Origin of the sequence: Pseudoclavibacter terrae, assembly GCF_008831075.1 — a bacterium.
Taxonomy (GTDB): Bacteria; Actinomycetota; Actinomycetes; order Actinomycetales; family Microbacteriaceae; genus Pseudoclavibacter; species Pseudoclavibacter terrae.
In genome coordinates, this window is the sequence record NZ_WBJX01000003.1 from 111,425 (window position 1) to 337,839 (window position 226,415).

The following is a 226,415-nucleotide window of genomic DNA, read 5'->3' on the forward strand; positions in this document are numbered from 1 at the left end:
TGCTGCTCGCAGTCGGCACGATCTTCGCCGAGCTGAGCGGCGTCAACTACAACGCGATGCTGTCGCAGGTGTCGACGCCCAAGAACGTGGGCCGCATCTCGGGCATCGGCTGGGGCCTCGGCTACCTGGGCAGCATCGTGCTGCTGGTGCTGCTGCTGGTGCTGTTCATCCAGTCGTTCGGCGCGGAGGGCCGGAACGGCATCCTCGGGGTGCCGAGCGGGGCGGATGGGGGCGCGCTGGACATCCGCTTCGCGATCGTGCTCGCCGCGGTCTGGTACGTGGTCTTCGCGCTGCCCGTCATGTTCAAGGTGCCCGAGATTCCGAAGGACGAGAACCGCCCCAAGGTGAGCTTCCTCGCGTCGTACGGCGTGCTGTTCCGGGTCATCGGGAAGCTCGCGAAGAGCGACCCGAAGCTCCTCCTCTTCCTCGCCGCGAGCGCCGTGTTCCGCGACGGACTGCAGGCGATCTTCGCGTTCGGCGCGATCCTCGCGGCGCAGGTGTACGGCTTCGCGCCCAGCGAGGTCATCTACTTCGCGGTCGCTGCGAACCTCGTCGCCGGCCTGGGCACGCTCGCGGCCGGGTGGTTCGACGACCGCTTCGGCCCGAAGCTCGTGATCATGGCCTCGCTCGTCTCGCTCACGGCGTTCTCCGTGGTGCTCATCTTCCTCCCCTCCGAGAAGACCGTGTTCTGGATCTTCGGCCTCGCGCTCTGCCTCTTCGTGGGGCCGGCGCAGGCCGCGAGCCGCTCCTACCTCTCGCGCGCGACACCTCCCGGCCGCGAGGGCGAGCTGTTCGGCCTCTACGCCACCACGAACCGGGTCGCGAGCTTCATCACCCCCGCCCTGTTCAGCCTCTTCGTGTTCCTCTCCGGCAACCCGAAGATGGGCATCATCGGCATCGGCATCGTGCTCGCCGTCGGGTTCCTCATGATGCTTCCCGTGCCGAGCAAGGTGAAGCAGGCGAGCGCGTAGCGGCACGCCAGCGGACCCGGCGGAGCCCGCGAGGGAACACCGAATCGGACACTCGATGAACGGCACGTGAACGTGCAGCACTTGCACCCATTGCAAGTTCTTTTGCACTTAGCGTTCCTGGCGTGCTCATCATCAGCCTCGCCAAGCAGCAGGGTCACCTGCTCACGCCGACCGACCGTCGGCTGGTCGGGGCGCTGCAGTCGCAGCCCCTCGAGGCCACCTTCTGGAGCGCCGCCGAGCTGACCGGCCCCCTCGAGCTGCACCAGTCGGCCGCCACGCGCCTCGCGCAGCGCCTCGGCTTCGAGGGCTACCCGCAGCTCCGGGATGCGCTCCGCTCCGACTACCACGGGGGCGACGGCCCGTCGCAGCGCATCAGGGGGCGCCTCGAGCGGCACCAGGAGAGCGACGTGCTCGGCGGCTTCGTCGCCGACGAGCTCTCCGCTCTGTCGGAGCTGCCACGCCACGTGCACCAGAGCGAGCTCGACGCGCTCGCCGAGCGGGTGCTGCGCGCCGGCGAGGTGCACCTGTTCGCGCAGGGCAACGCGACCGTGCTCGTCGACCTCGTGAGCCGCCGTCTCCAGCGGTTCGGGATGCGCACCGTGCACCTCACCGGTTCGCGTCGCGACATCGGGGAGCGCATCGCTCGCCTCTCAGAGGGCGATCTCCTCCTCGCCTTCGCATTCCGGCGGGCTCCCGCCCTGCTCGGCCCGCTGCTCGACGTCGCCGCTGAGGTCGGTGCACACAGCGCGCTCATCACGGACACCGTCGTCTGGCCGGCCCCGCACCCGTCAACCATCATCGCCGCGCCCCGCGGCGGCAGTGACGACTACCTCTCCCTGACCGTGCCGATGGCGATCAGCAACGCGCTCATCCTCACCATCGCGCGCCGCGCCGAGCCATCCCTCCGTTCCCTCGACCGGCTCGGCACCCTCCTCGACCGCTTCGACTCCTGACCGCTCACCCAAGTCCGCCTGCGTCCGCAGCCCACCCGCCCCAGACCTGCTCCACCGCCGCCCTGCCGGCTTCTCCGATCTGCACCCCAACAGACCTGGAAGGATCCCCCATGCGCATCCCCACCCGCCCACTCGTGACGTCCGCCGCGGCGCTCGCCGCCCTCGCGCTCCTCGCCGGGTGCTCCACCTCCCCCGCCACCGGCGACGACACGGCAGCCGCCGTCGACTGGGAGTCACTGAGCCACGACGAGCTCGTCGCCATGGCCGAGGAAGAGGGCACCGTCTCCGTGTACGCCTTCACGAGCCGCATCGCGAGCATCGAGGAGAGCTTCGAGGCCGCCTACCCCGGCATCGACGTCGTCGCAAGCGACCTCTCGTCGACCGAGCTCATCCAGCGCCTCGCGAGCGAGCACTCGGCTGGCAGCACGACCGCCGATGTCGCCTACGTGAGCGACGCCCCGGTCGTCGTCACCCAGCTGCTCGCCGACGGCGTGCTCACGCCATACGTGCCGCCGCGCGTCGCCGAATCGCTCCCCGAGGAATTCCAGACGCCCCTCGTCGCGAACCGCCTCTCGACGAAGGTGCTCATGTACAACGAGGAGGCGCATCCGGACGGCGCCCCGGTCGACAACCTGTGGGAGCTGACCGAGCCAGCCTGGGCCAGCAAGGTCGTCATGGTCGACCCCAACGTGCGCGGCGACTACCTCGACCTCGTCACCGAGATGTCGCTGCGGTCCGACGAGATGTCAGGCGCCTACGAGGAGCACTTCGGCACCCCCATCGCGCTCGATGAAGGCGTCGAGGATGCAGGTCTCCAGTTCATCTCCGACCTCTACGCGAACGACGTCGTGCTCGTCGACGACACCGACACGGTCAACGCGGCAGTCGGCGCTACCGGCCAGGCGAGCCCGCCCGTCGGCTTCACGTCGTACTCCGACCGCCGCGACAACGAGGACGAGGGATGGGCGCTGCAGGTCGCGGCCGACGTCGCCCCGTCGCCCGGCATCGCCTTCCCCGCGATGCTCGGTGTCACCGCGGGCGCCGAGAACCCGGCGGCCGCGCGACTCCTCATCGACTACATGATGGGCGACGACAGCGAGACGGGCGGAGCAGGCTTCGAACCGTTCTACGTCGCCGGTGACTACCCGACGCGCGGCGACGTCGTCGCTCCCGCCGACGCCGTCTCGCTCGACGAGCTCGGCGCCTGGCGCATCGACCCGGAGTCCTCCGCAGAGCGTCGCGACGAGATCGCCGACTTCCTCCTCAGCATCCAGTGACGCTCCTCACCCGGTCCGTCAGCCGCGACTCCGCCCCGGTGCGGGGTCGCGGCTCGCGGACGGTCGCATCGCGAGGCCGCATCGGCGTGCTCGCGGCGGTCGTCATCACCATCCTCGTCATCCTCGTCGCGCTGCCCCTCGGCGGCCTCGTCGCCGCCACCGTCGGCGAACGCGGTGCGGGCGCCTGGGGCGACGTGTTCGTCGGTCGCATCGCCTCGAACCTCTTCTGGCAGCCCCTCGGGAACTCACTGCTCGTCGGGCTCGGCACCGGAGTCCTCTCGACCATCATCGGCGCCTTCCTCGCCTGGGTCGTGGTCATGAGCGACGTGCCGGGCCGCAAGGTCATCGGCGCGCTCGCCGCCGTGCCGTTCGCACTGCCGAGCTTCGCCATCGCACTCGCCTGGGAGACCGTCTTCCGCAACGACCGCATCGGCGGCTCCCCCGGGCTGCTCCAGTCGTTCGGCATCGCGGTTCCGGATGTGCTGGCCTGGGGCGCCGTGCCCATCACGCTCACCCTCGTCGCGCACTACTTCTCCCTCTCCTTCCTCGTCGTCGCCGCGGCCCTCGCGAACGTCGGTGGGGACCTGCTCGCGGCCGCCGAGCTGACGGGGGCCTCTCGGCTGCGCATCGCGCTTCGCGTGACGCTGCCGGCCGTCGCCCCCGCCCTGCTCTCCGGGTTCCTCCTCGCCTTCGCAGAGGGCGTCAGCAACTTCGCCGTCCCGGCCCTGCTCGGTCTGCCCGTCCGCTTCCAGACCCTGAGCACCCGGCTCTACGGCTCCATCTCCACGGGCGACGTCGAGCGCGGCTACGTGCTCTCGATCCTGCTCGTCGTGGTCGCGGCCGCCGTGCTCTACCTCGGCACCAGGGCCACGGGGCGCGGCTCATTCGCGACGCTCACCGGCAAAGCCACACGCGCGCGCTCGGTGCGCACCGGGGTCTGGCGCATCCCACTGCTCGTCGTCGCCTCCGCACTCGTGCTCGTCACGGCGATCATCCCCGGCATCGTGCTCGCCGTCAGCACCGTCCTGCGGCGAACCGGACGCGTCGACGGGGGGTTCACGCTGCACTTCTGGACGGGTGAGTCCGACCCCGGCATCGCCCAGGGCGTGCGGGGCATCCTCACCGACCCGACGGTCATCAACGCGCTCGGCGGCACCCTCGCGCTCGGGGCTTCCGTCGCCGCCGGGGCCATCGTGCTCGGCGTGCTCGGCGCCTACGTGCTGCGTCGCCTCCCGCGAGCGCGCGCCACCTCCGGCACCATCTCGTTCCTCTCCTACGTGCCGTTCCTCATCCCGGGCGTCGCCTTCGGGGCCGCGTTCATCGCGCAGTTCGGCACGCCGATCGGCCCGCTCCCCTCGCTCTACGGCACCTTCTGGATCCTGATCCTCGCCGGCATCGCGGCGAGCGTCCCGTTCGCGTTCCAGACCTCGCGAGCGGCGCTCGGCCAGGTCTCGAGCGAGCTCGAGGAGGCCGCGACGGTCGCCGGGGCCCGCGGGCCGCGCCGCCTGGCGCGCATCCTGCTGCCCCTGTCTGCCAGAGGAGTCGTGGGCGGCGGCGTGCTCGTCTTCGTGACCATGGTGCGCGACCTGTCGCTCGTCGTGCTGCTCGTCACGCCGGCCACTCCGCTGCTGTCGACCATGACCTTCCGATACGCGTCCGAGGGGTTCACCCAGCACGCCAACGCCATCACCCTCATCATCGCCGCCATCTCGGTGGCCGCCACCCTCCTCGCCCGCAGACTGCAGGGCGCTCGAAGCTCCGGGAGCACCACGTGACCGCCATCACCCTCGACCGCCTCTCAAAGTCGTTCGGCCGCCAGAGCGCCGTCCACGACGTCGACCTCCAGATCCCCGACGGCGCCTTCGTCGTGCTCCTCGGCCCCTCCGGGTGCGGGAAGACCACGACCTTGCGCATGCTGGCGGGGCTCGAGGAGCCGACGGCCGGGCGCATCCGCTTCGGCGATCGGATCGTCGCCGACGGCGACACGGGCGCCTCGGTTCCGGCGAGCAAGCGCGGCCTCGGCATGGTGTTCCAGAGCTACGCCCTCTGGCCGCACATGCGGGTGCGCGACAACATCGGCTGGCCACTCAAGGTCGCCGGCTGGGGTGCGGCAGACCGGGATGCGCGGGTCGCCGAGGTGCTCGCCATGCTCGAGCTCGACGGGCTCGCGGATCGCTTCCCGGCCGAGCTCTCGGGCGGCCAGCAGCAGCGGGTCGCCATCGCCCGCACCGTCGCCCCGAAGCCGGGCGTGCTGCTCTTCGACGAGCCCCTCTCGAACCTGGATGCCCGCCTGCGGCTCGACACGCGCGCCGAGCTCGTGAAGGTGCACCGCCTCAGCGGCGCGACGAGCGTCTACGTCACGCACGACCAGGTGGAGGCGCTCGCCATGGCGACCCACATCGCCGTCATGCGCGACGGCGCCGTGGAGCAGTTCGGGACGCCAGCCGAACTGCTCGACCGGCCGGCGACCGCGTTCGTCGCCTCATTCCTGGGCAGCCCGGCGAAGGTGCTGCTGCGGGGCGAGGTCGGCCGCGGGCGCCTCTTCTGCGGCGTGGTTCCCCTCGCCAACGTGCCAGGCGTCCCGGACGGGACGCAGCTCGATGCGATGTACGCGCCGGACTCGCTCTCGGTCGGGCCGGAGGGGCTCCTCGAATTCGAGGTGCTCGAGTCGACCCCGGTCGCGGGCCGCTGGATCACGACGGGCCTCGCCGGGACGCACCGTCTGTCGATCGTCACCGACCGCGCGCACCTGCCGGGCGAGGCCACGCGGCTGCAGCCGCCGGAGCGCCCCGACGCCATCTTCGCGGCCGACGGGGCGCGCCTCGACTCGGGCGGGGCCGCGGTCGGGCAAGCGTCGGCAACCACGGTCGGACCCGCATCCGCCGCACCCCTCGTGGAGGCGACCCGATGACCGCGCTGCTGCTCGTGCGCCACGGCTCGACGCCGTGGACTGCGGAGCGCCGCCTGCAGGGCCGCACCGACATCGACCTCAACGAGAAGGGGCGAGCCGACGCGCTCGCGCTGCGCGCCGCCATCGACGCGTGGGCGCCTGCCACCGTCGTCACCTCCCCGCTGCTGCGGGCGCGTTCGACGGCCGCGGCGCTCAGCGACCTCGAGCAGGTCGTCGACGAGCGCTGGGCGGAGGCGACGCTCGGCGAGTGGGAGGGCCGCCTTCCTGCGGAGATCGGCCCCGACTACGCCAAGTGGCGTGCTGGGCGGCTCGTGCCGCCAGGCGGGGAGCCGTCGCCCGTCCTGCGTGCTCGCGTCGAGGGTGCCGTCAACGATGCGGCCCGACGCCCCGGCCCCGTGCTCGTCGTCACCCATGGGGGCACGATCCGGGCCGTGCTGGCGCGCTACGTGGGGCTCACGGCCGATGTCATCGAGCCGGTCGCCGCGCCGAGTCTCACGGCGATCGATGTCCAACCGGAGGGCGCGGCGCGGCTCGTCACGTTCAACGTGGCCCGCTAGCCACGTTGCCCGGCAACTGTTACTCCCAAGGCCAGGCCCGCTGGCGGAATGTCGGTGGTGCGGACGACACTTGATGCCATGACGCACGAGACGAACGGCACCCCAGCGCAGCTCCCCACGACCCTCCTCGGCGACGGCCTCGTGACGACCGTGCAGGGGTACGGGGCCATGAGCCTCAGCGACGCGTACGGCCCCATCGACGACGAGCAGGCGCTGCGCACGCTGCAGCACGCGGTGGATGCGGGCATCACGTTCATCGACACGGCAAACATCTACGGTGACGGCCGCAGCGAGCGCACCATCGCTAAGATCTTCCCGGCGCAGCGCGAGCGCATCCAGCTCGCCACGAAGTTCGGCATCACCAAGGGCGACGGCGTCGGCAAGCGGGGTGTGCGCGGCGACCGCGCGCACGTGCGCGAGCAGGTCGAGGCCTCGCTCACGCGCCTCGGCACCGACTACATCGACCTCTACTACCAGCACCGCGTCGACCCGAACGTGCCCATCGAGGACACGGTCGGCTTCGTCGCCGAGCTCGTCGCCGAGGGCAAGGTGCGGCACATCGGCCTGAGCGAGCCGACGGGCGCCGAGATCATCCGCGCCGCCGCCGTGCACCCCATCGCGGCCGTCCAGAGCGAGTACAGCATCTTCAGCCGCGACCTCGAGGCCCACGTCATCCCCGCCATCCGCGAGGTCGGAGCAGGCTTCGTGCCCTACTCCCCCGTCAGCCGCGGCCTGCTCACCGACTCGTGGGCCGAGCTCGCCGCCGAGAAGCCCAACGTGCGCGCCAACTTCCCCCGTTTCTTCCCCGAGAACCTGCCGGCGAACCGTGCCCTCGCCGGCGAGGTCGCGGCCGTCGCGCAGCAACTCGGCGAACAGCTCGGCCGCCACGTCTCCGTCGCCGAAGTCGCCCTCGCGTGGGTCTCCGCGAAATCGGCCGAGCTCGGAGTGCGGGTCTCCCCCATCCCCGGCACCCGCAGCCCCGAGCGCATCGACGAGAACCTGCGAGCACTCGGCCTCGAGCTGAGCCGCGAGCAGCTGCTTCGACTCGAATCGATCGCCGAACGCGTCGTCGGGAACCGCTCGGCAGACCCAGCCTGGACGTCCCAAGGACGCGAAGAGGCGGCGCTCGCGGCATCCTGATCCGGGCGGATCCCCAGCATTCCAAGTTGCGGGCAAACGAAGTGCCACTAGAATCTCCCCTCATGGAAGACCCTCCCAGTCATAGTCCCAAGCCTCTTGACGTTCCGGCCGCATCTTCGGCCGCCACAGTCTGGAGGCACCACGCATGAACGAATGGGTGATGCTCGGCATCGGCCTCGTTCTCACAGTAGGAACCGGGTTGTTCGTCGCGAGTGAATTCGCGCTCGTCAACCTCGACCGAAACGATCTCGAAAACCGGCAGAGCCGCGGAGAGAGACGACTCGGGCCCACCATCAAGGCCCTGAAGATCACGTCGACGCACCTCTCCAGCGCGCAGCTCGGAATCACGCTCACGACCCTGCTCACGGGATACACGTTCGAGCCGGCCGTCAGCTCCCTCCTCGCAGAGCCCCTCAAGGGCCTCGGGGTAGCCGAGGGCCTCGTGCCCGTCGTCGGAGCCATCGTCGGCATCGTCCTCGCGACGCTGTTCTCGATGATCATCGGCGAGCTCGTCCCCAAGAACTTCGCGCTCGCCCTCCCACGGGCGACAGCGAAGGTCGTCATCCCGTTCCAGGCGCTCTTCACGACGGTGTTCAAGCCCGTGATCCTGCTCCTGAACAACACGGCGAACGCCATCATCCGCTCCATGGGCATCGAGCCCAAAGAGGAGCTCTCGGGCGCCAGAAGCGCCGACGAGCTCTCCTACCTCATCCGCCACTCCGCGCTCTCCGGCCTCCTCGAAGAAGACGACGCGGCCCTGCTGCGCCGCACCCTCAAGTTCTCCGAGCACGACGCATCCGACGTCATGACACCCCGCGTGCGCATGGCGAGCGTCGAGGTCGACGACACGGCGCAGGCCATCATCGCCCTCGCCATCGAGACCGGGTACTCCCGGTTCCCCGTCGTCGACGGAACGCCAGACAACATCACGGGCTTCGTGCACGCCAAGCAGGCGTTCGCGGTCGCCGTCGACAAGCAGGAGCAGGTCCTCGCCAGCGAACTGCAGACGGAGGCGCTGCGCGTGCCCGAGTCGATGGGCGCCTCCGCCCTGCTCACCCTGCTGCGCGCCGAACGCCACCAGGTGGCCGTCGTCGTGGATGAACACGGCGGCACGGCGGGCATCGTCACACTCGAAGACCTCGTCGAGGAGATCGTCGGAGAACTCGAAGACGAACACGATCGGCACCAGACCGGCTTCATCCGGCGCGGCCGCTCGGTCACGTTCGACGCCTCCTGGCGTCCCGACGAAGTACTCGACCGCCTCGCCATCGAGGTCCCGGAAAACGGCGACTACGACACCGTCGGCGGCTTCATCACCGACACCCTCGAGCGCCTCCCCGAACTGGGCGACGAGGTCGAGATCGAGGCCGGCACCCTGCGCGTCGAGCGCATCGACGGCACCCGCATCGTGCGGGTCCGCTACCTGCCGAACGAGCCAGACGGAGACCAGAGCCTCATGAGCAATCAGGAGCTCGCGCACGACAGAGCCCACGAACGAGTGAAGGAGGCGATGATCCATGAGTGAGTACCTGCCAGGCATCCTGTGGCTGTTCGTCCTCCTCATCGGCAACGCCTTCTTCGTCGGCGCAGAATTCGCCGTCATCTCGGCGAAGCGGTCGCAGATCGAGCCGCTCGCCGAGCGAGGCAGCCGCGCCGCGAAGACGACGCTCTGGGCGATGGAGCACGCGACGCTCATGCTGGCGACAAGCCAGCTCGGCATCACCGTGTGCTCACTGCTCATCCTGAACGTCTCCGAGCCAGCCATCCACCACCTCCTCGAGATCCCGCTCGGGCTCACCGCGCTGTCAGCCGAGCTCATCAGCGTGATCGCGTTCGCGGTGGCGCTCGTGCTCGTCACGTTCCTGCACGTCGTCTTCGGCGAGATGATCCCCAAGAACCTCGCGTTCTCGGTGCCAGACCGTGCGTCCCTCCTCCTCGCCCCGCCCCTCGTCGTGGTCTCCAAGATCTTCAACCCGATCATCTGGAGCCTCAACACGATCGCGAACGGCGTGCTGCGCCTCTTCAAGGTCGAGCCGAAGGACGAGGCGACAAGCACCTACACGCTCGAGGAGGTGGCCGGGATCGTCGAGCAGTCGACCCGTGAGGGAACGCTGAACGACACCTCAGGCACGCTCGCGGGCGCGTTCGAGTTCACCGAGAAGCGGGTCAGCGACGTGGATGTGCCGATCGCCGAGATGGTGCTCCTGCCTGCGGGCGCGCGCCCCATCGACGTGCAGAAAGCGGTCGCCGAGCACGGCTTCTCGCGCTACGTCGTCACCGACGACCATGGCGAGCCGACGAGCTACATCCACATGAAGGACGTCATGGACCTCATGGCCCCAGACGCGTTCACAGCCCCGATCCCGCAGAAGCGACTGCGGAGCCTCGTCTCCGTGTCGCGGGATGCGGAGCTCGAGGACGCCATGGCGGTGCTCCGCGACCGTGGTGCGCACGTCGCGAAGGCGCTCGACTCCGAGGGCAACGTCACCGGGCTCCTGTTCCTCGAGGATGTCCTCGAGGTGCTGGTCGGCGAGGTCAACGCGACCGCCGCTGCCGCGTAGACGACGCGTTCGAACGAAGCAGGGGGATGCCCCCGCCCGGAAACGGGCGGGGGCATCCTGCGTTTCGCGCGCATCCACCCCCGCTCGTTGACAGCCCACATGGCGAAACGAGAGGCTGGTGCCGTGCAGCCCATCCCGCAGACCGCCCAGACCACCACCACTGCGAGCGGACGGGAGCGGCTCTCGATCGGCGTCTTCCTCGCCCTGGCCTTCGGCTTGCCCTGGCTTGTGACGCTGCCCCTGTGGTTGGGCGACGGTCTCGCGCACCCCTGGTTCCCGGTCATCTCGATCGCCATGATGATGACGCCGGCCATCGCCGCGCTGGTCGCCGTCTTCGGCATCGAGCGTCCGGTGAGGCCATGGCGGGCGCTCGGGATCGTCCCGCTGAAGCCCGTCGGGCGGCTCATCGCCTACCTTGCCCTCGCCGTCGTCGTCCCGGTGGCGCTCGTGTTCCTCGCGTTGCCCATCGGTGCCCTCTTCGGCGTCTACTCGATGGACCTCGTGAACTTCTCCGGCTTCCAGGCGATGCTCGACGAGCAGCTCGCAGCCGAGGGGGTCGGCAACCTGGAGCTCCCCATCCCGGTCGCCGTGCTCGTGCTGCTGCAGCTCGCGAGCATCCCGCTCGGCGCGTTCCTCAACCTGATCCCCGCCCTCGGCGAGGAGCTGGGCTGGCGCGGGTGGCTGCTCCCGAAGCTCCTCCGGCTCGGCACCGTTCCCGCGCTCCTCATCTCCGGGGCCATCTGGGGACTCTGGCATGCACCGTTGATCCTCCTCGGCTACAACTACGTGGATGCGCCTGGCTGGCTCGCGCTGACCATGATGACGGGCATGTGCGTCCTCGTCGGTGCCGTGTTCGCCTGGCTGCGCATCCGCTCCGAGTCGGTGTGGCCCGCGGCCCTCGCTCACGGAGCGTTCAACGCCGCCGCCGGTTCGTACCTGCTCTTCGCCGCGGCTGGCGAGCGGGTCGACACGACGCAGGCCACGATCCTCGGCTGGACGGGCTGGATCGTGCCGCTCATCTTCGTCGGCGTGCTGCTCGTGACGAAGCAGTTCTCACCCCCGAAACCCGTCGAGCTGCCGGCTGACCTGCCGGGCCAGCTACCGGGCCAGCCCGCACAGCCGCACTCAGCATCCCCCTCGTCAACCCCCTGACGAATCTCAGGCCCTCTCTGCTTTGATGCAGCCACGAAGAGCCACCCGCTGCGGGCTGACCTGCACAGCGCCAGCGCGGGCGCCAGGGGAAGGGGACCTCAATGGAGACGTTCGGTATCGAAGAGGAAGCGATGCTCGTCGACTCGGACACGCTCGAGCCGCGACCCGTCGCGGAGACCGTGCTGCGCATCCTGCGCCGCGACGCGGAGCTGCGCCCGTTCGTGACCCGCGAGTACCTGCGTTCGCAGGTCGAGTACTGCTCGCCCGTGCTGCGTTCCGCTCAGGAGGCGCACGCACAGCTCACCAGGCACCGCCGCGCGCTCGATGACGCGGCCAGCGAGGTCGGGGTGACCCGGTGGCATGGTGCGGTTCCCTTCGTCCACGGTGAGCCGCAGGCGTCACCCACCCCCAGGTACACGCAGATCGCGAGCGAGTACCGGGGACTCGTTCGCGAACATCAGATCAACGCCATTCACGTGCACGTGGGCATCCCGTCGCGAGAGGTCGGCGTGCAGGTGATGAACGCCGTCAGGGGGTGGACGCCGGTGCTGCTCGCACTGAGCGCGAACTCGCCGCACTGGCGCAGCCAGGACTCCGGGTTCGACAGCTGGCGGACCATCCAGATGCGTCGGTGGACGACCCACGACTGCCCGCCGGTGTTCGCGGACGCGGACGACTACCAGCGGCGCATCGAACGTCTCGTGGGTGTGGGCGGCACGATCGACGCCGGCACCGTGGCCTGGAACCTGCGCCTGTCCGCGAACCATCCGACGATCGAGTTCCGAGTCTTCGACGCGCAGCTCGAGGCGCGGGAGACGGTGCTGCTCGCACTCATCTGCCGGGCGCTCGTGACGGCGACGGTGGCGGGGGATGCGGGCGGGGCGCTCGCCGACCTGCCTCCCGAGCTGCTCGAGGCCTCGCTCTGGCAGGCGGCCCGCGATGGAATCGATGCTCGCCTCCTCGATCCGGTCACGGGTGAGCTGTCGGGAGCGCGTGCGGTTGCCGACGCCCTCCTCGCGCATCTCGGGCCGGCGGCGGATGCGCTCGGGGACGGTGATGAGATCCGTTCGGGCATCGATCGGCTCTTCCGCCACGGCACCGGGGCCGCGAGGCAACGGCAGCGCCACCTCGAGGGTGGCCCGCACGCGCTGCGCGACCTGCACGAGGCCTGCTGAGCGGACGGTCCACCGGGAGGGCGCAGACTGGTCCGGTGGCCCAGACAACTCCCCCAGCCAAGCCCCGACGCACGTCCCCGCCTCGGACCATCGCCCGCGTCGTCCTGGGCGCGTTCCTGCTGTTCGCCGGCGTCGCGCACCTGAGCTTCGCCCGCGAGGACTTCCAGGCGCAGGTGCCCACGTGGGTGCCGCTGGATGCTGACCTCGTGGTGCTCGCATCCGGTGTCGTCGAGGTGCTGCTCGGGGTGGCGCTCATCGCGGCCTGGCGCTGGCGCGTGGCGGTCGGCTTCACGGTCGCTGCGTTCTTCGTGGCCGTCTTCCCCGGCAACGTCTCGCAGTACGTGACGGGCACGGACGCGTTCGGCCTGGACACGGACCTGAAGCGGCTCATCCGGCTGCCCTTCCAGGTGCTCCTCGTCGCGCTCGCGCTCTGGTCGACGGGCGCGTGGCGCGACCGTCGCGAGCTGCTGCAACCGTTCCGCAGGGGACGGATGCTCTAGATTTCTCCTATGACAGATCCCGGCAGCGCAGCCTCGCCCGCCACCGGAAACTCCGGGGTCGCCCCGCTGCTCGTGCTCGGCAAGATCACCGACATCCTCGACAGCTTCACGCTCGAGTCGCCGTCGCTGTCGCTCGCGGAGATCAGGACGAGGACGGGGCTCCCAACCTCCACCACGCAGCGCCTCGTCACGAATCTCGTCGCGCAGGGCTTCCTCGACCGGGATGAGGATCGCTTCCGGATCGGGTTGAAGATGGCGTACTGGTCGGCGCCAGCCGTGCGAGGCATCAAGGCCATCGACCTGCTTGCACCGCTGCTCCGCGAGCTGCGGCAGGCGACCGGTGAGAGCGCGACCCTGTTCAGGGCGGACGACGACTACCGCGTCTGCATCGCCGTCGACGAGACCCGCCACGAGCTGAAGCAGGATGTGCACGTCGGCAAGGTCGCGCCGCTCACGGTCGGTTCCGCGGGGCGGGTCCTTCTCGCCTGGAACGATGACCTGCGCGAGCGCATCCTCGCCCAGCCGATCCCCGACCTCGCGGCCAGCACCATCACCGACCCCGCCGAACTCCGCGCCGTGCTCGATCAGACGCGGCGGGACGGATTCGCGATCACGCGCAATGAGCGCATCGACGGCCTCGTGGGGGTCGCAGCCCCGGTGTTCGAGCCGAGCGGGCGCGTGCGCATGGCCATGGGCGTGAGCGGGCCCGCCGCCCGCATCCAGCCACACATGCTGGAGGAGTGGGCCCCGATGCTCGTCGAGATGGCTGAACGCGCGACTCGCCTGATCGGCGGGCGCGCCCCCGCCGCGGACTGACAGGGGGCACCCGCTGGCAGCCGTCAGCGCGAGGCCGGCAGGACCCACTCGAACGCCGGAGCCTTCGAACGGGCGCCCTGCCTCGCCTTCGATCGGTTGGGTTCGCCGAGGTCGTCGAGCAGCGCCTCCGACTCGCGGACGATCTGAGCGAACGCCGCCGGAGTGAGCCAGTCGGGGCGCATGGCGAAGAGCAGGTCCTCCGTGGCCGTGTTGCCGCTGGCGCCGGGGGCGAAGGGGCAGCCACCCAGGCCGCCGAGAGCGCCGTCGACGACGCCCGCGCCCGCGAGCACCGCTGCGATCGAGTTCGTGACGCCGGCACCCCACGTGTCGTGGCCGTGGAAGACGATCTCGCGCCGCGGGGTCTCGGCCGCGACCCGCGAGATGAGCGACGACACCTGCCCGGGATGCGCCTGCCCGAGGGTGTCGCAGATCACGATGTCCGCAGCGCCCTCCGCTCGGGGGTCGTTGGCGATCTGGACGACCCGGTCAGGGTCGACCTGCCCATCGAACGGGCACGTGAAGGACGTGGCGAGGCACAGCTGGATGCGCCCGCCTGCCTCACGGGTCAGAGCGACGGCATCCGGCATCGCTGCGAGGCTCGTGTCGGTGGTGCGGCCGATGTTCGCCTGGTTGTGGGCGTCGGAGACGGAGAGACAGTACTGGAAGTTCTTCGCCCCGGCGGCCGCGGCCTTCTCGATATGCCGCGGGGTCGCGACCCACACCCAGCTGCGCTCGAGCTCCTGGGGCGTGAGCGCCTCGATCACCCCGAGCGTGTTGGCCATGGGCGGGACGAGGTCGCCGCGCGCCATCGAGCCGATCTCGAGCTCTGGCACCCCGGCGGCGAAGAGCTGGCGAGCGAGGGCGACCTTGCGGTCCGTCGACAGCAGCTTGCCGGTGAGCTGCAGGCCGTCGCGCAGCGTGACGTCGCGGAGGCGCGCGGCGGTGATCGGGGTCTGGGTCATCGTGTCTCCACCTTGCTGTCGTCGTCGAGCTGGGTCCTGTTGTCGTCGCGCTGCTCCCGCTGCGCGTGGCCGGCGTAGGCGGCGAGCACCGCCTCGGTGTCCTGCCCCAGCTGGGGCGCGAGTGTGCGAATGGGGAGGGACGCGCCGCCGAGCACCGGGACGATGCCGGGGAACCCGACCCCCTCGACCGTCTGATCGCCGTCGGCCACGTCGAACTTCTGGATCATGTCGCGGGCCGCGTACTGCGGGCTCTCGCTGATGTCCTCGGCCGTGTAGATGGGGCCGGATGGGACGCCCGCGTCGTCGAGGATGTCGAGTACCTCCTCGGCTGGCAGGGTCGCCGTCCACGCGCCGATCGCCGCGTCGAGCTCGTCGCGGCGCTCCCAGCGGAGGTTGTTCGTCGCGAGCCCAGGGTCGCCCGCGAGATCGTCGCGGCCGATGATGCCCATGAAGCGCACGAAGATCGCATCCGCGTTGCCGGCGATGACGACGCTCTTGCCGTCCGCGCACACGTAGGCGTTGGTCGGGGCGATGCCCTCCATGCGTCCGCCGACCCGCTCGCGGACCACGCCGTGGGCCTGGTAGTCGGGGATGAGCGACTCCATCATGGAGAACATTGCCTCGTTGAGGGCGACGTCGATGACCCGCTCCTCGAGCGGCGCGGGTTCGAGGGCGGCACCGCGGCGCTGCTCGCGCTGGAACAGCGCCATCATCACGCCGTAGGCGGCGTACACGCCCGCGATGGAGTCGCCGATGGAGACGCCGACGCGCACGGGGGCTCGGTCGGGGTCGCCGACGAGGTTCCTGAACCCGCCCATGGCCTCGGCGACTGCCGCGAACCCGGGCCTGCTGGAGAGCGGTCCCGTCTGCCCGAACGCGGAGATGCGGCCAATGACGATGCTGGGGTTGATCTCAGTGAGCACGTCTGGCCCGATGCCCCACCGCTCGATCGTGCCTGGCCGGAAGTTCTCGAGGATGACGTCGCAGTCGGCGGCGAGCGCGCGCACCGCATCCCGGCCCTCCTCGGTGCGGAGGTCGAGCGTGATCGACTTCTTGTTCCGGTTGATGGTGTGGAACAGCATCGACGTCGTCGAGCCGGGATGCAGGCGCCACGAGCGCAGCTCGTCTCCCGTCCCGGGCCGCTCGACCTTGATGACCTCGGCGCCGAAGTCGGCGAGCATCCGCCCTGCCGTGGGGGCCGCTATGAAGTTCCCGAGCTCGAGCACGCGGACTCCCTTGAGCGGGGCGATCTTGTCGTTGGTGTGCATGTCGGTCCTTTCCGGACGGGTGATCGGTCGGGGCGTGCGGGTCAGAGGAAGATGCTGAGGACGAGCGTGACGAGCAGCGCGACGATCGAGGCGACGGAGACACCGACGGTGCAGGTCTTCAGTGTGCCTCGTGTCGTCTGCCCGAGCAGCGATTGCAGCAGCCAGAAGGTGTTGCTCGTGACGTGGACGGCGAACAGCGAACCGGCACCGGCCGCGAGGGCGATGAGGATCGGGTCGAGGCCGATGACCGAGGCGATGGGCGCGAGGATGCCCGCGGCGGTGATGGCGGAGATCGTGACCGAGCCGACGGCGATATGCAGGACGGCGGCGATGGCCCACACGATGAGCAGTGGCGCGAAGCTGTTGGCGTTGAACGCCTGCCCGAGGATGTCGCCGAGACCGGTCGCCGCGACCGTCGCGGCGAGCGACCCGCCCACGCCCGTGAGGATGAGGATCTGGCCGCTCTCGCGGAAGCCGGCGACGACCGACTTCTCGACGGCCTTGCCGCCGACCGTGAGCCGACCGATCACACTCGTGCCGAGCACGGCGAGGAGAAGGGCGAAGACTGGGTCGGTGATGAGGACCAGGGCGTCGATCTCGACGCCGGCGATCTGCAGGATCGCGCCGGTCGCGATGAGGCCGAGGCAGACGAGGAGGGGCGCGAAGAGCAGGATCAGCTTCGGCTCGGAGGTGGTGGTCCGCTCGGCGACCGCGACGCCGCGGGGCACTCCGCCGACCTTGCTGAGGCGGTCGCCGACCGGGATGCTCTCGGTCTTGAGCGGCCCGACGGGCTCGCGGGAACCGTCGATGCTGTCGTCAGCCGCGTCTTCACCTTCGACGGGCTGCGTCTCGTCGAGCTGCTCGTTCCAGAATCCGATACGGAACAGCAGCGTCATGATGAAGATCGAGATGACGATGGTCGGGACGATGACGATGAGGCCGAAGAGCAGCATCTGGCCGAGCGGGACGCCGAGGACGCCCGCAAGCGCGAGGGCCGCGACGCCCGGCACCATGAAGACGATGCCGCACTCGAGACTGATGGCGAGGGCGGTCGCGATGCGCGGAGTGCCGTGCTTGCCGATGAGGGGCGCCATCTTGCGGGCGAGCGGCGCGGAGATGACGAGGAGCACGTCGAGGAAGATCGACTGGAGCACGGTGCCGATCGTGAGCCCCATCGCGTACGGCAGCCCCTTGGGGCCGAAGATGCGCAGCAGGTGCGAGACGAGGCGCTGGATGGCGTTCATCTCGCTGAGCATCGACCCGAGCAGCACGCCGAAGGTGATGAGGAGGCCGACCTCGGCCATGATCTCGCCGAAGCCGCCGGTGATGGTGCCGATGGTGTCGGTCGGGGAGTTCCCCGTCGCGAGCCCGAGGTAGAGGGAGCCGATGACCAGCGCGACCGCGGGGTTCAGGCGGAAGCGGGTGATGAGCACGACGACGCCGAGGATGGCGATCGCCGTGTGGATGATGGTGATGATCTCTGACGTCATTGTCGTCCAATCGTGGTGGGTCTCGCGCGGTGCCCCGGCCGGTTCGAGGGGAAGCGGATGAGGTCTTGGCCTGAGGCCGCGGCTGGTTTACATTATGTGCATGAACTCAGAATGTAAGCAAGGGCTCACATCGTGATGCGCGATTCGCGGATCAGCGTCTCCCTGCCGACACCGGCACTCGCGGCGGCCGTCGCGGACCTCGACCTCGCCGACCGCGTGGAGTCCATCGCCTGGGATCTGACGACGCCGTCACCCTCCGCCCACATCGACCTCGTCGTCCTCCCCTACCAGCAGGACCCGCGCCGTGCCGCCAACCTCGGGGCGACGGCAACCCAGCTCGTCCAGGCGCAGACCATCGGGTACGAGGATGTGCTCGCCAATCTGCCGCCCGGCCACACGGTCGCCAACGCCCGCTCGGTGCACGAGGCCTCGACGGCGGAGCTCGCCCTCGGACTCGCGCTCGCCTCACTGCGACGCTTCCCGGAGTACACGCTCGCCGCGCAGGGAGGACGGTGGCAGCAGCTCCCCGGCCAGAGCCTCGCCGACCGCACCATCGCCCTCGTCGGCTACGGCGGTGTCGGACAGGCCATCGAGCAGCGCTTGAACGGATTCGAGGCGCGAGTGCTCCGCTTCGCGCGCACCGCCCGCCCCGGCGGGCCCGACGGCGCGGGCCGCGTACGCGAGATCTCAGACCTGGCAGGCCTGCTCCCGGAGATCGACGTGGTGATCCTCACGGTTCCCCTCACCGGGGAGACCAGGCACCTCGTCGACGACGCCTTCCTGGCGGCCATGCGCCCCGGCGCCCTGCTCGTGAACGTCGCGCGCGGCCCCGTCGTCGATACGGACGCGCTCGTCCGTGCCCTCGAGGCCGGCCACGTCCGCGCCGCCCTCGACGTCACCGACCCGGAACCGCTGCCGTCAGGACACCCGCTCTGGAGCCTCGAGGGCGCGCTCATCACGCCGCATGTCGGGGGCGCTTCCTCGGCCATGCACCCTCGCATGGTCGCCCTCATCGAACGGCAGGTTCGTGCGCTCCTGAACGGGGAGACTCCCGAGAACATCGTGGCGTCGTCGTGACGCGAAGCCGACCGCCAGACACCGCTGACCGCCCGGCACCGTGGCGGCTCCGCCCCTACCGCCAGCGCGGCGCGAGGAAGCCGAGCGCGACGAGCTCGCGCACGTCCGGGACGAGGCTCTCGCGCAGCGCCTCCTCCTCGACATCGACGAGCGAGGCGATGGCGGTGACGATCTGCGAGCCGACCAGCTCGCCGTCGCACACCGACACGAAGCCCGTGAGCTCGGTCGACATCGACATCGTGCGGCGGAACCCGGCGCCCTGGCGCAGCATGATGATGCTCGGGTCCTCGTCTCCTGGACGCGAGTGGCGCTCCTCGGTGACGTCGCCAGCGACGATGAGCGGCTCGTCGAACAGCTCGGCGTCGTCGAGCCCGCGAAGCCAGGTGAGGGCCTCGAAACCGTCGTGGATGTGCTCGGCGAGCGGGTGGCCCAGGGCGTGCGTGAGGTGCTCGAAGCGGCGCAGCGGGCCGCCGACGGCGCCCTCGTGCGTGCGGCGGAGGAAGAACATGCCCATGCCGATGCGCTCGACGTCGCGGCTCGCGAAGTCCTGCAGGTAGCGACGGAAGGCGTGCTGCCAGCTCGACAGCTCGGCGTTCTCGGCCGCATCCTTCAGCCACATGTCCGCGTACTCGACGGGCGTCGCGTCCTCGCGCTGCACGACCCACAGGTCGACGTCGCTCGCCGGCCACGTCTCGAGCCGCGCGTGCCAGTTGGCGTCGCCGGCGCGCACCTCCCAGTTGCCGAGCATGCAGGCGACGCCACCGGGTGCGAGCACCGCGCCGAGCTCGCGGACGAGCCCCTCGACGATGCTGTCGCCTGGCTTGCCGCCGTCACGGTACGTGTACTGGTCGCTGCCCTCCTCGCCCTCGCGGCGGGGCGTGATGACGAACGGGGGGTTCGACACGAACAGGTCGAACTGCTCGCCGGCCACGGGCTCGAGCATGTTGCCGAGGCGCAGGCTGACCCGGTCGTCCAGACCGCCTGGCGCGATGCCCAGCGCGGCGGCGTTGAGCAGCAGGTTGAACTTCGCGAAGGCGAGGGCGCGCTCGGAGATGTCGGTGGCGACGACGTGCCGGGTGTGCGCGAGCAGGTGCATCGTCTGCACGCCCATGCCGACGCCCAGATCCAGCGCGCGGGCGACGGGTTCGCGAGGGGTGAGCTGCGCGAGCAGGGTCGTCGCCGGTCCGATGCCGACGACGTGGTCGCGGCGCAGCGGCTGGTCTCTTCCCAGCTGCACGCCGCCGAGGTCGGACGCGACCCACATCTCGACGTCGCCGTTGACGCCCTCGCTCGCGTACGGACGCACATCGACCAGCGCTGCCACGAGCCCGTCGGCGAGCTGCTCGCCGGAACCATCGACGCCCGCATCCGCCGGTGCCACACGCGGCAGGCGTTCGACGAGGCGGGCCGCCAGCAGCTCCTCGAGGGCGGGCACGTCGCCTGCCTCGACTGGCTCGGCGAGCACGAACAGGCGGATGAGCGCGGAGAGCGCGTCGTCTGGCTCGCGTGACAGCGCGAACGATGCGGGCTCGAGCAGGTCCCGGTGCAGCGCATCCGCCGCTTCCGCGCCGAGGCGCGACTCGACGCCGTCGACCGTGAAGCCGACCTCGGCGAACGTCACCGCGAGCGCGCGGAGGAGGGCCTCGTCGGTGCTGTCGGGAGCGTCGCTCGGGTCGTCGAAGGTGAAGGCGTCTCGAGAGAAGGCTGAGCTGGCATGGCGCGCGTGGGAAGTCACCCGTCAATTATGCGGATGCGCACCGACACTCGTGCGCGACTCCCAGGCAGCGGGGTCCCGAAGCTCGGCGAGCGCCTCGATGGTGCGGATGCGCACGTCGACGTCGTGGGTCGTCGCGGCGAGGATGACCTCGTCGGCCCCCGTTCGCTCGACGAGCCGGTCGATACCCTCCGCCACCGTCTCGGGCGTCCCGACCAGCTGTGTGCCGGTCGTCGCGTCGAAGAGCGAGCGGTCCTGCATGCGCGCGGCGTACGCTGCGGCGCCGTCCGGCGTGAGGACCCGGGTGGGTCGACCGAAGCGGATCTGATGCATCGCGGCGCGGCTCGGGAGCGCGAGACGCGTGGCCTCCTCGACGGTGTCGGCGGAGATCGCGGACACCGACACCATGAGGTGCGGCTCTGCCAGCACCGGAGACGGCACGAAGTGCTCGCGGTAGTGATCGGCCGCAGCCTTCGGGTCGGCGTGCATCGCGAAGTGATGGGCGAACGTGTACGGCAGGCCGAAGGCGGCGGCGAGCTCGGCCCCGTAGAGGCTCGAGCCGAGCAGCCAGATCTGCGGGTGGGTGTCGGCGCCTGGCGTCACGCGGAGGCGGGCGAGCACCTCGCGGTCGTGCTCGTCGCGCACGTCGCCGAGAAACCCCATCAGCTCGAGCACGTCGTTCGGGAACTCGTCGACGCGGTCGCGCGAGAGGTCGCGGCGCAGGGCGGCGGCTGTGAACGGGTCGGTGCCTGGGGCACGCCCCAAGCCGAGGTCGATGCGACCGGGATAGACGCATTCGAGGGCCGCGAACTGCTCGGCCACCACGAAGGGTGCGTGGTTGGGCAGCATCACGCCACCCGAACCGAGCCGGATCCGGTTGGTCCCCGCTCCGAGCGCCGCGAGCAGCACCGGCGGGGTGGTCGAGGCGACGAGCTCCGTGTTGTGGTGCTCGGCGACCCAGTACCGGTGGTAGCCGAGCTCGTCGGCACGCTGCACGAGACGACGTGATGCGGCGATCGCGTCGGCGCTCGTCTGTCCTTCGGAGACCGGGATGAGGTCGAGCACGGAGAGCTTGGTCGTTCCTGGCATGGCAGGGGCAACGTGTGCCACCCCGCCGCTATTCCTGGGCGGCCTCGGCGGACTCCAGGGGAGAACTCCCCGTCACCTGGGTTTTCGGCCAGTTCGCGGCCTGACTGTCGGTGGCCCTGCGTAGCATGACCAGGAACGGCATACCCAGCGTGCCGAAGGAGACCCCCATGACTCGACACCGTCGCCGACCGCGGGCGCTGCTCGCGAGCATCGGCGCGCTTGCCGCGGTCGTGCTGCTCGCAGGATGCTCGGTGAGTGCGACCGCGGTGCCCTCGGCCAACGGCTACGACGCGGTGGACGCCCCCATCGAGGGCGGAACGGTCAGCCTCCGCGACTCGTTCGAGTCGTCCCCCCAGGAGTCCCACGACTTCTGGTCAGACCCCGACATGTTCAAGAACGCCGAGGGCTTCGACTACACCTCTCCAGACAACGGCATCACGGTCGGTGTCGGCGACCCCGCGACGGGCGCATTCGTCGCCCCGACGACGGCGGTGCCTGCCGCCGAGTCACCGAATGGCTACGGCGACGTCACGGAGGCCGTGCCGTTCGACCGGGCTGGGCTCGGCGCATCCACCTTCGGCCGCCTCTACATGTCGTTCGCCAGCGGGCTCGCCGTCTGCTCGGCGACGGTCGTGAACTCGGGCGAACGCAACATCGTGGTCACGGCGGCGCACTGCCTCGTCGACTTCGAGAGCAACAAGGCCGTCGCGAGCAACGTCGTCTTCATCCCGGGCGATCGCGGCGACGGCGCCGAGCAGCCATACGGGCGCTGGGCGGCGACCGACTACAGCATCCCGCAGCACTTCCTCGACAACGCCAACTACGGCGACCAGGGCGTGTATGGCGACGGGTGGAACAACGACTTCGCGTTCCTCGTGATGGAGGAGAAGGACGGGCAGCGCATCCAGGACGTGACGGGCGGCCAGGGCATCGCGTTCGGCGTGCCAGCGAAGGCGATCACGCAGGTCGGCTATCCGAGCGCGAGCCCATACGACGGGTCGGAGGAGTACATGTGCGCCTCAAGCCAGTGGAAGGAAGGCTCGGCCGGCGGGTACACGCACATGTGCAGCATGACACCGGGAGGGTCCGGCGGAGCGTGGCTCGTCTACTACGACAAGAGCGTCGGGGCAGGCTACGTCGCCGCGACCTCCTCGACCGTCCTCTCGTCGGCGAATCCCCCGTTCCGCTGGGAGGGTTCGGTGCTCGGCCAGACCGCGCTCTCCCTGTACGACGAGCTCGGCGGAGGAGCCTGATGCGCACGCGGCGGCTGGTGGCAGGCATGACGGCGCTCCTCGTCGGGCTCGTGCTGACGGGATGCGCGACGACGACGCCCACCGCGGTCGCGAACCACGAGGCCAAGCTCGAGTACCACGCGGACACCGGCGCGGAGCTGCTCGGCGACTCCCTCGTCGAAGGGCTCGCGGGTGTCGAGAACTTCTCCGCGACCGCCTACACGCACGGCAAGGCCTCGACCGGGGCGACGCTCAGCACGCAGCACGAGACGACCGTCGTCGGCGCCTCCTACGTCACGAAGGAGTCGACGGCCGAGCCGGGAACGTCGATCGACGAGGTCCACATGGCGGGCAGCGGCTTCACCTACTACCTGTTCGGCAGCGCGTACACGACGGTCGTGGCGACGCCGTGGGCCCGGCTGCCGATGGGCGACCTCGACCGGGCGAACGACCCGCAGCGCACGTGCATCCTCGGCACCGTCATCTTCATGTGCAACCTCGTCGAAGCCTGGCAGCTCTCGAAAGAGAGCAACGGCGAGGAGCTGCCCGAGAAGCTCGAGGTGTCCGCAGACGGCAACAAGCACTTCACGTCCGCCGTGACCTTCGACTCGCTCGAGGAGGCCGGCCTGTACACGCTGGGGGACGACCTGCGATCGAAGCTCAGCGAGGACGAGCTCGGCACGCTCCTCCCCCTGCACGTGTGGGTGGGCACCGACGGCGTCGTGCAGAAGATCGAGGTCAACGGCACGATGGACGCGGCGTCCCTCGACGTGGAGGTGCAGTTCGGCTTCGAGATCACCGGGACGCCGACCGCGGACGACCTGCCGGACGACCCCGCGTCGCTCGCGCCGCAGTACGTGACGAACGTCACCGCAGACCAGGCGAGTGCCTTCTGGGATGCCATCGGAAATGCAAGGACCGGCTAGGGGTCGGCCGAGCTCATGAACGCAGCAGCAAGCAAGCTGGAGGCAGCACGATGACCTTCCCACCGCAGGGCGGCCCGCAGCGGCCACACGATCCGCGCAACCAGCACGATCCGCGCAGCCAGCATCCTGGACAGGCGCAGCCGAACGGGCAGCCGGGTGGGTCAGGGCAAGGGCACGGGGCGCCCAATGCTCACCCACCGCAGCACGGGCAGAACCCGCAGCAGGGACAGCACGGCACTCCCCCCGGTGCCGCCGGCGCGCAGCAAAGCCGCCCAGGGCAGCCGGGCCAAGCAGGCCAGCCGGGCCAAACGGGCCAGGTGAGCCAGCCAGGCCAGCCCGGCCAGGCGTCTGGTCGCCCCACGTATCCCGGCGCTTCGGCCACGCCGCCAGGTGGCGCGGGCCAGGGCGCGGCTTGGGGCGGCGGCTCGAACTTCTCTCCGAGTTCAACGTCGGGCTCTTCATTCGGCCACAGCACACCTTCTGCGTACGGTTTCGGGTCGCCCTCGACCGGCGCACCCGCGGCGGGCGCTTCCACGGCGGGTGCTGGCTACGGGTCCGGTTACGGCGGGAGCACGAACTCCAGCTACGGTGCGCCTGCGGCGACGGGTTCCGGCTACGCGACGCCGAGCACCGGTTACGGACCGCAGGGGTCGGGGTACGGGTCTCCGGTTGGGGCCCCGCCTGCCGGGGTCCCGCCGACTCAGGGGTACGGGTACCAGCAGTCGACGGGGTACGCGACGCCAGGGGCGCCGGGCTCCGGTTTCGACGCGGCAGGCTCCGCTCAGAACGGCAAGCCGCGTCGCAGCTCTCGTCTCCTGCTGATCCTCGCCATTCCGGCGGCGGCGCTCATCGCTGGTCTCGGCGGCTACTTCCTCGGTGAGAGCAACGGCAGCGTCCTCGCGGCGGAGCCCCTGCAAGCGGAGGTGACGCGCGTGCTGCAGGAGGACTTCGGCCTCGTCGAGGTGAGCGACGTGGCCTGCCCGGAGCAGGTGAAGGCCGACCAGGGGGCCGAGTTCCAGTGCACGTTCACCTACGCGGAGCAGGACCAGTCGGTGACGGTCACGGTCTCTTCCGCCGACGGCCAGGTCGTCGTCGGCGCGCCGGAGTAGACGCGGCGGAGTCAGGCGTCCCAGTAAGCGCGAAGCGCGCTGGCGACGTCGTCACGTGCAACCCCGTGCCGCTTTGCACTCGCCACAGTCGCCCGCACCTGCGCAGCGACGTCGCCGGGGAGCAAAGCGCCTGACTCAGCGACTCGCGTCCCGGCTCGCCCGCGCGAGACGACCAGTCCCTCCTGTTCGAGCATTTTGTACGCTTTTGCGGCGGTCCCAAGGGCGACTTCGAGGTCGATCGTGCTCTGACGTACCGTTGGCAGCTTGTCCCCGGCCCCCAAGCGCCCCGAGACGATGAGCCCCTTGAAGTAGTCGTAAATCTGTTCGGCCGAGCGAATCACACCGCCCGACGGAGACGTCAGTGAGTCATTCGCCGCCGTGCGCCCAGTCACTGACCGACCTCGGTGACTGACCGAGCCGCACCATGGGCGGTATACAACCCTCGACGGGCGATCAGCGACGGAAGCCACCAGACCGTGCCTCCAAGCAGGACTAGCGTCAGCCCAACTGGGCGGACCAGCGCCGCCAGAGCAAGAAGAACCCGGCTCAGCGCTTCGAATTCCCCGCCAATCGGAATCGACTCAATGCTCTCTGTGCTCATGAACCCCCACGGCAGGCCAGCATTGCCGATATCGCGAAGCGCGATCGCAGTCGTGAGGAGAACAGCTCCGGTGAGCAGCAACGTCGCTGAAGATGCAAGAGCAGAACGCACCTGAGCCTCACCCGCAGCGGTCTCAGGGCGGCGATACGGACGCAGTGCGTTCTCGCGCAGCACGAACCAGACCGCCACGACAGCCAACCCCGTGATGACAAGCACGGGCGCGCTGTACGACCAGCCGAAGTAATCCATCCCCTCTTCCTGCAGCGCTCGGCTGTCGCCGTAGATCTCGTACCCTCTGGTCCGCAGGAGACGGAATGCCCCGTCAACGGCCTGCGAAGATTGCATCCCCGCAAGGATGGAGACGCTCGCGAGCGTGCCAAGTGCCACCGACGCGCACCACAGCGAGCTCCGACTGCTGAAGGTCGACCAGTCTCGGGCCGCGGTCGGAGGAACTCGCACCTCGACGTCGCGCCGGGCTCGCCTCAGTACCACTGCAGCAAGGATGAGAGGCACGATCAGAGCAGCGGGAGGTCCCACGTATCGCCACCAAATGAAGTTCGTCGTCCAATCAGGATTCACGAACATCGTCGCTGCCAGATCACGAACCAGTTCCTGAGCCAGGAACACCAAGACCGCACCGATCGCCAGCAGGAAAAACACGAACCGGTCCCTCGTCGACACAGCATCGACGTTGCCGTCGCGCCCTACCGCTCGCACTCGCATCGCCAAGATGACCAGTACGGCGACGACGGATGCAACCCAACCGTGTGCGTAGAGGACGGACCAAGGATCCGAAATCGCGATCTGCAGCCATGCAGGCATGTTGCCCCCTCGTTTGTTCCACTGAAACGTAACGAATTACGTATCGTTAACGTAGAACAAAACCCGACTGTGTGCAACGCCTGTCCAACATCAGTGCGAAATTGGCCCTGATAGTCCCGCTGGAGCCACCAAGGCGGAATATCGCACTGAAGTTGGACAGGACTTGCGCAGCTCACCACCGGAGCAACCCTTGAATCAGCCGGGTCGGCTACGAGGTTCCGTTCGGCGCGACGATCGGCAGCGCGACGCCATCGACGAGCAGCTCGCACTCGGGGCGGTCGGCAACCGCGACAGCGACGCGCGACGCGAGGTGCTCGGGCATATCGGGGAGCGCATCCACTGGGAACCAGGCGACGTCCACCGACTCGTCGTCGCCCACGGCGGCCTCTCCGGAGACCCACGTGCATCGGAAGACGAGGTCGCAGTACTGAGCCCGGTCGCCGGTCGCGTGCACGATCTTCGGCGAGACGCTCAACCGCACGAGCCGGTGGACGCGCACCTCGACCATCGCCTCCTCAAGGCTCTCCCGCACGGCCGCCGTCGCGGGATGCTCACCGGGGTCGACGATGCCCGTCACGGGACTCCACACCCCGTTGTCTGAACGACGAACCAGCAGCACCTCTTCACCGGCGGGCACAGTCTCACCGGCCGGCAAAGTCTCACCGGCCCGCACAGACTCGGCAGGCGTCCGAGACCCTTCGAACGGCGGCGCGTCGGAGCCTGCACGGGGACGAATGATGACAGCGGTCGCACCGGCAAGCCAGAGCGGATGCTCCGGCCCGATCTTGGCGCGCAGGTCGGCGACGAATTCAGGAATCGGCATGGGGCCTATCCAACCGCAACGCCGAAGATGAGGCCCAGCACGTAGGTGACGGCGGCCGCCCCGTATCCGATGAGCAGCTGGCGTCCAGCGCGGCGCCACGGCGGGCCGCCGGAGAGCACGCCGACGATGGCGCCGGTCGTGAGCAGCGCGATGCCCACGATGATCGCGGAGACGATGACGGCCGTCAGCCCGCTCAGGCCGAAGATGTAGGGCAGCACTGGCAGGAGTGCGCCGGCGGCGAAGAAGCCGAAGCTCGAGAGCGCCGCCGTCCACGCCGTGCCGAGCTCTTCGTGTTCCTCATCCGCGGCCTGCAGGGCGATGGGGCCAGAGGCGGGGTCAGCTCCCTGCAGCGCGAACACACGATGCGCGTACTTGCGCGCCTCGGCCTCGTCCATGCCGCGCGCCCGGTACACGAGCTCCAGCTCGTTCGCGTTGACGTCGAGCCGCTGAATGGTCTGCGGCGTGTCCGGACTGGGCGTGGATGCCTGCAGCAGCTCGCGCTGCGACCGCACCGACACGTACTCTCCGGCCGCCATCGAGAGGGCACCGGCGAGCAGACCGGAGAGCCCGGTCGCGAGGATGATGACGGTCGACGCTCCGGTCGCGCCGATGCCGAGCACCAGGGCGAGGTTCGAGACGAGCCCGTCGTTCGCTCCGAACACGGCAGCCCTGAACATGCCCGACATGCGGGACCGGCTTCGCATCGCGAGCCCGCGCACAACCTCTTCGTGGATGCGCTCGTCAGCGGCCATCTCCGGCGTCGCATCCGCTTCCCGCTCGTACGGGGACCTGGATTCGGCGCGCTGGATGAGGGCAAGCACGAACAGGGAGCCGAAGCGGCGAGCGAACCAGCCGAAGAGGCGCGTGCCGAGGTGAGCGCGGACGCCGCCGTCACCGGCGGGGCCGAGGAGCCGCAGCCAGTGCTCTTCGTGGCGCACTTCGGCGTTCGCGAGGCCGAGGAGAATCTCCCTCTCCTCACCGTCCCGCTTCGCGGCGAGGTCCCGGTACACGGACCCCTCGGCGCGTTCATCGGCGAGGTAGCGACGCCAGCGGCGGATGTCCGCGGAGGTGGGTTCCCGTGTGAGATCCCCGGTCCCCGGAACTGGCGGTGGTGTCTGTGGCATGGCCGTGCATCCTTCGTGCGGATGCCTCGAGCCCAGTGGAGCACGGGCATCGTTGGCAACGTTCAGCCAACGCTACGCGCGCGCCTCCTGGTTTCCGCAACCTCGCGCAGATGTTCGGCGCACCTGAGCGGGGTCGAGCTCACTGTCCGGGAGCGCCGGCCTCGGTCACGGAGACGTCCGCGCGCGTGAAGTTCATGAAGGAGCGGGATGCGGTCGGTCCGCGCTGCCCGAGGTACCTGGAGCTGTAGATCGCTGACCCGTAGGGGTGCTCTGCGGCGCTGGAGAGCTGGAAGAAGCAGAGCTGCCCGATCTTCATCCCGGGCCAGAGCTTGATCGGCAGGGTCGCCACGTTGGAGAGCTCCAGGGTCACGTGGCCGGTGAAGCCGGGGTCGATGAAGCCGGCCGTCGAGTGGGTGAGGAGTCCGAGGCGGCCGAGCGAGCTCTTGCCTTCGAGGCGGGCGGCGACGTCGTCGCCGAGGGTGACGCGTTCGAACGTGGAGGCGAGGACGAACTCCCCCGGATGCAGGACGAACGGCTCGTCGGGCTTCGACTCCACGAGTCGCGTCAGCTCTGGCTGCTCCTCCGACGGGTCGATGAACGGGTACCGGTGGTTGTCGAACAGCCGGAAGTACCTGTCGAGGCGCACGTCGATGCTCGACGGCTGGATGAGCGCCGGCTCGTACGGCTCGAGGCCGATGCGGCCAGTCTCGACGCCCTGTTTGATGTCCCGATCGCTGAGAAGCACGTCGCCAGCCTAGTTGCTCGCCGGAACCCGACGGCTAGGCTCAGCCCGTGAGCAGAAACGTGTGGACCGTCATCGGGGTTGTCGTGGCCGTCGTCATCGCGTGGTGGCTTGTCGATGTGCTCTTCCACCTGGCGTGGATGGTTGCCCGCCTGAGCATCGTCGCGGTGGTCGCTGTCATCGTGTTCTTCGTCATCCGGGCCCTGGTCACGAAGCGCGACTGACGCCGACGCCTGCGCTCTTGCACCCTCCGAGCGGCGTGCATGTACGATGGTCGAGTTCACGGGCCAGCGGCCAGTGGATGCGCGGATGTAGTTCAATGGTAGAACTTCAGCTTCCCAAGCTGATAGCGCGGGTTCGATTCCCGTCATCCGCTCCACGAAGAAGGCCAGGCCGAATGCAGTTCGCATTCTGACCTGGCCGTTCTGGCTTCCGGGAGGCAGTCGCCTCCGCGGTCAGCTCTCGCCGCGACCGGTCTCGTGCTGCAGACGGTCGATGTGCTCCGACGCCTCCGCCTTCGTGATGTCCGCCGGGATCTCCTCGCCCGCCTCGCGGGCGAGCGTGTCGAGGTAGCTGCGCTGCGCGCCGGTCATCGGCTCGTCGCCGGTGACCCACGTCGACGGGTCCTTCTCTGTACCGTTCTCGCCGGGCTCGGTCGCGCCGAGCATTTCACCTTCGTGTGTCTCTGCCATGTCCGCGACAGTAAGCGGCGCTCCTGGCCGATGGCCCGACGAATGCTGGGAATATGTGTTCGAATCCCGGCGGCGAGCACACCTCGGAATGCTAGGAATCAGAAGTCGGCGATGACCAGCTTCTTCATCTGCATCATGTGCTCGTACCCCCCGGGCCTTGCCATCAGCTCGCCCATGTTCTGTGGCACGATCTGCCAGCTGACACCGAACTTGTCGGCCAGCCATCCGCACTGCTCCGCCTCGGGGACGGCGCTCAGCGCGTCCCAGTAGCGGTCGATCTCTGCCTGGTCGGAGCAGCCGACCTCGAGCGAGACACCGCAGTCGAAGCCGAACTCCTGCCCGGCACCGTTGTCCATGGCGGCGAACCACTGACCCGCGAGCTGGAAGTCGGCGTACATGATCGCCCCGGCCACGGCCGGGCCAGATGGTGCCGGATACTCGGCGATGGTGCCGACACGGGACTCTGGGAACAGGGACACGTAGAGGTCGATGGCCTCCCGCGCCCTGTTCTGCGCTTCGCGACCGAACATGAGGCTCGGCACGATGAAGGGACGGGGGTCATCAGCCGTGCTCAGCCCCTCAGGGTCGACGAGCATGAGCTGCCAGCTCACGCCGTACCGGTCTTCGATCCAGCCGTAGTGCGGACTGAACGGGTACTCCTGCAGCGGCATGAGGGCCTTGCCGCCCTCGCTGAGCCCCGCCCAGACCCGGTCGATCTCCTCGCGTGCCGACGCCGCGTCTCCACCGAGCACGCGGGGGTCGAAGTTGAGCATGAACGAGATCGACGGGTTGGGCCTGAACTGGTCGCCCGCGTTGATGAGCGTGAACCGGTACTCGTCGATGTCCACGCCCACGACGAGCGGAAGACCGGCGAACTCCTTCTGGAAGTCGAGGAGGTCGGTCTCGGGATATCTGGCTTCCACGGACGTCGTCGTCTTCGGGAAGATGGAAGCGTAGAACTCGCCAGCTTCTTCGGCGTTCTTGTTGAACCACAGGTTCGGGATGATCTTCTGCATGACTCGTTACTCCTGCACGCGTCGGTAGTTCTGGGCTCAGTCGAACCCACTGGCAAAGTTACTCCCGACTACCGACATCGGCCGCGCGCCCGGACCCCGGTCGGAGCGAACACCCAGGCTGCGCCTACTGCAGTCCCGCCGTGAGCCGCGCCAGGTTGTCGAGCACGGTCGAGCGCATCGGCTGCTTGCGCCACTCGAACATCGTGAGCTCGCGCGAGTGCTCGCGGTAGTCCTGCTGCACCTCGCGGAGGTCCTCGACGAAGTCGGCGCTGCGCACCATGAGCGACACCTCGAAGTTGAGGGAGAACGAGCGCATGTCCATGTTCGACGACCCGATGACGGCGACCTCGTCGTCGATCGTGAAGTGCTTGGCGTGCAGAATCGTCGGCGACTTGTACATCCAGATACGCACCCCGGCGAGCAGGAGCGCCTCGTAGTAGGAGCGCTGCGCGTGGTAGACCATCGCCTGGTCGCCGATCTCGGAGACGAACAGCTCGACGACCACGCCGCGGGCCGTTGCGGTGGTGATCGCGTAGAGCATCGACTCGTCTGGCACGAAGTAGGGGCTCGTGATGATGATCGACTTCTGGGCGACGTAGAGCAGGTTGAGGAAGAGGCGGAGGTTGTTCTCGCTGGGGTAACCGGGGCCGCTCGGCACGATCTGGCAGTCCATCCGCGCTTCCTGCGGCATGGTCTCGACGTCGGTGAGGTCCTCGGGGATGATCGTGCCCGATTCCGAGTACCAGTCGGTGATGAAGACGGCGCTGACGGCGTGCACGGCTGGGCCCTCGAGGCGCACCATGAGGTCGTGCCAGTGGAGCCCGCGGCGGATGTTGCCGCGCTTGTTGTACGTGGAGTCGACGACGTTCTGCGAGCCGAGGTAGGCGGAGTTGCCGTCGACGATGAGCAGCTTCCTGTGGTTGCGCAGGTCGGGCCGCTGGTACTCGCCGCGCCACGGACGCACGGGCAGCATGTAGTGCCACTCGGCGCCTGCCCGCTCGAGAGCCTTGAGGCGGGACAGCGTGTGCTTGCGGTATCCGGGCACTCGGATGGACGCGATGTGGTCGAGCAGGATGCGCACGCTCACGCCGCGAGCGGCTGCCCGGTCGAGGGCGTCGAAGATGGGGAGCGTGGTGTGGTCGCAGGCGAGGATGTAGAACTCGATGTGCACCCACTTCTCGGCCGTGTCGATCTCGGCGGCCATCGCCTGGATCGTCTCCTCGTAGCCGCCCTGCAGCACCACCTCGTTGTCGCTGATGAGCGGCATCGCCGTGTACGTGCGGTTGAGGGCGACGACGGAGTCGAACCACGGCGGGTCGGTGTGCTCGGTGGGTTCGACCTCCACGCTCGAGACGGCCATGTTGATGAAGGTCGTGACCTCCTGCTGGCGCTCCATGCGCTTGGCGGGGAGGCGGAAGCTGCCGAGCAGGAGGAACGCGACGACGCCGACGTACGGGATGAGGAAGATGGCCATGAGCCAGGCGATGCCGACGCTCGGCTTGCGGTTGCGGGGCACGACGATGATCGCGATGACGCGAATGATCAGGTCGATGATCGCGAAGATGAAGCCGGCGCTGATCGTGATGTGCGGAATCTCGGCCATCTGGTCTCCTTGGGTACTCGGGGACAGCGTAGGGCAACGGATGCGCACGGGGAGGCCCCACATCTCCCCGCAGAATCCGTTGCACTTTCCAAAGAAAGTGCAATACTGCACTAGTGACAGATAGTGCAATGAACCTGCGTGCCCGCAAGATGGCGCGAACGAGCCGCGACCTCGCGGCGGCCGCCCGCAGGCGAGCCCTTGATGCGGGACTCGCCGGCTTCACGATCGAGGAGCTGTGCGAGCAGGTCGGGATCTCCCGGCGGACGTTCTTCAACTATTTCGCGTCGAAGGAAGACGCAGTTCTCGGCATCTCCGCTCGGCGCGACACGGCGCACCTCGACGAGGACTTCGCAGCTGGCGGCGACCCGCACAGCAAGCACCTGAGCCCCGACCTCCTGGAGGCGCTCACGCGTCTCGCCCTCGAGCGGTGGCGGATGGACGATCCTGAGCCCGACCCGGAGCGCGTGCGCGAGGTCATGGCCGTCATCGACCAGGAGCCGCGCCTCTTCAAGCGCGTGCTCGAGCACATGTCGAGCGACGAGAAGCGCGACGTGGCCCTCGTCGAGCGCCGCGAGGGGCTTCCTGCAGGTGACCTCCGCGCCTCCGCGGCGGTGCAGATCCTCATGTCGGTCATGCGGGCGAGTGCGTTCGAGTTCTTCACGACCGACAACGCCGACGACATCGAGACGGTTGTCGGCAGGCGCGTCGACGCCATGCGCGCCGTGCTGCACGGCTGACCTTCTGCCATCCCCGCGGTTCGCCGCATTCCCCATCACTCTTCGAACGGACCAACGCATGACCTCCACCGCACACGCGCCTGCCGAGCCGCAGTTCCTGCTGACGAAGCGCAGGATCTGGACGATCTTCGGCGCCCTGATCGCCGGGATGCTCCTCTCGAGCCTCGACCAGACGATCGTCTCGACCGCGATGCCCACGATCGTCGGTGAGCTCGGCGGTGTCGACCACCAGGTGTGGATCACCACCGCATACCTGCTCGCGACGACCATCGTCATGCCGATCTACGGCAAGTTCGGCGATGTGCTCGGGCGACGGAACCTGTTCCTCATCGCCATCGCGATCTTCACGCTGGCCTCGGTCGGGTGCGCCTTCGCGGACAGCTTCTGGGCGTTCGTCGTGTTCCGCGCCCTCCAGGGGCTCGGCGGCGGTGGCCTCATCATCTTGTCGCAGGCGATCATCGCCGACATCGTGCCGGCCAGCGAACGCGGCAAGTACCTCGGCCCGCTCGGCGCGGTCTTCGGCCTGTCCGCCGTCGGCGGCCCCCTGCTCGGCGGCTACTTCGTCGACCACCTGACGTGGCAGTGGGCGTTCTACATCAACATCCCCGTCGGCATCGCCGCGTTCGTCATCGCGGTCGTCGCGCTGAAGCTGCCGAGCAAGAAGGCGACGAAGCGCATCGACTACCTCGGCGTCATCTTCCTGTCGGCCGCGACGACGTGCCTCATCTTCTTCACCGACTTCGGTGCGGATGCTGAGCATGGCTGGGGCTCGATGGTCACGTGGGCGTGGGGCCTGGGCCTGCTCGTCGCGGCGGCGCTGTTCGTCTTCGTCGAGTCGCGCGCCGAGGATCCGATCATCCCCCTCGGCCTCTTCAAGAACCCGATCTTCGTGAACGCGACGGCTATCGGGCTGACGCTGGGTATCGGCATGTTCGCGGCGATCGGATTCGTGCCGACGTTCCTGCAGATGTCGTCCGGCACCTCGGCGGCGGCGTCTGGTCTGCTCATGCTGCCCATGATGGCGGGACTCATGGGCACGTCGATCGCGTCGGGGATCCTGATCTCGAAGACGGGCCGCTACCGCATCTACCCGATCGTCGGCACGGTCCTGACCGGGCTCGCGATGGTCGCCATGACGACGCTGACCGCGGATACGCCGGTCTGGTTGATCTGCGTGTTCCTGTTCTTCTTCGGCGCGGGGCTCGGTCTCATCATGCAGGTGGTGGTGCTGGTGGTGCAGAACGCGGTTCCGGCTGCGGAGATCGGCACGGCGACGAGCACCAACAACTACTTCCGCGAGGTGGGTGCGGCGCTCGGCACGGCGGTGTTCGGCGCGATCTTCACGACGCGCCTCACCGAGAACCTGACGTCGGTGTTCACGGCGAGCGGGGCGAGCCCGGCGGATGCGGCGGCGGCGACGTCGTCGATCGACCCGCAGACGCTGTCGCAGCTGCCGGACGGGGTTCGAGATGGCATCGTCACGGCGTATGCGGATGCGCTGGCTCCCGTGTTCTGGTACCTGGTGCCGTTCATCGTGCTCGCGTTCCTGCTGTCGCTGTTCCTGAAGCAGATCCCGCTGTCGGATGTCGCTGGGCTGGTCGCCCGCGGTGAGGCGGTTGGCGGCGACGAGGCTGAGGAGTTGGACGCGGCGGCCCGGGGCGCTCGTGCAGGGCGTGCCGGTGTCGCAGAGACGTCAGGGGTCGGTGTGACGTCGACGACGGGTGCGTCGACGATGGTTGCATCGCCCTCGGAGGGGTCCGATCAGGTTCCGGGCACCCCGCCGCAACGCGACTAGCGTCCCGCCGTCGCGGGCCGGCTCGCCGAGGGCTTCTGCCCTGCTCAGGCGGCTGGCCCGTTGGCGAACGTCCTGGCGGCTCGGAGCGCGGCCTCCACGTGCATCCCCTCGAAGGGGAGGACGGCGGCGAGCGCGTCGCTCGTGAGGTCTGGGCCCAGCTGTGCGGCGCGGAGAACGGCTTCGGCGTCCACGCGTTCTGGTGCTGATTCCGGGTCGTCGAGTTCCATGGCGGCGCCTTGGAACCAGTCGTCTGCGGCGTCGAGCATCCGCTGTTCGGTGAGCACGGGCAGCAGGTGCCGGTCGAGGCCGTCGGCGACGCCGTGGTCGACGGTGTGCCAGTTGGCTTCGCCGCGGTCGAGCCAGGAGACGAACCCGAGCCAGGGCTGCTCGTCACCGCTGGTCCACTCGCGACCCGATTCATCGCGAACCGCGGCCTCGACGTGCTCGATCACCCAGTCGGGGAGGCCGGCGGTGGGGTCGATGCCCGTCTGATGCGTCTCGGAGTGGTCGCGGTCGATGCCGCTGAGGACGGCGCGGCCGTCGGCGAGTGGAGTGAGGCGAGCCCAGCTGCCGCCGCCGTCGGAGGAGAACCAGCCGTGGCGGTCGGCGCGCGCGTTCTGGCTGTTCTCACCGAGGATCGCCGTCTCTATGGCGGCCGCCAGCGCCCAACGACCTCTCATCACTTCGAGGGGTGGGAAGTGCTGTTCGCGGATTCGTGGCATGCGCCTAGTCTCGCAAGCCGCCGGTCGGCAGCTCCTGGGCGGCGGCGCCGGCGACGAGGCCGGTGACGAGGCCGGGTACCGGAGTACCGAACTCCACGGCGCGCGCCGCGCTGTCACGCGCGCGAATCTGGCTGCGACTGCTCCGTGGCCCTGTTGCGGGTTCGACGTCCCATGCGCGGTCGGTCGAGGGCACGATGACGAGCCGTTCCAGGTGGACTTCGTGGTGGTGGAAGCTGCACAACGCGATGCCGTTGCGGGCGTCGGTGAGACCGCCCTGCCACCAGGGTCTGACGTGGTGGAATTCGACCATGTCGTAGGGGAACTCGCAGCCGGGTGCCCGGCACCCGCCGTCTCTGGCGAAGATCGCTCTTCGCTGAGCGGGGCTGAAGAGTCGTCGCTTGCGACCCAGCTTGAGCACTTCTCCGTCGTCGTCGACGAGGGCGGCCCGGATGATGCCGTCGCACAGGATGCGCCTGGCGACGTCGATCGGGGCCGGTTCACCGGAGTGCTCGAAGCGCGGCACATCGGCCAGGCTGTCGATGGCTCCGAGGAGCCCTGTACGAGTGACCGAGACGACCAGGGTCGGCGCCTCGCCACCCGTGCGCGGCGCGGCCGGGGACTCAGCATGCTGCGCGAACACCGACACGAGGGCGTCGATGCGCCGTTGGGATGGGCTGCGCTCGTCTCGGATCGGCACCTCAGGCTCGTGCACACCGGACGTGCCGGGCACACCGGACGCATCGCACACACCGAGTACACCTGACGCATCGGGCGCACCGACTGCACCGGACGCACGGAGCGTGGCGTCATGGCCGGCTTCCTCCTCGTCGCAGGCGTGATCGCGCCTCGGCGAGAGGTACGCGTCGAGGACTCGCTGCAGGATCTCGCCCTGCTCGGGCGTCGCGAGGAGTCGCCCCTGCACCATTCCGTCGGAGCGGCGCGTGAAGGAGAGACCGCGCTTCTCGGCTTGGCGCTCCGCGTTCGGCTCCGCGCCGTCGGGGTCGAGGAAGGCAACCCACACGGCCGCCTGCTTGGCGAGGCGCTCCGGCGAGGCGGGCTCGTCGTCTTCTGGCGTGAGTCCGCAGGCTGCCTGCACGAGCTCGTACTCCGCACGATCGAGGGCGGAGACATCAGCGCGACCATCGGCCTCACGCAGCCCTCTGGCGATCGCCGATGCCTGCGAGAGGGTCACTCGCCCCTCTGCGACGGCGACCGCCACGTGGCCCCGCGTCGGCTGCAGCGGCTCGCCCGTCATGCTGATCGTCTCGCGAGTCGCCTCCGCGAGCTCTCGCAGGGCGCCCGCCTCACCACGCCGCAGCCCGAGGGTCTGCCGCACGGCCTCGTGCACCGACCGGAACCCGCCGCGCCGCACCAGCGACCCCGAGAACGCCACGGGGGTCACCTCGTCGCGCCCGAGCAGCTCGGCGGTCATCTCGAGGAGGGTCGCGTCGAGCATCCGCTTGCGTGCGGCCAGCTCTTCGAACGCGGCGAAGAACTCCGTATCGAGCAGGGATGCGATGGGTCGGCGCCCGTCGATGAACGCCTCGACCGCCGGAGTCGCGTCGACCGCGGCCTCGCGAACGGACGCCGCAACACCTGCCGGAAACGACACATCCCCAGCCCTGTGCTCGGTTCCGGGCTCCCGCAGCGTGCCCGGGCACGAAGCCTCGTCGTCGCGCAGATTCTGCGTTCCATCCCACATCTCGACCTCCCCCAAGATCCAGCTCCACCCTACCATGTTCTCGAACATATCTACGAGTATCCACAATAGACCTCTCCGCCGCGGCCTCACGCGCAGCAGCGCCGAGGCACTCACCGCCGCATTCCTCACGCTACGACCGACCGCCGACATCCCGACCCCGCGGCGAGGCACGACGCCGCGGCACCGCTCGCGGCCCGCCCAACTGCATCGCGGATGTCGTGGCCAGCCTGAGCCACGGCCCCGGCGGCGCGTCCTCGACGTCGACACACGCCCAGTCGACGAGGTCGGCGACGGGGAGACACCCGCGCACGTTGGTGAGCGTTTCCCCTGCCTGGACGTCCAGACCGCGAGCTGCAACACGATCGACGCCCGCGGTTGACGGAATCGCCCCCTCTTCGCCCATCCGCAGGGGATACCCTTCGTTCACCTCAAGAATTCTGCGACTGGATGCATCTTCCGTGGTTCCCACACTCTTCCCCTGGCTCGACCCCGAAACGATCATTCACGGCGCGGGTCCCTGGGCGCTGCTCGTCGTCTGCCTCATCGTGTTCTCGGAGACCGGACTCCTCGTCGGCTTCCTGCTGCCCGGCGACACGCTGCTGCTCATCACCGGCCTCCTCGCCTTCTACCCCGGCATCGGCTTCGACATCTGGTGGGTGTGCCTCGCCATCGGCTTCGCCGCGTTCCTCGGAGGCGAGGTCGGCTACCTGATAGGCCGCAAGGCCGGCCCGAGGATCTTCGAACGCAAGGAGAGCGGCCTCTTCAGCATGAAGAACGTCGAACGCACCAACGCGTTCTTCGAGCGCTTCGGAGGCCTCGCCGTCATCGTCGCCCGCTTCGTGCCCATCGTGCGCACGTTCGCTCCCGTCGCGGCCGGCGTCGGCAAGATGGACTACCGCAAGTACACGATCTACAACCTCATCGGCGCCCTCATCTGGGGGTCCGGCCTCACCTTCGCCGGTTACCTCCTCGGCTACGTGCCCGTGCTCGGCGACTTCATCCGCGAGTACATCGACCTGATCCTGATCCTCGCCGTCCTCGCGACCGTCGTGCCCACGAGCATCCACTACCTCCTCAACGCACGGAAGTCGCGGCGCGAAGCTCAGCAGCTGAGCCGTGAGGAAGCCGAAGCGCTCGCCCTCGCGCCCAAGGACTTCGACCAGAAGCTCGGCGACTGAGCGCCGCACGAGACGAAAACCGACCGCGCGAACCGCCCCTCACAACCCCCGCCTCGACGCGTTGCGGCACGTTTCGCAGCGCCGCCCCACGCCTCCCGCGAGACGTAGGCTGGGGTTCCGCGGCATCGTCTGCCGCGTCTCTGACGGCGTTGCAGTGAGGAGTTCAGTTCTCGGATGAGCGGCATCTGGCGGTACCAGTCGACTTCGATCCCCCTCAGACTGGCGAACGCCGGAGCGGTCGTCGCTCTTCCCCTCCTCGCCGTCGAACAGCTCGGCGATGTCGCGGTCGGCGGGTTCCTCGTCGCCGTCGCCCTCTTCCCGAGCGTCATCGCGGCGCCGCTCGTCGGCGCGCTCCTCGACCGCATGCGCCGACCCCGCCTGCTCCTCATCATCGGCGGTGCCATCACAGCCGCCGCGTACCTGTTCGCGTCGCAGCTCGGCACCCTGCCGATCGGCGTGATCGCGCTCATCCTCGCGGTCGCCGGCTTCGTGACCCCCGCATACATGGGCGGCCTCTCGAGCTTCGCGCCAGACAACATCGAACCCGTTCGGAAGGCGTATGCGCAGGACGCCCTGTCGTACACGATCGCGTCGGTCGGCGGGCCCGCGCTGGCCGCGCTCGCGATCCCGCTCGCCGGGTCCGCTCGGCTCGCGATGGTGCTCCTCGCAGCCCTCGCGTTCATCGGGGCGATGGCCGGGTTCGGCATCCGGATGCACCCAAAGGCGGGCACCGTCGAAGGGCTCGGCCGCACCATCGCCCGCGGCATGACCTACCTCGTGCGGCACAAGCCGATCGCGATCGTCACCACGGCAGGCACCGTCAGCCAGATCGCCGGCGGGGCGCTCGGCATCGCAGCGATCGCCATCTCCCTGGAGCGCACCGGCTCCGAAGCGTCCGCCGCCTGGATCGTCACGGCCTACGCCATCGGCGGCCTCGCCGGCGCGCTGTTCATGGCCATCAGGACCTGGACGACGCGCGGCCCCGTGTGGGTCATGGGCATGGGCTTCGTCGCGACGGGCGCGTTCCTCCTCATCGCCGTCCCAGCGCTCCCGGTCGGCTTCACGTTCGCCGCCGTCTTCATCGCCGGCCTCTTCGCGGCGCCCGCGAACGCCGCCATGATGCTGCTGCGCGACAAGGAGAGCAAGCCGAACGTGCGCTCCCAGGTCTTCACCATCGGCGCAGGACTGCGCGTCACCGCCGCCGCGGTCGGCGCAGCCGTCGCAGGCCTCATCGCCGGGTTCGACGCTGGTTGGCTCGTCGCCGGCATGGCCATCATCTGGATCCTCTCCGGCGCCATCCTCTGGTTCTTCCCGAACCCGCCGGCCCGCACCGGCGTCATCCCTGTGCAGAAGGGGCCGCAGGCTCCGTAGGTTTGCCCCGGGGCGGCGGGCGCATGCTCGCGGCCCCGGTTCCGAGTGGATGCGCCCATACGCTGGACACGGCCCACTCGCGAATCGCTGCCAGCCAAATGGCCCCTACCGCGACCCCGCCCTCGATCGCAGCCAGCCAATTCTCCCTTCAGGCCCCCTCCAGAGGGCCACTTGACTGGCAGTGATCACTGTCGGGATGGCGCGGATGCAGGTGCCCCCGTCGGGCTGGCGTGCGAGCGGTGCTCCCCACGCGACTGCACCAGGACGTAGACCAGCCCGGGGAGGCAGAACACGATGAACTCGACCACGGCCCGAGCCTAGCTGCGACGTGGTGACGCGGGTCGCGGTATCCGTCCCCACGCCCGCGCCCGCAGCATCCGTTCGGCAATCCCTGCCAGCCAAGTGGCCCGATTGCCGCCGCACGACTCCATCGCTGCCAGCCAAGTGGCCCTTCAGCCTCTGCCATAGGGGCTACTTGACTGGCAGCGATCGAGTGCGGCGGCGGATGCGTGCGCGGGTGGGGTGGGGCTACGCGATGCCCACGATCAGCCAGACGAGGGAGCAGAGCAGGAAGCCGACGAGGCCGAGCACCGTTGTGAGGACCGTCCAGGTGCGGAGGCCATCCGCGACGCTCAGGCCGAGGTAGCGCGTCACGACCCAGAAGCCGGAGTCGTTGACGTGCGACAGGCCGAGGGCGCCGAAGGACATCGCGAGTGCGAGGAGCGCGACCTGGATCGTGGAGTAGTCGCCGCCGAGGACCGACGCGCTGAGCAGCCCGGCCGTCGTGAGGATCGCCACGGTCGCCGACCCCTGGGCGGCTCGCAGCGCGAGCGAGATCAGGAAGGCCATGAGCATGAGCGGCATTCCCGTCTCGAGGAGCGTCTCGCTGAGCGCCGTTCCGATGCCGCTCTCCGTGAGCACGCGGGCGAACGACCCACCGGCCCCGGATACGAGGATGACGATCGCGACGGGCGGCAGGGCCGATTCGATGACCTCGCCGAGCTGGGTTGCGTTCCATCCTCGGCGGAATCCGAGGAAGAAGCTCGCGAGCAGCACTGTCACGAGCAGAGCGAACAGGGGCGCGCCGATGAAGCCGAGCACGTTGCGGACCGGGTCGCCCGATGGGAGCAGCGTGGCGCCGACCGTGCCGAGGGCGATCATGACCAGCGGGGTCAGGATGAGCGCCATGATCATTCCCGAGCTCGGGGGTGCGACGGTGCCGGTCTTCGTCGAGGTTGCGGCAGGGGACGTCCCCGCGCCCGATCCGTCGACGACCGACTCAGCGCCCTTCTCGGTTCCGAACGCTGCGAAGGAGGCGGCGGTGCTCGGCAGCATCGTGATGTCGCGACGGTTGAGCCACTTCGAGAGGAAGTGCGCCACCACGGCAAGGGGCAGGCACACGGCGAGGCCCAGGATGGTCACCCAGCCGAGGTCGGCACCGAGGATGCCGGAGCCGCCGACGATGCCCGGGTGCGGTGGGACGGACACGTGCACGGCGAGCATGATGCCGCCGATGGGGAGGCCGAACTTCACGGGGTTGACGCCGGCGGCCTTGCAGAAGCCGTAGATGATCGGCACGAGGATGATGAAGCCGACGTCGAAGAACACGGGGATCGCGAGGACGAGCGCCGCCGCGGTGAGCGCGCCGGCGACGCGCTTCGGGCCGAGGATCTTCGTGAACCGGCCGGCGAGGCTCGATGCGCCGCCGGAGATCTCGATGATCTTGCCGAGCATCGCACCGAGTGCGACGAGGATGGCGACCGAGCCGAGCACTCCGCCCATCCCGGCGATGATCGACTCGATGATGCCGAGCTTCGCCGGTTCCAGGTCGGTTTCTGGGATCGTGACGAGCGGCAGCCCCGTCGCGAGACCGACGAGGATGCTGACGATGAGCAGCGCCAGGAAGGCATGGACCTTGAGTTTGATGATCAGCAGCAGGAGGAATGCGATTCCTCCGACACCGATGGTGAGCAGCAGCAGGGTGGACAAGTCCGTCTCCTTTGACGAGAGCGTGGGTGTGACGAGAGCGGGGTCAGCGGGAGCAGGACTCTCGCCGACGGGGTGTCTGGGCCGTCTGAGTCCTAGTCGGTGGCCTTGGGGGCGAGGGCGAGGATGACGGCTGAGTCGTCGGATGCGCCGAGACCCTGCGCCTGGCCGAGGAGGTACAGCTGCTCGGCAGCCGCGGCGACCGGCGTGGGGAGTCCGACGGAGCGGCTCGCCTTGCCGACGATGCCCATGTCCTTGACGAAGATATCGAGTCGGCTGAGCACTTCGGCGCCGTCCTCGTCGTAGGCCTCCAGGATGCGCGGCCCGCGGTTCGCGAGCATGAACGAGCCGGCGGCTCCCGCCCCGAGCGTCTCGAGGGTCTTCTCGGGGTCGAGCCCGAGGCGCTCGGCGAGGGCGAGCGCCTCCGCCGCGGCCGCGATGTGCACGCCGCACAGCAGCTGGTTGACGGTCTTGAGCGCCTGCCCGTCACCGGGCCGGTCGCCCACGACGGTGAGCGTGGATGCGAGCAGCTCGAGCACGGGCTGCGCCTTCTCGCGGGCGGCGGGCGTCGCGCCGACGACGATGAGGAGGTCACCCTGGCCCGCGCGGACGGGACCGCCCGACAGGGGCGCATCCACGAGCTCGACGGAGTGCTGCTCGAGGCGGGCGACGACTTCGGCGATGCCGTCGGTGCCGACGGTGCTCGTGAGGATGACGACGGCGCCCTCGTCGAGCTTGTCGGCGATGCCGTTCGCGCCGAAGAGCACGTCGTGCAGCTGCTCGCCGTTGCGGACAGCGAGGAGGACCGCGTCGACGCCCGCGACGGCGCTGGCCGCGGAGTCGTGCGGCGCGATGCCCGCGGCGGCCGCGAGGTCCAGGCGCGGCTGCGCGATGTCGAAGCCGTTGACGGTCAGCTGGCTGCTGAGGCGCGTCGCCATCGGCAGGCCCATGGCGCCGAGTCCGAGGACGGCGACGGAGTAAGAGGTGGAGGTCATGGTTGCTCGTTTCTCGGTGCGTGTTGAGGTCTCAGCGCTGTTGCTGATCAGCTGGATGCGGGTGCGGATGCGGGTGCTGCCGCGGGTGGGGTCTGGTCGACGCCGGTCTCGGCGCTCGCGTGGAACTTCTCGACGACTCGCGCGAGCGAGTCCTCGTCGCCGACGTTCCCGGCGAACACGACGTAGGGGATGCCGTCGGCCGGTCCCCCGACCGCCTGCCAGAGGGAGACGATGCCGGGCAGCATGGGGCCGCGCACGACCGCGTGGCGGATCTCGAGGCCGTTGGTGGCGACGTCGCTCGAGGTGATGCCGCCCTTCGCGATGACGAAGCTCGGCGGCGTCTCACGCAGCGCGTGGGCGACGACCTCGCAGACGGCGGCCGAGACGTTCCTCGAGATCGCGAGCGACGCATCCGCGTCGTCGGTCTTCACGAGCTCGCGGCTCGTGTGGAGGATGACGTCGCCTGTCGCGAGCGCCTCGATGACGCGCGCCTTGGCGTCGTCGAGGTGCGCGTCGCGACGGTCGGCGTCGATGATCGCCGAGACGGAGAGCTCGACGGCCGGGAGGTCGGGGTGCTCCCGGTGCAGGGCCGCGAGCTGCCGGGTCGTGAGGTCGACGTGCGAGCCGACGACGATGAGGCCGCCGGCGGCTGACGCGTCCGCGCCGACGCGAGCGAGCTGGGCCGGCTCGAGGGGCGAGGCGATCTCCTGCCCGATGCGGGCGCGCACGAACGGCGGCCCGACGCGGTACAGGAACTGCTTGCCGTCGGCCTCTGCGAGCTCGAGCCCGAGGGCGACGATGCGGATGTCGTCCTCGATGACCACGTCGACGACGATCGGCTGGCCGCCGCGCGCATCCTGCAGCACTGCAGCGACCGCTTCCGGCCCGCTGCGGATGATGTCGAGCGAGAGCACGGTGACGTCGGCTGCCGCCCAGCGGCCCTTCGTCTTCTCCTCGACCCATTCGGGGAGTGCCGAGCTGCGGAACCCGAACGTCGCATCCTTCGCGAACTCCGTCTCGGCGACGGGGACGAGCTCGCCGTTCTGGCGGTAGTAGTGGATGCCCCCGATGGTGACCCTGCCGGCGTCGGGGAAGGCGGGGACGATGAGGATGCCGTCGGGAACCGGGCCGCCGAGCTCTTCGAGCGTCGCCGCGATGACGTCGGTCTCGAGCGGGTAGTGGCCGCGCAGCGTGCTGTCGCCGCGGCTCACGAAGGCGACGCGGCGCTCGAGGCGCTCGGCGGCGGCGAGGGCCGCGGTGACGATCTCGCGGTTGCGTGCTGCGGCCGAGTCGGCGTCGAGGCTGCGGGTGTTGGTCAGCACGTAGACGGCGTCGCGGCCCTGTTCGAGCGCCCACACGAGGTCGTCCTGGTCCCAGCGGGTGAGGACGGGGAGGTCGGCGACCGACTGCGTTCCGGTCGGGTCGTCGTCGAGCACGATGAGGGTCACTCCGGACTCGCGGACCCGGTCGGCGACCTCCGCGGCATCGACGTGCACTGGTGCGGGGTACTGCTCGAGCAGTCGGGTTTCATCCATCAGAGAACTCCCTTGTAATCGGATATCAGATATCTTGCGCCCGTCGGAAGGGGTTGTCAAGGAGATATCTGATATCTCGGATCATGGGGGTTCGGATGCGCGGAAAACCAGCGCGCCCGTCGTGACAGCTGACCCCCGCCAGGAGACTGGACCGTGCTGGAAGACGGCGAGCGGCCAGGCGCGCGGCCAGGCGTGCGCTCAGGCGCGAGGCCTCAACACGTACTGCTGGAGATCATCCGCCGTCTGCTGCATGTGCGACTCCATCGCCGCGCGCGACGCTGCCGCCTCGCCCGAGCGGAGCGCCTCGAGGATCGCCGCGTGCTCGCGGATCGCGTTCACCTGCACCTGCGGCACGGCCGAGGTCTCGTACCGCCGCTCGTACAGGAAGCGACCGAGCGGTTCGAGCAGCACGCGCAGGAACGGGTTGCCGCTGGCCCGCAGCACCACGTCATGGAACGCGATGTCGGCCGTCACGAACGTGTGCACGTCGTCATCGGCGGATGCGGCGCGCATCTCCTCAAGGCACGCCTCGAGCCGCTCGAGGTCGTCATCCGTGCGCAGGGGCGCTGCGAGCTCGCACGCACCGGTCTCGATCATCCGCCGGAGCTGCACGAGCTGCACCGACGCCTGCGCCTTGCCTTCGGTCGACGTCGCGGCACGCAGCAGCGGCTCGATGCCCGTCCAGTCCTCCATCGGGAGCACGCGGCCGCGAGTGCCGGGAACCGGCTGCACGACGCCCTGCGCCTGCAGCGTCTTGAGCGCCTCGCGAAGCGTCAGACGGTTGACGCCGAGCCGCTCGGCGAGGTCGATCTCGCGCGGCAGCGGCGCGCCCTGAGGCAGCTCCCCCGAGATGATGTCATCGAGGAGCCGATCGCTGACCGACTGAACAAGCGACGCTCTCGCCATGGTGACCTCCGAACTCGCAATGGTAGTAGGCGGGGCCGCGCCCGCACCCACGCGCACGCCCGCCCGCCCGTTCACCCCGCGCCCATTCACCCTGCACCCGCGCCCCGCGCCCGCGCATCCGCCACCCGATCGCTGCCACCGTTTCCGCAGTTCCGAGCTGCAACATGCTTCGAGGGCGATCGCCGCCAGCCAAGTGGCCCCCAGCCACCGCACGCCTCGGTCGCTGCCAGTCAAGTGGCCCTTAAGCCTCGGCCATACGGGCCACTTGACTGGCAGCGATCGGGCAGGTGCGCGGCGAGGCCGGCCATTGGGGCGAAGCTGGGCAGCGTCACGGCAGCGTGACGGAGACTTCCACGACGAAGTCGCTTGCATCCTCGCCGACAACACGCTGGCGCACCTCCGGCGACGTGAGTGCCATCCCGCGCTCCGCGAGCGCATCGAAGAGAGCGACAACGGCAGGATGCACGGAACCCTCGGGCAGATCAGCACCGTCCGACCGCCACACGGCAACAAGCTCGGTCCGTGGCGGCAGCTCGCCGACGAGCGTGCGCTCGTCGCCCCACGACGCGCCGCCGGGTTCCGGGATGCGCGCGACCGGCCAGCAGAGCAGCATCTGCAGCACAGACGCTCTCGCCGTGCTGCCCGGGGCCTCCCGGAAGGTCGTCCAGAACCCGGGCCCCGGCTCGAGCCCAGCCTCGACGATGCGTCGATGCAGTTCGACGAATCCCCGGTTGGCGTCCTCGTCAGTCGGCACCGCGCCGCCGCCCCCGAGGTCAGCGCCAGCGGCACCCAGGTCGGCGGGCAGCGGAATGACGAGCGCCACGAAAGGCGTGGCGCCAAGATGCCGCTCCTCGACGACAACCGGGCGCGCAAATGCGGTGAGCACTGCATCCGCTGCCGTCATGGCCGCATCCTCGGCGTCACGTTGTTGCAGCACTTCCGCCCGATGGCGAACCAGCACCTCGGCCGTGTCGCCGTCTCGAACGGCCTTCGCGGCGGTAGGCAACGGCACGCCGGCGGCCCTCAGCGTCTGCAGGAGGGCACCGTCGCGTACCTGCGATTCGGCGTATCTGCGGTATCCGGTCGCCGCATCCACCTCGAACGGGACGAGCGCCTTCGTCTCGTCGTAATGCCGCAGCGCCTTGACGCTGGTGCCGGTTGTCTTCGCGAATTCCCCGATGGTGAGCATGCCTCAAGCCTGCCGCCTCCCCGAACGGGAGAGTCAAGCTCGGGAATGCATCGGCGCCGTGCCCGGTTGACCCATGTACCCCCAAGGGGTATCAAGGATGGATGCACCACGTCGCGCATGCCGAGGAGAACCACATGAGCACCCAGCACGAACCGCACGCCCACGAGCACGGCCAGGGAGGACACGCGACTACCGCGAATCACGCAGGCCACGCGGGTCACGCCGGCCACGCGGGTCACGCCGGCCACGCGGGCCACGGCGCGGATCACGTCGCCCAGTTCCGGCGCCTCTTCTGGATCAACCTCGTCATCGCCGTGCCCGTCGTCGGCTTCTCGAGCATGTTCGCGATGCTGCTCGGCTACGAGATCCCCGGCTTCGCGGGCGCGGGCCTCATCGCGCCCATCCTCGGCACCGTCATGTACGTCTGGGGCGGCCGCCCCTTCCTGACGGGCGCGGTCAGTGAGCTCAGGGCCCGCAAGCCCGGCATGATGCTGCTGATCGCACTCGCGATCACCGTCGCGTTCGCCGCGTCGTGGGGTGCGAGCCTCGGCCTTCTGCACCACGACCTCGAGTTCTGGTGGGAGCTCGCGCTGCTGATCGTCATCATGCTGCTCGGCCACTGGATAGAGATGCGCTCGCTCGCGCAGACGACGTCGGCGCTCGACTCCCTCGCTGCGCTGCTGCCGGACAGCGCCGAGCGGGTCGAGGGTGATCGCATCGTGCAGGTCTCCCCCGCCGAGCTGGCGGTGGGCGACATCGTCGTGGTTCGCCCAGGTGCGAGCATGCCGGCGGACGGCAGGATCACCGAGGGGCGGGCCGACGTCGACGAGTCGATGGTGACCGGCGAGTCCAGGCCCGTGTCCCGCGGCGTCGGCGACACGGTTACGGCGGGGACGGTCGCGACCGACTCCGGCCTGCGCATCCGCGTGACTGCGACTGGCGACAACACGGCCCTCGCCGGCATCCAGCGACTTGTCGCCGACGCGCAGAACTCGACGTCGCGAGCGCAGCGGATCGCCGATCGGGCTGCCGCATGGCTGTTCTGGTTCGCCCTCGGTGCCGCCGCGGTCACGGCCGTCGTCTGGACGCTCGTCGGCAACCCAGACGCCGCCGTCATGCGCACCGTCACGGTCCTCGTCATCGCCTGCCCCCACGCTCTCGGCCTCGCGATCCCACTCGTCGTGTCGATCGCGACGGAGAAGGCGGCGCGCAGCGGCGTCCTCATCAAGGACCGACTCGCGCTCGAGAGCACACGCACCGTCGACGCCGTCCTCTTCGACAAGACCGGCACCCTCACGAAGGGCGAGCCGACGCTCACCGAGGTCTCGGTCGCACGCGGCTCCGCAAGTGCACCCACGGCCGACGAGGTGCTCGCGATCGCGGCCGCCGCGGAGACCGACAGCGAGCATCCGCTTGCCAAGGCCATCGTCCGAGCGGCTTCGACGCGCGGCCTCACCGTGCCCACGGCATCGAACTTCAGCTCATCACCAGCAGTCGGCGTCACGGCGACCGTCGACGGCCGCGAGGTTCGTGTCGGCGGGCCACGCCTCCTCGAGGCGCTTGACGCTTCCGAGATCAGCGAAGCGGATGCGTGGCGCGCAGATGGGGCGATCATCCTGCACGTCGTGCGAGACGGCGCGGTTGTGGGCGGCCTCAAGCTGGCCGACGAGATCCGCCCCGAGTCGCGCGAGGCAGTGGATGCTCTCCACCGCCTGGGTATCGAGGTCGTCCTGATCACGGGTGACGCCGAAGCCGTTGCCCGCGCGGTCGGCGAGGAGCTCGGCGTCGACCGCGTCTACGCGGGCGTGCGCCCCGAGGACAAGTCGGCGAAGGTCGCCGAGCTGCAGGCCGAGGGCAAGAAGGTCGCGATGGTCGGCGACGGCGTCAACGACGCCCCGGCCCTCGCGCGTGCCGACGTCGGCATCGCCATCGGCGCGGGCACGGACGTGGCCATCGCATCCGCCGGGGTGATCCTCGCGAGCGACGACCCCCGCTCCGTGCTCTCCGTCATCACGCTGTCGCGAGCGAGCTACCGCAAGATGAAGCAGAACCTGTGGTGGGCGGCCGGCTACAACCTGGTGTCCGTGCCACTCGCGGCGGGCATCCTCGCACCCGTCGGATTCATCCTGCCCATGTCGGTGGGTGCGGTGCTCATGTCGCTCTCGACGATCGTCGTCGCCGCCAATGCGCAACTGCTGCGCCGCGTCGACCTCGCACCGGATGCCAGTGCGCGCGTGAGGTAGGCACGGACGCCCCGCCGTGCTTCCGTTCGGCGGGGCGTTCGTGGGTCCAGGTCGCCGCGTGCGGCATCCGCTCAGGCCGCCGCCAGCTCGAGTGCCTCTTCTGCCCGCTCGGCGCTGCCCTCCGCGAGACCGCGCTTGAGCGCGGGAGCCAGCGCGATGCACAGGATCACTCCGACGGCGAGCACCGCGACCTCGGTGACGGTGAGCGCCCAGACGATGCCCGTGAGCCCGAACCAGATGTTCCCGGCGATCACCACGGGGATGAACAGCACCCCCTGGGCGGCCGACATGACCGTCGCGGGGAGGGCGCGACCGGTCGCCTGGAACAGCGAGGTGATGAGCCCGGTGAAGCCGTTCGCGACCATGGCGATGAGCTGCGCCGCGAGGACCACGACGCCGATCGCGAGCACCGACTCGTCGGCCACGAAGCTCGTGAACACCTGTTCACGGAAGCACAGCACGAGGGTGGCCGCGAGCGCGGCGAGCGTTCCGACCGTGATCGCGGATGCTCGCAGCGCGGATCCGAAGCGCGCACCGTCACCCTTGCCGTACGAGTAGGCGAGGAGCGGCAGCACGCCCAGCGTGACGCCCATGATGAGGAACTCGGGCACCTGCGCGATGCGGACGGCAACCCCCATGGCGGCGAGCGGGCCCTCGCCGTATGCGGCAGCGAGGTTGTTGAGCACCAGCGCCGTCACGATGAGGAAGGCCGACTGCACGAGGGTGCCGACACCGACACCGAGCACCGGCTTCTGCACGGAGGCGGCGAGCGTGAACCACCGCGGGGAGAGGCGGACGTGCTCGCTGTTGCGCGTCAGCCAGATCACGAAGTACGCGACGACTGCAAGATTCGCGAGACCGGTGGCGACCGCAGCACCCGCCACTCCCCAGTCGAGCACCAGGATGAAGAGGGCGTCGAGGGCGAGGTTCACGACGGCGGAGACGATGAGCGCGGTCATGACCTGCTTCGCCGCGCCTTCCGCTCGGACGAGCTGCTCAAGGCAGACGGCGGCTGCGAGGACGGGCACGAAGCCGAGCAGCACCCCGACGAAGGCGCTCGTGGGCGCGGCGACCGACGCATCCGCACCGAGCAGGGCGACGAGCGGCGACAGGAACACGAGACCGATGCCGCCGACGACAGCTCCGACGACGACCGAACCCCAGAGCGAGTAGGAGGCGACCCGTTTGATGCTCGCCGCCTTCGAGGGGTCCCGTTCGGCGCCGCCGAGGAGGCGCGAGATGAGCGCCCCTCCCCCGACCCCGAAGACGTTCCCCACCCCCATGACGAGGCCGAGGATCGGTGAGCCGAGGGTGATGGCGGCCAGGAGCGCCGTGTTGTCGAGCGAGCCGATGAATCCCGCATTGATGAGGTTGTAGATCGCTCCGACGATCATGGCGGCCGCCATCGGCACGCAGAGGTGCAGCAGCGCGCTGACGATGGGTGCCGACGAGAGGTACCAACGATTCGTGCGTGCAGCATCTGGCGCGGTTCCGGCTTCGGCTGGAGGTGGAGTGGTCATGGTTGCTTCTTTCTGGGCAGGACCCAGCGCGCGTCGACCCTTGTCGGCACGTGAAGGGAGGTGGATGCGCGGACCGGCCGCGCGTCTCGGCGCTAGTCGCGCACGGGCTGCGGGAGCTGCGCCGTGATCTTGGCGAGCAGCTTCTGGAACGCGGCTCGCTCGTCGGCGTCGAGGGGCGCGAGGATCGTCTCGTCCGCCGCGACCATCGCCTCCTCGAAGCCTGCGATGAGGGCGGCTCCGGCCGCCGTGGCGTAGACGCGCTTGGTGCGCTCGTCGCCGCCCTCTGTGCGGCGCTCGATGAGCCCGCGCCCTTCGAGACCGCGGAGCAGGCTCGAGACGCTGGCGGGCGTCGTGCGACTCCTGCGAGCGAGCTCCGACTGGCTCGCACCCGGGCTCTGCACGAGGGAGTCGAGCACGAAGCTCTGCGGCCTGGTGAGCTCGCGCTCACGAGTCCAGTCCTCGCCTGCCTTCATCTGCGCCCAGCTGATCCACCGGACGAACTCGAGGGGTGAGCGGGGTGCAGGTGCTGTATCTGGCATAGTTAGAACTATGACAGTTAGATATCTAACTGTCAAGCGGGTCAGCGCCGCACCAGCGCCCCGCGCGTAGACTGACCGCATTCCCCGGGAGGAGCAACGATGCCCGAACCGAAGCATCCAGAGAAGCACGTGAAGCCGGTCGACGGTGCCGCGCGCATCGCCATGAACATCGACGAGACCGCCGCCATGTTCTCGGAGCCCAAGATCACGGCCGTCGGCATCCCCGCCGTACTGAACTCGCTCAAGGTCACGACGGCGCAGATGGGCCCGACCCGCACGGCCCGAACCCTGCTGCGCATCAACCAGAAGGACGGCTTCGACTGCCCCGGATGCGCGTGGCCGGAAGGCAAGCACCGCAGCCCCGCCGAGTTCTGCGAGAACGGCGCGAAGGCCGTCGCCGAGGAGGCCACGAAGCGGCGCATCCCGCCGAGCTTCTTCGCCGAGCACTCCATCGAGGAGCTGCGCACCTGGGACGACTACTCGCTCGGCCAACAGGGGCGCCTCACGCATCCCATGCTGCTCGACGAGGGCGGCACCCATTACCGCGCCGTCAGCTGGGACGAGGCGTTCGACATCATCGCCGACGAGTTCGCGCAGATGTCGACCCCGGACGAGGCGATCTTCTACACGTCGGGCCGCACCTCCAACGAGGCCGCGTTCGTCTACCAGCTGTTCGTGCGCGGCCTCGGCACCAACAACCTGCCAGACTGCTCGAACATGTGCCACGAGTCGAGCGGCTCGGCCCTCGGCGAGACGCTCGGCATCGGCAAGGGCTCCGTGAGCCTCGAGGACATCCACGAGGCCGACCTCATCATCATCGCCGGCCAGAACCCCGGCACCAACCACCCGCGCATGCTCACGGCGCTCGAGAAGGCGAAGCTCAACGGCGGCAAGATCATCGCCGTGAACCCGTTGCCGGAGGCGGCGCTCATGCGGTACGAGAACCCGCAGACCGTGCGCGGCATGGTGCTCGGCGGCACTGCCCTGAACGACCTGTTCCTGCAGATCAAGCTCGGCGGCGACCAGGCCCTCTTCCAGGCGCTGGGGCGCATCCTGCTCGACGCCGAGGAAGCGAACCCGGGCACCGTGTTCGACGCCGAGTTCATCGCCGCCAAGACGGTGGGCGTTGATGCGTACCTCGAATCGCTCCGACAGCTCGACTGGTCGGAGGTCGAGACGGCCACGGGACTCAGCGAGGCTGAGATCCGCGAGGCCGGGGAGATGCTGCTCGCATCGACGTCGACGATCGTCTGCTGGGCCATGGGCCTCACCCAGCACAAGCACTCGGTGCCGACCCTCCGCGACTGCGTCAACCTGCTCCTCCTGCAAGGCAACATCGGCAAGCCGGGCGCCGGCGTCTGCCCCGTGCGCGGGCACTCCAACGTGCAGGGCGACCGCACGATGGGCATCTTCGAGAAGATGCCAGCGTCGTTCCACGACAAGCTCGACGCGGAGTTCTCCTTCGCCTCCCCCCGCAAGCACGGCTACGACACGGTCGAGGCGATCCGCGCCATGCGCGACGGCAAGGCCAGAGTCTTCATGGCGATGGGCGGCAACTTCTCCCGGGCGACGCCGGACACGGCCGTGACCGAGGCCGCCATGGAGTCGCTCGCCCTCACCGTGCAGGTATCGACGAAGCTCAACCGGTCCCACGTCGCGACGGGGCGCCGGGCCCTCATCCTCCCCACCCTCGGCCGCACCGAACGCGACCGCCAGGCCGGGGGCACGCAGCGCGTGACCGTCGAGGACTCCATGAGCGCGGTCCACGCGTCGCGCGGGCGGCTCGAGCCGGCGAGCGACGAGCTGCTGAGCGAGGTCGCGATCGTGACGATGCTCGCCGAGCGGGTCCTCACCCGATCGCGACCGAACGTGCCGCAGGTGAACTGGGCCGAGCTGCGCGCGGACTACGGGAACGTGCGCGCGTCCATCTCCCGGGTCATCCCTGGCTTCGAGGACTTCGAGGCGAGGATCGACGAGCCGGGCGGGTTCATCCTGCCGAACGGCCCGCGCGACGGCCGCGACTTCTCGAGCATCGGCGGCACCGCGAAGTTCACCGTCAACAATCTCGAGTACCCGAAGGTGCCGGCGGGTCGCCTCCTGCTGCAGACGCTGCGCTCGCACGACCAGTTCAACACCACCATCTACGGCAAGGACGACCGGTACCGGGGTGTGAAGAGTGCGAGGCGAGTCGTGTTCGTCAACGAGGCGGATGCGCGCGACCTTGGCCTCGCGGATGGGGACCACGTCGACATCGTCTCGGAGTGGCCCGGCCGCGACGGCACGCTCGAGGAGCGCCGCAGCGAGCGACACCGCATCGTGTTCTACTCGACGCCCCGCGGCTGCGTCGCCGCGTACTACCCCGAGACGAACGTGCTCGTGCCGCTCGACTCGACGGCCGACGTCAGCAACACCCCGACGTCGAAGTCGGTCATCGTTCGCTTGGAGAAGCTGGGGTCATAGGACGATCCCCCGCCGCACGATCACACGCCGGAGCTGAACTTCGGTCGCCACCTTGAGCCCTCAGCGGCGGCGGATGCGGATCGGCCCCTTGGCCGTCGAACCGTCGACCACCTCGCCGCCCTGCGTGATGTCGACCTCGCCCGACTCGACGAGTCGCCGCGCCGCGGCCCTCGCCGCGTCCATGTCGTCTCGCCACGCATCGCCGCCGACGGCACGCGCCGCCTCCGATGGGCAGATCGTCGCCCCCTCCGCACGTTTGTCCAGGAGGTCGAGGATCACCCGCTCGAGCTCGTCGCCAGCGCGGCCCCGGGGGCGCACGCTCTCGGGGTCGCCCGAGGAGCTCACAGCAGCCGCTCCGCCAGCACCTTCGCCGTGGCCTCCGGATGCACGCGGTGGCCAACCGACTCGGCGACCTCGACGAGCTCCGCGCCAGGCAGGGTCTCGGCAAGCAGCTTCGCGGCGCTCGCGAGGAACGGGAACGTGTCGCCGCCCACGACGATCGTCACGGGTACTTGGACGGCGACCATCGCCTCCGTAGGCGTCGACACCTGCCGCACAAGCTGCGCGTCGTAGACGGTGGACTGCGCGAGCGGCACGAGGCCAGGGAAGATGGGGCTCTGCTTGATCTGCTCCACGAGAGCAGGGTCGAGGCCCACGCCTTCGAGCTGGAAGGTGGAGACCGCCGTCGCCTCGTCACCGTCGTCGACGAGGCGCTGCAGGCGCTCGGCGAGGTCGGCGGCAGGCTCGTGCTGCCCGAAGCGGAACGGCGGTTCGGAGAGGAACAGATGCTGCACGGGCACGCCCAGCGACGCGGCGAAGAGCGCGAGCACTGCACCCGAGGAGTGCCCGATGACGCTCGCTCGACCGCCGACCGCGTCGATGACGGCCGCCAGGTCTTCAGCCTCGCGCTCTGGCGCCGAGGGTTTCGTGTCGCCGCTGTCGCCGCGAGCGCGACGGTCGTAGGAGACAGCCGCGAAGCCCGCCCCGACAAGCGCTCTCGCGAACTCCGTCACATCGCGCGCCGTCGAGAAGGCGCCGTTGACGATGACCACCACGGGCCCTTCCCCGCGGATCTCGTACGCGATGCGCGTTCCGTCGGCGGAGGTGGCGACCTCGCGGTCGACGCGGACCCCACCGACGTCGTTCTGTTCTGCTGCAACCATGTTCCTGCTCCCCTGCCCCTGCGAGTGCCGGCCTCGGTGCCCGCACTCGACTACGACCACAGTCTGCACCCGGCCACCGACAAGACGAGGCGAAAGCCCCGACGAATGCATCGAGCCCCGGGCTGCAGTCCATCCCTGCAGCACGAGGCTCGACGCCATCCACGCTCTGTCGCGGTCTGATTGTCCCCCGCGCAGAGCTACTTCACGTAGCCATTCGGGTTGAGCACGTACTTCTTGGGCGCGCCTGCATCGAAGTCCGCGTAGCCCTTCGGCGCCTCGTCGAGCGTGATGGGGGTCGCCTGCACGGCATCCGCGATCTTCACCTTGTCGAAGAGGATCGCCTGCATGAGCTGCCGGTTGTACTTCATGACCGGGCACTGACCGGTCGTGAAGGACAGCGACTTCGCCCAGCCGAGGCCGAGACGGATCGACAGCGAGCCGACCTTCGCGGCTTCGTCGACCCCACCCGGGTCGCCTGTCACGTACAGGCCGGGGATCCCGAGCGCCCCGCCGGCCTCCGTCACCGTCATGAGGGAGTTGAGCACCGTCGCTGGAGCCTCGTGCCCGGCGTCCGAGCCGTGGCCGCGCGCCTCGAACCCGACCGCATCCACGCCGCACTCGACCTCCGGCACCCCCAGGATCTGCTCGATCTGCTCGCCCGGGTCGCCCTTCGAGACATCAACCGTCTCGCAGCCGAAGGATCTCGCCTGCGCGAGACGATCCTCGTTGAGGTCGCCGACGATGACACACGCAGCGCCGAGCAGCTGGGCGCTCACCGCCGCCGCGAGGCCGACGGGTCCAGCACCCGCGATGTAGACGGTCGACCCTGGGCCGACACCCGCCGTGTACGCGCCGTGGAACCCGGTCGGGAAGATGTCGGAGAGCATCGTCAGGTCGAGGATCTTCTCGAGCGCCTGGTCGCGGTCGGGGAACTTGAGGAGGTTCCAGTCGGCGTACGGCACGAGCACGTACTCAGCCTGCCCGCCGACCCAGCCGCCCATGTCGACGTAGCCGTACGCGCTGCCGGGACGGTCGGGATTGACGTTGAGACAGATGCCCGTCTTGCCCGCCTTGCAGTTGCGACAGCGACCGCAGGCGATGTTGAACGGCACCGACACGATGTCGCCGACCTTGATGAACTCGACGTCGGGTCCTACCTCGATGACCTCGCCCGTGATCTCGTGGCCGAGCACGAGGTCGACCGGGGCGGTTGTGCGGCCGCGCACCATGTGCTGGTCGGACCCGCAGATGTTCGTGGTCACGGTGCGCAGGATGGCGCCGTGCCGCACCTGCCGTCCCACGTTCGCCGGATTCACGCCCGGCCCGTCCTTCAACTCGAACTCGGGGTACGGGATGTCGATGACCTCGACCTCGTTGGGCCCCTTGTACGCGACAGCTCTGTTGCTCGCCATGATCTCTCCTTTGAGTTAGCGGTGCTGCGTGCGGTGCGCGCGAACGCGCAGCCCTGCGAACGTCTCTGTTACGCAGTATTTCGAGGCTAGGCCGCCCCGTCTCGCGTCACCAGGACTCGAAGCGGATGAGCAGTGGATGCACAGGCGCCGACCGAAGGCTGCTCTCCGTGGTGCACAAGATGCCGGCATCACAAGTCTCAACCTGGAGCCGAATAGTCGATTACAATCCTGTGTGCTGGCAGCACTGTACTGACCAGTCATGCAGGCATCAAAGAGAGACACAACGTGAGCAATTCCCCGGACAATTCCGTGAATCCATCAACCCCAAGCAGGCGAACCCTCATTCAGGCTGGAGCCTGGTCGGCCCCCGTCATGGCAGCCGCGTTCGCCGCTCCCGCCGCCTCGGCGAGCCCCTGCGTCTCGAACACGTTGATCCACACCGCCCTCCTGCCGACGGGGACCGGAGTCGCGGATGCAGCGGGACGGACGACGACCTGGACGGTCCCCGCCGGCGTCACCCGCATCCGCTACGTCGTCACCGGTGGATCCGGTGGAGGACGCGGCATCACGGGCGTCGGCGGTGCCGGTGCGAGCGTTGACGGCCGCCTCACCGTGGTGCCGGGAACCGTGCTCACGCTTGTGGTCGGGCAGGGCGGCGTCGGCGTGCCCACCAACTCGACGGGCGCCGCCCAGGGCGGGCAGGGCCACGGCAGCGGCGGAAGCAACGCCCTGCCGAACACGTCGGGGACGAAGTTCGTCGGCGGCTCCGGCGGCGCTGGCTCCGCGATCCGCATCGGGACGACCCCGATCGCCATTGCCGGGGGCGGTGGTGGAGCCGGAGCCGGTTACATCGGCAGCTTTACCCTCAACGACTTCTCGGTCACGTACGACCCCGCACCGGACGGCGGAGCCGGAGGACTGTCTGCGACGAACGGGTCGCGCATCTGGACCGCCCCGGTGAAGGACGCGGGACGCCGAGTCTCCTCCAACGGCGGCCGCGGCGCGGTCGGCTCCACCCCCGGAGCCGGAGGGGCGCCCTTCCCGAACGCGGCGACTGGCCTGACGGTCCGCAGCGCCTACACGCAGACTGGAGCCGGGACGCAAGGCGGCGCGGCCAGCACCGCCGGCGCGACCGGCGGCACGGGCGTGGCGCTCGTGTGGCCCTCGACGACCGTCCAGAACCTGAGCGGCGCGTCCGGGACTGTCAACGAGGCGGGCAACCGCGGAGGTGCCGGCGGCGGCGGATACGCGGGCGGCGGTGGCGGCGGCTCCAGCGTCGGCCTCTGGGACCGAAACGGCGCGAACAGCACCGGCGGCATCCTCGGCATGGCGTCCGGCGGCGGTGGCGGCTCGAGCTGGGTCTCCCCGACAGCTGTCGGCGGTGCGACCCCGACGGGCACGCCCATCATCGGAGTCGGCGCCAACAGCAACCCCGCGCCCGAGGTCCGCGTGCCTGGGTCCATCCAGATCTTCCGCTGCGCCTGACGTCAGGACCCTCGGCATCATCGGCACCCGCTTCTCAGGAGGCGGGTGCCGATGTGCTTCTCCACGCAGCGCAGGCATCGGGAACAAGAGCGGCGGTCGTCCTGTTGTCCCGGGTGCACGTATCCCCCTCGGAAGGAACAGCACAGCATGGCAATCGTCATCACCGGCGCAACCGGACAGCTCGGCACCCTCGTCATCGACAGCCTGCTCGAACGCGGTGCGGCCCCCGCCGACATCCTCGCGGGCGGACGCAACGTCGAGCGCCTCGAGCAGCTCGCCGCGAAGGGCGTCCGCACCGCCGTCATCGACTACGCGCGCCCCGAGACAGCCGCAGCGGCGATCAGCGCCGGCGACACCGTGGTGCTCATCTCCGGCAACGAGGTCGGGACCCGGGTCGCCCAGCACGAGACCATCATCGACGCGGCGAAGACCGCGGGTGCGGCCCGCATCATCTACACGAGCGTCCTCGGCGGCGACCCAGACGCCCTCATCCTCGCCCCGGAGCACGTCGCCACCGAGTCCCTCATCCGCGAGTCCGGCCTGCCCGCGACCGTCGTCCGCAACGGCTGGTACACCGAGAACTACGTCGCCGACATCGCCCAGGGAGAGACCACGGGCGTCATCGCGAACAGCGCAGGCACGGGCCGCGTCGCGAGCGCATCCCGCGCCGACTACGCGTCTGGCATCGCCGCGGTCGCCCTCGAAGACGGTCACGAGGGCAAGGTCTACGAGTTCTCCGGCGACAAGGCCTGGGACTTCGACGAATTCGCGAAGACGCTCGCCGACGCCATCGGCCGCGACGTCGAGTACCGCGCCCTGACAACCCAGGAGCACCGGGCCGCGCTCACCTCCAACGGCGTCGACGAGCGCGCGATCGACTTCATCACCGGACTCGACACGAACATCCGCGACGGCGCACTCGGCCTCACGACCGGCGACCTCTCCCGCGTCTCCGGACGACCGACGACCCCCCTCGCCGAGACGCTCCGAACGCTCACCGCGTAGGACCACGAACTCGGCGGGAGCGTGCCGCCGTTTGCCGCCACGAGCTGAGACTCTCGACTCTCGGCTCTCGACTTGCCCGCTTTCGGGATGGGTTCCACGCACGCGGATGGGTTGCAAAGCATCCCCGTGCGCGAAAGCCATCCCGAAACCGAAGTGGCAGCAGAACCGGCACGGGCGGCAGCACGCCGAGGCGACACGGTGCAGCCCGCCACAGGCCCCCAAGGCCAGGTGAGCCAGGCGGGCACGCACGCCACGCCCGACTCGGGCTAGCAAACTCACCTCGTTGCGGAAACTTCCCCAGTACGAAGCGACGTTCCCATCCCGAGACGCCCCGGGGCCGGGGCGGGCGAGCGGGGCGGGGCGAGCGAGCGCCAGCGGATGCGCGGGGCGCCTACCGCAAGGGCTGCGCGGCGAGCGACCGCGGCCGGCTCAACGAGAACAGCTCAGGCGCCACACCAGGGCCGTTCTCGGCCAGGTCAGCCCCGAGTCGCCCGATCGACGGCACGAACTTGAAGCCCTCCCCCGCGAATCCGGCGAGCACGACGACGCGGCCGACCCTGTCGACCACGAACCGGGCGTCGTCGGTGGTCGTGTAGGTGCAGCTGATCGGTTCGGCGCTGTCGGCGTCGACGCCGGGCAGCCAGTCGCGGGCGTACTGCCTGATCGCGTCGAGCTGCGCAGGCACCGGCAGGAAGTCGCGGGCGTCGGGGTCGACGACGGGACCCACGCCGTGCCAGCCCGCCTTGATTCCCTCGCCCGGCGTGAGCATCCCGTAGACGGGGGAAAGCCAGCCCTCGTACCCGGGGCGGCCGAAGGCAGGGAGGTGGTTGAAGCTCGGCCAGTCGACGTAGCCGTTGAACTCGCGGAAGTGCACGGGCGCTTCCTGCGTGACCCGCATCCGCGGCAGCTCGACGGTTCCGGCGAGCAGCGTGCGAGTCCACGCGTTGACCGCCGAGACGACGACCTTCGCCGTGATCGTCTCGCGCGCGTGGCCGCGGTGCTCCGGCGCCTCACCCCACGAGTGGGCCTCGACGACGACCCGACCGGTCTCCTCCACGACGCTCACGGCGCGCCTGCCCCAGCTCAGCTCCGCCCCACTCGCCGCCGCCAGCTCAGCCATGCTCGTGAGCGCATCAGCGGCTCGGACCCGGCCCGCCCTCGGCAGGTGCAGCACCTCGGTATCGAAGCGGATGCCAGGCCACCGCTCACCCGCATCCTTCGTCGAGAGCAGCTCGGCCGCCTCCCCTCCCGCAGAGATGGCGGCGTGGACGTCCGGGCTGGCAGCTCCAGGCCCGTGATTGACGAGGCCGACGAGGTCGAGGATCTGCCGGCCGGAGTCGAGCTGCAGCTCGGTCCACAGCGCACGCGACTCGTGCAGCATCGCGACGAGGTCAGGCTGCGTGTACGAGGTGTTGAAGTTCCGGGTCGCACCGTGGGACGCGCCTTGGTGGTGGCCGGGCTGGAACTGCTCGAGCAGCCGGACACTCCTGCCGCGCCTCGCCAGCTGCCAAGCGGTCGACAGCCCCATCGCTCCGCCGCCGATGATGAGCACGTCAACGTCAGTCATGACGCAACGCTACTCGCACTCACCCGGGTCACTTCCTGGGTACCATTGCCGAATGCTCACCGTCTCCGGTCAGCGGGAGAAGATCCTCACCGCGTACATGAACCTGCTCGTCGACTCCGGCGTGCGCGGGACGACGCTCGAAGCCGTGGGCACCACCTGCAAGCTGTCGAAGGCCGGCGTCCTGCACCACTTCGCGTCGAAACAGGCCCTCGGCGCGGCGCTCCTCGCCGAACTGCAGGCGCAGGCCCGGGTCGACGCCGACAACATGCTCGGCGACCTCGACAACGCCGTGTCGTACTACATCGTGTCCTCGCAGGATCGCGACAGCCTCCTCGAGCGCCTCGTCGAAGCTGTCTACCGCCTTGCGCAGACCGGTGACACGGACGCGCTGGACGTGCTGCGCGAGTGCCGTGAGGGCTGGTTCGACGCGCTCGTCCGCGCCATCGGCGACCCCGCGGTCGCGCGCCTCGTGCTGTTCGTCGGAGACGGCATGAACCACAACGCGCTGCTCAGCGTCGGAGCGGTCGACGAGAAGTTCATCAACGCGGAGTCCACCGCGGAGATCCTCGGCGCGATCCAGGACCTCCGCGGCTAACGCGCCGTCAGGCATCCTCCCCAGGCACCCGCTCACGTCTGGAAACACAACCGTTACGACGGGATGCGTGAAATCCCTCGGCGCGTCACCAACCGAATGGTAAGTTCGTGCTCACTCCGCGACCGCGGCAGGCCCTTTGATGCGGGAGACAATGATGACCAACGCACAACCCGGCCCGATCACCGAAGCACTGGCGACGCAGACGCCAATCGGTAAGGGCCTCGCCCCGGCACGACTCGGCATCTGGGGGTCGACCGTCATCGGCCTCGCCTCGACCGCCCCGCTCTTCTCCCTCGCCGCGACCCTCGGCTTCGTCGTCATCGCCGTCGGCGAGCAGGCGCCGATCGCGTTCATCCTCGCGTTCATCCCGATGATGTTCACCGCCTTCGCGTACCGCGAGCTCAACAACGAGCTCAACGACTGCGGCACCGTCTTCACCTGGGCGGCCAAGGCCTTCGGCCCCCGCACCGGATGGATGTCCGGCTGGGCCCTCGCGGTCGCCGGCATCCTCGTCATGGCGAACCTCGCCGAGATCGCCTCCGTCTACATCCTGCTGCTCATCGGCGATGGCTCCCTCGCCGAGAATCGCGTGGTCGTCACCCTCTTCGGGGCGCTCATCATCGCGGTCATGACCTGGATCTCGATGCGCGGCATCGAGCTCGGCGAGAAGATGCAGGTCGTGCTGCTGATCATCCAGTACGCCGCCATGGCCGCGTTCGTCGTCGGCTGCCTCATCGGCTACGCCAACGGCACCGCCCCCGACCCGACCCCCATCAGCATCGACTGGTTCAACCCGCTCCTCGCCGACGGACACGGCATGGTGCAGGCCATCATCCTCGCCCTCTTCATCTACTGGGGATGGGACACCTGCCTCGCCCTGACCGAGGAGACCAAGGACCCCAAGAAGACGCCAGGCCGGGCAGCCGTGCTCTCGACCGTGCTGCTCCTCATCACATACGTCGGCATCACGATCGTCGTCATGATGTACGCCGGCCTCGGCGAGACCGGCACCGGCCTCGCGAACGAGGAGAACGCCGACGACGTCTTCTCCGTGCTCACCGACCTGGCGATGGGGCCGTGGGGCTGGTTCCTCGTGCTCGCCGTCGCCGTCTCGTCACTGTCGTCCTCCCAGACGACGATCCTCCCCACCGCACGCGGCACCTTCGCGATGGGCGTCTACAAGGCCCTGCCCGCACGCTTCGCCGTCGTCAGCGAGAAGTCGAAGACCCCGACCTTCTCGACCCTCCTGATGGGCATCGTCGCGATTCTCTACTACGTCGGCATGAGCTTCGTCTCGAACAGCGTCCTCCAGGACTCCATCCTCTCCATCGGCCTCGCCATCGCGTTCTTCTACGGCATCGCGAGCTTCGCCTGCATCTGGTACTTCCGCACGAGCCTCTTCTCGTCGGCGCGCAACTTCGTGTACCGCTTCCTGTTCCCGCTGCTCGGCGGCGTGTTCATGGTGTGGGCGTTCATCCAGTCGGCAATCGACATGGCGAACCCCGAGTACGGCTACACGACCTTCTTCGGCCTCGGCAGCGCGTTCGTCATCGGCATCGGCTCGTTCGTCATCGGGTTCATCCTCATGTTCGTCTGGGCCGCGATGCCCGGATCGAAGGACTACTTCGAGAAGCGCACCATCAACCGCCACTCGGCGATCCTCGCCCCCGAGGACTGATTCCCTGCGTGAGGCGCCCTGCGATTCCGCGGGCGCCTCGCTTGCTCACCAGCACCGACCAACCGCACGGTTCACCCCCGCGAACCGGACGCCATCCATCGCACGTGATCAACGAAAGGCCAATCGTGCACATCCTCATCATCGGTGCAGGAGGCGTCGGCGCAGCCGCCGCCCGCATCGCGAAGCGCCGCAGCTTCTTCAACTCCTGCCTCATCGCCGACTACGACCCCACCCGGCCAGAAGACCTCGTCGCCGAACTCGACGACACCCGCTTCCAGGCCGCGCAGGTCGACGCATCCGACCCCGCAGCCGTCGAGACCCTCGTCCGCGACAACGGCATCACGCACGTCCTCAACGCCGTCGACCCACGCTTCGTGATGCCCATCTTCACAGGCGTCACCGCAGCCGGTGCGACCTACCTCGACATGGCGATGAGCCTCTCGAAGCCGCACCCCGAGCATCCGCACGAGCAGACGGGTGTGAAGCTCGGCGACGAGCAGTTCGAGCACGACGCGGCACTCAAGGAGCGTGGCGTGCTCGCCCTCTGCGGCATCGGCGTCGAGCCCGGCCTCTCCGACGTGTTCGCCCGCTACGCCGAAGACGAGCTGTTCTCCGAGATCGACGAGCTCGGCGTGCGCGACGGCGCCAACCTGACCGTCGAGGGCTACGACTTCGCCCCGTCCTTCTCGATCTGGACGACGATCGAGGAGTGCCTCAACCCGCCCGTCATCTACGAGCGCGAGCGAGGCTGGTATACGACACCGCCCTTCAGCGAGGCAGAGGTCTTCGACTTCCCCGAAGGCATCGGCCCCGTCGAGTGCGTCAACGTCGAGCACGAAGAGGTGCTGCTCATGCCGCGCTGGACCAACGCGAAGCGCGTCACCTTCAAGTACGGGCTCGGCCAGGAGTTCATCGACGTCCTCAAGACGCTGCACATGCTCGGCCTCGACAGCACTGACCCCGTGAGCGTCAAGGGCCAGCAGGTGTCGCCGCGCGACGTCGTCGCCGCGGTCCTCCCCGACCCGGCCAAGCTCGGAGACCGGATGCGCGGAAAGACGTGCGCCGGACTCCTCGTGACCGGCAAGGGCAAGGACGGCGAGCCCAAGCAGGTGTACCTGTACCACGTCGCCGACAACGAGGAGACGATGGCGAAGGACAACTCGCAGGCCGTCGTCTGGCAGACCGCCATCAACCCCGTCATCGCGCTCGAGCTCCTCGCGACGGGTGTCTGGTCGGGCGCCGGCGTGCTCGCACCGGAGGCGTTCGATGCGAAGCCGTTCCTCGAGCTGCTCGGCGGCGCAGAGCCGGCCGGCTACGGTTCGCCGTGGCACGTGCAGGACCGCAGCGCCGAACTGACCGCGTAGACCACCAGATCGACAGCTCGCCTGACCAACTTCAGTGCAATATCGGCCCGAACGTGCCGCTTCGGCTCCGATCGGCCCGATATTGCACTGATGTTGGTCAGCGAGTCCGCAGCACGTCCTCGATCCGGCGCGGCGAGGATGCTCGGCGGCCAGCACGCCCCGCTCCGAACCTGGCCGCGTGTGCCGCCCGGTGGCCAACTTCCGTGCTGAACGAGGCCCTGGCGCGACTGCCGACGCGGCGAGCGCCGATTCGTCCAGCGAGTTGGCCGCGTTAGCGGGCGAGCAGCGCCTCAATCGCGGCTGCGGTGGGGATGCTCGGCGAGGCGCCGCGCCTCGAGACGGCGAGGGCGCCGGCCGCCGCTCCGTAGCGGATCGCGGCCTCGAGGGGCTGCCCGCCTGCGAGTGCTGCCCCGAGCGCGCCCGCGAAGGCATCACCTGCAGCCGTCGTGTCGACAACCTCAACCTGGATCGCGCGGAACGTCTCCACGTGGTCCGTGGTCACAAGCGTCGTCCCGGCTCCTCCCCGCGTGATGAGCGCTGCGCCGACGCCGCGGTCGAGGAACCAGCGCCCCGCTTGCGCGGCGCTCGCCTCGCTCTCGACGACGACGCCCGTGAGCATGCGCGCCTCGGTCTCGTTCGGTGTGACGATGTCGACCGACGCCCACACCTTCCCGTCGAGGGCGACGGCGGGCGCCGGGTCCAGGATGGTCGTGAGCCCTGCATCCTGCGCCGTGCGCAGGATGCAGTCAGTCAGCCGCTCTGGCGTCTCCAGCTGGGTGAGCAGCACCGAGCTCGTCGCCGCGGCGTCACCGATGCCCTGCAGCACCATGGACTCCTCGAGGGCATCGTTGGCGCCCGGCACGATGACGATCGAGTTCTCGCCGGTCGCGTCCACACGGATGTGCGCGACCCCGGTCTCCCGAGCCACGGCGCGCACGCCGCCGACGGCAACCCCGGCGGACCGCAGTTCTCGCACGACCATCTCACCGAAGACGTCCTCACCAACGCACCCGATGAATGCAGTCGGTGCCCCAGCCCGAGCCTCCGCGACGGCCTGGTTCGCGCCCTTGCCGCCGAGCGCGAGGCTGAAGCTCTCACCGCGGAGGGTCTCCCCGGGCCCGGGCGCGCGCGTCGAGAAGGCGGTGAGGTCGGCGGACGCACTGCCGACGACAAGCACCCCGGCTCGTTCCAAGCCGCTCATGCGCGCTTCGAGCGCATCGCCTTGAGCTGCTTGAGCGACTCGTCGCCCGCCTTTTCCTCATACTCGTCGGTGCCCAGCGGAACAAGCGCGATGCGCGCCTCCCCGTCGGAGTGGATGCCCCAGCCCCAGCGCTTGCCGAGCGGCGAAGCGCGCAGGCACGCCTGGTCCTTCGCGAAAAACGCTGCCCGCGCCGCCTCGCGCTCCTCAGCCGGGATCGCGTTGCGGACGGCGTAGGTCTCGAAGAGCACGTCGTCTGACGTGTACTCGTACGGATGCTCGCTGACGAGCTTGTGCTGCAGGCTCGCGACGGTCGGCCCCTTCGCCGACTCCGGCGGTGCCTCAGCCTCATCGACGGGGCAGTCGTCGGCGATCTGGATGAACGTGCTGGTGTAGTTCGTCGTCCCCATGGGCAGAGCCTACGGGTCCGCGGTGCCAGGGACCAGACGAGCGGACTGCGGACGGCGCGCAACATCGCAGGCGTGACGCAAGCGTGACCGGATGTACCGCGCGTCGGTTGAACCGTTATCTGGCTGGGAGTCTCAAAGCACCACGTCTCGCCTAGGCTTCGAATTCGACGCACGGAAGGAACCTGTATTGCGCGATCTCTCGAGCCTGAAACTCGCCCTCAGCTTCGCGACGGCGACCCTCGTGCTCCTGCTCACGGGTTGCGCTTCATCGCCACCTCCCGAGATATCACAAGCGGGCCCCACGGCCGCGACGTCGACGCCCCAGACAGTCTCACCTTCAGCCGCGGCGACGGCGACCGCGACGCCGGAGGCGAGCTTCGAGACCGACACCTATGGCGTGCGGTTCTGGAATTCCGAGTCAGACCGGAGCGCCATCAGCTACGAGGAAGGCGCGTTGGGGATGACCGTTGCCGACCAGCAGCTGTGGGTCGAGGAGAAGTTCCTGATCTCGCAGTGCATGCGCGAGAAGGGCGTCGAGTACCGCTTCCGGCTCCCCTGGCAGCTGCACCCCGACGACCAGAGCGAGGCGAACGAGCAGTTCAGCGAGGATGAGCTGCTCGCCCTCTACGGCGAGCCCGCACCAACGGGTCCCTACGACTGGACGCAGCACGGATGCGCGGGCTTCGCGGAGCATGAGATGAGCCTGATCGGCACGACCTAGCCGCCGCGGTGGTGCGGACGCGGAGAAGGCCGGATGCGTGGCATCCGGCCTTCTCGTGCGCGTTCGGGGGAAACGCGCGACACGATCGGGGGAGATCGTGCCTCGGTCGCCGAAGCGACCAGGGTTGGGACTACTGGGCGAGCGTCGCCTGCACGTCGAGGTTGATCGTGACGGTGTCGCCGAGCGTGAGGCCACCAGCCTCGGTCGGTGCGTTCCAGTTGACGCCGAAGTCCTTGCGGTTGATCTTCGTGACCGCTTCGAAGCCGAGCTTCTTCTGGCCGTAGCCGTCGGTCGTGATGCCGCCGAACTCGACATCGAACGTGACGGGCTTGGTGACGCCGCGCAGCGTGAGCTCGCCGTCGACCTTGACCGAGTCGCCCTCGACACGCGTCGCGGAGGAGGCGAAGGTGAAGGTCGGGAACTCCTCAGCGAGGAAGAAGTCGGAGGTCGCGAGGTGCTGGTCGCGGGCCGGCTGCTTCGTGTTGACGGATGCGACCTCGACCTCGGCGTTGACCGTGGACTCCTCGATGGTCTCACCGGTCGTGATGACGCCGGAGAAGGTCTCGAAGCCGCCACGGACCTTGCTGATGGCGAGGTGGCGGACGACGAAGCCGACCTCCGTGTGCGTGGGGTCGATGTTCCAGGTGCCGGCGGTCCAGCCGTTGATGTCTGCTGCGCTGATGCTCATGTCTTCTCCTGAAGGCTCGTGGGTGTTGTCTCGGTCAAGTCCTGGACAACGTAACACATTGTTGCGGATACAAGTTATTCAAACGCATAGAGATGTGACGGTATTCCGACCGGCAGGAAAATCTTCGGGAAACTGGCGGACAACCGACGAGCCCGGGAGCGGTCAGCCCTGTTGCTGCTGCTTCGCAGCCGCACTCACCGACTTCATGAAGCGCAGCACGTTGTCGTCGACGAAGATGTCGTTCGGCTGCAGCGGGCGCGACAGGTGCAACCCGTCGAGGGCGCGGATGCGTGACAGCGCCACGTAGGTCTGACCGGGCGAGAAGGCCCGCGCGCCGAGATCGACCACCGCGCGGTCGTAGGTCTTGCCCTGCGACTTATGGATCGTGACCGCCCACGCGAGGCGCAGCGGGAACTGCGTGAACTCCCCCACGACGTCGCGCGACAGCTCCCGCGTGTCCGGCGAGTACGAGTACTTCAGCTTCTCCCACACGAGCGGCTCGACCTCGTGCTCGTCGCCGTCGATCTCGACGTAGACGGTCTTGTCGATGCGCGTGACCTCGCCGATGGAGCCGTTCACCCAGCGCCCGTCAGAGTCGTTGCGAAGGAACATGACCTGCGCGCCGACCTTCAGGTCGAGGCGCTCGTCTGCGGGGAAATTGCGTCCGCCGAACTCGCCGGAGATGTCGGCGTTGGCGGTCATCGATGCGCCGGGCAGGCGCTCGAGGTTCTGCGCGTTGATGCGCGAAACCTGCGCGTTGCGGGACGCGAGCGTGATGGTGCCGTCGGCCGGGGCGGGCCTGGCTCCGACGGTGTTGAGGCGGTTCGCCATGTCGGCCGTAACCTGCCCGTACCTGACGGCCGTGAGGATGTTCTTGAACTCGTCCTCGTGCTGCCGGTGGATCTCACGCAGCGCGTGGATGCGCAGCTCCGCCTCCTGCCACACCTTCGCGTCGAAGAACCACAGCGAACGGTAGTGGTCGCGGAAGTACGCACGCTCGTCAGGGTCGGACGGCGGCACGGGTGCCAGCTGGAACGGGTCGCCGAACATGACGAGCTGCACGCCGCCGAACGCCTCGTTCTTGCGCTGCCTCGCCTGCCGCAGCGAGCGGTCGATGGCGTCCATGAGGTCGGCGCTCACCATCGACACCTCGTCGATGACCAGGGTGTCGATCTTGTTGAGCAGCTTGCGGACGTCGCCGTTCTGCTCGATCGGCGCATCCCCGATGACACCGATCGGCAGCTTGAAGAGCGAGTGGATGGTCTGCCCGCCCACGTTGAGGGCCGCGACTCCCGTAGGCGCCGCGATGACGAGCTGCTTCGAGGTGTGCCACGCGAGGTGGTTGAGCAGCGTCGACTTGCCGGTACCGGCGCGACCCGTCACGAAGAGGTGGTCGCGCGTGTGCTCGATCGCGTCGAACACACCCTGCTGCTCCGGGGTGAGGACGATCGTCACTGCTTCGCCCCCTGCTCTGCGTCACGCTCGAGCTGCGCCTCCTGCTCGCGCCGGTCCTGCTTGCGCTTCTCGAGCGCCGCAGTGCGGTCGGCCATCACCTTCAGCTGCGCGTTGTACGCCTCGAGCTCCGCGTCGCCGTCCCGGTCCGCCTTCCGGTCGCGCCGCTTGGCTTCCCGATCGTCGGAGCGAGACCACGAGAACGCGACGAGCATGGCGAGGATGACCGTCGGCACCTCGCCGACACCCCAGGCGATGGCGCCGCCGATCTGCTGGTCGGTGATCGCATCCGCACCCCACGGCCGGCCCATCGCCCCGTACCAGTCGGCGAGCAGCAGCCCCGTTCCGCTCATGATGCTGAGGCCGAAGAACGCGTGGAACGTCATGACGAGCACCAGCGCGATGAGGCGCATCGGGTAGGGAGCTCGGGTGCCGATCGGGTCGATGCCGATGAGCGCGTTCGCGAACAGGTAGCCGACGATGAGGAAGTCGGCGATCATCCACATGTGCCCGACGTGGTCGGTCACCGCCCAGCGGAACAGCGGCGTGTAGTAGAAGACGAGCAGCGAGCCAGCGAAGACGACGGCGGAGACGATGGGGTGCGAGAAGAACTTCGCCCACTTCGAGTGCACGAACTTCAGCGCCCACTCGCGGGTCCCCATGCTGCCGTCGTGTCGCGCGTGCACGGCGCGAAGCAGCAGCGTCATGGGCGCTGACAGCACGAACATGATCGGCACCAGCATGGTGAGGAACATGTGCTGCGTCATATGGAAGCTGAAGACGAACTTGCCGTAGACGATGAGCGAGCCGTTGACGAGGTAGAGCAGGATGAGGATGCCGAGGACAAACGAGATCGTGCGTCCCAGCGGCCACTCGTCGCCGCGGCGGCGGAGGCGCAGCACACCGGCGATGTAGAAGAACAGCGCGAAGAGGCACAGGGTTGTCCACATGGGGTCGAGGCGCCACTCGGTGAGCAGGCGGAAAGGCTCGAACTCGGGCGGAAGCGGGTCGCCCGTCAGCAGCTGGGCCGGTGACGGCGACGCGAGCTGGTCTGCCGTGACCTCGGTGACGGGCGACGGCGTCCGGCCCAGGGCCGCCGCCGCACCGGAGGCGATACCCATGAAGGCGAGCTCAAGCGACACGAGCCACACGAGCGGCTTGCGAGTGGATGCGCCCTGCTCGACCGCGGCGCGCATCCGGTTGATGAGTCCGCGCCGCTGCGCCCAGCCGATGAAGCCGAGCACGATCAGCACAACCGCCTTCACGATGACGATGACCCCGTATGGCGTGACGAGCTCGGCGAACGAGCCGATGTTCGCGACACTCGCGACGACCCCGGACGCGGCGACCACGATGAAGGCGATGAGTGCGAGCGTCGAATAGCGTTCGAGCACCGCCAGACGACGGACGTCGGGCAGGCGCGGGGCGAGGATCGCCACGACGAGCAGCCCTCCGAGCCAGAGCGCCGCACCCATGTAGTGCAGGGTGATGCCGCCGACGACGGTCTCGTGGTTCGCGGCACCCGCGGCGTGCCCCTGCGCTCCGAGCGGCCAGAGGCAGAAGAACGAGAACGCCGCGGAGAGGCCGACCATCCAGGCGCTGCGACTCGCGAACACGACGATCGACAGCACGAGGACCATGCCGACCGCGAGCACCCAGGCCTGGCCGAGCTCCAGCGACGTGAAGAAGAACAGGAGGCCCTGGCCGAACGCCGCGTCGAACGAGAACGCCGCGTTGGAGATCTGCAGGTACGTGAGGAACGCCGCGGCGAACGTGGAGACAACCCAGGCGGCGGCACCGGACGACGCGATCGTCATCGCGCGCTCGAACTCCGGCTGCTTTCGGCTGGCCGCCCACGCGGCAAGCACCAACGCGCCGATCGTGACCGACGCCGACAGGTTCAGGGCCAGGCGCGCGATCGGCACACCCCACATGACGACGGGGCCCGGGTCGGAGACGATCAGTGCCTTCGCACCGCCGCCGTAGGCGAGGCCCCAGACGACCGCGGCGAGGGCGGCGAGGAGGAAGAGCGCGGGGCCGAGGACAACCATCCGCTTCGTGTGGAGCGACCAGGAGTCCGCGTTCGCGCGATTGCGCTCAGCCTTGCTGGCGGTCTTGTCTGCGGCTGCCGCCGTCTTCTCGTCTCTGGAACCGGGGACGAGGGGCGTAGGCATGATCATCAAGTGTAGATCGTCGCCGCCGGACGGGCTCTTCATCCACAGGCGGATGCACACGGCGGGCGCCGCGGGGGCGGGGCCCCGCGGCAATCTCCGGGTGGCCTTCACGCGCGCGGATGGCTTCCAACCCATCCGCGCGCGTGGAAGCCATCCCGAAACCTGGCAGTCGCGGCAACTCGGCGGAATCGAGCACATCGGAATCGAACACACCGGAATCGAGCACACCGGATGGGCCTGCGATGGCGGCACGGATGCGGTGCGAGCCGCGAACGCGAACGCGGGGCCGCTCCCGAGTGGAAGCGACCCCGCGTGCGTTCAGGCGCGAAGACTACTTAGCTGCGGCCTTGAGCTTCGAGCCAGCCGAGATCTTGACGCCCTTCGAGGCGGCGATCTGGATGGCTTCACCCGTCTGCGGGTTGCGGCCGGTGCGTGCGGCACGAGCGGTCTGCTCAACGGAGAGCCAGCCCGGGATCGTGACCTTGGTGCCCTTGGCAACATTCGAGGCGAGCTCGCTGAAGAGTGCGTCGAGGACGCTTCCAACAACAGCCTGGCTCTGGCCGGTCTCAGTCGCGATCGCGGCAACGAGTTCGGTCTTGTTCACAGTCTTGTCTGCCATATGTCCTCCTTAGGACGCAGCCCCGCCCTTGCGAGTGCAGCATGTTGGGTTCAGAAGTCCTGCAGTTCCGCGGGATTCCGCGGCAGGACCTTCGTCAACCTACCAAAACCCGGGGCCCTGGCATGCAGATTCGCCTGACACGCCGCGTCTTGCCACCCAATTCACCGGTTTGGGGCCCTTCTGGACCGGATCGATGCCCGGATCGGCGCTGAAACGCCGGAGCCGCGAGGTGTGCGCTCGGCGGCGTCGACCCTCACTCAGCGCCGCTTGATCTCCGGGAAGTCATCGTCGCGCCATTCGCCGTCGAGCCGCGCGCCCTCAGCCTCGATCTCCCGGTTTCGGAGTTCGACGCGGCGGATCTTGCCTGACGCGGTCTTCGGCAGCTCGAAGAACTCGAGACGCCGGACTCGCATGTACGGCGGCATGACGGCACGAGCATGCCGGAGCACCTCGAGGGCAGTCTGCCGGTTGGCCTCCCAGCCCGCTGCGAGCGTCACGTAGGCCTTCGTGATGTTGAGCTTCGTCGCGTCCGGCGCTCCGACGACACCCGCCTCGGCGACGGCGTCGTGCTCGAGCAGGAGACTCTCGACCTCGAACGGCGACACCTTGAAGTCGGAGGACTTGAAGACGTCGTCGGTGCGTCCGACGAAGGTGATGCATCCATTCTCGTCCCGAGTCGCGACGTCGCCCGTGTGGAAGAAGCCGTCGCGCACCGCGTTGTCGGTCGCCGCGGGCGAGCCCAGGTACTCGGTCATGAGGTTCACGGGGCGCTGGCCGCGCATGTCGAGGCAGATCTCGCCCTCGTCGCCCGCCGTTCCCGTGACGGGGTCGAGCAGCACGACGTCCATGCCCGGCAGCGGATGCCCCATCGCGCCTGGCTTGATGACGGACCCTGGCGCGTTCGCGATGAGCGCCGTGGTCTCGGTCTGTCCGTAGCCGTCGCGGATCTCGAGTCCCCACCAGTCGTTGATGCGCGCGATGACCTCGGGATTGAGGGGTTCGCCGGCGGAGAGCAGTTCACGCATGGCCCGCGGCTTCTCGCTCCTGCCGTGCTGCACGAGGATGCGCCAGACCGTCGGCGGCGCGCAGAACGAGGTCGCACCGGCCTTGTCGAGCTGCTCGAGCAGCAGCTGCGCATCGAACCGCTCGTAGTTGACGACGAACACGGTGGCCTCCGCGTTCCAGGGCGCGAAGAAGCTGCTCCAGGCGTGCTTGCCCCAGCCGGCGGCGCTGATGGCGAGATGCACCCCGCCAGGCTCCACGCCGATCCAGTACATCGTCGAGAGGTGCCCGACGGGGTACGAGCGGTGCGAGTGGACCACGATCTTCGGGTGACTCGTCGTGCCTGACGTGAAGTAGATGAGCGCGGCGTCGTCGCTTGCCGTCTGCTTCACGACCGGCGCATCCGGTGCGTCGTAGATGTCGTTGAAGTCGAGCCACGAGTCGCGGGCTGCGCCGTCGAGCCCGGCACCCACCTGCACGATGCGGTAGCTGCCGATGACGTTGTCGAACTTCGCCGCGTCGGCCTCCTCTGCGATGACGAGCCGGACCCTGGCTCGCTCGACGCGGTCGTCGAGGTCGTGCGGGCCGAGCACAACGGAGGTGGGCAGGATCACGGCGCCGAGCTTCAGCGCGCCGAGCATCGCCTCCCACAGCTCCCGACGGTTGCCGAGCATGAGCATGACGACGTCGCCGCGGCGGATGCCCTGGGCTTCGAGCCAGTTCGCGACCCGGTTGGAGCGGCGGCGGAGGTCGTCGAAGCTGTACTTCGCCTCGCTGCCGTCGGCTTCCACGATCCACAGCGCTGTACGGTCGTTGCCCTCGGCGATCTCGTCGAACCAGTCGAGGGCCCAGTTGAAGCGGTCGCCGACGTCTGGCCACTCGAACTCCCGGCGCGCCCGCTCCGCATCCGTGCGGAGGGCGAGCAGCTGGTCACGTGCGCTGCGGAAGGCGGAAACACCTCGAACATCTGACATGCGTGCCATTCTCACGCACGCCACCGACATTGCGCCGCCGATCCGGAGGCTCGCGGGCAGGTCGGCGCAACGATCAGCGAGGCGGCAGGTAGTCGAGGAGCTCGCCCGGCTTGCATTCGAGCACGGCGCAGAGCCTCGCGAGCGTCTCGAAGCGCACGGCCTTGGCGCGGTTGTTCTTGAGCACCGACAGGTTGACGACGCTGATGCCGACACGTTCGGACAGGTCGACGAGGGTGATGCCGCGCCTCGCCATGATCTCGCCGAGGTGGCACACGATGTAGTGCGGCTCCTCGAGGGGCTCCGGCACCATCAGACGAGGCCTTCCTGGTCCTGCTCCAGGCGCGCGCCACGGCGCATGATGAGGTTCACGACGAGCAGGATCACGAGGATGAGGAGGAACGTCCACGTCTGGTCGAGGATGGTCGGCTCAGGCGCGTCGGACCCGCTCCACCCGAGCTTCGCGATCGTCCAGTTCGTGCCGAGGAGCTCGAAGAAGCCCGGGGCCGCGAGGGAAGCGACGACCAGCCCAGACGACCAGTCGAGGAGGCGGATGCTCTTGCGTCCGAAGAAGTCGCCCTTCGCGAGGTTCCTGGCGAAGAGGAGGAGCATCCAGACTGCGGCGAGGCTCAGGACGGCGCCGATGATCTGTCCGATGAGGAGCAGCACGAGCGCGCCGGTTGGCAGGAGATCCCCGGCGACGAGGATCGTCGAGGCACCATCGAGCGGGACGTCGGCCCCCACGGGGGTCGGGAGGGAGACGGATGTTCCTTCGAACGACGCGTTGACGCGCACGCTGCCGTCGACGAAGTAGCCGATGACGTTCTCGAGGGGCTTCAGGACGACGAGGCCTGCTGCGACGATGCCGAGCGGCCAGAGGTAGCCGAGCTCCTTCGCTTCGCGGTCGGTGCCTGCCGAATTCTGTCGTGCGTTCATGGTCTTCCTCCATATCGTTTCTCGTTATGCATAACGATAAACGATATGGCCGGATGTGCAACCCCTGGCTCGCATCCCGCTTCGGGATGGCTTCCACGCTTCGGGATGCTTTGCAACCCATCCGGAAGCGCGCAACCCATCCCGAAAGTGGCGCGACGGAACGCACGAAACCCCCGAGCGAAGACGCTCGGGGGTTTCGGGGAAGCACTACGCCATCGCTGGCGGGCTGGTGGTTACCAGCTCGACTTCGTGATTCCTGGAAGCTCACCGCGGTGAGCCATGTCGCGGAAGCGGACACGCGAGATGCCGAACTTCGAGACGTGGCCGCGGGGGCGTCCGTCGATGCTGTCGCGGTTGCGGACGCGGACCGGCGAAGCGTTGCGGGGAAGCTTCTGCAGGCCGACGCGAGCTGCCTCGCGCGACTCGTCGGTGCCGTTCGGGTCGACAAGAGCCTTCTTCAGCTCTGCGCGGCGTTCCGCGTAGCGCTCGACGATGACCTTGCGCTGCTCGTTCTTGGCGATCTTGCTCTTCTTGGCCATGTTTAGCGCTCCTCTCGGAATTCGACGTGCTTGCGGATGACCGGGTCGTACTTCTTGAGCACGAGGCGGTCAGGCGTGTTGCGACGGTTCTTCTTCGTCACGTAGGTGTAGCCCGTTCCAGCGGTGGAGCGGAGCTTGATGATCGGACGTACGTCCTGGCTCTTCTTCGCCATTAGAACTTGACTCCCTTCGCACGAAGCTCAGCGACGACGGACTCGATGCCGCGTGCGTCGATGACCTTGATGCCCTTAGCCGAAAGCGTCAGCGTGATCGTGCGCTTCATGGAAGGCACGAAGTACTTCTTCTTCTGGATGTTCGGGTCGAACCGACGGTTGGTCCGTCGGTGCGAGTGCGAGATGTTGTGACCGAATCCGGGAACCGCCCCGGTCACCTGGCACACTGCTGCCATTGTTTCCTCCGTAGATACCGCGGGAACCAGAAGGCCCCGCCCAAGATCTCTTGTCTGCGTCGGTGGCGGTTGCACACCAACACGGTCGCGCCAGAGGGGAACCCCGGCGCACCAAGGGTCGAGCTTAGGCGACACGCCCGGGAGAGCGCAAGCCTGGGCCGTACGAAGGCGCGCGAGCGGGGTGAAAGACTCGAGCATGGCCTCCTCCCCCACCTTCTCTCCTCCCTGCGGTCCCGTCACGGGATGGGCCGAGGAGTGGCCAGGCGAGGTGCCGTTGGTGCGAGCCACGGGCATCCGGTACGCCGCGGCCCGCAGGTTCGAGGCCCCGCTGCCAGCCCCCGACCTTACCGAGGTGTTCGAGTCGACGAGCTGGTCGCCGGCCTGCCCGCAGGCCCCCATGCCCGTGCTCGAGGAGGTGCTCGGCGGCGGCATCGGCGAGCTCGGCGTGGACGAGGACTGCCAGCGACTCTCGATCACGCTGCCCGGCGACCTCGCTCCGGGCGAGCAGCTGCCGGTGATGGTGTGGATCCACGGCGGCTCGTACGTCTCGGCAGCCGGTGACGCCGCGGTCATGGATCCTGCTCCCCTGGTCGCGGAGCAGCGCGTGGTCGCGGTGAACGTGACGTTCCGGCTCGGCCTGTTCGGGTTCCTGGGTGGCTCGGATGCGCGCCCCGCCAACCTGGGGCTGCTCGACATCGTCGAGGCGTTCCGCTGGGTGCAGCGCAATATCTCGGCGTTCGGCGGCGACCCCGCCCAGGTCACGGCGTACGGGCAGTCTGCCGGTGCGCACGCGATCGCGCAGCTGATGGCGCTGCCGGAGGCCCCGAGCTTGTTCCGGCGCGCGATCATCCAGAGCGCTCCACTCAACGTGGAGGGTGGCCGCGAGGAGATGCAGGGCAGGATGCTCGAGGCGACCGCCGAGCTCACTGCCGAGAGTCCCGTGGCAGCAGTGGTCGGCGCGCAGGCCGCGGCGCTGCGCGCATCCGCCGAGTACGGCCTGCAGGGCGCGATGTCGTTCAGCCCACAGCACGGCTCGGACCCGCTGCCGACCACTGCAGGCGTGCTCGCGGGTCGCGATGCGAACGCGCCCGCGATCGACCTGCTCATCGGGTACACGTCGGAGGAAGCGCTGCTGTTCGTGCCGCGCATCCCCGCCACCAAGCGGCTCAGCGAGCTGCCGGTCGTCGGGAGGCCGCTGACGAAGGCGGTCGTGAGCGCGCTCACCTGGCTCGTCTACCGGCGCGACGCGGCACGGTTCGCGAGGCGGCACCTGCGGGCCGGCGGGCGCGCATCCACCTACGTCGTCAGCTGGAGGGCGCCGCACAACGTGTGGGGTGCCTGCCACATGATCGACCTGCCCCTGCTCTTCGGGAGCGAGCAGACGTGGAGCCGTGCCCCGCTCGTGCGAGGCGCCAGCTGGGCTGAGATCGACCGCGTTGGCAAGCGGATGCGCGCCGTCTGGGCCGACTTCGCGCGCGGCACCCTGCCCGCCGAGGCCGACAGCATCCCGGGCGCCGCGAGCTTCCGTCGCCGTGGCTGAGCGCCGCCGCTCCGCTGCCCCACGCCTGCCTTCTCGCCTCGCCCCGCGCGCCTCCCATCCGCGAGTCGCCGGAAACGGTCGCGAAGAGCCGGCCAGAACGACCGTTTGAGGCAGCTCGCGGACCGCGTTCGACCGTGTGAGGCGACTCGCGAACCCCGACGTGCCGCTAGGACAGGAACGCGAGCGCCACCGGCGCGATGATCAGCGCGGGCAGCAGGTCGCCGACCGGGATCGCCCTGAGCGGGACGAGCCGCACGCCGAGGGCGATCAGGATGAGCCCGCCCACGGCCGAGAGCCCGTCGATCTGCGCGTCGCTGAAGACATCGCCCGCCAGGAAGCCGACGAGTGTGAAGGCGCCCTGGATGATCCCGACCGGGACCGCGGCGAACAGCACCCCCTTGCCGAAGGTCGAGGCGAAGGCCATCGCCGCGAAGCCGTCGAGCACCGCCTTGACGTAGAGCTGGTTGGCGCCGAGCCCCAGGCCGTCGGAGATGGGGCCGAGGATGGCAAGCGGGCCGACGCAGAAGAGGAGCGTGGCTGTGACCATGCCATCGACGAAGCGGCCGTCGCCATCGGATTCGGACTTCAGTCGACCACGCACCCAGACCGCCAGCCCCTCGAGACGATCCTCGATGCGCAACCACGACCCGAGCAGCGCGCCGAACACGAGCGACAGCAGGATGACGATCATCGCGAACGGGCCGGCCGCATCCGCGAGCGCCGCAGACCCCATGTCGGCGACGCTCATGCCGCCGAGCACGATGACGAACAGGCCGAGCACCGCGGTCACCGTCGTCTTCGTGCGCTCCTTCAGGCGGTCGCCGAGGAGGATGCCGAGCACGCCGCCGATGAGGATGAGCGCGACGTTCACTAGCGTCCCTGACCCGATGATCACCGTCCGATTATCGTGCCGACTCGCAGGCGTCGTGGACACGAGGGGATCCGAGACCCGAACGGACAGGGCCCGCCGCCTGCGTCGCAGAACAGACGGACGCGCCTGCTCGGTCGGGAGACTCTTCGCTCGACCGACCGCGGCCCGCACGGCGGATCAGGACATCGGGTGCGACTCCCGAGCGCCCCCTCGCGCGGCGGTGAGCGTCGCCTGGAACCGGTATGCGCTGGCCCGGTAGTTCGACGTGCTCAAGTGGAGGGGTGCTCCATGCTGGTTGTAGCTCAGCTCCTCGCCGACGAGAACCGGGTCGCTGGCATCGATGTCGAGGGCCGGAGCGATGCTGCCAGCGAGCGCGGCCGAGACGATGAAGTCGCTGCGTGATGGCGTCGCCCCGTGGCTGCTCATCAGCTCGTAGAGGGAACGATCGACGAACGACTCATCATCGAGCCCAGGGGTCAGCCACAGCGCGATGATCGATCGCTCCACGCAGATCGGCTCGCCCTCCAGGAGGCGGACTCGCTCGAGCTCCAGGACCCGGTCCGAATCGCGTGGCTGGAGCCGCTGGCGCTCTTCGTGGCTCGCGAAGCGCGTCAGCTGATGCGTGACCCGGGTCTGGACGATGAGCCCGCGGCGCCTGGCCATCTCCGTGAAGCTGAGCAGCTGACGCGGGGGCGGACCGTACGGAACGTTCGTGATGAACCATCCCGACTGCGCTGCGGGCGTGACCTCGCCCTGCGTGGCGAGCAGGGTGAGCGCCTTGCGCAGCGTCGAGCGGCTCACCTCGAACTGCTCGCTCAGGACCCGCTCCGGGGGCAGACGCCCGGAGGGACCCACGTCCTGGGAGCGGATGTACTCCCGGAGTCGGCCTGCGACGGTCTGCGTCAGGAGCGATGGCGACGCCCCTGGCGCGCGCCCGATCTGTGCGGTCTGCTCACGGTCTCCCATGCGGCAACCATACAGACCAAAGCAATCCAATTGGCCCGAAGTGTGCGCAAGCATTCCGCACAGTCTTCGCGCCTGCCTAGACTCCGAGGCAGTTCAAGCGACCAAGAAAGACCAATCACGCATACGGAAAGGACCAGTGCATGACCAGACAGCTCGTAGCCCTCGCCGGCCATGGCGACATCGCAGCCGGCATGCGAAGCGCCGCATCGCTCATCCTCGGGGAGCGAGACGACCTCCGCGCGTTCCCGCCATACAGCGGTGATGTGGACGCCGTCCGACGCCACGTCGAGGCCCTCCTCAGCGAGGTAGGCAGCACCGGCACGCTCATCCTCGTCAGCGACCTCGTCGGCGGCAGCGTCAGCAACACGCTCCTCGAGTACCAGCAGGACCCCCGGGTGCACCAGATCACCGGCATGACGCTCGCACTCGTGCTCGAGTTGCTCACGACGCAGCCCATCACCGCAAGCGCCTCCATAGACCCGGCGCTGATCGACCGCATCCGCGCCACCGTGAGCGTCCTGCCCCTCCCCCACACCGACCAGGAAGACGACTTCTGATGATCCAACTGCTCCGAGTCGACCACCGGCTCATCCACGGCCAAGTGGTCATGTCGTGGGTGCGCACCCTGGACCCGACCGCCATCCTCATCGCCAACGACGACGTCCCCTCCGACGAGTTGCGCAAGAGCACGCTGAAGCTCGCGAAGCCCGCCGACGTGAAGCTCGTCATCAAGACGGTCGCCGACTCGATCGAGGCGATCAACTCAGGCAGGACGGACAGCTACCGCCTGCTGATCCTGACCGACAACGTCGCAGACGCCATCCGCCTCGCCGACGGCTGCCCGACCGTGCAGCACATCAACCTCGGCGGCACGAAGCGACTCGAGGGGACCACTCCCCTCACCAACACCGTCAACCTGACCGAAGACGAAACCGCCGGCCTGACCAGGCTGGCCTCCCGCGGCGTCGAGGTCGAAGCGCGCGCCGTCGCCACAGACCGGAAGGTGCCGCTCAGCGGCAGTGGGAGCGCACCCGCATGATGACCGCGCTCACGCTCTTCATCGCCGCGCTGGGGCTCGGGCTCATCGACCTCTTCCTCGGCCGCAACCTCGCCATCCGCCCTATCGTCACCGGAACCGTCGTGGGGTTCATCCTCGGCGACCCCGTCACCGGCATGGCCATCGGAGCGACCCTCGAGCTCGCGTTCATCGGCCTCTTCACCGTCGGCGGCGCGATGCCGCCCGAGATCCTCACCGGCGGCATGCTGGCCACAGCTCTCGCCATCAACGCCGGAGCCGGACCGGAGACGGCGCTCGTGCTCGCCTTCCCGATCGCCGCCCTCGGCCTCATCGTGAAGAACCTCCACTTCGTCTTCGTGGCCCCCGCGCTGCTCCACCGAGCCGACACCTACGTCGAGCGAGGCTCGATCCGCGGCGTCAGCGCCATGCACATCCTCTCCGGGTTCCTCTGGATCTTCTGGCTCGCATGCGTGGTCGGCGTCTCCTACGCAGTCGGCAGCGACGCCATCGGGGCGCTCGTCGCCGCCATCCCAGAACCAGTGACGGTCGGACTGCAGGTGGCGACGGGCATCCTCCCCGCCCTCGGCTTCGCGCTCCTCGGCCGGATGCTCATCAACAAGAGGGTCATGCCCTTCTTCTTCATCGGCTTCCTGCTCGTCACGTACGGAGGCATCCCGATCGTCGGCCTCGCCGCCGGCGCGGCCATGATCGCCTGGGTCCTCGTGGACGCAGAACGCCGCCGCACCAGCGCGCAGCAGCCAGCACTCGCCATGAACGGAGCAGCAGACGATGACTTCTGACACGACAGCACCAGGCACGCACCTCGACGAGGTCAGCCCTGAAGCACCGACGACGCAGACCGGCAGGATCACCACCGCGGTCCTGAACCGCATGTACGTGAGGGCGCTGAGCATCGAAGCGTCGTTCAACTACGAACGACAGCAGGGCCTCGGGTTCGCCTACTCCATGATCCCCGCCGTCCGGGCGCTCTACGAGAAGGAGTCAGACCAGGCCGCTGCGCTCAAGAAGCACCTTGAGTTCTTCAACACCACCCCATACGTCGCCGGTGCGATCGTCGGCGTCTCCACCGCCGTCGAGGAGCAGCTCAGTCAGGACCCGAGCCTCGCGCCGTCCACCGCGAACAGCGTCAAGGCCGCCCTCATGGGTCCTCTCGCGGGCATCGGCGACTCGCTCTACTGGGGCACCATCCGGCTCCTCGTCACCGGCATAGGGGTGTCGCTGGCGATGGCGGGGAACATCCTCGGGCCGATCATCTTCCTCCTCGGCTTCAACCTGCCCGTGCAGCTCCTGTCGTACCTCTACCTGCGATCCGGATATCGATTCGGGACGAAGCTCCTGCAGCGCATCTCCGGCAGCGACGCCATGTCGAGCCTCACCTACGGTGCCGGGATCGTCGGGCTCATGGTCATCGGTGGGTTGACCGCCTCGATGGTGTCGGTCTACGTGCCGCTGCAGTTCGAGGTCGGCGAGGGAGTCAGCTCCATTCAGACGGACGTGCTCGACGGCATCATGCCGGGCATCCTCGGTCTCGGCGCCTTCTGGCTCGTGTACTGGCTTCTCGGCAAGGGATGGAAGACGACCTGGGTTCTGCTCGCCATCTTCGCCGTCGGGCTCCTCGGCGCGCTGACCGGCGTGCTCGGCACCGCGCCGTGACCACCCACTGACTGACTGACTGACCCACGAACTCGAAGGAATCACATCATGACGACGATGCTGGACTGCATCAACGAACAACCCCGCGTCTGCGAGCAGATCCTCGCCGACGAGGCGACCAGCTTCTCGGAGTTCGACCGCCTCATCGAAGACCGCCAGGTGAACCGCGTCCTCGTCCTCGCGACGGGGTCATCCCTCAACGCCGTGCACGCCGCCGAGCGCCACCTCGAGGTGGTCGGCGGCATCGTGACCAAGGTCGTCGAACCGTTCACGTACTCGGAGTACGAGAGCCTGGACAACGACTTCGACCTGGTCATCGCGGTCTCCCAGCGCGGGACCAGCTCATCGACGATCGACGCGGTGAAGGCCGCCCGGGACCGGGTCGCGGCTCCCATCCTCATCGTGACCGCCGACACACGGAGTCCACTCGCTGCCCTCGGCGACTGCCGTCTGGACATCGGCTGCGGCGACGAGGCCGTCCGCTACTCGACGAAGGGAGTCACGGCCACCGTCCTGAGCCTGCTGCTCCTGTCGGTTCGACTCGCGGAGCACGGACGCCGTGAGATCCCCGCCGAGCTCGCGCGGCCCGGAATCGCCGCGGCGGTGGCCTCCATGGGTGGCGTCATCCAGCACGCGGAGCAGTACTACGACGCGCACCGGGAGGAGCTCGAGGCCGCAACCCGCATCTCGATCCTCGGATTCGGACCGAACGTGGGCACCGCCGTGGAAGCCGAGACGAAGATCATCGAGACGGTTCGCGTCCCCGTCCAGGGCATGGAGCTCGAGGCGTACATGCACGGGCCGCTCTTCGAGCTGCGCCCCGAGTACACCCTCTTCCTCACCGAAGTGCCCGGGACCACGTCGGCTGAGCGCCTCCGTCAGTTCGCGGACTTCGCGTCAGGACACTGCGACCACGTGCACATCGTGACGTCGGGTGCGAGCACGGGCGCCACGCGAGAGCTGGCACTCGACGAGCAGGTCGCGGAGGAGCTCTCCCCGCTCCTGCTCATCGTTCCGTACCAGGTGCTCGCCTATCGGATGTCCGCGTCCCGGGGCATCGACCTCGTCGAGCCGGCGTTTCCCGACTTCCGCTCCGCCATGCGGACCAAGGTCGCCGGGTAGCCACGGCGCTCCGCGGGGGTGGCCAGCGGCACTGGTCATCCCCGCCCCCTGGCGCCGCTAGCCTTCGATCTCCTCCACGGAGAACACGTAGTAGGTGTGGCCGGGGGCCGTGACCTCGACGACCCTGCCGCCCGGGATGTCGCGGGGCTCGCCCGTCGTGACGTTCGGATGCTCCGCCCGCCACGCATCCACGTCGTCGACGAAGTACATGGGGCCGGCGGGACCCCAGCCAGGCTCGTCGTCGAGCATCAGCTCGATCTCGAGTTCCGGCATCTGCATCGAGACGGTGTGCTCGCCTTCGCGCCACGCCTCCTCCCAACCCAGGTCGAGGTAGTGCTGGACGGCCGCCCCCAGGTCTTCGACGGGCTGGAACTGGAACGTCAGGATCACGGTGGTCTCCCCAGTCGGCGGGCGGGCGCGGTACTCAGAATCTAGCCGCCCGCGCGCGTTCGACACCACGCGGCGACTCCGAATCGTGATGCGCGCGACGAGCGTCGATATCGTTCCGTGACCGGATGCGGGACGTCCGGTCCATAGGGTCGGTGCATGTCCCTCCGTCGCCTCGCCCCAGCGTCGACGCTCTGCGGCGCCCTCCTGCTGCTCGCCGGATGCGCCTCGCCCGAATCGGCGGCTGTCGCGCAGCCCGCCGCCAGCGTGGCACCCGCCGCCAGCGTGGCACCCTCCGCGAGCGCGGCACCCTCCGCGAGCGCGGGCGGGTCGGTGGCCGACGAACGTCCCTCGCAGGACGCGCTCGATGGCATCCCGATCGAGGAGATGACACACCAGCCCGTGCCGGTGCAGATGACGCAGTGCCTCACGCAGCAGGCGAAGTGGATCGATCTGCCCGCGGGGAAGACGTCGTCGGACCTGTACACCCGCATCGCCGCGCACGAGCAGGAGCTGCTGTTCCTGCTCCCAGACGAGGTCGGCGGCTTCGACAACGTCGAGGTCGCGGCTGGCCCTGGCCCGAGGGGCGCGGTCAGCGTGTCCATCGTCGGATCCGCTGACCTGGGGGACGACGCCGCGGCCTCGTGGCAGGCGCTGCGCGACGCGACGCCGGAGGTCGACGCCGCGGCGGCCGGCATCGAAGCGGAAGGGGCGTCGTTCGATCCCAAGCTGGTGGACTTCTCGTACGCCACGCTCTGCAAGGCCGCTCTGGCGGTGACGTCGATCTGGAAGGGCAACGACGACGGCCTGCTGTCCGTGCGCATGGATGTGGAGCTGAACCGCCTCATCCTGGGCATCGATGCTGCGGCCCTCTCCGACTCCTACCGACAGGAGCTCCTCGCGACGGCGCCTGCCGGAATCTTCGAGTTCGAGGAAGTTCAGTAGTCGGTTACGGTTCGAGCTCCCGCTCCGGGTGCTCGCGCGCGAGGTACGCGCGGCAGTCCCGCTTCGAGGCTGGGCCGAAGACCGACTCCCAGCCCTTCGGGATGTCGGCGAAGTCCGGCCAGAGCGAGTACTCGCGATGCACGTTCCTGAGCACCTGAAACTGTGCACCCGCGTCGTCCCAGGCTGCCATCAGCGGCCTCTGACGCATTCGGCACGTCGACCTTGTCCCCGCATCTTCGACCTCGCTTCAGCAGTGGCTTGTGCTCCTGGTGGAGCTTGGCGCTGTACCGCGGCGGGGGTCTGGGCAGGCGAGATGGAGCGTACATCCGCCTCCGAGGAGGGACATGTGAGCGGCTGCGGGGCGCACTCTCACCCCGCTTTGCGGCAGTCGCCCTACCGTGGCTCGCATGAATGCGACCACGCAGGCGGAAGTGACCTTCGGGAATCGCTTCGCACGAGAACTCCCGGAGCTGGCGAGGCCGTGGGAGGCGGAGCCCGCCCCAGCCCCGCGCCTCGTGCTGTTGAACGACGATCTCGCCGTGGAACTCGGGTTCGACCCGAACGTGCTGCGCGGCGACGAAGGGGTCGCGATGCTCCTCGGAACCAGGCTTCCTGAGGGGGCGACGCCCGTCGCGCAGGCGTACGCGGGGCATCAGTTCGGGCAGTACTCGCCGCGTCTGGGCGACGGGCGTGCGCTCCTGCTGGGAGAGGTGACGGATACGCGCGGACGAGTGCGGGACATCCACCTCAAGGGATCGGGCCGCACGGCATTCGCCCGTGGCGGCGACGGGCGCGCGGTCCTCGGCCCCATGCTGCGGGAGTTCATCGTCAGCGAGGCCATGCACGCCCTCGACATTCCGACGACCCGGTCGCTGAGCGTGGTCGCGACCGGGCGAATGGTGCAGCGTGACGACGTGCTCCCGGGCGCGGTCCTCACCAGGGTCGCGAGCAGCCATCTGCGCGTCGGCTCGTTCCAGTTCGCCCGAGCCACCGGCGACCTCGATCTGCTGCGGCGTCTCGCGGATCACGCCATCGCCCGCCACTACCCGGCTGCCGCGGAGGCAGCGAATCCGTACCTCGCCTTCTTCGAGCGCGTCGTGTCCGCCCAGGCGAAGCTCTCTGCGCAGTGGATGCTCGTGGGCTTCGTGCACGGGGTCATGAACACGGACAACATGACGATCTCGGGCGAGACCATCGACTACGGACCGTGCGCGTTCCTGGACGCGTTCGACCCGGACGCCGTCTTCAGCTCCATCGACATCCAGGGCCGCTACTCGTTCCGGAACCAGCCGCATGCCGCGGGGTGGAATCTCGCGAGGTTCGCTGAGACGCTCCTCCCGCTCTTCGCGGACGACGAAGACGAGGCCGTCGCCCTGGCCGAGCAGGCAGTCTCCGGGTTCGGGCCGGTCTACCAGGGTGCGTGGGTCGCTGGCATGCGCAGCAAGCTCGGGCTTCCCGGCGACGTCGCCCCGGACACGTTCGAGCGCCTGCTCGGCGAGCTCCTGGCCCTCATGCAGCGCAGCGGCGCCGACTACACCTCCACCTTCCGGGCGCTCGGTTCCTACGCCCGCGGCGACCGTGGCCCCGCGCTCGAGATCTTCGGGGAGGCTGGTCCCGCGTTCCGCACCTGGGTTCAGGCCTGGCTCGGGCTCAGCCCGAACGCGAGCGCCATGGATGCCGCCAATCCCGTATACATTCCGCGCAACCACCTCGTCGAGGAAGCGCTCGAGGCGGCGCTTGACGATGATCTCGAGCCCACGAGGCGCCTGCTCGCAGCCGTGACCGCCCCGTTCGACGAGCGGCCCGGCCTCGAACGCTACGCGACCGGAGCCCCGCCCGACTTCGGCGCGTACGTCACCTTCTGCGGAACCTGAGCACTCGCGGCGGGCAGCCCCCACGCGGTGTCTCGAGCACGGAGGATGCGCGCTGCACCGCCTCCCGGATAGCCTGGAGACGAGAGCCGCGCTCCTTCTCCCGATCAGCGCGGGCAGTGAGGTCAGAATGTCCAGCGATTTCCGCAGCCCATCCCGACGCAATGTGCTCACGACCGCCGCGTGGGCGGCCCCCGTCCTGGCGGTGGCGACGGCGACACCCCTCGTCGCCGCATCCCCGAACCGCTGCGGCACGATGGCCTGGACCGGCACGACCCGAGCCGGTGATGTGAGAACCGGCACCGCGTCCACGTCGAGCACGAGCTCCTCGACGATCACGGTGACGAGGGCGACGCTCGCCGGCTCGCCGCAGAACCCGACCGCAGTCGATGGGAACTTCAGCCCGCTCACCACGGCAGGCACCGGCGCCGGACCGGTCGGCGCTCTGCGGATGTGGCAGCAGTCGTCCGCCGCGAACGTGCAGGCGAGGCAGAGGCTGACCATCACGTCGAGTCGGCCCCTGCGGCAGGTGAAGTTCCTGGTCTACGACTTCGGACGCGCCAGCGCGACGACCAGCTACTCGGATGCTCTCGGCACTTCCGGCTTCGCGGCGGCCAGCATTGTCCGGCAGAACACGACCTCGGCGACAATCGTCGGCGCAGGCACGGTGGCGTCGCCCTGGAGTCGCAGCGCGAACTGGTCGGCGGAGCCGACGAGCACGGTGGAGGTCACGCTGAGCAGCACGACCGCCAGCGTGCAGTCGTTCACGCTCGAGTACTCGAACGCGGCGACGACTCCCGTCTCGGGGTCCGGCAGCCAGCAGTGGATCTCCCTGTCGAACATGGAGTTCTGCTTCTAGCCGAGTTCAACCGAACGGCCGATCCGAATGTCGGTGCGTGTTCCTAGACTCAGCGCATGACCGCTCCTCTTCCGAAGGCCCCGCACCTCGTGGACGAGCTGGCACTCGACGCAGCGCCGCACGGCGTCGGACTGACCGAGCGCGACCTCCGCTCCGCGGAGTCCTGGGGAGGCAGTCGCCGCTGGCGTCCGTGGATGCGGGCCGTCGCCGTCTCCCTCGGGTCATTCCTCGCGGGCGCGGTGGTCTTCACCCTGGTACTCGCCGTGGAGATCGAGGATCCCGCGTCCGATACGGAGTCGGGGGCGTTCTACGGGTTCCTCATCGTCAACGTGGTCGGCGGGCTTCTCGCGTGCATCGCCATCGGCCCGATCCGCGGTTCTCGCGCGGGGAACCTGTGGGTCGTCGTCATCGGCATGACCAGCTCCCTGGCCGTCGGGGCATGGCTGATCGCTGTGATGCGGCTCGGCGCGCGCCGTTCGCTGCCGTTGGATGCGCTGGTCGTGGCCCTCGTCGTTGGCGGCGGGGTCCTGTGGGACGGGTTCCAGTCCAGCGTGGCCGGCCGTGCGCCCATCGACGCCCCGCTCTTCTACATCATCCTCGTCGCCCTGTCGACGATCATCGCGCTGCTCTTCGGACGCTCCCGTGGCACGCGCGCCGCGCTCATCACCTCGTTGCGCGCGCAGGCCGCCTCGGCAGAACGCGAGCGGGCCGCGCTCGCGCAGAGCCGCGTCTCCGACCTCGAGCGCGCCCGGGCCGAGGAACGGGCCGCGATAGCCCGTGACATGCACGATTCGATCTCGCACGACCTCGCCGTCGTCGCCACGCAGGCAGGAGCTCTCGCGTACCGCAGCGACCTGTCGCCGGAGATCGTGCGGGAGACGGCCGCCACGGTGCGGGAGTCGGCGGCACGCGCCAACACTCGTCTCCGCGAAGTGCTCACGGGCATGCGCGAGCCAGACGGCACCGGTCGAGGCGACGCCCCCCTCCCCGACCTGCGAGCCCTCGAGTCGCTCCTCACCGAGGGCGCGCCCCACCAGAATCCCCCGTTGGTGACCTGGCGCGACATCGAGCCAGGTGACCTCTCGCGGCTTTCCGCGGAGCGCATCCGTGCCCTCCACCGCACCCTCTCGGAGCTCCTCGTCAACGCTGGCAAGCATGCCCCGGAGGCGGGGGTGCACGTCGTCCTCGCCGGTGGCGACGCTCATCTCAGCGTCACCGTCTCGAACACCTTCCAGCCACCGGCGGCCCCTGCCCTCGGCACCGGCTACGGCCTCCTCGGTGCCCGCGAGCGCATGCATCTCGTCGGTGGCACCTTCGAGGCGGGTCCCGCCGAAAGCGGCGACTTCGTGGTGGAGGTGACGCTTCCGTGGTGACTCCACACCCTGGCACCATCAGCGTGCTCATCATCGACGACGAGGTGGGGATCCGGATGGGACTCAGGCTCCTCATCGACGGTGCGGAACGCATCCGCGTCGTCGGAGAAGGCGTCAACGGCGACGAGGCGCTCACCCTCGCCGCGCACCACGACCCCGACGTCATCCTCATGGACGTTCGCATGCCCGGCCTCACCGGCATCGACGCGGTGCAGCGACTCACCGACGCCGGGTCCCGCGCGAAGGTCGTGATGCTCACCGCGTTCGACACGGAGGAGTTCCTGCTGGATGCGCTCCGGGCGGGTGCCGTCTCGTTCCTGCTGAAGGATGCCCCGCCGGAGGACATCGTCGGGGCCGTGCTCGACGCGGCACAGGGCAAGTCCGTCTTCTCGCCGAGCGCACTCGACCGCCTCGTTCGCGCCGCCGCAGGCGGAAGCACCGACGAAGCTCGCCCCCTCGACGGCAGCGGCAGACGGCAGCGCGAGCCGGGCGCGACCCGCGACGACGGGTTGCTCGCCACCGTCACGAGTCGCGAGCGGGAGATCGCGCGGTACGTCGCGCAGGGCATGACGAACGCCGAGATCGCCTCGGCCCTGTTCGTCAGTCAGGCGACGGTCAAGACGCACCTGGCGAGCCTCTTCTCGAAGCTGCACGTCACCAACCGCGTGCAGCTCGCGTTGCTCGCCCTCGAATGGGAGGCAGCTGAACACGCCTGAGGCGTCGAAGCCCGGCGTGTACTCTGGGCGGCACAACCGAGATCGAGGTGAGCGCCGCAGTGACGAATGTCCCCTCCGCTGACGGCCCGCCCCGGGCATCCGCGCTGAACCCCGCTCTCATCGCGCTCGCGGAAGCAAGGCAGGCGTCGCAGCATGAAGCGAGGCGGTCGCTCGGCATCGGCGAGATGGATGCGCGAGCCCTCGCGTTCCTGGCGCAGAACCCCGGCTCCAGGCCCAGCGCCCTCCGCGCACACCTGGGTCTCACCTCCGCAGGTGTCTCGACACTCTGCGACCGGCTCATCGAACGCGGCACGATCCATCGCGACACCGACCCGAGCGACCGGCGCGCGAGCCTCCTCACGGTCACCGTCGACCTCTCGTCGAGTCCGTGGAACCGCCTCAACGCTTTCGACCGGAGCCTCGAGGCGGCGCTCGCCGCGGAGGCGGACCCTGCGACGCTGCAGCGAATCGCCGAGCTGTTGACGCACGCGTTGAGCGTCACGACACAGTCGCCCGAAGGGGCCGAGTCAGCCCAGACCGGTTAGGGGCGGGGGTTGCCGACCGCCGGCTGCTCCTCTGGAGGCGAGTGGAGCTCGGCGAGCAGCACGATCGACTTCGCCTGCAGGAAGGTGCACAGCGCCGAGATGACGGCCAGCTCCTGTGCGAGGGAATGCACGCTCGCGGCTGAGAGGTTCAGCGTGTGCTCGCGGGGCTCCATCGTCACCGACCACTTCGGGCTCTCGCGGGTGCCAGGTTGCAAGTAGAGCTCGGTGGGAACGTCCGTCAGCTGCACTCGCACGAGCCCCGTGTCATGCCCCTCGTCGCCGTCCTGCACGATGACCTTGACGACCCCGGGCTCGGCGTAGCCGAGGCTCTCGAACTCACGCGCCCACGACTCGAGGACTTCTTTGCTTCGATACGGCATTCTGGCCTCCGACCGGGGGTGACGGTATACGACGTCCAGCATCCCTCATCCGGGGCAGTTTCTCGAACACTCTTGCCTGCCAGCTGCTGGTTTGCCCTCCCGCGCCGAGCATCGCCTAGGTTTGTCGGGTGTCAGACGCAGAAACCGCCCAGCCGGAGCAGCACCCCTCGCATCGTCCGATCTTCTCGTTCTCGCGCCGCAGCGGCCGCCTCACGGAGGGTCAGCTGAACTCGTGGAACACGCTCGGCCCGAAGTACCTCGTCGACGTCGAACGCGCCGAGCTCGACTTCTCCGTGAGCCCTTCGTTCCGGGTCGACCCTGCCGAGCTGTTCGGCAGGGACGCGCCGCTCATCGTCGAGGTCGGATCCGGCACGGGTGAGGCCGTGGTCGCGGCGGCCGCCGAGCATCCGGAATGGAACTTCCTCGCCGTCGAGGTCTTCGTCGCTGGCCTCGCCCGCACGCTGCGCCGCATCGAGGACGCCGGCCTGCCGAACGTGCGCCTCGTCGAGGCGAACGCCGTCGAGGTGCTCGAGCACATGCTCCCGGCCGGCAGCATCGAGGAGCTGTGGATCTTCTTCCCCGACCCCTGGCACAAGGCGAAGCACACGAAGCGGCGGCTCGTGCGCGAGGGCTTCGGTGCTGTCGCCGCGAACGCCCTGCGCCCCGGCGGCCGCATGCGGCTTGCCACCGACTGGGAGGACTACGCCTTCCAGATGCGCGAGGTGCTGGATGCGGCACCCGAGTTCACGAGCGAGCATCCGAGCGAGTGGGCCCCGAGATTCGACGGTCGTACGCTCACCGTCTTCGAACGGAAGGCCGCGAAGGCCGGGAGGCGCATCCACGACCTCAGCTACGTGACGGCGGAGTAGCCTCCGCGGCCGACTCCTCCTCGCGTTTCCCAGAGCCGAGGCGAAGCGTCGCGGCGAGGCCGAGCGCGAGGAACGCGGCGGCCGTGAACGCCGACGCGCGGGTGCCATCGGAGAGCGCCGCCTTCGCGTCGTCCACGAAATCAGCCGTCGCGGGGTTCTCGCCGAGGCCAGCGATGGCGCCGCCTGCCGAGTCGACCACCGCCGAGACCACCTGATCTCGCTGCTCGGCGGGCACCTGGGCGTCGTCAAGCGAGGCGCCGAGGGATGCGCCGGTGGTCGTGAAGAGGATCGTTCCGAGGATGGCGACGCCAAGCGCCGACCCCACCTGCCTGGACGTGGACTGCGTCCCGGAACCCTGACCGGAGAGCTCGACCGGGACATCCTGCAGCACGACTCCCGTGAGCTGCGCGGTAGCCAGGCCGACCCCGAAGCCGTACACGAACAAGGCGGGGATGAGCCAGCCCCACTGCGCATCCGGGGCGATGATGAACCCCGCCCACGCGATGCCGACGATCTCCGCGAGGATGCCGACGCGCACGATCGTGACCGCGTTGACCTTCCCGCTGCTCGCACCCGCGAATCCGCTCGCGACGAACGAACCCGCGGCGAGGGCCAGCAGCACGAACCCGGTCTGCAGGGCGTCGAAGCCGAGCACGAACTGCAGCCACAGCGGCAGCGACAGGATGATGCCGAACTCGCCGAGCGCGACCACCATCGCCGCGATGTTGCCGTTGCGGAACGACGAGATGCGGAAGAGGGAGAACTCAAGCAGGGACGACTCGCCCCGGCGAGACCGCCGCACGCCGCGGACGATGAACGTGACGAGGGCGAGCGCCGCGACCCCGAACGCGACGGGCACGGGCGAGATGGGGAGGGGCCACTCGAACGAGCCGATCGTGAAGGTCTCGTTGACGCCCCACCAGCCGTAGGTGCGGCCTTCGATGAGGCCGAAGACGAGGGCCCCGAAGGTGACGACCGAGAGCGCGGCGCCGACGAGGTCGAGCCGCTGCCGCTGGGGCTCCTTGGACTCGTTGACGAAGAGGAGCACGCCGATGACGATGATGATGCCGAGCGGCACGTTGATGCCGAACGCCCAGCGCCACGAGAACTCCGTCGTGAGCCACCCGCCGAGCAGCGGACCGACCGCGGCCATGCCGCCGATCGTCGAGCCCCAGACGGCGAACGCGATGCCCCGCTCTCGACCCCGGAAGGTCGCGTTGATGAGCGAGAGCGTCGTCGGGAGGATCATCGCCCCACCGACGCCCTGCACGAGGCGGGCGAGGATGAGCAGCCCACCCGTCGGAGCGAGTGCCGCTGCCACGGAGGCGACGGCGAAGATCACGACGCCGATGAGCATCAGGCGGCGGCGGCCGACGCGGTCGGCGAGGCTTCCGAAGAGGAGCAGCAGCGACGCGAAGACGAGGGTGTAGGCCTCCTGGACCCACTGCACCTCGGTCGACGTGATGCCGAGCTCGGTGACGATCGACGGGACGGCGACGTTCACGATCGTCGAGTCGACGATGATGAGCGCCACCGCGACGCTGATGAAGACCAGCCCAACCCACCGACGACGTGCTGACTCAGCCATGATGCTCCAACTTCTCGGCAGGGGACGGGACGACGTGGTGAGGGTACGCCTCATTGCTTGCGATTTCGCTCAATCGTTTAATTACTTTGGGTGGGGCGCGCCTGAGTTGTGGTCTCGCCGTTCCATTCCCGCCCTGACGGTTCGTGACGTCCCCGAGCACACCATTTGTTGCGTGTCATGAACCGTCACACCCGTGACACTCCCCCGGGTCAGGCGTAGCCTCGCTCAGTTCGCGGAATATCCCGCGAAATGAGAAATCGCATCGGGAGATCTTCCATGTCGGCCAACACCCCCACAACAGCCGGAGCATCCGAAGCTGAGGTGACGCCGCGCCCCAAAAGCCGCGCGCGCAAGCTCCTCACGTCGTTCGGATTCCAGATCCTTGCGGCCCTCGTCCTGGGCGTCGTGCTCGGACTGGTCGCCCGCAACCTGGGCGACGACGCGGAAGGCAACCCCAACGGGCTCGCCGCGACGCTCGCCACCATCGGCAGCTCGTACGTCACCATCCTGACCGCCGCTGTCGTTCCGCTCATCCTCACCGCCGTCATCTCGAGCATCGCGCAGCTGCGCCTCGTGACGAACGCGGCCAGGCTCGCCGGCCAGACCCTCCTGTGGTTCGGGATCACGGCGCTCATCGCCGTGACCATCGGCATCGTGCTCGGCGTCACCATCCAGCCGGGCAACCGCGTCGACCAGTCGCAGCTCGAGACCGGTGAGCCCTCCTCGGTCGGCACCTGGTGGAACTTCCTCACCGGACTCGTGCCGCAGAACTTCCTCGGCATGGGCGTGCGCTCGCGCGTCGACGCAGACACCGGCGACGTGAACTCGACGATCGCGTTCAACGTGCTGCAGGTCATCGTCATCGCCGTCGTCATCGGCATCGCGGCACTCCGCCTCGGCAAGCGCGCCGAGCCGTTCCTCGAGTTCACGGCGTCCGCCCTCGCGGTCATCCAGAAGGTGCTGTGGTGGATCATCCGCATCGCCCCGCTCGGCACGCTGGGCCTCATCGCGAGCGCCGTCGTCAACTACGGCTGGGAGAAGCTCACGAGCCTCGCCTGGTTCGCGATCGCCATCTACATCGGCCTCGCGCTGGTGCTGTTCGTCGTCTACCCGATCCTCGTGAAGGCGCACGGCCTGTCCATCGGCCGTTTCTTCTCCGGCGTGTGGCCGGCAGTGCAGCTCGCGTTCGTGAGCCGCTCCTCCATCGGCACGCTCCCCCTCACGCAGCGCGTGACCGAGCGCAACCTCGGCGTGCCCCGCGAGTACGCGTCGTTCGCCGTGCCGTTCGGCGCGACCACGAAGATGGATGGATGCGCCGCGATCTACCCGGCGATCTCCGCGATCTTCGTCGCCCAGTTCTTCGGCATCGAGCTGTCGATCATGCAGTACATCCTCATCGTCATCGTGTCCGTCGTCGGCTCCGCCGCGACGGCCGGTACGACGGGTGCCACGGTCATGCTCACGCTGACCCTGTCGACGCTCGGCCTCCCACTCGAGGGTGTCGGCCTGCTGCTCGCCATCGACCCGATCCTCGACATGGGCCGCACCGCGACCAACGTGGCCGGCCAGGCGCTCGTGCCGATGATCGTCGCGAAGCGCGAGGGCATCCTCAACGAGAAGCTCTACAACGCGCCCCGCGGCGACGTCGCCTTCTCCGACGAGACCGACGAGGAAGTGGAGGAGACCATCCAGCGCTCCACCGGCTCGCAGAACGACCGCGAGCAGGACGCCTTCGAAGGCGCAACCCTGCAGGACGCGGAACGCCGAAGCTAGCCTCGGCTCAAGCCGTCAACGGGCGCTTGCCCTCGGAACCCCACGCGGGGAGTCCGGGAGCAGGCGCCCGTCTCACGTCTGCACTCTCCAACTCCTGATCTGCTCAGGTGACGACACTAAGAACGAAAACACCCGCAACGATCTGCTCGCTCGACCCTGAACTTCGGATTGCCTCCGTCGGCACCCGGACAATCAGCAACGCTCCATCGCCTGTAGCTTCGTCACAAAGAAAATCTAATCGCGGCGATTCGGACGCCTTTTCGAACACGCGAGAAAGCGCGCTGGCAGTAGGGACGGACGGGGAGCCCGAATTTCTGGCGCCTGATAACCACCACCGACAGAGGGGTTCATATGACACTCGCACCTGGCTGGCACCCGCACCCGTCTCGTCCTGACCTTCAGCAATGGTGGGATGGGAAACGTTGGCGCGAGGCCACCTGGCCGAAGAAGGTCGGTTTGCAGCCACTCGCGCGCTATCAGCCCGCGTGGCCTCGACTCGATGTCTCCAACACACCGCAGCCACGGTACGACGTCGTGGGTGAAGCCTATCGAGCCGAAGAAATTCTGGCAGCACTGGGCATGAACCGCCCGCCCGTTGGGCGGGAGGTCGAGCGCTTCATGAACGCCGAACTCATCCCTGAACCGGACAATCCCCACAGCCAATCCGGACTTGCAATCAGCGTCCGCATCAACGACCACGTCGTTGGCTACATAAGCGAGGAAGACGCTCCCCTCCTGGCACCCCACATCCACCGCGTCATCGCCAGCGGCTACGTACCCGTGACGAGAGCCCGTGTTTGGGGTGCCACTCGACAGAGTCGTAACGGGGTTCGGTTCAACAGCGCGATTCGCCTCGCCTATAGCCCGACCAGCGCAGGTGAGCCCATCAACTCTCCTCCAGGTCACCCATGTGTCGTACTTCCGAGGGGTCGCACACTTCAAGTCACGGGCGAAGAGCAGTATCTGCACGTCCTAGGGGAGTACCTCACCCTTGCACCTCGTACCGCAGTGCTTGTCACACTTCACCGGCAAGATTTCCTCACGAAAACTGGCCTTGAGCGGAGTGTCGTGGAGGTTCGACTCGACGGGGAGACCGTCGGCAATCTCTCGCCGGCCATGTCCAAGCAGTTGCTTCCGGTTATCGATCACCTATTCGAAGCAGGCAACTACTGGACTGCGGCTCTGGGAAGCCTGCAGGGCAATTCGCTTTCCATCGAGCTGAAGCTCGACGTAGCGAAGACAGAAACCCTTACCGACGAGTGGATTGAGTCCCCCCACCGCCAACCCCCGCAGCTCGTGCCGGTGAGTACCAACTATCGCGTACCACCGGCATTCCGAAGGGCGCGAACTATCGAACCAGCCCCACAGCCGAAAGGCATCGGATGCCTGGCCTGGGTTGGAATTCTGATCGGTGCTCTGCTGTTAGCCGTGTTCTTGGCACCGTTTGGATCCTTGCTCTCGATGGCCATCATCGTTCTAGGATTTGCCTGGTCGAATTACCAAAAGAAACAGCCACCAACCCTCGTTGGCCAGCACACTCCAGGCACGGCAGACTAACTCGGAGCTTGGTATCCGTAGGGCCGGGCGTGCAACCCTTGCCGCATGCGCGCATCCACCTGGACTCCCCTCGCGATCTTCTACCTCGTGCTCGCCATCGTCGGCGGGGCCGTTACCTGGACGTTCAACGTCATGGCCGGCGCGGAAGGCAGCGCCTTCGTCGGTGACTACTTCGGCAGCGGACCCGCCGTCACGTCGATCGTGATCGACGTGCTGGTCGCCGCAACCGTGGGCGCGGTGTTCATCATCGTCGAAGGGCGGCGGCAGGGGATGCGGCGGCTGTGGGTCTACATCCTGTGCTTCGGCGTCGCGTTCGCGTTCGCCCTACCGCTGTTCCTCGCGATGCGGGAGCGACACATCGCGGCGGGGCGCGGCCGCGGCGCAGGCAACCGAGTCACCGCTCCTGAGCGACCCCACTCATAGCCGCTGAGGTTCCCGTGCGCTGAGCCCGCACGGAGGTCCGCCTGCTTGGGTCACTGCATAGCCAACTCAGAGGAGACCACCGTGCGCAAGACGATCTGGTTCGCAGGCGGCATCGCGATGAGCATCCTGTACGTCCTCCTCGTCGGCTACCTGACACTGCAGGTGATCGGTCTCGCCGCAGGAGCGGTGCTCGGGCTCGACAACCAGCTGACGGCCGTGACGACCCCAGGCCCGGGCCTCCTCCAACTCGGTGGAATCGCCGCGGCGAGCGCCGGCGTGCTCCTCGGACTCACCTGGGCGACACGACGCGCGGACCCCGCGAACCGGTTCTCGCTGCGGCTTGGCTTCGCGGTCGCCACCACGGCGCAGGTCGTCGCCGCGTTCGCGGTCCTCTCGCAGCGCTTCGAGGTCTTGAACCTCGACACCGGACCGGCACCGTGGGTCGAGGGCTGGCTGACCAGGGGCGGCACCGCCTCGGTTGTTCACCTCATGCTGATTGTGGCCGTCGGCCTGCTGTTCACGCGCCGCGAGCCAACCGGCGTCAAGCCAACCAGCGTCAAGCCGCCGAGCATTGCTCGGCCAGCCAAGCATGAGCCAGCTGAGGAGCGTCGCCCGTGAGTGCAGAGATGTCGGGTTGGATGGGCTCCGGCATGACCGCGCCCGTCCGGTCCGTGTAGCGCGAGGTTGTGAGCAGGATCTCCGATCCGTCGGAGAGCAGGAAGCCCTCGACTCCGGTCGCGAGCCCGTTGCTCTTCTCCCCGAACGTGCGGACGTTGCCCTGCCCTGAGAAGCCCGCGAGCACCATCTCGGCGGCGGAGGCCGTGTAGAAGTCCTGCAGGACCGCGATCGGCTTGCCCCCGAAGGCGTCGGCGTCGATGTCGGCATCGGAGTCGAAGCGCAGCTCGTAGCCGTCGGTCGAGGTCGCACTCTCCGTCGATACCGTGATCGCGTCGCGTTGGCCGTCGCGGTCCACGAATCCCGCAACCTCGCTCGTGTCGAAGAGCGGCGAGACGGCCCCGAGCATCGGGAACGCATTGCCGCCCCAGTTGCCGCGCAGGTCGACGACGAAGCCGCACGTGTTCGCATCCGCGAGCGCTGACAACCCCTCGACTCCGGTCCGTGCATACTCCTCGGCGAGGGGGCCTTCGTGTCCGATCGCCGACACCGTGATCGTGACGGTGCGGCCCTGCGTCGCTTCGACCGTGGGCGGGGCGCTCGGTGCCTCCGTGTACGCTGCTTCCCGCTCATCGGCGGGAAGGAACCTCGCATGCCGGCCACCGGCATCGAAGGCCGCCGCCGCAATCAGGTCGTGCGCCTCCTCGAGGGTTGTGGCCGACGCGCCCGCGGCGAGGAGCGCATCCCGTTCGGCCGACCAATCTCCACCCGAGTACAGGCCGTGCTCCTCCAGAACCTGGGCAGCCTCTTCGACAAGTGCCGCCGGGCTGACGATCGGCGTGGGGACGGGCTCCGGCTCGGGCGACGCGGTGCACCCGGAGAGCCCCACGGCGAGTGCGGCAGCCACCGTCAGCGAGAGGCTCGCGCGCACGCTCCGCCCGCCCCGCGGCTGCATGGCGACGTTGCTCATGCACCAACCCTACGGTTCGTGGCTTCGCCAGCGGGGCCCGCAGGCCGGACGCCCGGCTCCCCGCGGCCCCGCGTCTGACCGCGAGCTCCTCACCGATCGATGGAGGCCATGTTGGCGTGGTCGTGCCTGGCACCCGCCGCGGGCTCGAGCGACTCGAGGCGCTGCACCTGCGACGCCGAGAGTTCGACCGCGTCGGCTGCGGTGTTCTCTTCAACCCTGCCCACCCGACGTGTCCCTGGAATGGGGGCGATGTCGTCGCCGTGCGTGAGGATCCAGGCGAGCGCCGTCTGGGCTGGCGTCGCGCCGATCTCCTCGCCGATGGCGCGCACCTCGTCGACGAGACGCAGGTTGCGCTCAAAGTTCTGGCTCGTGAACCTCGGGTTCGTCTTGCGCCAGTCGTCGTCCGGGAAGTCAGCGACCGAGCGGATCTGACCGGTGAGGAGCCCGTGGCCCAGCGGGGAATATGGCACGAACCCGATGCCGAGCTCCCGGAGCAGCGGCAGAATCTCCGCCTCGACGTCACGCGTCCAGAGCGAGTACTCGGTCTGCAGCGCAGAGACCGGATGCACGGCGTGCGCCCGACGGATCGTCTCGGGGGACGCCTCCGACAGCCCGAAGTGCAGCACCTTGCCCTCGGCGACCAGCTCGGAGATGGCCCCCGCCGTGTCCTCGATGGGCGTGTTCCGGTCGACGCGGTGCTGGTAGTAGAGATCGATGTGGTCAGTGCCGAGGCGGCGCAGCGACCCCTCGACGGCCGCGCGAACATTCACTGGGCTGCTGTCGACGCCCGACTGCTGCTCGGCGTGCGAGTAGAGGCCGAACTTCGTGGCGATCTTGACCTCGTCGCGGCGCCCCTTGATCGCCTCGCCGACGATCTCCTCGCTGAGGAAGGGGCCGTAGATCTCGGCCGTGTCGATGTGCGTCACGCCAAGGTCGAGGGCCCGGTTGATGGTGGTGATCGACTCGGAGTGATCGAGCGCGCCCTCGCTCGTATAGGTGCCCGCCATGGTCATGGCGCCGAGTCCGATGCGGGAGACCTCGAGGCCTCCGAGAGTGATGTGCTTCATGAAAACGAGTCAATCCGCTTCCGCTCGAGGCAACGCGGCCCTGTTGTGAGGTGCACTGGCAAGACCCCTCTGACCGGCGAGCTACGGCGTAGGGTCGCTGGCATGGACATCCATGAGGACTTGAGCGCGTTCCTCACCTCTCGGCGGGCGAAACTCACACCCGCCCAGGCGGGGTTGCCAGACTTCGGCGGTCGACGCCGAGTTCCTGGATTGCGCCGCGAGGAAGTCGCACTGCTCGCAGGGATGAGCGCCGAGTACTACAAGCGGCTCGAGCGAGGCCACGCCGGCGGCGTCTCCGAGGCCGTGCTCGACGGAGTGAGCCGCGCGCTCCATCTCGATGAGGCCGAGCATGCGCACTTGCACGAACTCGTGAGGACAGCCAATGAGGGCACCCACCCGCAACGGCAGCGCCGCTCCAGGAAACTACAGCTCAGTCCAGCAATGCAGCAGACCATCGACGCGATGTCGACGGTGCCGGTGTTCATCCAGAACGGCCGTCTTGACGCGATCGCGACCAACGCGCTCGGTCGGGCGCTGTTCGCCCCGATGTTCGAGGATGCCCGCCCGCCCATCAACGCGGCCCGCTTCGTGTTCCTCGACAAGCGGTCGCAGACCTTCTACCAAGACTGGGAGAGCAATACGAGGCAGATCGTTGCGATCCTCCGCGCCGAGGCAGGACGCTCGCCCTACGACCGGGCGCTCAGCGACCTCGTCGGCGAGCTGTCTACCCGCAGTGACGCCTTCCGGAAACTGTGGGGCGCGCACGACGTGCGCGAGCACCGCGATGGGCTGAAGAGCGTGCACCACCCCGTCGTCGGAGACCTCGACCTCAGCTATCAGAGCATGGACCTCGGCCCAGACCGAGGGCTGCTCATGCTCGTGTTCTCGGCGGAACCGGGGAGCGCATCCCACGAGCGGCTGCAGCTGCTGTCGAACTGGGCGACCGGGCATCCGGAGCTCGCGCAGGCGAATCCCTCTGCGCGCACGAGCTGAGCTCGTCGCCCCGGACCACGACCCGGCGCTTGTCGACCGCTTACTCGCCGCACTCAGGACTCACTAGGCCCGACGGTGCATTCGGCCGGTATCGACGAGTTGTCCTCGTTTCGCTTGGCCAGTGGTGACTCGAACCGGGCCTGTGCCAGGATCTGAGCATGAAGCCAGTGACGAAGCTGTCGACCCTCACCGCGGCGATCCTGCTGCCCCTGGCGCTCGCAAGCTGCGCGACGAGCCCCGCTGAGACGCAGGAGTCAGCCTCCGAGTCCGGCACCGTCGCGGCCTCCGCGCCGACGTTCGCGGATCTCGAGGCGGGCGGGGCCAACGAGAAGGACCTTCCGAGCGAGCTCCCCGACAACGCGTTGGACGGGGCCGACCTCGACTCGGCCCGGTGGGTCGGCGAGCATGAGGGAACCGACGTGTGGCTGGCCGCACCCGTCGAGGGGAGCCTCTACGACGCCTGCATCCTGGCCTTCCCGGATGCGCAGAACTGGACCAGCGGGTGCGGCGGCGGTGTCTCCGGCCCCGATCAGCGCTGGTACGCCATCGTTCCCGACGGCGAGGCGCCGCCCGAGAACAGCGTCGCCCTCTCGGAGAACGTCTACGTCTCAGCGAGCTGATCTGCGAGACCGCCACCGACTAGCGGTGGAATGTCGGTGGCCGTGGGTAGCGTCAGCGCCATGCACATCATCCTCATCCCCGGCTTCTGGCTCACCGGCGACTCGTGGGCCCCGGTCACGCGAGCGCTCGAAGACGCGGGGCACACCGCGCATCCGCTCACCCTGCCGGGCAAGGCCCCGGGTGACGATGCGGCGGGTGTCGGCCTGCGCACCCACATCGACGCGGTCGCCGCGCTCATCGACACCCTCAAAGGCGACGTAGTGCTCGTCGGCCACAGCGGCGGTGGCGCGGTCGCCTACGGGGCGGTGGATGCACGCCCCGACCGCGTCTCGCGGGTGGTCTACGTCGACTCCGGGCCGCTTGCCGACGGCGGCGTGATCAACGACGGCTTCGAGTCTTCCGCCGGCGCGGTGCCGCTGCCAGACCGCAGTGTCTTTGGGGAGCCGGAGCTCGTCGACATGACCGAGGAAGTCTGGCAGCGGCTCGCCGACATCGCCGTGCCGGAGCCCGTCGGTGTGGCCACGGAGAAGCAGCAGCTCGGCGACGAGCGCCGCTACGACGTGCCGGCGGTCGTCATCACGAGCACCATGCCAGAACCGATGCTCCGACAGTTCATGGCCGACGGCCACCCCTACGTCGCCGAACTCGCCCGTGCGCGATCCGTGCGCATCGTCGAGCTCCCGACCGGGCATTGGCCGCAGCTCACGAAGCCGGGCGAACTCGCGGCCGCCGTCGTCGACGCCGTGACCGGCTGACTCGGCTGCACTGATCCGGGCCAACAACCGCCTGCCCGGCGACCGCCCCGGCATCGGGCATGGTCCCGAGGCTGCAGAGCGCACCGCACCCGCCGGTGAACGCGGCCGCGAACCACGCTCCCAGACTGCGATCTGCGAGAATCCGCGCATGCGCAAATGGCTGCTGTTGGCCGCGGCGATCTCCTGCGAAGTCACCGCGTCCCTCTCCCTCAAAGGGGCTCTCGATGCTCCCGCCCTGTACGCGATCGTCGTCATCGGGTACGCGGCGTCGTTCGTGCTCCTCGCCCTCGTTCTGCGCGCGGGCCTCCCACTCGGTGTCGCCTACGGCATCTGGGGCGCCCTCGGAGTCGCCCTGACCGCCCTCCTGTCCGCGCTGCTGTTCGCAGAACCGCTCACCGCGCTCATGGGCCTCGGCATGGTGCTCATCATCGGCGGCGTGCTGCTGGTCGAGCTCGGATCGCAGCGTGCCCACGACCGCGCGCCTCGCGGACAAGAACGCGCCCAGCCCTCTGGCACCGGGCAGGTGTCCGCCTGATGCTCGGCTGGATCCTCCTCGCGGGCGCGATCCTCAGCGAGGTCGGCGGCACGCTCTCCCTGCGGAAGGCCGTCGACGGCAGCCGACTCTGGTACGTCCCCGTGGTGATCGGCTACGTCACCGCATTCACGCTGCTCTCTTCGACGCTCGCGCAGGGAGTTCCACTCGGTGTCGCCTACGGCATCTGGGCGGCGGTCGGCGTCGCCCTCACCGCCGTGCTCAGCCACTACCTCTTCAAGGAGCCGTTCACCTGGATGATGGCCGCCGGCATCGCCCTCATCGGCGCGGGCGTGCTGCTCGTCGAAGTGGGCGGCCAGCACTGAGCGCCGACCGCCCCGACCTCAGCTTCGCGCCGAAGCGACGACAACGGCCTCAACGGTGAGCGGCGGCCCGTCCTGCGTGCGGCGCTCGACGATCGGGAACGCAGCGCCATTCAGCACGACCACAGGTGTGGCGAGCGAGCGAACCCTGCCGCGCACGGCCTCGAGATCCACATCGACCACCACGTCGCCGGCCTCGACGACGTCACCCTCGGCCCGCTTGAGATCGAAGCCCTCCCCATGCAGGTCGACCGTCCCGAGCCCGATGTGCACCAGCACCTCAAGCCCCTCAGGCGTCGTGACCCCGAAGGCATGACCGGTCGGGAACAACGCAGTGATGGTGCCGGATACCGGACTCCGGAAGTCGCCGGACGTCGGCTCGACGGCGAAACCGTCACCCATGGTTCCCGCGGAGAACGCCTCGTCCTGCACGTCCGAGAGCCGGATGATCGACCCCTCGACCGGAGCGAGAATATCGATGCGCTGCCCCGCGACCACCCGCGTCCCGGAGACGTCCGACGCCGGCGCCGCCGACGCCGCGCTCCCCGCGCCCACAGCATCGCTCTTCGGCGCTCCGTATTCGCCCTGATCCGCGTTGTGCTCCGCGAGCAGCGCCGGGGTGAAGCCCCAGAAGTAGGTGATCAGGAACCCGGAGACGTACCCGGCGAGCAACCCGACGACGTAGGCGAGGATCGCGTACCCCTGGCCGTTGTCGCTCTGCAGCAGCGGCAGCAGCGCCCACCCGGACGGACCGATCGCCGTCGCCCCGAACGCACCGGCGAACTGGTTGAACGCTCCCGCGACCGCCCCACCGACCGCACCGCCGAGGCAAGCCGTCAGGAACGGACGACCAAGCGGCAGCGTGACCGCGTAGATCAGCGGCTCCCCGACCCCCAGGATGCCAACCGGCAGCGCACCCTTGATCGTTGTCCGCAGGGACCTGTTCCGGTTCAGCTTGAAGTAGATCGCCAGGGCGGCGCCGACCTGGCCAGCCCCCGCCATCGCGAGGATCGTGAGCAACGGCGTGAAGCCCACCTGCTCGATGAGCGTCGCGTGGATGGGGATGAGCGCCTGGTGGAGGCCGAGCATGACAAGCGGCAGGAAGAGCCCGCCGAGCACGAACCCCGCGAGGAGACCGGAGTTGCTGAGCAGCCAGATCGCGCCGGCCCCGATCGCGCTCGCGATGTTGCCCGCGACGAACATGAACACGAAGATCGTGGCGAGGCCGGAGATGAGCAGCGCAAGCGTCGGTGTCACGAGGATGTCGATCGCATCCGGGATCTTCCCGCGCAGGCTGCGCTCGATCCAAGCGCAGAGGCCTGCGGCGAAGATGGCCCCGATCACGCCTCCCTGCCCAGGTGCGAGCACGATGTCCCCCAGGACGGGGAGGCTGTACTGCACGTCACTGATGCCGGCGAAGACGATGATCGCGGCAACGGCGCCGCCGAGTGCGGGTGTGCCGCCGAACTCCTTCGCGGCGTTGATGCCCGCGAAGATGGGCAGGAACGCGAAGAACGCCGACCCGATGACGGTCAGGGCCGGCACGATCGCCTCGACGAACTCCGGAGCCGTCCCGACGGTGACCCAGTTCACCAGGAGGCCGCGAACGGCCGCGACGATGCCGGCGCCGATGAGGGCCGGGATGAGCGGCACGAAGATGTTGGCGATCTTGCGGATGAAGTTCTTGAACGGGGTGTTGTTGCGCTGCTTCTGTCCCGCCTTGATGGCCGCTCCGCGAGCCGCGAGCGCATCGGCGTCGGCACCCGCCGCACCGAGCTGCTGGCGGAAGGCATCGGTCACCTTGGTGACCTTCCCCGGGCCGAGCACGACCTGGTACGTGTCGTCATCGACGACGCCGAGCACGCCCGGAAGGGACTTGATCGCGGTCTCGTCGATCAGGTCGCGGTCGACGGGGCTGACGCGCATCCGCGTCATGCAGTTCTCGACACCGGCAACATTGCCGGGGCCACCGAGCAACCGCAGCAGCTCGCTGGCGAGTTCGTCGTTTGCGCTCATGGGCATCCTCTTCTCGCGACATTGCTCGAATTTTGAAGAACAGTACCAGGATGCGAGACAAAAAGGTAAAAAAGTTCCCCACCGCGAGATGCCACACCGAAGGCTCTCCGTGCGCGACGGAAGCGCGCGACAAGCGCGGGACCGGCAAGACCGCCCCCGAGCCGACCCAGCGTGCCCGGAGGCCTCAGCCCCCAGAAACCGCCTGGTGCGTCTTCTCGATGGCAGCGACAGACGCCTCGTAGTCAGCCTGCGCGACTCCCGTGAAGACGCAGTCCACGACCATGAGCTGCGCGATGCGGCTTCCAAGAGCAGCGGAACGCAACGGTGTCTCCCGCGCCGCAGTGCGGAGGACGATATCTGCGAGCTCGGCAAGCGGCGACCGCTCGTGGTTCGTGATCGCGACCGTCGTGGCCCCGGTCGCCTTTGCGATGCGGAGGAACTCGACCACCCCGGCGGTCGCGCCGGAGTGCGAGATGGCGATCGCGACGGCCCGATCGTCGAGCACTGCGGCGGCGGTCCACGCCGCATGGGCTTCCGGCCATTCGAGGGCTATGCGTCCGATCCGCGACAGCTTGCGCTGCAGGTCGACACCGACGACGGAACTCGCACCGATCCCGTGGATGTCGACGCGAGCAGCGCCGGCAATGGCCTCGACGGCGGCCGCCAGGGCATCGATGTCCAGAACCTCGGCGGTGTCCGCGATCGAGAGCGTCTCGTTCATCGCGATCTTGGCCACCACGTCGGACAGCGAGTCGCCCGGAGAGATGTCTGCCGCCGGGGCAACCCCTGCGCCCGACGCGAGGCGCTCCCGCAGGTTCTGCTCGGTGAGGTCATGTCGCAGGTCACGGAACCTGCTGTATCCGGCGCGCCTCGTGAAGCGAACGACCGTGGTCGTCGACGTGCCGGCGAGGTCTGCGATCTCCGCCATCGACCTCGTCGCGAAGCCCTCTGGGTCGGCGAGGAGCGCCTCCGCGATGCGGCGCTCAGACGGTCGCAACGAGGGCATCAGCGCCCGAAGCTCGACCAGTACAGTGCGAGAACTCGCCTCTGCGTCACGTGTGCCCACAGTCCACCTGCTTTCCGGAACTAGCGTAGCGAGCAGGCGCACAGGCACGCCTCGGAAGTTTACTTACTTCCCTAGTGCAATTCGTGTACTTTCATAACTCAGGTTCGCACGGTGGCGACCCGAGGATCGGAGATGCGCATGCCCAACGAAGAGATCGCGACACTCGCAGCCCTCTCGACCGAGGGGCGAAACCCCCGAAGTCAGGACCTCGACACGCTCGACACCTTGCAGATCCTGGCACTCATGAACGACGAGGATGCGACGGTCGCCGGCGCCGTTCGCGCGGCACTCCCTGCCATCGCGCGGGCGGCAGACCACATCGCGGAGGCCAGGCGCGCTGGTGGCCGCCTGATCTACCTCGGTGCCGGGACGAGCGGCCGCATCGGCCTCTTGGACGCCGTCGAGTGCCCGCCGACGTTCGGGACCTCGCCAGAGGATGTGCTGGGCGTCATGGCCGGCGGGTCCCAGGCGTTCGTCCGTGCGGTGGAAGGCGCCGAGGACGACCCTGAGCTGGCGGGGCGCGAGCTGGACGCGATCGGCCTGCAGGCAAGCGACGTCGTCGTCGGCCTGGCGGCGAGCGGTCGCACCCCGTACGTCATCGGCGGCCTCCGAGCCGCCCGTGCCCGCGGCGCATCCACCGTTTCCATCGCATGCAACGCGAACGCCCCGATCAGCGCGGAGGCCGACATCGCCATCGAGGTCGTGACCGGGCCGGAGGTGCTCACCGGGTCGACGCGCCTCAAGGCCGGCACCGCCCAGAAGCTCGTGTGCAACATGCTGTCGACCGCGAGCATGGTGCGCGGCGGCAAGGCCTACGGCAACCTCATGGTCGACGTGCGCCCATCGAACGCGAAGCTCGTCGACCGCGCGCAGCGCATCGTCGCCGAGGCCACCGGGGCCGCGCGCCCTGACGCCGACGCGGCGCTCGCCTCAGCGGGGGACCATGCGAAGACCGCCGTGGTCATGCTGCTCGCCGACTGCGATGCAGAAGCGGCCGCCGCCCTCCTGCGCGAGGCCGACGGCAACGTGCGGCGCGCCGTCGAGCTCGCCGCTGGCTGAGCCCGCCGCGGAGCAGTCCGCGCCTCAGGATGCGTCGAGCCCGACGAGCTCCGCGCTGCGCTTCCACAGCCCCTCGATGAGGTCCTCGTCGAAGATCTGCGGGTTCACGTTCGTCGCGTGGTGGCGTTCGTCGTAGTACTCGCCCGCCTGCCAGGTGACACCCGGCGTGCCTGCGATGAACCACTCCAGCGTCTCACCGCCCTTCGCGGCGCTGATAGTGAAGAGCTTCGCGAGCGGGGTGCGGTAGAGCAGCCGCATGAGGCTCGTCGAATCGGAGGAGAAGTTCGTGCCGACGACCCCGGGGTGGAACGCGACGCTCGCGACTGGCCGCCCCGCGGGTCCACGGTGCAGCCCTTTCGTGAAGAGGATGTTGGCGAGCTTCGCGTCGCCGTAGGCCTTGTTCGCGCTGAAGCGGGCGTCGTTGTTCAGGTCGTCGAGATCGATACGACCCATGAGGCGTGCCGCGATGCTCGCCGTGTTGATGACCGCTCCGACCTGGACCTCCTCCAGCAGGAGGTTTGTGAGCAGGAACGGCGCGAGGTGGTTGACCTGCAGCGTCAGCTCGTTGCCGTCGACGGTTCGCGTCGTGTCGCCGAAGATCCCGCCCGCGTTGTTCGCGAGCACGTCGATCGGGCCGACCTCGGTGACAAGCGACGCGGCGAGTTCGCGCACCTCGTCGAGGCGTGAGAAGTCGGCGACAAACGACTCGGCGCCGATCTCGCCCGCGACCGCAGCCGTCTTGGCGGCGTTGCGCCCGACGACGACGACCCGCCACCCCTTGACTGCAAGCGACCGCGCAGCCGCGGCTCCGATTCCGTCCGAGCCGCCCGTGATGACGACCGTCTTCGCCTCAGCCACGAGCGTTCGCCGCCAGCACGCCCTCGAGGCGAGCGATGATCGCCTCGAGTCCGAAGTCGAACGACAGCTCGAGGCGGCGCGACGGCTCGAGCGACCGCGTTACGCCGTGGAGCACCGGATGCGCGTCGGGGTCCGCGGCCCACGGGATGGGCGGGGAAGCCGCATCCACGACCCGACCGAAGGTGAGCCCCTCGAGCACGGCGATCGCGACGAGCGCCTGCTCGTCGGTGAATCCCACCGAGCGGAACGTGATCGCGATGGCTTCGTACACCTCGAGCGTCTGCTCGTCGCTGACCGGCTCCTGCACCATGATCGGGAGGGCGAGCGGATGCTTCGCGAGGGCTCGCGTGTAGTCCTTCGACCACCGGCGCACCTGGTCCTGCCAGCTCATGGCGGCGAGGGCCGCGAGGTCCTCGTCAGTGGCGTCCTCGAGACCGATCGCCAAGGACAGCTCCGTGCTGATGAGCGCCCGGATCCCGTTCACGATGCCGGCTCGCCCATGCACGTGGTGGTACATCGACGACGCACTCACCCCGAGCTCTTTGGCAAGCACCGGAATGGAGAAGTCACCCTTGCGATCGATCTGCTCCAGCGCGGCCAGGCAGATTTTCTCGGGAGACAGGATCGGAATTCTCGGACGTGCCATGATCAGACTCCCTCGTTCTCAGCGCACGACATCTGCGCGAGCGTTCATCTCAGAAGACTATGACGCTTCGCGCTCGCTCGCCTCTTCGCATGGCGTCGAACGCCTCGTTGACCTCGCTCAGCTGGATGCGTTCGCTGATGAGCTTGTCGACGGGGAGTCGCCCTGCGAGGTAGAGCGCGGCGAGCTTCGGGAAGTCGCGTCCCGGCACGGTCGAGCCGTAGTTGGTGCCGAGGAGGCGCTTGCCGGTCTCTGCGAGGGCGAGCGCGTCGAACGACACGGGGGCGTCCGCAGGCGGGAGTCCGACGATGACGGCGGTACCGCCCGGCGCGATGAGTCCTGGCAGCGATTCGATGGTCTGCACGCGGCCGATGGCCTCGAACGCGTACTCGGCACCGCCGCGGGTGATCTCCGCCACCTGGGCCGCGAGGTCGGGGCCGGGAACGATCGTGTGGGTGGCGCCGAGCTCGCGCGCGGCGGCGAGCTTGTCCTCGTTGAGGTCGACCGCGATGATCGGGTTCGCGCCCACGAGCTGCAGCCCCATGATGATGCTGAGTCCGACGCCGCCGGCACCGACGACCACCGCCGACTCTCCCGCGTCGACTTCGGCGTCGTTGACGACCGTGCCGACGCCTGTCGCGATCGAGCAGCCGATGAGGCTGGCCACGTCGTACGGCACCTCCTTCGGCACCTTGATGGCGGCCGACTCCGGGACCACCGCGTATTCGCTCATGGTGCCTGCCGTGAGGTACGGGTACACCGGCTCCCCGTCGAGGGCGAGCGGCGTCGTGCCATCGGGCAGCAGGCACTCCTCGCTGCGGCTGCCCGTGCACACGAACGCGCGGCCGCTGAGGCAGGCCGTGCAGCGGCGGCACGGGTAGAACCAGCTGAGGATGACGTGGTCTCCTGGTTCGACGTCGATGACGCCCTCGCCGATGGCGACGACCTCGCCGGCACCCTCGTGGCCCATGACGGTGGGCGAGGGCAGCTGCCAGTCGCCGTCGAGCACGTGCCGGTCGGAGCCGCAGACGCCGGATGCGCCGAGCTTCACGAGCACGGTCCCCGGTCCTGGCTCAGCGACCTCGATCTCGCGGATCTGGAGTTCGCTGCTTCCCTCGAAGTGAACTGCCGCTTGTGCGCGCATGGTCAGACCCCTTTCCGGGTGGTCGTGTGCTGAGTGGTTGAAGAGGTTGCACCGTCGCCCGGCTTGTCCGCGAAGGCCCCGACGCCGCGGCGCCGGTGGAGGAGCTGGGCGAGCAGCAGGTAGACGCCGCCCGAGAGCACGGTGGCGGGCGCGGATGCGGTGAGCAGCAGGAAGAGCGGGTGCGTCTCGAGGGTCACCGGGTTGTAGATCCACAGGTAGAAGGCGGCGCCGACGACCACGGAGGCGATTCCGGCCCAGTTCACGCCTCCAGTGAAGTGGTAGGCGCTGTCACTGCGGAGCTTGTAGAGGTCTGGCAGGCGAACCCACTGGCGTCGGAGCACGAAGTAGTCGGCGAGGATCGCGCCGCACATGGCGGCGAGGAAGGCGCCGGAGATCGTGACGAAGACCATGAACTGCTGGTACATGAAGTCGGGGAAGAACGTGAGGATCGCGGGGAGCACGAAGAACGCGCCGCAGAGGAGCGGCCAGGGCACGCGCCCGAGGAGGTTGCCGCTCGCCTGCCTGATCGCGAGCACCGTCGAGTAGACGATCGACGACATGCTCGTGATGTTGGCGAACGAGATGAACAGCAGCATGAACGCGCCGAGGATCGGACCGCCGAGGGGCAGCATCCACACCGTCGGGTCGGAGTCGCCGAGTGTGAGCGCCGCCGCCATGCCGACGATCTGCGCGACGAGCGTGCCCACGATGAGGCCGGTGAACGCGGGCCAGAGGGCGGCCTTCGGGGAGCGGGTCATGCGCGCCATCGATCCCATGACGGGGTACCAGGAGAAGCCGACGGCGACGTTGAACTCTACGGCGAGCATGAAGTTGAGCTGCGATTCGTCGAACGGTGCGAGCGGTTCCGCGGCGAACAGCGCCTCCCATGAGGTGTTCGCGACGAGGAAGAACAGCATGAAGACCGTCACGAGCACGAGGCCAGGCGCGACGAAGCGGTTGAGCTTGCCGATGGTGACGGGGCCGCGCGAGAGGATGAGCCACGCGATGACGATCGCGACGAGTCCGACCGCGGTCACGAGGAAGCTGCCAGAGCCGAAGTCGGTGCCGGCGGCGCCGTTGGCGACCTGCGTGACGGCCCGACCGACCATGATGGCGAGCAGCGACGACCAGCCCATCTCCGTGACGAGGATCACGGTGAAGACCAGCACGCCGACTCCGATGAGCCCGAAGACGGGGCGGAGGATCGTGTACTGCTCGACCCCGAAGCGCGCGCTCGCGGCCGTCGCGGCCGGCACCATGATCCCGAGCCCGATGGCGTTGCCGATGACCATCGCGGCGATACCGTCCTGGAATCCGACGAGCAGCGCCGTCGAGCCGCCGACGAGGAACGCCCACGTCGCGATCGCGAGGCTCAGGTTGACCCAGCTGTAGTCCCAGCCCGACCAGATGCGCTCCTTCTTGAGGAGCGGCAGCGAGCCGAAGGTCGCGGCCTGGTCGAGTTCGGCGGATGCGCCCTCGATCTTGCGCGCGACCCCGCCGCGCTCGGATGCGCCGCTCACAGGATCACCACGAGTGCGCCGACGGCGACGAGGGCGACGCACGTGAGGGCGAAGAGTCCGATGTCACGACCGCTCAGCGGGTCGTGTGCGACGTCACCGGCTTCGGTGGTCGCGATAGTGTCGAGTCGTCTCGCGAGATCGGCCGTGATCTCCGGGTCGCGCATATCCATGGGGTCCTGCCCTCGTCGTCGAAACCAGATCAACCGAATTACTTTCGGTTTCGGCTATCTTGGGCGGTGTCACCCACCGTGTCAAGAGATATTCTCGGGACATGATGCCGACACCCGGCCAGGGTGGGACTCGACAGGCACCGAAACGATGTGAGGCTGGCAATGGCGCTGATTTCCGTACTGCAGGCACAGGGCACCGTCGGCGCGATCGACGACAACCTCAAGGCGCTGCGCTCCTTCGCCGAGCGGGCCGCCGGTGACGGCACCGACATCCTCGTCACCCCGGAGCTTTTCGCGACCGGCTACGCCCCGGCGAAGGTCGCCGCCGAAGACGGCTCCGCCATCCGCGAGCGGATCGCGCAGATCGCGGCCGACCTGCGGATCGCGATCGTCGCATCCACTGTCGAGCACACGGTCGAGCGCTCGGCCGGGTTCGCCGCGAACGCGACCACCGAACGCCGCTTCATCTCGGCGTCGCTCTTCGGCAGCGACGGGAACGAGCTCACCCGCTACCGGAAGTCGAATCTCTTCGGCGGCGAGGAGCAGGAGGTCTTCGACCTCGGGGATGCGCCAGCCGAGGTCATCGAGCTCGCCGGCCTGAGGGTGGCACTCGCCATCTGCTACGACATCGAGTTCCCCGAGATCGCGCGCCGCGCGGCCGTCGCGGGCGCCGAGGCGCTGCTCATCCCGACAGCCGTCCCCTCGACGGGCGACGTCGAGGGCGGGCAGCCGGGCCACTCGTACAACGCCGAGGTCATCTCGACTCATATGGTGCCCGTCCGCGCCCTCGAGAACGGGCTCTACATCGCCTACGCGAACCACTCCGGCCCCGGATTCACGGGGCTCAGCACCATCGCGAGCCCCTACGGCAACACGCTCGCCATGGCCGGCCGCGACGATGCTGAGCTGCTGAGCGCCGAGTTCCTGTCCTCCGAGGTTGCGAAGGCCCGCGAGGTCAACACCTACCTGCAGGACCTGCGCCCGTAGTCCCGCGCGCCACTCCCCGCACCTCGCCGGAGCGCAACCGCTGCCAGTCGAGTCGCCGTTCTGGAGCACCCACAACGGCACTCTGACTGGCAGCGATGAGCAGTCGCTGCCCACCGCCTCGGAGCCGCGCGGGCACCGTGCACTCGGCACCGGGTCAGGTGCGGCGCGTTAGCATCTGGCATGCTTCAGCGAACCCTCGGTCGTACTGGCCGCCCCGTGTCCATCGTCGGTCTCGGCACCTGGCAGCTCGGCGCCGACTGGGGTGACGTGGATGAGCGTGCTGCGCTCGACGTGCTCGGCGCGGCCGTCGGCGACGGCGTCACGTTCTTCGACACCGCCGACGTCTACGGCGACGGCCGCAGCGAGTCGCTGATCGGCACGTTCCGCCGCGAGAACCCCGACGTTGACGTCTTCGTCGCCACGAAGATGGGCCGCCGAGGCCCGCAGGACCCGGCCGAGTTCACGCTCGACAACTTCCGGGACTGGACGGACCGCTCGCGCAGGAACCTCGGCGTGGACACCCTCGACCTGGTGCAGCTCCACTGCCCGCCGACGCCGGTGTTCTCCAACGACGCCGTCTACGACGCGCTCGACACCCTCGTCGACGAGGGCGCCATCGCCGCGTACGGCGTCAGCGTGGAGACGGCCGACGAAGCACTCGCGGCGATCGCCCGGCCGGGAACAGCCTCGGTGCAGATCATCCTCAACGCATTCCGCCTGAAGCCGCTCGATCGGGTGCTGCCAGCGGCGCGGGAAGCCGGCGTCGGCATCATCGCGCGCGTTCCCCTCGCCTCGGGGCTGCTGAGCGGCAAGTACACGAAGGACACGACCTTCGCGGCCGACGATCACCGCACCTACAACGGCGACGGCAGCGCGTTCGACGTCGGCGAGACCTTCTCGGGCGTCGACTTCGCCACGGGTGTCGAGGCCGCCCGCGCGTTCGCGGCCGCGCTTCCCGAGGGCGTCTCTCCGGCTCCTGCCGCCATCGCCTGGGTCGCGGCCCAGGACGGTGTCACCAGCGTCATCCCCGGTGCACGCAACCCGGCGCAGGTGCACTCGAACACCTCCGCCGCGTCGCTGCAGCTCCCGGACGGTCTCGACGCCAAGGTGCACGAGATCTACGACCGCTTCTTCCGCGCGACCGTGCACACCCGCTGGTGAATCTGCGTCCGCGGAGCGCACGCCCCGCGGACGCCTCACCATGCTGTCGCGAGGGTTAGGCGGACGCTTCCGCGAGCGCCGTGCACTTCGGGCAGAGGCCGAAGATGTCGACGACGTGCCTCGCCTGCGTGTAGCCGTGCTTCGCGGCGACGCTCGCCGCCCACTGCTCGACCGGATCGGCCGTGATCTCGACGGCGGCTCCGCAGTTGCGGCAGATGAGGTGGTGGTGGTGCTCGCCCATCTCGCAGGCGCGGTAGACAACCTCGCCCTCTGCGTTCTGCAGCGAGTCGGCCTCTTCGCTCTCGCTGAGCGCCCCGAGCGTGCGATAGACGGTCGCGAGCCCGATGCGCTCCCCCGCGGCTGACAGCCGCTGATGCAGCACCTGCGCGCTCACGAACTCCGGCGACTCGGCCAGGGCCCGACGCACGGCCTCGCGCTGGCGAGTGTTCCGCTTGACGGGGGCCGCGGGTGCTGCAGTGGCGCCGCCGTTCTCGCCGTTCGTCTCGTCGCTCATATCAGCCGACGATACCCGGGGCGGATGCGCGGTGCGAGACGCCCTGCGCGAACCGCTGCGTGATCGCCTTCGCGCACAACGCGACCACGAAGATCGCGACCGCGGCAAGCGCCATCGAGCCGCCGGCCGCGAACGACAGCGACCGCGAGACCTGGAGCCCGACGACCGCCGCCGTGACACCGAACGCGCAGGCGAGCGCGAGCATCCAGCCGATGCGCTTCGTGAGCAGGCGGGCGGCGGCGGCCGGGGCGGCGATCATGGCGATCGCGAGGATGGACCCGATGGCCGGCATCGCGACCACGACGGTGAGCGTGATGAGAGCCAGCGCGACGAGGTCCCACGTGCCCTCTCGGAAGCCTGCCGCGCGGAAGCCGCGGGTGTCGAAGCTGGAGAACAGCAGCTCCTTGCCGAAGAGCGCGTAGACGAGCGCGACCACCACGAGCGCGCCGCCGAGCAGCCACACGTTGGTGGGGTTCATGGCGAGGATCGACCCCGTCAGGTACGAGTCGACGCGCACCGACTGGCCGCGGTTCAGGGACGCGAACAGCATGCCGAGCGCGTAGCCGAAGCTCAGGACGATGCCGGCGGCGACCTGCTTGCCCTGCCTCGGCACGCGCGAGAGCGCCGCCATGAGGGCCACGAGCAGCAGGCTGAAGATGGACGCGCCCACCACGATGTTGATGCCGGCGACGGCCGCGAAGACGCCGCCTGGGAACGTCGCGTGCGTGAGGGCGACCGTGTAGAACGCGCGCTGGCGCAGCAGCACGAGCACGCCGACGAGGCCGCTGAGGAGGCCGACGAGCGCACCGGTGAGGAGTGCGAGGGAGAAGTAGTCCACGGCTACGAGACCACCTCGGCGCGTGCTGGCGTCGCGACGCGGGTTGCCGTTGCGCGCCCACGACCGCGGCGCGACGACCCGAGCGCGGCCAGCCTCGTCGCGGCCACGACCACGAGGTACAGCGCGACGAGCACCAGCACGAGCACGGCGCTCGGGGAGGCCTGGATGCCCGCATCCAGCGACAGCCAGAGCCCCGCCCAGAGACCCACGAGTCCGCAGGCGACCGAGACGAGCAGCGAGACTGCGACGATCGCCCACACTCGGCGCACGAGGAGGCGCGCGACGGCGACGGGCACGATCAGCAGGGCGAGGACGAGGAGGTTGCCGACCGCGCGAGCGGCCGCGACGACCACCAGCGCGATGGCGATGTTGAGGACCAGTTCGTAGGCGAGCACCCGCAGGCCAGACGCTTGCGCCTGCTTGCGGTCGAAGGAGATGAGCAGCTGCTCCTTCCAGGTGGCGAGCACCAGCAGAATCGCGGCACCGCCGAGCACGCAGATCGCGACGATGTCGCCACTGGAGACGGTGAGCAGCTGCCCGAACAGCAGGTGCTCGAGGCCAGACGCGTAGTCGACGCTGCGCGAGACGATGACGATGCCGAGCGAGAACGCGCCGGCGAGCACCACCGCGATGGTCGCATCCGAGCCGATGCCCTTGGACGTGGCGATCGTCAGGGCCACCGTCGCGAGGAGCGCCGCGATGCCCGCTCCGACGTAGACGCCGTCGGTGCCAGCGGCGATGAAGCCGATCACCACGCCGGGGAACACCGAGTGCACGAGCCCATCGCTGAGGAACTCGAGGCCGCGCAGCGCGAGGGCCGTGCCCACGATCGCGCTCGCGACGGCGAGCACGATGATGGCGATGGCCGCGCTCTGCACGAACGGCAGCTGCAGCAGGATCGAGAGGTCGGTCACACCCGGGCCCGCTCGTGCTCGTCCGCGTCGTCGCCGCCCGGCGCGCACAGCGTGCCGTGGGCGCCGCCGTGCGCTTCCGTGTCGGCGGACGTGCCGGAGAAGGCGGCCGCGAGCGCCGTATCCGTCAGCGCCTCAGAGATCGGGCCACCCGCGATCTGCCGCCCGTTCAGCAGCAGCACATGCGAGCACACCTCGTGGGCGAGCTCGAGGTCGTGCGTGGAGACGACGATGCCGACGCCCGTCTCCCGGAGGCGAAGCAGGGTCGCGATGAGCGCGTCCCGGTTCGTGCGGTCGAGGCCGTTGAAAGGCTCGTCGAGCAGGATGAGCTTGGGCTCGGTCGCAAGCGCGCGTGCGAGGAGGGCGCGCTGGCGCTGCCCTCCGGAGAGCTCGCCGAACGTGGTCTTCGCGAGGTCCGTCAGCCCAACCGTCTCGATCGCGCGCCGAACCACCTCGCGGTCAGCGGCCCCTGGCCAGCGGAACAGACCGAGGCGACGGTAGCGGCCCATCATGACCACCTGGCCGAGCGAGACGGGGAAGTCGGGGTCGATGTGCGTCGACTGCGGCAGGTAGCCCACCTCGGAAGCGCGGGCCCCTGGAGTAGTGCCGAGCACCTCGGCGGTGCCGGTCGTCGGCAGCAACCCGAGGAGCGACTGCAGCAGCGTGGACTTGCCGGCGCCGTTGGGGCCGAGCAGCGCGACCGCGTCGCCCTGCCCCACCTCGAACGACACGCCGGTCAACGCGGGCGCCTCCCTGCCATAGGCAATGGAGGCGTCGCGGTACGAGACGAGGGGGCTGCGCTGCGTCACTGCTGGGCAAGCACCTCAGGCACGTCGGTCGCTGTCGCGCCCCAGGATTCGATGATCATCTGAGTATTGTGCACCGTCGCACCGACATACGTGCCAGTCGGGGTGCCCGGCTCGCCGAGCGCATCCGTCGCGAGCGCCTTGTCGCCCGAGAAGACCTTCGCGCCGGTCTGCGCTGCGATGGTTTCCGCGTTCTGCGGTGAAAGCTGCGTCTCGGTGAAGATCGCCTTCACGTCGTGCTCCTTGATCTCGGCGATGAGGGCGTCGATCTCGGCCGCGCTCGGCTCGGCGCTGTCGTCGAAGCTCGGCATGATCGAGCCGACGAACGTGATGCCGTACTGCTCGAGGTAGTAGTGGAGCGCGTCGTGGTTCGTGACGACGACCCGATCGGCCTCGGGCACCGCGTCGACGTTCGCAGCGATCCACGTGTCGAGCTCGGTGAGCTCGGCGTCATACGCGTCGGCGTTCGCCTGCACCGCGGCGGCGTCGATGCCGGGCAGCTCCTCGAGGTGCGTCGCGATCTCGGTCGCCATGAGCTTCGCGTTGGCGGGCGAGGTCCACGTGTGCGGGTTGCCCTCGGCGTGCTCGTCGGCTCCGGCTGTCGTCTCCTCTGCGTGAGCGTGCTCGTCACCCTCAGCGTGATCGTGCTCTTCACCCTCGGCGTGGTCGTGGCCTTCCTCGGCGTGCGCTTCCTCACCGTGGTCGTGCTCGTGGCTGCCCGAGAGGGTGACGTCGGCGGACGCATCCACCACTTCGCCCGCGTATCCGCTCGACGAGACGGCCGCGTCGAGCCATTCCTCGAGGCCGGCGCCGCTCGAGACGACGAGGTCCGCTGAGCCGAGCGCGACGAGGTCGGCGGGGGTGGGCTCGAAGCTGTGCGCGCTCATGCCGGGCTGCAGCAGCTGCGTGACCTCGACGTTGAGGCCGTCGGTGAGCTCACGCGTGAAGTCGGCCACCTGCGTGGTCGTCGCGACGACGGTGAATGCCTCGCCCTCCGCAGTGGGGGCAGCGGATGCGTCGCTGCCGGCCGCCGGGCCGGAGCACGCCGCGAGGGCGAGCGTCGAGAGTCCGGCGAGGGCGATGAGGGAGGGTGCGCGAAGGTTCACCAGTGGAGTCTAAAGCGTACTGAGAATCAATGTCAATTGAGCCGGTGCCGCACGTCCTGCGCGTGCGCCTGCGACAGAGTTGTGGGCATCTGCGCTCCAAGCTCGCGCCGACAACATCCCCCCACAACTCTTTCCCGACGCCGCAGCCGGCCGCCTGCCGCCCCGGCCGCCCCGCCCAAAGCACCGCCGGCCAGAGTTGTGGCGAAGCGCTCTTCAACGAAACCTGAACCGCATCACGCCACAACCCTGGCCAGCGATTTCGCGCTCACGCTCACGGCGAGGCCCGCGTTGCAGCCTCGGTGATCGCTTCGCGGAACGCGCGGATGGCGGGATGCTGGGCCCGCCCGTCGCGCACGGCCGTGAACAGCACACGGTGCGGGTCGCCTGGCAAGGCGACCAGGCGCATTCCGGCGAGGTGCTGGGCGGCGATGATCTCCGACATGAACGACACTGCGTGGCCCGTCCGCACGAGGTGCGCATGCAGCAGCGGGTCGGTGGTCTCGAAGCGGACGATTGCCTCGAACCCCGCCGCCCTGCAGGTGGCTCGCTCCCAGCGCCCTGTCGTGCTGCCCTCCGGATCAACGGCCCAGGATGCGTCCGACAGGGCGGCGATGTCGCTGTCGAGGTCAGCGAAGGGCCCCGTGGTCGGCATGGCGAGGCGCAGCGCATCCGTCGTGAAGTCCTCTCGGTGGACGCCAGCACGGTGCGGCTCGGGCACCCCCGGGTACTCCTCGCCGAGAATCAGGTCGAAGTCGTGCGCGAGCAGCCCCTCGTAGGCGCTTGTCACCTCGCGCTGCGTGATCTCGACCTGCAGACCGGGGTGACGCTCGGCGAGCAGCGTCAGCGCAATGGGGCCGATCGACAGCAGCACGCTCTGGAACGAGGCGACCCGCAGCGTGCCGCGCACCTCGGTCTGCGCCGCGGCGAGCTCGGCCTCCGCCCGCTCGAGGCGCGCGAGCACCACCTCGGTGTGCTCGACGAGCGCGATCGCGTCCGCCGTGAGCAGCACCCGTCGCCCCGAGCGCTCGAGCAGCCGCACGCCGACCTCGCGCTCGAGCACCGCGAGCTGCTGTGAGATCGCCGACGGCGTGTACGAGAGCGAGCGTGCGACTTCGCTGAGGGTGCCGAGCCGGCGCAGCTCGCGGAGCATGCGCAGGCGGGAGAGGTTGAGCATGCTCTTCACCCCTTCTCTGTTAGCTGCGCTACATGTTATGCGTGAGAGACGTTCACTAGACTAAACACGCGTCCCTGATCGACAGTTGGCTCATGACCACCCCAGCGACCCGACCAACCACACCGTCCGCTGCCGCCACCGGCGTCGGCGTCGGCGTCGGTTTCGGCGTCGGAACACGCGCCGGCATCCGACCAAGCGGCACCATGCCAGCCGTCGCGATGATCCTCGCGTCCTGCATCTCCCTGCAGTTCGGGGCCGCGCTCGCGATGCAGCTCTTCCCGGAACTCGGCAGCTGGGGCGTCACCACCTTGCGACTGCTGCTCGCCGCCGGGGTGCTGCTGCTCGTGGCCCGCCCACGCATCCTGAGCTGGTCGCGACGCCAGTGGATGCACGTGCTGCTGTTCGGAGTCGCGATCGCGGGCATGAACGGGTTCTTCTTCGCGTCGCTCGCGCTCATCCCACTGGGTCCCGCCGTGGCCATCGAGTTCATCGGGCCGCTGACGCTCGCGGCCGTGCTCTCTCGCAAACCCCAGCACTTGGCCTGGGTCGGCCTGGCCCTTGTGGGCATGGCGCTGCTCGGGGTGGAGAGCTTCGACTCCGGGGAGCCGCTCGACCCGCTCGGGGTGCTGTTCACGCTCATCGCTGGCGGGTTCTGGGCCGGGTACATCCTCATCGGCGCCCGAGTCGGTGCCTGGGTCCCCGGGACGGGAGGCCTGGCGGTCGCGTTCGCGGTGGCGGGCGTGCTCACGATGCCGCTCGGATTCGGGGGCGTCGCCGCAGCGGTGGCGGCCCCCTGGCTCCTCCTCTTGGCCCTCGGCACGGCGATGCTGTCGTCGGTTGTCCCGTATTCACTCGAGTTCGCAGCCCTGCGGCGCGTACCGAAGCACGTGTTCGGCGTGCTGCTGAGCCTGGAGCCCGTCATGGCCGCGCTCTCCGGCTGGCTACTGCTCGGTCAGGACGTCGGCCTGCTCGCGATCATCGCGATCTTCCTGGTCGTCGCCGCGAGCGCAGGGTCCACGCTGAGCTCCGTGCAGGAGCGGCGTCCGGCCTCAGCCGCCAGAGCGACGGCATGAGACCAGCGTCGGCTTGACGTACCAGTCGTCGTTGTTGCCCGAGTTCGTGCCTGCAGCCATGGTGAAGCGCATGCGCAGTTCGACCGTGCCCGTCGATGCCGCCGTGTACGTGACCGTCGTGGTGTAGACAGCACCGGCGACGCCGCCGTACCCGGGCGCATTCACGCGGGGACCGCCGACCGTGCAGCTCGCCGGCGGATTCATGAAGACGCTCGGGTTCGCGCCTGCCGCGGTCTGCGTGTGGCCACGGAACAGCACCTGGCGCGTGGTCCCCGTGCCGATATCGAAGATCGCGGTCGAGTTGATGGTCGCGCAGGTTGCCCCGCCCCCGGCAGCGATGTACCCCTTGCCGGCCTGGACGTTGAACCGGATCGTGTAGACCGTGTTGGAGACGACACTCATCTGCACCGTGCTGGTGACGAGCGTCGCCCCGGAGACCGTTGCGGCCGAGTCCGTGAACGCTCGGAAGAACGGCGTCCCCACGTTCGGGCTCGGAGTGGCCGTGGTTGTCCAGGCCGCTGGCGCGTCGTTCGGGTTCGACCCCAGCGTCGTCGTCCAGCCGGAGGTGCCGGTTCCGTTGGCCTGCGGGATCTGCGTGGGAGCGCAGGACACCACTTGGGAGGCGGCAGCGGCCGGTGCCATGGAGGCGACGGCGACGACGGGCGCGGCCCAGGCACCGGCGGTGAGGAGCGTCCTACGGGAAGTGACGTGGGTTTCTTGCACGGAGCGGTTCCATTCAGAGGAGCAGCCCGAAGTACAACCAAGCTGGGACGAAAGCCCCTAAGTTACCACACATTCACTCGAACCCCGCTTCTGCCTGCCGTCAGTCGAGCAGCAGCGCGGGCTCCTCCACGATGGTCGCCACGTCGGCGAGGAAGCGGCTCGCGACGTCGCCGTCGACGAGGCGGTGGTCGAACGACGCCCCGAGGGTCGTCACCATGCGCGGGCGGACCTCATCCTCGAACACCCACGGCTTCAGCTTGATCGTGCCGAGCGCGAGGATGCCGACCTCGCCCGGGTTGATGACGGGCGTGCCCGTGTCCATGCCGAAGACACCGATGTTGGTGATTGTGAACGTTCCGTCGCGCATCTCCGTCGGCGGCGTCTTGCCGTCACGCGCGCGGTACGTGAGCTGCTCGATCGCCTGCGCCAGCTGGTGCAGGGTCATGGCGTGCGCGTCCTTGATGTTCGGCACGATGAGCCCGCGCGGGGTCGCGGCGGCGAGGCCAAGGTTCACGTAGTGCTTGACCGTGTACTCCTCGTCGGTCCACGCCGCGTTCACCATGGGGTTGCGACGGATCGCCCACATCACGGCGCGCGCCACGATCAGCAGCGGCGAGACCTTCACGCCAGCGAAGTCGGGCGACGCCTTGAGTCGCTTCACGAACTCCATCGTGCGGGTCGCGTCCACATCGGTGAACAGCGTGACGTGCGGGGCCGTGAACATCGACGACACCATGGCGTTCGCCGTCGCCTTCCGCACGCCCTTGACGGGGTGCTTCTCCTCGCGCACCTCGCCCCAGATGGGGGTCTCGAGGTTCTTGAAGACGCTCGCCTGCTGCGCGTGGCGGATGACGTCGTCGCGCGTCGTCTCACCGGCGAGGCCGGTTGGCTCCACCTGCGACAGGTCGACACCCAGGTCCTTCGCGAGCTTGCGGATGGGAGGCTTCGCGATGATCGGCGATGCGGATGCGGCGGGCACCGACCCGGGTCGCGCCTGCGTCTGCGCTCCTGCCGCAGCCGGCGCCTGGGCCTGTGCGGGCGGGCGGTGCGAGGGCTGAGCCGGAGCCGGGATCTGCGCGGGGCGCGTCGGCTGGGCTGGCGCCGCCGACTTCTTGCGGCGGCGGGTCGTGGGCGCGTCGCCGAGGCCGTAGCCGACGAGGACCGAGTTGGCGCCGGACTCGGCGCCCTCCGTGGAGACGGTCGAAGCCGCATCCGCCTGTGCCGCGTCGAACTCGAGGTCGGCTGCCGGCGCTTGGGGAGCCGCGGCGGGCGCCTCGCTGCCGCTGCTGGCGCCGGCGGTCTCGATGGAGAGGATGTGCTTGCCCACGTCGACCGTCTGGCCTTCGCTCGCGAAGAGCTCGACGACGCGACCCTCGAAGGGGCTCGGCAGCTCGACGATCGACTTGGCGGTCTCGATCTCGCACAGCGTCTGGTTCAGTTCGACGGTGTCGCCGGCCTTGACGTGCCAGGAGACGATCTCGGCCTCGGTGAGTCCCTCGCCGACGTCGGGGAGTTCGAAGTTCTCGGTGCTCATATGCGTGCTGGTCTCTATCTGTGCGTCAGGGTGCGTGCGGGCGTCGGGTGCCGAGGTCAGTACTCGAGCGAGCGGTCGACGGCTTCGAGGATGCGGTCCGCGTCCGGCAGGTAGCTCGCCTCGAGCTTGGCTGGCGGGAAGGGCACGTTGAAGCCCGACACGCGAAGCACGGGGGCCTCGAGCGAGAAGAACACCCGCTCCTGCACGGTCGCGGCGATCTCGGAGCCGATGCTCGCGTTCGAGGGCGCTTCCTGTGCGACGACGAGGTGACCCGTCTTGCGAACGGACTCGACGATGGGCGCGTAGTCGATGGGGCTCAGCGAGCGGAGGTCGATGACCTCGATGCTGATGCCCTCGTTCTCGGCCACGGCGGCGGCCTGCAGAGCGACTGCGGTCATGGCGCCGTGCGCGACGACCGTCGCGTCGGTGCCGGTGCGGGCCACGCGGCTCGCGTGCATCCCCGCGGCAGGAGCGCCGAGGCTGACCTCGCCCTTCTGCCAGTACTTGCTCTTCGGCTCGAAGAACATGACGGGGTCGTTGCTCTTGATGGCCTGCTGGATCATCCAGTAGGCGTCGTTGGGCGTCGACGGGGAGATGAGGCGCAGGCCGGCTGTGTGGGCGAAGTACGCCTCGGGGCTCTCCTGGTGGTGCTCGACGGCGCCGATGTGCCCGCCGTATGGCACCCGGATGACGACCGGCATCTGCAGGCGGCCCTCGTTGCGGTTCGTGAGCTTCGCGAGCTGCGTCGTGATCTGGTCGAACCCGGGGAAGATGAACCCGTCGAACTGGATCTCGCACACGGGCCGGTAGCCGCGCATGGCGAGGCCGATGGCGGTGCCGATGATGCCGGACTCCGCGAGCGGGGTGTCGAGCACGCGGTTCGCCCCGAAGTCGCGCTTCAGGTGCTCGGTGACGCGGAAGACGCCGCCGAGCGTGCCGATGTCCTCACCCAGTTGGACGACCTTGTCGTCGTCCTCCATGGCGCGGCGCAGGCCGGCGTTGATGGCCTTCGCGAGCGGCATCGTGACCGTCTCCGGCGCATCCGCCTCAGGCCCGCTCTGGGTGGTGCTCGTGGCGACGTCGGTCATCGGCTTGCCTCCTGGTTCGCGGCCTCGTCGAAGGACGCCTCGTATCGGCGCAGCCACTGCTTCTCTTCCTCGAGCTGCGGGTGCGCGTCGCTGTACACGTTGTCGAACATCGAGTCGTTGTCCGGCTCTTCGATCTCGAAGACGCCGCGACGCACGTCGGCCGCGTAGTCCTTCGCCGCCTCATCGACACCGGCGAAGAAGTCCTCGCCGACGCCCTGGCCGCGCAGGTAGGCGCCGAGCCGGGCGATGGGGTCGCGGCGACGCCACGACTCCTCTTCGTCCTTCGTGCGGTACTTGGTGGGGTCGTCGGTCGTGGTGTGCGCGCCGATGCGGTACGTCTCAGCTTCGATGAAGCCGGGGCCGCCGCCCGCGCGCGCCCGTTCGAGGTGCGCACGCGTCACGGCGAAGCTCGCCATGACATCGTTGCCGTCGATGTGCGTCGAGGGCATGCCGAAGCCGCCCGCGCGCTTGTAGAGCGGGTTGTTCGCCTGCACGGAGACGGGCACGGAGATCGCCCACTGGTTGTTCTGCAGGAAGAAGACGAGCGGCACCTGGTAGCTCGTCGCGAAGACGTAGGCCTCGTTGGTGTCGCCCTGGCTCGTCGCGCCGTCGCCGAAGTAGACGACGGTCGCCTCGTCCTTGTCGAGGTCGCCGGTGCCCGTGGCCCCGTCGAACTTCTGGCCGAGCGCGTAGCCGGTGGCGTGGAGGGTCTGAGAGCCGATGACGAGCGTGTAGGGACGCACGCCGTGGCCTTCCGGCGACCATCCGCTGTGGGTCACGCCGCGCAGCAGGCGCAGCACGTCGACGAGGTCCACGCCGCGCACGAACGCGACGCCGTGCTCGCGGTAGGAGGGGAACACCGCGTCCTGCGGACGCATGGCGTAGGCGGAGCCGATCTGCGCGGCCTCCTGGCCTTCGGCCGGGACGTAGAGCGACAGCTGGCCCTGGCGCTGCAGCATGGTCGACTCGCGGTCGAATGCTCGCACGTAGCTCATGTCGCGGTACGCGCGGAGGTAGTCCTCGGTGCCCAGCAGCTCGAGCTGCTCCAGGAAGGGCTCGGCGGCCTTCGTCGGCTTCACCTCTCCCTCTGGGGTGAGGATCTGCACGGTCTCGTCGCCTGGAGTCACGTCGTGTGGCGCCTTCCTGCTGTTCCGATCCCGAATGCGGTTGCCCGAGATTTCGCCAGTCTAGTTCTCCGCCCCACCTCGGTTCAGGAGAAATCCTCCAACAGTTCGGGCAGACCCTGCACGAGATGGACGAGGGGATGGTGTCGGCCGACCCAGGCCGTTCCCCGCGGCATCGGGGAGAATACGCGTATGCGAGCCCTCTTGAGCATCATCATCAACGCCGTCGCCCTCTGGGTTGTGACCCTCATCCTGCAGTCGCACGTGCAGGTGGTCCCGTTCGAGGACTCGACGTGGGGCGTCATCGGAACGCTCACGCTGTTCGGTCTCATCTGGGGTGTCGTGAATGCCGTGGTCGGCGGCTTCGTGCGGGTCGTCGCGTTCCCCCTGTACATCCTCACGCTCGGGCTCATCTCGTTCATCGTGAACGGGTTCCTCTTCTGGCTGGTCGGTGTCATCAGCGAGAGCATCGGCTTCGGCATCGAGGTCTCCGGCTTCTGGTGGGCGGTGCTCGCGGCGCTCATCATGTCGGTCATCACGTCGATCCTCGGCGCCTGGGTCCGTGGTGCCGATTCGAAGCTCAAGAGCGACAGGCGCCGCCGCGAGGACTAGCTAGTACACGATCGTGAACACCCACACCGCGAGGGTCATCGTGGTGGCGCTGATGAGCACGATGCTGACGAGGTTGAGCCACAGTCCGCCCTTCACCATCTGACTGATCGTGACGTAGCCGGTTCCGAAGACCACGGCGTTGGGTGGGGTCGCGACGGGCAGCATGAAGGCGCACGTCGCCGCGAGGGCGACGGGGATGGTGAGCAGGAGCGGATCGACGCCGATGCCGCCGGCGATGCCACCCACGAGCGGGAGGAACGTGGCGGCTGTCGCCGTGTTCGAGGTGATCTCCGTGAGGAAGAGGATCGCCGCCGCAAGGATCACGACCATGAGCACGACCGGGAGGCCGCCGATCGCCTGGGAGGCATCACCGATCCATTCGGTGAGGCCGGAGGACGAGAACTGTGCCGAGAGTGCCAGGCCCCCGCCGAAGAGGAGCAGCACGCCCCACGGAAGCTTGACCGCTGATTCCCAGTCGAGCAGGCGCACACCGCGCTCTGCACCTGCGGGGATGAGGAACAGGAGGAGGCCGGCCGCGAGCGCGATGCCGGCATCGGTGATGGGAGGGCTCTCGAAGAGGAGCGGAATCGCGATCCAGCTGACCGCGGCCAGGACGAAGATAGCCAGGACGAGTTTCTCCCCGGTCGCCACCGGCCCCAGCTTGCTGATCTCGTGGCCGATGACTTCGCGGCCGCCTGGGATTCGCTCGACTTCGGGCTTGAACAGCACCTTGACCAAGAGCCACCAGGCGATGCTGAGGAGCACGATGGAGAGCGGCAGGCCGACGAGCATCCACTGGCCGAAGCCGATCTGAACGTCGTGCTCCTGCGCCATGTAGGCGACGAGCAGCGCATTCGGCGGGGTGCCGATGATGGTGCCGAGCGAACCTATGGACGCCGCGTAGGCGATGCTGAGCATGAGCCCGACGCCGAACTTCGTCTTGAGTGCGCCCTTGGCGCCTGCGCCCTTCTCGATGACGCCCTTGCGTTCCATGGTGTCGCTCACGAGCTCGAGAACCGAGAGACCGATGGGCAGCATCATGACCGCGGTGGCGGTGTTCGACACCCACATGGAGAGGAAGCCGGTGGCGATCATGAACCCGGCGATGATCGCGCCGGTGCGCTCCCCCATGAGTTTCAGCACCATGAGTGCGATCCGTCGGTGAAGGTTCCAACGCTGCATCGAGAGCGCGATGAGAAACCCGCCCATGAACAGGAAGATGATGTCGTTGCCGTAGCTCGCGCCGACGGAGGAGACGTCGATGGGGGCTTCCTCGGTGCCCTCGCCCAGCAGAGGGAAGGCGACGAGCGGGACCAGTGCGGTGGCGGGGATGGGGAGGGCTTCAGTCATCCACCAGACGGCCATGAGCCCGGCAACGGCCGCCGTGAGTCTCGCATCGTGGCTGGCCTCGGCCGGTATGGCCCAATAGAGGAGGCCGGCGAGGGCGATGCCGCCGACGAACCCCAGCCAGCGATTGCGGGTCGTCTTGCCGGAGAAGGCTTCGGCTCGTTCACCCGGGGAGCGCATCTGGGTCTCTGTGCTGGCGGTGGGCAGGGGTGAGAAGTGCTCGGCGTGCTCGCCGGCTCGGCGTTGTGGCATTGCATACTCCCTTGTATGTGTCAGCGCGCGTTGTCGTGTTCTCAACGGTAGGAAACCGGGCTTGGGACGGCCTCAGGAGTCTCGGTGACGTGACTGGTATCGACCACGGTCACGAGCGACGACCCTGAGCTCCGAGTTCGAGCGGACCGTTCTCGATCTCCTCGGTGACCGCCGCGAACTGCTGCTCGATGCGTTCGACGAGGTCCTCAGGTCGCTCATCCATGCCTGGAAGCGGGTCGAGCCGATCGATCGTGTAGAGGTTCGTCTCGGCGATCTGAAGCCCGTCGTACGCCTCGAGCAGGTCGGCCCGGGCTGAAGCAAGGGCGCGGTCGCCGCTCGCGTCGGCGAGGCCGGCGGTGTCGAGGTACCTGGCCTGGGAGTGCGCGGCGAGCGGGTCCTCGTCGAGTGGGGTCACGGCGTCGGCGTCGGCGACCACGATGGTCGAGTCCGAGCCGTCGGGCGCAAGTCCCTGCAGTCCGACGATCGGGTCCTCCCTGTGCTGGATCTCGATGATGGGAGCCTCCCGCCCGCTGCTCCGCTCTTGCTTCTGCAGCTCCAGGCGGAGCCTCTCCGCGTCGATCGGGCCGCCGATGGAGACGAGGCCCTTGATGTCGAACTTGCCCGTGCCGGCGATGGCCGCCGCGACGAGCGCGCCCTGGGAGTAGCCGGCGAACACGACGGCGTCGCCAGGGTCGATGCCGGCAACGTCCATGGCAGCGAGCACGGCGGAGACCGACTGCGCGTCGATACCCGCGTAGGCGGCGAGATTGCCGGCGAGGTCGAAGGGGTTCTCGGTCGTCCCGTACGCCTGGTTCGATGTCCCCGTGATCGCGACCTCGTGGAGCTGCTCGCCGCTCGCGTCGACGTAGCTCGTGATGCGCACCTGAGGTCCGCCGTCGACGGAGGGCGGGATGGCTGCGACGAGGTCGCGAAGGCCGACGGGCGGCGCGCCCCGCCCCTCGAGCGGGACGGCGGCGCTCGTCACCCGGAAACGATCGCTCGGGACGAGGCCGAGGGCACCCGCGCCCGCGAGGGCCCACGAGACGAGGCTGCTGCCATCCGCGCCCGGCATCGGCGGCAGACCGAGGAGGCCGAGCGCGAAGTCGTCGGCGTTCTCGACGGTCACGCGAATGAGGTCCTGGATGCGCGGGTCGCTCAGCGTGGGCGCGTCGCCGGACAGGGCTACGACCGCAGCGATGCCGGCCGCTGGTCCCAGGAGCGCGACCGTGAGCGGCACCGAGCGGCCGAGCGCGTTGGCGATGCTGGCACCGACCGCCTCGACCACGGCCCGAGAGAGGACCTCGGCACGTTCGTAGAGCTCAGCGGCGGTGAGGATGCGGGCGCTCAGCGAGGAGAGCTGCAGCTCGAGCGGTGCACCTCCGTAGAACGCCACTTCGGCTTGTGCGGACGAGGCCGCGAACGGCAGGCCGGATGAGCTCAACCAGGCGTTCGGGGGCATCCACTCCTGCGCGGCGAGGATGGAGCGCAGCACCGTGAAGTCCGCCGCGAGGAGGCCAGCGCGCGCGGCGACGGCCCGGACATCGCTCGCGCCGACGACGACAAGCTCGCCGCTCACCGTGCGCTCAACGCCGCGGATTCGAGGGCGAGGGCATCGTGCACCGACCGGTAGTCCTCTTCCGCGAGTGCGGCCGCGGTGGCGACGAGCGAGATCGCGTCGGCGAGCAGTTCCGCCTCCAGCGCGAGGCACCGTTGCGCGGGCGAACTCCACGTGTCCGCGTTCGCGAGCAGTCTGAGCCCAGAACAGATGTCGCGGGCTCCGGAGTCGAACGCCTGCAGCGCTCGAGCATTGTCGAGCGCCACGAGCTGCAGTTCTCGGAGGATCTGCGCTCGGACGGCGTCGACGGCCGGCAGGGTGGGGCCGATCACCGGCACCGCAATGGGAACGGTTGGCATGGTCTCTGGCATCGGCTGCCGTCCTCTCATTCTTCGAAGGCTTCGATCGTCGAACGCGAACGCGCACCGGAACGGATGCACCAGCCGCGGTGTGCACAGCGTCGCGTCCACAGGCGAATGGTCTGCGAAGTGGGGCCGGGTTCAGCGGCGTTGGAGAAGAGCGGATGAACGGGCACGCGGATGGGCGCGGAATGCGTGACAATGGGCGTCATGGCGAAAAACAGCAAGGACGCGGTCTTTCGCATCATCTTCGTCTGCACGGGCAACATCTGCCGTTCCCCGATGGCCGAGGTCATCTTCCGCGACATGGTCGAGAAGCTCGGGCTCGGCAGCGCCGTCAGCATCGCGTCCGCCGGGACCGGAGAGTGGCACGTCGGCGAGAAAGCAGACCCGCGCACGCAGTCGGCGCTCGAGCGGGCCGGGTTCACGGCCGAGAACCACCGCGCGAAGCAGTTCGAGGTCGACTGGTTCGACACGTTCGACCTCATCGTGACCTTCGATCGCGGCCAGCGGCGCATCCTCAAGGCGTGGGCCTCCGACGACGAGCAGCGCTCGCTCGTGCAGCCACTGCTCACGTTCCATCCCGCGCCTCCCGGCGGGATCACGGAAGTCCCGGACCCGTACTATGGCAACGACCAGCTCTTCGACCACGTGCGCGACATGATCACGAGCGCATGCGAGGAGCTTCTTCGCCAGATCGAGCCCGTCGTCCGGTCGGCCCTCACGTCGCGCGCCGGATCGTCCTCATCCCAAGGAGCACAATGAGCCCCCTCCCTCCCCAGATGCTGAGCCCCCTCGACTCGCGCTACCGCAAGAGCGTCGAAGGCCTCGGCGAGCACCTCTCCGAGGCAGCCCTCAACCGTGCCCGCGTGCACGTCGAGGTCGAGTGGCTGCTGTTCCTCACCGACCGCGAGATGTTCGGGTCGCACAAGATCGACGCCGACAAGGCCGCCGCGTTGCGCGCCGTCGTCACCGACTTCGGCCAGAAGGACATCGACGAGCTCGCCGAGGTCGAGGCTCGCACGCGCCACGACGTGAAGGCCGTCGAGTACTACGTGCGCGCCCGCCTCGAGGAGCTCGGGCTCAGCGAGCTCGCAGAGCTCACCCACTTCGCCTGCACGAGCGAGGACATCAACAACCTCTCGTACGCGGTCACGATCCGCGACGCGGTGAACGACGTCTGGCTTCCGGCCGCCTCAGGTCTCGCCGACCGCATCGCCCAGCTCGCGGTCGAGCTCCGGGATGTGCCCCTGCTGTCGTTGACGCACGGCCAGCCCGCGACGCCGACGACGCTCGGCAAGGAGCTGGCCGTGTTCGCGCACCGCCTGCGCCGCCAGCTGAAGCGCGTCGACGCCACCGAGTACCTCGGCAAGTTCGCCGGCGCGACCGGCAACTTCGCGGCGCACCAGGCGGCGAGCGCCGACACGAACTGGGAGCAGCTCGCCGACGAGTTCGTCACGGGCCTCGGCCTCAGCTGGAACCCGCTGACGACGCAGATCGAGTCGCACGACTGGCAGGCCGAGCTGTACGCCGACGTGTCGCGGTTCAACCGCATCCTGCACAACTTCTGCACCGACGTGTGGACCTACATCTCGCGCGGCGTCTTCCGCCAGATCCCGCAGGCAGGGTCGACGGGTTCGTCGACGATGCCGCACAAGATCAACCCGATCCGCTTCGAGAACGCGGAGGCGAACCTCGAGATCTCGAGCGCCCTCCTCGACTCGCTCGGTTCGACGCTCGTCACCTCTCGCCTGCAGCGCGACCTCACCGACTCGAGCGCGCAGCGCAACATCGGCGTCGCGTTCGGCCACTCGCTGCTCGCGCTCGACAACGCGACACGCGGCCTGCGCGAGATCGCGGTCGACGAGGAGCTGCTCGCGAACGAGCTCGACGGCAACTGGGAGGTGCTCGGCGAGGCGATCCAGACCGTCATCCGCGCCGAGATCGTCGCGGGTCGCTCATCCATCGCGGACCCGTACGCCGTGCTGAAGGACCTCACGCGTGGTCGCCGCATCGGCAAGGCAGAGCTCGTCGAGTTCGTGACGGGCCTCGACATCGGACAGGACGCGAAGGACTCGCTCCTCGCGCTCACGCCCGGCAGCTACACGGGCGCCTCGTCGCGCCTCGTCGACCACCTGGGCTAGACGCTCAGCCCGGTCCGGCGACTACTTGCTGGTGGGGGCCTCGCCCGACGTCGTCTCGTCGAGCGGGGCCTCTTCTGCATCTGCGGTCGGGGTGGATGCGGGGGTGCCGGGGGTCGATGCCGGCTTCTGCTCCGCGACGGGCTCGGCGGATCCTGCGGGCTCGGTGGCCTCGGGGTCCGCGACGACCGGCTCGCTGTTCACGGCTTCCTCGGCGGCCGCACGCTTCGCCGCGCGACTCTCCTCGCCCTCGTCGCTGCGCGAGACGCCCTGCTCGGCGTTCTCGAAGCGGTCGAGGTAGCGCTCGGCGTCGGGGTTCGGCGAGTAGGAGAGCACGAGCATCGCGATCACGAGGATCGCGGCGATGAAGGCGACGCCGGCGAAGATGAGGGCGAGCACGAAGTCCTGCGTGGTGAGCAGCAGGATGAGGAGCACGAATCCGGCCATGACGGCGGAGATGCCGAGCAGTTCGAATGGCTTCAAGACCGCGCGGCGCTTGGGTTGTGTCACTGGGGAATCAGGCTTTCTTGGTGAGTTCTGGCTCGGCGGCCGGCGCATCCGCGAGGATGCCGCGAAGGGTGATGCCTTCGATGACCAGCAGCACGCCGAGCACTGCGAGGTACGCGCCGACGTAGCCGACGGTCTGCACGGATGCGGTGAGGCTGCCCTCGACCTGCTCGAGTCCGCCGTAGTCGACGCGCAGGTCTGGTGGGATGATCGCGACGAGGAGTCCGAGCAGCACCGTGATGGCGCCGGTGATGAGGACCTCTCGGGAGAAGAACTTGGTGGCGCGACCGACTCGGGCGCTGATGAGCTCGAGCACACCCGTGACGAGCGCCCAGGTCGCGACGGTCGCGATGAACGCGGCCGGGGTTGCGTGCTCGATCTCGGCCGTGCCCATGAAGAGGGCGAAGCCGCCCGCGAGGGCTGAGACGACGGCGCGCACGAAGGTGAGGGCGCGGGCCGGGTGGTCCTTGAAGCCGACGGCCTCGAAGCCGATGAGCACGCCGGACGCGAGCGCGAACGCCCCGAAGGTGATGAACCCGAACGAGGCCGAGTGGTCCTGCGAGAAGGTGATGACGGCGGCGATGATCAGCGCGGGCACGGCGCGGGCGATCATCGACATCCACAGGCGTTCCGGTACCGCGGTGGGCCCCACTTGCATCGTCATCGTTCGCTCCTCACGATCTGCGGCCAGTCTACCCAGTGGGTCGTGTGTGGCTCCCCGGCGGGTCAGGCCGTCACCGTGTTGCAACCTGGGCGCCGCCATCCCGGGCCGAACGCGCCCGCTGCGGTCTCGCTCAGCGGACGTCGACGAGCCCGGCGCGGATGCCCCAGAGCACGACCTGCAGGCGGTCCCTCGACGCGGTCTTCTGGAGCAGCCCCGCGAGGTGGTACTTCACCGTGGTGGGTTCGACGTACAGCTCGCCGGCGATCTCCGCGTTGGACAGGCCGCGCGCGAGCAGCCCGAGCACGTCGAGCTCCCGTTCGGTCAGCACGATCCCCGTGGGCGGGGCGGGGTCGGAGACGGGTCGCCGCCGGTCAGCGAATTCATGGAGGATGCGGCGCGTGAGCCGCTGGTCGAGCGTCCCGTACCCAGCGGCCACCGAGCGGACAGCAGCGAGCAGCGTCGCCTCATCCGCCCCCTTGAGCAGGAACCCGGCAGCCCCGGCCTCGAGCGCCGCGAATACATCGGCGTCGACGTCGAAGGTCGTGAGGATGAGCACCGCGGCGTGGAGGGATGGATCCGCGGCGATCGTCCGCGTCGCCTCGATGCCGTCGGTGCCCGGCATGCGTATGTCCATGCAGACCACGTCAGGGTTCAGCTCGCGAGCGAGGCGGGCCGCTTCTGCACCGTCGGCGGCTTCGGCGACGACCTCGAAGTCGGCCTCAGCGCCGAGGATGACGGACAGCCCGGCGCGCACGACCGCCTGGTCGTCGGCGATGAGGATCCGGATCATGATGCCTCCCCGTCTCGGTCCACGCCTCTGACTGCGCCGCCGATCGTGAGCTCGTTGCGCCAGCCGCCGTCGCTCGTTCGTCCAGTCTTCAGAGTCGCCCCCACGAGCTCGGCCCGTTCGGCCATGCCGGAGAGCCCGTACCCCGGCTGCGCGGGCGCGCGCGGCGCGACCGCATCCGGTGCAGGCCCTGTCGGCGCGTTCACGACGACGATGGCCACCTCGCCCTCATCGAAGCGGACGCTGACGTCGCTGCGCGCACCCCGAGCATGCCGGGCCGCGTTCGCCAGGGACTCCTGCACCATGCGGTACGCGGCGGCCTCCGTCAGCGGGCCGAGCGACCGAGGCGCACCGATGACGCGGAATCCGACGACCTGGCCCCGCTCCCGTGCGGCATCGACGAGCGTCTCGATGCCAGCAAGATCGGGGGTGGGGCTCGGGCGATCTGGCCGGCTGTTCGAATCGTCGTCGTCGCTTCGCAGCAACCCGACGGTGCGCCGGAGGTCGACGAGCGTCGTGCGTGCATCGTCTTGGATGCCCTGCATCATGGCCCGCGCGCGCTCGGGATCGGAGCGGGTCAGGGTCGTCGCCGCCTGCGCGCTCACGATGATGCCAGACAGGTGGTGGCCGGCGATGTCGTGCAGCTCGCGTGCGAGCGCGGTGCGCTCCGCCCGGAGCTCGCCGCGCGCCCGCTCCACCTGTCGCTGCTCGGCCATGCGCGCCTGCTCGCGGAGCGCATCCGTCAGCCGCTCCCTCCCGAGCACGTAGTCGGCGATGCCCGCGGGGAGGACGTAGAGGAGCAGGATGCGCAGGAGCAGCGTTGCGGTGAGGACGAGCGGCGCCTCGCGTGACCCGAGGAGCATCGCGACGCCACCGACGGTGGTCGTCGCCGCAGCCCCCACGACGAGCGCGATGAGCGCGGATCGTCGGGGCAGGTGTCGCACGACACGGTACGAGGCGATGCCCACGGCGAGCGCGCCGATGCCGAGCTCACCGGCCGTCGTGCCGAGGATGGCGAGGTCGATGCCGACGACCGCCCCGAACACGGGCAGCGGTCGGAGGCGGCGAGGCCAGAGCAGCAGCCCCTGCACTGCGATGAGACCCGCCAGCAGCAGCGGTGAACCGGTTCCGGGAACCGACGCGAAGAGTGCGCGATCCCAGGTGCCGATCGCGAGGAATCCGACGGCTCCCGCCAGCACGAGGAGACTGGGCGTCGCGGACCAGAGGGCGCCGATCACGGCCGAGTTCCGCGGCGATGAGCGCATGACCCGATTCAACCACGTCGGGTGGTGGCCGTTGATGAGGCCACCACCCGACGCGAACGCGTCGTCTGCTACTGCCCGCACAGCGTCTCGTCGAGGGCGTCGATCACCATGCGGTACTGCGCGAGGAGCCGCTCGTTGTCGTCGGCCGGCACGACCGCCCAGGGCAGCGCGGTGACGGCGATCGTCACGGCGGTGCCGTCGGGGCCGATGGCGTTGCGGGTCTGCGTTCCGGGGATGTCTCCCCCATGTCCCCACGCGACTCCGCCGCAGGACAGCGGGTAGCTCTGCACGCCGAGGCCGTACGCGGCCCCGGGGGTCAGCTCGTCTCCCGCGGGCACGGTCGTCTGCATCTCGGCGATCGACTCCGCGCTCAGGAGACTGCCGTCGAGGAGCGCCCGCGTGAAGGTGTTGAGCTCCGACGGCGTCGAGACCAGAGCTCCGGCGGCCCAGCCGAACGCGGGGTCCAGGTCGGTGATGTCCCGGAAGTCGCCAGGCGTCTCCGCGTGGTAGCCGCGGGGATGCTCGCCGCGCAGTTGCCGCTCGCCGGGTGCGGGCAGGTAGGTGTGCTCGAGGCCGAGAGGTGAGGTGATGCGCTCCTCGATCTGCGTGGCGAGGGCCCGGTCGGTGACGGCCTCGATCATGAGCCCGAGCACAAGGTAGTTGGTGTTGCTGTAGCCCCACTTCTCGCCCGGGGCGAAGGCCGCGGGGCGCTCGAACGCGACGTCGAGCATGTCCCTTGGCGAGATATAGGTGTGCTGCGCGCCGAACGCGTCCGCGGCGATCTTGTCCGCGTACTCGGGCAGGCCGGCGGTGTGCTGGAGGAGCTGGCGCACGGAGATCTTCGTGCCGTCGACCCCGTCGCCGGTGACGAGGCCGGGCAGGTACGTGTTGATCGGCTCATCGAGGGCGACCTGCCTCTCTTCGGCGAGCTGGAGGACGATCGTCGAGACGAACATCTTCGTGTTGCTGCCGATGCGCACCTCCCCGTCAACGGGTGGAGCCTCCCCCGTGGCGAGGTCGCCCTGTCCGAGGGCGAGGTTCGCGGTCCTGCCCTCGGGGTCGGTGACGGATGCGAGCACACCGGGGTAGCCAGCGTCCACGAGCGCCTGCATGGTCGCCTCGTGCGGGTCCGGGCCGACATCCGCGTTGGCGTTCGCGCTGTTCGACCATGCCCCGACGCCGATCGCGCCGGCCGCGAGGACGCCGGCGGTGGCGATCACCGCGGTCAGCTTCCTCGGGCGGCCACTCAGAACGGGGGCTGTCGGATCGGTTGGCTGTGCGTCTGCGGTTCGTTGCGTTTCCATGCATCCAGCGTGACGAAACGGGCCACTCGGCACCCCATCCCTGCGAACAGTCGCGCCTGCCTGCGTGGCCAGTTCGCTCGCGGCTCCCGGCTTCAACGTCAGCGATGCAGGCCCGAACCGCCGTCGACGTCGTGACCGGAGAAGTACTTGACTCCGGCCCGCCACGGAAGGAGCCTGTGCTCACAGTCAAGCGAAGAGATGTCGCCGCTGTAGTCGCCGAGTTGCGCGAGGGCGAAGCCTGCTTCGAGTTTCGCTGAGGGAGGCGTCGCGTCCGCCCACGCGCGCTGCGCAGCCTCGAGCCGATCAGCATGCGGGTCCGAACATGCGATCAGGCTCTCGTGCAGGCCTCTGGACGCTGTTCGGGGGGGGGTAACCACACACCGCCCTGGGGTGCTGGCGTCAGCACCCCAGGGCGGTCGGTCACGGTGCGGCTGTCACCTTCAACCCGTCGCTCACAGGGAGAAGGGCACGACGAGCGTCGCCCAGGCGAGCGGGGGTCCGATGAGCACGATGACCGCGGAGTAGCGAAGGATGCGCTGGTAGAACGCGGACGGATCGACGTTCTGCGCGTTCGCGAGCACCAGTGCGCCGTTGGTCGAGAAGGGCGACACATCGACGACCTTCGCTGCGATGGCGACCGCGGAGATCGCCATCCCGGCAGCAACCGGGCTTCCCTCGATGAGCGGCATGAGCATGGGAATGGCGATGGCGATCACTGCGGTCGACGAAGCAAACGCGGAGACGACACCCGCCATGAAGCAGAGAACGAGCACGCCGATGAGGGGCGAGCCGAGGCTGCCGATACCGGCGGCGACCCATTCGATTGCGCCAGCTTCCTCGACGATGCTGATGTAGGTGATCATGCCGGCAACCAGCAGGATGGTCGACCAGCTGATTCCCTCGACTGCCGCGCTCAGGTGCTTCTTCTCGATGAAGGCGATCAGCGTACCCGCCGCGAGCGCGAGGATTCCGATGTCGAGGTGGAAGATCATCGCACCGAGGGCGAGCGAGACGATTGCGAGCAGGGTCAGGATCTGCGCGGGCGTCGCACGGAGTCGCGGAACCTGCAGCGTCTGCGTCAAGGTGAGCGTGGAACCCTGCGTGGCGGTGTCGACGGAGATGTTGCCCGTCGCGGGGACACGCGGTCCGTGAACAGCACTGCCGCCCGCGGTCGGGCTGCCCGCAGACGAACTGCCCGACGGCGACGCATCGCGGGAGTCCGAGAGACGCTTCTTGTAGGAGAAGAACAGCTGGGTCAGGATGGCGATCAGCGTCGAGTAGACGAAGGCGGTGCCGAAGAGCACTGTCGGCGAGAAGCCGGGTGTGTCGCCGACCATGCCGCTCACGAGGAGCCCAAGCACTGAGATGGGCGAGAGCGAACCAGCGAGGGCGCCGTAGACGACGGTCATGCCCACGGGCAGCGGGTCCATGTTGTGCTTCGCGGCGAAGCTGAGCGCCACGGGAGCGACGAGCGCGACTGCCGCGGGCGGGAACGTGCCCATGGCCGTCAACAGCGTCGCTACGCCGAAGAGCACCCACGGCACCAGTGCGGTTCGGCCGCGGACCATTCGCACGCCGTTGTCGACGATGAGGTCGACGGTCCCGTTCAGCTTGGCGACCGCGAACAGGTAGGTCACGCCGACGATCGTGAGGAACAGGTCGGCGGGGAAGCCGGCGAGCAGGTCCTTTTCGCTGAGACCGAGGACGAACGTGCCGACGAGGAACGTTCCGATGAAGCCGAGTATGCCGATGTTGACGGGGCGAAGCGTCGCGATGACGACCATCGCGAACAGCGCCAGGATAGAGATGAGTTCTGGTGACATCGTTGTCTCCCAACGGGGGTGGAAGCCGCACACATCCGCTCAGGAGTGCAGTGCGGCTCTACTGATTATGAAACGAGGAGGGTTTCTTCGAACAGCTCGGACGTGTGATGCGAGAGCTGCTCGGTAGGGAGGGCCAGGGAGGCATCGGCAAGCCGGCGAGCCGAGCGACCGATGCCGACGGCGGGCGACCCGCCGTGCTGGCCGAGACGGGTGCTGATGACACCGGACGGGGTGCGCATCGCGACCGTCTCGGCGACGCGCGGGCTCGCCACTCGATGCACGACAGTGCCCGGCGCTGCGGCTGCGAGTGAGAGCGCGACGCTCCCGGTGATCGCAAGCGCGGGATGCGCCTTCCCCATGGACATCATGGTCACGCCGAAGTTGTGGTCGTCGGCGCTCGGCGGTGAGACGATCGCGAACTTCGGCACGGCCTTGCGTGCCTCGGCTGGCGTAGCGGCCATGCCCATACGAACGGCACCCTCTCGACGGATGGCATCGATGCGCGCGAGCAGCTCGGGCCGCGCATCGATCTCTGCCGGGCTCTCGTGGCCGGTCAGGGAGAGCCCCGATGCCTCGACGACGACCACGGGCGCGCCAGCATCGATGAGCGTGACGGGGACCCCGGCGATCTCCTCGGCGGCGTTCCCGGACGGGAGCAGACTCCCGGTCGTGCGCCCGGCAGGGTCGACGAACCACAGGACCACCTCGAGGCCCGCGTACGGTACGCCGGCGATGCGCGCATCCCCGACTTCGCTGAACACTCCCCCGGGGGTCGGGACCTCGGCGACGATGGTCTGGCCAGTGTTCGTATTGAAGATCCGGACAGCCGTGCGCTCGCCCCGAGGAACAACCCACCCCGCGTGCAGGGCATACGGCGCGATCGCGGCCGAGCAGTTGCCGCAGTTGCTCGACCAGTCCACGCGACCGTCGGCCAGGCCGACCTGCGCGAACGAGTAGTCGACGTCCGCGTCGTCGCGGCCACTCGGCGACAGGATGACGGCCTTGCTCGTCGTCGAGGTCCCGCCGCCGATGCCATCGATCTGGCGTTCGTCCGGGCTTCCGTACAGCCGCAGGAGAATGTCGTCGATGGGGGCGCCGATCTGTTCCAGAGCTGCGCGCGAGAACACCCAGCACTTGCTGGTCCCACCTCGCATGAGCGTCGCTGGTATCTCCATCATTGGAGCCTCCTTCTGTGTCAGCTCCAATGCTCGGCCGAAAGCTCCTACAGCAAAATAATGAGATTGCGGAGTGGGCTATAGGAGTGCTTAACTCCCGAAGAGTTGGTTTCACCTGGCACTTTTCGCAAATCTGGTCGCCGACAGGTCACTGAAGAGGCGATAAGACTGAAGGCTTGCTTCAGCCAGTCCAGCAAAATGCACCGCAGGCGTACACTCTTTCCAGGGAAGAGGTGCCCATGTACGACATCCGACGGCTCTCCATGCTGGTGATGATCATCGACTGCGGCTCGGTGACCGCAGCCGCGAAGACCCTCGGCTACACCGTTTCCGCCCTCTCGCAGCAACTGCAGCGACTCGAGCTGGAGGTGGGGCAGCCGCTCGTCCGGCGACAGCCTCGCGGTGTTGTCGCAACGGAAGCGGGAGCGCTGCTCGCCGGCCACGCCAGGTACGTGTTGCGACGGATGCGCGCCGCAGAGTCGGAACTGGACGAGCTCTCGGGCCTCCGACGCGGACGCGTCTCGGTTGGGACCTTTCCGACCGTCGGCACCACCCTCATGCCGATGGCCATCAGCCGGTTCCGCCGCGAGTACCCCGACGTTCGGCTCGAGGTGCACAGCGCCAGGTTCGACGAGCTCGTCTCGTCGCTCCAGGAGAACAGCATCGGCATCTCCCTGCTCTGGGACTACGAGTGGAACCGGATCGACGAACCAGATCTGTCGCTCACTCCGCTCCTCGAGGACCCAACCGTGCTTGTGGTCTCAGAGGATCACCGGCTCGGGCGAACCCGCCACGTGAACATGTCGATGCTCCGGCACGAGGACTGGATCGTCCGCAAGAGCGGTCATCCAGTGGCTGAAGTGCTTGAGCGAAGCTGCCGCGGTGCGGGATTCACTCCGAAGATCGCGTTCGAGGCCAACGACTACCAGGAGGCACTCGCGATGGTCAGCGTGGGTCTCGGGGTGGCGCTCGCCCCTCAGACTGCGGTCGTCTCAGCCCGGCCGGGCGTCCGGATCGTCAGCCTCGGGCAGGAGGCGCCGTCACGGCGCATCGTCATCGCCCACCGCAGCGACCGCGTGCGACCGCCGGGCGAGCACGCGATGCACCAGATCCTCGTGGATGTCGCGCGCGAGCACTTGCTCGCCGACCGCCCCTCCTGAATGCCAGGGGCGACCCGGGTTCTGGCATCCGTGCAGAGGCTCTTACGTCACTTGAGCGTTGCCGGACGCAGCCGAGTCGATACCGCGATCCCCGACGCGCAGCGTCAGCTCAAACGCCTGCCGCGCCACGAGGCCCGGTTCGGAGGCGCTGACGACGTGCCCAGACTCCTCCGCGCGAATGTGCACGGCCCCCGGATGCGCGGCCACGGTCTCGAGGTGCGCCGCGATCAGCGGTGCGCGTGTTCGGTCGCCTGGCGTCGCCTTCATGCCTGAAATCACCCGCATGGGCAGGTCACCGAGCCTCGGTGGACGCGACCGCAACCCGGCGAGCTCGCTTCCAACCACGCGCTGCTCCGCGGATGCCGCGCGCGCCGCCACCGGGTTCGCGGATGCATCCAGGGCCTGCGCCGCCGCGACCGGGTCCATCCCCTCGACGAGACTGCGCAGCTGCACGCGCAGCAGACCGAGACGGGCGGCCGGTTCCAGCACCGACGCCGAGAATGCGAAGAGGCGCCGAGTCGACGGCCGGAAGTACAGCGACGCGTGCTCATCGCTCTGGTCGACGAGCACGAGCCCGTCCATCGGTGCACCCGCCGACAGGCGGCGAGCTGCCAGGCGCCGAACGATCGGCCCGCCCCAACTGTGGCCGACGAGCACCAGCCTCGACGGCTCCTGCGCGGTCACGACCACGTCGAGGTCGTCGGCGAGGCGGTCCAGCGTGCGAGGTGCAGGATCCGGCGTGCTCTCCCCGTACCCCGCCCGCTCGTAGGCGACGACCCTCACGCGCTCCGCGAGCATCCCGTGCACGAGCCCCCAGTACAGGCCGCTCGCACCCAGGCCAGCCTCGAGCACGACCACGGCGCCCGAGTCGCGCGGCCCGCTCGCGAACGTGCGCAGGCGACGACCGTCCGGGGTCGTCACGAAGGCGGCGGAGTCGATCATCCCGGCATGCTCTCACGCCCCGACGACCACCCGCCAGGCGCCGGTGGCACCCTCCGGTGCGAGGATGGGCCCAATGGATATCGAATTCTCGGCCATCGACGGCGGCACCGTCGAACTGCACGACGCGCGACGCAAGATCCGCCGCCGCGTGGAGCTCGAGCCGTTCGAGATCGGCGTCTACGCGGTCACGCAGTCGCAGCTCGGCGAGCTCCTCGGGGAGGCGACCGACGACGGGCTGAGCCACCCCGACCGGCCCGCGACCGATGTCAGCTGGCTGCGCGCCATCCGCTTCTGCAACGCCGCCTCCGAATGGGAAGGCCTCGACGCCGCCTACTCGTACGACGGCGAGCAGGTCACCTGGCACGTCGACTCCGACGGCATCCGCCTCCCCACCGAATCCGAGTGGGAGTTCGCGTGCCGGGCCGGATCGACGGCTGCCCAGTACGGGCCGCTCGCCGACGTCGCCTGGACCAGCCTCGACGGCGTCACCAGCCCGCAGCCCGTCGGCGGCAAGCACCCCAACCTCAACGGCCTCTTCGACACCCTCGGCAACACGTGGGAATGGTGCTGGGACTTCCTCGACCCGGCCCGCTACGACGACTACCGCGTGTTCCGCGGTGGCGGCTACGCCGACGACACGTGGAGCGTGCGCGCCTCCGTCCGCCGCGGCGGGGCGCCACGCATGCACCACGAGGACGTCGGGTTCCGCGTCGCGCGGGGAGGCTTCGACGCCGAGGATGCGGCCCAGGGGTGGTCTGCCCGCGCCGACCGCGAGCGCGCAACGAACGAGGGGCCCACCCCGTTCGGGTGGACCCCACTGCGCTGACGCATCCGCCCGCCTGATTCGCGGTCGGCTTAGCCGCCGGGCCACCCGGCTCAGACCGCGAAGGCGATGACCCCGGTGATGAAGAGGGTCAGCAGCGTCGTCCACAGCACGATCGCGACCGCCTGCCAGACGAGCACCCGTCCCTTCGAGATGCCGCTTCCCGCAAGCGCCGCCGCCGTGAAGTGGGTCGGGAGCAGCAGCGGGCCGAGGAGGCTCACGCCGGCGACCCCATACCGGTTGAAGGCGCGCTGAAACTTCTCGCGGCGAGCCGTCTTCGGCGTCGCGTCTTCGGGCGACTTCGCGAAGCGCGCCCGGATCGCGGCCCCCAGGTAGACGACAAGCGCCACGGCGATGAAGTTGCCGAAGGCGCCCGCGATGGCGGCGATGACCGGGTTGATGCCGCCGATGATGCCGATCGATGCGGCACCCTCTCCCTCGATGAAGGGAACGGCCCCGGCAAGCGCGACGATGAGCGGCTGCAGCCAATCAGGCAGCTGTGCCATCAGGTTCTGGAAGCCGAGAATGAGCTCTGCGATGGGGTTCATGGTGTGGCCTTTCGGAGCTGAAGCGAGATGCCGCGTCGGGTGCCGCGGTGATGTCTCAATTCCACTTGGGATGCGCTCCGCACGGCAGTGCCGCCGCGTCACCACTCCTCGTGAGGATGCGCGTGCGGGTTCGTGACATATGTCACGGGTCGCGCGCCCACGCCTGGCCTACCGTTGAGGAATGAGCACTCCACGCATCGGCGAGATCGCCCTCGCCCGCGGCGTCACCGCCACCTGGTGGTACACGGCAGTGGGCGTCTTGGTGTTCGTCGGCTTCACCATCTCGTTCTGGGTGCTGTGGACCTGGGCGGCCCCGAACCTCGACGCGACCTGGCGTCTCCCCGTCACCGTGGCCGGTGGCCTCGCCTGGCTTGCCTCCGCCATGCTGCTGCTCCTCGATTACCGCCCGAGTGTGCTGGCCGTTCGCGACGGCGAGGCGCACCGCCCGTCGAGCCTCCACGTGCTCGGTCTCGGCCTCGCCGCAGTCAGCGCCGCACTCCTCGGTATCGGCGCGGCCTCGTTCGTCGCCGTGGCCGCGGTCATCGCGTTCGTGCTCTCCGTGCGCCCCTGGACTCCAGGCGTCAGGTGGCGCGTGGTCGTCGGCGCCACGATCGCGGTGGCCCTCGTGATCTTCTTCGAAGCCAGGACATTCGGCGAGCAGGGCATCCCCGGCAATGCGTTCGCCGCGCCCGGCCTTTTCATCCTGATGACGCCGTCCATGACCGCCTTCTCTCTCTGGTGGTGGGAGATCGTGCTCGAACTCGACCGCGCGCGTGCCGCCGAGAGCCAGCTCGCCGCGACCCGCGAGCGCCTCCGCCTCGCCAACGACGTGCACGACCTGCAAGGGCACCACCTGCAGGTCATCGCCCTGCAGCTCGAGCTCGCGGAGCGCCTCATCGCGAAGTACCCGGCCGCGGCGGCCGAGCAGATCCGGGCCGCGCAGGGAGCCGTCAACGAGGCACGCGCCGGCACGCGCGCCCTCGCGACGAGCTTCCGCGGCGTGCCCCTGCCTGATGAGCTCGAGAACGCGGCCGACCTGCTGCGCGCCGCCGGGCACGACGTGCGGATGCACGTGGGAGCCGGCACCGCATCCGCCCCCGCCGACGTGCTCGGGCCGATCGTGCGCGAGAGCGTCACCAACGTGCTCAAGCACGGTGACGGCAACCGCGCTCGGATCGAACTCACCCGCGACGGCGACGTATGGGTCTACCGCATGGTGAACGACGCCGTGGGCCACGGCGGCAGCGCTGCGGCTGGCGACGGGGTCCGGACCGACGTCGCGTGGGGCAGCGGCCTGACCGGCATGGGCGAGCGACTCGAGGCCAGCGGCGGCGACGTCGAGGCGTGGAACGACGGCACGAGCTTCACCGTGCAGGTGCGCCTGCCCGTCGGACATGCCCCGGTCGCCGGCACCTCTGGCCTCCCCGCGACGACAGGAGAACAGGCATGATCCGGGTGCTGCTCGCTGACGACGAGGACATGATCCGCACGGCCCTCGCCTCACTGCTGCGCCTCGAAGACGACCTCGAGGTGATCGCCGAGTGCAGCACCGGCACCTCCGCCGTCGAAGAGGCGCTGCGCCTCAAGCCCGACATCTGCCTCCTCGACCTCGAGATGCCGGGCCTCGACGGCGTCGAAGTCGCCGAACGCCTGCAAGGCCTCCCGGAGGTTCGATGCATCGTCGTCACCCGGCATGCGAGGCCGGGGGTACTGCGCCGCGCGCTCGCCGCCGGAGTCCAGGGGTTCATCCCGAAGTCCCGCCGCGCCGAAGAGGTCGCCGACATCATCCGCCGCGTCGCCGCCGGCCGCCGATACGTCGACCCCGAGATCGCCGCGGACGCACTGGCCGACGAACGCAGCCCCCTCACCGACCGCGAGCTCGACGTGCTGCGCGCCGGACAGCGCGGCGAGACGATCGCCGAGATCGCCCGCACCCTGCACCTCTCCCCCGGCACCGTCCGCAACTACGTGTCCTCAGTGCTGGGGAAGCTCGCCGTCTCGACCAGGCAGCAGGCGACCGTCGTCGCCCGCGAACGCGGCTGGATCTAGCGCGCGGCGCATCCGGCCACGCCACCGCCTGGCGAACGTCTCGGGCTGGCGCTCTTCTCGGGATGGGATTCGTCTCGGGATGGCGCTCGTCTCGGGCTGGCATTGTCACTTCGTTGAGGGAAACTTCCCCGAACGAAGCGAGGTTTCCATCCCGCGACAGCCGTCGGCAACCATCCCGCGACCCCGGGCGGTGACCGTCATTCGGCCCACACTTCGAGATGGCTTCCACGCACGCGGATGGTTTGCAACCCATCCCGAAGCGTGGAGCCCATCTCGAAGTTCGCCTGGAGTCGGCCGGCGGTGAACGGCGCGAGTCAGGCGTGCCGGCCCGCGGGTCGCCGGCCCGCGGGTCGCTGGCTCTCAGGCGCCGACCCTCGAGCGGCGTCAGCCACCGGTGAGTCGGTCGAGCACGTGGCGCAGCAGCGGCCACTCGGCGGTGCCGCGGAGGTAGGCGGCGGATGCGCGCAGCATGGGCGGGTCCTGCATCCGCACGATGTGCACGTTGTCGCGCGGCTCTCGGGTGAGGGGAAGCATCCCGACCCCGAACTCGGCGGCGATGAGGTCTTCCACGAGGGCGAGGTCGTCGGACTGGTGGGTGACGTTCGGCTCGTAGTCGGCGAGCGACGCGAGCACGCCGATGGCGATCTCGTCGGCGTTGTTCCTGGAGTTGCCGATCCACTCGCGCTCGCGCAGCGCGAGCATGAGGTCTCGGTTCGGCAGGGCCTCGTGGCCGCCGCCGGGGAGGGCCGCCGCGACCCTGTCCGGAACGCCGATTCCCCACTCCCCCTCCCACAGGCGCACGCTCTCGTAGCCGGGCGGGATGCGCAGGGGCGCGAGCGTGTAGTCGTAGACGAGCGCGAGGTCGATGCGGCCGGCGTCGACGAGCGCGAACGCCTCGTCGGGTTCCTGCTCCTCCAGCACGAGCCGCACGCCGGGATGTGATGCGGCGAGCTCGCGCATGATGGGAAACAGTGCTCGTGCGGCCGTCGCGAATCCCGCCACGCGCAGCGTCCCTTGCGGTTCCGCATCCGGGTCGAAGTCGCGCCTCGCCTCGTCGAGGCTCGCGAGGATCCCGGATGCGCGCGCGGCGAGCCGCGAGCCAGCGGCGGTCAGCCGCACCCCGCGTCCTACGCGCTGCAGGAGGTGAGCGCCGAGTTCCTGCTGCAGGAGGGCGAGCTGCTGCGAGACCACGGATGTCGTCGTCAGGTGCTGGTCGGCGACGGCACGCATGGAGCCCAGCCGCTCCAGGTCAACCAGGTATTCGAGCCGTCGTGTCTCCATGCGCGCTCCCATCGGTTCCGGTCGTGGCCATCTCGGCCCGGTCGCCACTATTGTGCTGGAATCGCGAACGATACGTTCGCATTTCTCGCGTGGACACGGATGCACGGGCGCGTCATCCTGGGTCCATGACCGCGTCCACGCTTCCGCCAGCCCCACGGGGCAGCGCCCGCTCGGGCACCCTCATGACGATCAGCGCCATGCTGTTCGTGCAGCTCGGCCTGGCGCTCAGCACCGGCCTGTTCGAGCAGCTCGGGCCGCTCGGCACCGGCTGGATCCGCCTCGTGTTCGCGGCGGCCCTCGTGCTGGTGATCGTGCGTCCGCGACGCGCGTGGTTCACGCGCAGCAGCTTCCTCGCGTGCGTCGTGCTCGGCGCGGCGACCTCGGGCATGACGCTGCTGTTCACGCTCGCGATCGACCGCATCCCGCTCGGCACGGCCGCTGCTCTCGAGTTCCTGGGCCCCCTCGCGGTCGCTGTGCTGCGCAGTCGAGGCCGGGCGCTCCTCTGGCCGCTGATCGCCGCTGTCGGTGTTGTGCTGCTGACGGAGCCGTGGACCGGGAACATCGACCCGATCGGCGTGCTGTATGCGCTTGCGGCGGCCGCCTGCTGGGCCGTCTACATCCTGTGCACGCAGCGCGTGGGCGACGAGCTGAGCGGGGTGCGCGGTCTGGCCGTCTCCATTCCTGTGGCGGCCGTCATCGCGAGCGTCATCGCGGCGCCGAGCACCATCCCGCTGCTCACCTGGGAGGCTGCGCTCGCCGGTCTCGGCCTGGCCGTGCTCCTGCCGACGGTGCCGTTCATGCTCGAGATCCAGGCGCTGCGCCGCATCACGGCGGCGGCCTACGGAACCCTCACGAGCCTCGAGCCCGCGGTCGCGCTCGTCATCGGGTTGCTGCTGCTGCACCAGGTGCCCGGACTGCTGCCGGTCGTCGGGCTCGCGCTGGTCATCGTCGCGGGCATCGGCGTCGAGCGCTCGGCCGGACGCACTCCCACCGCTCCTGCGTCTGCCACTCCAGCCTCGGCTCTCATTCCCGCCCCGACGCCGCCTACCGAGGCTGCGGCGGCAGCCTCAGGCGCCGGTGAGGCGCCCCTGGAGCGCGGCGAGCTCCGCACCGGTGAGCCCGCCTGACTGCAGGTACGCGGCTGAGCCGCCCTGCGCATCCACCCACTCGAGCGCCTGCTCGATCGCGGCTGGGGGTGTCGCGGCGACGAGGTCTTTGATCTGGTCGGTGAGCGGCAGGCCGTACTGCGCGACCATGCCGTACATGCGCTCGGCCCACTCACCTGAAAGGTTGGCTTCGGAGGACGCGTAGTCGGCGATGAGCGCCGACCGCTCGACCCCGACCGCGTCGAGCACGAGCGCCGAGCCGACGCCAGTGCGGTCCTTGCCGGCCGTGCAGTGGACGACCACGGCGGTCGGCGGGGTGACGGTCGCGGATGCGACGAGTCGCGCGAGCTCGGCGAACGTGGTGGCGCTGTGCTCGAGCATCTCCACGTAGAGGGCGCCCAGGGTCGGGATCTGCGCGAGCACCGCATCCATCGCCTTCGCCTGCTCGGCGGGGTCGCCGCCACGCGCAGCCGACTGCAACCCCTGCTGGACGAGGCCGGTGACGGCACCCTCGAGCAGCGGGAGCTCCACGACGTGGAACGGCCGACTCACGGGCAGGCGGTCTGGTGCCATCTGCCGCTCGGCGGGTGTGCGGAAGTCGACGATGGTGCCGATGTCGCTCGCCGCGAGCTCCTCAAGCCCCTTCGGGGTGAGCGAGCTCAGCGCGTCCGATCTGTAGAAGATGCCAGGCGCGGTCACACTGCCGGATGTGAGCGGCAGGCCGCCGGTGTCACGGAAGTTGAAGGTGCCCTCGAGGGATGTCGCCGTCGTCATGCGATCACCCTAGACGCGGGCACCGACATTCGCGCGGGCGCGGCCCCACCAACCCCTTGCTGCGCAGCCCTCCCAGACGCTCCAACCCGGTGCATCCACACGAGAGACGCACCTTCATCACGCCGGGAGGCTGCATCGCCCGCATGGATGCACTCAGGCGCGAGCGCGAGGACGTCAGCGACGGCGGCGGCGCGTGCCGAGCAGGGCCGCGATGACGGAGACCAGCAGCCCCGCCGCTCCGGTGACGAGGCCGACGATGATGAGGAAGCCCGCGCCGATGTTGGCGTCGAGGGCGGTCGGGTCGGTCATGAAGTGCGCTCCCGCGAGCGCGAGGAATCCGATGGCGAGCAGGACGGTGCCGAGGATCTGCATGTGGGTTCTCGCTCTCGTCGCGGCGATCCGGGGTCATTCCACCCAACAGCATCGGGATGCACCGAAACCGGGAGCGGGTGCGGCTCGCGCTTTGAGAGCACGCCTCGTCTCTTCGGGCCGGTTGCGAATCGTGGATGTAGCCATGTGACCCCCTCGAGTGCGAGCACTGCGAGCACTGCGAGCACTCGAGAAGCTCGACAGATTCAGTCAGCTGATCCTGCGCTGGTAGACCACGTTCGCAACCATGAAGGCGGCGAGGAGGATCCCGACGCACCAGCTCAGCGCGACCCAGATATCCCCGCTCGCCGGCTGCCCTTCGAGGAGCTGGCGGATGCTGTTGACGATCGACGTCACGGGCTGGTTCTCCGCGAACCAGCGCACCGGCCCCGGCATGGTGTCGGTCGGCACGAATGCAGAGCTGACGAACGGCAGGAAGATGAGCGGGTAGGAGAAGGCGCTCGCGCCCTCGACGGTCTTCGCGGAGAGGCCTGCGAGCACGGCGATCCAAGTGAGGGCGAGCGTGAAGAGCACGAGGATGCCCGCGACCGCGAGCCACTCGAACACACCGGCCTCGGACCGGAACCCCATGATCAGGGCAACGCCGACGACGACGGCCACCGAGACCAGGTTCGCGACCAGGGAGGTGAGCACGTGCGCCCACAGAGCCGACGATCTGGCGATGGGCATCGACTGGAAGCGTTCGAAGATGCCGCCCTTCAGGTCGAGGAACAGCCGGTAGGCCGTATAGGCGACGCCGGATGCGACCGTGATGAGCAGGATCCCTGGCAGCAGGTAGTCGACATAGGCGCCGGCGCCGGTGTCGATCGCCCCGCCGAACACGTAGACGAACATGAGCATGAACGCGATCGGCATGACGGCTGTCGTCACGATCGTGTCGGGACTTCGCAGCACGTGGCGCAGGGAGCGGCCCGTCAGGACGGCGGTGTCACCGACGAAGTGCGTGGTCATGATGCCAGATTCCTCTCCGTGCCCGGCTGGCCGATGACGGCCAGGAATATCTCCTCGAGCGTCGGCTGCTTCTCCACGTACTCGACCTTCGCGGGCGGCAGCAGCCGCTTGAGCTCGGCGAGCGTTCCGTTCGCGATGATGCGCCCCTCGTTCAGGATCGCGATCCGATCGGCGAGCTGCTCCGCCTCGTCGAGGTACTGGGTGGTGAGCAGCACGGTCGTGCCCGTGGCGGCGAGCTCGCGCACGGCAGCCCACACCTCGAGCCGAGCCTGCGGGTCGAGGCCCGTCGTCGGTTCGTCGAGGAACACGACGGGTGGGTCACCGATGAGGCTCATCGCGATGTCGAGCCGACGCCGCATGCCGCCGGAATACGTCGCGGCACGACGCCGGCCCGCGTCGGTCAGCGAGAAGCGCTCGAGCAAGGCGTCGGCGACCTCGTTCGGCCGCGGAACGTGTCGCAACCGCGCGACGAGGGCGAGGTTCTCGCGACCCGTGAGCACCTCATCCACCGCCGCGAACTGACCCGTCAGGCTGATCGCGGCGCGCACCTCGGCCGCGTGCGAAGCCACGTCGAGACCGTTGACCGATGCTGCACCACCATCGGCGCGAAGGAGCGTCGAGAGGATGCGCACCAGGGTGGTCTTGCCGGCCCCGTTCGAGCCGAGGAGCGCGAAGATGCTGCCGCTCTGGACGGCGAAGTGGACGCCGGTCAGCACGGCGAGGTCGCCGTACGACTTCGTGATGCCATCGACGACGATGGCCGGACGCACGCCCATGGCTACTGCCCTCGCTCCGCTTCCTCGACGGCCTTCACCAGTCGCGCGCGTTCCTTGTCGATCCACTGCTTGCCGGAGTACGACTGGCCGAACGTCTCGGCGAAGTCGACCGGGTCGGAGCCGACGATGTCGTGGACGGGCGTGCCGTCAGCGGCCGCGCGCTCCCACAGGTCAGCGAGATCGAGGTTCATGCGAACCATCGACTCCCCGTCGGTGATGCCGCTGTAGTACATGAGGTAGCGCTGGATGGCCTGCGCCACCTTCGCGTAGGGAGCCGGCAGCGCGTCCAGCCGAGCCTGCGCGTCCTTGAACTGCTTCTTCTCCTCGAACGAGCCGGTGAGCGCTTCGATCCATTTGGCGGCCATGTCAGTTGCCTCTTTCTTCGTGTGTGCTGGTCTCGTCTGTGCCGGTTCCAGCGGATGGTGTGGTGCCGCGGAGCTGCTCGAGGCGGTCCGCGAGGAACCCCCAGGTGCGCCAGAACTCCGCGAGGTATTCGGTGCCTTCTGCGTTGATCGTGTAGACCTTCCGCGGCGGGCCCTTCTCCGAGGGGACCTTCTCGACGTCGACGAACCCCTTCTGCTCGATGCGCACAAGGAGCGCGTAGACCGTGCCCTCGGCGATCTCTGCGAAGCCCTGCTCGCGAAGCCAGGCCGTGATCTCGTACCCGTAGGCCGAGCGCGTGGCGAGAATCGCGAGCACGATGCCCTCGAGCGTGCCCTTGAGCATCTCGGTTGCCTGCTTGCCCATGATCACCCTCTCTACTCAGTACTGATGACTACCGGTACAAAGTAGCACTGGGTACCAGTACCTAGCAACACTGGGTTCTGCGTGTTCAGCACCCTTTCAGGCAACCGAGATGCACAGCTACACAGAACTTCACCGATGTATCGTCGGGTGTCGTCAGGTATCGGCACTCACCCTCGAAAGGAATGCTCATGGTCGCTCAGCACACCCCAGGCGGACTCGGCTTCGGCCTCCGCGAAGCCGTCGACGAGATTCGCGAGAGTTTCGCATCCCGCCCCACCACCTCCCGCGCCAGCCGCGGAGACGTCCGAACCGCACTGCTGGTCGCCCTGCTCGAAGGCCCCCAGCACGGCTACCAGCTCATCCAGGCCATCGAGGAGCGCACCAGCGGCGTATGGAAGCCGAGCCCCGGTTCCGTCTATCCGACCCTGCAGCTCCTCTCCGACGAGGGACTCGTCGTCCCCGAGGTCACGGGAGAGCGCAAGGTCTACGCGCTCACCGAAGAAGGACGCGCCGTCGCTGTCGACGCTTCGACTGGCGACCTCCCCTGGGAATCGCCCGCCGCGCGCCGCGCCGAGCGTGCCGCGACCCTCCCGAAGGCTGGCGCTCGACTTGCACAGGCCGTCGTGCAGGTGCAGAGCAGCGCAACCCCAGACCAGGCCGAGCGCGCTGCGGCCCTCCTCGACGAGACGCGGCGCAAGCTGTACTCGATCCTCGCCGAGGACTGAACGTGACAGATGGCCCCAGCCTGACAGAGGAGCGAACGGCGGCGGCGAGCAGGCTGACTGCCGCCGCCGCGCAGGCGCAAGCCGTCACTCGAGGCCGGGCCGCCCACGACGGCGACACGAAGCTCTCGGCTGAGGGCCGCGCGAGGTACCGCAGAATCGTCCGCTTCGCGCAGCGCGCGATGCTGCAGATCTGGTGGTTCGAGATCTTCCTGCCGCGCATCCGCCTCGGGAAGCTGTCGGAGCGGGGACGGACCGCACGTATGCAGCGCCTCGCCCGCCGCTTCCATGCACTCGCGGTCGACCTCGGCGGGCTCATGATCAAGGTGGGGCAGTTCATGTCGTCGCGCCTCGACGTGCTGCCACCCGAGATCACGGCCGAGCTCGAGGGCCTGCAGGATGAGGTTCCGGCCGTGGCGTTCCCCGCCATCCGGGCACAGGCTGAGGCCGAGCTGGGCATGCCGTTGAGCCAAGCGTACGCGAGCTTCGACGAGGCCCCCATCGCGGCGGCCTCGTTCGGGCAGGCCCATCGCGCGACGCTCACCCCCGCCCTCGCGGAGGAGACCGGGTACACCAGCGTGGTCGTGAAGGTGCAGCGACCGGGCATCGAGGACCTCGTCGAGACAGATCTGCGTGCGCTGCGCCGCGTCGGACAGCTCCTCAAGCGAGTCGAGCTGGTCTCCAAGCGGGCCGACGCCCCCGCCCTCGTCGAGGAGTTCGCTGCGACGAGCCTCGAGGAGATCGACTACATCCACGAGGGCTCCAGCGCTGAGCGCTTCGCCGCCGACTTCGAGACCGACACCCGCGTGGGTGCCGCGCAGGTCGTGTGGGAGCGCACGGCGTCGCGCATCCTCACGCTCTCGGACGTGACCGCGATCAAGATCACCGACGTGGATGCGCTCCGCGCCGCGGGCATCGACCCCGAAGAGGTGGCCAACGAACTCGCGAGGGCAACCTTCCAGCAGCTCTTCGTCGCCGGCTTCTTCCACGCAGACCCGCACCCGGGCAACATCTTCGTGACACCGCTGGCGACGCCGCGGATCCCCGCCCCCTCAGACGTCGACGGTGAGGCGACCGAGGAGCGGCCCGCACCCGTCACGTGGGAGCTGACCTACATCGACTTCGGCATGATGGGCGTCATCTCCGACACCCTGCGCGCGAGCCTGCGACAGCTCATCTTCGCGATCGTGTCGCGCGACGGGCCCGGCCTCGTCAGGTCGATGCGCAGCGTCGGCGTGCTCCTCCCCGCAGGTGACACGGCCGAACTCGAGCGAGCCATGACGGAGCTGTTCGGTCGCTTCGGCGGCATGGGCGTCGCCGAGCTGCAGCGCGTCGACCCCGCAGAGCTCGGCGACTTCGCCGACCGCTTCAGGGACACGATCCGGGAGATGCCGTTCCAGCTGCCCGAGAACTTCCTGCTCATCATCCGCGCGATCTCCCTGGTGTCGGGCGTGACCTCCGCGCTCGACAAGGACTTCAACATGTGGGAGGCGGTCGACCCGTTCGCCCGCACCCTCACGCGCGACGAGGGCGGAAACACCATCCAGGCCGTGGCGAAGCAGGCCGTTTCGGCGCTCGCGACCGCCGTGACGCTGCCAGGGCGACTGGATGCGCTGACCACTCGGCTCGAAGCCGGCCAGCTGAAGGTGCAGACGCCGAGCGTCGACCGGCACATGCGCTCACTCGAGCGGATGCTGCGTGGCGTCGTCTCCGCGGTCGTGTTCGCCGCGCTGCTCATCGGGGGCGTCCTGCTGCTGCCGCAGCTCGCTCCCCTCGGCATCGTGCTCATGAGCGTCTCGGTCATCCCTCTGCTCCACGCCGCGGCCGTCGCCTTGGGCCGGCGGCGACGCTGACGCCCTGACCGCTCGCCGCCGGCTCGCCAGCTCGTCCCGCTCGCCGCGGCCACCACCCCCACCCCTGGTTTCGGGATGGGTTGCACGCCTCGGGATGGCTTGCAACCCATCCGGCAGCGTGAAAGCCATCTCGAGACGACCACCCCGAGCGGGAACTCAGACGGCGAGCTTGCCGCTCTTCGACAGCTCGGGGTCGGTGCACGACGAGAGGTCGAAGCAGCATGGGCGCCGCTTCCCGGCCTCCAGCTTCGAGAGGCCGACCTCGATGCGGCGCTCGCGAGTCTTCACGACTCGCGTGGAGTTGATCCAGCGCACCCACTCCCACCTCGCCATCGGCGTGATGTCACGCCAGGTCTCCGCAGAATCGGGGGCATCCGCGAGCGCCTCGGAGAAATCCGCGGGGATCTCCGGCTCGGGCCACTCGCCGCCCGGCCGCAGCTCCACGCTGACGGTGTCGCCGTCGGCGGCGCCGTCTCCGAGTGCGGCGGCGACGTCGAGCCAGTGCCCGCGGAGGCCGTCGGGCTCGATGACCGCCTCGAAAGCTCGCGCAGCATCACCGGAATCCGCGCTGGAGCCTGAGCCAGCCTGTGCGTGGATCACGCCCTCGACGGCGACCTGCCCACGCGACGGCAGCATCCGGCTCGCGTCCTCCGGAAACCGCACGATCAGTCGCACGCCGTCGTCACCCACAACGGGGACGGCAATGACACGCGCTGTGAACCTGACGGCACTGGTGTCCGGCGCCGCGATCTCCGCGGCGAGTGAGCCCTGTCTGTCAGCCATGGCAGAAAGCGTACGCCCGACCGAAGCGTGAACGCAGATTCCCTCACTGGTTCCCGAACCCTTCGTCGCTCAGTACCCTGATCCCATGACTGACCAGCCCATCATCCTCATCGCCGCCGATGAGCGACTCGCGAAGATCGAAGCCGAATTCAGGGCCAGATACGACCGCGACTACAGGATCGTCACGGCAGGAGACGCCGGGGGCGCCCTGCAGCTCCTGAGGGAACTCGTCGATTCCGGTGCCGCTGTCGCCATGGTCGTCGCCGACGTGTCCATCGGGGAGATCCCTGGACCGACGTTCCTGCGCCGCACGCAATCGATCTCCCCGACAGCGCGCCGACTCGTCCTCTCGACACCCGGCGCCGGCTACGCCGCGAACCTCGACGCCCTGCGGGAGGCGACGGTCCGTCGAGACATCGACACCTTCACCGGCATCCCGATGGGACCGCGCGACGAGGAGTTCCACACGGTCGTCACGGAACTGCTCTCCGAGTGGGGCTGGTCTGTCGCCCGACCGGCAGTCAGCATCATCGACGTCGTCGCCGAACCGCACGACCGCGAGGCGGGAGCCATTCGGGATCTCCTCGAGCGCCTCGGCTTCCCGAACCGCATCCTGACCCCAGACAGTGCCGAGGGAGCCGCACTGATCTCCGCAGCTACGGCCGAGTCCTCAGCGCCAGTCGTGCTCCCGCTGGCTCGGGCCTACGACGGCAGGCTCTTCCCCGCAGCAACGGCGAGGGGCCTCAACGAGCTGCTCTCGACTCGCTTCGACACGGTCCCCGAGGGGGAGGTCACCGATGTCCTGGTCATCGGCGCCGGCCCCGCTGGCCTCGCCGCGGCCGTCTACGCAGCCTCCGAGGGGCTCACCACGGCGGTGCTCGAGCGGGATGCGATCGGCGGGCAGGCGGGGTCGAGCTCGATGATCCGCAACTACCTCGGCTTCCCCCGAGGTATCTCCGGCATGCGCCTCGCGCAGCGTTCCCGCATCCAGGCCGGGCGCTTCGGCGCGAAGTTCTACACGGGACGTTCGGTCACCGGCCTGGAGCCCTGCACGCTCGACGGCGTCCCCACCTACCGAGTGCACCTCGGCGACACCGAGCTGCGTGCACGGACCGTCCTCATCGCGACCGGGGTCGCGTATCGGCGCCTCGGCATCGAATCGGTCGATGTGCACACGGGCGCCGGCGTCTACTACGGGGCAGCCACCTCGATGGCGAGGGAGATGCAGGGAAGAGACGTCATCGTCGTCGGCGGTGGCAACTCTGCCGGTCAGTCGGCCGTGCACCTCGCGAAGTTCGCGAGACACGTGACCATCCTCATCCGGCGCGCGTCGCTGAGCGAGTCGATGTCCGAGTACCTGATCCGCGAGCTCGACTCGACCCCGAACGTCTCCGTCGCCAGCAACAGCGAGATCGCGGACGGCGGAGGTGAGGCCGCCCTCGAGTGGGTGACCGTGCGCGACCGGACCTCGGGCGAGGAGCACCGCTTCGACGTCGGCGGGCTCTTCTGCATGCTCGGCGCCCAGCCGGACTGCACGTGGCTGCCAGAGGGAATCGCCCTCGACAAGGCGGGCTTCGTCCTCACGGGACGAGACGTCCCCAAGGATGCTTGGACCGACGGCATGCCTCCAGCTGACCTCGAGACCACGCTGCCTGGCGTCTTCGTCGCCGGCGACGTGCGCTCCGGGTCGATGAAGCGCGTCGCGTCCGCCAGCGGGGAGGGCGCATCCTCGCTGCCCCTCATCCACGCCCACCTCGCCGCCCTCCGCGCCCGCGAGTTCGGCGCCGAGTAGGCTCGCCGGCCCTCCCGCGCCGCCGGCAGCGCATCCACACGAGAGATGCCGCTTCGTTTCGAAACGAAGCGGCATCTCTCGTGTGCTTGCAGATGGATGCGGCGCGCGCGAGTCAGGAGCACGCGGGGTCAGGACCGGCGACGGATCGCGAGCTCCTTGCGCTGCGCCTCGATCGTCGCGATGAGGGTGCGCGCGTCATGTGCGCCGCTGTGCCGCGTCTCGCCGAGGAAGAACGTCGGGGTTCCGCGTGCTCCGCTGTCGATGGCGCTCTGCATGTCGGCGCGGATGCGCTGCGGCAGCGTCTCGTCGAGCATGTCGGCATCGAAGCGCTCGAGGTCGAGGCCGATCTCCTCCGCATAGCCGCGCAGGTACTGCGCGTCGAGTCGCTCCTGGTTCGCGAAGAGCAGGTTGTGCATCTCCCAGAACTTGCCCTGGTTGGCGGCCGCCTCCGAGGCGATCGCGGCCTGGAACGCATGCGGATGGTAGTCCTCGAGCGGTAGGTGGCGCACGACGTAGCGCGCCCCGCCGTCGCTGAAGTGCTCGCCCAGGTCCTGCCACATGCCGGTCGCCCGAGCGCAGAACGGGCACTCGAAGTCGAGGTACTCGACGATCGTGACCTGCGCGTCCGGGTCGCCCAGCATGTGGTCTCGCTCCGGGTCGACCGGACGGGAGAGGGTCGTCGGCAGGTCAGCCGTGGTCTCGTTCATCTTGACGCGCGCGAACGTGAACGTGAGCCAGCCGATGACCCACGACAGCACCATCGCGATGAAGACGCCGACGATCGCCTGCCCGGCGACCTCGCCCTCCAGCGCCAGCGAGATGATGAGCAGCGACATGGTGAAGCCGATGCCGCTGAGCGCGGCACCCCCGAAGACGCTGCCCATGCCGACGCCCTGCGGGAGCGAGCCGAGACCGGCTCGGACCGCGATCCAGCTGCCGAGCGCGATGCCCCCGAACTTGCCGAGCACCAGTCCGGCCACGACACCCCAGGTGACGGGCGAGGTGAGCGCGTTGCCGAGCATCCCGCCCCGCAGGTCGACGCCCGCATTTGCGAGCGCGAAGACCGGCACGATGAACAGCGCCACCGGGCTCAGCAGCACCTCGTGGAGGCGCTCGTTGACGGAGATCGATTTGGCCAGACCGAGCCGCACGTTGCGTGCGGCATCGGCGCGGGGCGACTGCCAGAAGTCACGGAACAGGCGCTTCGCGCGGACGACGTCCTCGCGGTCCGGGTCGGAGGCGGGGATGAGCAGACCGGCCGCCATTCCCGCGAGCGATGGATGAACGCCGGACAGCAGCGTCGCCGCCCACAGCACGACGATGATGACGATGTACGGCGTGCTGCGCCACTCGTTCGCTCGAGCGAGGAGGAAGAGGAGGACGAGGCAGACGACGGCGACCGCGAGCGGCATCCACTGCACCGACTCGGTGTAGACGATGCCGATGATGGAGACTGCGAGGAAGTCGTCGACGACGGTGAGCGTCAGCAGGAAGACGCGCAGCTGGCTCGACATCTTCGGCCCGACCAGTGCGAGCGCGCCGAGGAGGAACGCGGTGTCGGTGCCGATGACCGCACCCCACGCCTCCGGCGCCTCGCGTCCGGCGATGGCCAGGTAGATCAGGGCTGGGAGGACGACGCCCGCCACTCCGGCGACGATCGGCACGAGGGCCTGGCGTCGGTCTCGCAGGGATCCGACGGCGAACTCCTGTCGCACCTCGAGTCCGATGAGGAAGAAGAAGATGACCATGAAGCCGTCGTTCACCCAGTGGTGGAGGCTCATGTCGATGCGGAAGTCGCCGATGCCGACGGCCGCGTGCGTCTCCCAGAGGTGCACGTACGACTCCGACCATGGCGAGTTCGCCCAGAGGAGCGCGAAGACCGCGACGCCCACGAGCAGCAGCGCACTCCCCGACTCGGTCCGGAGCCGGTCCGCGACCAGACGCACCCAGTCCTGTTTCTGCTTCCCCACGCGATCCCCCGTCTGCTTCGGCGCGGGTCTGTGCTCAGACCTCACGCGCCGAGTGGAAAGCATACGTCTCGCCGGAGACGTCTGGGGCTCTCAGACAGGCCCTGTCAGAGCCTGGATCCGGGCAACCGCCTCGATGCCGCGAGCACGCTTCTTCGTTCGCGAGGATGAGCATGGCCAGAATCGGCTGCAGGCCCCGAGCTCGGCCCGCGCGACTCGTCCGCGCCGGCCTCACGCCGATCAGGCCTGGGACGCGAGATCGCGACGAGCTTCCTCCTCGACGGTCGGGAGCATCCACCTCACCAGCAGCACACCCGCGAGCAACGCGACGACCGAGGCGATGAGGCCAACCCATGGGAGTCCCGTGAGCGCAAGGATCACGTAGCCGAGCAGCGACGATCCCGCGGCAAGGCCGACGTACGGCAGCTGCGTGACGACGTGCGTGATCACGTTCGCACCGGAACCCGTGGCGGAGAGGATCGTCGTGTCCGAGATCGGCGAGCTGTGGTCGCCGGCGACCGCTCCCGCGAGCACGGCTCCGAACACGGGCAGCAGCAGCTCGGGCGCATCCACACCCGTGACGATGCCAGCCCCGATCGGCAGCAGCAGCCCGAAGGACCCCCATGAGGACCCGGTTGCGAACGCCATCGCACCGGCCGCCAGGAAGACGATCGGGACCAGCCACGCGGCCGGCAGGGATGAGCCTTCGACGAGGACGCCGATGAATTCGCCCGTGCCCAGGGCATCGATGAGCGAGCCGAGCATCCACGCCAGCAGGAGGATCCCGACGGCGGGCATCATCGACTTCACCCCGTCGACCCAGCCGAGCGAGAAGGCTCGCCACCCGAACGCAGGGTTCCCCCGCGTGTACCGAAGGAAGTAGGAGATCGCGCACGCGAGCCCGAGCAGACCACCGACCATGAGTGCCGCGGTCGTGTCGGTGGCTGCGAGGATCTCGACCGGAGCCCAGCTGCCCGCAGCACTCGCGCCCGTCCAGACGATGCCTCCCAGGACGCCGACGACGAGCACCGCGAAGGGCACGAGGATGGCGCGTTTCGCGCCTGGCTCGTGCACGGGGAGGTCGTCGGTGAGCTGCCCTGGCACCCTCGAGTCCGCAGCGTAGGTTCGGCCCTCGACGATGGCCCGCAGCTCCTCACGGCGCATCGCCCCCAGGTCGGTTCGGAAGACGATCGCGAGCCACACGAGCAGCACCGCCGAGATGGCGTAGTAGTTCGACACGGCAGCGCCGATGAACGCCTCGACGCTGCTGATGGTGAGGGTCGATGCCGCGACGAGAGGCGCGAGGATCCCGATGATGTAGGCGCCCCAGCTCGAGAACGGCGCGAGCACGGACACCGGAGCTGACGTGGAGTCGACGATGTACGCGAGCTTGGCACGCGAGATGCGGTGGGCGTCGGTCACGGGTCTGCTGATCTGTCCGACCGCGAGTGCATTGAAGTAGTCGTCGATGAAGATGACCACGCCGAGGGCCGCTGGGAGGATCAGACCGCCCCGTCGTGTGCGAATGCGGCTCATCGCCCACTCCGCGAAGGCTCGCGTGCCGCCGGACATGAGGATGAACGCGGCGATGACGCCGAGCAGGAGGATGAAGAGCAGGATGTAGACGTAGTACGTGTTGACGGCACCGTCCTCCCAGAAGATCGCGGCGAACGACTCCCACACCAGGCGCAGGGCTTCGAGCGGCTGCAGTTCGGCGATGAGGAGGGCCGCGGCCAGCACGCCGGCGCCCAGGCTCAGCAGCACGCGCCGGGTGAGCACGGCGAGCGCGATGGCCACGACCGGTGGGACCAGCGTCAGCCAAGGCGTGTTCTCGAGCATGTGATCGACCCTTCTCGTCTGCCGCCCGACCCTATCGGTCGAGCGCCGGCCGCGTCGATGCTACTGACCCGTCGCGTACCCCGGTGCCATGTCCATGAAGCGGGAGAAGTGGCCCTGGAAGGTGACGGTGATGGTGTCCGTGGGTCCGTTGCGGTGCTTCGCGAGGATGAAGTCAGCCTCGCCGCCTCGCGGGCTCTCGCGGTCGTACGCGCCTTCACGGTGCAGCAGGATGATCATGTCGGCGTCCTGCTCGAGCGAACCGGACTCGCGGAGGTCGCTCGCTGCTGGCCGCTTGTCGGCGCGCTGCTCGGGACCACGGTTCAGCTGGGACAGCGCGATGACGGGAACGTCGAGCTCCTTCGCGAGGAGCTTGAGCGCACGCGAGAACTCGGAGACCTCCTGCTGGCGGCTCTCGACGCGCTTGCCGCTCGTCATGAGCTGCAGGTAGTCGATGACGACGAGGTTCAACCCGACCTTCTGCTTGAGCCTGCGGCACTTGGCGCGGATCTCGACGAGCGTCATGTTGGGGCTGTCGTCGATGTAGAGCGGGGCGTCGGAGATGTCGCCCTGCGTGCGAGCGATCTGCGTGAGGTCTTCTTGCGTGAGGCCTCCGGCACGCATGTGCTGCAGGCGCACACTGGCCTCGGCGGAGATGAGGCGCATGGCGATCTCGCTCTTGCCCATCTCGAGGCTGAAGAAGATCGACGGCTTGCCGTGGGTGATGGATGCGGAGCGCGCGAAGTCGAGGGCGACCGTCGACTTTCCGAGGCCGGGGCGAGCCGCGACGATGATGAGCTGGCCACCGTGGAAGCCGTTCGTGATGCGGTCGAGGTCACTGAACCCGGTCGGCACACCGGTCATTCCGCCCGATTTGTTCTGGGCGGCGTCGATGTCGTTCTGCGCCTCGAGGATGGCCTCGGCGAGGACGACGTAGTCCTCTTTCTCCACGGCGCCCGTGACACCGTAGATCTCGGCCTGCGCCTGGTTGACGAGGTCGACGACCTCGCCTTCCGCGAGGTAGCCCATCTGCACGATGCGCGTGCCAGCTTCGACGAGGCGTCGGAGCACTGCTCGCTCGGAGACGATCGCCGCGTAGTAGCCGGCGTTGGCGGCGGTCGGGACGATGCCGGCGAGCGTGTGCAGGTACTCGGCACCGCCGGCACGCGAGAGCTCACCGGACTTCGTCAGGTGGTCGGTGACCGTGATGACGTCGGTCGGCTCACCAGCCGCGTAGAGCGCGTGGACGGCGTCGAAGATGATCTCGTGCTTGGGCACGTAGAAGTCGATGCCGCGGACGGCTTCGACGACGTCGGCGACGGCGTCTTTCGAGAGCAGCATGCCGCCGAGGGCCGACTGCTCCGCAAGCAGGTCGTGGGGAGGGGTGCGAACACCGTCGTGCGTTTCGCGCTCACCCTGTGGAGGGGAACCGAGGTGCGCGATCGACACGGATGCTCCTGACTGCGCTCGTATGCCTGAGAGAGATTTCCCCACAGTAGTCCTCACCTCCCCCAACGAGCGAACCCAGAAGATGACGCCTGTGGATAACTCTGTGTGTAACTGTGGAGACGCGCCGTGTGGCTTGTGGAAACTGTGTGGAGAACGTAGCTACCATTTGGACGGTTCTGTCCAGGAAATACCTCGTGACCAGCTATTTATTCGAACGCCTCAGTTGTGCACAAGAGGCGTGAAGCATCCCTTGAAGGTTGAGCCTCGCGCGTCTCGCTGTGCATAACACCCGGCGGCGCACCCACGCAAACCGACGATATCCGGGCGTTTTCCACCGGCCGACGCGTCGACGGTGCCGTCAGAGGGCGCTCTCTGTGCGCTGCTGGAGCCTGCGTTCCCGGCGCGCGACGATCCGGTCGACGAGCACCTGGCCGTACGGCACGGCGATGACCACGGCCCGGCCGGAGACGTTGTTCGCACGCCACCACCAGACCAGCACGGAGAGCGCGAACAGCACCGTGATGGACGCGACGACGATGCGCGTGTACGGCCCCTCGAAGAACGAGTCGGTCGGTTCGGCGAGCGTCACGGTCGTGAAGAAGATCGTTGCGAGCACGGCGAGGTGTTCCTGGCCTCTGCGCCACGGACCGGCGACTGCGGCGAACGGCAGAATCCACATGACGTACCAGGGGTGGATGGCAGTGGATGCGGCCACGATGACCGCCGTGCACAGGACGAGGCGGAGAACGGGATCAATGGGCCGCTTCGTGATCACCAGCCAGGAGGCGACGAGACCCGCGATCGAGAACGCGATGACCTTCAGGATCACTTCGAACACGAACGGATCCAATCCGACGAGTTCGGCGAGGCCGCGCACCGTGCCGACCATGAGGGTCAGCGGCGAGTACCAGTGCTGGATCGCGCCTGGCACGGTGAGTGCGGTCACCCAGCCGAAGCCGAGGCCAAGGACGAGCCCGAGCGCGCCGACGAGCCCGATCGCGAGAGCGCCGTGCAGCGCCCAGCTCTTCACCCGATCCGAGAGCGGGAGCGTGCTGGGTCGTCCGACGAGCGCCACGATCGGCAGGGCGATGAGGGCGATGGGCTTGATCGCGACCGCCAGCGCGATCCACACGACCGCGAGGATGCGGCGGCCCTTCAGCGCGGACAGGAGACCGAAGCCCATACCGGCGAGCATGAGGCCGTCGTTGTGCCCGGAGGCGATGAACAGGAGCAGCGTGAGGGGGTTCGCAGCGATCATCCACGCGACGAACGCGCGACTGCGACCCCGGAGGGCGGCGATCTTGAGGAACGCGACCACCATGAGCACGGCGCCAGCGGTCGCGGCCAGACGGTTCAGGAACAGCGCGTACTCGGGCGTCTGAGCCCCGAGCCAGGAGAACACCGCAGCGACGGCGATGAAGAGCGGACCGTATGGCGACTCGGTGCTCGACCAGAAGGGGTCGACACCCAGCGAATACCAGCCGGCGATCTCGTTGACGCCGTGCTGGTACGGGTCGATGCCGGCTGCCATGAGGCGGCCAACGGCGACGTACGAGAACATGTCGCGGCTGAAGACGGGGACGCAGATGAGCAGTGGCAGGGCCCAGATGATGGAGGTCCTGATCACCCGCCGCAGGGACGCGTCGTTGTCGGAGACGCTCGAGCGGAAGCGCAGCCAGGCGATGAGCAGCAGGAAGCCGCCGACGATCAGGAGCATCGTGCAGAGCCGCGTCAGGTCGGGCGAGCTGCGGAGGAACGCGATGGGGAACCACTCGCGCAGGCCCAGCCCGTCCCCGATCCAGCCAGCGCCGAACGAGCCGACGAGGATGCACAGCGACCCGATGAGGCCGAGGAGCGTCGGGCTCACCGTCAGCGGGAACCGGCGGGGCTCGCGCTCGGTCGCCGATCGGTGGACTTGCTGCGGCATGTTCGTGAATCAATCAGGAGAGGTTCTGGCAGGATGCTGGACTCCGCTGACCTTATAGCGTTCCTCCTTGCGTCTGCCCCACGGTGGCGCCGACGCGCCAGACGGTGTAGCCGCTTGGGGTGCAACGAGAACGGCCCCGGACATCGAGATGTCCGGGGCCGTTCTTCTGCTGCCGTGCTATCGCTGGGCGATGACCTGGAGCTTGACGGTCGCAACGAGGTCGTCACGGAGACGAACAGTCGCCTCGTGGTTGCCCGTGTACTTGATCGGGTTGGGGAACTCGACCTTGCGCTTGTCGATCTTGCCGAGACCGGCTGCTTCGACAGCGGTCGCGACGTCGGCGCCGCGAACGGAACCGAAGAGGCGGCCTTCGGCACCCGACTTCACGTGGAGCTTGACGAGGGCGGACTCGAGCTTGTCCTTGAGTGCCTTCGCCTCTTCGAGGGTCGCGAGTTCGCGTGCGGCGCGAGCGGAACGGATCTGCTCGACCTGCTTCTCGCTGCCACGGGACCAGCTGACTGCGTAGCCCTTGGGGACGAGGTAGTTGCGGGCGTAGCCGCTCTTGACCTCGATGACGTCACCGGCTGCACCGAGGCCGGAGACCTCGTGCGTAAGAATTACCTTTGCCATGTCGACTACTCCTTAGCGGCCAGAGCCGGCGTAGGGCAGGAGCGCCATTTCACGTGCGTTCTTGACTGCACGTGCGATGAGGCGCTGCTCCTGGACGGAGACGCCGGTGATGCGACGTGCGCGAATCTTTCCGCGCTCCGAGATGAACTTGCGGAGGGTGTTGACATCCTTGTAGTCGATGACTCCGACCCGGATCTGCTTCGCGGGAGCAGCGGGCTTGCCGCCCTTCCCGCGTACACCCTTGCGGCGGTCGCCGCTTGACTTTCCAGCCATTGGGATCTTCTTTCGTTGAGTGTGTTTGCGAGCGCCCTTTAGAAGGGGGGCTCGTCAAAATCGTTCGATGCGCCGGGCGTCGCCCAGCCGGATGCGCCGTTGTCGCGAGGTTGGCCCGCGGGCTGTCCCCACGGCTCGTCCGCAGGGGCGGACTGACGTCCACCGCCACCGGCGTTGCCGCCGCCGCTGTTGCCGCCGAAGGAGCGCTGCTGGCCTCCGCCGAAGCCGCCCTGGCCACCGCCACCCTGCTGTCCGCCGGCACCGCCGGAGGACGTGCGGGTGAGCTGAGCCGTGGCGTAGCGAAGGCTCGGCCCGATCTCTTCGATCTCGAGCTCGATGGAAGTGCGCTTCTCGCCTTCCTTCGTCTCGTAGGAGCGCTGCTTCAGGCGACCCTGCGCGATGACTCGCGAGCCCTTGGAGAGGCTCGAGGCGACATGCTCAGCGAATTCACGCCAGACGCTCGCCCGAAGGAAGAGAGCCTCGCCGTCCTTCCACTCGTTCGCCTGACGGTCGAACACGCGGGGGGTGGATGCGATGGTGAAGTTCGCGACTGCGAGCCCGTTCTGCGTGTAGCGCAGTTCGGGGTCAGCCGTGAGGTTGCCCACCACGGTGATGATCGTGTCGCCGGCCATGACTACGCCTCGGTGGTCGCCGCGGGCTTCGCTGCGATAGCAGCGGCCTTGGCAGCCTTGCGAGCCTCGTCGCGCTTCGCCTCGGAGGCGACGCGTGCGATGGCCTCTTCTGCGCGGAGCACCTTGGTGCGCATGACGGCTTCGGAGAGGTTCAGCTGGCGGTCGAGCTCGTTCGCCGTTGCCGAGGTCGACGTGAAGTCAACGACGGCGTAGATGCCTTCGCTCTTCTTGTTGATCTCGTAGGCGAGGCGACGACGGCCCCAGATGTCGGTCTTCTCGATGGTTCCACCGTCGTTGCGAATGACGTTGAGGAACTTATCGAGGCTCGGAGCTACGGTGCGCTCGTCGATCTCTGGATCGAGGATCACCATCAACTCATACTGATGCACGATAAACCCACCTCCTTCGGTCTAGAACGGCTGCAGACGATCTGCAGCAGGAGGGTTATTGCGCGTGTCTGGGCAGTTGATCGCACAGACAACCTCGCCAGCATAGTCGTTTCTTCCTCCTAAATGCCAGCCAATTGGAAGAACTCCCCTTCTCGCGAGCGAATATGCTCGTTCCAGCACAACCGGCGGCCCCCGTGGTCCGCTGAAACGCACCACTACCTAGGGGAATCATGAGCGATCCAACAGGCGGCGCGGGCGAACGCGACCCGAACGCCCCAGTGCCACAGAACCCAGCGCCGCAGAATGGCGACCCGGCCGCACCGCAGGCGCCGCAGGCGTCCTTCGGCGACCAGCCCGCCAACGGCGAGCAGGGCGGCTACGGCGTCGGCAGCAGCTACGGCTCCAGCGGCGACAACTACCAGGCCCCGAGCAACTACTCAGCTCCTGGTGGTTCCTACGAGGCCCCAGGTTCAACCCCCGACTACCAGGGCGGGCAGTCCTCGTACTCGGGATCCACCGGATCGAGCGTGCCGAGCGCGTCGTCGAACTCCGGATACTCGACCCCGAGCTACGGCTCGTCGGGCGACTCCTCCTACTCGTCGCCGAGCGCCGGCTCGTACACGGGTGACACCTCGTACACGGCACCGTCGGCTTCGGGCAGCGACTACTCCGCCCCCGGCTACGGCAGCACCCCTGACTACTCCTCCGGCAACAGCTACGGCAGCGAGCCGAGCTCCTACGGATCCGCCCCGGCTCCGGATGCTTACGGCGCCCCCGCGCAGAACGCGTACGGCTCGGCACCTCAGGACCAGAACGCCTACGGCGCATCCGCGCCCAACGCGTACGGCTCCACTCCCCAGGACCAGAACGCAGCTGGCGCCTACGGTGGCGCACCCGCGTACGGTGCTGCCGGTGGCGCTGGCGGACAGCAGCAGTACGGCAACTACGCCCCGCAGGGCCAGGGCGGAGGCATGAACACGCTCGGCCTGATCGCGCTCATCGCTGGTGTCCTCAGCATCGCGATCGCGTTCATCCCGTTCTTCGGATACTTCGGGATCGCGCTGGCCCTCGCGGCCATCGGCCTGGGCATCGCGGGACTGGTCGTCAAGCGCTTCAACGCGAAGAAGCTCCTCGCGATCATCGGCCTCGTGCTCGGTGGACTCGGCCTCATCGTCGGCCCGATCATCACGACCTGGACGAGCGTGGCAACCGTCACCAACACGGTCGGCGACAGCGTGGACGACTACGAGACGCTCATGGACGACGAGTACTCGACGCTCGAGAACGGCGTTCCGTCTGAAGGCGAGATCACCGTGGAGATGACGGTGACGAGCACGTCGACCTCGCCCATCGATGTCAGCTACAGCTACGACAACGACCTGTCGGGTGCCGACCGAGTCCAGGTTGACACCGAGGCTCTCGCCACCGCGGTGCCGTGGTCGGAGACCGTCACCATGAAGTACAAGGCCGACTACGGGTACGACAGCTCGTCCGCCTACCTGTCGGCGTCAACCGTCGACTACACCGACGACCAGCTGACCTGCACGATCACGGTCAACGGCAACGTGGTCCAGGAGGCGACGAGCTCGAGCTACGTCTCCTGCTCCGGGTACAGCCTCGCGGAGTACCTGACCGCGGAGTAGGTTCCAGTCACCTCCACGCGAACGGCCCCCTCTTCGGAGGGGGCCGTTCTGCATGCGTCGGTCAGGCCGGACGCGCCGTCTTCTCAGACCGACGCGGTGCGACTACGGGCGGTTCGCTTCCCACCATTCGAGGAGGCGCTGCTTCGCATCGTCGTGCTCAAGCGGGCCCTCGTCGAGTCGCACTTCGAGCAGGTGCTTGTAGGCCTTCCCGACGAGCGGGCCCGGGGCGATCTCGAGGATCGCCATGATCTGCTCGCCGTCGAGGCTCGGTCGCACTGAATCGAGCTCTTCCTTCTCCTGAAGCTCCAGGATGCGCCGCTCCAGGTCGTCGATCGCGAAGAGCAGGCGGTCCGACTTGCGCTGGTTGCGGGTCGTGATGTCGGCGCGGATGAGGATGAGGAGGCGCTGCAGTTCCGGGCCGGCGTCCCGCGCGAAGCGGCGCACGGCCGAGTCCGTCCATCCGGCGCCCTCGTAGTTGAAGACCCGCATGTGGAGTTCCACGAGGCGCGAGACCGACTTCATCGTGTCGTTGTCGAAGCGCAGCGAGGTGAGTCGCTTGCGCGCGAGCTTCGCACCCACGACGTCGTGGTTGTAGAAGGTGACCTTGCGGTTCTCCCCGAAGCGGCGCGTCTTGGGCTTCCCGATGTCGTGCAGCAATGCAGCGAGGCGGAGGACGATGTCCGCGTCGGCACCGGGGTTGCGCTCGCGCTCGAGTGCGATGGCCTGCTCGAGCACCGTGATCGAGTGCTCGTAGACATCCTTGTGGCGGTGCGCGTCGTCGCGCTCGAGCTGCAGGGCCGGGAGCTCTGGCAGCACGAGCTCGGCGAGGCCGGTCTCGACGAAGAGCTCGAGACCCGCGCGCGGCGTGTCGGTCTTGAGCAGCTTCACGAGTTCGTCCCTGACCCGCTCGGCGGAGATGTCGAGGATGCGTCGACGCAGTTCCACGATGGCGTCGAAGGAGTCGATGTCGAGCTGGAAGCCGAGCTGGGACGTGAAACGCACCGCCCGCAGCATGCGCAGCGGGTCGTCGCCGAAGGAGACGGCGGCCTCGATGGGCGTGCGCAGCGTCGCCTCCATGAGGTCCTTCGTGCCGTCGGAGGGGTCCACGAGCGTGAGGGCAGGCAGCTGCAGCGCGAGCGCGTTGACGGTGAAGTCGCGGCGGTGCAGGTCGCCCTCGATCGTGTCGCCGAACGCGACCACCGGCTTTCGGGACGTGCCGTCGTAGCTGTCGGCCCGGTAGGTCGTGATCTCGACGGTCTCGCCTGAGAACCGGGCGCCGATCGTGCCGAACTCGCGGCCGATATCCCAGTGCGCATCCGCGATGGGCGCGACGATGCGCAGGATGTCGTCCGGGCGCGCGTCCGTCGTGAAATCGAGGTCGGTGACCTCTCGCCCCAGGAAGGCATCGCGGACGGGGCCGCCCACGAGGGCGAGCTCGAATCCGGCCGCTTCGAAGGCGGCGGCGAGCTCGGCGACGGGCGACGCGGTCGCGAGTCCGCGAAGGCGTTCCATGGCGGACTGCACGTTTTGCATCCGCTCATTCTACGAGCCGCGGCGGATGCTCGCCGTGCGCTCGAGGGCGCGTTCAGCTCGCCACTTCCCCGTCCGTCCTTACTATGGAGGTCATGGACCACGCACCGCGCGCCGCTGTGCCACGGTTCCTGCGTGCCTGTGCACGCCGGGTTGTCCCTGCGACGCTCCTGGCGTCGTTGCTGGCGCTCGGGGTCACCGGGGGCGCGTCAGCAGCACCCACGAGCCAGCCCGCAGGGGCCACGACGAGCGTCGGAAGCGCGATGGTCGGGACGGCTGCGGTCGAGCCGCGGGCGATCGCCGACGCCCCGGACGGACAGGTCTCCATCTACGCCGCGCCCGCTGACGGTGGGCTCGTGCAGCCCGGCGGTCCGCTGGTCGTCGAGCTGGTCGTCGTCAACAAGACCGACGCACAGCTCGCGCCTGCGCAGCTCGAGCTGTCCGTCGGCTCGTCCACGATCGACACGAGGTTCGCGCTGGATGCGTGGAGCGAGTCGAGCAGTGAGGCTGAGCTCGACCGTCTTGACCTCGTCGCAAGCCTCGGCTCCGGTCCGATCGCCGCAGGTGAGACCACCACCGTGAGCGTCTCGGTTCCCGCTGACGGCCTCCCCTTCGCGGCAACCGACGACTTCGGTCCGCGAGCCATGGCGGCGGCACTCGTGAGCGGCGACTCGAAGCTCGCGCAGGCTCGTTCGACGATCGTGCTCAACGGGGTTGCGGCCGCTGAACCCACCCTCGTCTCAACCGTTGTCCCCATCACCTCCGGGCTGCTCGCCGACGCAGATGAACCGCTGCTCAGCGTCGACAGCCTTCTCGAGCAGACGGCGCCAGGTGGGCGCCTCGACGAGATCCTGAGCGCGGTGGAGGCCAGCCCGAACGCCACCGTCGCCATCGACCCGCGCCTCCTCGCATCCATACGCGTCCTCGGCTCGGCCGCGCCCGAGTCGGCGCTCAGCTGGCTGGACCGCCTGACGGCGCTGGAGAATCAGACGTTCGAGCTGCCGTTCGCTGACGCGAGCCTCACGCTCCAGTCGCAGTGGGGTGCGCAGCAGCCGCTCGAGGTCACGAACTTCGACTTCGACATCGACCCCGCGAACTTCGCCGACCCTGCAGCCACGGCGACGCAGACGCCGACTCCCACGGCTACGGAGACGACCGACACAGGGACCACAACCCCCTCGGAGGACGGCGACGCCGACACGTCGAACGGCGTCGACGCATCCGCCACCCCCGAGGCAACCGATGCGGAGTCGCCCACCGCATCCCCCACCGAGGAAGCCGAGCCCCTTGCGCCTCCGCTCCCCACAACCGAGAGCCTCGTGAGCTTCCCGTACTCCATGAGCGGAGTCGTCTGGCCGCAGGCGGGCACGGTCCAGTCGACCGACCTCGACAAGTTCCGCGGCTGGGGCGGCGAGTCGATCATCCTGGATGACACCAACGCGGGTGTGAGCGCCGACGCGGACTTCACGGAGAGCGCGCAGGCCACCGTCGCGGGATGGAACGCGGTCGTCGCCGAGAAGATCCTGGATGACGCGTTCGACGACGCCGTGCACGCGACGACCGACGAGGAGTGGAACGAGGCGGCGACCCGTATCGCGACGCTGCTTGCCGTCGTCACGCGCGAGCTGCCCTACGAGCCGCGAACGCTGGTCGGCACGGTCACGCGCGACGAGTTCGACGGCGAGCGCCTCGCGCAGACGCTGCAGTTCGTGGATGGACTCAGCTGGGCCGCCACGACACCCCTCACGTTCCCCGGAGACGACGACACCGATCGTCGCGAGGCCTCGCTCATCGACGGAAGCGTGGGCGAGACCGCGTTCAACCGGATGACCGGCGTCATGCAGACCATCGAGCGCGCCCAGGTCATCTCGACGATCTTCGACGACCCGCTCGACTACAGCGACCCGGTCCGCACGGCAGGCGTCGGGGCCCTGTCCACAGGGTGGGCGAATGACCCGGCAGGGGCGCAGACGGCAGCGAGCAGTCTTCGCGACTACGTGACGGTCACCGAGTCCTCGGTGCAACTCGGCGACACGAGCGAGGCGCTCATCGTCGGCCGCGACACCGAGCTGCCGCTCTTCGTGTCGAACGCGGTCCCGAACCGCAAGGTGACCGTGCTCGTCGAACTCAGGCCAACCACGGGTGCGGTCGAGACCGGCGACGCCGTGGCCCTGTCGATCGAGCCGAACTCCATGTCCCGCGTCGGCATCCCGATCACCGCCATCGCCAACGGCACCACCTACGTCACCGTCAACGTCATGACGCCCGAGGGTGAGCCGCTCGCCTCGACGAAGCAGATCCGACTGGATGTGCGCGCCGAGTGGGAGAGCATCGCCATCCTCATCGCGAGCATCGGCCTCGCCGTCCTCTTCATCGCCGGCCTCGTGCGCACCATCCGTCGCCGGCGGGCGGCGGTGGCCGGGGCCACCACGGACGACGACACCGGGGCAGAACCGGAAGCCGACGTCGACACGGACACCGTCGACGCGACCGAGAGCACCAAGGAGTAAGCATGGCTCAGGGCATCGCTCGGGCGAGCGCGCTCCTGGCATCCGGCACGATGGTGTCGCGCGTGCTGGGCTTCGTGAAGGCCATCGTCATCGCGCAGACCATCGGCGTCATCGGCGTCTCCGCCGACGCGTTCGCCGGTGCGAACCAGCTGCCGAGCAACATCTACTCGATCATCTCGGTCGGCCTCCTCAACGCCGTCATCGTGCCGCAGGTCGTGAAGGCGGCCAGGCACGAAGATGGCGGCCAGCTGTACGTCAATCGACTCGTCACGCTGGCCATGGTGCTGCTCGGCGGGCTGACCATCCTCGCGACCGTGGGCGCCCCCATCATCGGCGCGCTCTACGGCGCGAGCCTCAGCTCGGAGCAGCTCGGGCTCCTCGTGGCCTTCGCGTACTGGTGCATGCCGCAGATCTTCTTCTACGGCATGTACGCCGTGCTCGGCGAGATCCTCAACGCGCGCGGCCTGTTCGGACCGTTCGCGTGGGCTCCCGTCATCAACAACGTCGTCGGCATCGCGGGACTGCTGCTCTTCAGCTCCATCTTCGGCGCCGACCCGACGGGCACCGGGCGCAACATCGACTCGTGGGACCCGACCATGATCGCCATGCTCGGCGGCACCGCGACGCTCGGCGTCGCCATGCAGACCATCGTGCTGCTGTTCTTCTGGCGTCGCGCGGGGCTCCGCTTCGGCCTCGACTTCCAGTTCCGCGGCACCGGGCTCGGCCAGGTCGGCAAGCTCGCCGGGTGGACCCTCGGGATGCTGCTGGTCATGCAGCTCGCGGGGCTCGTCGAGACGATCGTCGCCTACCTCGCATCCGGCGAGAACGCGTCGATCGCGGCTATGCAGAACGCGTTCCTCATCTTCGCGCTCCCACACGCCGTCGTCGCCGTCTCGATCGCCACGGCCTTCTTCACGCGCATGAGCGCGGCCATCAGCGACGACAGGCCCCAGGACTTCATTCGCGACCTCTCCGAGGGTTCGCGACTCATCGGCATGTTTCTGCTGTTCTCCGGGTTCGGTCTCGCCCTCGTCGCCGTGCCCTTCGCGCGGATCTTCGCGACGACGGATGCCGGCATCAACTCAATCGCGGCGATCCTCATCGCCTTCCTGGTCGGCCTCATCCCGTTCAGCGGGCTGTTCATCGTGCAGCGTGCGTTCTACGCGCTCGAAGACACCAAGACGGTGTTCTTCGTGTTCCTGTTCACGGTTCCCCTGCACATCTTCGGCATGGCGCTCGCCGCCATCGGCCCGGTCGAGTTCATCGTCGTCGGGCTCGCTCTCATGCAGTCGATCATGTCGACGCTGCGACTCGCGATCCTGCTCGTCATCCTCAGGAAGCGGATGGGGCAGCTCGACTTCGCGAACATCACCCGCTCCTACGTGCGCTTCACGGTCGCCGCCATCGCCGCATCCATCCCGGCGCTGATCGTCATGGTCCTGCTCGGCACGTTCCAGGAAGACGGCTTCCCTCGATCCGGAATCTTCCAGGCCCTGATCTCCTGCGCCATCGGCGCCGGCATCATGGCCCTCTTCTACTTCCCGCTGCTCTGGGTGCTCAAGTCGCCCGAGTTCCGCGGCTTCGCGAGGCCGGTGCTCGCCCGCTTCGGCGTCAAGACCGGTGGGCCCTCCAGCCCAGCACGCGGCGAGGACGAGGAGGGCGACCTCGACGCCGACCTCCTGGCGACGTTCCCCGACACCGCCACCGCCTCCGGCAGCGACTCGGCACCGACGCCCTGGAACCTCGCATCCGAAGAAGCTGAGCCGGATACTGCCGAGGAGCGCAGGCAGGCCGAAGAGCAAGAGCAGCGTGAGGAGCGCGTCAACGCCGCCTCCTGGGCCTTCGGGGGCGCTACCGAGGACCTCTCGACCGCCGGCATCATCCTGCCCATGCACTCGCGCACGACCGAGATCCCGAAGGTCGGTCGCACGGAGCCGCCGCGCACGCGTCGCGAACGCCGCGAGGAGGAGCGCCGGGCCGTGATCGAGCTGGCAGCCCGCCGTGAAGAGGAAGCGCGCCTCGCCCGCGAAGCCCGGGATCGCGCCGATGACGGCGATGGGCGCGGTTCACCACCTCGTCCGAAGGAATAGTCGCTAGTCTCAACGCGTTTGCCTGTATGTCGAGCCGCGATTCCCGCGGTTCGAAGAAGTGCGGAGGACTCATGCGGAACGTCATCATCATCGGCTCCGGCCCCGCGGGCTACACCGCCGCCATCTACGCGGCGCGCGCGGGCCTCAAGCCGGTTGTCATCACCTCGAGCGTCGAAGTCGGCGGCGAGCTCATGAACACGACCGACGTCGAGAACTTCCCAGGCTTCCCCGAGGGCATCATGGGGCCCGAGCTGATGGAGCGCATGCAGGCGCAGGCCGAGCGCTTCGGCGCCGAGCTCGTCTACGACGACGTCACCTCCGTCGAGCTCGACGGCGACGTCAAGCGGGTCTCCACCTCGTACAGCGGAGACTTCGAAGCGCGCACCGTCATCATCTCCACGGGGTCCGCGTACCGGAAGCTCGGTCTCGATGCGGAAGCCCGTCTCTCCGGCCGCGGCGTCTCCTGGTGCGCGACCTGCGACGGCGCGTTCTTCAAGGACCAGCACATCGCCGTCGTCGGCGGCGGCGACTCGGCCATGGAGGAGGCGACGTTCCTGACGCGCTTCGCCAGCAAGGTCACGATCATCCACCGCTCCGAGAACCTGCGCGCGTCGGTCATCATGCGCGAGCGCGCGGAGCACAACCCGAAGATCGACTGGATGCTCAACTCCCGCATCGAGGACATCGCCGGCGAGGCCAGCGTCGAAGGTGCGAGCGTGCTCAACACCGCGACCAACGAACGCACCGAGCTGCCAGTCACCGGCGTGTTCGTCGCCATCGGCAACGACCCGCGCATCGACCTGTTCAGGAACATCCTCGACATCACCGACGAAGGCACCATCTGGGTCGACGGCCGCTCCTCGCGCACCAGCATCCCTGGTGTCTTCGCGGCCGGCGACGTCATCGACCCGCACTACCGCCAGGCCATCACGGCCGCAGGGTCCGGCACGGTTGCAGCATTGGACGCCGAGGCGTACCTCGCCGCGCAGCCCGAGCCCATCGCGGACGAGTCCGAGGAGCAGGCAGCAGCAGCGGTCACCGAGGACGAGACCGTCATCGTCTGACCCGCTGGTGCCGCATCCGCTCAATCCGAGCAGGCACTCCGCGCCGAACACCATCCACCACGAAGCACGACAACTCCCACGGAGGTACCAATGTCAGAACCGATCGTCGCCACCACGGCGAACTTCGACCAGATCGTGGCAGACGCCCCAGGTCCCGTCATCGTCGACTTCTGGGCCCCCTGGTGCGGCCCGTGCCGTCAGGTCGCGCCGGTGCTCGACCAGATGAGCGAAGCCCACGAGAACCTCTCCATCGTCAAGGTGAACGTCGATGACGAGCCCGACCTGGCGATGAAGTTCCGCATCACGAGCATCCCCGCCCTCAAGCTGTTCTCGAACGGCGAGGTCGTCAAGGAGGTCGTCGGCGCGTACCCGCGCGCGGCCCTCGAGAAGCAGTTCGCCGACTACCTGGGCTAAGCAGCAGGGCTAGGTCACGCAGATATGGCGCGAGCGCCCATCACCCCCGCGACGAAGGCGCTCGACGCAGCCGGGGTCGAGCACGTGATTCACAGCTACGTGCACGACCCCGGCGTCTCTGCGTTCGGGGCGGAAGCGGCCGAGAAGCTCGGCATCGACGAGGCACGCGTCTTCAAGACGCTCGTCGTGCAGCTGGATGACAAGCAGCTCGCGGTCGCCGTGGTCCCCGTCAGCGGGTCCCTCGACCTGCGCTCCCTCGCCCAGGCGGCCGGCTGCAAGCGCGCGGCCCTCGCCGACACTGCGCTCGCCGAGAAGCGCACCGGATACGTGCGCGGTGGCATCAGCCCGTTCGGGCAGCGGATGCGCCTGGCCACGTACCTCGACGAGTCCGCGTTCGCGCATCCCACCATCTTCGTCTCCGGCGGTCGGCGCGGCCTCGACATCGAGGTAGCGCCCGACGCTCTCCTGCACGCTACCGAGGGCCAGCGCGCGCCGATCGCGCGCGACTGACCCCGGACGCGGCAGGGCCATGCAGTCCACTTCCTGCATGCGGTTCGCGATGGAACGCTTCGCTCGGGCGTATCCTGGGATTTCGACTCTCGCGAAGGAACCCCGTGACGCATCCAGGAGACGTCGGCCCGCAGACAGGCCGCAACCTTGACCCGTGGTACACCAGCTACGCCGACCGCACCGCCGGTCTGGCCGCCAGCGAGGTCCGAGCCCTCTTCGCCGTCGCCTCCCGACCCGAGGTCGTGTCTCTCGCGGGCGGCATGCCGTTCGTGAAGGCGCTCCCAGAGGAGCTCATCCACTCTGCCTTCACCACGATGATGCGAGAGCACGGTTCCGAGGCGCTGCAGTACGGCGGCGGCCAGGGCATCCCCGAGGTTCGAGAGCAGATTCTGCAGGTCATGAGCCTCGAGGGCATCAACGATGCCTCCGCGGATGACGTCGTCACGACGACCGGCTCGCAGCACGCACTCGACCTCGTGTCGAAGCTCTTCCTCAACCCCGGCGACGTCGTCCTCGCGGAGGCACCCAGCTACGTCGGCGCGCTCGGCACGTTCAAGTCCTACCAGGCGGACGTCGCCCACGTCGCGATCGACGACGACGGCCTCATCCCCGAGGCGCTCGAGGAGACCATCGCACACCTGCGCGTCGAGGGCAGGACCATCAAGTTCCTGTACACGGTCGCGAACTACAACAACCCCGCCGGCGTCACCATGAGCCTCGAGCGCCGCATCCGGGTGCTCGAGATCTGCAGGCGCGAGCACATCCTCATCCTCGAGGACAACCCGTACGGGCTTCTGTACTTCGACAAGCCCGGCCTCCCCGCGCTGCGTTCCATGGACGCCGAGAACGTCATCTACCTCGGATCGTTCTCGAAGATCCTCTCGCCCGGCCTGCGCGTCGGCTGGGCCCTGGCACCGCACGCCATCCGGGAGAAGCTGATCCTCGCCGTCGAGGCGTCCATCCTGTCGCCGTCGACGTTCAACCAGTGGGTGGTGACGGAGTACCTGCGGCAGAGCGATTGGCAGCAGCAGATCGAGGGGTACCGTGCCGTGTATCGCGAGCGCCGCGACGCCATGGACCAGGCCCTCAACGAGCATCTGCCGCAGCTCAGCTGGACCAAGCCGGACGGCGGTTTCTTCGTGTGGGTGCGCCTCACGGAGCAGCTCGACTCGAAGCAGATGCTGCCTCGCGCCGTGAAGGAACTCGTGGCCTACACGCCGGGCACCGCGTTCTTCGCCGATGGCCGCGGCCGCCACGAGATGCGCCTCTCGTTCTGCTACCCCACTCCCGAGCGCATCAAACTGGGCGTGCGACGCCTCGCGAATGTGATCAATGGCGAGCTCGACCTCGTCGAGACGTTCGGCACGTCGACGCGCCGCGGGCCGGACGAGGACCGCGTCAACATGCCCCCGCCGAACATCTCCTGACCGCGGCACCTGCCTCCTACGAAGGGAACCCCATTGAGCATCGAGGGCCTGCACGTCGTCATCCTCTCCGGCGGCATCTCGCACGAGCGAGACGTGTCGCTGCGTTCCGGTCGGCGCGTTGCGGATGCGCTCAGCCGCGCAGGCGCGGACGTCACCATCCGCGAGCCTGACGCGTCTCTGCTCGGGTTCCTCGAGGAGACGCAGCCCGACGTCGTGTGGCCGCTGCTGCACGGCTCGAGCGGCGAGAACGGAGCCCTGTACTCGCTGCTCCGGGCCGGCCGCTTCCCCTACGTCGGCTCACGGCCGACCTCCGCGCGGCTTGCCTGGAACAAGGCGACCGCGAAGGCTATCGCGAAGCGCGCCGGCCTGGCGACACCCCCATCCATCGTGCTCGAGAACAGCACCTTCCGCGAGCTGGGAGCTGAGGCGGTGATGCGCCTCATCGCGCGCGGAATCGAGCTGCCAGCTGTCGTGAAGCCCGTCGAAGGCGGCTCCGCGCAGGGCGTCACGTCGGTGACGTCGTTCGAGGAGCTCCCGCAGGCGCTCGTCACCGCGTTCACCTACGACGACACCGTCATCATCGAGAAGCGCATCGAGGGCCGTGAGGTGATGGTCGGCGTGCTCGACCTCGACGGCGAGCCCCTCGCGCTCCCCGCGGTCGAGGTCGTCGCGAACAACGGCGTGTACGACTACGAAGCTCGCTACAACGCCGGTGAGACGACCTACTACGCGCCGGCCAGGCTCTCCGAGGACGAGGCCGCGCGCGTCAGTGACGCCGCGCTCCTGGCGATCGCGAGCATCGGGCTGTCGGACATCGCCCGTGCGGACTTCATCGTCGACGAAGCGGGTGTTGTCTGGTTCCTCGAGGCCGACCCGATTCCCGGCCTCACTGAGACCTCGATCGTGCCGCTCGGCATCGAAGCGGACGACTCGGAGTTGAGCGCCATCTACGCGCAGCTGGCCGCCGCGGCCGCCGCGCGCGGGCCGCTCGAGTAGCTCCACACGAAGCCTCGGACGACGAAGCGGGTGGATGCGCCTTGCGGCTCATCCACCCGCTTCGTCGAGTGGCGCGGTGTTCTCAGCGCGTCATGCGGCTACTTTCCGGGCGCGGACTCGCCGAGTTCTTCAAGGATGCGGTTGAGATCGGCGATCGAGGCGAAGTCGACGACGATCTGCCCCTTGGTGCGGCGCAGGGTGACTTTGACGCGGGTGTTGAGCCGGTCGCCGAGCTGCTCGCCGATCTCGTCGAGGTAGCCGGTGAGACCGCTGCGTGGTTCCTTGTGGATGGGTGCCTGCGTGTCGGCCTTGGCGCTGCTCGATTTCGCGGCGGCTGCCTCAGCGGATCGAACGCTGAGGTCTTCGTTGACGATCTTGTCGGCGAGCTGCTGCATCGCCGCGGGTTCTCCGGCGCTGAGGATCGCGCGTGCGTGACCGGCTGAGAGGACTCCGGCCGCGACACGACGCTGGACTTCCAGCGGGAGGCGGAGGAGGCGCAGCGTGTTGCTGATCTGTGGACGCGAACGGCCGATGCGTTCTGCGAGCACCTCTTGGGTGATGCCGAAGTCGTTGAGCAGCTGCTGGTACGCCGATGCTTCTTCGAGCGGGTTGAGCTGACTGCGGTGCAGGTTCTCGAGAAGCGCGTCACGCAGCATGACGTCGTCTTCCGTGTTCCGGATGACGGCGGGGATGCTCTCCAGGCCTGCGGCCTTCGTCGCGCGCAGGCGACGCTCGCCCATGATGAGCTCGAAGTCGGCCTCATCCCGCAGCGGATGGTCAGCAGGGATGGGGCGCACGACGATCGGCTGGAGCACGCCGAACTCCCGAACCGACGTGATGAGCTCCTGCAGCGCATCTTCGTCGAACTCCGTACGGGGCTGGTGCGCGTTCGGAACGATGCGGTTCGGGTCCAGAGCGCGCAGAGTGGCGCCGGGGATCTCAACGAGGCCGTCGGTGTCTTCGCCCTCGGTTGCGTCATCGAGGCCTTGGTTCTCGGCAGTTGCGGCGCCCGTCGCGGTTGCGGTGGTGTCGAGTGTTCCAGCCACTGGCGCCCCTGCATCGACGTTCCTCGATTCAGCGGGGTCCGCCGATGCGGTTGTTCCGATCGTGTCGGCCGATACGGCGGCTTCGTCATCCACGGGCGGTGTGGTGGTGGTGCGCGCTTTCGATGCCGCTGTTGTTGCTGTCTTCTTTGCTGGTGCCTTGGCTGGCGCAGTCTTCCTGCCGGTACCGGACTTTGCCGTCGCGGCATCCACTGCGGGCACCTTTGCTCGGGGAGCGCGCGCGGGCGTCGCCCGCTTGGGTGTGGCGGCTGCGGGCTTCTCCGAAACCGGAGTCGCCGTCGAGGTGTCTTCCGGCGCTCCGTCTGTGTTCGTCGCAGTCCCGGCTGCATTGGTGCGTGACGATGCAGTGGTTGGGTAGGCCGGTGTCTCGCTGTCGAAGAACACGTCTGAAGGGCGCGAGGCGCCTCTGTCTGAGGTCGGGATGAGAGCGCCGATGCCTCGTCCGAGTCCGGTGCGTTTCTTGGTTGCCATGGTGGTTATGCTCCTCGCTGGGCGATTTCGACGGCCGCTTCGAGATACGCGATCGCGCCGGTCGAGGTTGGTTCGTGGGAAATGATGGTCTTGCCGAAGCTCGGGGCTTCGGAGATACGCACGGTGCGCGGTATGGCGACCTTGAGCGTTTCTTGCGGGAAGTGCTCGCGAACGTCAGCGGCGACTTCCTGGGAGAGGTTGGTTCGCCCGTCGTACATCGTCAGCAGGATCGTGGTCAGCCGAAGCTGCGGGTTGAGGTCCTGTGAGAGCAGGTTGAGGTTCGAGATCAGCTGACCGAGTCCTTCGAGTGCGTAGTACTCGCACTGGATGGGGATGAGCACCTCTCGAGCGGCGACGAATGCGTTGATCGTCAGCAGCCCGAGGGAGGGAGGGCAGTCGATGAAGATGTAGTGGAACTCTTGCTCAGTGCCGGTGGTCTCGTCCAGGAGGGCGGCGATGGCCTGTCGGAGTCGGTAGTCGCGCTTGTCGAGGTTGACGAGCTCGATCTCTGCGCCTGCGAGGTCGAGCGTGGCCGGGACGCACCACAGCGTGTCGATATCAGGGCACTGTTGCATCAGCTCACGCAAGGGCTCGCCGTCGAGGAGCGCTTCGTATGTGCCGGCGGTCTCTCCGCGGTGTTCGATGCCAAGGGCGGTGGAAGCGTTGCCCTGGGGGTCCAGGTCGATCACCAGGACCCGGGCACCGAGGGTAGCGAGAGCCGCGGCCAGATTGACGGCGGTTGTCGTCTTACCCACGCCGCCCTTCTGGTTGGAAATCGTGAAGATCCGCGTGTGGTTGGGGAGGGGAACTTCCTTCTTGACCAGGCTTTTCCTGCGCTGGTTCAGCTCAGACAATGCTGTCGCGAGCGGTGAATCGTCGAGCCCCGACGCTGGTGGCGTCGCTGCGTCGCCGGCAGATGAAGCTTTCAAGAATGCTCTCCCTCAAGTAGACGTCTCAATTGTGCCTCACATCCGCAATGGAAACGCGGCGACGCTCAGAGTTGTGGAATCGCCGAGTCTGGTCGCGCCGTGGCAGTTTCACGTGAAACACGGGCCTCGACCTCAACTTCAGCCACAGGGTTCGGTTGTCAAGTTTCAAGTTGGTCCGGTGAGCAGAGTCAACACGGTCGGTGCTCTCTCGTCCCCTTCAAAGTCGCGGAGATTCTGAAGGGGTGAAGAGCTGAGCTCACCTCTCACGGGAGGTCGGTCGGCGGTGAGAGTTTTCTCCGTCGAATATCCGGCGTACTTGGTCCTTGTCGCGTGCGAGTACCTCGCCTGACTCCGGGCGGCGACGCAAGACTCCCGGTCGGACTAAAGATCCCAGCACCCGCCAGCAAGAGTCGAAGCGGGGCTGGTTAGCTCACCGTCGTTTCACGTGAAACGGGAGGCAATCGTACGAGTACTACGATCATGCCCGCGCCGGTGTTGCTGAAGCAGGCACCCTCTCGGAATGACAAGGTGTCTCTGCGTAGGGCGTACCGCGAGGGACTGGTCTCAACGGTCAGGATGAACGAGACTCGAACTGGATTGTGGACGGCGCTCTCATCCCTTTCCATCTGCGAAGCTGGTTTTCCACTCGCGCCCCGGACGGGAGCCGCCCGGAATGTGGAACAGCGACCGGCGGTCACGGGCCCCGCACCCGCACCGCCGGCCTGAGTAGGCGTGGCCGCGTGAACAGAGAGGTGAGCAGATGGGGCACCAAGTCCGGTGGGGCGGTCTTTTGGCCCCGTGGCTTGCGCCTAGAGTTTCACGTGAAACAAGCCCGAAAGCGCAACTTGACGAGACACTTCTCTTCCGAAGCCACGGTCGATGCGTACGGACTCCGCATGGCCCCAAGCCCTTCGCACTCCACGCCTGGGCTCCACGTAGCGTCAGAAGTCGAGGTTCGGCAGCTCCACGAACACGCCTGCCCTCCCGAACGTATCGCCACGACCGGGCGTCCCACGTGAAACGCCTGATGTAGGAGCGCGGATGCGGAACGCACTGCGCAATGCAAGCTAGCGGTAGATCCCCGCGCCAAGATCGTGAGCTTGCCTGACCGAATCGGGGATCGACGACACTCGACATTCAAGGATCGAGCGACCCAGCAAGTTTCCGAACCCCGTGTCAGCCCGGTGCATTTCGCGACTGCGAACCACGCTTGCGCTCAGGCCGCTAATCGCTTGTGATAGCCCGCAACTGCTTGCATAGACTGCCACATTAGTTGCGCCACGGAGCCGCGAAGCAACAGAGTCATCAGAGTCATTCAGCACGTTGTGCCCAACACGCAACACCTCAAATCACCATCTGTGCTCCAGGGCGGGGATCTACGTCACGTCCCCCCAGTGGCATGAACGTATCGAGCGGTTCACCCGAGCCACTCCCGGCTCACTTGGCCCGACTTCGGCATGAGCCACCTGAAGCTCGCTCCGCTCCGGACAGGGAGTGATGGGATGAAGTCTTGCCCGGCCCCGCGCCCCGCTCAATCTTCGCGCTCAGATCGGGATCAAGACGGAGAGATGACCGCAGGCCTCAGCATCGCATTCACCGAGGGACAACCCGATGTGACCTCGTTCCACGTGAAACATGTCGAGCATCGCGCACTGTGAAGTCCTGCGTAGGGGAAAGCAAGACCGCTGGTAGCCGCAGAGGAGCGTGGGTCGATGCGTGCGAACTCATGCCAACTCATGAGCCGCCATTTTGCACTCCCTGCCGTGACCTCGTACTTCCAGTCCAGTCAGTCCTCTACTTCCGTGCCGCGCTGCCTGGCCCGTGGCCCTCGCGCGATACGGCACACACATTGGCGTGTCTAGTTCACACACCACCAGCCGGCCCCTCGTTGGCTCACCCCAGGGTTCGTGCAGGTCTGCACGTGCTCTCGCGGTTCGATTCGCGTCAACTAGTACTCGCTCTTTTGACTGCACGGGCTCCGATCGCACACCTGGAGCGGCTCGCGCTGGACGTGCGTGAGCGAGATCTCACCACTGGCACCATGGTCGGTCGGCAATCCCGGTCTGGATGGCAACAGCACTCTCTAGACCAATGACTCTCCCGCCTCCCACGGATGAGGTGGCGTGGCGTGTAGTGGGTGGAGTGTGGCAGGAGCAGCGTGTCGGAGAAGGGATAGGTCGGTGCGCGCCAGTCACAGTCAGCCTCTGTCTGGTTGTGCGCGCCTCCTCCTGTCTTGATGCCGGCCGCACAGTGCCTCAGTCGCGAAGGAAGTTCGCACCGATCACGCACCCCACGGGCCAGCCCTCGAGAGCATGGAGAACTCTTCTGCCCTATCAAGGCAAGATCAGACGACGCGGGTCTGCCTGTATTGAATCCGTTTCACGTGGAACGCGTTGCCTCGCCTACGTCGTCCCGGCGGCGTGCCAACGCTGAGTCGTGCAGCGATATTGCTCTCAGGATCGGAGTCGGCCACTGTGTGGGCCGGAAAACGTCGAGCGGGGGGAAGTGGCCGATACAGTTCTGCGGGTGTCCCTAACCGTAGTCAACCGGAGCGGAGGCCCAACCCCATCTCACACCCAGCACTTGGCCCACCCATCCAGACGAGTTGAGACTCCTTGGATAGTCCCGACTGTCCGGCATGCGGGTGTCTTGTGCCCCTCCCCAGTTCTGGCAGGTGCCAGAAAGACCCATGACATGACCCCTGTCACCAAACGGGTCCGTGGATGGCTACCTAGACCGGCGGCTGTCGTGGGACAGTTCATTCGAACGCCCCACGATGAGAAGACAGCGGCCGCTTGCGCAACTGCCCCTTCTACTGGATACCTCGGCGCCGCCAATGCTCCGCGACCTACATGGGTTCGAAGGAGTTCCTGGGCCCTGCCGGGCCGGACCCCGTCTGGGCTCAATGTGCAGAGTGGGGAGTCACACACAACCCGCGTGCACCAAGCCCTGTCAGGTCGCGCCCCGCCGTTTCGTGGAGGCTCAAATTCAACAGATGATCACCGCGAAGTTCCACTGAAACGTCGGGCAAACGGGGACCCCAACAAGATGTGTGAGCCGTCGTTTCACGTGAAACGGGCACCCGGAACCCGGGCGCGCGTGCACGCGTTCGAGCCTGGGCCTGGGCACCGGCTTGTGGCGTATGAGAAGGCCCAAGCCGGTGGAACGGGACCGCCCACAGCTCTAACCCCGCTCCGCCCCACGCCTCGGTCAGCGTGAGCGTCAGCGTCAGCGTCAGCGTCAGCGTCAGCGTCAGCGTCAGCGTCAGCGTCAGCGTCAGCGTGAGCGTGAGCGTGAGCGCAGGCCTGCGCATGGTGTGGAACGGCGACGCAGGCCCAGACGCGAATGCAGACGTAGACATAGACGTAGGTGTAGTTGTAGACCCAGGCGCGAGTGTGCACGTGGCGTGGGGCGTCGTGGGGCGTCCATCAGAAGACGTCGTCGACGCAACCGGACGTGGACGCGGACGTGGAGCCTGCCGATCCAAGCTCAGCAGAGCAACGGCAACACGTGGATCCTCGGCGGACTGAGGGACGAGGGGCTAGTCGTTTCACGTGAAACAGAGACACGGACCACCGCCGTGCGTGCTCTGAAGGAGGTCGTTCCTCGTGAAACGGCAACCCGTCCCGGGGTTCCGCAACGTGAAGACGAATCGCGCGAAGTGCCGTTTCACGTGAAACGGTAAGTCAACACCAACTCCCGTTTGTGAGAAAGAGAACTGGCCTGGTGACAGTCTCGGGCATCATTCCGAGCGCCGCCGACGCAGGTGCACAAGCAACAGCTGTCGCAGACGGAAGCAGCCTCAGAGTTCATGAACCTCGGCGACAGAGATGGGCCCAACGACGGACCTCATCCTGAAGCAAACCGAGGGACCCGCTAGATGAACTGAACTCTCAACTGCGCGCGCGTCGAGAGAACTGCGCCACCCTGAGTGCTGAACTCTGCAACGGGCCACGGGCTCGGCAGGAGGCCAGATCTCTCGGACCCTCCGTCTCACAGCTCACGAGTCGCAAGTCAGAACTCACACCTGAGCTCGCGGCTGCGGCCCGCTGCTCCCGGCTAGCTGCTCCCGGCTAACTGCTCCCAGCTCACGGCTCACGGCTCACGGCTCACGCTTCACAGCTCACGACTCACGCATCACTCCCCGCTAGCAGCTTACGTAGCGTTGGCGACGGGGAAGCGGCCGTGCCAGGGGTAGCGGTCGCAGTAGTTGGAGTGGGAGCCACAGCAGCACAGCGCAGCAGGGGTTGGAGCAGATGGAGCGATAGCGGGCACCTCTACGCTCCCACAGTCGCAGTGCAATACCTCTGTCTGCTTCTCCCTCCACACTGGGACAACGGGTAGCGGCTCTCGTCCCACCGCCGCAGTCATTCCAATATCTTCAGATTGCCCCGCTCATCGAGCGCAACTTGGCAGTCAAATAAACATGACGAGGCCGGGCGCCCGTCACAACGCCTGGTTGTCCGCGGTTGGATTAGCTGTATTGACAGCGGGCAGCGATCCAGAATCGGCCGGCGGCTAGGCACAACTGGCGTTCCGCGCTCTGCATCTGCCGTGTCTCGATTGGTCTAACCCACTCCCGCTGGCCAATACGTTCCAAGTCAGGGCGGGGCCCATCCATTCGTGCGGCCCTACGTACCAGCGTTTGGCAAGGGACGCCGCCTGATCGAGTTTCACGTGAAACGATGATCGTTCCGCGCACGTAGTTCGATGCACGTGTGCGTTGGGATCGGCGTTGGCATCGCGGGCTGGGCGTAACGGACGTGAGCGGCCTGCAGCACTCTGCGTTGCGCACACTCTGCGTTGCGCAGCCCGCCGGAGCGCCATGCAACAATGCAACAGTCCAAGCAAGACCGGGAAGTCCGTGGTGCACACCGATCAACACTGAGCCGATCCCAACACCGTCACTTGGCGGGACACCGTAAAGCCACGTCGCTCGCTACCCACGTTTCGATCACCAGGATGCGCACGGCAATTGGTACTCCGGCGCGCTAAGCAGTGCACTCTTCCTGCTCCTTCGCCCGCCGCTCGAGGCTGGGGGCCGCGCTATGGGCGAGTGTCCGTTTCACGTGGAACGGCGCGAATGTTGGGTGATCAGAGCGACTACCACTCGCCCCAGCGATCGGAGTCGCCAGTCATGTTCTGTTCCACGTGAAACCCAATCCGCGAGCTCGGGCAACGACATGACCGGATCCTGAGCGCGTGGGTGCCTCTTGGGCACGCGTGAGTCCCTAGCCCCTTCCCTCCCGGGGTCACCCAACCTCATCAACTTCGGACAGTGTCATCGCACACGCGTTCCCGTTGTGGCCCGCTCATCGCTCGTCGACCGAAATTTTGGTCCTTACGCGACCTTTCATCCGAGAAACCCGCGTATTACGTAAAGCAGCCTCACACGGGCCACGGACTACGGGACCCACCTGAGCGGCGTGAGACGCCCGGACGATGTTTGGTCGACTACGCACCACCTGCGGCGCTGCGTACTCATAACAACGATCGCGCCCCTCCTTGACTCTTCATCGTGCGTGAACTGAGTGCCTGGGTCACTCCATGTCGGCCGCCCCAGCGAATGAGCAAGGAACTGTTGCCCGCCACGACAACGCAGATTCGCACATCTCGAAAATCACGGCATACGGACATTCCACACACTCTTAACGTGGGAGAGACAGACACTCCCCACTCCGTGTGGGTCCGGGGCGGTCAGACACGGCAAGCGAACTGGGTGGGCCCACCCCCAGATCGAGCCTTAGAGCTCCGGCTGCCAACCACGCTCAGTGCATGTGGGGAAGCTGTGCCCGGTGTCTGCGACGGAGCTGCACTCCGGCCTCGACGATGTTTGGGTGGCGAGAACCTGTTGTGCACACACGCGCCCATGTCTTGTCAGCTCTACCCAGCCTCGGATTCTCGACACAACATCGCCAGACCAGACCCTCAGAGCAATGCAGCTCAAGAGGCCACGAATAGCTCCAGGTCGCTGGCGCGTAGAGCGGATGTCAGCTGCGCGACCCTTCAAGACGCAACTGTGAGACTCCAAGGGGGACGCGGGTGCGAGGAATCTCTGGCGTTCCCGCAATTTCTCGATGATCGCACGTGGTGGATGACTCTGCGACGTGTTTCACGTGGAACGAGAACAGAAACGCCTCTTTGCCCACGAAAATCGCCAACAATGAGCAGAGAGCTGCTCTCTGGGCAGTCGAGACAGCGCTACGAACCGGGGTTCAAGCCTTCTTGCATCAAGCTATATCGATACAAGTCGAAATTGCAGCCGAGGCCGCGCAGCGATCGACCTAGTCGACCGTTGCGCGGATGACCCGCGTGGCCTCAGTATCGAGGTTCTCGCCAAGCTCCTCGACTCGAACATCAGTGAGGCCGAATTTTCGGATCGCCTTGCTGGCCTTCTCGATCTCTGCTTCAGCCGATCGTCCCTTGAGGAACACGAGTTCGCCGCCGGAGCGAACAAGAGGCACCGTGATCGGGATGAGCTTGCTGAGCGCCGAGACGGCCCGCGCGGTCAGCTGATCGAAGGTGAACTCATCGTGCACCTCCTCGGCTCGCGCACGGCGCACCTGCACGTTCGTGAGAGCGAGGGCATCCACCTCACGCTGCAACCACTCTGTACGCCGCTCCATGGGCTCAATCAGAACGAAGTTCACGTCGGGACGCGCAATAGCCAGCACGAGGCCGGGAAGACCGGCGCCTGAACCGATATCTCCGACGAGCCCGGGACGCAGCAAAGGAGCCATGAGGACTGAGTTGACGATGTGTCGAGTCCAGAGGCGGGGGTATTCGAGCGGACCGACGAGCCCGAGCTGCTCACCGTATTTCGCGAGATCAAACGTGAACGCGCGAGCGAGTTCGATCCGGTCCTCGAAGAGCACCTTCGCGATAGCCGGCTCGACCTCGAGTTCAATCGGGTGGTCAGTCATACCGCATGCCCCTCTCGCAGCGTGAATGTGTCGACGCAGTCGCAAATCGCGAGCGCGGTCAGTTCATGCCAGTTTGACACGATCGGTTTCTTGACAAGACGGGACAGCCAGGATCGCCGGTCTGTCTGTGGATAAGTCTGTGCATAACAGCGAAGCGACGCCGGTAGCATGGCCTTCTCCGAGGAAAGCGACGCTGACCTGGGGTTTTACCCGTGGGGGCCATTCCGCCCCAATTCCCCAGATAATCGCCTGTGGAAACTACTGTGGATAACTCCGCGCGTCAGGCTGAGGGTGCCGGGCGGATGACCGTGTGACGCTCACGCGCTTCGCCTTCCGACTCAGACACGTAGCCGCGCTCGGAGACGATGTCGTGCACGATCTTGCGTTCGTACGAGGACATCGGGGGGAGGGCGGCGGACGAGGCGCCTTCCTCGATGCGGGTGATTGCCCGGTCGACGAGGCCGGCCAGCTCGCCCCGTCGCGCATCGCGCGAACCGCCGATGTCGAGGATGAGCCTTGAGAATTCACCCGTCTCCGCCTGCACGGCGAGGCGAGTCAGGTGCTGCAGCGCATCCACAGTCTCCCCATCAGCCAGCTTCGAGAGGTTCGACTCTCCGTCGGAGTTCACCGAGATGTACGTGCGCGACTCACGAACCTCGATATCGAGGTCACCATCCACATCGCTGATGTCGAGCAGCTCTTCGAGGTAGTCGGCGGCGATGTCCCCGTCGTCGCGGATATCCGACGTCTCTGCGTCAGCGGGGACGGCCTCGGAGGTTGCTTCAGTCATTCGGGTTCCTTAAGAGAAAGAGAGGGGACGAGGCGAGGGGAAACTACTTCTTCGCGGGCGGGGTGCTCTTGCCAGATGCGCCACCTGCGCCGGGCTTCCCGCCCGTTGCCTTCTTCTTGGCTCGGTTCTTCGAGACGGGCTGAGCACGCTGAGCCGGCTGCTGCACGGGGGCCTCCACGATGACGTTCCCCTTGGAGTCCTTGCGCTCTGGCTCAACCCACTTGCCGCGAGCCTTCAGGCGCTCCTCGCGAGCCTTCGCAGCCTCAGAGCCGGGAGTGGGCATGTTGCGGATGATGATGTACTGCTGACCCATGGTCCAGAAGTTCGAGATGAGCCAGTAGGTCATGACACCCAGCGGGAACATGACACCGGACACGAGGAACGTGAGCGGCAGGATGTAGAGCAGCATCTGCTGCTGGCGGTACATCGGCGACTCCTTGGTCGCCTGCGACACGTTCTTCGAAGTGATCTGCTTCTGCGTGATGAACTGCGAGACCGTCATGACGACGACCATGACACCGGCGAGGATCTGGACGCCGACGTTGCCATCGTTGTTGAGGAACGTCGCACTCAGGGGAGCGCCCCAGATATCCGCCTGCGAGAAGGACGTCGCGAGCTCCTGGTTCAGCGCTCCAACACCGACCGTGTTGTGCTGTGCCCCGTTGAGCACGGAGAAGAGACCGAAGAAGATCGGCATCTGCACGAGCAGCGGCCAGCAGCCCGCCATCGGGTTCGAGCCAGTCCGCTGGTAGACAGCCATGGTCTCGCGACGCATGGCCTCCATCGAGAACTGGTCGCGCTTGCCCTTGTACTTGTCCTGGATCTTCTTGATCTCAGGAGCGACATCCATCATCGCGCGCTGGGACTTCACCTGCTTCACCATGAGAGGGATCATGGCGGAGCGGACGACGAGCACCAGGCCGAGGATGGCGAGGATCCACGTCCAACCATCAGTGCCGTTGAGACCGAGCGTCGTCCACAGCGTGTGGAAACCGACCAAGATGAGCTCGATGACCCATTTGATCGGCCACAAGATGGTTCCGAGGATATCCATGAGTGCGGTGACGTCTTTCTCTTAAGTTCCGCTAGTGCCCAGGACGACGAATCCGCGAGCAGTAGTGGTGGTGGTTCGGTGTTCTGGCTCAGGCACGTCGTCAATGCCTCCAGCAGCCCAGGGGTGGCAGCGAACGAGTCGTCGCCCGGTGAGGAAGCCGCCCCGGAGGACGCCATGAACCTGCACAGCTCTTAAAGAGTACGCGGAGCAGCTGGGGTGATACCGGCAGACGTCACCGTAGAGCGGTGAGATCACCAAGCGGTACGCGTTCAGCAGTGCGATGACCACGTTCCGGGGGACGAGCGCGGCTCGTCGAACGGCACGCACGGTCATCTCCCCGACTTCGAGGCACGAAGATCCGCGTCGCTGGGCGCAGCGATTCGACGCACGCCTCGCAACGACCCGAATCTCGCACGCTCGCGCAGATCATCGAACCCGAGCTCCGCCGCTTCCGGATGAACCCGATACACGACGTCGAAGCCAGGACCGATCTCAGGGAGCAGCTCCCTGGAGACCGCCTTGAGGCGCCGACGAATGCGATTGCGCACAACAGCCACACCTACCCGCTTCGAGACAATGAAGCCGAAGCGGGTAGGTGTGTCATGTTGTTCGCGCTCGCGCACGCTGACCGTGATTCCTCGAGCACCTACACGAACTCCGCGTCGAACGATGGCCTGATAGTCATCGCCCTTGGTGACGCGGTTCGCGTAGGGAAGCAAGAAGCTACGCGGAGAGCTCGGTGCGACCCTTGCGGCGACGAGCCGAGAGGATCGCGCGACCCGCACGGGTGCGCATGCGCAGGCGGAAGCCGTGGGTCTTCGCGCGGCGGCGGTTGTTTGGCTGGAAAGTACGCTTCGACATGAGAACTCCGGAAGATACGACCCGATCGGCGGACGCCGTACGGATTTTCACAAGTGCCCTACCGAAGGGCACAACTGCCTTAACCTACGTGACCCGGGCCCGGCAGTCAACTGACGCCAGAGGGCCAGCATTATGCTCACACCGGTGCTCGGCAGGCGCTCGACATGCCGAATCCTCCCAAAGCGATTGGCGCGCGTGGCGATCCGGCGTAGGCTGGGCCCCTACCTCCGCGAGTTATGCACAGGCACCCGCCTGTTTGTCCACAGAAGTTGTGGATATCTCACCGGGTAGATCACAATGACTTGCGCACCAGTGCCACACGGCCGGTGCGTTGACCATGCTGCGAGTGTGCAGCCAAGAAGACGCGGTCCGCAGAGATGCGGTCTCGTGAAGTACAGAGGGACGGGGGGAGTGCTTCGGTGGCCGACCCGGTTTCGGAGACGTGGCAGACGCTGCTCTCCACACTGCGTGAAGACGATCGCGTTCCCGCTTCCCTCCTCGGGTTCCTCGGACTCGTCGAAGCCAAGGGAGTGATGAGCGGCGCGCTGCTGCTCGAAGTCCCCAACGACATGACCCGCACGATGATCGAAACGCGTGCGCGCGTGCCGATGCTCGCGGCGATCGCGGAGCTCGACGAGTCGGACATCAAGACGTTCGCGGTGCTCGTCAACCCGGATGCGGCTCCGCGAGCATCCGTCAGCGACCCACTCGACTCGCACGACTACATCGAAGTCGCTCCGCCGCGGGCAGCGCCCGCCCCGACCAGCTCGGTGACCGTCGTCGAAGCAGAATCCGTCGGACACCATCCGTCGTCAGATCAAGGCGCGCGCACGCAGCCCGACCCTGAGTCCCGACTCAACCCGCGGTACACGTTCGACAACTACATCATCGGCGGGTCGAACCGATTCGCGCACGCCGCGGCCGTCGCCGTCGCCGAGGCGCCGGCGCGTTCATACAATCCGCTGTTCGTCTACGGCGGCTCCGGACTCGGCAAGACGCACATGCTCCACGCCATCGGCAACTACGCCGAGTCGATCTACCCGGGCATCCAGGTCAGGTACGTCTCGAGCGAAGAGTTCACGAACGACTTCATCAACTCCATCGCGAACAACCGGACGCAGTCGTTCCAGGCGCGCTACCGCGACAACGACATCCTGCTGATCGACGACATCCAGTTCCTCCAGGGCAAGGACTCGACGCAGGAAGCCTTCTTCCACACGTTCAACACCCTGCACGAGCACAACAAGCAGGTCGTCATCACGAGCGACCTCCCCCCGAAGCAGCTGACCGGCTTCGAAGACCGGATGCGCTCCCGATTCGAGTGGGGCCTCATCACCGATGTGCAGTCCCCCGATCTGGAGACGCGCATCGCGATCCTCCGCAAGAAGTCCCAGGTCGACAACCTCCTCATCCCGGACGACGCTCTCGAGTTCATCGCCGCGAGGGTCTCGTCGAGCATCCGTGAGCTCGAGGGCACGCTCATCCGCGTCACCGCGTACGCGAACCTGAACGGCGAGAAGGTCGATCTCGCCCTCGTGTCGACCGTGCTGAAGGATCTCGTGTCCGATCAGGACACTGGCGTCGTCTCACCCGTCGACATCATCAATCGGACGGCTGCGTACTTCCAGCTGACAGTCGACGACCTCTACGGATCCTCCCGATCGCAGGCGATCGCCACGAGTCGGCAGATCGCCATGTACATCTGCAGAGAGATGACGAACCTGTCTCTTCCCAAGATCGGGCAGCTGTTCGGTGGGCGAGACCACACGACGGTGATGTACGCGCACCGCAAGATCACGAAGCTCATGACCGAGCGCCGCGACGTCTACAACCAGGTCACAGAGCTCACAGCGCGCATCCGCCAGAACGGAAACGGACGCTCCTGAGCACCCTCCAGCTCCGCATCACGGGCCCTCGTGCACGGATGCGGAGCTTTTCTTGCCCTCAGGCCCTGTGGATAACTTGTGGACTGTGGAATCGACACGCGAGCACGGACTGTGGAAAACGCGCTCGGCGCTGTGGAGTCCGAGAAGTTGTGCACCCCAGTGCTCGTCAGCGTGCACAGGGCGTCCACCGCTCCGCCACAACTTACATTTTTGTAGTTCCCATGCGGGCGCTGGGGAGTACTGAGTTATCCACAGTGTGCACAGCTGTTAATACGATGATGACAAGAAATCTATTGATATTGGGCGAATCGACGACATTGGTGAACGGTGGTCGGCCGGCCCTCCGTGGACTGGTATTTTCGCGTGCGCGACGACGAGCTCGTGCCGTGGGAAGCAGCACAGGATGCTCTGACGCTCGGGCGCAACACACCGAATCTGGGCGGCTACCATTGGGTCATTCCAACGAGAGGAACGCCTAGTGAAGTTTGTGGTCAACCGTGACGTCTTCAGCGATGCGGTGTCGTTTGTCGTCAAGCTTCTGCCTCAGCGCCCGACCCTCCCCATCCTCAGCGGTGTTGTCGTCGAGGTCGGCGACGCAGGGGTCACGCTCTCGTCATTCGACTACGAGGTCTCCAGCCGCACCAGCATCGACGCTGATGTCCAGGAGCCAGGAGCCGTCCTCGTGCAGGGACGCCTCCTCGCTGACATCGCGAATCGACTTCCTCAGGCTCCCGTCGAGCTGAGCCGCGACGACTCCGGAGTTGTCATTCGCTGCGGCAGCGCGTCGTTCCACCTGCCGACGATGCCCATCGAGGAGTTCCCGAGCCTGCCCGTCGTCGAAGGCGCGAGCGGTTCCATCGCGGGTGACGTGTTCTCGGAGGCGATCTCCCAGGTCGCGGTCGCAGCCTCCCGCGAAGACGTCGCCCCCGTGATCACGGGTGTGAACCTCTCGCTGCAGGCCGATTCGATGAGCCTCGTCGCGACCGACCGCTACCGTGTCGCAGTGCGGACCATCGAATGGCAGAGCTCCCTCACGGAGACCGAGACAGCTCTCGTACCAGCCAAGACGCTCGCCGAGGTCGGCAAGTCGCTCGGCAGCTCCGGTGAGATCACGATCACGCTCGTCAAGGACGACATCCGAGAGCTCATCGCCTTCTCCGCTGGCAACAAGACCGTCACCTCGCTCCTCATCAAGGGCAACTTCCCCGCAGTGGAGCGCCTCTTCCCCGCTGAGACGCCGCACTACGCAGTGCTCACGGTCAGCGACATCGTCGACGCGGTTCGCCGCGTGCAGCTCGTGCTCGAACGCGAGGCGGCACTGCGCTTCACGTTCACGACCGAGGGACTCCACCTCGAAGCGCTCGGCAGCGAGCAGGCTCAGGCAAGCGAGAACCTCGACGCAGTCCTGCACGGCAACGACATGGTCGTCTCGCTCAAGCCGCAGTTCCTGCTGGACGGAGTCGGCGCCATCCACTCGCCGTTCGTGCGAATCGCCTTCACGAACTCCGAGAACCCCAACAAGCCGGGACCCGTGCTGCTCACGAGCCAGACCTCGCGCGACGAGGGCGAGTCGACGAACTACCGCTACCTGCTGCAGCCGAATCTGCTCATGCGGTAACCAGTGCACGTCACGCGTCTGCAGCTGCACGACTTCAGGAACTACGAGTCCGCGGATCTGTCGCTCGGCCCCGGCGCTCACCTGTTCGTCGGGTCGAACGGCCAGGGCAAGACCAACCTCGTCGAGGCGATCGGCTACCTCGCAACGCTCGGCTCGCACCGAGTCTCCAGTGACCAGGCGCTCGTGCGCTTCGGCCAGGAGTTCGCCGTCGTCAAGATGGAGCTGGCTCACGAGACCCGCTCGCTGCACCTGGATGTGCAGATCGCGAGCTCCGGTGCCAACAAGGCGAGGGTCGGCGGCCAGAATGTCAGGTCTCGCGACCTGGCTCGGTACTTCGCGAGCGTGCTCTTCGCGCCGGAAGATCTCACGCTCGTGCGTGGTGAACCGGGGGCCCGACGCCGGTTCCTCGATTCCCTGCTCGTTACCCATTCGCCGAAGCTCGGCGGCGTGATCGCCGACTACGAGCGGGTCCTCCGACAGCGGAACTCCCTGCTTCGGTCGATGCGTGGCCCACGATCATCGGAAGCGATGATCGCGACCTTGGATGTGTGGGACGAGCGGATGCTGGAGCTCGGCTCCCAGATCATCGCCGAGCGGCTGCTGCTCTGCGATCGGCTGCTTCCGCACCTTGCCGGTTCGTACCAGCGTCTCGTCGGCGCTGACCACCGGCCGACGCTGTCGATGCGCGTCTCCGCCTTCGGCCACGCTGCCTCCGTCATGGGCGACGCCGATGGCGAGGGCGCGGACGTCGAAGGCGGCGAAGTCACGACGGCGGAGATCCGTGAGCGTTTCACCGCGCAGCTCGCCGCGATGCGTCCCCGCGAGATGGAACGAGGCGTGAGCCTCGTCGGTCCCCACCGTGATGACGCCGTGTTCTGGCTCAACGGTCTGCCGGCGCGAGTCACGGCGAGTCATGGTGAATCCTGGTCGTTTGCGCTTGCACTCAAGCTCGCGGCCGCCGAATTGGTGCGCAGCGAGTCGCGCGCAGGCGATCCTGTGCTCATCCTCGACGACGTGTTCGCCGAGCTCGATGCGTCACGCCGGTCCCGCCTCGCCGAGGCGATCGGTGATTTCGAGCAGGTCCTCATCACGGCCGCGGTCCTCGAGGATGTTCCTGAGGGGCTGCGTTCGCAGATCATCCGGATCAGTGCCGGAACGATTCAGACGGGCGACGTCGATGAGTGAGGGCGCTGAGGTGTACGCGCGCTTCAAGGAGGTCTTCGGCGGGAAGACGACGTCGCTTCGCCGGCGCCTTGCAGCGAAGGCGAAGGATGCGGAGGGCACCGAGCTGTCCGAGCCGTTCGGCTTCGGACGTGATCCCGTCGCCGCTGGATCGGCCCTTGCCGCACTGACCAGGCAATTCGGTTGGAACGGACCGCTCAAGCAGGCGGAGCTGATGGACGCGTGGCCCGAGATCGTGGGCAAGGAGACGGCGGCGCATTCCACTCCGCTGCACATCGAGGATGGCGTGCTGCTGGTGCAGTGCGACTCGACTGCGTGGGCGACGCAGCTCCGGGGGATGCAGACGATGCTGCTCACGAACCTCACGGAGAGGTACGCGGAAGCGAAGGTCGAGCGCATCCGCTTTCTGAACCCGGGTGCCCCCTCGTGGAAACGCGGTCCCAGATCGGTTCCAGGGCGTGGTCCACGCGATACCTACGGTTGACAAGGCAAATACGGTACGTCCCCTCGTTTTCGTCGCTTCACGCTCCATTTTCGGGCCTCGAGTCGTGTTCCTTGGTAGACTGAACAGTCGCTGGATCCGCGTCATGCGAGTTTGCTCGCAACGCGGATCTTGCATGTCGCCACACAGCAAGGAGACGCCCGAGTTATGGCATCAGAAACTTCCGACCCCGAGAACACGACTGAGACGCCAGACGACGCTCTGCAGTCGGACGGTCCAGGAACGTCGGAAGGCCAGGAGGGGGCTCCCGCCGAGGTGGTCGAAGCCCGCTCGCAGAACGATCGGGTTGAGAACGACTACGGCGCAGGCCAGATCCAGGTGCTCGAGGGGCTCGAAGCCGTTCGCAAGCGCCCAGGCATGTACATCGGCTCCACAGGTCCCGAGGGACTTCACCACCTCGTGTACGAGATTGTGGATAACTCTGTGGATGAATCGCTCGCGGGCTACTGCGACGACATCCAGGTAACGCTGCAGGATGACGGAGCCGTGCGCGTTCGCGACAACGGCCGAGGCATCCCCGTCGAGATGCACCCGGTCGAGGGAATCTCCACGCTCGAGGTCGTGCTCACCAAGCTGCACGCCGGCGGAAAGTTCGGCGGTGGCGGCTACGCGGTCTCCGGCGGTCTCCACGGCGTGGGCTCCTCCGTCGTGAACGCCCTGTCCTACCGCCTCATCGCACAGGTCAAGCGCGATGGCTTCGAGTGGGAGATGGACTTCGAGAACGGCGTGCCGACCGGGAACATCCGGAAGGGCGAGCCGACCGAAGACACTGGAACGACCATCACGTTCTACGCGAACTCCGAGATCTTCGAGACCGTCGAGTACGACTTCGAGGTGCTCCGCGCGCGCTTCCAGCAGATGGCCTTCCTCAACAAGGGCCTGCGCATCTCACTTGCCGACGACCGCGACCAGTCGACCCTCACGGGCGACGGACTCGCGGCACAGATCACCGAGCTCCAGGACGAGACCGCCGCTGACGTCGACGACGCCGAGCGGACCGAGACCGGCGAGCCGAAGGCCGTCACCGAGTCCATCGAGATCCCGCAGAAGCGCGCGCAGACGTACCTGTTCGAGCGCGGACTCGTCGACTACGTGCAGCACCTCGTCAGCCGTCGCAAGAAGCAGCCGGTGCACGAGGAGATCATCGAGGTCAACGCCGAGGACACCGAGCGCAAGATCTCGCTCGAGCTGGCGATGCAGTGGATCGACTCCTACTCGGAGTCCATCCACTCGTTCGCGAACACGATCAACACGAAGGAAGGCGGCACGCACCTCGAAGGGTTCCGGGCCGCCCTCACGACTGTTGTCAACCGATACGCGCGCGAGAAGAACCTCATCAAGGAGAAGGACGAGAACTTCTCGGGTGAGGATGTCCGCGAAGGACTCGCCGCCGTCATCTCCATCAAGCTCGGCGAACCGCAGTTCGAGGGTCAGACGAAGACGAAGCTCGGCAACACCGAGGCCAAGTCGTACGTGCAGCGCATCGTCGGCCAGGCGCTCCAGGACTGGTTCGACCGCAACCCCTCGCAGGCCAGGGACATCATCCGCAAGGCGGGCCAGGCATCCGCTGCCCGCCTCGCGGCACGTCGCGCACGCGAGCAGACCCGACGCAAGGGGCTCCTCGAGACCGGCGGCATGCCAGGCAAGCTCAAGGACTGCCAGTCGAAGGACCCGACACGCTCCGAGGTCTTCATCGTCGAGGGCGACTCGGCCGGTGGCTCCGCAGTTCAGGGCCGCGACCCCGAGACGCAGGCCATCCTCCCGCTGCGCGGGAAGATCCTGAACGTCGAGAAGGCTCGCCTCGACCGCGCGCTGCAGAACAACGAAGTGCAGTCGATGATCACCGCGTTCGGCGCCGGCCTCGGCGACGACTTCGACCCTGACAAGGTCAGGTACCACAAGATCATCCTCATGGCAGACGCCGACGTCGACGGCCAGCACATCACGACGCTGCTCCTGACACTCCTGTTCCGCTACATGCGTCCGCTCGTCGAGCTCGGCTACGTGTTCCTCGCGCAGCCGCCGCTGTACCGCATCAAGTGGTCCAACGCGGCGCACGACTTCGCCTACTCGGACCGCGAGCGCGACGCGATGCTCGCAGACGGCAAGGCCGCCGGTCGTCGTATTCCCAAGGACAACGCCATCCAGCGCTACAAGGGGCTCGGCGAGATGAGCTACCAGGAGCTCTGGGAGACGACGATGGATCCCTCCGTGCGCACGCTCCTGCAGGTCAAGGTGAGCGACGCAGAAGCGGCTGACGCCGTGTTCAGCACGCTCATGGGCGAGGACGTCGAATCCCGCCGGACCTTCATTCAGCAGAACGCGCACGACGTGCGCTTCCTCGATATCTAAGGCACACAGGCACATCTATGGCTGAAGAACGCGTCACAACCACCAACGCCGACGGCGAAGACCGCATCGGGCAGGTCGACCTGCAGCTCGAGATGCAGCGCTCGTACCTCGACTACGCGATGAGCGTCATCGTCGGTCGAGCGCTCCCCGAGGTGCGCGACGGGCTCAAGCCCGTGCACCGCCGTGTCATCTACGCGATGTACGACGGCGGCTACCGGCCCGACAAGGCATTCTCGAAGTGCGCCCGCGTCGTCGGAGACGTCATGGGGCAGTTCCACCCGCACGGCGACTCGGCGATCTACGACGCCCTCGTCCGCCTCGTCCAGCCGTGGTCGCTGCGCTACCCGCTCGCCCTCGGCCAGGGGAACTTCGGCTCCGCCGGCAACGACGGTGCCGCCGCGCCCCGATACACCGAGACCAAGATGGCGCCGCTCGCGCTCGAGATGGTCAGGGACATCGACGAGGACACCGTCGACTTCCAGGACAACTACGACGGCCGCACGCGCGAGCCAGCCGTGCTGCCCGCCCGCTTCCCGAACCTCCTGGTCAACGGCTCCGTCGGCATCGCCGTCGGCATGGCCACGAACATCCCCCCGCACAACCTCCGCGAGGTCGCGGCTGGTGCGCTGTGGCACCTCGAGCACCCGGATGCGACCCGCGAGGAGCTCATGGACGCGCTCATGGAGCGCATCCACGGCCCTGACTTCCCCACCGGCGCCCAGATCCTCGGCACCAAGGGGATCCAGGAGGCGTACCGCACCGGTCGCGGCTCCATCACGATGCGCGCTGTCGTCGCGATCGAGGAGATCCACGGCCGCACGTGCCTCGTCATCACGGAGCTGCCCTACCAGGTCAACCCCGACAATCTTGCGCTGAAGGTCGCCGAGCTCGTCAAGGACCAGCGCCTCACCGGCATCGCCGACATCCGCGACGAGTCCTCCGGCCGAACCGGTCAGCGCCTCGTCATCGTGCTCAAGCGCGACGCCGTCGCGAAGGTCGTGCTCAACAACCTCTACAAGCACACGCAGCTGCAGGAGAACTTCGGCGCGAACATGCTCGCGATCGTCGACGGCGTTCCCCGCACGCTCGCGATCGACGGCTTCATCACGGCGTGGGTGCAGCACCAGGTCGAGGTCATCGTGCGCCGCACGAAGTTCCGCCTCAAGAAGGCGGAAGACGAGGTTCACATCCTCCGCGGCTACCTCAAAGCGCTCGACATGCTCGACGAGGTCATCGCGCTCATCCGCCGGTCGCCGACCGTCGAAGAGGCCCGCACGGGACTCATGGAGCTGCTCGACGTCGACGAGCTGCAGGCCAGCGCCATCCTGAACCTCCAGCTGCGCCGCCTCGCAGCGCTCGAGCGCCAGAAGATCATGGAAGACGCAGCGCGTCTCGAAGCGATGATCGCCGAGTACAAGGAGATCCTCGCCGACCCCGTGCGCCAGCGCACGATCATCGCGGACGAGCTGCAGGAAGTCGTCGACAAGTTCGGCGACGATCGACGCACCGAGATCCTGCGAGGCTCCGGCGGCGACATGACCGACGAGGACCTCATCCCCGAAGAGGAGATGGTGGTCACCGTCACGCGCGGCGGCTACATCAAGCGCACGCGCAGCGACAACTACCGTTCACAGCACCGGGGCGGCAAGGGCATCAAGGGCGCCCAGCTCCGGGCGGACGACGTGGTCGAGCAGTTCTTCGTCACGACGACCCACCACTGGCTGCTCTTCTTCACGAACCTGGGCCGCGTGTACCGGGCCAAGGCGTACGAGCTCATCGAGGCTGGCCGGGATGCGAAGGGGCAGCACATCGCGAACCTGCTGCCGCTGCAGCCCGACGAGAAGGTCGCGCAGATCCTCGACATCAGCGACTACCGCCAGGCGCAGTACCTCGTGCTGGCCACCCGCGAGGGACTCGTCAAGAAGACGGCGCTCACCGAGTACGACACGAACCGCCAGGCCGGCATCATCGCGGTCAACCTGCGCGAGGGCGACGAGCTCGTCTCGGCGATGCTCGCCGACGAGTCCGACCACGTGTTCTGCGTCTCCCACCTGGGAATGTCGCTTCGCTTCGAGGCGAACGACGAGGCGCTCCGGCCCATGGGCCGCTCCACCTCCGGGGTGAAGGGCATGTCGTTCCGCGACGGCGACTACCTGCTCACCGCAGCGGTCACCTCGAGTGATGACGTCTACGTGTTCATCGTCACGGAGGGTGGATACGCGAAGCGCACGTCGGTCTCGCAGTACCGCATCCAGAAGCGCGGCGGCCTCGGCATCAAGGTCGCGAAGCTGAACGAGGAACGCGGCGGGCTCGCCGGCGCGCTGCTCGTCCACGACGCCGAAGAGGTGCTGGTCATCCTCGCCTCCGGCAAGGTCGTGCGTTCCAACGTCGCCGAGGTCTCCGTGACCGGACGCGACTCCATGGGCGTGACCTTCGCGAGGCTTGACAACAGCGACTACGTGATCGCGATCGCGCAGAACGCCGACCGCGAGCTCGAGAAGGAAGACGAGGCGGGTGAGGACGGCGAATCCGCCGGCGCCACCGCCTCCGACGACACCGAGGCGGCGACCGAGGCCACCCCTGATGCCTCCGGCGACGAGGAGAGCACGACCGCCGAGAGTGACGAGAGTGAGACTGTGGCAGACTCGGTCACGTCGTTCGAGCAGGACGAGACCGAAGACTGAGGTACTGATCTATGACGAGCGTTGCTGACAAGCTGGCCCAGAAGTCCAGCAAGAAGACTGCGAGCAAGCAGGTGCGCCTCCGTTTGGTGCACATCGACTTCTGGTCTGTCGTGAAGTTCTCCTTCCTGCTGTCGATCTGCTTCGGCATCATCACCATCGTTGCCACGTTCCTCATGTGGACGGTCATCGAGAACACGGGTGTGCTGGGGAGCGTCAACAACCTCCTCAACGACGTCTCCGGTTCGGCAGGTGTCGGAGTCGATGACTTCGTCACACTGCCGCAGCTCATGCTCTTCTCGCTTGTCGTGGCGCTCCTCAACCTCGTCGCGGGCACTGCCCTCGGCGCGGTCGCGGCGTTCCTGTACAACCTCGCGGTGAAGGTCACGGGAGGCCTCGTGTTCGGTTTCACGAACAGCTAGCGGCTCGATTTCCCCTGCGGTGCACTTTTCGTGTATGTTGGGGCAGTCGCTTCGGGGGCTATAGCTCAGGCGGTTAGAGCGCTTCGCTGATAACGAAGAGGTCCCAGGTTCAAGTCCTGGTAGCCCCACGGTTCGACACTGAAGTCTGGTGTCGTTTCCACCCCCGAACGGGGCCTTAGCTCAGTTGGTAGAGCGCCTGCTTTGCAAGCAGGATGTCAGGAGTTCGAATCTCCTAGGCTCCACGGTGACACAGAACCCCGGTCAGAGAAATCTGACCGGGGTTCTTCTGCGTGAGTCGGCCCATCCGGGGGCGGACTTGCGGCCGCTTCAGGCGAGTCTCGACGACCACAACCCCGCCCTCGGCATCCGGCCTACGCGTATGGGGCCTCGGGCAGGGCGAGCGGTTCGTCCGGGAGATCGCCGAGCGGCGTCGTCATGCGCCCAGGAGGCGTTGCCAGTCGGCCGGCACGCGTTCCCGCGGGCCCGGGACCGTCTGCGACCGTGGGTGGCTGAGCGGCGCGTGCAGCGTCGGCCCGTCGAACATCGTGACCGTCGCGTAGTCCCAGAACCACACCTCGTCAGGCTCGTAGCTGCAGATGACCTGGTGACCGGTTGCGTGAGCGTGCTTCGTCGCGTGCGTGTTCAGGGAGTCGTCGCAGCAGCCGATGTGTCCGCAGAACGTGCAGCGACGCAGGTGCAGCCACCAGCTGCCCGACTGCTCGCATTCCACACACCCCGGACCGGACGGTGGGACGTCCGGTTTGATGTGCTGATCGACACCCGTCATCGTCACGCTCCCTCGTTGGACTGCTGCACGTAGGGTCTGCCGGGGATGTGCCCGAACCGCCCATCTGGGACTCACACTAGGCCGTTGGTCTCGAAACCCCCTCCGATGTCCATACCGTCAGCCGACGAAGGCATCGGGAAACAGTTCGGCGGCATCCACACCGGGTGAGTAGGCGCCCAGATCGCTCACACCCGCATCCGCGAGCACGTCTTCGCACAGCAGTGTCTCGCCCTGGTACCGGCCGCGCGGCGCCGTGAGGACGACGTGCGCGGCATCCGCGTACAGCTCTGGAGTCCGACTGCGCCGCATGAGCTCCTCGCCGCCGATGATGTTGGCGACCGCGGCGGTCTGGATGGTCGTGCGCGGCCAGAGGGTGTTCGCCTCGACTCCCTTCTCGGCGAACTCGGCACCGATGCCCAGCGTCGCGAGCGTCATGCCGTACTTCGCCGTCATATACGCGGGGTAGGCGCCGAGCCACCTCGCCGACAGGTTCAGGGGAGGTGAGAGCGACAGGATGCGAGCATCCGCCGACTCCAGCAGGTGCGGCAGCGCGGCCCGCGACAGCATGAACGTGCCCCGCTGGTTGATCTGATGCATCAGGTCGTAGCGCTTCTCGTCGATGTCGAGCGTCGACCGCAGGTCGATGGCGCTCGCGTTGTTGACGACGATGTCGATGCCGCCGAACTCGACGACCGCCGTATCGACCGCCCGCTGCAGGTCGGAGTCGTCACGGACGTCGCCCACGACCGGCAGAGCGCGCCCACCGGCCTCGCGTACCTCCTCAGCGGCCGTGTAGACCGTGCCGGGCAGCTTCGGATGGGGCTCACCGGTCTTCGCCAGGAGCACGACGTTCGCGCCATCACGCGCCGCGCGCTTCGCGATCGCGAGTCCGATGCCGCGGCTTCCGCCTGACATGATGATGGTCTTCCCGGCGAGGGAACCTGTCTGCGTTGACTGGGTCAAATCCGCACCTCCGTGTGCATCGTGGACACGTTCACGCTACCCACGCGCATCCCGAAGCTCATGTGCGTTGTGGCACCGAGACAACGAGAGCGCCGAAATGGTCGCCCCGACCGGATCGGAGCGACCATTTCGACGAACTCGAGCCGGCCTTGGCCGTGCGCGGGCGAGGGCGAGGGAGTGCCTAGTGCTCGACGGCCTCCTCGGCCCCGTACCCGGTGAGCGAGCGCACATCCATCTCGGCGGCGACGCGCGGATCCTCCTTCTTCTGCGGCAGGACGGACCCGAGCCACCCGAGCAGGAAGCCGACGGGGATCGAGACGATGCCCGGGTTGTTGAGCGGGAACCAGGCGAAGTCGATCTCCGCCCCGAGCATCGCCGTCTCGGCACCGGAGACGACCTTCGAGAAGAGGATCAGGACGATGGCCGTCGCGAGGCCCCCGTACATGCTCCACAGCGCGCCACGAGTGGTGAACTTGCGCCAGTACAGCGAGTAGAGGATCGTCGGCAGGTTCGCGCTGGCGGCGACCGCGAAGGCGAGCGCCACCAGGAAGGCGATGTTCTGGCCCTGCACGCCGATGCCGCCGACGATGGCGACGACGCCGAGCACGACGACCGTGTACTTGCCGACCTTCACCTCCTGCTCGGGGGTCGCCGTGCCTCGCTTCACGACGCTGTTGTAGATGTCGTGGGCGAAGGATGCGGCAGCCGTGATGGCGAGGCCGGCGACCACGGCGAGGATGGTCGCGAAGGCCACGGCGGAGATGAAGCCCATGAGGATGGGCCCCCCAAGCTCGAGAGCGAGTAGCGGCGCGGCGGAGTTCACGCCGCCGGGCGCGTCCTTGATGGCGGGCGCACCGACGAGTGCGGCGGCCCCGTAGCCGAGGACCAGCGTGAACACGTAGAAGCCGCCGATGAGCCAGATGGCCCACACCACGGACTTTCGGGCCTCCTTGGCGGTGGGCACCGTGTAGAAGCGCATCAGCACGTGCGGGAGGCCCGCCGTACCCAGGACGAGGGCGAGGCCGAGCGACACGAAGTCGATGGGGTTCTTGCCGTATTGGAGCCCCGGAGCGAGGATTGCGGCCGGGTCTTCAGCACCGTCGAGCGCCGCCTTGTCGACGGCCGCCTGTAGGAGCGCGGAGAGGTCGAAGCCGTTGATGACCAGCACCCAGATCGTCATCGCCCCGGCGCCGCCGATGAGCAGGAAGGCCTTGATGATCTGCACCCAGGTCGTGCCCTTCATCCCGCCGATGAGGACGTAGATGATCATGAGCACGCCGACGACGGCGACGACGATCGCGACGCCGATGTCGTCCGTGATGCCGAGCAAGAGCGCGACGAGACCGCCGGCCCCGGCCATCTGGGCGAGGAGGTAGAAGAAGCAGACCGCGAGCGTCGTGAGGGCCGCCGCGACGCGCACGGGCCGCTGCTTGAGGCGGAACGACAGCACGTCGGCCATCGTGAACTTGCCCGTGTTGCGCATGAGCTCGGCGACCAGCAGCAGCGCCACCAGCCAGGCGACGAGGAACCCGATCGAATAGAGGAAGCCGTCATATCCATTGACGGCGATGGCACCGACGATGCCCAGGAAGGACGCTGCGGAGAGATAGTCGCCGGAGATGGCGAATCCATTCTGCGTCCCCGAGAAGGAGCGACCGCCTGCATAGTAATCGGCCGCGGTCTTGCTGTTGCGGCTCGCCCTGATGACGATGAAGAGCGTCACGGCGACGAAAGCCGCAAAGATGGCGATATTCAGGACTGGGTCGTTGTCTGCCACCGCGCTCGCCCGCGGGGCGATGAGCTGAACGCTCATGCCTGGTCCTCCTTCGTGAGCTGGACGCGCAGATCATTCGCGAGCGGGTCGAGTCTCCGGTTGGCGTAGGAGACGTACCACATGGTGATCGCGAAGGTCGTGACGAACTGGCCGATGCCCAGCAGCAGGCCCACGTTGATGTTCCCGAGGACGGGTGTTGCCATGAAGTCGTGCGCGTACGCGGCGACGACGATGTAGGCGCCGTACCAGACGAGGAAGAAGATGGAGAGTGGGAAGACGAAGGAGCGCTGGCGCTTCTTCAGTTCCTTGAAATCGGCCGATTCCTCGAATTCGACATAGTCGATTCCGCCGGGCGGCGGTGGTGACGTTTCATTCTGCATGGGGCCTCCTTGCCTCAGTGCATTGCTGCGTTCGTCAGAGATGGACGGGTATTCCGTAGCGGCTGACGGCGGCCTTTCTTCGCGTCATTGCGAACACGAAAGCCTCATCGCCTGCGTGATAGCATCCACGCTACGCATACGACGAAGTATCGAACTACCCCCGGAAGTTGGTAGTGACGCACATGATGTTTCCAGAGGCAGCAACCGAAGCTGACGTCTTCGCTCAGGCCGTGGCGCGCCTGCGGGACTCCACGGGGTGCCCTCTCTCGTTCGGCGGTCCGACGTACCGCGACACGACGGACGTCCACACGATCTGCGGCAACCAGGGTGTCGGTCTCGTCGGCCTCCGAGTGCAGCTTGGACGCGGTCTCGGTGGCCGGGCGATGCTCGAGCGTCGCGCCAAGGTCACGACGAACTATCGCGGCAGCAGCCGCATCACGCACGACTACGACGTGCAGGTGCTGTCCGAGCACGTCCAGAGCCTCATGGCTGTGCCGGTCATCGTCGACAAGCACGTGCGGGGTGTCCTCTACGGCGGGTTCCGGGCGGCCCCTGACTCGCAGTCGATGTCGCTCGGCCAGGCGGTCGCCCTCGGCAAGAAGGTTGAAGACGAGCTGCGGCTGCGGGATGAGCTCAGCCGTCGGATGCGCGTGGGGTCCGCGAGTGTCTCCGAGCTGGGAGGCGGTGGCCTCACAGCGCGACAGCTCGAGGAGCTGAGGGGCACGTTCTCCGAGCTGCGTGAAGTGGCATCCCTCCTCGGCGATGCTGAGGTGCGGGCCAGGCTGCGGGGCATCGAGGAGCGCCTCGTGAGGTTCGCCGGCGATCACGGAGATCCGCGGAGCAGAGAGGCAGTTGTCACCGCGGAGCTCGCCGAGGCGCCGGTAAAGCTCTCCCCGCGGGAGCTGGACGTGCTCGGCCAGATCGCGCTCGGGCTGACGAACAAGGACATCGCCAGGAAGCTGATCCTGACGGAGAGCACGGTCAAGAGCTACCTCGGCACCGCAATGACGAAGCTGGATGCGGGCTCCCGCTATCAGGCTCTTGCGAAGGCTCGCCACTTGGGCCTTCTTCCCTGATCTGGGGAGCGATCCCAACGCAACATCATTGCGTCTGTGACCCTGTCGGTCGACTGTTACGCAACGTGTCAGGATGTATCGGCGCGGCGACGCGCTGTTCTCTTATTCTTGCGAGGCCCTCTAGACCCTTAGAGGATTGCCGGCGTTCGCGCGCCGCATTGAAAGGACCCTCCTCCATGTCACGTTTCACCAAGATCGCCGCAGCAGTCGGCGCGATCGCCCTCGTTGGAGGCCTCTCCGCGTGCTCCACCGGCGCCTCCGATGACAGCACCATCAAGCTCGGCGTCGTCGGCGCATCCGACCCGTACTGGGAGGTGCTCGTCGAGGAAGCTGCAGCTCAGGACCTCACGGTCGAGCTCGTCGACTTCTCGGACTACAACCAGCCCAACCCCGCCACGAGCGAGGGTGAGCTCGACGTCAACGCGTTCCAGCACATCATCTACCTCGCGCAGCACAACGCCGCGAGTGGCGACGACCTCGTGCCGATCGGCTCGACGGCCATCTACCCCCTCGGCTTCTACTCGTCGCAGTACGATTCGGTCGACGCGATTCCGGACGGCGCAGAGGTCGCGGTGCCGAACGACGCCTCGAACCGTGCGCGTGGCCTTCTCGTGCTCCAGGAAGCCGGCCTCATCGAGCTCAAGGACGGCGGCTCGCCGTTCTCCACGCTCGACGACGTTCTCCCAGAATCGCGCGTCAAGGTGACGGAACTCGAGGCGTCGCTCACGGCGACCTCGCTGCCCGACCTCGCTGGCGCGATCATCAACAACGACTTCGTCGAGAACGCTGGACTCACGACCGAGGACGCCCTCACGCGTGACGACCCCCAGAACGCTTCCGCGTTCCCGTACATCAACATCTTCGTGACGACGGCTGAGAACGCCGACAACGAGAACTACCTCAAGCTCGTCGAGATCTACCAGAACTCAGAGGCAGTCGCGGCATCGGTCAAGGAGACGTTCGGTGACACCGCCGTCCTCACCAAGACCCCCGTGGACGAGCTGCAGACGACGCTCGACGAGCTCGTCGCAGAGATCGAAGCCCAGGGCTAGAACTCACCCCTAGCGCGCTCGCCGCCCGAGACCCGATGATGATCATCAGGCCTCGGGCGGCGATCTCGCTTGCACCGACGAACGGCGTCTCGGCGCCGCTCACCAGCATCACCACACGGTTCGACCGTGCAGAAGGCGAGAGCGAACACATGGCCCTCATCACACTCACCGACGTCGTCAAGGAGTACCCGTCGCCGAAGCGGCGCGCCCCGGCCATCAGAGCGGTCGACGGCGTCTCCCTCAGCATTGAAAAAGGCGACATCTACGGGGTCATCGGCTACTCGGGTGCAGGGAAGTCGACCATGGTGCGACTCATCAACGCGCTCGAGCCGACCACGTCAGGCAGCATCCACGTGGATGGGGTCGACATCACGAAGCTGCCCGAGACGAAGCTGCGCTCCGTGCGCGCCGGAATCGGCATGATCTTCCAGCAGTTCAACCTCTTCAACTCACGCAACGTCGCCGGGAACGTGGCCTATCCGCTGCGCGTCGCCAAGACGCCGAAGGCGGAGCGCGAGAAGCGCATCGCCGAGCTGCTCGAGTTCGTCGGACTCTCCGAGAAGGCCCGGGCCTTCCCCGACCAGCTCTCCGGCGGCCAGAAGCAGCGCGTCGGCATCGCGCGCGCGCTCGCTACGAACCCCAGCATCCTCCTCGCCGACGAGTCGACGAGCGCGCTCGACCCGCAGACGACGGCAGACGTGCTGCAGCTGCTGAAGAAGGCCAACGAAGAGCTCGGGGTCACGATCATCGTCATCACGCACGAGATGGACGTCGTGAAGGAGATCGCGAGCCACGTCGCCGTCATGGAGCACGGCAAGGTCGTCGAGCAAGGCGAGGTCTTCGACATCTTCGCCAACCCCAAGGCTCCGGCCACGCAGCGCTTCGTGTCGACGGTTGTGCAGGGCATCCCGGGCGCCGAGCTGCGCGCTGACCTGACTGCCCGCCACCCTGGCACGCTCGTGACACTGAGCTTCCGCGATGGGCGGACTAACCAGGGCCAGGCGCTGCGCATTTTGCACGAGGCAGGCATCACCGTCGAGCTCGTGTACGGCGGAATGAACGAGATCCGCGGAAAGTCGTTCGGGGACCTGACCTTCGCGCTGCAGGGCGACGCGGATGCACGACGCCGGGCTCTCGATGAGATCGGCGGCCTCGCGGTCGTCACGGAATTCGACACGATCACGCCTGGAGGTGCCGCATGAACGAGGTCATCGAACTCCTCCCTAAGCTGATCGAGGCGACGGGCGACACGCTCTACATGGTGTCGCTCAGCCTCATCATTGGCGGTATCGGCGGACTCCTCGTCGGCCTCGTGCTCTACCTGACCCGCAGGGGCAACCTGTACGAGCAGCCGGTCGTGAGCGCTGTGGTCAACGTCATCGTCAACTTCTTCCGGCCCATCCCGTTCATCATCTTCATCGCGGCCGTACAGCCCTTCTCCCGCTTCGTCGTGGGCGTGGGCATCGGGCCAGAAGCCGCGATCGTCGCACTGTCGCTCGCAGCGACCTTCGGTATCTCGCGCCTCGTGGAGCAGAACCTGCTGACCGTATCGCCCGGAGTCGTCGAGGCGGCCCGCTCGGCGGGAGCCGGTCGATTCCAGATCGTCTGGTCGGTCATCGTCCCGGAGGCGCTGGGACCGCTCATCCTCGGCTACACGTTCGCAGTGGTGTCGCTCGTCGACATGTCGGCGGTCGCCGGCGCCATCGGAGCGGGCGGTCTCGGTGACTTCGCCATCCAGTACGGCTACCGGCAGTTCAACCCCGCGGTCACCTGGGCTGCGGTCATCGTGATCGTCGTCATCGTGCAGGGGCTCCAGTTCCTCGGCAACTGGGCGGCGCGCAAGACACTGCGGCGCTGATCCCGCTCGGCACCCACCATTCGACGCGCGCCGGCCCCTCCCTGTGCGGGGGCCCGGCGCGCGTCGGCGTACGATAGCGTGCGCCCGTGGTTCGGGTCGGCCAGGCACCGGGCCGCTGACCTCGAGACCCCGGCAGAGATCTTTGGGGGTTCCGTGCATCGACGACTTGCTTCCTACGGTGTCATCGTGCGCGACGGGCAGATCCTCCTCGCGCACTGGCATGACCGTGGTCGCTCAGGCTGGACCCTGCCCGGGGGCGGAACGGACCCGGGCGAGGACCCCATCGACGGTGTTGTCCGCGAGATCTGGGAAGAGACCGGTTATCACGCCTCCATCGACCATCTCCTCGGCATCGACTCGCACATCATCGCGGGTCGTGACCGGCTCGAGCCGGGCAAGACGCCGATGCAGTCGGTCCGGATCGTCTATGAGGCGAGCATCGTGAGCGGCGAGCTGCGCAACGAGCGTGGCGGCTCGACGGATGAGGCTCGCTGGTTCGACCTCTCGGAGGTGGGCGCGCTGCGCACCGTGTCGCTCGTGGATGTGGGGCTCAGGCTCCACGCGGAACGCCCCGCGAACGGGCACCTGCGTTCTCTCCGCGCCGCTCACTGAGTTTCGGTGTCTCTGCGCGTCTCCTCGGCGCTGCGGCGACCGCGGATTCCCCGTGATACGGCGACAGCGTTGACGCCGACGATCATGGCCATGCCGACCCATTCGTGCGCGACGGGAACCTGACCGAGCACGACAACTCCGGCGAGCGCCGCGAACATCGGGTTGATGCTCATGAACACCCCGAAGAACCTCGTGGTCACCCAGCGGAGCGCGATGATGTCGATCGAGTAGGGGATGACGGAGCACAGCAGGCCGGAGAGCGCCGCGAGCAGGAGGGGCCAGCCCAGGAACTTCCCGTCGGCGATCAGCTGCACGGTGATGGGCAGCGTCAGGAGACTCGAGACCAGTGTGGCCGTGGCCGGCGCCTGGAGGCCCGTCAGGCGGCCTCCGAGCATTCGGTTGAGCAGGATGTAGCTCGCCCAGCAGCAGGCAGCGAGCAGGCCGAACGCGTAGCCGAGGAGATCGCTGGATCCGTCGGGCAGCAGGAGCACGTACACGCCGACGGCAGCACCTGCTGCGAGCAGCAGATCGGCCCGCGTGCGCGACGAGGACAGCGCGACGGCAAGCGGGCCGAGGAACTCGAGGGTGACTGCCAGCCCCAGCCCGATGCGATCGACGGCCGCGTAGAGGGACAGGTTCATGGTCGCCAGGACGAGTCCGAGCAGCAACGCCGGCCACCACTGCGCCCAGGTGAAGCTCCGCAGCCGTGGCCGGGCGATCGGGAGCAGGATGGCGGCCGACACGAGCTGGCGGACGGCGACGACTCCCGCGGTGCCGAGGGAATCGAAGGCGAGCGCTCCGAACGCGGCGCCGAGCTGATTGGAGAGCCCGCTGCCGGTCAGCAGCGCCGAGCCGGCGAGGACGCCGCGCGACGTTGCGCCGTCCTGCATCGTGGTGTCCGTGGTCCCAGTCATGCGCCCATCGTGTCCCCGGTGAGTCGAGCACAGAAATGCATGACACGCGGGAGTTATACGCTGGGCGCATGAGTCTCGAGCTCCGCCACCTGCGCGCCCTCGCCGCGGTCGTCGACGCGGGCACCTTCACCGACGCGGCCATCGAGCTGCACTGCTCGCAGGCGGCCGTGTCGCGTGCCATCCTCGTGCTCGAGACCGAACTCGGTGCGCAGCTCCTCTCCCGCTCCACACGCCACGTGGCACTCACCCCACTCGGCGAGCGGATCCTGGCCCGCGCACGCCGCATCCTGCTCGAGGTGACGCTCATCGGCGACGAGGCGAAGGCGGCGACCCTGGAGCTCCGGGTCGGCTACGCCTGGTCGACGCTCGGCGCGCACACGAGCACCGTGCAACGACGGTGGCGAGCCGAGCACCCCGAATCGCATCTCGTCTTCCGCCAGAGCAACACGCCGACGGCCGGTCTCCTCGATGGCGAAGCCGAGCTCGCCGTCCTCCGCACGACGCCCCGCGATCCCCGCATCGAGACCGTGCTCGTCGGGGAAGAGCGACGGGTCGCGGTCCTCGCGAAGGAAGACCCCCTCGCGCGCCGGCGAACCCTGGTCCTCGACGACTTCGCCGGCAAGACCCTCGCCGTGGATGCACGGACCGGCACCACAGTCGGCTCCCTCTGGCCGGCGGACCGGTCGCCCGTCTTCATCCCGACCACGTCGCTCGACGAGTGGCTGACCCTGATCGCGGATGGCGACGTCTTCGGCGTCACCAGCGAGGCCACGGCCGCCCAGCACCCCCGGCCAGGGGTCGTCTACCGGCCCCTGCGCGACGCTCCGGCCATCGAAGTGCGGCTCGCCTGGTGGCGGGGCGCGAAGCCCGTGATGGCGGACGCGCTGGCACAGCTCATCACCGGCACCTACGACGAAGCCCCGCAACTCACGAAGTGAGCGCGGGGCCAGTCAGACGCAGGAGCGCGCGAACTACTTCGCGGCCGATGCGGGCGAGACCGTGGTGACGGGAGCATCGAGCTCCTCGTCAGCGATCCACAGGTCGTCGTCTGCGCGGAAGGTCTGCCAGAGGGCGTAGCCGACAGCGGCGACAGCTGCGACGCCAGCACCGATGAGCAGCCAGCCGCCGACGCCAACGCCGGAGCTGTTGTACTTCTTGTCGTACGCCTTCGATGCCTTCTTGGCGCGCGAGTTCAGCTCTTTCGAGACCTTTTTCGCGGAGCCGGCGACATCCTTGAGGTCGTGGTTCTTCGAAGCGAGGTTGCTGACCGTGCCAGCCACCGAGCCCGAGAGGCCCGCGACGACGGGGAGGACCTTGCCGTTGAAGCGAACGCTCGCGTCTTCGTACTTCTCACGGGCCACGCTGTAGCCGCGGTCGAAGCTCGGGCGAACATTGTTGTCGTAGCTCTTCTGCAGAGCGGGGACGAGCTCGGACTCAGCCAAGCCCTTCGCGCTCACTCCAGCGGACTGCAGGATGCCACGAGCGTGCTCGATGACAGACTGCTGCTCGCTCCACAGGTTTGTTGCGTCCTTGCGGAGACGCTTGAGTTCACGCGACTGCTTCCGTGAAAGGGCCATTGGTACCTCCGGACGTTGACAAGTAGGTAGTGCATATCTTGGCACGCTTCTGCCACACGCAACCTGAATCACCGCACGCTGTCGGCGGACAGGCAGAAGAGAAGTCGGACGGCTATGGAAAGATGACGAGCATGTCAATCGCCACTGCACTAGCAACGATCAACACGAACCACGGCCCCATCAAGGTGGAGCTGTTCGGCAACCACGCGCCGAACACGGTCAAGACCATCGTCGGTCTCGCCACGGGCGAGCTCGAATGGACCGACCCTCGTGACGGCCAGACCAAGAGCACGCCCCTCTACGACGGCGTGATCTTCCACCGCATCATCCCCAACTTCATGATCCAGGGCGGCGACCCCACGGGCACCGGAACCGGCGGCCCCGGCTTCGCGTTCGACGACGAGATCCACCCCGAGCTCAACTTCAACGAGCCCTACATCTTCGCCATGGCAAACGCGGGCAAGCAGCTCGGCCGCGGAACAAACGGATCGCAGTTCTTCATCACGACGGACCCGACGCCGTGGCTGCAGGGCAAGCACACCATCTTCGGCCGCGTTGCCGACGACGAGTCGCGCACGGTCGTCGACGCGATCGCCAAGGTTCCCACCGATGGCCGCGACAAGCCGCTCAAGGACGTCGTCATCGAGAGCGTCACCGTCGAGCAGCTCTAGGCTCCAGGTCCCTCTTCACGAATGACATCACCCGAGCTGTCGCAGCAGCGTGAGAACTTCTGCTATCGACACCCAGACCGACAGAGCTTCGTTCTCTGTCAGCGGTGCGGCCGCACCGTCTGCCCCGAGTGCCAGACGCTCGCGCCTGTCGGCGTGATCTGTCCTGAGTGCATCCGGGAGTCGAATGCGAGGGCCAAGGCCGCTCAGCGGCCTTCGGCTCGAACGCGGCTGCGACGGCTCGGGCAGGACCAGCGGCCGCTCGTCACGTACGCCATCATCGGCGTCTCGGCGATCCTCTGGCTCCTCCAGCAGGTGACCGGCGATCTGGTCACGGGCCTTCTCGTCTATCACGGCATCTACTCCCACATCGGGAGTGGTGCGTTCGAGCCGTGGCGCATGCTGACGTCGGCCTTCGCGCACTCGACCGTCTTCCACCTCGCGTTCAACATGCTGACGCTGTGGATCTTCGGGCGGGTCCTCGAGCAGGTGTACGGCCACCTGAGGTTCGCGGCGCTCTATATCGTCAGCGCTCTCGGTGGTTCGCTCGCGATCGCCCTCGTCGCACCGAATACGACCGTCCTCGGCGCATCCGGTGCAGTCTTCGGCCTGTTCGGCGCCTACTTCGTCGTCATGCGGCAAGCACGCATGAACACGATGTCGCTCATCGTGCTCGTGGGCATCAACGTCGTCATGGGGTTCGTCATCCCGGGCATCGCCTGGCAGGCCCACCTCGGTGGCCTCGTCACCGGTGCGCTCTGCTCGTGGCTGTTCCTGTGGGAGTCGAAGTCGGCGAAGCCATCGCGGAAGGGGCTCTGGATAGTGGCGGCGCTCGGTGTGCTCATCGTGGTCGGCGCCACCGCCAGCGTCTCGCAACTGCCGCTGGGTATCGCCGGGTAGTCACTCGGAACGCCAAGAAGCCGCGCATCCATTGGGATGCGCGGCTTCTTGCTGTCCAGCCGTGCTGGCACGGCGAGCTGTGCACAAAAGTTATCCACAGGGTTATGCACACCTGGGGATGAATTACACAGCTGTTATTCGAGCTCCTGTGGAGGAGGAAGCGGCTAGCGCCAGTTCGTCGTCATGATGAAGCCGATGAACGCGATGCCGAACCCGACGAGGATGTTCCACGACCCGAGCTCGGCGATGGGAAGCGCGCCGCTCGTCAGGTAGAAGACGATGATCCAGAGGAACCCGACGATCAGGAAGCCGAACATGAGCGGCTTGAACCAGACCGGGTTCGGGTTGCGCTCATCGCTGTCGGCGACGCCGGCCGCGCGCTTCTGCCTGCGCTGCTTCTCGGTCGCCGCGAGAGCGGCCGCTGCTGCGGACGCTTCCGACGAACGGTGCTTCTTCGTACCGGCCGGAGTCTTCTTCTCCGGCTCGTCGGACTTGGAGCCGCTGGACTTCTCACGAGACATGCGGGCCATCCTATCTATGATTGCTCCTATGCCATCTGCTGAACGGCCTGGACGAGACGACGGGACCACCTCGATCGAGTCGCTCCTCGCCGACGATGACGGCTACCAGACTCGGGCCCAGCGGCGAGCCCAGGAGAACGAGACCCGTCAGCGACAGAGCTCGAGACGAGGTCAGCGCTCCGCGTCCGGCTCCAGGCCGCGCCGCAAGCTGAGCGTCGTCGGCGTCTCCGGCGAGGTGCTCATGACCCTCGGCGTCGTCATGCTCCTCTTCGTGGGCTGGAAGTACTGGCTCAACGACCTCATCGTCGGCGAGGAGCAGAACCAAGCCGGGCAGGAGCTCAGCCAGGTGCTCGCCGAGGGTGGCGAGGAAGCAACGACCGTGACCACGACCGACCCAGCGATCGGCATCCCCATCTCCTCGGCGCCGACCGTCACCAACGAGCGGTTCGCGATCCTCTACGTGCCCACCTGGGGTGCCGACTACGCGCGTCCCATCGCGCAGGGCATCGAGCAGCATGAGGTGCTCGACCACAACATCGGCCACTACCCGGATTCGCAGATGCCCGGCGAGGTCGGCAACTTCGCGATCGCGGGCCACCGCCTCGCCTACGGGGCGTCCATGCAGAAGATCCACGAACTGCAGCTCGGTGACGAGCTCGTCGTGGAGACCGCAGACGGCTGGTACACGTACTCGTACCGCTCCGGTGAATACGTCGCACCGACCCAGGTCGACGTGCTGGGTTCAGTGCCCAGGTACCCCGAGCAGACGGGCACCGACCGGCTCATGATGATCATGAGCTGCAACCCGTTCTGGTCGACCGCCGAGCGCATCATCGGCTACGCGGTCTTCGACACCTTCACTCCGAGAGCTGACGGTCCGCCAGCGTCCATAGCGGCCTCGGTCGCGAGCCAGGGAGGTCTCTGATGTACGGCGCTCTCTGGCGTGTGCTCCCCGGCCCCTGGCCCGTGAAGCTGCTCATCGCCCTGATCCTCGTCGCGGCCGCGCTCTACGGCCTGATCTTCTTCGCGTTCCCCTGGGTGGATGCGCTGCTCACGCCCCAGAACGACGTCACCGTCGGTCTCGGCGCGCTGCCCCAGGCACCGGCTCAGAACTGAGCGAGGGCCCCTCCCGCGAACGGAAGGGGCCCTCGACTCTGTCAAGGTGCCTGCGGGGCGCGGATCAATCCTCCGGAGGCGTCGACGGCTCACCACTCGGCGTGGCGTCGGGAGCCGGCGTCGTCGGTGTCGGCGCGGGCTCCGACGTGCAGTAGGTGACCTCGACCTGCGAGTGCTGGGCGACGGGGCCAGGAGGAACCGACATGTTCACGATCGGGTTTCCCTCGACCGCGAGGCACCCAGGGTCCTGCTTCACGACGGCCAGGAGTCCCAGCTCTCGCAGGGTCGCCGTCGCCGACTCAAGCGGCTGTCCGAGGAGGTCAGGCAGCGCTACGTTGCCCGTTGACGTCACGAGGTTGATGCTGGACGCCGCCGCGACGCTCGAACCGCCCGCAGGGTCGCTGCGCACGATCGTGCCCGCTGCGACCGTCGGGGAGTCCTCTGAGGTGATCTGGCCGACGCTCAGTCCGGCACCCTGCAGGGCAACCGTCGCCTGCTCGACGGTCATGCCGTTGATGTCAGGCATGGTCACCGCCGACGGTCCCGTCGAGACCACGACCGTGATCTCCTGACCGAGCGAGACGCTGAGTCCGGATCCCGGAGTCGTGCTGATGACCTGGTTCTCGGGAACATCGTCACTGGTCTGGGCTTCGCGCACCGGAGTCAGACCGACCTCCTCGAGCGTCGTGCGCGCCGCGTCCCACTGCTCGCCGACGACATCCGGCACATCGACACTCGTGTCGGGGAGTTGACCTGCCTGCGGCAGCTGGGAGACCCAGATGCTGACCGCGACGATGACCACCACGAGGAGCGCCGCTGCGCCCCAGATCCACATCGCCGGAGGCCGACGCTGCACCTGGGGTGCTCGGTCATCGGTCTCGGACAGCGAGTTGAAGGCAGACTCCGTCGCACTCACACCGGAGGGCGCCGGGCCGAACAGCTGCGTGCGGTCGTCGTCCTCCACCTTCGTCGCGAAGGCCGGCATGATGCCCTGAGCGGCGAGGTCGAGGTCACGGCGGAACTCGGAGGCCGACTGGTAGCGGTCCTCGCGGCTCTTCGCGAGCGACCGCTTCACGACGGCGTTCATGGCCTTCGAGACCTTCGGGTTGATCTCGTTCGCGTCGATCGGGCGCTCGGTGACGTGCTGGTAGGCGACCGCGACGGCCGAGTCACCCTGGAAGGGGACCTTGCCCGTGAGCATCTCGTAGAGCACGATGCCCGCGGAGTAGAGGTCGCTTCGCCCGTCGACGTTCTCGCCCTTGGCCTGTTCCGGCGAGAAGTACGAGGCGGTGCCGAGGATGGCGGTGGTCTGCGCGATCGTGCCCGCGGTGTCCGAGATGGCTCGGGCGATGCCGAAGTCCATGACCTTGACCGTGTCCTCCGGCGTGATCATGATGTTCCCCGGCTTGATGTCGCGGTGCACGACTCCAGCACGGTGCGAGTACTCGAGCGCCGTGAGGATGCCCGTCATGTACTCGTGGATCTGCGTGTCGGCGAGGGGAGCGCCAGCCATGACATCGCGGAGCTGCTGCCCCTCGATGTACTCCATGACGATGTAGGGGACGACGAGCTCGTGTCCGTCGGCGCGCACGAACGTGTCCTCGCCCGCATCGAAGACGCGCACGATCGTCGGATGCGTCATTCGCGCGGCGGCCTGCGCCTCCTGGCGGAAGCGCGAGCGGAAGTCGGGCTCACCCGAGAGCTGCGTGTTGAGGAGCTTGACGGCGACGCGTCGGCCGAGCCGCTCATCGGTCCCGAGGTAGACCTCAGCCATACCTCCACGACCAATTCGCCGGCCGATGTCGTATCGGCCCGCGAGCGTGCGTTCGCCCTGCATCACGGAAGCAAGCTCCTCTCCCCTTGGCGGTGTCCACCAAGCTCAAGCCTCGTTAGTCTGCCGATCTTATCTCGCCCGGAATGGGTGAACGGTGCCATCGCTGCTGTGAACCGCACGTTTCATGTGCATGCATGGAGTTGAGCGAATTCGTTGCCTTGCGCCACCGAGCTCCGGGTCGCTGGGTCAGCCGCCGAGGGTAGGAGTGGGCTCCGTTGTGGCCGGCGACGAAGGCTGCGGCACCGTCGCGGAACCAGTGGGTGAATCGGCGCTGGTGTTCCCCGAGCCGCAGGTCGCGCTGTACGAGGCCTCGACGATCGAGGATCCCTCGCTCACGGTGGCCGTAGCCGTGGTTGCGGTTCCGGGGTCAGACTGCAGCTCGGCACCCGACACGTTGACGTTGTAGCTCGAGAGACTCTGACCGGGAGGGCACTGGAATGAGGGCCAGCTGATGCTGGCCTGCGTTCCGGCCGCGTTGACCGTGACCGTGGGCGCGGTCGTCGGCGTGTTCGGCGTCGCCATGCTGTCGTAGACCGTGAGCGTCACGGTCGAACCGAGGTCGACGGTGCCGGTCGGGCTGACCGCGGTCACCGTGTTGACGTCGTCCGGGTTCGTCGCGACGGGTCCGACGGCACGCGCCGGGGTCAGTCCCAACTCGGAGATGCGAGTGGCGGCCGTGTCGTAGTCGAGGCCGATGAAGTCACCCTGCGCGATGGAGACCGTGGTCGGCGTGCTGACCGACGGGGTCGGCTGCTCCGGTGGGGTCTCCACAGCGGTCGTCTCTGCAGCGGTCGGCGGCGGCGTCGTCTCGGCAGGGGCATTGCTGTTCAACAGCGCCACGGCGAACCAGGCGAGCGCAGCCGCGAAGAGCACGATCGCGCCGATCAGCACCCAGACCCACGCCGCGGGCTTCTTCCGCTCGTCGGTGGCAGGGGAGACGAGTGCATCCGACTGCTCCTCACCCTCGACGGGAGTGCCGCCGATGAGCGTGTCGAAGTCGTCCTTCATGACCTCGGTGGTGCCCGCGGCGGTGCCGAGCACCGTGGTGCGCGCACCCTCATCCATGACCGCCGTGCGGTCGAGCGGGGCAGTCGCGTCGCCGACCTCGTCAGCGGTGGTGAGCCCGAGGACCGCCGGCACGGCCTGAGCCGCGCGGGTCACGTTGCCGTCGCGGAGCGCACGAGCAGCCCTGGCGAAGACCTCGGCCGACGCCGGGCGGTCGTCCGGCTTCTTGGCGATCGCGGCGAGGACCAGGTTGCGCACGGGCTCTGGCACCGTGACCGGCAGCGCAGGGGGCTCGTCGTTGATGTGGGCCATGGCGATCGCGACCTGCGACTCGCCAGTGAATGGACGCCGCCCCGCGAGTGCCTCGTAGGCGACGATGCCGAGCGAGTAGATGTCGGTTGCCGGGTTCGCCGCGTGACCCGACGCCTGCTCCGGCGAGAGGTACTGCACGGTGCCCATGACCTGACCGGTCGCCGTCAGAGGAACCTGGTCGGCGATGCGGGCGATGCCGAAGTCGGTGATCTTCACCCGGCGGTCTGGGGTGATCAGCAGGTTTCCGGGCTTGATGTCACGGTGCACGAGACCGGCCTTGTGAGCGGCGTGCAGGGCGAGAGCCGTCTGCGAGACGATGTCCATGACCTGGTCCGGAGGGAGCACGCGCTCGCGCTCCAGCACGGTCGACAGAGCCTCGCCGGGCACGAGCTCCATGACGAGGTAGGCGGATCCGTTCTCCTCGCCGTAGTCGTACACGTTGGCGATGCCCTCGTGGTTCACCAGGGCGGCGTGCCTCGCCTCGGCACGGAAGCGCTCGAGGAAGCCAGGGTCGCCCATGTACTCGTCTTTGAGGATCTTGATCGCCACGGTGCGACCGATCACCTGATCGGTCGCTTCCCAGACCTCGCCCATACCGCCGATGGCGATGCGCGAGCTCAGCTTGTACCGGTCTCCGAACGAAACACCTGCAGCTGGTCTCATCTGCTCAGCACCGCCTTCATCACTTGCTGCCCAATCGTCGCCGCCAGGCCGTTGCCCGTCCCAGACTGTCCCATTCCGCCACCGTCTTCGAGCACTACCGCGACCGCGATCTGCGTATCGCCTGATTCGGCGAATCCTGTGAACCACAGCGAGTACGGTTCGCCTTCGCCGTTCTCCGCGGTCCCTGTCTTCCCAGCCACGTTGATCCCGTCAATTCTTGCATTACTGGCGACGCCCGAGTTCACGCTTCCCTCCATCATCGACTGGAGTGATGCCGCAGTCTCCTCGCTGATGGCACGCCCGAAGCTCGAGATCTCGGGCCCCTGGATCTCCTGGAACGTCGGCGTCTGGATGCTCTCTACAAGCGAGGGGTTCATGACCTCGCCGCCGTTGGCGATTGCCGCAGAGATCATTGCGAACTGGAGTGGAGTCGCCCGCACGTCGAACTGGCCGAAGCCCGTGAGCGCGAGCTGCGCGTCGTCTTCCAGTGCGGTCGGATACGTGCTGGCGCTCGCCGTCATCGGCACCTCGAACTCGTGGTTGAAGCCGAAGGCCTCAGCCATCTCGCGCACGCGCTCGGCCCCGAGGTCCATGGCGAGCTGCGCGAACGGGACATTGCAGGACTGCTCGAGGGCGATGCGGAGATTCGTCGTGTCGCCGCTGCCGCATTTCGCGCCTGCTGAGGGGTTGTTCACGGAGACGTTGGTGCCGGGGAGCGTGAGGGTCGCGGGGTTGGGCAGCGGCGACTCGGCGGTCGCGAGACCGTCCTCGAGCGCCGCAGCGGCGACCACGAGCTTGAACACGGAGCCTGGCGGGTTCATGTCTCCGCCGATAGCTCGGTTCTGCAACGGGTCGTTCGGGTCCGACAGGAGCGCGTTGTATGCCTCGAGCACGCTTGTGGCGTCATGGCTCGCGAGAGCCGCAGGATCGTAGGTCGGGGTGGAGTACATCGCGAGGATCGCACCAGTTGCCGGGTCGGTTGCCACGACCGCGCCCTTGAGCTCGCCGAGCGCATCCGCCGCCGTCTGCTGGGCGACTGGGTCGATCGTCGTCTCGACGGCCGCGCCAGCAGGGTCCTGGCCCGTGAAGAGGCGCTCGAGTCCCTGGAAGAACTGGGTGTCGCTGTTGCCGGAGAGCTCGGGGTTGAGTGCGCCTTCGAGCCCGGTCGAGGCGCCGTCGACGGAGAAATGGCCCGTCACGGACGCGTACAGCGGCCCGTTCTCGTACAGACGCTGGTACTTGTACTCCGAGTCGACGGGGGTCGAGGACGCGATGGGCGTGCCGTTGACGAGGATCGGACCACGCTGGATCTCGAAGCTCTCCTCGCGGGTGCGGCTGTTGTTCGGGTCATCTCGCAGCGTCTCGGCCTGGAAGACCTGGATGCTCGTCGACGCCACGAACAAGGACATGAACATGATCATGACGAGGACGCCGACCAGGCGGATGTTCTTGCTCATTCGTCGATCGCCTCCGTCGGCACGTTACGCACGGTGTCGCTCAGTCTCAGCAGGATGGCGACGATGATCCAGTTGGCGAGCAGGCTCGAGCCGCCGGCCGCCATGAACGGCATGGTGAGGCCCGTCAGCGGGATGACGCGCATCACGCCGCCCGCGACCACGAACACCTGGAGGGCGATCGTGAACGCGAGCCCGGTCGCGAGGAGACGGCCGAAGTCGTCGACGCCCTGCTGGCCGATGCGGAACCCGCGGGCCACGAAGATCACGAAGAGCAGGAGTACGACGAAGATGCCGGCCATGCCGAGCTCCTCGCCGATGGCCGCGATGATGAAGTCGCTTGACGCGAGCGGGGTGGTTCCCGGGCTGCCGGAGCCGAGGCCCTTGCCGATGAGGCCGCCAGCTGCGAGGCCGAAGAGGCCCGTCACGAGCTGGTAGCTGCCGCCGTCTGCCTCGTACATCTCCTGGTCGAACGGGTCGAGCCAGGCGTGCACTCGGAACTCGACGTAGCCGAGCGTGTTGGCCGCGATGAGCGCGCCGCCGATGAACAGGCCGAGGCCGATGAGCACCCACGACAGGCGACCGGTCGAGACGAAAACCATGACGAGGAACAGGCCGAAGTAGAGCAGCGAGGTGCCGAGGTCACGCTGGAAGACGAGCACGCCCATGCAGACGGCCCAGACGACCAGGATCGGGCCGAGGTCCCTGATGCGCGGGAAGCGCATCCACAGGAACTTCTTGCCGACGACGGAGAGCGAGTCCCGCGCCGTCACGAGATAGCCGGCGAAGAAGATCGCCAGGGCGATCTTCGCGATCTCGCCGGGCTGGAACGAGAAGCCGGCGATGCTGATCCACACGCGCGCAGCCACGTCGGTGCGCCCGAGGCCAGGGATGAGCGGCAGCAGGAGCAGGACGATGGCCACGGCCATGAACACGTACGTGTAGCGCTGCAGGACCCGGTGGTTCTTCAGGGCGATGAGCACGGCGATGGCGACGCCGACGGCCAGCATCGTCAGCACGATCTGCTGCGTCGACGGAGTCCAGAAGACGCCCTCGAGGTTGGGGTTGCCGAGGTCGATCCGGTAGATCATCGCGATGCCGAGGCCGTTGAGCACCGCCGCGATGGGCAGGATGAAGGGGTCGGCGCCAGGAGCACGGAAGCGCAGGACGATGTTCACACCGAGTGTGAGGGCCCCGATGATGGCCGAGAGGGTCACGACGTTGAAGTCGAAGGTGCCACGCACGCCGAGCTGCACGAGCAGCAGCGCGGAGAAGTTGATGATGAAGGCGAAGACCAGCAGGCCGAGCTCCATGTTGCGGAGCCCCTGCCCGGTCTTGCGGGGCGCGCCGGGCACGACGGGCGCCTGCTCGCGGGCCCCGCTCCGGAACGGGCTACTCAGGGACGGCATCTCGAAGCCGTTCCACGATCTCGTTGGCCGCCTCGCGGTCACCGGCGCTGATCGTTCTGTCGACCTGCGACTGCTGGTACTCGGGCAGTGAGGAGATCTTGATGTCGGTCGTCTCGGTCAGCTCGTGCAGCGTGATCGGTCCGATGCCCTGCTGCACGCCCTGGTAGATGGCCACATAGCCGACGTTCTCGCCGACGTAGTACTGCTGCTGCGTCCAGTTGTAGGCGAAGAGGCCCGCACCGGCGACTGCCGCGATGAAGACGATGGACGCGGCAAGCCACGAGAACTGCCGGACGCGCTTGCGCCGCTTGTCCTCGGCGATCAGCTCCTGGAGTGCCTCGTCGCTGAAGGGCACGAACTCCTCGTCCTGCGGGCGAGGCGCGGGACGGCGCAGCGGATGCAGGATCGACGGGATGATCTGGTTGCTGCGCTTCTGCAGGTTCGCGGAGTAGCGCAGCGGGTTCGCAGCCGAGCCGACGACACGCGTCTTCATCGGCTCGAGCGGTGCCGTTCCGATCTCCAGCAGCACGACCGTCACGTTGTCCGGCGCCCCGTTGTCGAGCGCCAGCTGCACGAGGTCGTCGCTGATCTCACGGCTCGACTCGTCCATGCGAGCCAGCGTCCGCTCGATCTGCGACTCGTCGACGTAGCTGGAGAGGCCGTCGGAGCAGAGCAGCCAGCGGTCGCCCTCCTGGATGTCGAACACCTCGGTGTCGACATCCGGTCGCGTCTCGACGTCGCCGAGCACACGCATGAGCACCGAGCGTCTCGGATGCGTGAGCGCCTCTTCCGGCGTGATGCGGCCAGCATCCACGAGTCGCTGCACGAACGTGTGGTCGACCGTCATCTGCACGAGGGAGCCGTCGCGGAAGCGGTACACCCGCGAGTCGCCGATGTGGGCGAGCACCAGGGACTCGCCGACGAGGCTCAGGGCGCTCACCGTCGTGCCCATGCCGCGAAGCTCGCTGTGCTCCTCGACCGCCCCCGCGATGAGCGAGTTCGCATCGAGCAGCATCTCCGTCATGGCGTGCTGGGCGTCGTCGGTGCCTGCGTACTGCTCGTCGTTCTCGGCGAAGTGCTTCACGGCGATCGCGCTCGCGACATCGCCGCCCGCGTGTCCGCCCATGCCGTCGGCCACGACGAACAGGTGGGTTCCGACGAACCCGGAGTCCTGGTTGTTGCTCCTGACCTTGCCGACGTGTGACACGGCGCCGGCGCGCGCGATGACCAGCATGCCTATCGCAGCTCGAACGTCGTCGTCCCGATGCGGACAGGGGTGCCGATGGGAACGTGGGTCGGCTGCGAGACTCGCTTGCCGTTCACGTACGTGCCGTTCGTGGAGTCGAGGTCCTGCACCATCCACGCGTCGTTCCAGAGCAGGAGGCGCGCGTGGTGCGTCGAGCTGTAGTCGTCCTGGATGACGAGGTCGGAGTCGCCGGAGCGGCCGATCGAGAGCGGCTCGCTGCGGAGGGTGAGCTCGGTGCCTCGCTTCGGGCCGGAGGTGATGACGAGCTTGCTCGGCCGCTCGGAGCGTGCGGATGCGCTCGGCACCGGGGTGGATGGGCGCTGGACCGCCTCGGTCGGGTCGCTGGGCGCCTGCGATCGGACGGGAGCCGGTGCCGCCGGGGCTGGCGCACTGTCGTCGTCTGCCGAGGCGAAGACCTGCTGGCGGGACTTCTCCATCGCCTGCTTGTACGCGGAGGAGCGCGTACCGAAGAGGTCGCTGCGGAGCGAGTAGATGACGGAGAAGACGAAGATCCAGAGCGCCGCGAGGAAGGCGAGGCGAAGGACGAGGAGGGTCAGCTCACTGGTCATGTTCTGCCTCCCTGTCGAGGGAGGTACCCGGTGTCGTCACTCGGGTCGGCCTGGGGGATCACCCGGAACACAATACGGTGACGACCGATCTGGATCGTCGAATCGGGCTCGAGACCCGCCTGCGAGATGGATCGGCCGTTGACCTTCGTGCCGTTCGTCGAGCCGAGATCGCGGATGCCCGCACGCTTCCCGTCCCACACGACTTCCGCGTGCTTGCGGGAGGCACCCGTGTCCGCGATCGTGATGTCAGCTTCCGAGCCTCGACCGATGACGGTGGAGCCGATGCCCACATGGATGCGCTCCCCGTCGACGTCGAGGATCGGCGCCCAGGCGACCTGCCCCTGAACGCTGCGCGAATCGACCTCGATGCGCCCCTCGGAGAGCGAGTCGTTCTCCAGGAACTTGATGCTGAGTCCGCCGGAGAACTGGTAGCCCTGCTTCGCCGCATGCTGTTCGACGACGCGCATGAGCTCATCCTGGATGCCGGCGATCTGCGAGATGCGCGTGTAGTCGACCTGCGACATCTGCACGTTGAAGCGATTCGGGACGAGCACGCGGTCGCGCGTGACGACCGACGCCCTGGTGTCCATCTCGCGTTTCAGCGCAGCGCTGATCTCGACGGGCTGGAGCCCAGAGCGGAAGGTCTTCGCGAACGCGCCGTTGAAGACACGCTCGAGCCCACGCTCAAATCTGTCGAGGATTCCCACATGACTCCTGGTTCTCAAGGGCACGCCGCAGCCCGCACCGGGTGGCGCGAATCTGTTTCATGCTAACGGCACTGGGCTGGATGTCCGACTTCGGGCGCCTTCCTGTGGGCGGCCAATGGAGTTTCGGTGGCCCAGTCGGTCGGCTCGGGCGGCGATTTTGGCGGGGTTCTCCGGCGCGCACCCACGGGTCGGTTTCGCAGACGGGGGAAGTGTCTGGTAATCTCTCGGAGGTTGGCGCGAGTGGCGGAATTGGCAGACGCGCACGGTTCAGGTCCGTGTGCCTTCGGGTGTGGGGGTTCAAGTCCCCCCTCGCGCACCAGCATCCCAGAGCAGGTCACCTGCATCGGGAGCACAGAACCCCCGGAACTTCGGTTCCGGGGGTTCTGTCGTTCAGCGGCGGCTTGACGCGCCAGCACTTATGTGGACTCGCAAGTCTTGCTACAGTTGCCGATCTGTCGAGCGTCGCCGCTCGGGTAGGTCGAGGCGGCGACGTCCTCGGTCCGAGGCTTGAAACCTCCAGCACTCGCTTTCTGAGAACCTGGAGGGTTTTCTTGTCTCTTGACGCGTCTTCCGTCGCCCGCGCATCCGCGCCACGCACTGTTTCCAAATGGTGGGCACTCGCTGTGCTCGCGCTCACCCAGCTCGTCGTCGTCCTCGACGGCACGATCGTCACGATCGCCCTGCCGCAGGCCCAGGTCGACCTCGGCCTCACCGATGTGCAGCGCCAGTGGGTCGTCACGGCCTACGCGCTGGTCTTCGGCGCGCTCCTTCTTCTCGGCGGCCGCATCGCCGACTACTGGGGCCGCAAGCGCGCCTTCCTCGTCGGCATGATCGGCTTCGGCGCCGCCTCCGTCTACGGCGGCTTCGCGCAGAACGCCTTCGACCTCATCCTGGCTCGCGGCCTGCAGGGACTGTTCGCTGCACTCCTCGCCCCGGCCGCGCTCGCCCTGCTCACGGTCAGCTTCCCGTCGGGCAAGGACCGAACCACCGCCTTCGCGGTGTTCGGCGCCATCGGCGGAAGCGGCGCAGCGGTCGGGCTCGTCCTCGGCGGGGCGCTCACCGAGTTCGCCAGCTGGAGGTGGTGCCTGCTCGTCAACGTCTTCTTCGTCATCGCCGGTGTCATCGGCGCGCTCATCGTGCTCAAGGAGAGCAAGGCAGAGGGCGACAACACCTACGACCTGTGGGGAACGCTCACCGTGTCGCTCGGCCTCGGCTCGCTCGTCTACGGCTTCAGCCTCGCCGAAGAAGGCTGGGGTTCGCTCGGCACCATCGGCTTCCTCGCGCTCGGGGTCGTGCTGCTCGCCGCCTTCGTGTGGATCGAGACGCGCGTCGCCCAGCCGCTGCTCCCGCTCCGGGTCGTCCTCGACCGGATTCGCGGCGGGGCATTCCTCATCCAGGCCGTCATCGGCAGCGTGCTCATCGGCGCGACCATGTACCTCGCGCTGCACCTGCAGATCGTCATGGGCATGGAGCCACTCGTCGCCGGGCTCGCGAACGTCGCGATGACGGTGGTCATCCTCGCCTGCGTGCCCGTCTGCGCACGCCTGCTCCCGAAGTTCGGCCCGCGTCCGTTCATGATCGTCGGCCCGATCATCGTCGCCGGCGGACTCCTGCTGCTCTCCGGCGTGACCGTCGACGGCGGCTACGTCACGCACATCCTGCCCGGACTCGTACTGCTCGGCATCGGCCTCGCCATGATCTTCGTGCCCCTGCAGAACCTCGCACTCACGGGCGTCGAACCGCACGACGCCGGCGCAGCGGCGGCGACCGTCAACTCCACCATGCAGATCGGCGGCTCGATCGGCCTCTCGGTCTTCACCGTCTTCTACGCGAACGCGGCCGCCGCAGGTCTCGAAGCTGGCGAACCCCAGCTGCAGGCCTTCACGAACGGCTACTCGGCCGTGTTCCTCGCGGCGGCTGGCGCCATGCTCATCGCAGCGCTCATCGCCGGGTTCATGATCAGGGGCACCAAGGAGCGCCCGCTCGTGCAGCAGGACTCCGAAGGGCAGGACACGCTCGTCTCCATGCACTGAGTCCGTTCGGGCTCCAGCGGACGGGCCCCGGGTCCGGTCGCTCTTGAGGCTGACCAACATCAGTGCGATATCGGGCGTTCTGGTGCGACATGCGCGCCTGAAGCGAAGCAGTGCACTGATGTTGGTCAGTCATTCGGTGGAACGCACGACTGAGCTCCGTGGCCGGCCGCGGCAGCTAGCCGGCGTCACTCCAGCGCTCGAGGCCGTGGCCACTGACCTCTCGGCCTCCGAGCTGCACAGCGTCGTCGCCGAGATTGACCGCGAGCTTCGCGAGTTCGCCGTCAGCACCCTCGGCGACGAAGAGCGCCGCCGTGTTCGAGAGGTCCTCCGAGCGGATGCTCGCCGTCGCGAGCCACGGGTGCTGGCGCCGGAACGCGATCGCGTCACGGTGGGCCTGCGAGTAGGGGTTCTCAGGCCACTCGCCAGGGTCAGCCGGGAACTCTGGACGGATGGCGTCGTCTCCACCCTCGCGCTCCTCCTTGACCGCTTCGAGCCCGCGCTCGTCACCCGCGTACACGCTGGGGGCGCCGGGGAAGAAGAACAGCATGGCGACGGCCGCGGCGTGATTGCGCTCGTCGTCGATGGCGCTCGCGATGCGCGTCACGTCGTGGTTGCCGAGGAACGTCATCGGCAGGAAGTGCGCCACGAAGTCGTTGTGGCGCTGCAGCGACCAGTCGAGCTCGAAGAGATTCTGCTCCTGCACGGACGAGCGCAGCGCCTTCCACAGCTCGTACTGCGTGACCGAGTCGAGCCCCGAGTCGGCGACGTATCCCTCGTAGTCCCCGTGGATGACCTCGCCCAGGAACCACGCGTCGGGGAAGCGCTCGCGCAGCGGGTCGATCGCCGAGCGCCAGAAGAGCGGACTCACGGCGTAGGCGGCATCGAGGCGCCACCCGTCGGCGCCTCGCTCCAGCCAGTGCGCCATGACGCCGGAGACGTACTCGATGACCTCGGGATGCTGATGATTCAGCACAACGAGCGCGTCGTGGCCCTCGAACACATCCACGGTGAGCCCGTCGACCTCGCGTGCATCCGAGCCCCTGGCGAACCTGGCGGCCGCGGCGGAATCGGGCCCGGCCTCGACCGCCTCGCGCCACCAGGGATGGTCACGGCCGACGTGATTGAAGACGCCATCGAGGAGCACGCGGATGCCGCGCTCGCGGCACGCGGCGACGAGGGCGTCGAAGTCGGCGTCGTCGCCGAGCCGAGGGTCGACGCGCAGATGGTCGACCGTGTCGTAGCCGTGCGTCTGCGATGCGAAGACGGGACCGAGGAGCAGGCCGTTGAGCCCGAGGCCGACAAGCTCGTCGAGCCAGGCGGTGATGCGGTCGAGGCGATGCTCAACGGGTCCGTGCGGGTCGCCGCCGGTCGTGTCCGCGCCCACGAACCCGAGCGGGTACACGTGCCACCACAGGGCGGTCTGCGGCCAGGACTGAGGAGCTGAGGTCATCGCCTCAGGCTAGTGAGGCGGGCTGTGAGCGCCCCATCCGAGTCGGCGTGAAAGACTGCCAGTCGTCCTTCCCCTGACAGCACCGAGGAGTCCCCACCGATGTCGATCACCCCGCGCTCAGGCTCCTCCTACTTCCTCTCGCACGGCGGATACGAGGCGTCGATCTCCAGCATCGGGGCGACACTGCGCGAGCTCACACACCACGGCAGGCACCTCGTGCACAGCTTCGACATGGATGAAGTGCGGCCGGCGTACAAGGGTGCGACGCTCGCGCCGTGGCCGAACCGCATCATCGACGGCCGCTACCGCATCGACGGCCAGGAGCTGCAGCTTCCGCTCTCCGAGCCGAAGCGCGGGCACGCCCTCCACGGACTTGCCCTCTGGCTCGACTTCCAGCCGGAGGACGTCGGCACCGACTTCGTTCTCCTCACCGCCACGATCGAGCCGCAGACCGGCTACCCGTTCCGTGTCGAGGTCCGCACGAGGTTCGAGCTCGGCGAAGGCGGCCTCACGACGACCATCGAGCTGCGCAACGTGGGCGCCGGAACCGCCCCGGCTGGCGCATCCACCCACTCCTACCTCGTCGCAGGCGAAGGGCAGATCGACGACTGGACCCTGCAGTCGCCGGCGCAGAAGCTCATGCACGCGCACGGCGCGCGCCTGCTCCCCGGCTCCGTCGTCTCCGTCGAGGAGGTCGCCGGTGCGTTCGACTACCGCGAGGCGCGACGCATCGGCGAGATGGAGATCGACCACGCCTTCACCGACGTCTTCGGCGAGAGCGACGCCGCCACGGTGACCCTCACGACCGCTGACGGCACGGGGGTCGGCATGACCTGGGGCACAGACGCGCCCTGGGTGCAGATCTTCACGAGCGACCAGCCCGGCATCGACTGGGACCGCCAGGCCGTTGCCGTCGAGCCCATGACCTGCGCACCCGACGCCTTCAACTCGGGCCTCGACCTCGCCTGGCTCGAACCGGGCGAGAAGCTCGAGACCTCGCAGCGGATCTTCGCGATCTAGCCACCCCCAGGGCCGGCGAGCGTCAGGACGCTAGAGCGTCACGACCCCGATCGAGGCGATGAGGGCGTGATCCTGCTCGAGATGGGGGAGCATCGCCGCGCCATCGAGCGGGTGGCTCTCGCCCACCGCCACGCGAGCCTGAGGGACGCGCTCGAGCAGCGAGCTGCGGAACGCCGCCGCCACGTGCGGCGACGAGAACACGTTGCCGATCGCGCGCACCTGAACCTCGTCACGCGACCCCGGCAGGCCCACGCGGGCCAGCCCGGCCGCAACCGAGGCCGCGAGCTGCGAGCCGGCAGCCGCAAGGATCTCGGCGGCGACCGCATCCGTCTCCGCCAGGTCGCCCACCGACCTCGCGAACGAGGCGATGTGCCGCACCTTCCCCTCGTTGGTCTGCAGGGACACGTACATGCTCGGGAGATCCGGGTGGTGAGCCAGCACGACCTCGGTCAGCGCCGTCTCGGGGCCGCGACCATCGAAGGCGCGCATGACCGCGTCCAATGCCGCACGGCCGATCCAATAGCCGGAACCGGCATCACCGACGAGGTACCCCCAGCCATCCACCTGCGCGAGCCGCTCTTCCCCGACGGCCAGCGTGACCACACCGGTGCCGGCCGCCACGACCGCGCCCAGCTCGGAACCGAGCGCACCCAGGAACGCGGAGATCGAGTCGTGCGCGATGAACACTCTCGCGACACCGAACGGCTCCACGAGCAGGGCGAGCTCATCCGCGACGGTCTGCGCATGCGTCACACCGGATACGCCTCCAGACACGGTGACGCCCGTCAGACCGGAATCCCGCAGCGACTGCTCGACGACGCTCGCGAGCTGCGGCGCCAGCGGCAGGTCGGTGCGGATAGCGGCGAATGAACGCACCTCGCCCGAGTCGATCTGCGAGCGGATGCCGCTCTGGCCGGCATCGATGGCAAGAACGGGCGCTGGGGAGAACGTCGTCGTCATGCACCGAATCGTATTGCAGTCAGGCGACAGCACCGTCGCACACCGGGCAGAGGTGCCCGAGCCGGAAGCACGCCAAGAGTCCTAGGGTGATGGCATGACGACACCGAGCCAGTGGAACGGGCAGCAGCGACCCGACGGCCAGCAGAACTCGCAGCAGAACTTCGCGGCGAACGCCGGGCAGGGCGCCCCCGGCTACGGAACGCCGCCGAGCGGCCCACCTTCCGCCTACAACGGGTACGGGCAGGCAGCTCAGGGGCAGCAGCAGGCGTACGGGCAGCAGCCGCAACAGCCCGCCGGCTACCAGCAGCAAGCAGGCGGCGAGTACCAGCAGCCGGGGTCCCACCAGCAGCCCGGGGCCTACTCGCAGCCCGGCAACACCCCACCGCGTCCCGTGCTCACCTTCTCGTCGCTCCGCGAAGAGCTCTCGTTCGCGGCCAATCGCTTCGGCATGATCTCGCTCGCGAGCGCGCTCGGCGGATGGCTCCTCACGACACTGCTCTCATTCGTCATGAGCATCGTCGCGCGCACCGGGAGCTTCGAGATCTACTCGGTCCTGAACCCGGTGCAGACCATCCTGCAGATCCTGAGCGCCGCGGCAGCCATCGTCT

The 226,415-nt window shown here is 68.1% G+C and carries 212 protein-coding genes, 4 tRNA genes and 1 pseudogene (2 of these 217 running past the window's edge); 100 read left to right on the forward strand and 117 right to left on the reverse strand.

The annotated features are described in order from the left end of the window. From F8O03_RS09975 to F8O03_RS10035, 13 genes are all read left to right on the forward strand, one after another. On the forward strand, nt 1-971 hold the 3' portion of the coding sequence (locus F8O03_RS09975) for an MFS transporter (protein ID WP_151423749.1). It extends 484 nt beyond the left edge of the window; the window shows 971 of its 1,455 coding nt (coding positions 485-1,455); its start codon lies beyond the left edge, outside the window; its stop codon occupies nt 969-971. A 122-nt stretch (nt 972-1,093) separates the two neighbouring features. After that, complete coding sequence (locus tag F8O03_RS09980; RefSeq protein WP_151423750.1) at nt 1,094-1,924, forward strand: MurR/RpiR family transcriptional regulator; 831 nt, start codon at nt 1,094-1,096, stop codon at nt 1,922-1,924. A 110-nt stretch (nt 1,925-2,034) separates the two neighbouring features. Then, nucleotides 2,035-3,201 (forward strand): ABC transporter substrate-binding protein, encoded by a 1,167-nt coding sequence (locus F8O03_RS09985; RefSeq protein WP_151423751.1) that lies wholly within the window; start codon nt 2,035-2,037, stop codon nt 3,199-3,201. Then, nucleotides 3,198-4,976 carry an ABC transporter permease gene (locus F8O03_RS09990; RefSeq protein WP_208851840.1) on the forward strand — a complete coding sequence of 593 codons (1,779 nt, stop codon included), beginning with the start codon at nt 3,198-3,200 and terminating at the stop codon, nt 4,974-4,976. Before F8O03_RS09985 ends, F8O03_RS09990 begins: the two co-directional genes overlap by 4 nt. Further along, a complete protein-coding gene (locus tag F8O03_RS09995; protein WP_151423752.1) occupies nt 4,973-6,112 on the forward strand; it encodes an ABC transporter ATP-binding protein in 1,140 nt (379 codons plus the stop codon). The genes F8O03_RS09990 and F8O03_RS09995 overlap by 4 nt, the downstream gene beginning before the upstream one ends. After that, nucleotides 6,109-6,669 (forward strand): histidine phosphatase family protein, encoded by a 561-nt coding sequence (locus F8O03_RS10000; RefSeq protein WP_151423753.1) that lies wholly within the window; start codon nt 6,109-6,111, stop codon nt 6,667-6,669. The genes F8O03_RS09995 and F8O03_RS10000 overlap by 4 nt, the downstream gene beginning before the upstream one ends. Nucleotides 6,670-6,747: 78 nt before the next feature. Beyond that, nucleotides 6,748-7,809: an aldo/keto reductase gene (locus F8O03_RS10005; protein ID WP_151423754.1), complete on the forward strand. Its 1,062-nt coding sequence runs from the start codon at nt 6,748-6,750 to the stop codon at nt 7,807-7,809. Between the two features lie 145 nt (nt 7,810-7,954). Beyond that, complete coding sequence (locus F8O03_RS10010; RefSeq protein WP_151423755.1) at nt 7,955-9,334, forward strand: hemolysin family protein; 1,380 nt, start codon at nt 7,955-7,957, stop codon at nt 9,332-9,334. Further along, nucleotides 9,327-10,370, forward strand: a complete 1,044-nt coding sequence (locus F8O03_RS10015; RefSeq protein ID WP_151423756.1) for a hemolysin family protein — start codon at nt 9,327-9,329, stop codon at nt 10,368-10,370. The genes F8O03_RS10010 and F8O03_RS10015 overlap by 8 nt, the downstream gene beginning before the upstream one ends. 99 nt (nt 10,371-10,469) lie before the next feature. Beyond that, nucleotides 10,470-11,522 carry a CPBP family intramembrane glutamic endopeptidase gene (locus F8O03_RS10020; RefSeq protein ID WP_151423757.1) on the forward strand — a complete coding sequence of 351 codons (1,053 nt, stop codon included), beginning with the start codon at nt 10,470-10,472 and terminating at the stop codon, nt 11,520-11,522. Between the two features lie 101 nt (nt 11,523-11,623). Then, entirely contained in the window at nt 11,624-12,697 is a 1,074-nt protein-coding gene (locus F8O03_RS10025) for a carboxylate-amine ligase (protein ID WP_151423758.1), read from the forward strand. Between the two features lie 35 nt (nt 12,698-12,732). Then, entirely contained in the window at nt 12,733-13,197 is a 465-nt protein-coding gene (locus F8O03_RS10030) for a DoxX family protein (RefSeq protein ID WP_151423759.1), read from the forward strand. A 9-nt stretch (nt 13,198-13,206) separates the two neighbouring features. Next, nucleotides 13,207-14,013, forward strand: a complete 807-nt coding sequence (locus F8O03_RS10035) for an IclR family transcriptional regulator (RefSeq protein WP_151423760.1) — start codon at nt 13,207-13,209, stop codon at nt 14,011-14,013. A 23-nt stretch (nt 14,014-14,036) separates the two neighbouring features. Here the strand turns inward: F8O03_RS10035 and F8O03_RS10040 are convergent, their stop codons facing one another. Genes F8O03_RS10040 through F8O03_RS10050 form a run of 3 tightly spaced genes read right to left on the reverse strand, consistent with a single transcriptional unit; the run spans nt 14,037 to nt 17,733 of the window. Next, entirely contained in the window at nt 14,037-14,975 is a 939-nt protein-coding gene (locus F8O03_RS10040; RefSeq protein ID WP_151423761.1) for a beta/alpha barrel domain-containing protein, read from the reverse strand. Further along, entirely contained in the window at nt 14,972-16,243 is a 1,272-nt protein-coding gene (locus F8O03_RS10045; protein ID WP_151423762.1) for a CaiB/BaiF CoA transferase family protein, read from the reverse strand. Before F8O03_RS10045 ends, F8O03_RS10040 begins: the two co-directional genes overlap by 4 nt. 41 nt (nt 16,244-16,284) lie before the next feature. Further along, entirely contained in the window at nt 16,285-17,733 is a 1,449-nt protein-coding gene (locus F8O03_RS10050; RefSeq protein ID WP_151423763.1) for a GntP family permease, read from the reverse strand. A 135-nt stretch (nt 17,734-17,868) separates the two neighbouring features. Here F8O03_RS10050 and F8O03_RS10055 point away from each other — a divergent pair, with 135 nt between their 5' ends. Next, nucleotides 17,869-18,810, forward strand: a complete 942-nt coding sequence (locus F8O03_RS10055) for a 2-hydroxyacid dehydrogenase (RefSeq protein WP_151424023.1) — start codon at nt 17,869-17,871, stop codon at nt 18,808-18,810. Nucleotides 18,811-18,865: 55 nt separating this feature from the next. Here the strand turns inward: F8O03_RS10055 and F8O03_RS10060 are convergent, their stop codons facing one another. Further along, nucleotides 18,866-20,545 (reverse strand): DUF7059 domain-containing protein, encoded by a 1,680-nt coding sequence (locus F8O03_RS10060; RefSeq protein WP_151423764.1) that lies wholly within the window; start codon nt 20,543-20,545, stop codon nt 18,866-18,868. A 3-nt stretch (nt 20,546-20,548) separates the two neighbouring features. Then, entirely contained in the window at nt 20,549-21,613 is a 1,065-nt protein-coding gene (locus F8O03_RS10065) for an LLM class flavin-dependent oxidoreductase (protein WP_151423765.1), read from the reverse strand. Between the two features lie 167 nt (nt 21,614-21,780). Here F8O03_RS10065 and F8O03_RS10070 point away from each other — a divergent pair, with 167 nt between their 5' ends. The 3 genes from F8O03_RS10070 to F8O03_RS10080 all read left to right on the forward strand — a co-directional run bounded on the left by F8O03_RS10070 (nt 21,781) and on the right by F8O03_RS10080 (nt 24,880). After that, entirely contained in the window at nt 21,781-22,866 is a 1,086-nt protein-coding gene (locus F8O03_RS10070; protein ID WP_104254256.1) for a trypsin-like serine peptidase, read from the forward strand. Continuing rightward, nucleotides 22,866-23,771, forward strand: a complete 906-nt coding sequence (locus F8O03_RS10075; protein WP_151423766.1) for a hypothetical protein — start codon at nt 22,866-22,868, stop codon at nt 23,769-23,771. Before F8O03_RS10070 ends, F8O03_RS10075 begins: the two co-directional genes overlap by 1 nt. Before the next feature lie 317 nt (nt 23,772-24,088). Then, a complete protein-coding gene (locus F8O03_RS10080) occupies nt 24,089-24,880 on the forward strand; it encodes a DUF4333 domain-containing protein (RefSeq protein ID WP_151423767.1) in 792 nt (263 codons plus the stop codon). Nucleotides 24,881-24,891: 11 nt separating this feature from the next. On the opposite strand, the gene F8O03_RS10085 is transcribed toward F8O03_RS10080, so the two are convergent. From F8O03_RS10085 to dcd, 5 genes are all read right to left on the reverse strand, one after another. Then, complete coding sequence (locus tag F8O03_RS10085; protein ID WP_341872792.1) at nt 24,892-25,350, reverse strand: GntR family transcriptional regulator; 459 nt, start codon at nt 25,348-25,350, stop codon at nt 24,892-24,894. Beyond that, entirely contained in the window at nt 25,269-26,303 is a 1,035-nt protein-coding gene (locus tag F8O03_RS10090; RefSeq protein WP_151423768.1) for a hypothetical protein, read from the reverse strand. Before F8O03_RS10090 ends, F8O03_RS10085 begins: the two co-directional genes overlap by 82 nt. Nucleotides 26,304-26,511: 208 nt before the next feature. Further along, nucleotides 26,512-27,126 (reverse strand): NUDIX hydrolase, encoded by a 615-nt coding sequence (locus tag F8O03_RS10095; protein WP_151423769.1) that lies wholly within the window; start codon nt 27,124-27,126, stop codon nt 26,512-26,514. A 5-nt stretch (nt 27,127-27,131) separates the two neighbouring features. Then, a complete protein-coding gene (locus F8O03_RS10100) occupies nt 27,132-28,250 on the reverse strand; it encodes a VIT1/CCC1 transporter family protein (protein ID WP_151423770.1) in 1,119 nt (372 codons plus the stop codon). A 139-nt stretch (nt 28,251-28,389) separates the two neighbouring features. Further along, on the reverse strand, nt 28,390-28,995 hold the full coding sequence (gene dcd / locus F8O03_RS10105) for a dCTP deaminase (RefSeq protein ID WP_151423771.1): 606 nt from the start codon (nt 28,993-28,995) through the stop codon (nt 28,390-28,392). 47 nt (nt 28,996-29,042) lie between these two features. Here dcd and F8O03_RS18070 point away from each other — a divergent pair, with 47 nt between their 5' ends. Together F8O03_RS18070 and F8O03_RS10110 are read left to right on the forward strand one after the other, a co-directional pair. Beyond that, nucleotides 29,043-29,216 carry a hypothetical protein gene (locus F8O03_RS18070; protein WP_167516542.1) on the forward strand — a complete coding sequence of 58 codons (174 nt, stop codon included), beginning with the start codon at nt 29,043-29,045 and terminating at the stop codon, nt 29,214-29,216. A gap of 81 nt (nt 29,217-29,297) precedes the next feature. Then, nucleotides 29,298-29,371 (forward strand) — tRNA-Gly (locus F8O03_RS10110). A gap of 76 nt (nt 29,372-29,447) precedes the next feature. On the opposite strand, the gene F8O03_RS10115 is transcribed toward F8O03_RS10110, so the two are convergent. The 3 genes from F8O03_RS10115 to cls form a co-directional block, all read right to left on the reverse strand. Continuing rightward, nucleotides 29,448-29,684: a DUF3072 domain-containing protein gene (locus F8O03_RS10115; protein WP_104254270.1), complete on the reverse strand. Its 237-nt coding sequence runs from the start codon at nt 29,682-29,684 to the stop codon at nt 29,448-29,450. A 98-nt stretch (nt 29,685-29,782) separates the two neighbouring features. Continuing rightward, on the reverse strand, nt 29,783-30,700 hold the full coding sequence (locus F8O03_RS10120; protein WP_151423772.1) for a VOC family protein: 918 nt from the start codon (nt 30,698-30,700) through the stop codon (nt 29,783-29,785). Nucleotides 30,701-30,824: 124 nt separating this feature from the next. Beyond that, the gene (cls, locus tag F8O03_RS10125) at nt 30,825-32,303 is read right to left on the reverse strand and encodes a cardiolipin synthase (protein WP_104254272.1); all 1,479 of its coding nucleotides are present in this window, start codon (nt 32,301-32,303) and stop codon (nt 30,825-30,827) included. A 113-nt stretch (nt 32,304-32,416) separates the two neighbouring features. Between cls and F8O03_RS10130 the strand changes: the two genes are divergently transcribed. Together F8O03_RS10130 and F8O03_RS10135 are read left to right on the forward strand one after the other, a co-directional pair. Then, complete coding sequence (locus tag F8O03_RS10130; protein ID WP_244296171.1) at nt 32,417-33,040, forward strand: TetR/AcrR family transcriptional regulator; 624 nt, start codon at nt 32,417-32,419, stop codon at nt 33,038-33,040. A 58-nt stretch (nt 33,041-33,098) separates the two neighbouring features. Beyond that, a complete protein-coding gene (locus F8O03_RS10135) occupies nt 33,099-34,835 on the forward strand; it encodes an MDR family MFS transporter (RefSeq protein WP_151423773.1) in 1,737 nt (578 codons plus the stop codon). A 44-nt stretch (nt 34,836-34,879) separates the two neighbouring features. Here the strand turns inward: F8O03_RS10135 and F8O03_RS10140 are convergent, their stop codons facing one another. Together F8O03_RS10140 and F8O03_RS10145 are read right to left on the reverse strand one after the other, a co-directional pair. Continuing rightward, complete coding sequence (locus tag F8O03_RS10140) at nt 34,880-35,557, reverse strand: hypothetical protein (RefSeq protein WP_151423774.1); 678 nt, start codon at nt 35,555-35,557, stop codon at nt 34,880-34,882. A 4-nt stretch (nt 35,558-35,561) separates the two neighbouring features. Further along, complete coding sequence (locus tag F8O03_RS10145; protein WP_167516543.1) at nt 35,562-37,307, reverse strand: HNH endonuclease signature motif containing protein; 1,746 nt, start codon at nt 37,305-37,307, stop codon at nt 35,562-35,564. Between the two features lie 410 nt (nt 37,308-37,717). Between F8O03_RS10145 and F8O03_RS10150 the strand changes: the two genes are divergently transcribed. Both F8O03_RS10150 and F8O03_RS10155 read left to right on the forward strand, forming a co-directional pair. Continuing rightward, on the forward strand, nt 37,718-38,437 hold the full coding sequence (locus tag F8O03_RS10150; protein ID WP_151423776.1) for a DedA family protein: 720 nt from the start codon (nt 37,718-37,720) through the stop codon (nt 38,435-38,437). A 174-nt stretch (nt 38,438-38,611) separates the two neighbouring features. Beyond that, nucleotides 38,612-39,808 carry an MFS transporter gene (locus tag F8O03_RS10155; RefSeq protein ID WP_151423777.1) on the forward strand — a complete coding sequence of 399 codons (1,197 nt, stop codon included), beginning with the start codon at nt 38,612-38,614 and terminating at the stop codon, nt 39,806-39,808. A gap of 185 nt (nt 39,809-39,993) precedes the next feature. Here the strand turns inward: F8O03_RS10155 and F8O03_RS18520 are convergent, their stop codons facing one another. The 6 genes from F8O03_RS18520 to F8O03_RS10180 all read right to left on the reverse strand — a co-directional run bounded on the left by F8O03_RS18520 (nt 39,994) and on the right by F8O03_RS10180 (nt 46,419). After that, entirely contained in the window at nt 39,994-40,116 is a 123-nt protein-coding gene (locus F8O03_RS18520; protein ID WP_280115574.1) for a hypothetical protein, read from the reverse strand. Nucleotides 40,117-40,336: 220 nt separating this feature from the next. After that, on the reverse strand, nt 40,337-41,797 hold the full coding sequence (locus F8O03_RS10160; protein ID WP_151423778.1) for a GntP family transporter: 1,461 nt from the start codon (nt 41,795-41,797) through the stop codon (nt 40,337-40,339). A gap of 92 nt (nt 41,798-41,889) precedes the next feature. Then, nucleotides 41,890-42,789: an NAD(P)-dependent oxidoreductase gene (locus F8O03_RS10165; RefSeq protein WP_151423779.1), complete on the reverse strand. Its 900-nt coding sequence runs from the start codon at nt 42,787-42,789 to the stop codon at nt 41,890-41,892. A gap of 47 nt (nt 42,790-42,836) precedes the next feature. Beyond that, the gene (locus F8O03_RS10170; RefSeq protein ID WP_425280956.1) at nt 42,837-44,327 is read right to left on the reverse strand and encodes a four-carbon acid sugar kinase family protein; all 1,491 of its coding nucleotides are present in this window, start codon (nt 44,325-44,327) and stop codon (nt 42,837-42,839) included. 195 nt (nt 44,328-44,522) lie between these two features. Beyond that, on the reverse strand, nt 44,523-45,230 hold the full coding sequence (locus F8O03_RS10175) for a FadR/GntR family transcriptional regulator (protein ID WP_151423781.1): 708 nt from the start codon (nt 45,228-45,230) through the stop codon (nt 44,523-44,525). A 328-nt stretch (nt 45,231-45,558) separates the two neighbouring features. Further along, entirely contained in the window at nt 45,559-46,419 is an 861-nt protein-coding gene (locus tag F8O03_RS10180) for a MerR family DNA-binding transcriptional regulator (RefSeq protein WP_151423782.1), read from the reverse strand. 134 nt (nt 46,420-46,553) lie between these two features. On the opposite strand from F8O03_RS10180, the gene F8O03_RS10185 reads away from it, so the two are divergent. Next, entirely contained in the window at nt 46,554-48,662 is a 2,109-nt protein-coding gene (locus F8O03_RS10185) for a heavy metal translocating P-type ATPase (RefSeq protein ID WP_244296173.1), read from the forward strand. 71 nt (nt 48,663-48,733) lie between these two features. Here the strand turns inward: F8O03_RS10185 and F8O03_RS10190 are convergent, their stop codons facing one another. Continuing rightward, nucleotides 48,734-50,182: an MATE family efflux transporter gene (locus F8O03_RS10190; RefSeq protein ID WP_151423784.1), complete on the reverse strand. Its 1,449-nt coding sequence runs from the start codon at nt 50,180-50,182 to the stop codon at nt 48,734-48,736. 92 nt (nt 50,183-50,274) lie between these two features. Beyond that, nucleotides 50,275-50,721 (reverse strand): MarR family winged helix-turn-helix transcriptional regulator, encoded by a 447-nt coding sequence (locus tag F8O03_RS10195; RefSeq protein WP_151423785.1) that lies wholly within the window; start codon nt 50,719-50,721, stop codon nt 50,275-50,277. Nucleotides 50,722-50,883: 162 nt separating this feature from the next. Between F8O03_RS10195 and F8O03_RS10200 the strand changes: the two genes are divergently transcribed. Continuing rightward, on the forward strand, nt 50,884-53,181 hold the full coding sequence (locus F8O03_RS10200) for an FdhF/YdeP family oxidoreductase (RefSeq protein WP_151424026.1): 2,298 nt from the start codon (nt 50,884-50,886) through the stop codon (nt 53,179-53,181). 60 nt (nt 53,182-53,241) lie between these two features. Here the strand turns inward: F8O03_RS10200 and F8O03_RS10205 are convergent, their stop codons facing one another. The 3 genes from F8O03_RS10205 to fdhA form a co-directional block, all read right to left on the reverse strand. Continuing rightward, complete coding sequence (locus F8O03_RS10205; RefSeq protein WP_151423786.1) at nt 53,242-53,526, reverse strand: DUF3253 domain-containing protein; 285 nt, start codon at nt 53,524-53,526, stop codon at nt 53,242-53,244. Next, on the reverse strand, nt 53,523-54,344 hold the full coding sequence (locus F8O03_RS10210) for an alpha/beta fold hydrolase (protein WP_151423787.1): 822 nt from the start codon (nt 54,342-54,344) through the stop codon (nt 53,523-53,525). Before F8O03_RS10210 ends, F8O03_RS10205 begins: the two co-directional genes overlap by 4 nt. A 197-nt stretch (nt 54,345-54,541) precedes the next feature. After that, a complete protein-coding gene (gene fdhA / locus F8O03_RS10215; RefSeq protein ID WP_104254289.1) occupies nt 54,542-55,756 on the reverse strand; it encodes a formaldehyde dehydrogenase, glutathione-independent in 1,215 nt (404 codons plus the stop codon). 309 nt (nt 55,757-56,065) lie between these two features. Between fdhA and F8O03_RS10220 the strand changes: the two genes are divergently transcribed. After that, nucleotides 56,066-57,241, forward strand: a complete 1,176-nt coding sequence (locus F8O03_RS10220) for a glycine-rich domain-containing protein (RefSeq protein WP_151423788.1) — start codon at nt 56,066-56,068, stop codon at nt 57,239-57,241. A gap of 147 nt (nt 57,242-57,388) precedes the next feature. Then, nucleotides 57,389-58,246 carry an SDR family oxidoreductase gene (locus F8O03_RS10225; protein WP_151423789.1) on the forward strand — a complete coding sequence of 286 codons (858 nt, stop codon included), beginning with the start codon at nt 57,389-57,391 and terminating at the stop codon, nt 58,244-58,246. Nucleotides 58,247-58,637: 391 nt separating this feature from the next. Here F8O03_RS10225 and F8O03_RS10230 read toward each other — a convergent pair whose 3' ends face one another. Beyond that, nucleotides 58,638-59,813, reverse strand: a complete 1,176-nt coding sequence (locus F8O03_RS10230; protein ID WP_151423790.1) for an FAD-dependent oxidoreductase — start codon at nt 59,811-59,813, stop codon at nt 58,638-58,640. A gap of 52 nt (nt 59,814-59,865) precedes the next feature. On the opposite strand from F8O03_RS10230, the gene F8O03_RS10235 reads away from it, so the two are divergent. The 3 genes from F8O03_RS10235 (at nt 59,866) to F8O03_RS10245 (ending at nt 63,450) form a co-directional block, all read left to right on the forward strand. Beyond that, on the forward strand, nt 59,866-60,408 hold the full coding sequence (locus tag F8O03_RS10235; protein ID WP_167516544.1) for a TetR/AcrR family transcriptional regulator: 543 nt from the start codon (nt 59,866-59,868) through the stop codon (nt 60,406-60,408). 154 nt (nt 60,409-60,562) lie between these two features. Next, nucleotides 60,563-62,086 carry an APC family permease gene (locus F8O03_RS10240; protein WP_151423792.1) on the forward strand — a complete coding sequence of 508 codons (1,524 nt, stop codon included), beginning with the start codon at nt 60,563-60,565 and terminating at the stop codon, nt 62,084-62,086. 125 nt (nt 62,087-62,211) lie between these two features. After that, nucleotides 62,212-63,450, forward strand: coding sequence for a saccharopine dehydrogenase family protein (locus tag F8O03_RS10245; protein WP_151423793.1), 1,239 nt, complete (start codon nt 62,212-62,214; stop codon nt 63,448-63,450). Nucleotides 63,451-63,721: 271 nt separating this feature from the next. On the opposite strand, the gene rbsK is transcribed toward F8O03_RS10245, so the two are convergent. Further along, the gene (gene rbsK, locus F8O03_RS10250; protein ID WP_151423794.1) at nt 63,722-64,651 is read right to left on the reverse strand and encodes a ribokinase; all 930 of its coding nucleotides are present in this window, start codon (nt 64,649-64,651) and stop codon (nt 63,722-63,724) included. Continuing rightward, a complete protein-coding gene (locus tag F8O03_RS10255; RefSeq protein WP_151423795.1) occupies nt 64,648-65,058 on the reverse strand; it encodes a DUF6157 family protein in 411 nt (136 codons plus the stop codon). The genes rbsK and F8O03_RS10255 overlap by 4 nt, the downstream gene beginning before the upstream one ends. Nucleotides 65,059-65,245: 187 nt before the next feature. Here F8O03_RS10255 and F8O03_RS10260 point away from each other — a divergent pair, with 187 nt between their 5' ends. After that, the gene (locus tag F8O03_RS10260; RefSeq protein ID WP_151423796.1) at nt 65,246-65,779 is read left to right on the forward strand and encodes a hypothetical protein; all 534 of its coding nucleotides are present in this window, start codon (nt 65,246-65,248) and stop codon (nt 65,777-65,779) included. 130 nt (nt 65,780-65,909) lie between these two features. Here the strand turns inward: F8O03_RS10260 and F8O03_RS10265 are convergent, their stop codons facing one another. The 10 genes from F8O03_RS10265 to rpmB form a co-directional block, all read right to left on the reverse strand. After that, on the reverse strand, nt 65,910-66,467 hold the full coding sequence (locus F8O03_RS10265) for a YceI family protein (RefSeq protein ID WP_068483909.1): 558 nt from the start codon (nt 66,465-66,467) through the stop codon (nt 65,910-65,912). A 162-nt stretch (nt 66,468-66,629) separates the two neighbouring features. Continuing rightward, entirely contained in the window at nt 66,630-67,922 is a 1,293-nt protein-coding gene (locus F8O03_RS10270; RefSeq protein ID WP_151423797.1) for an ATP-dependent DNA helicase, read from the reverse strand. Next, nucleotides 67,919-70,093: a bifunctional copper resistance protein CopD/cytochrome c oxidase assembly protein gene (locus F8O03_RS10275; RefSeq protein ID WP_244296175.1), complete on the reverse strand. Its 2,175-nt coding sequence runs from the start codon at nt 70,091-70,093 to the stop codon at nt 67,919-67,921. Before F8O03_RS10275 ends, F8O03_RS10270 begins: the two co-directional genes overlap by 4 nt. A gap of 331 nt (nt 70,094-70,424) precedes the next feature. After that, nucleotides 70,425-70,712, reverse strand: a complete 288-nt coding sequence (locus F8O03_RS10280; protein WP_068483913.1) for an HU family DNA-binding protein — start codon at nt 70,710-70,712, stop codon at nt 70,425-70,427. A 257-nt stretch (nt 70,713-70,969) separates the two neighbouring features. Continuing rightward, nucleotides 70,970-72,688 (reverse strand): AMP-binding protein, encoded by a 1,719-nt coding sequence (locus tag F8O03_RS10285; RefSeq protein WP_151423798.1) that lies wholly within the window; start codon nt 72,686-72,688, stop codon nt 70,970-70,972. Nucleotides 72,689-72,761: 73 nt separating this feature from the next. After that, complete coding sequence (locus F8O03_RS10290; RefSeq protein WP_104254297.1) at nt 72,762-72,998, reverse strand: helix-turn-helix domain-containing protein; 237 nt, start codon at nt 72,996-72,998, stop codon at nt 72,762-72,764. Then, the gene (locus F8O03_RS10295; protein WP_151423799.1) at nt 72,998-73,621 is read right to left on the reverse strand and encodes a DUF2975 domain-containing protein; all 624 of its coding nucleotides are present in this window, start codon (nt 73,619-73,621) and stop codon (nt 72,998-73,000) included. The genes F8O03_RS10290 and F8O03_RS10295 overlap by 1 nt, the downstream gene beginning before the upstream one ends. Nucleotides 73,622-73,854: 233 nt before the next feature. Then, nucleotides 73,855-74,160 carry a 30S ribosomal protein S14 gene (rpsN, locus tag F8O03_RS10300; RefSeq protein WP_068483923.1) on the reverse strand — a complete coding sequence of 102 codons (306 nt, stop codon included), beginning with the start codon at nt 74,158-74,160 and terminating at the stop codon, nt 73,855-73,857. A gap of 2 nt (nt 74,161-74,162) precedes the next feature. After that, nucleotides 74,163-74,333, reverse strand: a complete 171-nt coding sequence (gene rpmG, locus F8O03_RS10305; protein WP_068483925.1) for a 50S ribosomal protein L33 — start codon at nt 74,331-74,333, stop codon at nt 74,163-74,165. Continuing rightward, nucleotides 74,333-74,569, reverse strand: a complete 237-nt coding sequence (gene rpmB / locus F8O03_RS10310) for a 50S ribosomal protein L28 (protein ID WP_068483927.1) — start codon at nt 74,567-74,569, stop codon at nt 74,333-74,335. The genes rpmG and rpmB overlap by 1 nt, the downstream gene beginning before the upstream one ends. A gap of 196 nt (nt 74,570-74,765) precedes the next feature. Here rpmB and F8O03_RS10315 point away from each other — a divergent pair, with 196 nt between their 5' ends. Further along, complete coding sequence (locus F8O03_RS10315) at nt 74,766-76,109, forward strand: carboxylesterase family protein (RefSeq protein ID WP_151423800.1); 1,344 nt, start codon at nt 74,766-74,768, stop codon at nt 76,107-76,109. Nucleotides 76,110-76,275: 166 nt separating this feature from the next. Here F8O03_RS10315 and F8O03_RS10320 read toward each other — a convergent pair whose 3' ends face one another. After that, nucleotides 76,276-77,004 (reverse strand): DUF554 domain-containing protein, encoded by a 729-nt coding sequence (locus F8O03_RS10320; protein WP_151423801.1) that lies wholly within the window; start codon nt 77,002-77,004, stop codon nt 76,276-76,278. Between the two features lie 153 nt (nt 77,005-77,157). Then, nucleotides 77,158-77,946, reverse strand: a complete 789-nt coding sequence (locus F8O03_RS10325) for a GntR family transcriptional regulator (RefSeq protein WP_167516545.1) — start codon at nt 77,944-77,946, stop codon at nt 77,158-77,160. Nucleotides 77,947-78,086: 140 nt separating this feature from the next. On the opposite strand from F8O03_RS10325, the gene F8O03_RS10330 reads away from it, so the two are divergent. The 5 genes from F8O03_RS10330 to F8O03_RS10350 are packed head-to-tail and all read left to right on the forward strand — an operon-like array spanning nt 78,087 to nt 81,760. After that, nucleotides 78,087-78,503: a PTS sugar transporter subunit IIA gene (locus F8O03_RS10330; protein ID WP_151423803.1), complete on the forward strand. Its 417-nt coding sequence runs from the start codon at nt 78,087-78,089 to the stop codon at nt 78,501-78,503. After that, the gene (locus tag F8O03_RS10335) at nt 78,503-78,985 is read left to right on the forward strand and encodes a PTS sugar transporter subunit IIB (protein ID WP_151423804.1); all 483 of its coding nucleotides are present in this window, start codon (nt 78,503-78,505) and stop codon (nt 78,983-78,985) included. Before F8O03_RS10330 ends, F8O03_RS10335 begins: the two co-directional genes overlap by 1 nt. Beyond that, nucleotides 78,982-79,764, forward strand: a complete 783-nt coding sequence (locus tag F8O03_RS10340) for a PTS mannose/fructose/sorbose/N-acetylgalactosamine transporter subunit IIC (protein WP_104254304.1) — start codon at nt 78,982-78,984, stop codon at nt 79,762-79,764. The genes F8O03_RS10335 and F8O03_RS10340 overlap by 4 nt, the downstream gene beginning before the upstream one ends. Beyond that, nucleotides 79,754-80,638 carry a PTS system mannose/fructose/sorbose family transporter subunit IID gene (locus F8O03_RS10345; RefSeq protein WP_151423805.1) on the forward strand — a complete coding sequence of 295 codons (885 nt, stop codon included), beginning with the start codon at nt 79,754-79,756 and terminating at the stop codon, nt 80,636-80,638. Before F8O03_RS10340 ends, F8O03_RS10345 begins: the two co-directional genes overlap by 11 nt. A 48-nt stretch (nt 80,639-80,686) precedes the next feature. Continuing rightward, nucleotides 80,687-81,760, forward strand: coding sequence for an SIS domain-containing protein (locus F8O03_RS10350; protein ID WP_151423806.1), 1,074 nt, complete (start codon nt 80,687-80,689; stop codon nt 81,758-81,760). A 57-nt stretch (nt 81,761-81,817) separates the two neighbouring features. Here F8O03_RS10350 and F8O03_RS10355 read toward each other — a convergent pair whose 3' ends face one another. Beyond that, nucleotides 81,818-82,150 (reverse strand): hypothetical protein, encoded by a 333-nt coding sequence (locus tag F8O03_RS10355; protein WP_104254307.1) that lies wholly within the window; start codon nt 82,148-82,150, stop codon nt 81,818-81,820. A 156-nt stretch (nt 82,151-82,306) separates the two neighbouring features. On the opposite strand from F8O03_RS10355, the gene F8O03_RS10360 reads away from it, so the two are divergent. Next, the gene (locus tag F8O03_RS10360) at nt 82,307-83,092 is read left to right on the forward strand and encodes a hypothetical protein (protein WP_151423807.1); all 786 of its coding nucleotides are present in this window, start codon (nt 82,307-82,309) and stop codon (nt 83,090-83,092) included. 4 nt (nt 83,093-83,096) lie between these two features. Here the strand turns inward: F8O03_RS10360 and F8O03_RS10365 are convergent, their stop codons facing one another. Next, nucleotides 83,097-83,282 carry an MbtH family NRPS accessory protein gene (locus F8O03_RS10365; protein ID WP_208851842.1) on the reverse strand — a complete coding sequence of 62 codons (186 nt, stop codon included), beginning with the start codon at nt 83,280-83,282 and terminating at the stop codon, nt 83,097-83,099. Nucleotides 83,283-83,499: 217 nt separating this feature from the next. Here F8O03_RS10365 and F8O03_RS10370 point away from each other — a divergent pair, with 217 nt between their 5' ends. The 5 genes from F8O03_RS10370 to F8O03_RS10390 all read left to right on the forward strand — a co-directional run bounded on the left by F8O03_RS10370 (nt 83,500) and on the right by F8O03_RS10390 (nt 88,456). Then, nucleotides 83,500-84,966, forward strand: a complete 1,467-nt coding sequence (locus F8O03_RS10370) for a protein adenylyltransferase SelO (protein WP_151423809.1) — start codon at nt 83,500-83,502, stop codon at nt 84,964-84,966. Between the two features lie 127 nt (nt 84,967-85,093). Further along, complete coding sequence (locus F8O03_RS10375) at nt 85,094-85,822, forward strand: hypothetical protein (RefSeq protein WP_151423810.1); 729 nt, start codon at nt 85,094-85,096, stop codon at nt 85,820-85,822. A 56-nt stretch (nt 85,823-85,878) separates the two neighbouring features. Beyond that, on the forward strand, nt 85,879-87,195 hold the full coding sequence (locus F8O03_RS10380) for a sensor histidine kinase (protein ID WP_151423811.1): 1,317 nt from the start codon (nt 85,879-85,881) through the stop codon (nt 87,193-87,195). After that, on the forward strand, nt 87,192-87,911 hold the full coding sequence (locus F8O03_RS10385; protein WP_244296177.1) for a response regulator: 720 nt from the start codon (nt 87,192-87,194) through the stop codon (nt 87,909-87,911). Before F8O03_RS10380 ends, F8O03_RS10385 begins: the two co-directional genes overlap by 4 nt. A gap of 59 nt (nt 87,912-87,970) precedes the next feature. Continuing rightward, a complete protein-coding gene (locus tag F8O03_RS10390; protein ID WP_151423812.1) occupies nt 87,971-88,456 on the forward strand; it encodes a MarR family winged helix-turn-helix transcriptional regulator in 486 nt (161 codons plus the stop codon). Here F8O03_RS10390 and F8O03_RS10395 read toward each other — a convergent pair. Continuing rightward, nucleotides 88,453-88,836: a hypothetical protein gene (locus F8O03_RS10395; RefSeq protein WP_208851843.1), complete on the reverse strand. Its 384-nt coding sequence runs from the start codon at nt 88,834-88,836 to the stop codon at nt 88,453-88,455. The genes F8O03_RS10390 and F8O03_RS10395 overlap by 4 nt on opposite strands. Nucleotides 88,837-88,964: 128 nt before the next feature. Here F8O03_RS10395 and trmB point away from each other — a divergent pair, with 128 nt between their 5' ends. Continuing rightward, nucleotides 88,965-89,705, forward strand: coding sequence for a tRNA (guanosine(46)-N7)-methyltransferase TrmB (trmB, locus tag F8O03_RS10400; RefSeq protein ID WP_151423813.1), 741 nt, complete (start codon nt 88,965-88,967; stop codon nt 89,703-89,705). Here the strand turns inward: trmB and F8O03_RS10405 are convergent. Continuing rightward, entirely contained in the window at nt 89,683-91,293 is a 1,611-nt protein-coding gene (locus F8O03_RS10405; protein WP_151423814.1) for a DHA2 family efflux MFS transporter permease subunit, read from the reverse strand. The genes trmB and F8O03_RS10405 overlap by 23 nt on opposite strands. Before the next feature lie 276 nt (nt 91,294-91,569). Here F8O03_RS10405 and F8O03_RS10410 point away from each other — a divergent pair, with 276 nt between their 5' ends. The 4 genes from F8O03_RS10410 to F8O03_RS10425 all read left to right on the forward strand — a co-directional run bounded on the left by F8O03_RS10410 (nt 91,570) and on the right by F8O03_RS10425 (nt 95,664). Further along, nucleotides 91,570-93,066, forward strand: a complete 1,497-nt coding sequence (locus F8O03_RS10410; protein ID WP_104254314.1) for a dicarboxylate/amino acid:cation symporter — start codon at nt 91,570-91,572, stop codon at nt 93,064-93,066. 351 nt (nt 93,067-93,417) lie between these two features. Then, nucleotides 93,418-94,623 carry a DUF2510 domain-containing protein gene (locus F8O03_RS10415; RefSeq protein WP_151423815.1) on the forward strand — a complete coding sequence of 402 codons (1,206 nt, stop codon included), beginning with the start codon at nt 93,418-93,420 and terminating at the stop codon, nt 94,621-94,623. Nucleotides 94,624-94,668: 45 nt separating this feature from the next. Further along, nucleotides 94,669-95,046 carry a DUF2834 domain-containing protein gene (locus F8O03_RS10420; RefSeq protein WP_151423816.1) on the forward strand — a complete coding sequence of 126 codons (378 nt, stop codon included), beginning with the start codon at nt 94,669-94,671 and terminating at the stop codon, nt 95,044-95,046. 81 nt (nt 95,047-95,127) lie between these two features. Beyond that, a complete protein-coding gene (locus F8O03_RS10425; RefSeq protein WP_151423817.1) occupies nt 95,128-95,664 on the forward strand; it encodes a hypothetical protein in 537 nt (178 codons plus the stop codon). Here F8O03_RS10425 and F8O03_RS10430 read toward each other — a convergent pair. Together F8O03_RS10430 and F8O03_RS10435 are read right to left on the reverse strand one after the other, a co-directional pair. After that, complete coding sequence (locus tag F8O03_RS10430; RefSeq protein ID WP_151423818.1) at nt 95,603-96,631, reverse strand: S41 family peptidase; 1,029 nt, start codon at nt 96,629-96,631, stop codon at nt 95,603-95,605. The genes F8O03_RS10425 and F8O03_RS10430 overlap by 62 nt on opposite strands. A gap of 89 nt (nt 96,632-96,720) precedes the next feature. Continuing rightward, nucleotides 96,721-97,698: an aldo/keto reductase gene (locus tag F8O03_RS10435; protein ID WP_151423819.1), complete on the reverse strand. Its 978-nt coding sequence runs from the start codon at nt 97,696-97,698 to the stop codon at nt 96,721-96,723. Between the two features lie 102 nt (nt 97,699-97,800). On the opposite strand from F8O03_RS10435, the gene F8O03_RS10440 reads away from it, so the two are divergent. The 5 genes from F8O03_RS10440 (at nt 97,801) to F8O03_RS10460 (ending at nt 100,925) form a co-directional block, all read left to right on the forward strand. Further along, nucleotides 97,801-98,691 (forward strand): helix-turn-helix transcriptional regulator, encoded by an 891-nt coding sequence (locus tag F8O03_RS10440; protein ID WP_151423820.1) that lies wholly within the window; start codon nt 97,801-97,803, stop codon nt 98,689-98,691. A 158-nt stretch (nt 98,692-98,849) separates the two neighbouring features. Next, a complete protein-coding gene (locus F8O03_RS10445; RefSeq protein ID WP_151423821.1) occupies nt 98,850-99,311 on the forward strand; it encodes a hypothetical protein in 462 nt (153 codons plus the stop codon). 60 nt (nt 99,312-99,371) lie between these two features. After that, nucleotides 99,372-100,067 carry an alpha/beta fold hydrolase gene (locus F8O03_RS10450; RefSeq protein ID WP_151423822.1) on the forward strand — a complete coding sequence of 232 codons (696 nt, stop codon included), beginning with the start codon at nt 99,372-99,374 and terminating at the stop codon, nt 100,065-100,067. Nucleotides 100,068-100,215: 148 nt separating this feature from the next. Further along, the gene (locus F8O03_RS10455; protein WP_151423823.1) at nt 100,216-100,602 is read left to right on the forward strand and encodes a DMT family transporter; all 387 of its coding nucleotides are present in this window, start codon (nt 100,216-100,218) and stop codon (nt 100,600-100,602) included. After that, nucleotides 100,602-100,925, forward strand: coding sequence for a DMT family transporter (locus F8O03_RS10460; RefSeq protein ID WP_151423824.1), 324 nt, complete (start codon nt 100,602-100,604; stop codon nt 100,923-100,925). Before F8O03_RS10455 ends, F8O03_RS10460 begins: the two co-directional genes overlap by 1 nt. A gap of 18 nt (nt 100,926-100,943) precedes the next feature. On the opposite strand, the gene F8O03_RS10465 is transcribed toward F8O03_RS10460, so the two are convergent. After that, entirely contained in the window at nt 100,944-102,938 is a 1,995-nt protein-coding gene (locus tag F8O03_RS10465) for a glucose PTS transporter subunit IIA (RefSeq protein WP_208851844.1), read from the reverse strand. 184 nt (nt 102,939-103,122) lie between these two features. Next, a complete protein-coding gene (locus F8O03_RS10470) occupies nt 103,123-104,046 on the reverse strand; it encodes a MurR/RpiR family transcriptional regulator (RefSeq protein ID WP_425280953.1) in 924 nt (307 codons plus the stop codon). A 96-nt stretch (nt 104,047-104,142) separates the two neighbouring features. Here F8O03_RS10470 and murQ point away from each other — a divergent pair, with 96 nt between their 5' ends. Then, the gene (gene murQ, locus F8O03_RS10475; protein WP_151423827.1) at nt 104,143-105,063 is read left to right on the forward strand and encodes an N-acetylmuramic acid 6-phosphate etherase; all 921 of its coding nucleotides are present in this window, start codon (nt 104,143-104,145) and stop codon (nt 105,061-105,063) included. 24 nt (nt 105,064-105,087) lie between these two features. Here murQ and F8O03_RS10480 read toward each other — a convergent pair whose 3' ends face one another. Genes F8O03_RS10480 through F8O03_RS18075 form a run of 5 tightly spaced genes read right to left on the reverse strand, consistent with a single transcriptional unit; the run spans nt 105,088 to nt 109,398 of the window. After that, the gene (locus F8O03_RS10480; RefSeq protein ID WP_151423828.1) at nt 105,088-105,921 is read right to left on the reverse strand and encodes an SDR family NAD(P)-dependent oxidoreductase; all 834 of its coding nucleotides are present in this window, start codon (nt 105,919-105,921) and stop codon (nt 105,088-105,090) included. Next, nucleotides 105,914-106,567 carry a TetR/AcrR family transcriptional regulator C-terminal domain-containing protein gene (locus F8O03_RS10485; protein ID WP_151423829.1) on the reverse strand — a complete coding sequence of 218 codons (654 nt, stop codon included), beginning with the start codon at nt 106,565-106,567 and terminating at the stop codon, nt 105,914-105,916. Before F8O03_RS10485 ends, F8O03_RS10480 begins: the two co-directional genes overlap by 8 nt. Before the next feature lie 49 nt (nt 106,568-106,616). Beyond that, on the reverse strand, nt 106,617-107,708 hold the full coding sequence (locus F8O03_RS10490) for an alcohol dehydrogenase catalytic domain-containing protein (protein WP_151423830.1): 1,092 nt from the start codon (nt 107,706-107,708) through the stop codon (nt 106,617-106,619). A 2-nt stretch (nt 107,709-107,710) separates the two neighbouring features. Continuing rightward, complete coding sequence (locus F8O03_RS10495; protein ID WP_151423831.1) at nt 107,711-109,228, reverse strand: purine-cytosine permease family protein; 1,518 nt, start codon at nt 109,226-109,228, stop codon at nt 107,711-107,713. Further along, nucleotides 109,225-109,398 (reverse strand): hypothetical protein, encoded by a 174-nt coding sequence (locus F8O03_RS18075; protein ID WP_156475794.1) that lies wholly within the window; start codon nt 109,396-109,398, stop codon nt 109,225-109,227. The genes F8O03_RS10495 and F8O03_RS18075 overlap by 4 nt, the downstream gene beginning before the upstream one ends. A 162-nt stretch (nt 109,399-109,560) precedes the next feature. On the opposite strand from F8O03_RS18075, the gene F8O03_RS10500 reads away from it, so the two are divergent. After that, the gene (locus tag F8O03_RS10500) at nt 109,561-110,385 is read left to right on the forward strand and encodes a nitrilase-related carbon-nitrogen hydrolase (RefSeq protein WP_151423832.1); all 825 of its coding nucleotides are present in this window, start codon (nt 109,561-109,563) and stop codon (nt 110,383-110,385) included. Nucleotides 110,386-110,565: 180 nt separating this feature from the next. Further along, the gene (locus F8O03_RS10505) at nt 110,566-111,546 is read left to right on the forward strand and encodes an aldo/keto reductase (RefSeq protein ID WP_151423833.1); all 981 of its coding nucleotides are present in this window, start codon (nt 110,566-110,568) and stop codon (nt 111,544-111,546) included. Nucleotides 111,547-111,601: 55 nt separating this feature from the next. Here F8O03_RS10505 and F8O03_RS10510 read toward each other — a convergent pair whose 3' ends face one another. The 6 genes from F8O03_RS10510 to F8O03_RS10535 form a co-directional block, all read right to left on the reverse strand. Beyond that, entirely contained in the window at nt 111,602-112,060 is a 459-nt protein-coding gene (locus tag F8O03_RS10510) for a Fur family transcriptional regulator (protein WP_151423834.1), read from the reverse strand. A 1-nt stretch (nt 112,061) separates the two neighbouring features. Beyond that, the gene (locus F8O03_RS10515; RefSeq protein ID WP_167516546.1) at nt 112,062-112,898 is read right to left on the reverse strand and encodes a metal ABC transporter permease; all 837 of its coding nucleotides are present in this window, start codon (nt 112,896-112,898) and stop codon (nt 112,062-112,064) included. Between the two features lie 2 nt (nt 112,899-112,900). Further along, nucleotides 112,901-113,812, reverse strand: coding sequence for a metal ABC transporter permease (locus F8O03_RS10520; RefSeq protein WP_167516547.1), 912 nt, complete (start codon nt 113,810-113,812; stop codon nt 112,901-112,903). Further along, a complete protein-coding gene (locus F8O03_RS10525) occupies nt 113,809-114,618 on the reverse strand; it encodes a metal ABC transporter ATP-binding protein (RefSeq protein ID WP_151423837.1) in 810 nt (269 codons plus the stop codon). The genes F8O03_RS10520 and F8O03_RS10525 overlap by 4 nt, the downstream gene beginning before the upstream one ends. Next, entirely contained in the window at nt 114,615-115,721 is a 1,107-nt protein-coding gene (locus F8O03_RS10530; RefSeq protein ID WP_244296179.1) for a metal ABC transporter substrate-binding protein, read from the reverse strand. The genes F8O03_RS10525 and F8O03_RS10530 overlap by 4 nt, the downstream gene beginning before the upstream one ends. Nucleotides 115,722-115,992: 271 nt before the next feature. Beyond that, nucleotides 115,993-116,895 (reverse strand): LysR family transcriptional regulator, encoded by a 903-nt coding sequence (locus F8O03_RS10535; protein WP_151423839.1) that lies wholly within the window; start codon nt 116,893-116,895, stop codon nt 115,993-115,995. A gap of 92 nt (nt 116,896-116,987) precedes the next feature. Between F8O03_RS10535 and F8O03_RS10540 the strand changes: the two genes are divergently transcribed. Beyond that, the gene (locus F8O03_RS10540) at nt 116,988-117,968 is read left to right on the forward strand and encodes an EamA family transporter (protein WP_208851846.1); all 981 of its coding nucleotides are present in this window, start codon (nt 116,988-116,990) and stop codon (nt 117,966-117,968) included. Here F8O03_RS10540 and F8O03_RS10545 read toward each other — a convergent pair. From F8O03_RS10545 to F8O03_RS10560, 4 genes are all read right to left on the reverse strand, one after another. Next, complete coding sequence (locus F8O03_RS10545) at nt 117,945-118,691, reverse strand: hypothetical protein (protein WP_151423840.1); 747 nt, start codon at nt 118,689-118,691, stop codon at nt 117,945-117,947. The genes F8O03_RS10540 and F8O03_RS10545 overlap by 24 nt on opposite strands. Before the next feature lie 100 nt (nt 118,692-118,791). Beyond that, nucleotides 118,792-120,225, reverse strand: coding sequence for a dihydrolipoamide acetyltransferase family protein (locus F8O03_RS10550; protein ID WP_151423841.1), 1,434 nt, complete (start codon nt 120,223-120,225; stop codon nt 118,792-118,794). Nucleotides 120,226-120,281: 56 nt separating this feature from the next. Continuing rightward, the gene (locus F8O03_RS10555) at nt 120,282-121,247 is read right to left on the reverse strand and encodes an alpha-ketoacid dehydrogenase subunit beta (RefSeq protein WP_104254611.1); all 966 of its coding nucleotides are present in this window, start codon (nt 121,245-121,247) and stop codon (nt 120,282-120,284) included. A 62-nt stretch (nt 121,248-121,309) separates the two neighbouring features. Further along, nucleotides 121,310-122,440 carry a thiamine pyrophosphate-dependent dehydrogenase E1 component subunit alpha gene (locus tag F8O03_RS10560; protein WP_151423842.1) on the reverse strand — a complete coding sequence of 377 codons (1,131 nt, stop codon included), beginning with the start codon at nt 122,438-122,440 and terminating at the stop codon, nt 121,310-121,312. Between the two features lie 189 nt (nt 122,441-122,629). On the opposite strand from F8O03_RS10560, the gene F8O03_RS10565 reads away from it, so the two are divergent. Then, nucleotides 122,630-123,049, forward strand: coding sequence for a phage holin family protein (locus F8O03_RS10565; protein WP_104254339.1), 420 nt, complete (start codon nt 122,630-122,632; stop codon nt 123,047-123,049). Here the strand turns inward: F8O03_RS10565 and F8O03_RS10570 are convergent, their stop codons facing one another. The 3 genes from F8O03_RS10570 to F8O03_RS10580 all read right to left on the reverse strand — a co-directional run bounded on the left by F8O03_RS10570 (nt 123,050) and on the right by F8O03_RS10580 (nt 126,574). After that, complete coding sequence (locus tag F8O03_RS10570; protein WP_151423843.1) at nt 123,050-124,648, reverse strand: SLC13 family permease; 1,599 nt, start codon at nt 124,646-124,648, stop codon at nt 123,050-123,052. 109 nt (nt 124,649-124,757) lie between these two features. Further along, on the reverse strand, nt 124,758-126,224 hold the full coding sequence (locus tag F8O03_RS10575) for an alpha/beta hydrolase (protein ID WP_151423844.1): 1,467 nt from the start codon (nt 126,222-126,224) through the stop codon (nt 124,758-124,760). Next, nucleotides 126,221-126,574 carry a hypothetical protein gene (locus tag F8O03_RS10580; RefSeq protein ID WP_151423845.1) on the reverse strand — a complete coding sequence of 118 codons (354 nt, stop codon included), beginning with the start codon at nt 126,572-126,574 and terminating at the stop codon, nt 126,221-126,223. The genes F8O03_RS10575 and F8O03_RS10580 overlap by 4 nt, the downstream gene beginning before the upstream one ends. 198 nt (nt 126,575-126,772) lie before the next feature. On the opposite strand from F8O03_RS10580, the gene F8O03_RS10585 reads away from it, so the two are divergent. Both F8O03_RS10585 and purB read left to right on the forward strand, forming a co-directional pair. After that, the gene (locus tag F8O03_RS10585) at nt 126,773-127,327 is read left to right on the forward strand and encodes a low molecular weight protein-tyrosine-phosphatase (protein ID WP_308471317.1); all 555 of its coding nucleotides are present in this window, start codon (nt 126,773-126,775) and stop codon (nt 127,325-127,327) included. After that, a complete protein-coding gene (gene purB / locus F8O03_RS10590; protein ID WP_151423846.1) occupies nt 127,324-128,706 on the forward strand; it encodes an adenylosuccinate lyase in 1,383 nt (460 codons plus the stop codon). Before F8O03_RS10585 ends, purB begins: the two co-directional genes overlap by 4 nt. Nucleotides 128,707-128,727: 21 nt before the next feature. On the opposite strand, the gene F8O03_RS10595 is transcribed toward purB, so the two are convergent. The 7 genes from F8O03_RS10595 to F8O03_RS10625 form a co-directional block, all read right to left on the reverse strand. Next, a complete protein-coding gene (locus F8O03_RS10595; RefSeq protein WP_151423847.1) occupies nt 128,728-129,213 on the reverse strand; it encodes a hypothetical protein in 486 nt (161 codons plus the stop codon). Nucleotides 129,214-129,220: 7 nt separating this feature from the next. Next, a complete protein-coding gene (locus F8O03_RS10600; protein ID WP_146079210.1) occupies nt 129,221-129,874 on the reverse strand; it encodes a DUF308 domain-containing protein in 654 nt (217 codons plus the stop codon). 130 nt (nt 129,875-130,004) lie between these two features. Beyond that, nucleotides 130,005-130,664 carry a response regulator transcription factor gene (locus F8O03_RS10605; RefSeq protein ID WP_151423848.1) on the reverse strand — a complete coding sequence of 220 codons (660 nt, stop codon included), beginning with the start codon at nt 130,662-130,664 and terminating at the stop codon, nt 130,005-130,007. Further along, complete coding sequence (locus F8O03_RS10610; RefSeq protein WP_151423849.1) at nt 130,661-132,007, reverse strand: sensor histidine kinase; 1,347 nt, start codon at nt 132,005-132,007, stop codon at nt 130,661-130,663. The genes F8O03_RS10605 and F8O03_RS10610 overlap by 4 nt, the downstream gene beginning before the upstream one ends. After that, complete coding sequence (locus tag F8O03_RS10615) at nt 131,995-133,230, reverse strand: serine hydrolase domain-containing protein (protein ID WP_151423850.1); 1,236 nt, start codon at nt 133,228-133,230, stop codon at nt 131,995-131,997. The genes F8O03_RS10610 and F8O03_RS10615 overlap by 13 nt, the downstream gene beginning before the upstream one ends. A gap of 452 nt (nt 133,231-133,682) precedes the next feature. Next, the gene (locus F8O03_RS10620) at nt 133,683-135,053 is read right to left on the reverse strand and encodes an SLC13 family permease (RefSeq protein ID WP_151423851.1); all 1,371 of its coding nucleotides are present in this window, start codon (nt 135,051-135,053) and stop codon (nt 133,683-133,685) included. Between the two features lie 65 nt (nt 135,054-135,118). Then, nucleotides 135,119-136,231: a PrpF domain-containing protein gene (locus F8O03_RS10625; protein WP_151423852.1), complete on the reverse strand. Its 1,113-nt coding sequence runs from the start codon at nt 136,229-136,231 to the stop codon at nt 135,119-135,121. A 236-nt stretch (nt 136,232-136,467) separates the two neighbouring features. On the opposite strand from F8O03_RS10625, the gene F8O03_RS10630 reads away from it, so the two are divergent. Continuing rightward, nucleotides 136,468-137,388 carry a LysR family transcriptional regulator gene (locus F8O03_RS10630; protein WP_151423853.1) on the forward strand — a complete coding sequence of 307 codons (921 nt, stop codon included), beginning with the start codon at nt 136,468-136,470 and terminating at the stop codon, nt 137,386-137,388. A gap of 42 nt (nt 137,389-137,430) precedes the next feature. On the opposite strand, the gene F8O03_RS10635 is transcribed toward F8O03_RS10630, so the two are convergent. Beyond that, nucleotides 137,431-138,330 carry an alpha/beta fold hydrolase gene (locus tag F8O03_RS10635; protein WP_151423854.1) on the reverse strand — a complete coding sequence of 300 codons (900 nt, stop codon included), beginning with the start codon at nt 138,328-138,330 and terminating at the stop codon, nt 137,431-137,433. A gap of 73 nt (nt 138,331-138,403) precedes the next feature. On the opposite strand from F8O03_RS10635, the gene F8O03_RS10640 reads away from it, so the two are divergent. Next, nucleotides 138,404-139,156, forward strand: a complete 753-nt coding sequence (locus tag F8O03_RS10640; protein WP_151423855.1) for a formylglycine-generating enzyme family protein — start codon at nt 138,404-138,406, stop codon at nt 139,154-139,156. 50 nt (nt 139,157-139,206) lie between these two features. Here F8O03_RS10640 and F8O03_RS10645 read toward each other — a convergent pair whose 3' ends face one another. Next, nucleotides 139,207-139,701, reverse strand: a complete 495-nt coding sequence (locus tag F8O03_RS10645) for a VTT domain-containing protein (RefSeq protein ID WP_151423856.1) — start codon at nt 139,699-139,701, stop codon at nt 139,207-139,209. A gap of 181 nt (nt 139,702-139,882) precedes the next feature. Between F8O03_RS10645 and F8O03_RS10650 the strand changes: the two genes are divergently transcribed. Next, nucleotides 139,883-141,151 (forward strand): sensor histidine kinase, encoded by a 1,269-nt coding sequence (locus F8O03_RS10650; protein ID WP_151423857.1) that lies wholly within the window; start codon nt 139,883-139,885, stop codon nt 141,149-141,151. Continuing rightward, nucleotides 141,148-141,750: a response regulator transcription factor gene (locus F8O03_RS10655; RefSeq protein ID WP_151423858.1), complete on the forward strand. Its 603-nt coding sequence runs from the start codon at nt 141,148-141,150 to the stop codon at nt 141,748-141,750. The genes F8O03_RS10650 and F8O03_RS10655 overlap by 4 nt, the downstream gene beginning before the upstream one ends. 384 nt (nt 141,751-142,134) lie before the next feature. On the opposite strand, the gene F8O03_RS10660 is transcribed toward F8O03_RS10655, so the two are convergent. Next, a complete protein-coding gene (locus F8O03_RS10660) occupies nt 142,135-143,031 on the reverse strand; it encodes a LysR substrate-binding domain-containing protein (RefSeq protein ID WP_151423859.1) in 897 nt (298 codons plus the stop codon). Nucleotides 143,032-143,156: 125 nt separating this feature from the next. Here F8O03_RS10660 and F8O03_RS10665 point away from each other — a divergent pair, with 125 nt between their 5' ends. Continuing rightward, nucleotides 143,157-144,158, forward strand: a complete 1,002-nt coding sequence (locus F8O03_RS10665) for an EamA family transporter (RefSeq protein WP_208851847.1) — start codon at nt 143,157-143,159, stop codon at nt 144,156-144,158. Here F8O03_RS10665 and F8O03_RS10670 read toward each other — a convergent pair. The 6 genes from F8O03_RS10670 to F8O03_RS10695 form a co-directional block, all read right to left on the reverse strand. Then, nucleotides 144,099-144,911, reverse strand: a complete 813-nt coding sequence (locus F8O03_RS10670; RefSeq protein ID WP_151423860.1) for a tyrosine-protein phosphatase — start codon at nt 144,909-144,911, stop codon at nt 144,099-144,101. The two genes, F8O03_RS10665 and F8O03_RS10670, sit on opposite strands and share 60 nt — an antisense overlap. Nucleotides 144,912-145,085: 174 nt before the next feature. After that, entirely contained in the window at nt 145,086-145,283 is a 198-nt protein-coding gene (locus F8O03_RS10675) for a hypothetical protein (protein WP_151423861.1), read from the reverse strand. A gap of 207 nt (nt 145,284-145,490) precedes the next feature. Beyond that, entirely contained in the window at nt 145,491-146,252 is a 762-nt protein-coding gene (locus F8O03_RS10680; protein WP_151423862.1) for an ABC transporter permease, read from the reverse strand. Beyond that, nucleotides 146,249-147,028, reverse strand: coding sequence for an ABC transporter ATP-binding protein (locus F8O03_RS10685; protein WP_151423863.1), 780 nt, complete (start codon nt 147,026-147,028; stop codon nt 146,249-146,251). The genes F8O03_RS10680 and F8O03_RS10685 overlap by 4 nt, the downstream gene beginning before the upstream one ends. 2 nt (nt 147,029-147,030) lie before the next feature. Further along, entirely contained in the window at nt 147,031-147,393 is a 363-nt protein-coding gene (locus F8O03_RS10690) for a DUF1048 domain-containing protein (RefSeq protein ID WP_151423864.1), read from the reverse strand. Between the two features lies 1 nt (nt 147,394). Continuing rightward, nucleotides 147,395-147,775, reverse strand: coding sequence for a PadR family transcriptional regulator (locus F8O03_RS10695; RefSeq protein WP_151423865.1), 381 nt, complete (start codon nt 147,773-147,775; stop codon nt 147,395-147,397). Between the two features lie 188 nt (nt 147,776-147,963). Between F8O03_RS10695 and F8O03_RS10700 the strand changes: the two genes are divergently transcribed. Both F8O03_RS10700 and F8O03_RS10705 read left to right on the forward strand, forming a co-directional pair. Continuing rightward, nucleotides 147,964-148,500, forward strand: a complete 537-nt coding sequence (locus tag F8O03_RS10700; protein WP_244296180.1) for a PadR family transcriptional regulator — start codon at nt 147,964-147,966, stop codon at nt 148,498-148,500. Nucleotides 148,501-148,655: 155 nt separating this feature from the next. Continuing rightward, nucleotides 148,656-150,350, forward strand: a complete 1,695-nt coding sequence (locus tag F8O03_RS10705) for an ABC1 kinase family protein (protein ID WP_244296226.1) — start codon at nt 148,656-148,658, stop codon at nt 150,348-150,350. A gap of 156 nt (nt 150,351-150,506) precedes the next feature. On the opposite strand, the gene F8O03_RS10710 is transcribed toward F8O03_RS10705, so the two are convergent. Continuing rightward, nucleotides 150,507-151,133, reverse strand: a complete 627-nt coding sequence (locus F8O03_RS10710; RefSeq protein WP_151423867.1) for a YdeI/OmpD-associated family protein — start codon at nt 151,131-151,133, stop codon at nt 150,507-150,509. Between the two features lie 85 nt (nt 151,134-151,218). Between F8O03_RS10710 and F8O03_RS10715 the strand changes: the two genes are divergently transcribed. Further along, entirely contained in the window at nt 151,219-152,925 is a 1,707-nt protein-coding gene (locus tag F8O03_RS10715) for an NAD(P)/FAD-dependent oxidoreductase (protein WP_151423868.1), read from the forward strand. 128 nt (nt 152,926-153,053) lie between these two features. On the opposite strand, the gene nhaA is transcribed toward F8O03_RS10715, so the two are convergent. From nhaA to rpsF, 8 genes are all read right to left on the reverse strand, one after another. Then, nucleotides 153,054-154,895, reverse strand: a complete 1,842-nt coding sequence (gene nhaA, locus F8O03_RS10720; protein WP_244296182.1) for a Na+/H+ antiporter NhaA — start codon at nt 154,893-154,895, stop codon at nt 153,054-153,056. Between the two features lie 237 nt (nt 154,896-155,132). After that, on the reverse strand, nt 155,133-156,731 hold the full coding sequence (locus F8O03_RS10725) for a Na+/H+ antiporter NhaC family protein (protein WP_151423870.1): 1,599 nt from the start codon (nt 156,729-156,731) through the stop codon (nt 155,133-155,135). A 60-nt stretch (nt 156,732-156,791) separates the two neighbouring features. Continuing rightward, nucleotides 156,792-158,177, reverse strand: a complete 1,386-nt coding sequence (gene dnaB, locus F8O03_RS10730) for a replicative DNA helicase (RefSeq protein ID WP_104254411.1) — start codon at nt 158,175-158,177, stop codon at nt 156,792-156,794. A gap of 358 nt (nt 158,178-158,535) precedes the next feature. Then, nucleotides 158,536-160,104 carry a polyprenol phosphomannose-dependent alpha 1,6 mannosyltransferase MptB gene (gene mptB / locus F8O03_RS10735; protein ID WP_151423871.1) on the reverse strand — a complete coding sequence of 523 codons (1,569 nt, stop codon included), beginning with the start codon at nt 160,102-160,104 and terminating at the stop codon, nt 158,536-158,538. A 177-nt stretch (nt 160,105-160,281) separates the two neighbouring features. Beyond that, nucleotides 160,282-160,734: a 50S ribosomal protein L9 gene (rplI, locus tag F8O03_RS10740; protein ID WP_104254413.1), complete on the reverse strand. Its 453-nt coding sequence runs from the start codon at nt 160,732-160,734 to the stop codon at nt 160,282-160,284. Nucleotides 160,735-160,746: 12 nt separating this feature from the next. Beyond that, nucleotides 160,747-161,007: a 30S ribosomal protein S18 gene (gene rpsR / locus F8O03_RS10745; RefSeq protein ID WP_068482210.1), complete on the reverse strand. Its 261-nt coding sequence runs from the start codon at nt 161,005-161,007 to the stop codon at nt 160,747-160,749. A 38-nt stretch (nt 161,008-161,045) separates the two neighbouring features. Further along, nucleotides 161,046-161,639, reverse strand: coding sequence for a single-stranded DNA-binding protein (locus F8O03_RS10750; RefSeq protein WP_104254414.1), 594 nt, complete (start codon nt 161,637-161,639; stop codon nt 161,046-161,048). A gap of 2 nt (nt 161,640-161,641) precedes the next feature. After that, nucleotides 161,642-162,031, reverse strand: a complete 390-nt coding sequence (rpsF, locus tag F8O03_RS10755) for a 30S ribosomal protein S6 (RefSeq protein ID WP_104244003.1) — start codon at nt 162,029-162,031, stop codon at nt 161,642-161,644. Nucleotides 162,032-162,258: 227 nt separating this feature from the next. On the opposite strand from rpsF, the gene F8O03_RS10760 reads away from it, so the two are divergent. Continuing rightward, nucleotides 162,259-163,671: a hypothetical protein gene (locus tag F8O03_RS10760; RefSeq protein ID WP_151423872.1), complete on the forward strand. Its 1,413-nt coding sequence runs from the start codon at nt 162,259-162,261 to the stop codon at nt 163,669-163,671. A 102-nt stretch (nt 163,672-163,773) separates the two neighbouring features. Here the strand turns inward: F8O03_RS10760 and F8O03_RS10765 are convergent, their stop codons facing one another. Then, nucleotides 163,774-165,204: a CCA tRNA nucleotidyltransferase gene (locus F8O03_RS10765; RefSeq protein WP_104254416.1), complete on the reverse strand. Its 1,431-nt coding sequence runs from the start codon at nt 165,202-165,204 to the stop codon at nt 163,774-163,776. A gap of 92 nt (nt 165,205-165,296) precedes the next feature. On the opposite strand from F8O03_RS10765, the gene F8O03_RS10770 reads away from it, so the two are divergent. The 7 genes from F8O03_RS10770 to F8O03_RS10800 all read left to right on the forward strand — a co-directional run bounded on the left by F8O03_RS10770 (nt 165,297) and on the right by F8O03_RS10800 (nt 174,212). Continuing rightward, nucleotides 165,297-167,711: a DUF6049 family protein gene (locus tag F8O03_RS10770; protein WP_151423873.1), complete on the forward strand. Its 2,415-nt coding sequence runs from the start codon at nt 165,297-165,299 to the stop codon at nt 167,709-167,711. Nucleotides 167,712-167,713: 2 nt separating this feature from the next. Beyond that, nucleotides 167,714-169,801 (forward strand): murein biosynthesis integral membrane protein MurJ, encoded by a 2,088-nt coding sequence (gene murJ / locus F8O03_RS10775; RefSeq protein WP_151423874.1) that lies wholly within the window; start codon nt 167,714-167,716, stop codon nt 169,799-169,801. A gap of 71 nt (nt 169,802-169,872) precedes the next feature. Continuing rightward, nucleotides 169,873-170,865, forward strand: coding sequence for a thioredoxin-disulfide reductase (gene trxB / locus F8O03_RS10780; protein ID WP_151423875.1), 993 nt, complete (start codon nt 169,873-169,875; stop codon nt 170,863-170,865). Nucleotides 170,866-170,955: 90 nt separating this feature from the next. Next, on the forward strand, nt 170,956-171,279 hold the full coding sequence (trxA, locus tag F8O03_RS10785; protein ID WP_104244011.1) for a thioredoxin: 324 nt from the start codon (nt 170,956-170,958) through the stop codon (nt 171,277-171,279). Between the two features lie 24 nt (nt 171,280-171,303). Beyond that, nucleotides 171,304-171,789: a Cys-tRNA(Pro) deacylase gene (ybaK, locus tag F8O03_RS10790; protein ID WP_151423876.1), complete on the forward strand. Its 486-nt coding sequence runs from the start codon at nt 171,304-171,306 to the stop codon at nt 171,787-171,789. Between the two features lie 104 nt (nt 171,790-171,893). Continuing rightward, nucleotides 171,894-173,216, forward strand: coding sequence for an aminotransferase-like domain-containing protein (locus tag F8O03_RS10795; protein WP_151423877.1), 1,323 nt, complete (start codon nt 171,894-171,896; stop codon nt 173,214-173,216). A gap of 33 nt (nt 173,217-173,249) precedes the next feature. Further along, nucleotides 173,250-174,212, forward strand: coding sequence for a D-alanine--D-alanine ligase family protein (locus F8O03_RS10800; protein ID WP_104254421.1), 963 nt, complete (start codon nt 173,250-173,252; stop codon nt 174,210-174,212). A 98-nt stretch (nt 174,213-174,310) separates the two neighbouring features. Here the strand turns inward: F8O03_RS10800 and F8O03_RS10805 are convergent, their stop codons facing one another. After that, nucleotides 174,311-175,258: a ParB/RepB/Spo0J family partition protein gene (locus tag F8O03_RS10805; RefSeq protein WP_208851848.1), complete on the reverse strand. Its 948-nt coding sequence runs from the start codon at nt 175,256-175,258 to the stop codon at nt 174,311-174,313. A 61-nt stretch (nt 175,259-175,319) separates the two neighbouring features. On the opposite strand from F8O03_RS10805, the gene F8O03_RS18080 reads away from it, so the two are divergent. After that, the gene (locus F8O03_RS18080) at nt 175,320-175,634 is read left to right on the forward strand and encodes a hypothetical protein (RefSeq protein ID WP_167516533.1); all 315 of its coding nucleotides are present in this window, start codon (nt 175,320-175,322) and stop codon (nt 175,632-175,634) included. 118 nt (nt 175,635-175,752) lie between these two features. Here F8O03_RS18080 and F8O03_RS10815 read toward each other — a convergent pair whose 3' ends face one another. The 7 genes from F8O03_RS10815 to rpmH all read right to left on the reverse strand — a co-directional run bounded on the left by F8O03_RS10815 (nt 175,753) and on the right by rpmH (nt 186,304). Next, nucleotides 175,753-176,676 carry a ParA family protein gene (locus F8O03_RS10815; protein WP_104254422.1) on the reverse strand — a complete coding sequence of 308 codons (924 nt, stop codon included), beginning with the start codon at nt 176,674-176,676 and terminating at the stop codon, nt 175,753-175,755. A 6,284-nt stretch (nt 176,677-182,960) separates the two neighbouring features. Further along, entirely contained in the window at nt 182,961-183,599 is a 639-nt protein-coding gene (gene rsmG, locus F8O03_RS10825; protein ID WP_151423879.1) for a 16S rRNA (guanine(527)-N(7))-methyltransferase RsmG, read from the reverse strand. 280 nt (nt 183,600-183,879) lie between these two features. Next, the gene (locus F8O03_RS10830; RefSeq protein ID WP_104254424.1) at nt 183,880-184,389 is read right to left on the reverse strand and encodes a Jag family protein; all 510 of its coding nucleotides are present in this window, start codon (nt 184,387-184,389) and stop codon (nt 183,880-183,882) included. 43 nt (nt 184,390-184,432) lie between these two features. Continuing rightward, nucleotides 184,433-185,443: a membrane protein insertase YidC gene (gene yidC / locus F8O03_RS10835; RefSeq protein WP_104254425.1), complete on the reverse strand. Its 1,011-nt coding sequence runs from the start codon at nt 185,441-185,443 to the stop codon at nt 184,433-184,435. Between the two features lie 21 nt (nt 185,444-185,464). After that, entirely contained in the window at nt 185,465-185,776 is a 312-nt protein-coding gene (gene yidD, locus F8O03_RS10840; RefSeq protein WP_151423880.1) for a membrane protein insertion efficiency factor YidD, read from the reverse strand. After that, nucleotides 185,773-186,162 (reverse strand): ribonuclease P protein component, encoded by a 390-nt coding sequence (gene rnpA / locus F8O03_RS10845; RefSeq protein ID WP_151423881.1) that lies wholly within the window; start codon nt 186,160-186,162, stop codon nt 185,773-185,775. The genes yidD and rnpA overlap by 4 nt, the downstream gene beginning before the upstream one ends. A gap of 4 nt (nt 186,163-186,166) precedes the next feature. After that, nucleotides 186,167-186,304, reverse strand: a complete 138-nt coding sequence (gene rpmH / locus F8O03_RS10850) for a 50S ribosomal protein L34 (RefSeq protein WP_068484134.1) — start codon at nt 186,302-186,304, stop codon at nt 186,167-186,169. 419 nt (nt 186,305-186,723) lie between these two features. Between rpmH and dnaA the strand changes: the two genes are divergently transcribed. The 9 genes from dnaA to F8O03_RS10895 all read left to right on the forward strand — a co-directional run bounded on the left by dnaA (nt 186,724) and on the right by F8O03_RS10895 (nt 197,189). Continuing rightward, on the forward strand, nt 186,724-188,190 hold the full coding sequence (gene dnaA, locus F8O03_RS10855) for a chromosomal replication initiator protein DnaA (protein WP_244296185.1): 1,467 nt from the start codon (nt 186,724-186,726) through the stop codon (nt 188,188-188,190). Nucleotides 188,191-188,668: 478 nt separating this feature from the next. Further along, entirely contained in the window at nt 188,669-189,808 is a 1,140-nt protein-coding gene (dnaN, locus tag F8O03_RS10860; RefSeq protein ID WP_104254429.1) for a DNA polymerase III subunit beta, read from the forward strand. A 3-nt stretch (nt 189,809-189,811) separates the two neighbouring features. Then, entirely contained in the window at nt 189,812-190,993 is a 1,182-nt protein-coding gene (gene recF, locus F8O03_RS10865) for a DNA replication/repair protein RecF (RefSeq protein WP_151423883.1), read from the forward strand. Next, a complete protein-coding gene (locus tag F8O03_RS10870; RefSeq protein ID WP_104254431.1) occupies nt 190,986-191,474 on the forward strand; it encodes a DciA family protein in 489 nt (162 codons plus the stop codon). The genes recF and F8O03_RS10870 overlap by 8 nt, the downstream gene beginning before the upstream one ends. A gap of 165 nt (nt 191,475-191,639) precedes the next feature. Further along, nucleotides 191,640-193,844, forward strand: coding sequence for a DNA topoisomerase (ATP-hydrolyzing) subunit B (gene gyrB, locus F8O03_RS10875; RefSeq protein WP_151423884.1), 2,205 nt, complete (start codon nt 191,640-191,642; stop codon nt 193,842-193,844). A gap of 17 nt (nt 193,845-193,861) precedes the next feature. Beyond that, nucleotides 193,862-196,528 (forward strand): DNA gyrase subunit A, encoded by a 2,667-nt coding sequence (gyrA, locus tag F8O03_RS10880; RefSeq protein ID WP_151423885.1) that lies wholly within the window; start codon nt 193,862-193,864, stop codon nt 196,526-196,528. Nucleotides 196,529-196,539: 11 nt separating this feature from the next. Continuing rightward, nucleotides 196,540-196,947, forward strand: coding sequence for a DUF3566 domain-containing protein (locus tag F8O03_RS10885; protein WP_104254434.1), 408 nt, complete (start codon nt 196,540-196,542; stop codon nt 196,945-196,947). A 54-nt stretch (nt 196,948-197,001) separates the two neighbouring features. Then, nucleotides 197,002-197,075, forward strand: a tRNA-Ile gene (locus tag F8O03_RS10890). A 41-nt stretch (nt 197,076-197,116) separates the two neighbouring features. Continuing rightward, nucleotides 197,117-197,189: transfer RNA gene (locus F8O03_RS10895), tRNA-Ala, on the forward strand. A gap of 191 nt (nt 197,190-197,380) precedes the next feature. Here the strand turns inward: F8O03_RS10895 and F8O03_RS10900 are convergent. From F8O03_RS10900 to F8O03_RS10915, 4 genes are all read right to left on the reverse strand, one after another. Further along, on the reverse strand, nt 197,381-197,734 hold the full coding sequence (locus tag F8O03_RS10900; RefSeq protein ID WP_151424033.1) for a UBP-type zinc finger domain-containing protein: 354 nt from the start codon (nt 197,732-197,734) through the stop codon (nt 197,381-197,383). 117 nt (nt 197,735-197,851) lie between these two features. Beyond that, complete coding sequence (locus F8O03_RS10905) at nt 197,852-198,697, reverse strand: SDR family oxidoreductase (RefSeq protein ID WP_280115578.1); 846 nt, start codon at nt 198,695-198,697, stop codon at nt 197,852-197,854. A gap of 181 nt (nt 198,698-198,878) precedes the next feature. Continuing rightward, nucleotides 198,879-200,510: a solute symporter family protein gene (locus tag F8O03_RS10910; RefSeq protein WP_151423886.1), complete on the reverse strand. Its 1,632-nt coding sequence runs from the start codon at nt 200,508-200,510 to the stop codon at nt 198,879-198,881. After that, a complete protein-coding gene (locus tag F8O03_RS10915) occupies nt 200,507-200,851 on the reverse strand; it encodes a DUF485 domain-containing protein (RefSeq protein WP_151423887.1) in 345 nt (114 codons plus the stop codon). The genes F8O03_RS10910 and F8O03_RS10915 overlap by 4 nt, the downstream gene beginning before the upstream one ends. 182 nt (nt 200,852-201,033) lie before the next feature. Here F8O03_RS10915 and F8O03_RS10920 point away from each other — a divergent pair, with 182 nt between their 5' ends. The 5 genes from F8O03_RS10920 to F8O03_RS10940 all read left to right on the forward strand — a co-directional run bounded on the left by F8O03_RS10920 (nt 201,034) and on the right by F8O03_RS10940 (nt 205,449). After that, nucleotides 201,034-201,927, forward strand: a complete 894-nt coding sequence (locus tag F8O03_RS10920) for a LuxR C-terminal-related transcriptional regulator (RefSeq protein WP_146079213.1) — start codon at nt 201,034-201,036, stop codon at nt 201,925-201,927. 176 nt (nt 201,928-202,103) lie between these two features. Further along, on the forward strand, nt 202,104-202,979 hold the full coding sequence (locus tag F8O03_RS10925) for a MetQ/NlpA family ABC transporter substrate-binding protein (RefSeq protein WP_151423888.1): 876 nt from the start codon (nt 202,104-202,106) through the stop codon (nt 202,977-202,979). Between the two features lie 149 nt (nt 202,980-203,128). After that, entirely contained in the window at nt 203,129-204,181 is a 1,053-nt protein-coding gene (locus tag F8O03_RS10930) for a methionine ABC transporter ATP-binding protein (RefSeq protein ID WP_151424035.1), read from the forward strand. Next, entirely contained in the window at nt 204,178-204,837 is a 660-nt protein-coding gene (locus tag F8O03_RS10935) for a methionine ABC transporter permease (RefSeq protein ID WP_151423889.1), read from the forward strand. Before F8O03_RS10930 ends, F8O03_RS10935 begins: the two co-directional genes overlap by 4 nt. Nucleotides 204,838-204,990: 153 nt before the next feature. Further along, complete coding sequence (locus F8O03_RS10940) at nt 204,991-205,449, forward strand: NUDIX hydrolase (protein WP_151424036.1); 459 nt, start codon at nt 204,991-204,993, stop codon at nt 205,447-205,449. Here the strand turns inward: F8O03_RS10940 and F8O03_RS10945 are convergent. Continuing rightward, nucleotides 205,443-206,363 carry an EamA family transporter gene (locus F8O03_RS10945; RefSeq protein ID WP_151423890.1) on the reverse strand — a complete coding sequence of 307 codons (921 nt, stop codon included), beginning with the start codon at nt 206,361-206,363 and terminating at the stop codon, nt 205,443-205,445. The genes F8O03_RS10940 and F8O03_RS10945 overlap by 7 nt on opposite strands. Before the next feature lie 68 nt (nt 206,364-206,431). Here F8O03_RS10945 and F8O03_RS10950 point away from each other — a divergent pair, with 68 nt between their 5' ends. Next, nucleotides 206,432-207,301 carry a LysR family transcriptional regulator gene (locus F8O03_RS10950; protein ID WP_151423891.1) on the forward strand — a complete coding sequence of 290 codons (870 nt, stop codon included), beginning with the start codon at nt 206,432-206,434 and terminating at the stop codon, nt 207,299-207,301. A gap of 33 nt (nt 207,302-207,334) precedes the next feature. On the opposite strand, the gene F8O03_RS10955 is transcribed toward F8O03_RS10950, so the two are convergent. Beyond that, a complete protein-coding gene (locus F8O03_RS10955; protein ID WP_104254443.1) occupies nt 207,335-207,940 on the reverse strand; it encodes a hypothetical protein in 606 nt (201 codons plus the stop codon). A 131-nt stretch (nt 207,941-208,071) separates the two neighbouring features. On the opposite strand from F8O03_RS10955, the gene F8O03_RS10960 reads away from it, so the two are divergent. Together F8O03_RS10960 and F8O03_RS10965 are read left to right on the forward strand one after the other, a co-directional pair. After that, on the forward strand, nt 208,072-208,611 hold the full coding sequence (locus F8O03_RS10960; RefSeq protein ID WP_104310961.1) for a peptidylprolyl isomerase: 540 nt from the start codon (nt 208,072-208,074) through the stop codon (nt 208,609-208,611). Nucleotides 208,612-208,764: 153 nt separating this feature from the next. Then, nucleotides 208,765-209,508, forward strand: a complete 744-nt coding sequence (locus F8O03_RS10965) for a rhomboid family intramembrane serine protease (protein WP_244296187.1) — start codon at nt 208,765-208,767, stop codon at nt 209,506-209,508. A 164-nt stretch (nt 209,509-209,672) separates the two neighbouring features. On the opposite strand, the pseudogene F8O03_RS18435 reads toward F8O03_RS10965, so the two are convergent. Next, nucleotides 209,673-209,906, reverse strand: a pseudogene (locus F8O03_RS18435) (cell division protein CrgA); the annotation flags it as partial. 151 nt (nt 209,907-210,057) lie between these two features. Here F8O03_RS18435 and F8O03_RS10975 point away from each other — a divergent pair. Together F8O03_RS10975 and F8O03_RS10980 are read left to right on the forward strand one after the other, a co-directional pair. Then, complete coding sequence (locus tag F8O03_RS10975) at nt 210,058-210,954, forward strand: class E sortase (protein WP_167516548.1); 897 nt, start codon at nt 210,058-210,060, stop codon at nt 210,952-210,954. Further along, complete coding sequence (locus tag F8O03_RS10980; RefSeq protein WP_151423894.1) at nt 210,954-211,145, forward strand: hypothetical protein; 192 nt, start codon at nt 210,954-210,956, stop codon at nt 211,143-211,145. The genes F8O03_RS10975 and F8O03_RS10980 overlap by 1 nt, the downstream gene beginning before the upstream one ends. A 64-nt stretch (nt 211,146-211,209) precedes the next feature. On the opposite strand, the gene pknB is transcribed toward F8O03_RS10980, so the two are convergent. The 7 genes from pknB to F8O03_RS11015 all read right to left on the reverse strand — a co-directional run bounded on the left by pknB (nt 211,210) and on the right by F8O03_RS11015 (nt 220,344). Next, nucleotides 211,210-212,919 carry a Stk1 family PASTA domain-containing Ser/Thr kinase gene (gene pknB / locus F8O03_RS10985; RefSeq protein WP_244296188.1) on the reverse strand — a complete coding sequence of 570 codons (1,710 nt, stop codon included), beginning with the start codon at nt 212,917-212,919 and terminating at the stop codon, nt 211,210-211,212. 246 nt (nt 212,920-213,165) lie between these two features. Continuing rightward, nucleotides 213,166-214,959 (reverse strand): protein kinase domain-containing protein, encoded by a 1,794-nt coding sequence (locus tag F8O03_RS10990; protein WP_151423895.1) that lies wholly within the window; start codon nt 214,957-214,959, stop codon nt 213,166-213,168. After that, nucleotides 214,956-216,416, reverse strand: a complete 1,461-nt coding sequence (locus tag F8O03_RS10995; protein WP_151423896.1) for a peptidoglycan D,D-transpeptidase FtsI family protein — start codon at nt 216,414-216,416, stop codon at nt 214,956-214,958. Before F8O03_RS10995 ends, F8O03_RS10990 begins: the two co-directional genes overlap by 4 nt. Further along, a complete protein-coding gene (locus tag F8O03_RS11000; RefSeq protein ID WP_151423897.1) occupies nt 216,413-217,822 on the reverse strand; it encodes an FtsW/RodA/SpoVE family cell cycle protein in 1,410 nt (469 codons plus the stop codon). The genes F8O03_RS10995 and F8O03_RS11000 overlap by 4 nt, the downstream gene beginning before the upstream one ends. After that, nucleotides 217,806-219,056 (reverse strand): Stp1/IreP family PP2C-type Ser/Thr phosphatase, encoded by a 1,251-nt coding sequence (locus tag F8O03_RS11005; RefSeq protein ID WP_179555463.1) that lies wholly within the window; start codon nt 219,054-219,056, stop codon nt 217,806-217,808. The genes F8O03_RS11000 and F8O03_RS11005 overlap by 17 nt, the downstream gene beginning before the upstream one ends. A gap of 2 nt (nt 219,057-219,058) precedes the next feature. Then, complete coding sequence (locus F8O03_RS11010) at nt 219,059-219,637, reverse strand: FHA domain-containing protein FhaB/FipA (protein WP_151423898.1); 579 nt, start codon at nt 219,635-219,637, stop codon at nt 219,059-219,061. Next, complete coding sequence (locus F8O03_RS11015) at nt 219,634-220,344, reverse strand: FhaA domain-containing protein (RefSeq protein ID WP_104254452.1); 711 nt, start codon at nt 220,342-220,344, stop codon at nt 219,634-219,636. The genes F8O03_RS11010 and F8O03_RS11015 overlap by 4 nt, the downstream gene beginning before the upstream one ends. Before the next feature lie 234 nt (nt 220,345-220,578). Here F8O03_RS11015 and F8O03_RS11020 point away from each other — a divergent pair. Both F8O03_RS11020 and F8O03_RS11025 read left to right on the forward strand, forming a co-directional pair. After that, a tRNA-Leu gene (locus F8O03_RS11020) sits at nt 220,579-220,663 on the forward strand. 304 nt (nt 220,664-220,967) lie between these two features. Beyond that, nucleotides 220,968-222,377, forward strand: a complete 1,410-nt coding sequence (locus F8O03_RS11025; RefSeq protein ID WP_151423899.1) for an MFS transporter — start codon at nt 220,968-220,970, stop codon at nt 222,375-222,377. A 175-nt stretch (nt 222,378-222,552) separates the two neighbouring features. Here the strand turns inward: F8O03_RS11025 and F8O03_RS11030 are convergent, their stop codons facing one another. After that, on the reverse strand, nt 222,553-223,827 hold the full coding sequence (locus F8O03_RS11030; protein WP_151423900.1) for an alpha-amylase family glycosyl hydrolase: 1,275 nt from the start codon (nt 223,825-223,827) through the stop codon (nt 222,553-222,555). A gap of 99 nt (nt 223,828-223,926) precedes the next feature. Here F8O03_RS11030 and F8O03_RS11035 point away from each other — a divergent pair, with 99 nt between their 5' ends. After that, nucleotides 223,927-224,847 carry an aldose 1-epimerase family protein gene (locus F8O03_RS11035; protein ID WP_151423901.1) on the forward strand — a complete coding sequence of 307 codons (921 nt, stop codon included), beginning with the start codon at nt 223,927-223,929 and terminating at the stop codon, nt 224,845-224,847. A 30-nt stretch (nt 224,848-224,877) separates the two neighbouring features. Here F8O03_RS11035 and F8O03_RS11040 read toward each other — a convergent pair whose 3' ends face one another. Next, the gene (locus F8O03_RS11040) at nt 224,878-225,807 is read right to left on the reverse strand and encodes an N-acetylglucosamine kinase (protein WP_104254456.1); all 930 of its coding nucleotides are present in this window, start codon (nt 225,805-225,807) and stop codon (nt 224,878-224,880) included. Nucleotides 225,808-225,901: 94 nt separating this feature from the next. On the opposite strand from F8O03_RS11040, the gene F8O03_RS11045 reads away from it, so the two are divergent. After that, nucleotides 225,902-226,415 carry the 5' portion of a hypothetical protein gene (locus tag F8O03_RS11045; protein WP_151423902.1) on the forward strand. 131 nt of this gene lie beyond the right edge of the window, so only the first 514 of its 645 coding nucleotides appear in the window; it begins with the start codon at nt 225,902-225,904; its stop codon lies off the right edge, out of view.

Coding starts and splice junctions, on each gene's coding strand:
- F8O03_RS10435 (WP_151423819.1), bottom strand. CDS start 97,698: ATGAAGCACATCACTCTCGGAGGCCTCGAGGTCTCCCGCATCGGACTC.
- F8O03_RS10635 (WP_151423854.1), bottom strand. CDS start 138,330: ATGATCGACTCCGCCGCCTTCGTGACGACCCCGGACGGTCGTCGCCTG.
- F8O03_RS10485 (WP_151423829.1), bottom strand. CDS start 106,567: ATGGCACGTCCGAGAATTCCGATCCTGTCTCCCGAGAAAATCTGCCTG.
- F8O03_RS10070 (WP_104254256.1), top strand. CDS start 21,781: ATGACTCGACACCGTCGCCGACCGCGGGCGCTGCTCGCGAGCATCGGC.
- F8O03_RS10100 (WP_151423770.1), bottom strand. CDS start 28,250: ATGCCACAGACACCACCGCCAGTTCCGGGGACCGGGGATCTCACACGG.
- trxA (WP_104244011.1), top strand. CDS start 170,956: ATGTCAGAACCGATCGTCGCCACCACGGCGAACTTCGACCAGATCGTG.
- F8O03_RS10605 (WP_151423848.1), bottom strand. CDS start 130,664: ATGATCCGGATCCTCATCGCCGACGACCAGGCGGTCGTGCGCGCCGGG.
- F8O03_RS10555 (WP_104254611.1), bottom strand. CDS start 121,247: ATGCCGCTCGCGAAGGCCATCAACGCCGGCCTGCGCCGCGCCATGGAG.
- F8O03_RS10440 (WP_151423820.1), top strand. CDS start 97,801: ATGGACATCCATGAGGACTTGAGCGCGTTCCTCACCTCTCGGCGGGCG.
- F8O03_RS10120 (WP_151423772.1), bottom strand. CDS start 30,700: ATGCAGAAGATCATCCCGAACCTGTGGTTCAACAAGAACGCCGAAGAA.
- F8O03_RS10615 (WP_151423850.1), bottom strand. CDS start 133,230: ATGGAAACGCAACGAACCGCAGACGCACAGCCAACCGATCCGACAGCC.
- F8O03_RS10175 (WP_151423781.1), bottom strand. CDS start 45,230: ATGGCGAGAGCGTCGCTTGTTCAGTCGGTCAGCGATCGGCTCCTCGAT.
- F8O03_RS10700 (WP_244296180.1), top strand. CDS start 147,964: ATGGTCGCTCAGCACACCCCAGGCGGACTCGGCTTCGGCCTCCGCGAA.
- F8O03_RS11035 (WP_151423901.1), top strand. CDS start 223,927: ATGTCGATCACCCCGCGCTCAGGCTCCTCCTACTTCCTCTCGCACGGC.
- F8O03_RS10645 (WP_151423856.1), bottom strand. CDS start 139,701: ATGAACCCCATCGCAGAGCTCATTCTCGGCTTCCAGAACCTGATGGCA.
- F8O03_RS10210 (WP_151423787.1), bottom strand. CDS start 54,344: ATGGTTGCAGCAGAACAGAACGACGTCGGTGGGGTCCGCGTCGACCGC.
- pknB (WP_244296188.1), bottom strand. CDS start 212,919: ATGGCTGAGGTCTACCTCGGGACCGATGAGCGGCTCGGCCGACGCGTC.
- F8O03_RS10460 (WP_151423824.1), top strand. CDS start 100,602: ATGCTCGGCTGGATCCTCCTCGCGGGCGCGATCCTCAGCGAGGTCGGC.
- F8O03_RS10750 (WP_104254414.1), bottom strand. CDS start 161,639: ATGGCCGGCGACACGATCATCACCGTGGTGGGCAACCTCACGGCTGAC.
- F8O03_RS11030 (WP_151423900.1), bottom strand. CDS start 223,827: ATGACCTCAGCTCCTCAGTCCTGGCCGCAGACCGCCCTGTGGTGGCAC.
- F8O03_RS10600 (WP_146079210.1), bottom strand. CDS start 129,874: ATGACGATGCAAGTGGGGCCCACCGCGGTACCGGAACGCCTGTGGATG.
- F8O03_RS10995 (WP_151423896.1), bottom strand. CDS start 216,416: ATGAGCAAGAACATCCGCCTGGTCGGCGTCCTCGTCATGATCATGTTC.
- F8O03_RS10760 (WP_151423872.1), top strand. CDS start 162,259: ATGAGCGATCCAACAGGCGGCGCGGGCGAACGCGACCCGAACGCCCCA.
- F8O03_RS10535 (WP_151423839.1), bottom strand. CDS start 116,895: ATGCTCAACCTCTCCCGCCTGCGCATGCTCCGCGAGCTGCGCCGGCTC.
- F8O03_RS10370 (WP_151423809.1), top strand. CDS start 83,500: ATGAATGCGACCACGCAGGCGGAAGTGACCTTCGGGAATCGCTTCGCA.
- F8O03_RS10005 (WP_151423754.1), top strand. CDS start 6,748: ATGACGCACGAGACGAACGGCACCCCAGCGCAGCTCCCCACGACCCTC.
- F8O03_RS18075 (WP_156475794.1), bottom strand. CDS start 109,398: ATGGATATGCGCGACCCGGAGATCACGGCCGATCTCGCGAGACGACTC.
- F8O03_RS10365 (WP_208851842.1), bottom strand. CDS start 83,282: ATGGCAGCCTGGGACGACGCGGGTGCACAGTTTCAGGTGCTCAGGAAC.
- F8O03_RS10465 (WP_208851844.1), bottom strand. CDS start 102,938: ATGAGCGCAAACGACGAACTCGCCAGCGAGCTGCTGCGGTTGCTCGGT.
- F8O03_RS10285 (WP_151423798.1), bottom strand. CDS start 72,688: ATGTCAGATGTTCGAGGTGTTTCCGCCTTCCGCAGCGCACGTGACCAG.
- F8O03_RS10830 (WP_104254424.1), bottom strand. CDS start 184,389: ATGACTGAAGCAACCTCCGAGGCCGTCCCCGCTGACGCAGAGACGTCG.
- F8O03_RS10135 (WP_151423773.1), top strand. CDS start 33,099: ATGACCTCCACCGCACACGCGCCTGCCGAGCCGCAGTTCCTGCTGACG.
- F8O03_RS10190 (WP_151423784.1), bottom strand. CDS start 50,182: ATGACCACTCCACCTCCAGCCGAAGCCGGAACCGCGCCAGATGCTGCA.
- F8O03_RS10765 (WP_104254416.1), bottom strand. CDS start 165,204: ATGCAAAACGTGCAGTCCGCCATGGAACGCCTTCGCGGACTCGCGACC.
- F8O03_RS10640 (WP_151423855.1), top strand. CDS start 138,404: ATGGATATCGAATTCTCGGCCATCGACGGCGGCACCGTCGAACTGCAC.
- F8O03_RS11040 (WP_104254456.1), bottom strand. CDS start 225,807: ATGACGACGACGTTCTCCCCAGCGCCCGTTCTTGCCATCGATGCCGGC.
- F8O03_RS10685 (WP_151423863.1), bottom strand. CDS start 147,028: ATGGGCGTGCGTCCGGCCATCGTCGTCGATGGCATCACGAAGTCGTAC.
- F8O03_RS10415 (WP_151423815.1), top strand. CDS start 93,418: ATGACACTCGCACCTGGCTGGCACCCGCACCCGTCTCGTCCTGACCTT.
- F8O03_RS10195 (WP_151423785.1), bottom strand. CDS start 50,721: ATGCCAGATACAGCACCTGCACCCCGCTCACCCCTCGAGTTCGTCCGG.
- F8O03_RS11010 (WP_151423898.1), bottom strand. CDS start 219,637: ATGACCAGTGAGCTGACCCTCCTCGTCCTTCGCCTCGCCTTCCTCGCG.
- F8O03_RS11000 (WP_151423897.1), bottom strand. CDS start 217,822: ATGCCGTCCCTGAGTAGCCCGTTCCGGAGCGGGGCCCGCGAGCAGGCG.
- F8O03_RS10095 (WP_151423769.1), bottom strand. CDS start 27,126: ATGCCGATTCCTGAATTCGTCGCCGACCTGCGCGCCAAGATCGGGCCG.
- F8O03_RS10185 (WP_244296173.1), top strand. CDS start 46,554: ATGAGCACCCAGCACGAACCGCACGCCCACGAGCACGGCCAGGGAGGA.
- F8O03_RS10490 (WP_151423830.1), bottom strand. CDS start 107,708: ATGCGCGCACAAGCGGCAGTTCACTTCGAGGGAAGCAGCGAACTCCAG.
- F8O03_RS10350 (WP_151423806.1), top strand. CDS start 80,687: ATGACGACGATGCTGGACTGCATCAACGAACAACCCCGCGTCTGCGAG.
- F8O03_RS10265 (WP_068483909.1), bottom strand. CDS start 66,467: ATGAGCATCAGCGCAGCAGACATCAACGGCTGGACCGCCGGCACCTGG.
- F8O03_RS10375 (WP_151423810.1), top strand. CDS start 85,094: ATGTCCAGCGATTTCCGCAGCCCATCCCGACGCAATGTGCTCACGACC.
- F8O03_RS10090 (WP_151423768.1), bottom strand. CDS start 26,303: ATGCCTGCATGGCTGCAGATCGCGATTTCGGATCCTTGGTCCGTCCTC.
- F8O03_RS10565 (WP_104254339.1), top strand. CDS start 122,630: ATGCGAGCCCTCTTGAGCATCATCATCAACGCCGTCGCCCTCTGGGTT.
- F8O03_RS10665 (WP_208851847.1), top strand. CDS start 143,157: ATGACCGCGTCCACGCTTCCGCCAGCCCCACGGGGCAGCGCCCGCTCG.
- F8O03_RS10910 (WP_151423886.1), bottom strand. CDS start 200,510: ATGAGCGTTCAGCTCATCGCCCCGCGGGCGAGCGCGGTGGCAGACAAC.
- rpmG (WP_068483925.1), bottom strand. CDS start 74,333: ATGGCGAAGAAGAGCCAGGACGTACGTCCGATCATCAAGCTCCGCTCC.
- F8O03_RS10950 (WP_151423891.1), top strand. CDS start 206,432: ATGAGTCTCGAGCTCCGCCACCTGCGCGCCCTCGCCGCGGTCGTCGAC.
- F8O03_RS10540 (WP_208851846.1), top strand. CDS start 116,988: ATGACCACCCCAGCGACCCGACCAACCACACCGTCCGCTGCCGCCACC.
- F8O03_RS10930 (WP_151424035.1), top strand. CDS start 203,129: ATGGCCCTCATCACACTCACCGACGTCGTCAAGGAGTACCCGTCGCCG.
- F8O03_RS10960 (WP_104310961.1), top strand. CDS start 208,072: ATGTCAATCGCCACTGCACTAGCAACGATCAACACGAACCACGGCCCC.
- F8O03_RS10155 (WP_151423777.1), top strand. CDS start 38,612: ATGAGCGGCATCTGGCGGTACCAGTCGACTTCGATCCCCCTCAGACTG.
- F8O03_RS09985 (WP_151423751.1), top strand. CDS start 2,035: ATGCGCATCCCCACCCGCCCACTCGTGACGTCCGCCGCGGCGCTCGCC.
- F8O03_RS10025 (WP_151423758.1), top strand. CDS start 11,624: ATGGAGACGTTCGGTATCGAAGAGGAAGCGATGCTCGTCGACTCGGAC.
- rpsN (WP_068483923.1), bottom strand. CDS start 74,160: ATGGCCAAGAAGAGCAAGATCGCCAAGAACGAGCAGCGCAAGGTCATC.
- F8O03_RS10230 (WP_151423790.1), bottom strand. CDS start 59,813: ATGACTGACGTTGACGTGCTCATCATCGGCGGCGGAGCGATGGGGCTG.
- F8O03_RS10420 (WP_151423816.1), top strand. CDS start 94,669: ATGCGCGCATCCACCTGGACTCCCCTCGCGATCTTCTACCTCGTGCTC.
- yidD (WP_151423880.1), bottom strand. CDS start 185,776: ATGACCGTGCGTGCCGTTCGACGAGCCGCGCTCGTCCCCCGGAACGTG.
- F8O03_RS10115 (WP_104254270.1), bottom strand. CDS start 29,684: ATGGCAGAGACACACGAAGGTGAAATGCTCGGCGCGACCGAGCCCGGC.
- yidC (WP_104254425.1), bottom strand. CDS start 185,443: ATGGATATCCTCGGAACCATCTTGTGGCCGATCAAATGGGTCATCGAG.
- F8O03_RS10695 (WP_151423865.1), bottom strand. CDS start 147,775: ATGGGCAAGCAGGCAACCGAGATGCTCAAGGGCACGCTCGAGGGCATC.
- F8O03_RS10380 (WP_151423811.1), top strand. CDS start 85,879: ATGACCGCTCCTCTTCCGAAGGCCCCGCACCTCGTGGACGAGCTGGCA.
- F8O03_RS10885 (WP_104254434.1), top strand. CDS start 196,540: ATGACGAGCGTTGCTGACAAGCTGGCCCAGAAGTCCAGCAAGAAGACT.
- F8O03_RS10315 (WP_151423800.1), top strand. CDS start 74,766: ATGGCCTCCTCCCCCACCTTCTCTCCTCCCTGCGGTCCCGTCACGGGA.
- F8O03_RS10660 (WP_151423859.1), bottom strand. CDS start 143,031: ATGGAGACACGACGGCTCGAATACCTGGTTGACCTGGAGCGGCTGGGC.
- F8O03_RS10980 (WP_151423894.1), top strand. CDS start 210,954: ATGTACGGCGCTCTCTGGCGTGTGCTCCCCGGCCCCTGGCCCGTGAAG.
- F8O03_RS10240 (WP_151423792.1), top strand. CDS start 60,563: ATGACCAACGCACAACCCGGCCCGATCACCGAAGCACTGGCGACGCAG.
- F8O03_RS10405 (WP_151423814.1), bottom strand. CDS start 91,293: ATGGCTGAGTCAGCACGTCGTCGGTGGGTTGGGCTGGTCTTCATCAGC.
- F8O03_RS10275 (WP_244296175.1), bottom strand. CDS start 70,093: ATGCCTACGCCCCTCGTCCCCGGTTCCAGAGACGAGAAGACGGCGGCA.
- F8O03_RS10325 (WP_167516545.1), bottom strand. CDS start 77,946: ATGGGAGACCGTGAGCAGACCGCACAGATCGGGCGCGCGCCAGGGGCG.
- F8O03_RS10550 (WP_151423841.1), bottom strand. CDS start 120,225: ATGAGCACCGAGAACTTCGAACTCCCCGACGTCGGCGAGGGACTCACC.
- F8O03_RS10670 (WP_151423860.1), bottom strand. CDS start 144,911: ATGACGACGGCGACATCCCTCGAGGGCACCTTCAACTTCCGTGACACC.
- rsmG (WP_151423879.1), bottom strand. CDS start 183,599: ATGACTGACCACCCGATTGAACTCGAGGTCGAGCCGGCTATCGCGAAG.
- F8O03_RS10505 (WP_151423833.1), top strand. CDS start 110,566: ATGCTTCAGCGAACCCTCGGTCGTACTGGCCGCCCCGTGTCCATCGTC.
- F8O03_RS10680 (WP_151423862.1), bottom strand. CDS start 146,252: ATGACCACGCACTTCGTCGGTGACACCGCCGTCCTGACGGGCCGCTCC.
- F8O03_RS10690 (WP_151423864.1), bottom strand. CDS start 147,393: ATGGCCGCCAAATGGATCGAAGCGCTCACCGGCTCGTTCGAGGAGAAG.
- F8O03_RS10330 (WP_151423803.1), top strand. CDS start 78,087: ATGACCAGACAGCTCGTAGCCCTCGCCGGCCATGGCGACATCGCAGCC.
- F8O03_RS10345 (WP_151423805.1), top strand. CDS start 79,754: ATGACTTCTGACACGACAGCACCAGGCACGCACCTCGACGAGGTCAGC.
- F8O03_RS10050 (WP_151423763.1), bottom strand. CDS start 17,733: ATGACGTCAGAGATCATCACCATCATCCACACGGCGATCGCCATCCTC.
- F8O03_RS10585 (WP_308471317.1), top strand. CDS start 126,773: ATGGCGAAAAACAGCAAGGACGCGGTCTTTCGCATCATCTTCGTCTGC.
- gyrB (WP_151423884.1), top strand. CDS start 191,640: ATGGCATCAGAAACTTCCGACCCCGAGAACACGACTGAGACGCCAGAC.
- F8O03_RS10630 (WP_151423853.1), top strand. CDS start 136,468: ATGTACGACATCCGACGGCTCTCCATGCTGGTGATGATCATCGACTGC.
- F8O03_RS10360 (WP_151423807.1), top strand. CDS start 82,307: ATGTCCCTCCGTCGCCTCGCCCCAGCGTCGACGCTCTGCGGCGCCCTC.
- F8O03_RS10710 (WP_151423867.1), bottom strand. CDS start 151,133: ATGGCTGACAGACAGGGCTCACTCGCCGCGGAGATCGCGGCGCCGGAC.
- F8O03_RS10990 (WP_151423895.1), bottom strand. CDS start 214,959: ATGAGACCAGCTGCAGGTGTTTCGTTCGGAGACCGGTACAAGCTGAGC.
- F8O03_RS10445 (WP_151423821.1), top strand. CDS start 98,850: ATGAAGCCAGTGACGAAGCTGTCGACCCTCACCGCGGCGATCCTGCTG.
- murJ (WP_151423874.1), top strand. CDS start 167,714: ATGGCTCAGGGCATCGCTCGGGCGAGCGCGCTCCTGGCATCCGGCACG.
- F8O03_RS10770 (WP_151423873.1), top strand. CDS start 165,297: ATGGACCACGCACCGCGCGCCGCTGTGCCACGGTTCCTGCGTGCCTGT.
- purB (WP_151423846.1), top strand. CDS start 127,324: ATGAGCCCCCTCCCTCCCCAGATGCTGAGCCCCCTCGACTCGCGCTAC.
- F8O03_RS10255 (WP_151423795.1), bottom strand. CDS start 65,058: ATGGGGACGACGAACTACACCAGCACGTTCATCCAGATCGCCGACGAC.
- F8O03_RS10200 (WP_151424026.1), top strand. CDS start 50,884: ATGAACATCGACGAGACCGCCGCCATGTTCTCGGAGCCCAAGATCACG.
- F8O03_RS10920 (WP_146079213.1), top strand. CDS start 201,034: ATGATGTTTCCAGAGGCAGCAACCGAAGCTGACGTCTTCGCTCAGGCC.
- F8O03_RS10955 (WP_104254443.1), bottom strand. CDS start 207,940: ATGGCCCTTTCACGGAAGCAGTCGCGTGAACTCAAGCGTCTCCGCAAG.
- F8O03_RS11005 (WP_179555463.1), bottom strand. CDS start 219,056: ATGCTGGTCATCGCGCGCGCCGGCGCCGTGTCACACGTCGGCAAGGTC.
- F8O03_RS10725 (WP_151423870.1), bottom strand. CDS start 156,731: ATGCTCGAGAACACGCCTTGGCTGACGCTGGTCCCACCGGTCGTGGCC.
- F8O03_RS10055 (WP_151424023.1), top strand. CDS start 17,869: ATGCGCGATTCGCGGATCAGCGTCTCCCTGCCGACACCGGCACTCGCG.
- F8O03_RS10650 (WP_151423857.1), top strand. CDS start 139,883: ATGAGCACTCCACGCATCGGCGAGATCGCCCTCGCCCGCGGCGTCACC.
- F8O03_RS10715 (WP_151423868.1), top strand. CDS start 151,219: ATGACTGACCAGCCCATCATCCTCATCGCCGCCGATGAGCGACTCGCG.
- F8O03_RS10655 (WP_151423858.1), top strand. CDS start 141,148: ATGATCCGGGTGCTGCTCGCTGACGACGAGGACATGATCCGCACGGCC.
- F8O03_RS10620 (WP_151423851.1), bottom strand. CDS start 135,053: ATGTCACCAGAACTCATCTCTATCCTGGCGCTGTTCGCGATGGTCGTC.
- rbsK (WP_151423794.1), bottom strand. CDS start 64,651: ATGAGCGGCTTGGAACGAGCCGGGGTGCTTGTCGTCGGCAGTGCGTCC.
- rpmH (WP_068484134.1), bottom strand. CDS start 186,304: ATGTCGAAGCGTACTTTCCAGCCAAACAACCGCCGCCGCGCGAAGACC.
- F8O03_RS10010 (WP_151423755.1), top strand. CDS start 7,955: ATGAACGAATGGGTGATGCTCGGCATCGGCCTCGTTCTCACAGTAGGA.
- F8O03_RS10430 (WP_151423818.1), bottom strand. CDS start 96,631: ATGAGCAACGTCGCCATGCAGCCGCGGGGCGGGCGGAGCGTGCGCGCG.
- F8O03_RS10925 (WP_151423888.1), top strand. CDS start 202,104: ATGTCACGTTTCACCAAGATCGCCGCAGCAGTCGGCGCGATCGCCCTC.
- F8O03_RS10045 (WP_151423762.1), bottom strand. CDS start 16,243: ATGCACACCAACGACAAGATCGCCCCGCTCAAGGGAGTCCGCGTGCTC.
- F8O03_RS10395 (WP_208851843.1), bottom strand. CDS start 88,836: ATGCCGTATCGAAGCAAAGAAGTCCTCGAGTCGTGGGCGCGTGAGTTC.
- F8O03_RS10900 (WP_151424033.1), bottom strand. CDS start 197,734: ATGACGGGTGTCGATCAGCACATCAAACCGGACGTCCCACCGTCCGGT.
- F8O03_RS10500 (WP_151423832.1), top strand. CDS start 109,561: ATGGCGCTGATTTCCGTACTGCAGGCACAGGGCACCGTCGGCGCGATC.
- F8O03_RS10280 (WP_068483913.1), bottom strand. CDS start 70,712: ATGGCAGACAAGACTGTGAACAAGACCGAACTCGTTGCCGCGATCGCG.
- F8O03_RS10580 (WP_151423845.1), bottom strand. CDS start 126,574: ATGCCAGAGACCATGCCAACCGTTCCCATTGCGGTGCCGGTGATCGGC.
- F8O03_RS10225 (WP_151423789.1), top strand. CDS start 57,389: ATGGCAATCGTCATCACCGGCGCAACCGGACAGCTCGGCACCCTCGTC.
- F8O03_RS10455 (WP_151423823.1), top strand. CDS start 100,216: ATGCGCAAATGGCTGCTGTTGGCCGCGGCGATCTCCTGCGAAGTCACC.
- F8O03_RS10945 (WP_151423890.1), bottom strand. CDS start 206,363: ATGACTGGGACCACGGACACCACGATGCAGGACGGCGCAACGTCGCGC.
- F8O03_RS10410 (WP_104254314.1), top strand. CDS start 91,570: ATGTCGGCCAACACCCCCACAACAGCCGGAGCATCCGAAGCTGAGGTG.
- F8O03_RS10235 (WP_167516544.1), top strand. CDS start 59,866: ATGCTCACCGTCTCCGGTCAGCGGGAGAAGATCCTCACCGCGTACATG.
- cls (WP_104254272.1), bottom strand. CDS start 32,303: ATGGCCGAGATTCCGCACATCACGATCAGCGCCGGCTTCATCTTCGCG.
- F8O03_RS10295 (WP_151423799.1), bottom strand. CDS start 73,621: ATGAACGCACGACAGAATTCGGCAGGCACCGACCGCGAAGCGAAGGAG.
- F8O03_RS10935 (WP_151423889.1), top strand. CDS start 204,178: ATGAACGAGGTCATCGAACTCCTCCCTAAGCTGATCGAGGCGACGGGC.
- mptB (WP_151423871.1), bottom strand. CDS start 160,104: ATGCCGCAGCAAGTCCACCGATCGGCGACCGAGCGCGAGCCCCGCCGG.
- F8O03_RS10340 (WP_104254304.1), top strand. CDS start 78,982: ATGATGACCGCGCTCACGCTCTTCATCGCCGCGCTGGGGCTCGGGCTC.
- gyrA (WP_151423885.1), top strand. CDS start 193,862: ATGGCTGAAGAACGCGTCACAACCACCAACGCCGACGGCGAAGACCGC.
- F8O03_RS10165 (WP_151423779.1), bottom strand. CDS start 42,789: ATGACCTCCACCTCTTACTCCGTCGCCGTCCTCGGACTCGGCGCCATG.
- F8O03_RS10020 (WP_151423757.1), top strand. CDS start 10,470: ATGGCGAAACGAGAGGCTGGTGCCGTGCAGCCCATCCCGCAGACCGCC.
- F8O03_RS10870 (WP_104254431.1), top strand. CDS start 190,986: ATGAGTGAGGGCGCTGAGGTGTACGCGCGCTTCAAGGAGGTCTTCGGC.
- rpmB (WP_068483927.1), bottom strand. CDS start 74,569: ATGGCAGCAGTGTGCCAGGTGACCGGGGCGGTTCCCGGATTCGGTCAC.
- F8O03_RS10015 (WP_151423756.1), top strand. CDS start 9,327: ATGAGTGAGTACCTGCCAGGCATCCTGTGGCTGTTCGTCCTCCTCATC.
- F8O03_RS10675 (WP_151423861.1), bottom strand. CDS start 145,283: ATGCAGATCCTCGGCACCGTCCTGCTCGCCATCGGATTCCTCGCGCTC.
- F8O03_RS10040 (WP_151423761.1), bottom strand. CDS start 14,975: ATGACCCAGACCCCGATCACCGCCGCGCGCCTCCGCGACGTCACGCTG.
- F8O03_RS10975 (WP_167516548.1), top strand. CDS start 210,058: ATGCCATCTGCTGAACGGCCTGGACGAGACGACGGGACCACCTCGATC.
- fdhA (WP_104254289.1), bottom strand. CDS start 55,756: ATGGCGAGCAACAGAGCTGTCGCGTACAAGGGGCCCAACGAGGTCGAG.
- ybaK (WP_151423876.1), top strand. CDS start 171,304: ATGGCGCGAGCGCCCATCACCCCCGCGACGAAGGCGCTCGACGCAGCC.
- F8O03_RS10075 (WP_151423766.1), top strand. CDS start 22,866: ATGCGCACGCGGCGGCTGGTGGCAGGCATGACGGCGCTCCTCGTCGGG.
- F8O03_RS10570 (WP_151423843.1), bottom strand. CDS start 124,648: ATGCCACAACGCCGAGCCGGCGAGCACGCCGAGCACTTCTCACCCCTG.
- F8O03_RS10180 (WP_151423782.1), bottom strand. CDS start 46,419: ATGCTCACCATCGGGGAATTCGCGAAGACAACCGGCACCAGCGTCAAG.
- F8O03_RS10915 (WP_151423887.1), bottom strand. CDS start 200,851: ATGCAGAATGAAACGTCACCACCGCCGCCCGGCGGAATCGACTATGTC.
- F8O03_RS10290 (WP_104254297.1), bottom strand. CDS start 72,998: ATGGTGCCGGAGCCCCTCGAGGAGCCGCACTACATCGTGTGCCACCTC.
- trxB (WP_151423875.1), top strand. CDS start 169,873: ATGCGGAACGTCATCATCATCGGCTCCGGCCCCGCGGGCTACACCGCC.
- F8O03_RS10625 (WP_151423852.1), bottom strand. CDS start 136,231: ATGATGGAGATACCAGCGACGCTCATGCGAGGTGGGACCAGCAAGTGC.
- F8O03_RS10145 (WP_167516543.1), bottom strand. CDS start 37,307: ATGTTCGAGAACATGGTAGGGTGGAGCTGGATCTTGGGGGAGGTCGAG.
- F8O03_RS10035 (WP_151423760.1), top strand. CDS start 13,207: ATGACAGATCCCGGCAGCGCAGCCTCGCCCGCCACCGGAAACTCCGGG.
- F8O03_RS10510 (WP_151423834.1), bottom strand. CDS start 112,060: ATGAGCGACGAGACGAACGGCGAGAACGGCGGCGCCACTGCAGCACCC.
- rplI (WP_104254413.1), bottom strand. CDS start 160,734: ATGGCAAAGGTAATTCTTACGCACGAGGTCTCCGGCCTCGGTGCAGCC.
- F8O03_RS10335 (WP_151423804.1), top strand. CDS start 78,503: ATGATCCAACTGCTCCGAGTCGACCACCGGCTCATCCACGGCCAAGTG.
- murQ (WP_151423827.1), top strand. CDS start 104,143: ATGCCCAACGAAGAGATCGCGACACTCGCAGCCCTCTCGACCGAGGGG.
- F8O03_RS10450 (WP_151423822.1), top strand. CDS start 99,372: ATGCACATCATCCTCATCCCCGGCTTCTGGCTCACCGGCGACTCGTGG.
- rpsR (WP_068482210.1), bottom strand. CDS start 161,007: ATGGCTGGAAAGTCAAGCGGCGACCGCCGCAAGGGTGTACGCGGGAAG.
- F8O03_RS10140 (WP_151423774.1), bottom strand. CDS start 35,557: ATGCCACGAATCCGCGAACAGCACTTCCCACCCCTCGAAGTGATGAGA.
- F8O03_RS10065 (WP_151423765.1), bottom strand. CDS start 21,613: ATGCCAGGAACGACCAAGCTCTCCGTGCTCGACCTCATCCCGGTCTCC.
- F8O03_RS10000 (WP_151423753.1), top strand. CDS start 6,109: ATGACCGCGCTGCTGCTCGTGCGCCACGGCTCGACGCCGTGGACTGCG.